Genomic DNA, 225,393 nt, shown 5'->3' on the forward strand with positions numbered 1-225,393 from the left:
GCGTGCAGGTCGATAAAGCTGTGCTGACGCAAATATACGGGAAGTGCGGCCTGGCGGGGATGTCGGCCGCCCTTGGCGATGCCGTGAATCATTCAATCGGCCACCACCGCCCAGCGCGTCATTGGCAAAGTTTCTGGTGGTGGCGGATCACCTCGTCGATGATGAACCGCAAAAACTTTTCGGAGAATTCCGGATCGAGCTGGGCTTCTTCGGCAAGCCGACGCAACCGCGCGATCTGACGCTCCTCACGTCCGGGATCGGCAGCCGGCAGCCCGTGCTCCGCCTTGTGCCGGCCAACCGCCTGCGTCACCTTAAATCGCTCGGCAAGCATATGAATCAGTGCCGCATCGATGTTGTCGATGCTCTGGCGATAGCCGCTCAGCAGGTCGTCGGGCATCGTGTAACCTCCACCTATTGCCGTCGCCTGCCTTTTGGTGAGGGTTTGCCAAGCCGGCAAGGGTTGCTTTGCGAGGCCGTAACCGTCAGAGGCACGGGCAGATGAGCGCCACCGTCCACCGCCTCGACTCCCCTCGTTCGAATCCCGGGCCACAGCCTTCGCTGGACCCGATGGTCAAGCTCGTCACCACCGACATGGACCAGGTCAATGCGGTGATCGTCGCGCGCATGACCTCCGATATTCCGTTGATCCCCGAACTGGCGGGTCATCTGATCGCGGGCGGGGGCAAGCGGATGCGCCCGATGCTGACGCTCGCAAGTGCACAGCTGCTGGACTATGCCGGGACGCAGCATCACCTGCTCGCGGCGGCCGTCGAATTCATCCACACCGCGACGTTGCTGCATGACGACGTCGTCGATGGCTCTGACCTGCGGCGTGGGAACCGCACGGCGAACATCATCTGGGGCAATCCTGCCAGCGTGCTGGTCGGCGACTTCCTGTTCAGCCGCAGCTTCGAACTCATGGTCGAGGCGGGCAGCCTGAAGGCGCTCAAGATCCTTTCATCGACCAGCGCGGTCATCGCCGAGGGCGAGGTCAACCAGCTGACGGCGGCCCGCCGCGTCGATCTGGGCGAGGAGCGCTATCTCGACATCATCGGCGCAAAGACCGCAGCGCTGTTCGCTGCCGCCTGCCGAATCGCTGCCGTGGTGGCCGATCGGCCCGAGAATGAAGAGGCGGCACTCGACGCCTATGGCCGCAACCTCGGGATCGCTTTCCAGCTTGTCGACGACGCGATCGACTATGTTTCGGATGCGGATACGATGGGCAAGGATGCGGGCGACGATTTCCGCGAAGGCAAGATGACCCTGCCGGTGATCCTCGCCTATGCGCGCGGGTCGGCCGAGGATCGTCAATTCTGGAAGGATGCGGTCGAGGGGCGTCGTGACACCGATGCCGACCTGCAGCATGCCGTGCGCCTGATCCGGGCAACCCGCGCGATCGACGACACGTTTGCGCGGGCGCGGCATTATGGTCAGCGGGCGATCGATTCGATTGCGGGCTTTGCCAATGGCGAGGCGAAGGACGCGATGATCGAAGCGGTCGAGTTTGCGGTGGCTCGCGCTTATTAAGTTCAACCGGCTGAGGCAGACACAATAACGGCGGCCGATCGCTCGGCCGCCGCATCTTCGTTTACCGAGCAAAAAAGCTCAGCGGCACTTGACGTTACCGCGGTCGACCGACCGTCCGAGCAGTGCACCGCCACCGGCACCCGCCAGCGTTCCAAGCGTGCCGCCGCCGATCAGATTGGCAAGAACGCCGCCACCGAGTGCGCCGATCACGAGCCCGGTCGTGCCATCGTTGCGCTTGCAATAGGCCCGGCCATCGTTGCCGCGATAGATCCGGTCGTTGCGACCGAGACGACGCTCGCGGTAGTTGCCGTTCTGATAGCTGCGCGAAGGATCCCAGTTGCGATCGTCACCGCGCCAGTTGCGGTCGTTGCCGCGGCGCGAATCGTTGTTCCGGCGGTCGTCATGGCCCCGGCGGTCGTCATGGCGCTGTGCAACCGCTTCAACGGGCACCATTCCGGGGGCGACCACGGCGATGGACATCAGCGCGGCGATAAAATGCTTCTTCATCGGGTATTACTCCAGAACTATACTAGGATAACCCGCGCAACGCCCCAAAGGTTCATATCACTGCGTGGCGCGTCATCGAGCATGGCTGACCGTCGCCCGTCTCGACCTGCAACGTGGCATGGCCGATCCCGAAACGCTCCTGCAGCATCGTGCGGGTGGAGGTGAGGAACGGATCGCCGGGATGGCCGCCCGGCATGATCAGGTGCGCGGTCAGGACGGGCTCCGTCGTGCTCATCGGCCAGATGTGCAGATCATGGATCGCCGTCACGCCGGGCAGGGTGCATAGCGCCTCGTCGACCTGGTCGAATTCGATCCCGCGCGGCACCGCAGACAGCGCCATTTCGACGGTCTCACGCAGCAATCCCCAGGTTTGCCAGAAGATCAGGACCGCGATGACGATGGAGACCGCCGGGTCGATCCAGGAGATCCCGGTCTGCCAGATCAGCACGCCCGCGATCACGACCCCCGCCGATACCAGCGCGTCCGCGGCCATATGCAGATAGGCGCCACGGATGTTGACGTCCCCCTTGCGACCGCGCGCGAACATCCAGGCGGTGATCGCATTCACCGCGATGCCGATCCCGGCCACCATCGATACGGTCAGGCCCGCCGTGGGCGTTGGGTCTGCGAAACGCTGTGTCGCCTCGAGCAGGATGGCCCCGAGCGCGACGAGCAACAGCAGCGCATTGGTCAACGCCGCAAGAATCGTCGATCCCTTCAGCCCATAGGTAAAGCGCTTGGTCGGCTCGGTTCGCGCGAGCATCGTCCCGCCCCAGGCGACGACCAGGCCCAGCACGTCGGAGAGATTATGCCCGGCGTCCGCGAGCAGCGAAACCGAGTCGATCCGCAATCCGACCAAGGCCTCGACCGCGACAAACACGACGTTGAGCCCGATCCCGATCGCAAACGCGCGGTCGAACGATGCCGGAGCATGGCTGTGTGCATGTGCGTGCCCATGTCCTGCATGCCCGTGTGCATGCCCGTGTGCATGCCCGTGCCCGTGTCCGCCCAAAGCCCATGCTCCAATGATTCGGCCGGCGCGTAGCATCCGTCTTGCATGTGATACTAGGACGCCGCGCGATGGGATTGCAGGCCGGGGGCAAGTATCGGCAATACAGTGGTTTTCGCCGGGTTTGCGCTCAGCCCTCGGTCGCGAGCGCCTTCAACCGGTAAAGCGCGTCGAGCGCGTCGCGTGGGCTCATCGCATCGATGTCGAGCTTCGCCAGGTCTTCGCGCAGCACGTCGCACGCCACCTCCTCGATCTGCGCGGCGGCCGCGAACAGCGGAAGATCATCCAGCCCCGCCGCCAGACCGCCAGTTTTGGCACGCCCGGCTTCCAGCTTGGCAAGTACCGCTTTCGCACGCTGCACAGTGACCGGCGGCATGCCGGCGAGGCGCGCGACGGCCAGGCCGTAGCTGCGATCCGCCGGCCCGTCGGCGAGTTCGTGGAGCAGGACGAGTTCGCCCTTCCACTCGCGCGCGCGAACGTGGTGCAGCGACAGCGCCTCGCAGCGTTCGGCGAGCCGGGTCAGCTCATGATAATGCGTGGCGAACAGGCAGCGGCACCGATTGTCCTCATGGATCGCCTCGACCACGGCCCAGGCGATCGCGAGGCCGTCATAGGTGGAGGTGCCACGACCGACCTCATCGAGTATCACGAAGCTGCGCGGCGTCGCCTGCGCGAGGATCGCAGCGGTTTCGACCATTTCGACCATGAAGGTCGACCGACCGCGCGCAAGATTGTCCGACGCGCCGACGCGACTGAACAGGCGGTCGACGAGACCCAGCGTGGCCTTGGTCGCCGGCACATAGCTTCCGGCCTGCGCCAGGACCGCGATCAGCGCATTCTGGCGCAGGAAGGTCGACTTGCCGCCCATGTTGGGGCCCGTGACGAGCCACAGTCGCGAGGATTCCGACAGGTTGCAGTCGTTGGCGACGAACCGGTCGCCAGACTTGGCGACGGCGGCCTCGACGACCGGATGCCGGCCTCCCTCGATCTCGAAACAGGCATGGTCGACCAGGATCGGGCGCGACCATTGCCCCTCGGCTGCGCGCTCGGCGAGACCGGCGGCGACATCGAGCCGGGCAAGCGCATCGGCGGTCGCGGCGATCGCCTCGCGCCCTGCGAGCGCCCGCGCGGTCAGATCCTCGAGATGCGCCGACTCCGCCGCCGTGGCATGCGCACCCGCCTGCGACACTTTCGTTGCGACATCGTGCAACGCGGGCGTGTTGAAGCGTACGACACCTGCGAGCGTCTGGCGGTGTGTGAAACCGCTGTCGGGCTTCATCAGCGAATCGGCAGCTCGTGCAGGGACCTCGACATGATAGCCGAGCACGCCATTGTGCCGGATCTTCAGCGCGGACACGCCGGTCGAGGTGCGGAACTCGGCCTCCAGTGCGGCGATCGCGCGGCGTCCCCCAGCGCCGGTATCGCGCAGGTCGTCGAGTGCGGCGTCATATCCTGCCGCGATATACCCCCCGTCAGACGCTTCGATCGGTGGCGATGGTACGAGCGCACGCTTGAGCAGGTCGATCAGGCTGCCATGCCCGCGCAGCAGCGGTGCGACGTCGCTCAGCAGGCGCGGCGGATCGGTCAGCGCGTCGAGCCGCTCGCCCAGATTCCAGGCGCCGTCGAGACCGTCGCGCAACTGGCCCAGATCGCGCGGTGATCCTCGACCCGCAGCGAGGCGGCCAAGCGCCCGGCCGATGTCCGGCAGCGCGCGCAGCGTCGCGCGCAACCGTTCGCGCAATGCCTGGTCGTCATGGAACAACCGGACGAGGTCGAGCCGCGCGTCGATCGCGGCCTTGTCCATCAGGGGCGCGCCAAGATCGGCACCGAGCAGCCGCGCACCGGCACCGGTGACGGTACGATCGACCGCGTCGAGCAGGCTTCCCTTGCGGACGCCGCCGGTGGTGCAGGTCAGTTCGAGGCTTTCCCGCGTCGCGGCGTCGATCGCCATCACCTGTGCCGCCCGCCCGATTCGCGGCGGCCGCAGGAAGGGCAGCGCGCCCTTCGCATTATGTTCGAGATACGCGACCAGACCGCCCGCCGCGGCCAGCGCGGCCCGCCCGAACTGCCCGAAGCGGTCGAGGGTCGCGACGCCGTAGATCCGCTTGAGCCGCGCTTCGCCCGCACCGCTGTCGAAATCGCTCCTGGGCCGCAGCGTCGTGGCGGCCTCTGCAAAACCGCTCGCCTCGGCGACGACGATCTCGGCTGCGGCAAGTCGCGCGAGTTCGGCCCCGACCGCGTCATCGGCGACGTCGATGACCTCGAACCGGCCGGTCGACACGTCGGCTGCGGCAATCGCGACGGATCCCCCGGCTTCACCGATCGCCACGCACCAATTGTCGCTGCGCGCGTCGAGCAAGGCTTCCTCGGTCAGCGTGCCCGCGGTCACGACGCGGACGATCGCGCGGGCGACCAGCGCCTTCGATCCGCCGCGCGCCTTCGCCTCGGCCGGACTCTCGACCTGCTCGGCGATCGCGACGCGGTGCCCGGCCTTGATCAGCCGCTGGAGATAGGCGGTGGCCGCGTGCACCGGCACGCCGCACATCGGGATCGGCTTGCCCTCATGCTCGCCGCGCGCGGTCAGCGCGATGTCGAGCACCGCCGCGGCGATGCGCGCATCATCCATGAACAGCTCGAAAAAATCGCCCATGCGGTAGAACAGCAGGCAATCCTGCGCCTCGGCCTTGAGGCCGAGATACTGCGTCATCATCGGGGTGGCGGCGGGAGTGGACATCGGCGCGGGGTAGCGAAAACCGTCCGCACGTCCAATAGCGCTGCGAAGGGTTCCCAAGGGGTGACGAACAGCCACGCGTTCCGTAAAGGCAGGGGCTCCCCCTGCAGATACCCCCGAGGCCCCGCTTATGTCCGACGACAATAATCTCCAGTTCTCCGAACGCGAAGCGCTGCTGTTCCATTCGGAAGGCCGTCCCGGAAAGCTCGAGATCATTGCGTCCAAACCGATGGCGACGCAGCGCGACCTCGCGCTCGCCTATTCGCCCGGCGTGGCAATTCCGGTGCAGGCGATCGCCGACGATCCCTCGACCGCCTATGACTATACCGCCAAGGGCAATCTGGTCGCGGTGATCTCGAACGGGACCGCGATCCTCGGCATGGGCAATCTCGGCGCGCTCGCGTCGAAGCCGGTGATGGAGGGCAAGGCGGTACTCTTCAAGCGCTTCGCCGACGTCGATTCGATCGATATCGAGCTGAAGACCGAAGACGTCGATCGCTTCATCGATGCGGTCGAGCTGATGGAGCCGACGTTCGGCGGCATCAACCTCGAGGACATCAAGGCGCCAGAATGCTTCATCATCGAGCAGACGCTGCGCGAGCGGATGAATATCCCCGTATTTCATGACGATCAGCACGGCACGGCGATCATCTGCGCGGCCGGGCTGATCAACGCCTGCCTCGTGACCGGGCGCAAGCTTGGCGACATAAAGCTGGTCGTCAACGGCGCGGGCGCGGCGGCGATCGCGTGCACCGAGCTGATGAAGGCGATGGGCGTGCGGCCCGACAACGTCATCATGTGCGACCGTACCGGCGTGATCTACCAGGGTCGCGACGATGTGAACCAGTGGCAGTCGGCGCATGCCACGACGAGCAGCGCGCGGACGCTGACCGAGGCGCTGGTCGGCGCCGACGTGTTCCTCGGCCTGTCGGCGGCAGGCGCGCTCAAGCCCGAGATGGTCAAGGACATGGCGGCCGCGCCGATCATCTTCGCGATGGCCAATCCCGAGCCCGAAATCCGCCCCGAACTGGCGATGGCTGCGCGTCCCGACGCGATCGTCGCGACGGGACGGTCGGATTATCCGAACCAGGTCAACAACGTGCTGTGCTTCCCGTTCATCTTCCGCGGCGCGCTCGACGTCCGCGCGACGGGGATCAACGACGCGATGAAGATCGCCGCGGCCAATGCGATCGCCGAGCTCGCGCGCGAGCGTGTGCCCGAGGAAGTCGCGCTGGCCTATGGCGTCAGCCACAGCTTCGGCCCTGCCTATATCATCCCTGCGCCGTTCGATCCGCGGCTGATGGAGGTCGTTCCCGTCGCGGTCGCCAAGGCGGCAATGGCATCGGGCGTCGCGACCAAGCCGATCCTCGACATCGAGGCGTATCGCCAGTCGCTGCGTGCGCGTCTCAACCCGACCACCTCGGTGCTGTCGATGGCCTATGAGGGCGCGCGGGCGCATCCCAAGCGCGTGATCTTCGCCGAGGGCGAGGAAGAGGTCGTGCTGCGGGCGGCGATCGCGTTCAAGGAGGGCGGCTATGGTACGCCGGTGCTGGTCGGCCGCGACGACGTGCCGGACCGGTTGCGCGCGCTGGGCGTCACCGATCCCGAGAGCTTCGAGCTGCACAACAGCCGCGTCTCGCCGCTCGTGCCGAAGATGGTCGAGCTGCTCTATGCCCGGCTCCAGCGTCGCGGCTATCTGCGGCGCGACTGCGAGCGGATGGTGAACCAGGATCGCAACATCTTCGGTGCGCTGCTGCTGCAGCTCGGCGAGGGCGATGCGATGATCACCGGCATCACGCGTACCTATGGCGAGACGATGCGCCAGATCTACCGCGTGATCGATCCGGCCGCGGGCAAGACGCCGTTCGGTATCCATCTGCTTGTCGGGCAGAGCCACACGGTGTTCATCGCCGACACCACGGTCAACGAGCGCCCGACCGCCGAACAGCTCGCCGATTTCGCCGAGCAGACCGCAGCGGTCGCACGTCGCATGGGGCATGAGCCGCGCGTCGCGTTCCTGAGCTATTCGAACTTCGGCAATCCGAAGGGCGAGTGGCTCGACAATATCCGCGATGCGGTGACGGTGCTCGACGGCCGTCAGGTTGGGTTCGAATATGAGGGCGAGATGGCGCCGGACGTGGCGCTCAACCCGAAGCAGCTGGCGAACTATCCGTTCGCGCGGCTGTCGGGGCCGGCGAACGTGCTGATCATGCCGGGTCTTCAGTCGGCGCATATCTCGGCCAAGCTGCTGCGCGAGCTTGGTGGGGATTCGGTGATCGGGCCGATGCTGATCGGCATGGAGAAGCCGGTGCAGGTGGCACCGATGACGAGCACGGCGAGCGAGCTGGTGACGCTGGCGGTTCTGGCCGCGGGTGGGATTGCTCGGTGAACTCTCCCTCTCCCCTTAGGGGAGAGGGAAAGCGCGCGGAGCGTGCGAGGGTGAGGGCAGTGGCGGGAATGCGGCGCGTGCCCTCACCCTCCCACCGCTTCGCGGCGGGCCCCTCCCTCTCCCCCGGGGGGAGAGGGGTTGTGGTTAGGCGTCGATGCTGGTGCCTAGCGAGGCGTGGACGAGGCCGCCGTCGACGGTAATGGTCTCGCCGATCACGTAATCGCCGGCGCGACTGGCGAGGTAGATCGCGGCACCGGCCATGTCCTCGTCGACACCGACCCGCTTGGCCGGGATGCCCTGTGCGACCGCGTCGCCGTGATCGCGGGCGGCCTTGTTCATGTCGCTGGCGAATGCACCGGGGGCGATCGAGGTGACGTTGATCGAATCGGTCACGAGCCGCGCGGCCATGCGCTTGGTCAGATAGATCAGCGCCGATTTCGACGCGTGATAGCTGTAGGTTTCCCACGGGTTGAGGCGCTGGCCGTCGATCGAGGTGATGTTGATGACCTTGGCCGGCCGGTCGCGCGAGCCCGAGGCCTTGAGTGCGGCGTGAAGCGCCTGGGTCAGGAAGAAGGGCGATTTGACGTTGAGGTCCATGACCTTGTCCCAGCCGACCTCCGAGAACTCCTCGAACGGCACGCCCCAGGCCGCACCCGCATTGTTGACGAGGATGTCGAGCTGGCTTTCATGCTCGGCGAACTGCTCCGCGAGTGCCTTGCAGCCGGCGACGGTCGAGACGTCCTGCGGCAGCGCGATGCAGTTGGGGCCGAGTTCGGCCGCGGCGGCTTCGCAGACATCCGCCTTGCGCGACGAGATATAGACCTTCGCGCCCTGCGCGATGAAGCCCGCCGCGATCATCTTGCCGATGCCGCGGCTGCCGCCGGTGATCAGCGCGACGCGGCCGTCGAGACGGAACAGGGTGGTCGTATCCATGCGACATCCTCCAGAGATTTTTGCGACTGGTATCGCCGCGCGGCGTGCGTAGCAAACCCGTTTTTCGAATCGCCGTGGTTTGACGAGGTGGTGCGCCGTACTGTCATCGCAAAGCCGGTCATCCTGCGCGCTCTTGATGGGTGCGGGACTAACGATCCCGGCCCGCATGGGCGTGTCCGCTGCATCAGCGGCAGAACATCGGAAAAGGGCGGCATGGTCGGCTAAAAAAGGGGCTCGTCGGCGCGGCAACACGCTTCGTCGGATATGGTTCCGCGACGCCTTTCAATTAAATCCGCACTCCCGTAGCCAGACTGGGACGAACGGGTTTTGACCGGGGGGTCTCGATGAATTTCAAGGCGTTAGCAGCGCGTTTTGCGCTGGTGGTATCGTGCGGCCTGATGACGGCCACACCGGCAGCGGCCCAGTTCTGGCAGTGCGTGACCTTTGCCCGTTCGGTGTCGGGCATCGAGATCCGCGGCAATGCGAACACCTGGTGGAGCCAGGCCGAGGGCCGCTACGAGCGTGGCCATGCACCAAAGGCCGGTGCCGTCCTCGCTTTCTCGCCTACCTCGCGGATGCGCGTCGGCCATGTCGCGATGGTCTCGAAGGTCGTCAGCGACCGCGAAGTGCTCCTGACCCATGCCAACTGGTCGCGTCGCGGTGCGATCGAAACGAATGTCCGCGCGATCGACGTGTCCGACGCGGGTGACTGGAGCATGGTCAAGGTCTGGTACGGGCCGCAGGGCGATCTCGGTACCTCGGCCTATCCGACCAAGGGCTTCATCTATTCAGGCCATGCGCCGCGCGGCGAGATGCTCGACGCCCCCGCCCAGCCGTCGCTTCAGATGGTCAGCGCGCCCAGCGCGACGCAGCGCGCCAATGCCGCCCAGCTCGCCACGGTGCAGCATGGCCCGACCGACCCGCGCGGCATCTTCACGCTCGTAAACGACGCGGGCTGAACCAGTTAAGCGATTACCGGGCCGCCATCGCCCGGAACGTCAGCGCATCGCCGTTCATGCAATAGCGCTTTCCCGTCGGCTTGGGGCCGTCGTCGAACATATGGCCGAGATGCCCGCCGCAGCGTCGGCAATGCACTTCGGTCCGCGCAATCCCGAGCGTCGAATCGACCCGGGTCCGCACCGCATTGGGCAAGGGCTGCCAGAAGCTCGGCCATCCCGTCCCGCTCTCGAACTTGGTCTTCGACGAGAACGCAGGCAGCGCGCAGCCGGCACACGAAAAGATCCCCGCGCGATGTTCGCCGTTGAGCGGGCTTGAATAGGGCCGCTCGGTCGCTTCCTTGCGCAGCACGTTATACGCGTCGGGCGACAGCTTCTTGCGCCACTGCGCGTCGCTCAGCGTGACCTCGAAGCGCTCCGCGGCCTGGGCGGACTGCGACGAACAGCCCCAGAGGGCAAAGCCCGCCGCGCCGGCGCCGGCGAGCGTGAGGAACGTGCGGCGATCGGGCGATGTATGTGTCATGGTCATGATATAAGTACGAACCTTGCCGCGAACAGGATGCGCGCGGAGGCGGGCGATGAAAGTCAGTAGCGGCTGATCTCGACCGGGAGCGAACGATAGCCGTGGACGAAACACGCGGCGACCCGGGTGGGGGCGCCGACCACGTTGATCCGCATGCGGCGCTTCGCCATTTCCTCGAGCAGGATCGCGAGCTGCATCTCGGCGAGCCTTGCCCCGACGCAGCGGTGGATGCCGTGGCCGAAGGCGAGATGACGCCGCGCATTGGGACGGTCGACGCGGATCGCGTCGGCATCGTCGCCGAACACGCTTTCGTCGCGATTCGCCGAGAGATACCAAAGGGCGAGCTTGTCGCCGGTCTTGATCGACTGGCCCTGCAGTTCGGTATCTTGCGTTGCGGTCCGCCGCATGTGCGCGAGCGGCGTCTGCCAGCGGAGGATCTCGCTCACGGCGTTGGGAATGAGCGCCGGATCCGCTTCGAGCATGGCGCGGGCGTCGGGAAACGCGTCGAGGCCATAGGCCAGCGCCGACATCGAATTGCGGGTCGTGTCGTTGCCCCCGACGATCAGGAGGATCAGGTTTCCGATGAATTCGTGATGCTCCATATGCGCCATCGCATCCGAATGGATCATCATCGAGATCAGGTCGGGGGTCGGCGGTCGGTCGATCTTGGCGTTCCACAGCGTCTGGAAATAGGCCCCGCAATCAAACATATGCGCGAGCCGCTGCTTGCGCGTCTCCTCGTTCTTGACGAGTTCGATGTCGCCCGCCCAGTCCGACCACAAAGTCAGCTTGCGCCGATCCTCCCAGGGGAAATCGAACAGGATCGCCAGCATCTGCGTCGTCAGTTCGATCGCGACGCGGTCGACCCAGTCGAACGGCCTGTTCCAGTCGAGCCCGTCGAGGATCTCCGCGGTGCGCCGGCGGATGTCGGGCGCCATGCGGGTCATCTCGCTCGGCGTGAAGGCGGGGGCGACCGTGCGGCGCTGGCTGGTGTGGATCGGGCGATCGCGCGCGATGAACATCGGCATGCGAACGTCGCGATCGCGGTCAAAATCGGCGAGCGTGATGCCGCCGGCTTCGGAGGAGTAGAGGTCGGGCAGCGACTCGACCTCGACGATCCCCCGGTAGTTCGAGACTGACCAATAGGGGCCGTAATCCGAGCTCGCGACATGGTGGACCGGGGCATGCGCGCGAAGGTGGCGGAAGGGCGCGTGCCAGACATCGTCGCGGTAGAGGTCCGCGCGACTGACATCGAGCGGGTCGATCGGGTGTTTTCCGGTTGCCGCCCCGTTGGTTACGCGCTCGCTGATCGGAGCCGTCGTGATTTCGCCTGCAAGCGTCGCCACCCATCACTCTCCTGTTTTCGGGCAGGAGACCAAGTACTGACAGCGATGTCAACAACCTGTGTCAGTGGGGCTTCGCGCGGCGCCAGAAGGGCCGCGCGCTGCCTGACTGGAGCACGCCGCGGCGGAACAGTCGTGCGCCAACGACGATGAAGATCGTCACCCACAGGGCCTGCCAGGCCAGCGCCGCGACGTGCGGCCAGAGCTCGGGGGAATTGGCCGCGTGCCCGGCCATCGCGAAGGGCGAGGAAAGAGGAAACAGCTCGGCGAGCGTCGCGATCCAGCTGCCGGGGCGCGAGACCGCGGCGGACGAGAGGCCGAACATCGCGACCTGAAGGATCGTGATCGGCAGCGACAGCATCTGGATCTCGCGCATCGTCGAGGCCTGCGCGCCGACGCCGAGAAACACTGATCCCAGAAGCAGATAGGCCATGGTGAAATAGCCAGCGAACAGCAGCGCGAACATCGGTCCGCCGACTGCGGGACGGAGATCGCCGATCGCCGCCGCCGCGCCTGCGGGAAGCAATGTCGTGACCTGTCCGACGACGGTTCCCCAGAAGGCGACGAACAGCACCGCGACGCCGAACATGCCGATCAGCTTGCCGAAGAACACCGATTCGAGCGGGACCGCGGCGGCGAGCACCTCGATCACCTTGTTGTTGCGCTCCTCGGCCATCGTCCCGACGACCTGGCCGGAGAGGAACAGCGTCAGGAAGAAGATCCCGAACACCGCGAAGAAGGCGGACTGATGCTGGCCACCGACCGAGCCGCGCGACCGCGTGATCCGGGTCTTGGTCACGTCGATCCGGGGCAGCGTGCCGCCCGCCTGTTGCGCCGCCAGCGTCGTCTGCGCGAGCGTGGCGAGATAGCCAGCCGCGCGGTCGCCGCGTGGACCATAGAGGATCTGTGGCGCCGCGAGCGGGCCGTAAAGCACTGCGGCGGCGTCGATATCGTTGCGGTTGAAGGCGTTGCGCGCCTGTGCCGCCGGATCGGCGGAGGCCGGCTGCGTGGTCAGGTCGGGTGGTCCCTCGCCTGGCCGGAAGATGCCGCGCAGCCGCGTGTCGGCCTCGGCCATCATGCGCGACTCGGCGGCGGGGAGGATCGCGATGATCTGCGCCTTGTCCTGCGCGCCGTCGGTGACGCTGGCCGCGCCGAGCCCGCCGACCGCCCCGAAGGCGCCCATGATCAGCGGCGCGAACAGGAAGAGCAGGAAGATCGGGGTGAAGACGGTCGCGGTGAAATCGCGGCGGGCGATGGTGAAGGTCTGGCGCAGCGTGCGGCGGAAGCGGGTCATGGCTGCGCCTCCTGCTGGCCGACGATTCGCACGAACGCCTCGTGCAGCCCGGGGCGTTCGATCGAGAGCCCGGAAATGCCGTATCCGGCGTCGATCAGCCGCACCAGCAGCGTCTCGATCCCGCCGCCCGGCAGTTCGAACCGCCAGCCGTCGCGATCGGGCAGCGCGTCGGGGGGCAGCACGCCGCGGATCGCGGGGTCGGGACGGTGCGGGGTGTAGTGGACGCGCTGGGGCAGGACGCCGCGCGCGTCGTCGACGGTGCCTTCGAACCGGCGCTTGCCGCCGGCGATGATCGCGAGCCGGTCGCACAGCCGTTCCGCATGGCTCATGATATGCGTCGAGAACAGGATCGTCGCGCCGCGATCGCGCTCGACAAGGATAAGCTTTTCAAGACGTTCCTGGTTGACCGGATCGAGCCCGGAAAAGGGTTCGTCGAGCACGAGCAGATCGGGCTGGTGGACGACCGAGCCGAGCAGCTGGACGAGTTGCGCCATGCCTTTCGACAATTTGCGGATCTTCTCGTCGACCGCATGGCCGAGCCCCGCCCCCTCCATCAGCGTGACCGCGCGCGCACGCCCAGTCTTCCAGTCGAGACCACGCAGCGCGCCCATGAACGCGATCGCCTCGCGTGCCTTCATCGCGGGATAAAGTCCCCGTTCCTCCGGCAGATAGCCGACATGATCCGAAGCGTCGCGCGGGCTGTCGAAGCCCAGCAGCGTGCGGTGGCCTTCATCGGGCTCGATGATCCCGAGCAGCATGCGCAGCGTCGTGGTCTTGCCCGCGCCGTTCGGCCCGAGCACGCCATAGATCGCACCGGCCGGCACGGCGATGTCGACGCCGTCGACGACCCGCCGGTCGCCGAAGCGCTTGACCAGCCCGCTGGCCTTGACCGCCCATTCCTCGCCCACGCGCAAACTTCCTTCAAGCCGAGCGGCTGTGGTAGCGGGCGGACGTGCCCGACGACAAGCCATCCGACCTCGAATCGCGCGTGAAGGCCAAGGCGGCCGAACTGGGCTTTGCGGCGTGCGGGATTGCGCACGCGGATGCGGCGCCGCTGGCGGGCGAACGGCTGCACCAGTGGCTGGCCGAAGGGCGGCATGGCGACATGATCTGGATGGAGGAGCGGCGCGATCAGCGGGCGAGCCCCGCCGGGCTGTGGCCCGAGGTGCGCAGCGTGATCGCGCTGGGCATGAGCTATGCGCCGAAGGACGATCCGCTGCGGCTGGCGGAGCAGGGCGAGGTCGGCCGGATCTCCGTCTATGCGCAGGGCGCGGATTATCACGACGTCATCAAGCGGCAGCTGAAGGCGCTCGGCCGGTGGCTGGCGAGCGACGCGGTCGGTGTCGAGTATCCGTTCGATCTCAAGGTGTTCGTCGACACCGCCCCGGTGATGGAGAAGCCGCTCGCGGAGGCGGCGGGGCTGGGGTGGCAGGGCAAGCACACTAATCTGGTCAGCCGGACAGAGGGCAGCTGGCTGTTCCTCGGCGCGATCTACACGACGCTCGAACTGAAGGGCGATGCCGCGGGTCGGGATCTGTGCGGGAGCTGCGACGCGTGCCAGCGCGCATGCCCGACCGATGCGTTTCCGGCGCCCTACAGGCTCGATGCGCGGCGTTGCATCTCGTATCTGACGATCGAGCATGCGGGGGTAATTCCGCATGAATTCCGGGCGGGTATCGGCAACCGCATCTATGGCTGCGACGATTGCCTGGCGGTGTGCCCGTGGAACAAGTTCGCCGCCGCCGCGAACGCCAATCTCGCCTTTGCGCCGCGTGCCGAGTTGGTCGCGCCCGAGATCGCCGATCTGATCGCGCTCGACGATGCGGGGTTCCGCCAGGTCTTTGCCGGATCGCCGATCAAGCGGATCGGGCGCGACAAGATGGTCCGCAACGCGTTGATCGCGGCGGGGAATAGCGGCGATCCGGCCTTGTCGGAGGGCGTCGCGGCGTTGCTGGGCGACCCGGCGCCGGTGGTGCGCGGGACGGCGGTGTGGGCGTTGTCGCGACTCGACGCGGCGCGATTCGCGGCCGAGAAAGCGGATCGTCGTGGCGGCGAAAATGACGACGGCGTCCGCGCGGAATGGGACCGGGCGAACTTAAGCTGACGCGGGCCAAGTGACGCGCGACAGGGGAAATTATTCACAAACGGGAGTGTAGGGGCGCGCATTCGAGACTTGCCTTGCGGGGGCAATGCGGACAGCGGTGGCGGTCCAAGGGGCGATGATTGCATATGTTGGCATTTTCCACTGCTACGATGGTCGCCGCGCTGGCGGTGCAGACCGTCGACCCGCTGCCCGTCGCGCCGGTCCCGGTTGCGCCGTCGACGGTGGTCGCGGACGAGCAGCGCGTGCCCGAATCGCCCGTCGTGCCGGTATCGCCGCCCGTCGTGCCGGTATCGCCGCCCGTGGTGCCCGTAGCGCCGGTTGCAGCGCCCCAGACTGTCCCGGTTCCAGCGCCCGTTCCCGCCGAGCCGAACGCGCAGAAGGACATCGTCGTCGTCGGGCAGTCGCGTGATGCGGGGGATCCGCTCCGCGGCGTCAATGCCCAGGCGTTCGGCGCGACGCAGGCGGTCGACAGCGCGGTCGTGGGGCCGGTGGCGCGGGTCTACAAGCGCAAGGTGCCGAGCCCGATCCGCAAGGGTATTCACAACTTTCTCTATAACTTGCGCGAGCCGATCGTGTTCGTGAACTTCCTGCTGCAGTTCAAGCCGGGCAAGGCGGCGGAGACGGTCGGGCGGTTCGTGATCAATTCGACGGTCGGCGCGGCGGGGGTCATCGACGTCGCCAAGAAGCGGCCGTTCCGGCTGCCGCGCCGGTCGAACGGCTTTGCCAACACCTTGGGGTATCACGGGATCGGCAACGGGCCGTTCCTGTTCCTGCCGCTGGTCGGGCCGACGACGGTGCGCGACCTGATCGGCGGGACGCTCGACCGCTTGCTGTTGCCGACCGCGATCGGGTCGCCGTTCACCGATGCGAGCTACACGGTGCCGGCCGGCGTGCTCGGCGCGCTCGACCACCGCGCCGATTTCGACGAAACTCTCAAGTGTTTGCATGACGATGTGGGCGATCCCTATGCATCGTCGCGCGCCTTCTACCTGCACCGGCGACAGGCGGAGATCGATCATCTCCACCGCCGGCCGCCGGCGCCGCCGCCCGAATGCCAGGCGGCGCTGCCCGCGACGCGGATCCCGGTCGGCGCGGCGGGCGCGACCGAAACGGTGCCGCCGCCGGGGCCCTGAGCGGCCTAGCGGCCGCCGTCGCGGCGGGTGAGCGCGGCGACGCAGCTCGCGCGGTCGATCGTGCTGCCGTCGAGCTCGCGCGCGTCGATATAGGTGACCTTGGGCTCGCCCGATCCGGCGGGGTAGAGATAGGCGTCGAGCACGCAAATTCCGCTCTGGAACTGGAGCTTGCGCGCCGCGCCCTCGCGGACATCGGCGTCGGGATCGCCGAACAGCCGGGTCAGCCCGGCGGCGGTCTGGCCGATCACGCGTTCGAGCCCGACGCTGGTATAGGGGATGGCGGGGCGGCCTACGGGCGCGGTCGCGACCGGTGCGGCGCAGCCCGCGAGCGCGAGGCCGAGGGCCATCGCCAAGCCCGGGGCGGAGCGCGAGATTGCGAAGCCTTTCAACGCGTTGACACGTGATCTCGTCATCAGCTGGTCCCCCGGGCGCGCACCGCTGCGCGCGTCCCGTGATAAAAATGCGTCGCCATCGCCGCGCCCAGCACGGGGGCGGCGATGTTGAGGATCGGAACCACGAACAGCGCGGTGTTCGCAAGACCCAGCACGAACCGCGACGCCCGCGTCGTCGCACGCCAGCCCCGCATCGCCGCGGCGTCCATGTGGCGCGCCGCGACCATGTCGCCCAGATCGCGCCCGAGCAGCCAGCCATTGACCACGAAAAACGCCGCCGCGGTCCCGACCCCGGTGACGAGCAGGCCGATATAGACGGGCACCATCAACAGGTTGACGAGCAGCACGCGGAACGCCGAGCGCAATCCCATCGCGAGGCTGCGCGCGAAGGGTACGGGCCGCGCGGTGGCGAGACGGGCGGGATAATGCCGCGCCTCGACCGCGGCGACGACATCGTCGGCGAAGATCCCGACGACCGCGATCGCGACCGCGCGAAACAGAATCCAGACCGCGAGGATGGTCAGGAACAGCGCGACCGCGGCGGCGATCCCGGCCTGGTCGCTGCCGAGCCAGGCGGCGAAAATCGCCTTTGCGCCCAGCCACATGAGCAGGCCGAGCGCGGCGAAGACAAGCAGCGTCACCGCCATCGACTTGGCAAAGACGCGCAGCACCGGCGGATCGCCGAGCTGGCCGAGCGAGAGGAAAAAACCGCGGATCATGCGTCAGCGATGGCCCGCCGCCTCCGGGCCGTCAATGCGGGGCGGCGACTCAGAGCGTGCGGATCAGGCGGACCGCGCGGGCGATCCAGACGGGGCGCTCGATCTGCTGGGGCGCGGCATCATCGCCGACCGGAATAAGCGTGGGACTGCCGTCGGTTAGCGCGACCAGACGGCCAAAGGCGAAGCGGCCGGCGGGGCGGGGGACGAGCACGTCGCGGTAGAGCGCGCTCTCGAATTCGTCGGGGCCGAGCGTGGTGCACCAGAGGACGTCGCCCGTGCGGTAGTCGCCGACGCCGGCAGCCACCGTCACCGCGACCTGACCCGGCTCGACATGCGGCGGCGTGGCGAGATTGGGGCGGGTAGGGGCTTGAATTCCGGTCGAATCCAGGATCGCGACGACGGGCAGATCGGCGCGTTCGGGCATCGTCACGAGATCGACCGCGGCGACGTCGAGCGCGGCGGCGATCCGGTTGAGCCAGCCGACCGACACGGTCCGCGTCCCCGTCTCGAGCCGGCCGATCGTCTGCGCGGTTGTCGGGGGATCACAACGCCTTGCGACGTCGTCGAGCGTCAGTCCCTTGGCGCGGCGGACGGCACGGATAGCAGTGATCATCGACAGGCTCCGTCGCTTGCACAAACCAGATAGGTTGGTTTCTCTTGCAATTTCTGGTCGAATATGGCAAGACAAACGGGACTCGGCAAATGGAAAGGGCGGCGCATGCAGGATCTGATCGAGGTCGCGATCGACGGGCGGGGCATGCGGCGGGAGCCTGACAGGGAAGGTGACAGGGTGGTTGAGCGGGACCCTGGCCGGGAAGTGCAGAGGGAAGGTGTCGCGCGGGGCGGGCGGAGCGTGACGGTCAACCGGGCGGAGTCGCCGCTGACCTGGCTGCGGTCGCGCGGGCTGATCGATGCACGGCAGTTTGCGGCGGGCGAGCGGTTGCGCGCGGCGTACGAGACCGCGTCGATCGCGCCGAGCGTGACGATGCGCTGGACGCCACGGGTCGATGGCGGCGGGCAGAATGCGCTCGACCCGACCGTCGCGCAGATCGCGGCGAAGCGGCGGTTCGACGCGGCGATCGCGGCGGCGGGGCCGGGGCTCGCCGATATAGCGTGGCGGGTGGTGTGCGCGGGCGAGGGGCTGCCCGCGGCGGAGCGCGCGCTGTCCTGGCCGGCGCGCGCGGGGCGGCTGGTGCTGACGCTCGCGCTCGACCGGCTGGCGACACATTATGAGGGCGGGGACGTCAGAGGGCGCGAGGGTGGCGGCGGCTCGCCTTTGCGCGGCGACGCGGGTAAGGGCGCGGCATGCGCTTCGATCTGATCAAATGTCATGGCTCCGGCAACGATTTCCCGCTGATCGACGCGCGTGCGCTGTCGCTGGGCGATGCGGACTGGGCGCGCGTCGCACGCGCGCTGGCGGATCGCGCGGGGCCAGTCGGCGGCGACGGGCTGCTGCTGCTGACCGCGGGTGACGAGCAGGGGCGGGCGTTCGGGATGCGGATGTTCAATTCGGACGGGAGCGAATCGGAGACGTGCCTCAACGGGCTGCGCTGTGTCGCGCGTGCGGGGTTCGCCGCGACCGGGCTGACGCGCGCGACCGCGCGGCTGAAGACGAGCGATGCGCTGGTCGTGCGCGACGCGGAGATCGCGCCGGGCGTGTTCACGGTGCGCGAGACCGCGGGGCCGGCGTCGCTCGACGTTGCCGCCTGGCCGATGCATGTCGATGCGGACCAGATCGTCGAGACGCCGCTCGCCGGGCTGCCCTCGACGCGCGCGTTCACCGCGGTGGCGATGCCCAACCCGCATCTGGTGGCGTTCGTCGAGGCGGTCGACGATGCCGAGCTGGTCCGCGTCGGCGAGGCGTGCGAGGCGGCGCCCGACTGGCTGCCCAACCGCGCCAATGTGAGCTTTGTCGAGCTGCGCGGGACCGACCTGTTCGTCCGCACGCATGAGCGCGGGGTCGGGCTGACCGACAGTTGCGGCAGCGCGATGGCGGCGTCGACCTTCGCCGCGTGCCTGACGGGGCGGATCGCGTACGACACGCCGACGACGGTGTTCAACCGCGGCGGGCTGGTCCGCGCCGAGGCGGGGGCGGACGGGATGGTGACGCTGTCGGGCAATGCGACGGTCGAATGGACCGGGTCGGTGACGGTTGATCTGGATCCGGGCGAGCCGGGTGCGCGCGACCTGGTGATCGCGCGGCGGCATGACGAAGAGATTGCCGCCTGGGAAACATTGCGCACCGGAATGTAAAAAAGCGTGTGCATCGTTGCGGCCGGGGTGGCCGTATCTTCGCCGCGGCAGCCGGATCATCGGCGCCGATCAGGAGAGACCGTCATGACCCCCCTGTTTCGTACCACGATCATTGCCGCCGCTGTCGCCGTCAGCGGCACCGCGCTGGTCGCCGCGCAGACCAACCCGATGGTCGGCGGCGCCGCGATGTACCCGACGAAGACGATCGTCGAGAATGCGGTCAATTCGAAGGATCACACGACGCTGGTCGCCGCGGTCAAGGCCGCCGACCTGGTCGAGACGCTGTCGGGACCGGGGCCGTTCACGGTCTTCGCGCCGACCAATGCCGCGTTCGGCAAACTGCCCGCGGGGACGGTCGATACGCTGCTCAAGCCCGAGAACAAGGCGCAGCTGGCGGGCGTGCTGACCTATCATGTCGTGCCGGGGACGATCATGGCCGCCGACATCGCGGCGAAAGCCAAGGCGGATGGCGGGACTGCGAGTTACACCACCGTGCAGGGTGAGCCGCTGATGTTCATGAAGTCGGGCAGCGGCTGGGGCATCATGGACGGCAAGGGGCACAAGGGGCGGATCACGATCGCCGATGTGCGCCAGTCGAACGGGCTGATCCATGTGATCGATACGGTGATGCTGCCGTGAGGGGGTGAGGGTTTCTAGCCTCACGTGCCCTCACCCTCCCACGCTTTGCGTGGGCCCCTCCCTCTCCCCCGGGGGGAGAGGGGTTTTGGGGTCCCTCTCCCCCTGGGGGAGAGGGAAGGAGGAGCCTTTAGGCGACGGGAGGGTGAGGGGTGGTTGGGATAAGCGGTCTCGAGCCTCTCGTGCCCTCACCCTCCCACGCTTTGCGTGGGCCCCTCCCTCTCCCCCGGGGGGAGAGGGGTTTGTTTAGCTGATCAGGAGGCCGGCTAGGGCGGCGGACATGAGGTTGGCGAGGCTGCCGGCGGCGAGGGCGCGGAGGCCGAGTTTGGCGATCATCGGGCGCTGGTTGGGGGCGAGGCTGCCGGTCACCGCCATCTGGATCGCGATCGACGAGAAATTGGCGAAGCCGCACAGCGAGAAGGTGATCACCGCGATCGTCCGCGGGCTGAGCCCCGGTTGCGTGCCGAGCGAGATATAGGCGACGAATTCGTTCAGCACGATCTTCTGCCCGAACAGCCCGCCGGCGATCCCCGCCTCGCTCCACGGCACGTTCAGCAGGAACATGATCGGCGCGAAGACATAGCCGAGCAGACCCTGGAAGCTCAGCCCGGGCAGCCCGATCATGTTGCCGAGCCCGCCGAGCAGGCCGTTGGCAAGCGCGACTAGCGCGACGAAGGCGAGCACCATCGCGCCGACCGCGACCGCGAGGCGGACGCCGGTCTGCGCGCCCTGTGCCGCCGCCATGATCAAATTGGCGGGCTTTTCCTCGTCATGCGTCGCCTGCGGCATGGGTTCGCCCGCGGACGATTCACCGGGCAGGTCGCCGAGCGCGAGCTCGCCCTCGGGCGGCGTGACGCGGTCGGGCATGATGATCTTCGCCATCAGGATCCCGCCCGGCGCGGCCATGAAGCTGGCGGCGAGGAGATAGTCGATGCGGATCCCCATCGAGGCATAGGCCGCGAGGATCGTGCCCGCGACGCCCGCCATCCCGCTGGTCATCACGGTGAAGAGCTGCGCGGGGGTGAGGCCGGCGAGATAGGGGCGGATGACGAGCGGCGATTCGCTCTGGCCGACGAAGATGTTCGCCGCCGCGCAGAGCGATTCGACCTTCGACACGCCGATCACCTTCTCGATCCCGCCGCCGACCCAGCGCACGACGAACTGCATGATGCCGAGATAATAGAGGATCGAGACGAGGCTGGCGAAGAAGATGATGACGGGGAGCGCGGCGATCGCGAAGCTCTGGCCGCCGATCTCGGGGGTCGCCATCTTGCCGAACAGGAATTCGGTGCCCTTTTGCGAATAGCCGAGCAGATTGGCGACGCCGCCCGACATGCTTCCGAGCACGACCTTGCCGAAGCTCGAATAGAGCACGAGGATCGCGATGCCCGCCTGGAGCGCGAACGCGGCGCCGACGATCCGCAGCCGGATCGCGCGGCGGTCGCTCGACAGCAGCACCGCGATGCCGAGGATGACGGCGATGCCTGCAAGGCCGATGATCAGTCTTTCCATGGACGCCCTGCGTTTTGGTACGGTGACACACGCGGCCCCCCGGCTGCGCAAGCGGCCGACATGACACGGGTACGCCGTGCTCGCCAGTCATTTGACGCCTGCACGCTTTCAGAAGGGCTAGGCATTTGACGGCGCGCGGCATTTCGCTAGCGTCCGGCGCGATGACCACAGACCTTCCCGCGTTCCCGCGTTCGCTCTTCATTTTCTCTGTCCTCTATGGCGGCATGGTGTGCATCGCCGGCGTGCTGGGGGTGAAACAGGTCGCGCTCGGGCCGCTCGCGGTCGAGGCGGGGATCTTCGCGTTCCTGCTGCTGGTGGTGATCAGCAGCGCGATTTCGGAGCTGCACGGGCAGAAGACCGCGACGTTCCTGGTGCGGCTGGGGTTCATTCCGCTGCTGGTGTCGGCCGCGCTGATCCAGCTGGTGCTCGCGCTGCCGCATGATCCGGGGATGTACCCGCCCGCGGTCGACGCCTTCCCGGTCGTCGTCGGGCAGGGCGCACGGATGATGATGGCGGGGCTGATCTCCTACGGGATCTCGCAGACGCTCAACGTGCTGATCTTCGCGCGGCTGGCGGGGCCGGTCGGCGGCGAGGGGCGGCTGGTGTGGCTGCGCGGCATGATCGCGAGCATCGTGTCGCAGGTGATCGACACGGTGCTGTTCATCACCATCTCGTTCCTCGGCGCGCGGCCGATCGTCGAGCTGATGGCGGGGCAGATGCTGACCAAGGTCGTGCTGTCGGTGGTGCTGGTGCCGTTTGCGATCACCTTCTTCGTGCGGCTGGGGCGGCGGCTGGACCGGGTTTGATTGCGTCCGTCAGGATGACGGAAGGGGGGCCCCTCACTCTTCGTCATCCCCGCGGAGGCGGGGATCCATAGTCTTGGACGCCGGTGAGTCTGACGCGAGGCCAGCCAGTCTGGATTCCCGCCTGCGCGGGAATGACGGGTTGGGTGAGCGCGATGACGGGTTGGGTGATGCCCGGTGACGGGTTGGGTGAGCGGGAATGACGGGGGGAGGTGGCAGCGCGGCTTTCGCTAACCCCTCGCACTGGCTAAGGGGGCGGGATGACCGATCATACGCCCGATCCCGCCCTGCTCGCCAAGGCCGAGACGCTGACCGAGGCGCTGCCCTATCTGCAGCGTTATGCCGGCAAGACCTTCGTCGTGAAATATGGCGGGCACGCGATGGGCGACCCAGAGCTGCAGCGCGATTTCGCCGAGGACATGGTGCTGCTGAAGGCGGTCGGGATCAACCCGGTCGTGGTGCATGGCGGGGGGCCGCAGATCGGCTCGATGCTCAAGCGGCTGGGGGTCGAATCGCGGTTCGTCGACGGGCTGCGCGTGACCGACAAGGAGACCGCGCAGATCGCCGAAATGGTGCTGGCGGGATCGATCAACAAGGAAATCGTCGGCTGGATCGGCCAGGCGGGCGGCCGCGCGGTCGGGATTTCGGGGAAGGACGCCGGCCTCGTCCTCGCGCAGAAGGTCGGGCACGGCCGCGAGCCGGACAAGCTGCAGGGGATCGAGCGGCATGTCGACCTGGGGTTCGTCGGCGAGCCGATCGCGGTCGACCGGACGATCCTCGACACGCTGATCGCCGCGGACATCATCCCGGTGATCGCGCCGATCGGGATCGGTGCGGACGGGCATACCTACAACATCAACGCCGACACGATGGCGGGCGCGATCGCCGCCGCGATGGGCGCGGCGCGGTTCTTCCTGCTGACCGACGTGGTCGGCGTGCTCGACAAGCAGGGCGAATTGCTGACCGATCTGGATCCGGCGAAGATCGCCGAGCTGCGCGCCGACGGGACGATCACCGGGGGGATGATCCCCAAGCTCGAGACCTGCGTCGCGGCGGTCGGATCGGGCGTCGACGCGGCGGTGATCATCGACGGGCGCGTGCCGCATGCGATGCTGCTGGAGATTTTCACGCGGCAGGGGGCGGGGACGCTGGTGAGTGCGAACGGGCGGGCGCGATAGGGGGTCTTCTCCCGTCTTCCTGGGCTTGATCCGGGATCCAGGGTTACGGGGGATGACGCTGCTTGGCTCTGGATCCTGACTTTCGTCAGGATGACGGAGTTGGGGCAGGGGGGATGCTCTTCTTTCGTCAGGGTGACGGAAGGGGGTTGTTTGGAGGGGGCGGGGTTCTCGTTGTCGGTCCGCTGCCTTATATAAGGCATACACCAGCGGAGACCCTTGCCTTGCTCGCCCTTCTTCAGATCGTCCAGTTGCTGCTCAACCTCGTCTGGTGGGTCATCATGATCCAGGCGGTGATGTCGTGGCTCATCGCGTTCAACATCATCAACACGCAGAGCAATGTCGTCCGGTCGGTATGGGAGGCGTTGCAGCGGATCACCGAGCCGCTCTATCGGCCGATCCGGCGGATCCTGCCCGATTTCGGTACGCTCGACCTGTCGCCGCTCGTCGTGCTGCTGATCATGTACATCCTGACCAACATCGTCGTGCCGAACATCGCACAGAGCCTGCTCGCCCCCGGGCTGTGAGCGAAGCGGCCGCCTGGCGTGCGGTGGATGGCGGTCTGGCGATCGCGGTCCGCGTGACGCCGCGCGGCGGGCGGGATGCGCTGATGGCGGGAACGCCGGAGCATCTGGCCGCGAGACTGGCGGCGGCGCCGGTCGATGGCGCCGCGAATGCCGCGCTGATCGCGCTGGTCGCCAAGAGCTTCGGCGTGCCCAAGCGCGCGGTGACTATCGTCGCGGGCGAGACCGCGCGGCTGAAACGCCTGCATGTCGCGGGCGACACGCCCGCGCTGGCGGAAATCGCCGCTGCGCTTTAGGACGGCGGGCATGAGTGCGACCATCATCGACGGCAAGGCCTTCGCCGCCGGCCTCCGGGCCCGTATCGCCACCGGCGTCACCGCCTTTGCCGCAGCGGCGGGCCGCGCGCCCGGGCTCGCGGTCGTGCTGGTCGGCGAGGACCCCGCGTCCAACGTCTATGTCCGGTCGAAGGGCAAGGCGACGCGCGAGGCGGGGATGGTGAGCGTCGAGCACCGCCTGCCCGCCGATGTCGGGGCCGAGGCGCTGCTCGCGCTGGTCGCGGACCTGAACGCCGATCCGACGATCGACGGGATCCTCGTCCAGCTGCCGCTGCCCAAGCATATCGACGAGCAGGCGGTGATCGCGGCGATCGATCCCGACAAGGATGTCGACGGCTTCCACCCGATCAATGCGGGGCGGCTCGCGACGGGCTCGGCGGGGTTCGTGCCGTGCACGCCGCTCGGCTGCGTGATGCTGCTCAAAAGCGTCGTACCGAACCTGAGCGGGATGGAGGCGGTGGTCGTCGGCCGGTCGAACATCGTCGGCAAGCCGATGGCGCAGCTGCTGTTGCGCGAGAGCTGCACCGTGACGGTGGTGCACAGCCGGACGCGCGACGTGCGCGCGCATGTCGGCGCCGCGGACATCGTCGTCGCCGCGGTCGGGATCCCGGAGATGATCAAGGGCGACTGGCTGAAGCCCGGCGCGACCGTGATCGACGTCGGCATCAACCGGACCGAGGCGGGGCTGGTCGGCGATGTCGATTTTGCGAGCGCGGTCGGGGTCGCGGGCGCGATCACGCCGGTGCCGGGCGGCGTCGGGCCGATGACGATCGCATGCCTGTTGCGCAATACGCTGGTGTCCGCCGGGCGGCGTGAGGGCGTGGCGATCGACGAGGCGGCGCTCGACCGGGCCGGCGCATGATCGAGCTCTATATCTCGTCGCTGATCACCTTCTTCGTGGTGATCGATCCGCCGGGCTGCGCGCCGATCTATGCCGGGCTGTCGGCGAGCGCGTCGGCGGCGCAGAAGCGCGCGATGGCGTTCCGCGCGGTCGGCGTGTCGGCCGCGATCCTGTTCGTGTTCGCGCTGTTCGGCGAGGCGTTGCTGAAAGGATTGGGGATCAGCCTGGCGAGCTTCCGGATCGCGGGCGGGATCATGCTGTTCCTGATCGCGCTCGAGATGGTGTTCGAAAAGCGCACCGAACGCCGCGAGGACCGCGCCGCCAAGGTCGCGAGCGATCCCGAAGCCGACGACGTGTCGATCTTCCCGATGGCGATGCCGATGATCGCCGGGCCGGGATCGATCGCGTCGGTGATGCTGCTGATGAGCCGCAACAGCGGGATCGAACGCTCGGCGGTGGTGCTGGCGGCGATGGTGACGATCCTGCTGCTGACGCTCGTCGCGCTGCTCGCGGCGGGGCCGATCATGCGGATCCTGGGCGCGAAGATCGAGGCGGTGATCACGCGGCTGCTCGGCGTGCTGCTGGCGGCGCTGGCGGTGCAGTTCGTGCTGGATGGGTTGTCGGTGGTGTTGCGGTAGGCTGGGGCGGAGGTGTGGGCCGTTCGCCGATTGCCGTCATCCTGACGAAAGTCAGGATCCAGAGCCAATACCGATACCGCGCGTAACTCTGGATCCTGACTTTCGTCAGGATGACGGGGGGGTGAGGTGACGGCGTGGCCGCCCCTGCTACGTCATCCCCGCGGAGGCGGGGATCCATAGTCTATGCGGTTGCTGATGACTCGCAGCCTTTGCCAGTCTGGATCCCCGCCTTCGCGGGGATGACTGGAGGGGGGCGGGGTCAGTCGACCTTGAAGAGGCGGAGGGGGGATTTTGCCGGGAGGGGGAGCGGGGTGAGCCACGCCGGGACCTGGTTCTTCGCCATCTGCGCGTAGAAGCCGTTGGGGCTGCGGGCCTTGTAGTTGGTCGATTCGGCGGCGTTGGGGCAGAGCAACAACAGGGTCGCGCCGTGGCGCTTGATGATCGCGTGGGCTTCGTCGGGGGTGCGGGTGAAGGCGTGCTGGACGTCGAGGATCGCGGCGCCGTTGCGGTGATAGGGGCCGGCGATCGCGTTGTGGTGCGTGATCGTGATCAGCCGCGGGCCCATGTCGACGAAGGTGAAGATCGTCTGCGCGGGGTATTTGTTCAGCGCGAGGAGGACGGTGGTGCGCAGGCAGTTGCCGGTCGCCATGTTGACGCGCTTTTCATAGCCCTTGGGCTTGCCCACGGGGACGTATTTCAGCGCGATGCCGACGAAGAAGCCCGAGACGATCACCAGCGCGCCCGCGGTGCCGAGCACGCGCACCAGCATCGAGCGGTGGCCGAGCAGCCGGGGGACGATCACCCAGGCGAGCGCGACGCCGCCGGGGACCGCGAGCATCTGGGCCGCGGGACCCGCGCGGACCTGCCACAACAGCATCAGGACGGCGAAGGTGGTGAACAGCGCGACCGCGACCCAGCCGATCGCGCTCGGGCGGCGGCGTGCGCGCCACGCGGCGAACAGCGCGCCGAGCAGGCCGATCACCGGCAGCGTCGCGATCGCGACGCCGGTGCGCCAGCTGTGCTTGTAGATCGGTTTGGCCTCACGGACATTGTTCAGCCAGTTGCGCTGAAGCTCGGGCGAGACGCCCTCGGGCCGGGCGAGGCATTGCGGGAACATCAGCGCGAAGCCGATGACGATGGCCGCACCCGCCGCGACCGCGAGCGCGAGACGCACCCCGCGCGATGCAGGGCCGAAGCGCGCGAGCAGGAAGAGGAGCATTCCGGCGGCGATCATCACGCTGAGCCACACCGGCGTCAGCGCGTCGCAGCGCATCGCCTGGTTCGCGTTCGAGGCGAAGAGTGCGAAACCGAGCGTGCTGCCGCCACCCAAGGTCAGCGCATAGACCGCGAGCCGCGGCGCCTCGGCGCGGTCCCAGACCCAGCGCAGCGCGATGATCGCGCCGGCCATCGCGGCATAGGGGAGGAGTTCGAGCCCGATCGACAGCGACACCGCGCTGGCGATCCCGACCAGCGCGCCGCCGCGCCGCGCGCGCGGGTCGCACAGGCCGGCGAGCGTGAGGCTGAGCATCGCGAGCTGCCAGCCGTGATGGTCGATGCGTTCGGGCATGTACATCAGCATCGTCGCGGTCGCGCCGACGAGGAACAGGATCGCGAGCGGCCAGGCGAGCGGGTGGATCAGCCGCCGCACCGTCGCGCCGATGCCGAGCATCGCGATCGACAGCGGCAGCAACGGCGCGATCCCGCAGGCGAGCCGTTCGGCCCAGCTGTTGCTGGTGAACAGGCGGAAGAAGAGGATGAGGCCGGCGATCGGCAGGTCGACGATCCGGCTCCAGTGGATGTCGAAGCCCGCGGGCGGGTTCATCCGGTACTGGCGCAGATCATACCAGCCCTGGCCGTCCAGCCACGCGCGGACCTGCATCAGGCGCATATTGTCGTCGGTGTCGCCGAGCGACAGCCAGCGGACCTGACCCCAGCGGTCGGCCAGCGACCAGGCGGCGACGCCGAGCCATGCCAGCAGCGTCAACGCGACCCAGTGGCGATCGAGCAGGTCGCGCCCCCGCTGCCATGGGGACTGGTGGGGCTGATCCAAAACGCTTTCCTCCTGACCGCGCGCGGACTAATGCGCGAGGCGTGACGTTGAGCGCCGCTGTATCGACGCGCGTGTAAAGAACAAGGCGGGCATGCAGGCGATCAGGCGACAGATGGACCAGATGCGGGCGAGCGGCGTGCTCGGCCAGCTCTTCCGCTTCGGGATTGCGGGCGGGCTGTCGAGCGTGATCTATTCGCTCGTCTATCTGCCGCTGACCAAATTCGTGTTTCCACCCGAGCAGGCGGTCGCGGCGGTGCCCTTCGCCTTTGCGGTGGCGGTAACCGCGGGCTATTTCCTGCACAGCCGGTGGAGCTTCAAGGGGCATGCCGCCGAGCCGGGCGGGGCGAAGCACGTCAAGTTCGTGCTGGTGCAGGGGACGGGGCTCGCGCTCAATGCGCTGATCACCTGGGTCGGGACCGCGTTCCTCCATCTGCATCCCTGGGTGCCGCTGGTCCCTGCGGTGTTCCTTGCCGCGATCGTGACGTTCGTGCTCAACCGCTTCTGGGTATTCTCTTGATTATGGCCGATTGCTGATGGACCGCATCGTTTACGACCGGATGGCCGCGCATGATTCCACGCATTGGTGGTACCGCGCGCGCCGCGACATCCTGGCGGATTATCTGACGCGCTATGGCGGTTTGCCGGCGGATGCGAAGATCCTCGAGATCGGCTGCGGGACCGGGCACAACCTGCCGATGCTGGCGGGGTTCGGCGAGATCGACGCGATCGAGATCGATCCGGCGGCGCGCGAGATCGCGAGCGCCAGGCTCGGCAAGCCGGTGGGGGCGGCGCCTTTGCCGGAGCTGCCGGGGGTGCCGCGCGGACATTATGATCTGATCGCGGTGCTCGACGTGGTCGAGCATATCGCGGACGACGTCGCGGCGCTGAAGGCGATGGCGCAGTGCCTCGCGCCGGGCGGCAAGATCCTGATCGCGGTGCCGGCGCACCAGTGGCTGTGGAGCGCGCACGACACGGTCAACCATCACCATCGCCGCTATTCGAAGGCGACGCTGAAGACGGCGATCGCGGCGGCGGGGCTGAAGCCCGACAAGCTCGGCTATTTCAATTCGCTGCTGTTCCCGCTGGCGGCGGCGGCGCGGATCGCCGGGCGGCTGTCGGGTCGCGACGACAGCGACGATTCGCCGCCCGCCAAGCCGCTGAATGCGCTGTTCGAGCGGATTTTCCGGCTGGAGCGGCATCTGGTCGGGCGCGTGCCGATGACGCCGGGGGTTTCCATCGTGACGCTGGCGGTGCCGGGGTAGGGGGTGAGGCTTCGACTTCGCTCAGCACGAACGGGGGTGTGGGGCGGTGGAGCGGTTGGGTGTGGTTCGCCCGTGACGTCTCGCCAATTCCTCCCCGGCGGAGGCCGGGGTCCAGTTGGGGGACGGTGCTGACGGGCGCTGCGCTTTGTTACTCTGGCCTTCCCACCTGGGCCCCGGCCTTCGCCGGGGTGGGGGCTCAGGTGCAGGGTGCGTGCCGGGGGGGGGGCTTCGACTTCGCTCAGCACGAACGGGGGTGGGGGCGGTGGTGCGGTTGGTTGTGGTTCGCACGCGACGTCTCTCCAATTCCTCCCCGGCGGAGGCCGGGGTCCAGTTGGGGGACAGTGCTGACGGGCGTTGCGCTTCGTTACTCTGACCTTCCCAGCTGGGCCCCGGTCTTCGCCGGGGTGGGGGCTCAGGTGTAGGGTGCGTGTCGGGGGGTGCTTCGACTTCGCTCGGCACGAACGGGGGGTGGGGGCGGTGCTGCGGTTGGGTGTGGTTCGCCCGTGACGTCTCTCCAATTCCTCCCCGGCGTAGGCCGGGGTCCAGTTGGGGGACGGTGCTGGCGGGCGTTGCGATTCGTTACTCTGGCTTTCCCATCCGGGCCCCGGCCTTCGCCGGGGTGGGGGCTCAGGTGTAGGGTGTGTGCCGGGTGGTGCTTCGACTTCGCTCAGCACGAACGGGGACTTTGCGAGCCGGTGCTTGCGGGGTGGGGCCCCACCCCGACCCCTCCCCTGAAGGGGAGGGGCTTTTTTATGTAACGGGAGTTTCCGTGGGTTCGGCGCGGAAGCCCAATGTGGCCTTGCCCTGGATGGGGCCGGCGATGTCGGCGACGATGTAGAGGGGGCGGCGTTTGGATTCGACGTAGAGGCGGCCGAGATATTCGCCGATCATGCCGAGTACGAACATCTGCACCGCGCCGAGGAACACCGTCACCAGCATCGTCGAGGTCCAGCCCTGCACCGCGCTGCCCGAGAGCCAGCCGATCGCGATGTAGACGAACAGCAGCAGCGAGACGCCGGTGAGCGCGAGGCCGGCATGGCTGGCGAAGCGCAACGGGGCGGTCGAGAAGCCGGTCACCGCGTCGAAGGCGAGCCGCATCATCTTGGCGAGCGGATAGTTGGTCTCGCCCGCATGCCGCTCGGCGCGGTCATAGGCGAAGGGGACCTGGCGGAAACCGATCCAGGCGACCATGCCGCGGATGAAGCGGGCCTGTTCGGGCAAGGAGAGGAACGCATCCAATGCGCGCCGGCTCATCAGCCGGAAATCGCCCGTGTCGACCGGGATCGGCGTGTCGGTCATCCTGGTCAGCAGCCGGTAGAAGGCGGCGGCGGTGGCCTTCTTGAACACCGTCTCGCCCGCGCGCTGGCGGCGGACCGCGTAGACGACGTCGGCCTGCTGCTCGGCCATCGCGGCGCGCATCTGGGGGAGAAGCTCGGGGGGATCCTGGAGATCGGCGTCGATGATCAGGATCTGCTCGCCCGCGCACAGGTCGAGCCCGGCGGTGAGCGCGAGCTGATGCCCATGGTTGCGCGACAGGTTGATCGCGACGAGCCGCGGATCGGCGGCGGCGAGACGCTGCATCACCGACCAGCTGTCGTCGCGCGAGCCGTCGTTGATCAGGACGATCTCGTAATCCTCGCCGACCGCGCTCTGCGCCGCGCCCGATACGCGCGCGTGGAGGAGGTCGAGGCAGGCGGCCTCGTTGTAGCAGGGGACGACGACGGAGAGCGCGGGACGGTGCATCCCCGCTCTCTAGCCGCCCCCGCGCGCGGCGTCATCGTTTGTTCTTGGGGGAGGATTAGGCGTCAGGCCTTGGCCAGCGCCGTCGCGCGGGCTTCGACCAGGCGTTCGAGGATCGTGAGGGGGACGGCGCCGTCGCGCAGCACCTCGTGGAACTGCTTCACGTCGAATTTGTCGCCCAGGATCTTCTTCGCGGTGTCGCGGGCGCGGAGCCAGCTGATGTGGCCGAGCTTGTAGCTGCAGGCCTGGCCCGGCATCGTGCAGTAACGCTCGATCTCGCGCTGCGAGCGGGGGCGGGCGAAGCCGACGGTGTCGACGAAATAGTCGGTCGCCTGTTCGCGCGTCCAGCGCTTGGCGTGGATGCCGGTGTCGGCGACGAGGCGCGCGGCGCGGAAGAGGAAGGACTGGAGATAGCCCGCGCGTTCGATCGGGCCGGCATAGCCGCCGAGCTCGTCGGCGAGCTGTTCGGCATAGAGCGCCCAGCCTTCGACATAGGCGCCGAAGAACGAGAATTTGCGCAGCAGCGGCGTGTCGAGCCCGGCGACGAGGCTGAGCTGGAGATGATGGCCCGGCACGCCCTCGTGATAGGTGAGCGAGGGGAGCGTGTATTTGGGCCAGTCGGCGACGCTTTTCAGGTTGATGAAATAGATCGCCGGGCGCGAGCCGTCGAGCGCCGCGAGCCGGTAATAGCCGTTCGAGGCGCCGTCCTGGATATCGGTCGGGACCGCGCGGATCTGGAGCGGGGCGGACGGCGGGTTTATGAACGCCTGGGGGAGCTTGGCCTGCATCGCGGCGAGCCCGGTGTTGAGCCCGGCGATGAGGTCGGTGCGGCCGGCGGGCGTGTCGGGATAGAGCTGTGCCGGGGTGGCGTTGAAGGCGGCGAGGCGTGCGCCGATGCTGCCCTTGGTCAGGCCTTGCGCCTTGAGGATGGTGTCGAGTTCGGCGCCGATCTGCGCGACCTGGTCGAGGCCGAGCTTGTGGACCTCGTCGGGGGTGAAGTTGGTGGTGGTCGCCTGGGCGAGCGCGGCGGCGTAGATCGCGTCGCCGCCGGGGACCGCCCAGAGCCCGGCCTCGGCGCGGGCCGTGGTCCGGAGCTGCTTGACCAGCGCGATCTGGCGGTCAAGCGCGGGATAGACCTTGTCCGTCACGAGCGCGGTGGCGCGGCGGTCCCAGTCGCCGGTCAGCCCGGCGGCCCTGGTGCGCGTCGCGACCGAGGTGACGAGGCCGCTTTGCGCGGGCGCGGGGGCGCGCAGCGCCGCCATCTGGCCGAGCGCGAGGTCGAGCGAGAAGCCGGGGGCGACGAGGCCGCGTTTCGCACGCTCGGCCTGCGTCGCGGTGTCGCCGTCGAGCGCGGTCGCGAACGCGTCGAGGCGCGCGCAATAGGCGTCCGCGTCGGCGGCGGTCTTGATCGTGTGCGCGCTGTCGAGGAAGTCGGGGACGTCGAAATAGGCGCCGTCCTGCTGGCTGATGACATAGGGGTTGGTGGGGGAGCCGAGCCCGAATTTTTCGGCGGCGGTGCGCTGCTGGTTTTGCGAATAGAGCACGACCTCGCGGTTGAGGCGGCCGGCGTCGGAGAGCGTGGCGGGGGCGACGGCCTCGATCTGCGCGATCGTCCGGGTGGTGCGCGCGAGGTTCGCCCTGACCGCGCCGGGGGTGTAATCGCCGAGCCGGCTTTTCAGCGCGGCGTTGGCGCCCTTGTCGAGCCCGAGCTGGGTGGCGAATTCGGGGGCGTATTTGAGGTTCGCGTCGAAGATCGAGGTGAGCAGCGCGTCGAGCTTCGCGTCGCCGGGCGTGGCGCCCGCGGCGAGCGCGGCGCGCGGGACGAGGGCGAGCGTGGCGAGCATGCTCGCGGACGAGAGGAAGGCGCGACGGTTCATGTGGTGGGTCCCCCGGGGTGTTGTGGGGGATAGTAGCCGGGGATTTGTGCGGGGCAAGCGGGGGGGGCTTGTGGGGGTGCGGGGCGTGTCCTGCCGCGTCGTCATCCCCGCGGAGGCGGGGATCCATAGTCTATGCGGTTGGTGATGGATCGCCGGCGGTAGCCAGTCTGGATCCCCGCCTTCGCGGGGATGACGGGGGAGGGGGGCTTTCCCCTTTCGTCATCCCGGGCTTGACCCGGGACCCAGGGTTGCGGGCGGTGGTGTTGCTGGGCTCTGGGTCCCGACTTTCGTCGGGATGACGGGAAGGGGGGAGGATGGGACGGGGGACGACGGAACGGGGGATGGCGCGGGGACGGCGTGGAGTGGCGGTTAGACGCGTTCGACGGTGTTGACGGCGTCGGCGGCGCGGAGGCCGGCCATGAGGCGCATGAGTTGCTGGATGTCGTGGACCTCAACGTCGATCTCGTTGGTGTGGAAGCTGGTGTCGCGCGTGTCGAGGCGGAGGTTGATGATGTTGGCCATGTGCGTGCCGATGATCGACGCGACCACGCCGAGCGAGCCGGGCTCGTTCTTGACCATCACCGAGATACGCGCGACCGCGCCTTCGGTCTTTTCGCCCCAGGCGACGTCGACCCAGTCGGTCTCGTTCTCGGTCCGCTCGGCGAGTTCGGCGAGCACGCGGCAGTCGATCGCATGGACCTCGATCCCCGCATCGGGGCGGCGCAGCCCGACGATGCGGTCGCCCGGCACCGGGTGGCAGCAGGTGGCGAGGTCATAGGCGACGCCCGGCGTCAGCCCCTTGATCGAGATCGCGCTCGACTGCGGGGCGACCGCATGGCCGAGATCGGCGCCGGTGGAGCCCGGCATCAGCGCCTCCATCACCTGTTCGTCGGACACGGTGCGGCGCGCGATCGCGACCATCAGCGCGCCCTCGTCGGCGAATTTGAGCCGCTTGAGCGCGGGCTCGGTCGCGTCGGGGCCGATCGGGGCGGGGAGGCGCGAGGCGATGTCGTCGAACAGGGTGCGGCCGAGCGCCTCCTGCTCGACGCGCTCCTTGTGGCGCAGATGACGGCGGATCGCGGCGAGCGCCTTGCCGGTGGTCGCGACGTTGAGCCAGTGAGGTTGCGGCGACTGGCCCTTCGAACGCAGGATCTGCACCTGGTTGCCGTTTTCGATCACGGTCGAGAGCGGCACGACGCGGCCGTCGATCTTCGCGCCGACCGCCTGGTCGCCGAGATCGGTGTGGACCGCATAGGCGAAGTCGATCGGCGTCGCGCCCTTGGGCAGCTGGATCAGCTCGCCCTTGGGGGTGAAGGCGAAGATGCGGTCGGCGTACATCGCCATCCGCGTGTGTTCGAGCAGCTCCTCGGGGCTTTCGGCGGTGTCGAGGATCTCGACCAGGTCGCGGATCCAGCTGACCTGATGCTCGCCGCCGCCGATCGTCTGGCCGCCGCTCTTCTGCTTGTAGGCCCAGTGCGCGGCGAGGCCGAATTCGGCCTGGGCGTGCATCGCCTCGGTCCGGATCTGGATCTCGATACGCGCATTGTCGGCATGGATCACGCTGGTGTGGAGCGAGCGATAGCCGTTGCGCTTGGGCGTCGAGATGTAATCCTTGAACCGGCCGGGCACCATCGGCCAGCGCTGGTGGATGATGCCGAGCGCGGCGTAGCAGTCCGCCTCGGTCGGGACGATCGCGCGGAACGCCATCACGTCGGACAATTGTTCGAAATTGATGTGCCGTTCGGACATCTTGCGGAAGATCGAATAGGGATGCTTCTCGCGGCCCGCGACCTCCGCCTCGATGCCGGCGCGCGACAGCACGAGTTTGAGCCCCGAGGCGATCTTGGCGATGCGGTTGCCGTCGCCGTCCTTCAGCTGTTCCAGCCGGCGGTTGATCGATTCGGAGGCTTCGGGTTCGATCTGTTCGAAGGCGAGCGTCTGCATCTCGCGCATGAACTCGTACATGCCGATCCGCTCGGCGAGCGGCGCGTAGATGTCCATCGTCTCCTTGGCGATGCGACGGCGCTTCTCGGGCTTGGCGATGTGATGCAGCGTGCGCATGTTGTGCAGCCGGTCGGCGAGCTTGACCAGCAACACGCGGATGTCGTCGGACATGGCGAGCAGGAACTTGCGCAGGTTCTCGGCGGCGCGCTCGTTCTCGGTCTGCGCCTCGATCTTGCTGAGCTTGGTGACGCCGTCGACCAGCCGCGCGACCGACGGGCCGAACAGCCGCGTGATCTCCTCGGGCGTGGCGACGGTATCCTCGATCGTGTCGTGGAGGATCGCGGTGGCGATCGTCTCGTCATCGAGATGCAGGTCGGTGAGGATGCCCGCCACCTCGATCGGATGGCTGAAATAGGGATCGCCGCTCGCACGCTTCTGCGACCCGTGCGCCTGCATCGAAAACACATAGGCGCGGTTCAGCAGGGCCTCGTCGGCATCGGGATCGTAATCGAGGACTCGATCGACGAGTTCATATTGGCGCAACACCCGACATAGATGGGGCCGCAGCGTGTTGCTTTGCAACCAAAAGCGTCCGGTCACCGTGATAGACGCACTCGATGAGCGCATCGCGCGGCGGAATGCTATAGGCTAGACCGGGGTCGGGGGGAGCCGGGACGATGGGGATTTCGGGGGGGATTTCGCGGGGAATTTCGCGGGGAGTTTCGCGGGGAGTTTCGCGGGGAATTTTGCGCGAGCCGCTGCGCGAATGCAGCCTGCCGGCGGCGCTCGAGGCGATGGGGGAGCGCTGGTCGTTCCTGATCCTGCGCGCGGCGTTCAACGGGCTGCATCATTTCGAGGAATTCCAGGCCGAGCTCGGCATCGCGCGCAACATCCTGGCGAACCGGCTCGCGCGGCTGGTCGAGCACGGGATCCTCGCGCGGCGGCCGCTGCCCGAGGATCGCCGCAAGATCGCCTATGGGCTGACCGAAAAGGGCTTTGCGCTGCTGCCGACGATGATCGCGCTCAGGCAATGGGGCGAGCGGTGGGAGACGCGGATCCCGGCCTTCCCGATCCTGGTCGATGCGCGCGACCGGCAGCCGATCGAACAGGTCGCGGTGCGCGCGCATGACGGCCGCGTGCTGGGCCGGGGCGAGCTGATCTGGGCGCTGCCGGGGGAGATCGGCGCGACGGACTGAGCGGTCAGGCGGGAGTGGCGAGCCGCGCGATATGGTCGCGGATCGCGGGCGGCAGGCTCGCGGGGCGGCCGGTCGCGAGATCGACATGGACGCTGACCATCGTGATCACGGTGTGGAGCGCGCCGGTAGCGGCATGCGTCAGCTCGATCCGCTTGGTGAGGCTCGACGTGCCGACCCGCTCGATCCGGACATGCGCCGCGATCGTGTCGCCGAGGCGGAAGGGCGCGAGATAGTCGATCTCGGTACGGCGGACGTTGAATTCGGTGTCGTCCCAGCCGGGCACCGCGGCGGCGATCCCGCTCCAGTCCCAGAAGTCGGTGATCGCGACATCGGCATATTCGAGATAGCGCGAGTTGAAGACGATCTTCTGCCCGTCGATCTCGGCGTAGCGGACGCGCAGGGTGGTGGAGAAGGCGAAGCCGGGGCGGGTCATGGCTTTGGGGGATGGCTGGGGCGGGGGGTGGCGTCAACCTTTCGGGGGGTGCTGCTCTTCCCGCCGTCATCCCGGGCTTGATCCAGGATCCAGAGCCGCGGGCGGGGTGCTGTTTGGCTCTGGATCCTGACTTTCGTCAGGATGACGGTTTGGGGTGGGGGCATGTTTGTCCGAACCGTCAGCAGGGCGGGCGGAGGTATGGCCACCCGCTTCGTCATCCCCGCGGAGGTGGGGATCCATAGTCTATGCGGGTGCGGCTGGACTCGCGGGCGTTCGCCAGTCTGGATCCCCGCCTGCGCGGGGATGACGGTTTGGGGAGGGGGTGCTGCTCTCCACGCCGTCATCCCGGGCTTGATCCGGGACCCAGAGCCGCGGGCGGGGTGCTGCTTGGCTCTGGGTCCTGACGTTCGTCAGGATGACGGGTGGGGGGGCGGGTCAGCCGGCGCCCTGGGCGGGGGTGTTGACGCCCATGCTCTGGAGGTAGCGTTTCACGTTGCGTGCGGCCTGGCGGAGGCGTTGTTCGTTCTCGACCATCGCGATGCGGACATAGCCCTCACCATTCTCGCCGTAGCCGACGCCGGGCGCGACCGCGACGTGCGCGTGGGTGAGGAGCTGCTTGGTGAATTCGAGGCTGCCGAGATGCGCGAGCGCGGGCGGGAGCGGTGCCCAGGCGAACATCGAGGCGCGCGGCGAGGGGATGTCCCAGCCGGCGCGGCCGAAGCTTTCGACGAGCACGTCGCGGCGCTTGTGATAGAGCTCACGGTTGCGCGCGACGATGTCCTGCGGGCCGTTCAGCGCGGCGCAGGCGGCGGCCTGGATCGGGGTGAAGGCGCCGTAGTCGAGATAGCTCTTCACCCGGGCCATCGCCGCGATCAGCGTCTTGTTGCCGACCGCGAAGCCAATCCGCCAGCCCGCCATCGAATAGGTCTTGCTGAGCGAGGTGAACTCGATCGCGATGTCCTTGGCGCCCTTGACCTGGAGGATCGAGGGGGTCGGATTGCCGTCGTAGTAGAGCTCGGAATAGGCGAGGTCGGAGATGATCCAGACCTTGTTCTCCTTCGCCCAGGCGACGAGCCGTTCGTAGAAGGCGAGGTCGACCGCCTCCGCGGTCGGGTTGGACGGATAGTTGACGACGAGGATCGACGGGCGCGGCACGGTGAACGCCATCGCGCGCTCGAGGCTCTCGAAATAGGCGTCGTCGGGGGTGGTCGGCACCGCGCGGATCGTCGCGCCGGCGATGATGAAGCCGAAGGTGTGGATCGGATAGGACGGGTTGGGCGCGAGCACGACGTCGCCGGGCGCGGTGATCGCGGTGGCGAGGCTGGCGAGCCCTTCCTTCGAGCCCATTGTCACGACGACCTCGGTCTCGGGATCGACGTCGACGCCGAAGCGGCGGCCGTAATAATTGGCCTGCGCCTTGCGGAGGCCGGGAATGCCGCGCGACTGCGAATAGCCGTGCGCGCCGGGTTTGCTGGCGACCTCGACGAGCTTGGCGATGACGTGCTCGGGCGGCGGCAGGTCGGGATTGCCCATGCCGAGATCGATGATGTCTTCGCCGCCCGCCCGCGCCGCCGCCCGCATCGCGTTCACTTCGGCGATGACATAGGGTGGCAGGCGTTTGATGCGGTAGAAATCGTCGGACATGATCGGCCCCGAGCTGGAGGAAGAGGTGCTGTACCGTATGCCGCGGGGGGCGTCATCCACCGCGTTTCGGTTGTGGCGGGAAAGGTGGGGGGTGGAGGCGGCGTGCCCGCCCTTCTTCGTCATCCCGGGCTCGACCCGGGATCCAGAGCGGCGGGCGTGTACGCTGCTTGGCTCTGGGTCCTGACTTTCGTCAGGATGACGGATGGGGGTGGGGGCGTGCCCCCCCTTTGTCATCCCCGCGGAGGCGGGGATCCATAGTCTATGGGTTTGCCGATGAGTCGCGGCGTTTGCCAGTCTGGATCCCCGCCTTCGCGGGGATGACGGGGGGAGGTGATCGGTGTGCCTGCCCTTCCGTCATCCTGACTTTCGTCAGGATGACGGAAGGGGGCGGGAGGGTTGCTGGGTGCTTTCGCCGGGTGGGGGAGTGGGTTAGGCTTGGGCAAAAGGAGAGGTTGCCCATGTCCGAGACGCCGGGGAGTGCCGCACCGACGCTGGCCGAGCTGCAGCACTGGACCTGGGTGATGGGGCGCGCGCAGCAGATGATGATGGCGCAGGGGCTCGATGCGATCACCGCGCCGCTCGATGCGGCGGTGCCCGAGGCGATGGTGGTGCCGGGGTTCAACGATCCGGCGACGATTGCGCGGGTGCGCGATTTCTGGCGGGACGGCTTTGCGCTGTGGCAGCAGATGCTGGTGCCCCCGGGGGGCGGCGCGGCGCCCCAGCCCGAGCCCGGGCCCGCGACCGACAAAAGGTTCAAGGCGGCGCAGTGGCGCGAGCCGGTGTTCGACCTGATCCGGCAGAGTTACCAGACGATCGGCGACCAGATGCTGCGCAGCGTCGACGCGGTCGAGGGGCTGGAGCCGCGGCAGAAGGAGCAGCTGCGCTTTGCGACGCGCGGCTTCGTCGATGCGATGAGCCCGACCAACTTCGCGCTGACCAATCCCGAGGTGATCGAGAAGACGATCGAGACGCGCGGCGCCAACCTGTTGCAGGGCCTGCAGAACATGATGGCGGACATCGGCCGCGGGCAGCTCAGCCACACCGCGCAGGGCAGTTTCGAGCTGGGCCGCAACCTGGCGATGACGCCGGGCAAGGTCGTGCTGCGCACGCCGCTCTACGAGCTGATCCACTATGCGCCGACCACCGAGCGCGTGCAGGCGACCCCGCTGGTGATCTTTCCGCCGTGGATCAACCGCTTCTACATCCTCGACCTCAACCCCGAGAAGAGCTTCATCCGCTGGGCGGTCGAGCAGGGCCTGAGCGTGTTCATGGTGTCGTGGAAGTCCGCCGATGCGAGCATGAAGGACGTGATCTGGGACGATTATGTCGCCGCGCAGATCGAGGCGATCGAGACGGTGCGCAGCCTGCTCGACGTGCCCGCGGTGCACACGATCGGCTATTGCGTGGCGGGGACGACGCTGGCCGCGACGCTGGCGGTGCTGAGCGCGCGGGGGCAGGCGGACCGCGTCGCGAGCGCGACCTTCTTCACGGCGCAGGTCGATTTCGCGGATGCGGGCGAGCTCGCGCATTTCATCGACGACGAGCAGATCGCGCTGCTCGGCACGCTGTCGCCCGAGGGGTTTCTCGACGGGCGCTACATGGCGGCGACGTTCAACCTGCTGCGCGGGCGCGACCTGATCTGGAACTACGTCACCAACAACTATCTGCTCGGCAAGGATTATGTGCCGTTCGACCTGCTCCACTGGAACGGCGACACGACCAACCTGCCGGCGAAATGGCACAAGGCCTATCTGACCGACCTGTACCGCGACAATCTGCTGGTCGAGCCGGGCGCGATGGTGGTGGGCGGCACGCCGGTCGACCTCGGCCGTGTGACGACGCCGGCCTATGTCCAGGCGGGGCGCGAGGATCATATCGCGCCGGCGGCGAGCGTGTGGAAGCTGACGACCGCGCTGTCGGGTCCGGTCCGCTTCGTGCTGGCGGGGTCGGGGCATATCGCGGGCGTGGTCAACCCGCCCGCCGCGGGGAAATATCAATATTGGACGCTGGATCCGGCCGGCACCGACACGCCGGCGAGCCTCGACGCGTTCATCGCCGCGGCGGTCGAGACCAAGGGGAGCTGGTGGCCCGACTGGGTCGCGTGGCTGCGCGCGATGGGGGACGAGACGGTCGCGGCGACGGGGGCGCGGATCCCGGGCGAAGGCGCGCTGCCCGCGCTTGGCGAGTCGCCGGGAGACTATGTGCGGATGCGGTGAGCGCAGGCCGCGTCCAGCGCCCGTTAACCAACACGTTGAATCGGGGAATATATTGCACTGCACAATGACGATTGTCGGGGCGTTGCAACTGTGATATATTGCGACGCAACACGATAAGGCGGGGGCAGATGTGATGCGGGGGTCTGGTTCGAAGTCGGGCGATCGCGGGACGGTCAAATCCGTCGCGCCGGCGCGAGCCAAGCGAGTCGCCAAGCCCGTCGCGTTGCCCCCGGCCGAGATGGTCGCGGCGGTTGAGACGGCCCCGGTCGCGGAGCCTACCCCGATCGTCGAGCCGGCTCCGGCAGCCGTGCAAGCCCTCGAAATCGCACCGCCCGAGACCGCGCCCGTCGCGCCTCCCGAGACTGTGCCCGAGATGGCTGTCGCCGCGGTCGAGGGGGCGGCGGGGATTGCTGCGGCGGACATCGCCGCGCAGCCCGTGAGCCTTGACGAGCCGCAGCCCGCCGCGTCCGACGACGCGCAGCCTGTGAGCACCGACGAGGTGCCGCCCGCCGTGACCGGCGTCGCGGTGCCGCTTGCAACACCCGTTTCGACACCAGCAGACATCGTCGTTCCCGTCGGAGCGGCGCGTACAGGAAAGGATGGCATGATGAATTTCGACACCGGCACGATCGAAAAGACCCAGGCAATGTTCGCCGACCTCTCGACCCGCGCGAAGGGCGCGATGGAGAAGAGCGCGGCTGCGTTCGAGGACGCCAATGCGTTCGCCAAGGGCAATATCGAGGCGATCGTCGAATCGTCGAAGATCGCCGCCAAGGGCGCCGAGACGCTGGGGCATGAGGTTTCGGCCTATGCCAAGGCGTCGTTCGAGGGCGCGACCGAGGCAATGAAGACGCTCGCCGCGGCCAAGTCGCCGACCGAGTTCATGAAGCTGCAGGGCGATTACATGCGCACCGCGTTCGACACGCTGATCGCGGACAGCGCGCGTTCGACCGAGATGATGATGAAGATGGCGGGCGAGATCACGCAGCCTCTGTCCAACCGGGTCGCACTGGCGACCGAGAAGCTGAAGATCGCGAACTGAGCCGGCGACCGGGGTCGGCGCCACGCGCGCCGTCCCCGGCCGGACGCGAGACGGGAGGGGCAGGCAGGGGATCCCCTGCCTGCCCCTTTTGCGTGGCGCTTCTGGCGGGCGCTTGTGACGGGCCCTTTTGCCGGGCCTCATAGGTTGCCCTTTTAGCGGGCGGGGCTTGCTCTTCGACCATCAGGTGCCATATTTTCACGTCATGGCGCTGACACCGAAAATACTGGTTCCGATGACGATGACCGAGCGACGCTATAGCCGTGCTGAAGACGGGATCCGTGCCGAAGACGGGAATTCCGACGGCAACGGGGATTCCGGCGGCAACGACCGGGGCAATGTCGGCATCGCGACCAAGACGCGGTCGCGCACCAAGCAGCCGACGCCGTACCGGGTGCTGATGCTCAACGACGACTACACGCCGATGGAATTCGTCGTGCTGTGCCTGCAGCGCTTCTTCCGCATGGACATGGAGGCGGCGACGCGGGTGATGCTGCACGTCCACCAGAAGGGCGTCGGCGTGTGCGGGACGTTCAGCTACGAGGTCGCCGAGACCAAGGTCAGCCAGGTGATGGATTTCGCGCAGCAGAACCAGCACCCGCTGCAGTGCACGCTCGAAAAGGCGTGATCGCGCGGCTTTGAGCGCGCGTCGGGCGCTGGGCCCCCCGCCGGGCCAGGGCGTTCAGCGCGCGGGCGGGAGCCAGCGCAGGTCGAGACCGTCGAACCGGTTCACATAATTGGCGGCGCGCAGCAGCGCGGTCTCGTCGGTGAACGACACGCGGCCAGCACCACGCGCGATCAGCCCGTCCTCCTCGAGCTGGCGGAGCATGCGGTTGACATGAACCGCGGTCAGCCCGGTCGCGTCGCCAATCTCCTCCTGCGTCAGCGGGAGTGCAAAGTCGGTGGTCGCGGCCTGTCCGGTCAGCCGGATGCGGTTGCGGATCTCGAGCAGCAGCGCGGCGACGCGGACCTTGGCGGAGGTGCGGCCGAGCGCGGCGAGCCGGTCGGTCAGCGCGACCTTTTCCATCTGGTTCATCACCATGATGACCGCGGCGAGCCGCGGATGTTCGGTCAGCAGCCCGGCCATCAGCGTCCGGTCGAACGGGCAGACGGTCAGGTCGGTCATCGCGACGATCGTCTCGGGCGAGTCGCGATAGACCAAAGCCGAGACCGCGAGCATGTCGCCGGGAAACAGGAAGCGCAGGATCTGGCGGCTGCCGTCGTCGAGCAGGACATAGCTCATCGCCATGCCGCGCTGGAGGATGAAGAGCTCGGCCATCGGGTCGTGCTCGCGCAGCAGGATCGTGCCGCGGCGCAGGTCGCGCGGGCGCTCCTCGAGGCGCGTCAGTGCCGTCGTCTCGCTCTCGGTCAAGGTGATGTAATCGCCGAGACGTTCGGCGAAGCAGCTGTGCGGCACTGTGATCGGCTCCCCGTCGTTGCTCCACAGAGCAAACCCCCCGATTTTACGCATTAAAGTCGATCAATAGGGCCGGTATGAGCCGCATTTGGTTGACCGCCAAGCGCGCCTGCGGAGGCAGGCCCGCCACGCGGCCGGGCTTGCGCGGATCGTGCGGGGCGATAGACAGCCGGGGATGGACCGTATTCTCATTCGCGGCGGCAACCGCCTGACCGGGCGCCTGCCCATTTCCGGCGCGAAGAACGCCGCGCTCACGCTGATGCCCTGCGCATTGCTGACCGAGGAGCCGCTGACGCTGCGCAACCTGCCGCGGCTGGCCGACGTCGACGGGTTCGGGCATCTGCTCAACCAGCTGGGCGCGTCGACCGCGATCCAGGGGACGCGCCCTGAGGATTTCGGGCGGGTGATGACGATCCGCGCGGGCAACCTGACCTCGACCGAGGCGCCCTACGACATCGTGCGGAAGATGCGTGCGTCGATCCTCGTGCTCGGGCCGCTGCTCGGGCGCGGCGGCGAGGCGACGGTATCGCTGCCCGGCGGCTGCGCGATCGGCAACCGGCCGATCGACCTGCATCTGCGCGCGCTCGAGGCGATCGGCGCCGAGCTGGAGATGGCGGCGGGCTATGTAAAGGCGACCGCGCCCGGCGGACGGCTGACGGGGGGACGCTACCGCTTCCCGATCGTGTCGGTCGGCGCGACCGAGAATGTCGTGATGGCGGCGGTGCTCGCGCGCGGGACCAGCGTGATCGAGAATGCGGCGCGCGAACCCGAGATCGTCGACCTGTGCCGCTGCCTCGTCGCGATGGGCGCGTCGATCGACGGGATCGGCACCGAGACGCTGACGATCGAGGGCCGCGACCGGCTGCACGGCGCGACCTATGCGGTGATGCCCGACCGGATCGAGGCGGGCAGCTATGCCTGCGCCGCGGCGATCACCGGCGGCGACCTCGAGCTGACCGGCGTGACCGCGTCGGACATGGGCGCGACGCTCGACGCGCTGGTCGAGGCGGGGGTGAGCGTCACCCCGACCAAGGACGGCATCCGCGTCGCGTCGGACGGGCATCTCCAGCCGCTGACGCTGTCGACCGCGCCCTATCCGGGGTTTGCGACCGACATGCAGGCGCAGTTCATGGCGATGCTGTGCAAGGCGGACGGCGCGAGCGTGCTGACCGAGACGATCTTCGAGAACCGCTACATGCACGTGCCCGAGCTGGCGCGGATGGGCGCGGACATCCAGGTGCGTGGCCGCACCGCGGTGGTGCGCGGCGTCGACAAGCTGGTCGGCGCGCCGGTGATGGCGACCGACCTGCGCGCATCGATGAGCCTGATTTTGGCGGGGCTCGCGGCGGATGGGGAGACGTCGGTCGGGCGGGTGTATCATCTCGACCGGGGGTATGAGCGGCTCGAGGAGAAGCTGAGCGCGGTTGGTGCGGATATCGAGCGGGCCAGCGACGGGTGAGGCTCTTTCCGCCGTCATCCTGACGAAAGTCAGGATCCAGAGCCGTGAAGCGCGGCGCCTGTAACTCTGGATCCTGACTTTCGTCAGGATGACGGGAAGGGGCGCGCGTCAGGCGATGCGGTCGGGGACTTCGGCGGCGTCGTGTTCGATCGTGGTGGCGGGGGCGACGGCTTCCCAGGGGAAGACGAACCAGTCCTTGGTGTCGCGGCGGTCGATCGTGCGCGCGGTGTAGTCGATGCGTTCGGCGGAGCTGAGATTGTCGATCAACGTCGCGAAGCGGATCGCGCCGGGGGTCGCGCCCGCGGCGGCGAGCGCGGTGCGCAGATGCGTGATCGTGCGGCCGGAATCGTTGATGTCGTCGAGGAAGAGCAGGCGTTCGCCCGACTGGGTGCGCGCGGCGAGCTTGACGAGCGGCTGGTCGGCGAAATCCTCGACCTGGCTCGAATAGTCGACCGAGAGCGTCGGGAGGCCGATCGCGTGGCTGAGGAAGACCGCGGGGACGAGGCCGCCGCGGCCGATGCCGATGATGAAATCGGGGGTCCAGTCGGCGTCCGCGCGCAGCTGTGCGGCGAGGGTGTGGATCGCGGCGACGAAGTCGTCCTGCGGGATGGGGGTGAAGATCGGCATCCGTTGCGCTTTAACGGGTGGGGGGCGCTGGGGCCAGCCGGTGTTCGGTGGGGGCGGGTTTGCCGGGCTCTGGGTCCTGACGTTCGTCAGGATGACGGGAGTGGGAGAAGGCGGGGCGCCCGGTCCGGGTGTTTCCCCGCGAAGGCGGGGACCCAGTCTGGGCTCCCGCCTTCGCGGGAGAACAAGGTTAGGCTCAGATCGCTTCGAGCGCTTGCGTGAAGTCGGCGATCAGGTCGTCGGCATCCTCGACGCCGATCGAGATGCGCACCAGATTGTCGGTGATGCCCAAAGCCTGCTTGCGCGCGTCGGGGACCGAGAGGTGCGTCATGCCGGCGGGGTGGCTGGCGAGCGTTTCGGTGCCGCCGAGCGAGACCGCGAGTTTCGCGATCTTGAGCGCGTCGAGGAAGGCGAAGCTCTCGCGCTCGCCGCCCTTGAGGTAGAGCGAGAAGGTCGAACCGCCGCCGGTGCAGTGGCGGCGATAGATGTCGGCCTGACGCTCGGCGCCGGGTTCGTCGGCGAGGAAGCCGAGATAGCCGACGCGCTCGACCTTGGGGTGATGACGCAGATAGGCGCAGACCTTGGCGGCATTCTCGCCCGCGCGGCTCATGCGGAGCTCGAGCGTCTCGAGGCTGCGCAGGAGCATCCAGGCGGTGTTGGGATCGGTGATCGTGCCGATCGTGTTGCGCATCGTCCGGATCGTGTTGATGTGCGCCTTCGTCCCGAGCACGCCGCCCGCGACGAGATCGGAATGCCCGCCGACATATTTGGTCAGCGAATAGACGACGATGTCCGCGCCGTGCTTGAGCGGCTGGAACCAGAGCGGGCCCAGGAAGGTGTTGTCGATCGCGATCGGCGGCTTTTCGTCACCGAATATCGCGTCGCGGCTGGCGGCGACCGCCTCGACATCGACCAGCGCGTTGGTCGGGTTGGCGGGGCTTTCGAGATAGATCAGCGCGACATTGCCGGTCGCGGCCTCGGTCATCACCGCGTCGATCTCCTCGCGCGTGGCGCCGGCGGGGAAGTCGAGCCACTTGACCCCGAACTTGCCGAGCACGCGGCCGATCAGCGTCTCGGTCGCGGCGTAGAGCGGCCCCGAATGGACGATCGTATCGCCGGGCTTGACCATTGCGAGGAAGAGCGTGGCGATCGCGGACATGCCGGACGAGAAGGCGAGCGCGTCCTCCGCCTCTTCCCAGACGCCGAGGCGATCCTCGAGGATCTCCTGGTTGGGGCCGTTGAAGCGCGAATAGACGAGGCCCTCGGCACCGCCCGGACGCTTGCCGGTGACGCCCTCGAAATGGCGCTTGCCCGCGGCGGCATTGGGGAAGACGAAGGTCGAGGTGAGGAAGATCGGGGGCTTGAGCGAGCCTTCGGACAGCGACGGGTCGTAACCATGGCCCATCATCAGCGTCGAGGGTTTCAGCTTGCGGCCGCCGATCTTCTCGACCTCGGGCTTGGGGGCGACGCGCGCGGCGACGCCGGTGAGGTCGGCTTCGGTCTCGGCGGGCATGCCGGTGGGGGTCGGGGTATCGGACATTCTGGGCTCCTGCATGACCCGTCTGGTGCGGGCCGATGCGGCGAGCCTAGCGATGCGCAGCCGGTTTGGGGAGGCGTCAGAGGCCGATGATACTGATCTGGCGACCATAAGTGGGTTCGCCGCGATGGGTCGCGCGGCGATAGCTGAAGAAGGCGTCGTCTTCGGTGTAGGTGTCGCGGCCGAGCGCCTCGACCCGGCCGACCCCCGCGGCGGCGAGGCGGTTGACGACATAGGCCTCGAGATCGAACTGGTAATGGTCGGTGCGGGCATCCGCGAAGAAGCGTTCGTTCTCGGGATCGGCCTCGCAGAAGCGGCGGAGGAAGCCGGTGTCGACCTCGTAGCTGGCGCGCGCGATGCACGGGCCGACCGCGGCGACGATCCGGTCGCGGCGCGCGCCGATCGCCTCCATCGCGAGCAGGGTCGCATCGGTGACGCCGCCGAGCGCGCCCTGCCAGCCGGCATGCGCGGCGCCGACGATCCCCGCCTCGCTGTCGGCGAACAGGACGGGCGCGCAGTCCGCGGTCAGGATGCCGAGCGCGAGCCCGGGGCGGTCGGTGACGAGCGCATCGGCGCGCGGGCGGAATGTGTCGTCGACGGGGGCGGTGATCGTCACCGCCTCGGCGGAGTGGATCTGGTAGAGGCCGATAAGCTGTGCGCCGGGGAGGACGGCGTCGGTCGCGCGGCGGCGGTTTTCGGCGATCGCTGTGGGGGAATCGTCGGAGCCGGTGCCGGTGTTGAGGCTGGCGTAAGCGCCGGTCGAGATGCCGCCGGTGCGGGTGAGGAAGCCGTGGGGGATGGGGGCGAGCGATTTTGCGCGGATGGGGGTGGGGGTCTGGGCGGGGGTCATGCGCGTGGGTCCTGTCTGTCGTCGAGCACCACCCCGGCGGAGGCCGGGGCCCAGTTGGGGGACGGTTGTGACGGGGGGCGGTGTTTCATTACCGGGGACGTGCCAGCTGGGCCCCGGCCTTCGCCGGGGTGGGGGCTGGGTTGGGAGTCGGGGGCGGGGCACTGGCGTGCTGCACCACCCCGGCGGAGGCCGGGGGCCAGTTGGGGGACGGGTGTGACGGGGGGTGGCGTTTCATTACCGGGGACGTGCCAACTGGGCCCCGGCCTTCGCCGGGGTGGGGGTTGGGTGAGGTTTGGGGGCGGCGCGCCGCGTCACAGGGCCAGGCGGAGGATGCGGTCGTCGTCCGCCTTCTCGCCGACCATGAAGACGTAGCGGCCGATCTCGGTGAAGCCGTAGCGCTGGTAGAAGCGGTGGGCGCGGTGGTTGTCGACATAGACGCTGAGGATCATCTCGGTCCGGGCGTCGGCGCGCGCGGTGGCGAGCGCCCAGTCCATCAGCGCGGGGCCGACGCCGGCGCCGTGCTGGTCGGCGCGGACGTAGAGCTGGTAGAGTTCGACCGCGGTGGCGGGCCAGTCGCCGGGGAAGGCGACCGGGCCGGTCTTGGCGAAGCCGACGATCGCACCCTCGTCGAGCGCGACATGGATGCGGAAGGCGGGGTCGCCGATCTGCGACGGCAGGCCCTGCGGCCCGAACGCCTGGTCGAGGAAGGCGGCGAGATCCTGCGGGCGGTAGAGCGTGCCGAACGTCTCGGTGAACGACGCGCGCGCCATCGCGGCGAGCGCGGGGCCGTCGGCGGGGACCGCGTCGCGGTAGGTGATCATGCGAAGGCGGCCGGGTTGGGCCAGCCGGGCGACGTGATCGCGAGCGCTTTGAAGAGCGACCCCATGTCGTCCATCAGCCGGCGGCGGTCGGCGGCGAGCGCCTCGGCGCGGTCGGGCGAGGCCTTGGCGAGCGCGGAGGTGCGCGTGTCGATGCCGAGGCCGCCGAGCAGGTCGCGCTGTGCGACGGGGCCCCAGGCGACCGCGCCATCGGCCTGCGCGGCGGCGGCGAGCGTGGTGAAATCGACATGCGCGGTCAGGTCGTGCTCGCCCGGTGCCTCGAACGGGTTGGCAAAGGCGTGCGCGCGGACCGCCTGGAGCGTGTCGCCGAGCGCGGGGCCCTCATAGCCGTAATCGATCGCGAGCAGCGCGCCGCCCTGTGCGACGAGGCGTTTCGCGAGCGTGCGGACGATGCCGACCGCGGCGGGCGCGGTCTCAAGGATCGATCCGGCGGGGGCGTCGCGGAAGGGTTCGGGGATGACGGCGTCGGGAAGCGGCTTGCCCGCGATCGGGAGGAACAGCAGGTCCTGCGCGGCGACGAGGCGTTCGTGCCAGGCGTCCTCGCGCTTCAGCAACTGGCGGATCGGCAGCGCGTCGAAGAATTCGTTCGCGACGACGATCAGCGGGCGATCGGTCGGCAGCGTGTCGATGGCGTCGTGCCAGGTCGCGGCGGGGATGCGCTCGGCCTGCGCGGTGCGGAGCGCGGGGCTGGTCTCGACGAAATGGACGGGGGGCGTCAGGCCGGCCTTGGCCATCGCGCGCAAGGCATCGGCGGCGAGCGTGCCGCGGCCGGGGCCGAGCTCGACCCAGGCGATGTCCGGGCGGCCGGCGCGGTCCCACAGGTCGGCGCACCACAGGCCGAGGAGCTCGCCGAACATCTGGCTGATCTCGGGCGCGGTGGTGAAGTCGCCGGTCGCGCCGAGCGGGTCGCGGGTCGCGTAATAATGCGCGTTGGCGGCGGCCATGTACTGCGCGACGGGGACGGGACCGGCGAGGGTGATCGCGCGGGCGAGGCGTTCGGGGAGGGCGGTGTCGGGGGTGGTGTCAGTCATCATGTATTTCTCTACCTCCCCGGCGGAGGCCGGGGCCCGGTTGGGAGGGCGATGTCACGACGCGCGCCGCCCGTCACGAGGGACGTTCCAACTGGGCCCCGGCCTTCGCCGGGGTGGGGATGAGGGTGAGGGTGGTGTCCGTTACGCGACGCTCTGCGAGCCGGCGATGGATTCGACGCGGGTGCGGCGTTTGGCGGCGGTGAGGATCAGGTAGAGGCCGCCGAGGATCATCGGCACGCAGAGCCACTGGCCCATGTGGAGCCCGGTCTTCTCGGCAAAGGCGCGCAGCTGCGAATCGGGTTCGCGGAAGAATTCGACGGTGAAGCGCGCGAGGCCGTAGCCGAGCACGAACAGGCCGACGAGCTTGCCCGGATCATAGCGCGCCTTGGTCTTCCAGAAGGCGAACCAGAGGAGCGCGAACAGTGCGAGCCCCTCGAGCCCCGCCTCGTAGAGCTGGCTCGGGTGGCGGGCGGGTTCGATCATGCCGAAGGGGACGGTGCGCGCGAAGACGATGCCCCAGGCGACGTCGGTCGGCTTGCCCCAGAGCTCGCCGTTGACGAAGTTGGCGAGCCGCCCGAAGAACAGCCCGAACGGCACGCAGCAGGCGATATAGTCGTGGACGCGCAGCCAGTTGAGCTTGTGCTTGCGCGCGAACAGGATCAGCCCGAGCGACACGCCGATCACGCCGCCGTGGAACGACATGCCGCCGTCCCAGAGCCGGAGGATGCGCAACGGTCGCAGGATCATCTCGGGCGCGTAGAACAGCACATAGCCGAGCCGCCCGCCGAGGATGATGCCGAGCGTCGCGTAGAAGACGAGGTCGTCGGCATGACGCCTGGCCATCGGTGCGCCGGGCTGGGCAAGCAGCTTCAGCAGATACCACCAGCCGAGCAGGATCCCGCCGATATAGGCAAGGCTGTACCAGCGCAGCGTGAAGAAGCCGATCGAGAAGACGTCGGGGTGGAGCCCCAGGTCCTCGAACCGGATATGTTGGCCCGTAGCGGGGCTAGGCAGGCCACCGGCTACGGCGGCTAAGGTCGACAGGATCAATGGCTTTTCCCCACGCGTTCGCGCCTGCATAATGAGCGGTGACGATAAGACCAAGGCGATAAGACCGGGGCCATAAGTCCAGAGGGAGAGTGAGATGCGGACCGAGCTAGACGCGGCGATGGATTCGACGATGGCGGCGCTGACCGCGCCCGGGGGGATGCTCGGGCTCGGATCGATCGAGCGGTTCGGCGTGACGCTGCCGACGATCGCGGTCGCGCCGCCCGCGCTCAACGCCTATTTCGCGCATTATGCCGGCGAGCACCGCGACCAGGTGTTCCTTGTCGCGGGCGACGAGCGGCTGACGTTCGCCGAGGTCGAGGACGCCGCCGAGCGCGTCGCCTGCGCGCTGGTGTCCGCGCACGGCATCCAGCGCGGCGACCGGATCGGCATCGCAATGCGCAATTCGCCGTCGTGGATCGTGCTGTACATGGGCATCATCATGGCCGGCGGGGTCGCGACCCTGCTGAACGGCTGGTGGCAGTCGGACGAGCTGGAGGCGGCGATCCGCGACGTCGACTGCAACATGGTGTTCGCCGATCCGCCGCGCGTGAAGCGGCTGGCGCAGATCGCCGGGCTGGCGACGCCGGTGATCGGGATCGACGACACCCAGCCGCTGCGAATCGCGCTCGACGTGCTGCTGAAGGAGGACCCGGTCGGCGTCGCGCTGCCGCCGCTGGGGCCCGACGACCATGCGACGATCCTGTTCACGAGCGGGTCGACCGGCCAGTCCAAGGGCGCGCTGTGCGATCATCGCGCGATCATCCAGGCGATCTTCAACTATCTGGGCCAGGCGATGATGATGCTCGGCTTCGCCACCGCGCAGGGCAACCCGCCGGTCGGCCAGCCGGTCACGCTGCTGACGATCCCGCTGTTCCACATCACCGGCGAGGTACCGGTGTTCCTGCAGAGCTTCGCGATGGGGCGCAAGCTGGTGCTGATGCCCAAATGGGATGCGCGCGAGGCGATGCGGCTGATCGAGGCGGAGGGCGTGACCTATTTCGTCGGCGTGCCGCTGATGAGCTTCGAGATCCTCAACCACCCCGATCGCGGCGATTACGACCTGTCGACGGTGACCGATTTCGCCGCGGGCGGCGCGCCGCGGCCGGTCGAGCATGTCCGGCGGCTGGGCGAGGAGATGGGCGGCAGCGCGCCGCTGATCGGTTACGGGCTGACCGAGACCAATGCGGTGGGGACGGGCAACTGGCGGAGCAATTATATTGCCAAGCCCAATTCGGCGGGGCGGGCGAGCGCGCCGCTGGTCGATCTGGCGATCCTCGACGATGACGGCCGCAAGCTAGACGTCGGCGTGCGCGGCGAGGTGGGCATCCGCAGCGTGTGCAACTTCAAGGAATATTGGAACCGGCCCGAGGCGACCGCGGCGGCGTTCACCGCGGACGGCTATTTCCGGACGGGGGATATCGGGTTTCTCGACGAGGACGGCTATCTGTTCATCGTCGACCGCAAGAAGGACATCATCATCCGCGGCGGCGAGAATATCTCGTGCCAGGAGGTCGAGGCGGCGCTGTACCAGAACCCCGCGGTGGCGGAGGCGGCGGTGTTCGGGCTGGCGGACGAGCGGTTCGGCGAGGTGCCGGGCGCGGTGGTGGTGCTGCAGGAGGGCGAGACGCTGACGCCCGACGATCTGTGCGCGTTCCTCCACCAGCATATCGCGGCGTTCAAGGTGCCGCAGCGGGTCTGGATCGCCGACGTGCCGCTGCCGCGGCTGGGGACGGAGAAGATCGACAAGGTGACGATCCGGGAGCGGTATCGGGGGATGGTCTGAGGGGGGTGCCTTCGGCCGGCGGGGCGTCGGCCGGGGGTGGCGTTCGGGGCTCTGGATCCTGACTTTCGTCAGGATGACGGGGTGTGGGGGCGTGCGCGTGCTTCACTTCTTCTCGTCATCCTGACGAAAGTCAGGATCCAGAGCCAAGCAGCGTTGCGTCCTGTTACCCTGGGTCCCGACTTTCGTCGGGATGACGGAAGGGGGGATGACGGAAGGGGCGCGGTCCCCCTCATCCGGCGGTTTGCGGCGCCTTCACCGCGGGGGGGAGACGGGGTAGGGGCGCGGGATGATCAGCAGGCGGGGGATTTTGGCGGGGGGCGGCGTGGGGATCGGGCTGGTCGTCGCCTGGGGGCTGTGGCCGCGCGACTATGCGCCGACGCTGGTGGCGGATCCGGGGGAGAGCGCGTTCGGGGCGTGGCTGAAGATCGGCAGCGACGGGCATGTCACGGTCGCGGTGCCGCAGGCCGAACAGGGGCAGGGCGTCTATACCGCGCTGGCGCAGATCGTCGCGGACGAGCTGGGCGCGGACTGGCGGACGGTGGGGGTCGAGCCCGCGCCGCTGAACCCGCTCTATGCCAATCCGGTCGGGCTGAACGCACTGTTCGAGGGGATGCCGGGCGTGGTTCCCGCGGCGGTGGCCGGCCCCGCGCCGATGCTGACGGCGGGATCGAGTTCGGTGCGGATGTTCGAGGCCGCGTGCCGCGATGCCGGCGCGGCGGCGCGGGTGCTGCTGTGCAAGGCGGCGGCGCGGCGCTGGGATGCGGACTGGGCGGACTGCCGGACCGAGGCGGGGTTCGTCGTCCAGGGCACGCGGCGGATCCGCTTCGCCGCGCTGGCCGAGGACGCCGCGCGCGAGACGCTGCCGGACGACCCCAATATCGGCGGCCCGGGCGCGGGGGCGCTCGCGGGGCGGTCGGTGCCGCGGATCGACACGCCCGCCAAGGTCGACGGATCCGCCAATTTCACCGGCGACGTCCGCCTGCCCGACATGGTCCATGCCGCGATCCGGCAGGGACCGGTCGGCGACAGCCGGCTGATCGGGGTCGACCGCGCCGCCGCGGACCGGGTGCGCGGCGTCCTGCAGATCGTCGAGACGCCCACTTGGGTCGCGGCGATCGCGACCACCGGCTGGGCGGCGCAGCAGGCGCTGTCCGCGATGGCACCGCGGTTCGCGACGCGGGGGCCTGTGATCGACAGCGGGACGATCGCCGCCGCGCTCGACGCCGCGTTCGAGAGGCCGGGCGCGACGATGGCGCAGAGCGGGGATATCGGCACGCTGCTCGACGGGGCGGGGGTGGTCACCGCCGCCTACCGCGTCGCGCCCGCGGTGCATGCGGCGATCGAGACGCGCAGCGCGACCGCGGCGTACCGCGACGGGATATTGGAGCTGTGGCTGCAGACTCAGGCGCCGGGGCCCGCGCGCGCGGCGGCGGCGCGCGCGGCGGGGATCGCCGAGGCGCAGGTGGTGATCCATCCGATGCCGGTCGGCGGGTCGTTCGGCGCCGCGCTGGAGCATGACGCGGCGGCGCAGGCGGCGGTGCTGGCGGTGCGGCTGAAACGCCCGGTCAGCCTGATCTGGTCGCGGGCCGAGGACCTGCTGCACGACCGCTATCGGCCCGCGGCGGCGGCGCGGCTGGCGGCGCGACTCGACGCGCGCGGGCGGATTCTTGCGTGGCGCACGGCGATCGCGGCGCCCGCGACCGGCGCGGAGATCGCGGCGCGGGTGCTGCCGGGGGTTGCGAGCCGCGCGGCGACCGCGCTGACGCGGGGCGATCCGCATGCGGTCGGCGGTGCGCTGCCCGCCTATGCGATCCCGGCGGTGGCGGTCGTGCATCATGCCGCCGAGATCGGCGTGCCGACGGGCGCGCTGCGCGGCGGCGCGCATGGCTATACCGCGTTCTTCACCGAGATGTTCGTCGACGAGCTCGCGCGGATCGCCGCGACCGAGCCGATGTCCTACCGGATCGGCATGCTCGGCGGCGGCGCAAGACTCGCGCGGTGCCTGTCGACTGCGGCGTCGCTGGGCGGGTGGAATGGCGGCGTACCCGGCAGCGGCCAGGGGATCGCGGCCCACGCCTTTCGCGGCAGTTTCATCGCGGTGCTGGCGGAAGCGCATCTCGGCGCGGACCGGCGGCCGGTGGTCGAGCGGCTGGTCGCGGCGGTCGATTGCGGGGTGCAGATCAACCCCGACCTGGTCCGCCAGCAGATCGAGGGCGGGCTGATCTTCGGGCTGGCGACCGCGCTGGGTGCGGCGACCGGCTTCACGCGCAACCTGGCCGATGCACGCGGGTTCGGCGACCTGCACCTGCCGCGGCTGGCGGACACGCCCGACATCACCGTCGAGCTGATCCGCAGCGACGAGGCGCCGGGCGGGGTCGGCGAGCTGGGCGTGCCCGCGGTCGCGCCGGCGATCGCCAACGCAATCTTCTCCGCAACGGGCTTTCGTCTGCGCGATTTGCCTTTAAGACCCTCGACATGACCCTGCCCCCCGACCATCCCGCGATTCCGAAGCCCCGGATCGGCGTCCTGCTGATGAACCTGGGGACGCCCGACGGCCCCGACGTGCGATCGGTCAAACGCTATCTCGGCGAATTCCTGTCGGATCGCCGCGTCGTCGAGATCCCGGCGATCGCGTGGCAGCCGATCCTGCGCGGCATCATCCTGAACACGCGGCCCAAGAAATCGGCGCATGCGTACAGCCAGGTGTGGCGCGAGGACGGTTCGCCACTCGCCGCGATCACGCGGTTGCAGGCGGCGGCGGTGAAGGATTCGTTCGGCCCCGACGTGATGGTCGACTGGGCGATGCGCTATGGCCGGCCGGCGATCGCCGAGCGGCTGAGCGCGATGCAGGCGGCGGGCTGCGAGCGGATCCTGCTCGCGCCGCTCTATCCGCAATATTGCGCGGCGACGACCGCGACCGCGAACGACAAGGCGTTTGCGCATCTGGCGGGGCTGCGCTGGCAGCCCGCGCTGCGCACGCTGCCGCCTTATTATGACGATCCCCTGTATATCGACGCGCTGAAGACCGATCTCGAGACGTCGCTCGCCGCGCTCGACTTCGTTCCCGATGCGATCGTCGCGAGCTTTCACGGCATGCCCAAGCGCACGCTGGAGATGGGCGATCCGTATCATTGCCACTGCCAGAAGACCGCGCGGCTGCTGAGCGCGGCGATGGGGCGCGAGCTGACGGTCGCGTTCCAGTCGCGGTTCGGGCCGCAGACATGGCTCGGGCCCGCGACCGACGAGACGCTGGTCGAACTGGCCAGGGCGGGGAAGACCAAGGTCGCGATCTTCGCCCCCGGTTTCTCGGCGGACTGTCTGGAAACGCTCGAGGAATTGTCGATTCGCGGGCGCGAGAGCTTCGAGGAGGCGGGCGGCAAGGACTTTGCCTATCTGCCGTGCCTGAACGATGGCCCTGCGGGGATCGCGATGCTCGAGCGGCTGCTCGCACGCGAGCTTGAAGGTTGGACGCGCCGCGGTTAGCCTCCGGTAAAACACGTATGGCGGGAGAGAAGGCATGGCACGCGTCGCGATCGTAACCGGGGGAACGCGTGGCATCGGCGAGGCGATCAGCCTTGCGCTGCAGAAGACCGGGCTGACCGTGGCGGCGACCTATGCGGGCAATGCCGAACGCGCCGAGGCCTTTGCCGCGCGGACGGGAATCGCGGTCTATCAGTGGGACGTCGCGGATTATGACGCGTGCCAGGCGGGCTGTGCGAAGGTCGCCGCCGACCTGGGCGATGTCGACATCGTCGTGAACAATGCGGGCATCACGCGCGACGGCACGATCCTGAAGCTGAGCTATGACGACTGGAAGGCGGTGATCGACACCAATCTGGGCGGCTGCTTCAACATGGCCAAGGCGGTGTTCCCGGGCATGCGGACGCGCAAATGGGGGCGGATCGTCAATATCGGCTCGATCAACGGGCAGGCCGGGCAATATGGTCAGGTCAATTACGCCGCGGCGAAATCGGGCATCCACGGCTTCACCAAGGCGCTGGCGCAGGAGGGCGCGCGGGCCGGGGTGACGGTCAACGCGATCGCGCCGGGCTATATCGATACCGACATGGTCGCGGCGGTGCCGGCGGACGTGCTCGAGAAGATCGTCGCGAAGATCCCGGTCGGGCGGCTGGGCCAGGCGAGCGAGATTGCGCGCGGGGTGGTGTTCCTGTGTTCGGAAGAGGGCGGGTTCGTGACCGGCTCGACGCTGAGCATCAATGGCGGGCAGCATATGTACTGACGGTTTTGGCCCGGCTGCGCGGCAGCCGGGCCCAAACCGGCACGGCCGGCGGACGGGTGAAACCCGGTCCGGCCGACGGCTTTGCCGGCGGCTTGGGTTTCTCCGGGTTGCTGGGGACGGTGGTTTTGGCTCTGGATCCTGACTTTCGTCAGGATGACGGGGTCGCTTCGGCCTCGGGGGCGAAACCGAAATAATCGTGGCGGTACGCGTCGAGCGCGGTGCCGATGCAGCGGACCGTCGGGGAGGATTGCGCGTCGCCCTGATCGTCGGCGTGCAGGGTGAAATCTGCGCTGGGGAGCTCGGTCCGGCTGGGACGGAATTTGCCGCGGACCGCGCCGCAGCGGGTGGCGATCTGCGCGACCGCGTGTGCGGTGAGGACGGGCTTTTCGGCGTGCGGCCCGGCCGCACAGCCGGCGAGTAGCGGAAGAGTCGTCAGCATGGCGAGCGCGAGGGTGCGGATCACGGGGCTCTCCGGGGTCTGGATGTCGCAGCGTAGGGCGGTCGGCGTTGCGGCGGAAGCGGGGATGCGCGGCCGGGGACTGTGGGTGGTATCCTGGATCCTGACTTTCGTCAGGATGACGGGGTTTGGTGGTGGACGTCATTCACTCTCGTCATCCTGACGAACGTCAGGACCCAGGGTCACGGGCGTTGCGGGTGGTAGCCTGGGTACCGACTTTCGTCGGGATGACGGAAGAGGGGTGTGATGACGGGGTGCCAACTGGCGTAGGCGGGCCTGCCGTCGGCAAAGCCGTCGGCCGGGTTGGCGCGGGCGCCACCCGCCGGCCGGTCAAGGGTGCGCGACTTCGCGCGACCCTCGACGAACACGAGGCCGGCCCCTGTGGGGGACCGGCCTCTGCCCTCGATACGCTACGCGAGGGAACTGGGGAAACTGGAGCAGGCCCGGAGCGGACGCCGGCTAAGCCGTCGTCGGACGGGTGGCTTGGGGCCACCCGCCGGCCGTGCCGGAGGTGCTCGCCGGGCGAGCACCCGCGCTTTCGCGCTTAGCGGCGGCAATACCGAGGATTGTCCGACTTATCGATCGCGTTGCCGGCGAGGCCGCCACCGGCGGCGCCGAGGAGGGCGCCGATCGTGCCGTTGCCGCGACCGGCAACCGTGTGGCCGAGCAGGCCGCCGGCGAGGGCGCCGACGATCGTGCCGCCGGTGTTGTCGCAGCCGCGACGGTTGTTGCGGTCGTTGCGGTAGTTGTAGCGGCGGTCGTTGCCGCGATATTCGCGGTCATAGCCCCGGCCACGATCATAGCCGCGCCCGTCGTAACCGCGGTCATAGCCGCGCTCGTACCCGTAGCGCTGTGCCTCGGCGGCGACGGGGACCAGGGTCGCGGTGCCCATTGCGAGCGCGCTGACGGCGAGGGTGAAGGTCTTGAACATCAAACGTCTCCCATTTGGGACCTGGGGGAGTGCGCCGGTGGCGGGCCCTTCGATCCTGATGACAGCCTTATGGTCGAGTCGGATTGAGCCGAGCCTGAATGCGTTCGTTATCAACGGTTCAGGCGCGACTCCGGTCCCGCGCGCCTGACAGGTTGCAGGTGCCCCCCGGCGCGGCAGCGGCTATGGGGCGGGCGTGCGGCGTATCCCGACCCTGTTGTTCGTGCTGGCGAGCGTGCACCTGCTGGTGCCCGGATGGAGCGGCACGTCGCGGCTCCCGCTGCTCGGCGCGGCGGCGGACATGACCGCGACGCGGGTGCGGATCGATCCGGCCGATCCGTTGCGGCGGCGGCTCGGCGGGCTGACCTATCTGGGCGGGGTGGTGCTGCGCAGTCGCGATTCGGCGTTCGGGGGGTATTCCTCGATCGCGGTCCGTCGCAGCGCTTCGCGGACACAGGTGACGTTGCTCAGCGATGGTGGGAATATCGTCCGCTTTCATATCGGTGACGACTGGCGGCCCGCAGGGATCGGCTTTGCCGCGCTGCCGGGTGGTCCCGGACAGGGCTGGTCGAAGCGCGACCGGGACAGCGAATCGCTGACGATCGATGCGGCGACGGGGACCGCCTGGGTCGGGTTCGAATATTGGAACGCGGTCGGGCGCTATGCCGCAGGGGCCGACGGCACGCTGCTGGCGCGATTCGAGGGGATGGTCCGGCCGCGGGCGATGCGCGAATGGCCCGACAATGGCGGGCCCGAGAGCATGGTGCGGTTGCGCAACGGGCGATTCGTCGTGCTGTCGGAGACCGCGCGGCCGCGGGTGCGGACGAGCGCGGGCGGGGTCGGGCGCGGGACCGGGCGGCGGGGGCTGCTGTTTGCGGGCGATCCGCTCAACGCGCGCGGCGTCGGCTTTACCTATGTGCCGCCGGTCGGGTTCAGTCCGGTCGATGTCGCCGAGTTGCCCGACGGGCGGCTGATCGTGCTCAATCGCGCCTTTGCGGCGCCGTTTGCGTTTTCCAACGCTGTGACGGTGATCGAATCGGGGGCGATTCGGGCGGGGGCGGTGGTGCGCGGGCGCGAGATCGCACGGCTGGCAGCGCCGCTGGTGCATGACAATTTCGAGGGGATCGCGGTGGTGCGCGAGGGGGACGACACGGTGGTGTGGATCGTGTCGGACGACAACGAGACCGTGCTGGAGCGGACGCTGTTGCTGAAGTTTCGGCTGGAGGGTTAGCGGAGGGCGAGCGGGGTGGCGGTGTCTCGACTTCGCTCGACACGAACGGGAGGGGACGGTGCACCGGGCGGGCGGTGTCTCGACTGCGCTCGACACGAACGGAAAGGGAGGTGGAACGGGTTCGGCGGCGCGTTTACGTGCGACGGGCGCACAAACGCCGACGGCCCGCGCTCCGGTGGGAGCGCGGGCCGGGGCCGTGTCGCAGTCGCGCGGGTTAGGCGGCGGCGGCGATCTTCTTGACGACGTCGCGCTTCAGGCGGCGGGCCTTGAGCGAGAGCTTGTCGTCCGAAGTCTTGACGAGCCAATTGTCGAGGCCGCCATTATGCTCGACCGAACGCAGGCCGTGCGTCGAGACGCGGAGACGAACGCTCTGCTCGAGTGAGTCGGAGATCAGCGTGACGTTCTGCAGGTTGGGCAGGAACGTACGCTTGGTCTTGTTGTTGGCGTGGGACACGTTGTTCCCGACCATCCGGCCTTTGCCGGTCAGTTCGCAAATGCGCGACATCTGTCTACCTATCAAGTGTCGGGAGGAACCCCGGAAAGGCGCGCGGATACCCGGCAAGCGCGGCCGCGTCAACCGATTCACCCGTTTTTGCCGATCGGCGCCCACGTGGATGCGGCGAACGGGGCGGCAGAGCGGGGCGTGCAACCGCGCGGGGTTGATCGACGTTGTTACGCCATCGAACCGGTCGACGCCCGCATTGGGTCGTGGCCTTATATAAGGGGAATCCCATGCGTACGCTCTTGTCTCTGGTCGCGATCGCGCTGCTCGCCGTCGTCGCGCTGATGTATTTCGGGATCATCAACATCGACCAGACGCGTGCCGGCGCGATCCAGACGCCGAAATTCGAGGCGGACGTCGCCAAGGTGCGGCTGGGGACCGAGACCAAGACGGTCGCGGTGCCGACGATCTCGGTCGACAAGCCGGGGACCGCGGCGGACAATGGCCAGGTGCCCGCCAACTGATCCGCGCCCGCCTTGTCCTGCGGCTTTACCTGATGGGGAAGGCAGGGCAGGGCGGGGCATGTTTCCGATCCCAGAACCGATGCGGCGCGCGCTCGACGCCGCGCGCGACGCCGCGGCGGCGGGCGAGGTGCCGGTCGGCGCTGTCGTGGTGCACGCAGGGCAAGTGATCGCGACGGCGGCCAATGCGCCGCGCGCGCTGTGCGATCCGACCGCGCATGCCGAGATGCTCGCGATTCGCGCGGCGGCGAAGGCGCTGGGGCGGGACCGGCTGGAGGACTGCGATCTGTGGGTGACGCTCGAGCCGTGCGCGATGTGCGCGGGGGCGATCGCGCACGCCCGGGTCGCGCGGCTCTATTACGGGGCGGCGGATGCGAAGGGCGGCGCGGTCGAACATGGCGCGCGGTTTTTCGGGCAACCGACGTGCCATCATCGGCCTGAGGTGTATGCGGGGATCGGGGAGCGGGAAGCTGGCGCGTTGCTGACGGGGTTTTTCCGGGGGCGGCGTTAGGGGGCTGTCGGCAGCTTGTTGGCTGGGCGTCGAAAGAGTGGGTTCACGCGAAGGCGCGAAGGCGCAAAGATGTTGCGAGCGTGGAGCCGCGATATTTCAATCGCATCTGCAAAGGCGAATTGTGTCTGCCGGCCGAGAGGCCCGAATCTATGACTTCGCGCCTTTGCGCCTTCGCGTGAATGCGGTTCTTCTCTCTCTCTCTGCGCCTCCGCGTCTCCGCGCGAACCCCCTTCTTCTGCTGCCGGTCCGCCCGCACCCTGCGTCCCGGCTTTCGCCGGGATGACGGAGGGGCGGGCGGACTGAGTTGGTTAGCGGAGGTCGTTCTGGGTGATGGGGACGATCTTGACCTCGACGCGGCGGTTGGCGGCGCGGCCGGCGTCGGTGTCGTTCGAGGCGATCGGCTGGCTTTCGCCGTAGCCGCGGGTGCCGATGCGGGCGGACTGGACGCCGTGGCTCGACAGGTAATCCGCGACCGAGGTCGCCCGGCGCTGCGACAGGGTCTGGTTATAGGAGTCGCTGCCGGTCGAATCGGTATGGCCGTACACGTCGATATAGGTCTGGTTATACTGGCCGAGCGTCGAGGCGACCTGGTCGAGCGTGCGCTGGAACTGCGGCTGCACGGTCGCGCTGTCATAGGCGAAGGTGATGCCCGACGGGATGTTGAGGACGAGGTCGTCGCCCTGGCGGATCACCTGGACGTCGGTCCCTGCGGTGCGCGCGCGCAGATCGCGCTCCTGCTTGTCCATGTACGCGCCGACGCCCGCGCCCGCGAGGCCGCCGATCCCTGCGCCGAGCAGCTTCTCGGTGCGGTCGTTGCGGCCGCCGACGATGTCGCCGAGCAGATAGCCGCCGAGCGCGCCGCCGATGCCGCCGAGCGCGGTCTTCGAGATCGTGCGCTGGCCCGTCTCCGGATCCGTCGTGCAGGCCGACGTCGTGACGAGTGCGGCGAGCGCTGCGCCGATGAATATACCCTTGGCCTTCATGTCTCTGTCCCTTTTGATCATGCCGCAGATAACCCGGCATATTCGGCGATTGTTCCACCTGCGCACTGAACGCCCAATGACGATAAGTGTCGAGACCGGTTGTGAAGCGCGCGAATGTGCGCCAAGAGACGATCGAGCCAATGGCACCGCTTCCCCCCTTCCCCTGGATCGACGTCGCGATCATCCTCGCGCTCGTCGCGTTGAACGGCGTGTTCGCGATGAGCGAGCTTGCGATCGTGTCGTCGCGGCGTGCGCGGCTCGATGCGCTGGCGCGGACCGGGCGCAAGGGCGCGAGCGCCGCGCTGCTGCTCGCCGCCGACCCCGGTAAGTTCCTGTCGACCGTGCAGATCGGCATCACGCTGATCGGGATTCTCGCGGGTGCCTATTCGGGCGCGAGTCTGGGCACGCCGACCGCGGCGCGGCTGCAGGCGCTGGGGCTGAGCGCGAGCACCGCGGAGACGGTCGGCTTTGCGATCGTCATCGGCCTGACCACCTATGCCTCGCTGATCATCGGCGAGCTGGTGCCCAAGCAATTCGCGCTGCGATCGCCCGAGACGATCGCCGCGTTCATGGCGCGGCCGATGCGCTGGCTGGCGATCATCACCGCGCCGATCGTGTGGGTGCTCGATTCGACGAGCGCGCTGATCTTCAAGGCGCTCAGGCTCAACCGCGAATCGGAGGAGCATGTCACCGCCGAGGAACTGCACCTGATCGTCGCCGAGGCGTCCAAGTCGGGCGTGATCGAGGAGCATGAGCGCTCGATCATCTCGGGCGTGGTGCGGCTGGCCGACCGGCCGGTGCGCGAGGTGATGACGCCGCGGACCGACATCGACTGGCTCGACTGCAACTGGGATGCCGACGAGATCCGCGACACGCTGCTCGCGTCGCAGCACACCCGGCTGCCGGTCGGCGACGGGTCGATCGACCGGGTGCGCGGCGTGGTGCAGGCGCGCGACATCGCCGCCGCGCTGTTCCGCGGGGAGCCGCTCGACCTCAACGTGCTGATGCGCAAGGCGCCGGTGGTGATCGACCAGATCGACGCGATGGACGCGCTGATCGCGCTGCGCCAGGCCGAGGTGCCGATGGCGCTGATCCATGACGAATACGGGCATTTCGAGGGGATCGTGACCCCCGCCGACCTGCTCGCGGCGATCGCGGGCGAGTTCAAGTCGGACGCGGACCCCGACGATTCGCCGTCGGTGGTGGTGCGCGATGACGGTTCGCTGCTGGTCGCGGGCACGATGGCGGCGGATGCGCTGGCCGACCGGCTGGGCATCGACCTGCCCGAGGACCGCGACTATGCGACCGTCGCCGGGCTGGCGCTCGCGGTGTTCCGCCATCTGCCGGGCGAGGGCGAGAGCTTCGTCGAACAGGGGTGGAAATTCGAGATCGTCGATCTGGACGGACGACGGATCGACAAGCTGCTCGTCAGCGAGGTTTGAGGTTGGGGGTGCGGGGCTTGAACGCGCTGGATCACCGACCCGGTTGATTTACCCGGGCGCTCATTGTTTCGACGCTTAGCGGTTGCCCGAGATTTTAAGCCGTCGCGACACGTACCGCACGCAGGCAAAAACCGCGATTCCGACTACAAGAGACGGCGCATAGATCATTCCGACCCCGTAGATCGGGACGTCGCGAAGTGATTGGTAGTCATACCACGAGCTATAGATGACGTAGACGCACAGTGCGACGAACAGGATTGCGCACACGAGGATGGCGATCCTTGCTTCGGCGTCGACCTCCTCGTGTGCGACGGTTTCCGCATGCTCGCTGTTTGCCAGACGGTGCAGGACGGGACCAAGGAACACGCCAACGGCCAAACCGACCGCCAGGATAATGACAGGCTTGTCGAAGGCGACAGCAGCGCAGACGATTGGACCCAGACATAGATACGCAAGGATCAGCAGCCCCTTTGCCATCCCGTATCGTGGTTGCTGCATAGCCTGTCCGCCGCCTTATTGGTTTTCCTTGTCGTGGATGAAATTCGTTAACGGTGCGTGAGGCAGCGTCCGCGTCAACGCGGGCGGTGGCGGATGTTCGTGCTAGTGTCGGCCATGACCACCATGGCCTTTGTCTTATTGCTGCAAGTTGCTTCGGGACAGATGGCGCCACCCGTGATCGTGCGGCCGGCGGATGACCGGACGGTGTCCGCCCCGCTTCGTGGGCTGGGAGACACGATGGAAATCGCGGGTCGCTGTTCGCGCTTCATCGCACCGGCCGACATGGACATGTTCCTTGCCGTGGCCAAGGCCAACGCCGCCGACGAGCCGTATCTCATCAGCCGGATCGGCAAGGGCAGCCAGCATTCGAAGGACCCCGCATGGTGCAATGCGGCGATCAAGACGCTCGGTCGGAAATAGTCTGTCCGGGTGACGCAGTCCGCTGACGCGCGGCCTGTGCGTCAGAGTTTGCCGAAGACCGCTTCGAAGCCGGGCTTGTCGCCGGCGGCGAGGAGGCGGGATTGTTCGATCCAGCGGTCGCGGCCCATGCGGCCGGTGAAGGCGCCGAGCTGCGCGTCGATGTTCTGCGCTTCGGTTTCGGAGAGTGCGGCCATGTCGCCGACGGTGGTGACGCCCAGTTCCGCGAGGCGGGTGGCGACCTTGGGACCGAGGCCCTTGAGCTGGGTGACGGGGGCGGCTGCGTGGTCGACCGCTGGGGCTGGAGCCGGGGCCGGGGCGGGTGCCGGGGTGGGTGTCGGAGTGGGGGCTGGCGCCTCGGTCGGGGTGGCGGCTTCGGCGGCGGGGTTGGCGTCGAAGCTGGCGGCGGCGATCGGTTCGTCGGACAGCGGCGCGGGGGCCGGCGCGGGAGCGGCAGCAGCAGGCGCGGGGGCGACTGGCTGCGGTGCAGGCGCGACCGGGCGCGCGACCGGAATCGGGGTCGGGGCGGTCTGGACCTGCGACTGGCTGGGCGCAGGGGTCGGCTTCGGGGTTGGGCGCGTTTCGGGAGCTGGGGCGGCGGCGGGCGTCGGCGCGGCGGGCAGCTCGGGGGTCGGCTCGGGTGCGGGTTCGACGCCGGCTTCGCGCGCGTTGACGATGACGTCGCGCGACGCTTTTTTGCGGCTGCGCTTGGCCTTGATGCCCCAGAGCAGCCCGGCGATCACGAAGAGCGCGAGCACCGCGATGATCGCGAAATGGATCGTCGTCAGCGTGGTGATGCCGTCGGGGAGCAGGCTGTCGCCCGAGGCGGACGTCGCGGAAGTTTCGTTCATTTGCCTATAGTAGCGGGGTGGGTCGGGGGGGGCGAGACTTAATGCGCGTTGGCGGTGGTATCAGTGGCGTTGCGTTTGGGGATGCGCCCCACCCCAACCCCTCCCCTGAAGGGGAGGGGCTTTTTGCTTTGGGTCAGCGGGTGAGTTCGCGCCAGCCTATGTCGCGGCGGTAGAAGCCTTCTTCGAAATCGATCGCCTCGACCGCGCGGTAGGCGTTGGCCTGGGCGGAGGCGAGGTCGTTGCCGGTGGCGGTGACCGCGAGGACGCGGCCGCCGGCGGCGACGAGGCCGCCATCCTCGAGCCGGGTGCCGGCGTGGAAGACGGTGCCGCCTGCCGCGCGCGCCGAATCGAGGCCGATGATCGCGCCGCCCGCCTTGGGCGTGCCGGGATAACCCTTGGCCGCCATCACCACGGTCAGCGCGGTGGCGGCGCTGAAGCGCGCGGGGGGGAGGTCGGCGAGGCGGCCCTCTGCGACCGCGAGCATCGTCGCGATCAGGTCGCCCTCGAACCGCATCATCAGCACCTGCGTCTCGGGATCGCCGAAGCGCGCGTTATATTCGATCAGCTTGGGGCCCTGCGCGGTGAGCATGAGGCCGGCATAGAGGACGCCGCTGAACGGGATCCCGTCCGCCGCCATCGCCGCGACGGTGGGCGCGACAATCTCGTCGAGCGCGCGCTGTTCGAGCGCGGCGGTGAGGACGGGGGCGGGGCTGTAGGCGCCCATGCCGCCGGTATTGGGGCCGGTATCGCCCTCGCCGACGCGCTTGTGATCCTGGGCGGAGCCGAACGGCATCAGCGTGGTGCCGTCGGTGAGGACGAAGAGGCTCGCCTCCTCGCCTTCGAGGAATTCCTCGATCACCGCCTCCGCCTCGCCGTCCGCGAACAGCGCGTCAAGTGCGGCATCGGCCTCGGCGCGGGTGAAGGCGATGACGACGCCCTTGCCCGCGGCGAGCCCGTCGGCCTTGATGACCACGGGGAGCGAGAAGGTGCGGGTGAGCGCGACGTCGGCGTCGGCACGGCTCGCGACGCGGACATAGCCTGCGGTCGGAATGCCGGCGCGCGCGCACAGGTCCTTGGTGAAGCCCTTCGACCCTTCGAGCTGGGCGGCGGCCTTCGACGGGCCGAAGACGGGGATGGCGGCGGCGCGCAGCGTATCGGCGAGGCCGTCGACGAGCGGCGCCTCGGGGCCGATCACGACGAGGCCGATGGCCTTTTCGCGGACGAAGGCGACGACGGACGCGTGATCCGTCGCATCGAGACGCACGAGCGTCGCAAGGCTGGCAATGCCGGGGTTGCCCGGCGCGGCATAGAGCGTATCGAGGCCTGGAGAAAAGCTGGCCGATTGCACCAGCTTCCACGCGAGCGCATGTTCGCGGCCCCCCGAGCCCAACAGCAGGACGTTCATGCCCGATCCCTTTTCCGATGACGTCGTGTCCAGCGACATGCTGGCGAGCGATATGGGGCGGCTGGTAGCCGAGCCGGTCGCCGGCGACAACGCACTCGCCATGTCGGTCGGCGAACTCGCGTTCAAGCTGAAGCGGATGGTCGAGGGCGAATTCGGCCATGTCCGCCTGCGCGGCGAGATTTCGGGCTGGAAGCGCGTCGCGTCGGGGCATTGCTACATGGCGCTGAAGGACGATCAGGCGGTGATCGACGGCGTGATCTGGAAGGGGAGCGCGGCGCGGCTCGCCTTCGTGCCGCAGGACGGCGTCGAGGTGATCGCGACGGGCAAGCTGACGACCTATCCCGGGCGGTCGAAATACCAGATCGTGATCGACCGGATGGAGCTGGCGGGCGCGGGCGCGCTGATGGCGCTGCTCGAGAAGCTGAAGGCGAAGCTCGGCGGCGAGGGGCTGTTCGACGCGGGCCGTAAGAAGCCGCTGCCGTTCATGCCGCAGGTGATCGGCGTGGTGACGTCGGGGACGGGCGCGGTGATCCGCGACATTCTCCACCGGCTCGAGGATCGCTGTCCGACACATGTCATCGTCTGGCCGGTCAAGGTGCAGGGCGAGGGATCGGCGGCCGAGATCGCCGCGGCGGTGCGCGGCTTCGATGCGATCGCGCCCGGCGGCCCGGTGCCGCGCCCCGATCTGGTGATCGTCGCGCGTGGCGGCGGGTCGGTCGAGGATCTCTGGTCGTTCAACGAGGAGGTCGTGGTGCGCGCGGTCGCCGCCTGTTCGATCCCGATCATCTCCGCGGTCGGGCACGAGACCGACACGACCTTGTGCGACTATGCCGCCGACCTGCGCGCGCCGACGCCGACCGCGGCGGCGGAGATCGCGGTGCCGGTGCTCGCCGACCTGAGGCTCACGATCGACAGCCATCGCAACCGGACCGAGCGGTGCGCGCGGCGCTATGTCGAGCGCGGGCGCGAACGGCTCGATGCGCTCGCGCGGCATCTGCCCAAGCGCGACCAGCTGCTCGGGCCGCAGCGGCAGCGCGCGGACGATGCCGGGCAGCGGCTCGATCGCGGGCTCGAGCGGCGGCTGACGCTGGCGCGCGGGAGCCTCGACCGGTCGGGCGCGGCGCTGCGGCCGGCGACGCTCGAGCGCAAGCTGGAGGGCGCGCGGGCGCGGCTCGATGCGACGTGGCGGCTGGTCCAGTCGCTCAACCCGGATGCGATCCTCGACCGGGGCTATGCGCGGGTGACGTCTCGGGCCGCGGGGGGCACGACGCTCGCGTCGGCGGCGGCGGCGCGCGCAGCGGGGGCGCTGACGCTGCATTTCCGCGACGGGATGGTCGACGCCACCGTCGATGGCGGTGACAGCGAGGTCGCCGCCAGGCCGAAGCCGGCGAGCCGGCCGACGCCGTCTGCCGCCCCGTCCGCTGCCTCCGGTGCCGCGCCGCGCCAGCCGACCCTGTTCTGATCCTTCCCCCTGTGACGACGAGAGAAACCCGATGCTGATGTCCAATTCCGACCGCGCCGCCAAGCTGCATTACATGGCGAACGGCTTTCGCGTGCTGAGCCCGGGGGATCATGTCGTGTGCGCGGTCACCGGCCACCGCATCCTGCTCGAGGATCTGCGCTACTGGAGCGTCGAGCGGCAGGAGGCCTATGCGACCGCGGCGGGCGCCGCCGAGGCGATGAAACCGCGGTGATCCGCCCGCTGCTGCTGCCGTTGGTGCTGCTGGCTTCGGGTGGCACCGCGCAGACCGTGCCGGCGCCTGTCGCGGTCGCCCCCGCGGCGTCGGGGTTCGTCTGGACCGGGACGCTGAGCCAGGGCGGGCTGATCCTGGGCACTGCGCCTGCGGGGACGCGCGCGCTGACGCTCGACGGGCGGCCGGTGACGGTCGCGCCCGATCGCCGGTTCGTCGCGGGGTTCGACCGTGATGCGGGGACGCAGGCGATGCTCGTCGCGACGCTGGCGGACGGGCGCGTCGTGCAGCAACCGCTGATGATAGCAGCGCGCGGCTGGGACATTTCGCGGCTGTCGAGCCTGCCCAAATATCCGGTGCCCGCACCCGAATTCGCGCGCGTGCGCCCCGGTGAACTGGCGCAGATCGTCGCGGCGCGGCGGATCGCGGCGGTGTCGGGCGGCTGGCGGCAGGCGTTCGTCTGGCCGGTGACGGGGCGGATCTCGACGCTGTTCGGGTCGCAGCGCGTCTATGCCAACGGCGAGGCGGGCTCCTATCATTCGGGGATCGACATCGCGCGGCCGACCGGGACGACCGTGGTCGCGCCCGCGGACGGCGTGGTGATCCTGGCCGCGGATCACCCCTTCACGCTCGAGGGCAACCTGCTGATGATCGACCACGGCATGGGGCTGAACAGCGCGTTCCTGCATCTGTCGCGGATCGACGTGAAGCCGGGCGACCGGGTGACGCAGGGCCAGCCGGTCGGCGCGGTGGGCAATAGCGGGCGTGCGACGGGTCCGCATCTCCACTGGAGTTTGCGCTGGGGGGATGCGAAGCTTGATCCGTTGCTGGTGGCGGGGGTGATGAAGTAAGAGCGCGCGCGACGTCTAGTTGAGGCGGCGGACCTTGACCGCGGGCTGACCGCCGACGCTCATCCGGAAACTGCCGAGCGCGGCGCGCTTGATGACGACCGCGTCCTTCGCGCGCGGGCGCCGGGCGATCACATTGTCGTCGGTCTGAATCCAGCGCGCGCCATCGGCGAGCTGGAAGCGCCAATGGCCGGAGTCGTCGACCGACGCACCCGCGAGAACCGCCTCGATCTGCGGCAGGTCCTCGGCCTTGCCGAGCAGGCCCGTCTCGGGAAGCGCGATGCCGAACACCGCGCGCCGCGTCTCGCGGACCTGCTGCTGATCGATGATGACGATCGTCCGGTTCGCTTCAGCCTGTTCGAGCGCGGCGACCGAGCGGTCGAAACAGGCGAGCCGCGCGGCGGTCTCCGACAGCGTGCGGCACTGGGTGAGCGCGACCAGCACCGGCGCGCGTCCGCCGCGGGGCGACCCCGCGGTCGCAGCGGACGGCAGGCCCGCGATCAACAGGGTGGTGGTCAGCAGGCCGGCGGCCGCCCGGTGTGTCGATATGTGCATGTCCGTGTCATCCTCGTATCGGCTTCGGCAATCCGGGGCCGATCCGGGGCGGGGGCGCGCAGGGCCCGCCATCCCCGGAATATCCCCTTTGATTCCTTCGGAAAACCCGCCGCAGGGCGCCGGATTCACGATGTTGCCTTTTTGTAACAATGGTACGTCAATGCGATGATCCGTTACTATTTTACAATTTTATTTTGGACAAAAGCGCTGCCGTTTGCGTAACCGGCCCCCAGTCAGTGCGCCGGAGCGCGCCGCAACACATCGCGTCAGTCATCACGGATCGACGGCGCGAAAGGGGAATGAATACATGCGGAATCATATGTTTCGGGACTGCCTGCTCGCGTCCACGATGATCGCGGGCGCCGTCGTGGCGCTTCCGGCAGCGGCCCAGACCGCACCGGCTCCTGCACCGGCAGCCGAGCCGGCTCCCGCACCGCAGGGCACGACCAGCGACGACGGCGCGGCAGCGACGACCCCGGCAGTCTCGAACACGCCGAGCGAGTATCCCGCTGCAGCCGGGACCGCCGCGGGCACCGACATCGTCGTCACCGGTTCGCGCATCTCGAACCCCAACCTGACCTCTGCCAGCCCGATCACCGTGGTCAACGCGGCGGACATCAAGCTGCGCGGCGCGACGCGGATCGAGGACGTGCTCAACAGCCTGCCGGCGTCGTTCGCGACGCAGACCTCGTCGGTGTCGAACGGGTCGACCGGTACGGCGACGATCAACCTGCGCAACCTAGGTGAATCGCGCACGCTGGTGCTGATCAACGGCCGCCGCCTGATGCCGGGCAACCCCTCGTCGAGCAGCACCGCGAGTGCGGCCGCCGACGTCAACATGATCCCCGCCTCGCTGATCAAGCGCGTCGACGTGCTGACCGGCGGCGCCGGTTCGGTCTATGGGTCGGACGCGATCGCGGGCGTCGTCAACTTCGTGCTCGACACCGATTACGAAGGCTTCAGCGTCGACGTGTCGGGCGGCATCAACAACCACAACAACCGCAGCGAGCGGTTCCAGGCGCTGTCGGCGGCAAGCGGCTATCCCGCGCCGAGCGGCCAAGCGTTCGACGGCACGCAGTTCGACATCAACTTCAAGGTCGGCGCGGCAACCAGCGACGGCCGCGGCCATGTCGTCGGCTATGGCGGCTATCGCAAGATCGGCGCGATCCTGCAGGGGTCGCGCGACTATAGCTCGTGCGGGCTGAACGCGCCGTCGGGCAATGTCGGCAACGATTATGTCTGCGGCGGATCGGCCACCGCATTCCCGGCGAACTTCACGCTCGGCGATGCGACCGAGGGCGGGCCGCCGACCGGCTATACGCTGAACGCAGGAGGCCAGCTCGTCGCGGGGCGGACGCTCTACAACGCCAACCCGCTGAACTATTACCAGCGTCCGGACACGCGCTACACCGCGGGCTTCCTCGCCAAGTATGAAGTCAGCGACGCGTTCAAGCCCTATGCCGACTTCATGTTCATGGACGATCGCTCGGTCGCGCAGATCGCGCCGTCAGGTGATTTCAACAACACGACGGTCCTGAACTGCAACAACCCGCTGCTGTCGGCGGCGCAGGTCTCGACCTTCTGCCGTGCGTCCAACCTGGTGACCGACGCCAATGGCGCGGTGGTCAACCTGACCAACCCGGACGGCTCGCAGTATCAGCAGGCGAAAGTCCGCATCGGCCGTCGCAACGTCGAGGGCGGCGGGCGTCAGGCGGATCTTCGCCACACCCAGTATCGCTTCGTCGCGGGCGCGACCGGCGATATCGACAAGGGCATCTCGTACGAGGCCTATGGCCAGTTCGGCAGCACCGTGTTCAGCCAGGTGTATCGCAATGAATTCTCGATCTCGCGCACCACGCGCGCGCTCGACGCGATCACCGACACGCGTCCCGGCTCGGCGACGCTCGGCCAGGCGGTCTGCCGCTCGGTCGTCGACGGCACCGATCCGAACTGCGTCCCGCTCAACATCTTCGGCGCGGCCGGGATCACGCCCGAGGCGCTGAACTATGTCCAGACCCCGGGCTTCCAGTCGGGCGAGAACAAGGAAACCGTCCTCAACGCGAACTTCACCTTCAAGGGCGCCGAATATGGCGTGCAGTCGCCGTTCGCGAGCGAGGGCATCGCGCTGAACGTCGGTGGCGAGTACCGCAAGGAATCGCTGAGCCTCGAAGTCGACAACGCGTTCCTGAGCGGCGATCTGGCCGGCCAGGGCGGCGCGACGCTGCCGATCCGCGGCAGCTACACCGTCAAGGAAGTGTTCGGCGAAATCCAGGTGCCGCTGGTCAGCGACCGCCCGTTCGTCAACGAGCTGACGGTCAATGGCGGCTATCGCTATTCGAGCTACAGCACCGCGGGTTCGGCGCATTCGTACAAGGGTGAGCTGGTCTGGGCGCCGATCTCCGACGTCCGCTTCCGCGGCGGCTACAACCGTGCGGTCCGCGCACCGAACACGCAGGAGCTGTTCGCACAGCAGTCGGTCCAGCTCGACGGTGCGACCGATCCCTGCGCCGGCGCCGCGGTCAACGGTCTGGTCAACGGCAACACGGCCGCGCAGTGCGCGCTGACCGGCGTTCCCGCGAACCGGTTCGGCCTGATCGCCGCCAACCCGTCCGAGCAGTATAACGGCCTGCTCGGCGGCAACCCGAACCTGCGCCCCGAAAAGGCCGACACGTTCACCGCGGGCGTGATCCTGCGGCCGTCGTTCCTGCCGGGCTTCAACCTGTCGGTCGACGGCTTCCGCATCAAGCTGAAGGACCGGATCGGCGTCGTCGGCGCGGACACGATCATCGCGCAGTGCCTCCAGACAGCCGACGACCAGTTCTGCAGTGCGATCAACCGCGATGCCAACGGCACGCTGTGGCAGGGCAATGCGGGCTTCATCGTCGACACCAACGTCAACGCAGGGTCGCTGACCACGCAGGGGATCGAGACCTCGGCGGGCTATACCTACCGCTCGGACAGCATCGGCACGATCGGGCTGTCGTTCAACGGCACCTATGTCGACAAGTTCACGTCGGACAAGGTCGGCACCAAGTTCGATTGCGCGGGCCTGTACGGCGCACAGTGCGGCTATCCGATGTCCAAGTGGCGTCACCAGGCGCGTCTGTCGTTGACCACGCTGGGCGGCATCGGCCTGTCGGGCAACTGGCGCCATCTGTCGGCGACCAAGTTCGAGCGGACCAGCGGCGATGCCGACCTGGCCGGCCCGTTCTTCGCCAATGACGGCCGCGTGAAGGCGCAGGACTATTTCGATCTCGCCGCCACCATCCGGGTCGCGGACAAGGTCACCTACCGCCTCGGCGTCAACAACGTGCTCGACAAGACGCCGCCGATCCTCAGCGCGACGGCGTCGCCGATCGGCTCGTTCGGCAACGGCAACACCTATCCGGGCATCTATGATGCACTCGGCCGGTACCTGTTCGTCGGCCTGACGATCGACATGTAAGCGATCCTTTCGGACGCGATATCGGGGGGCGGCGGATCTTGGATCCGCCGCCCCTTTTTTTGGTTCGGGCGGCCGGTCCGGAGTGACGCTGAAGCCCGGACCAAGGCCTCGCCGAGCGCCTGTCGCGGGTGCGACGTGAAAATGCCTTTGCCTAATTATTATGCGTAGCGAGGATCTGCTGTCGGAAAAAGCAACAGATTGTAAGAAAGAGCACCAGTGATTGTGTCTTTTTCGCTACACGAGATTGCCAAAGCATTCGGCCGCCCGGATGCATTCTTTACAGGATGCGACAGTACCTCCATCCCATCGCCATTGTCCTTTGGGGTCGCGTCACTGCGCGCGATGAAGGGGGCGCGACATTACCCGGCGGACTGCGATGCAGCCGCAAGGGTACAAGCGAGGGATAACGCTCAAGTGACCAATTCGAGTTTCGCACGCTGCGCGCTGCGCGGGGGAACCGCCTTGCAGGCGCTCATGCTGATGGGTGCCGGTATCGTCTTTGCCGGCCCGGCGTCGGCGCAGACCGTGCCGCCCCCCGCATCGGCGCCGACGACGGCCCCGACCAACGAAGCGGAACCCGCTTCCGACGCTGCGCAGTTGCCGCCGACCGCCAACACGCCACAGGATGGCGAGGATATCGTCGTCACGGGGTCGCTGTTCCGCGGGCGCGACACCGGCCCGTCGCCGGTCACCACGCTGACCGCCGCGACTCTGCAGGAGCGCGGCATCAACACCGCGGCCGAGGCCGTGCAGCGGCTGACGTCGAACGGTGCGGGTACGATCAGCCAGGGCTGGAACACGGGCAGCAACTTTGCGACCGGGGCGACCGCGGCGTCGCTTCGCGGCCTGTCGGTCCAGTCGACGCTGACGCTGTTCGACGGCCTTCGCATGGCACCCTATCCGCTGGCCGATGACGGCCAGCGCAACTTCGTCGACATGAACACGATCCCGAGCGCGCTGGTCGAGCGGATCGAAGTGCTCAAGGACGGTGCATCGTCGACCTATGGCGCGGATGCGGTCGCGGGCGTCATCAACGTCATCATGAAGAAGCAGGTCGAGGGTCTCCACCTCAACGGATCTGCGGGCATTTCGGATCGCGGCGACGGCGCCGAGCAGCGGCTCGATGCCACCTGGGGCTATGGCGACCTCGCCACCCAGGGCTATAACTTCTACGTCAACGGCGAGTATCAGAACACCGCAGCAGTCAATGCGAGCGATCGCGGCTATCCGTTCAACTCGTCGGACCTGAGCCGGATCTGCAACGACGCGGGCAGCTGCATCCGCCAGCCCGCCGGTGCACGCAACTTCTTCAACGCCGACGGTACGTTTTCCGGACTGGCGTCGACGACCGTACCGCTGGTCCGTCCCGTCGATGCGACCGGCGCCGCGCTCGGCCGGTACAATATCCTGAACGCGGCCGATGGGTGTCGCAACCTGAACCCCGTGACGGTTCTTCCCGGGCAGAGCCCGACCGCCGGGTCGGTCGTCTGTCAGCAGGACTTCCGCAAGCAGTATCTGCAGGTATTGCCGCAGCAGGAGCGGTACGGCTTTGCCGGTCGTTTCACCGCCAATGTCGGCGAGAACGCACAGGCCTATGTCTCGGGTAACTACTACCGGACCAACACCTTCACGCAGCTGAGCCCGCTCGGCTACAACAACCAGACCACGCCGCCGGGTGCGGTCGTGCTGAACCCGCTCTTCCTGCCGACCTATGTCTGCGCCGGCGGCGTTGGTTCGCTGACGATGCTGAACACGGGCTGCAACGCGGGGAACGGGGTTCTGAACCCGAACAACCCCTTCGCGGCAAGCGGCAACCGTGCGCAGTTGCTGAGCCTGTATGACCGGCCGCGTACGATCGAAACCAACTCGCGCGCGCTGCGCATCGCCGCAGGGCTCAAGGGGTCGTTCGGCGACGACTGGAACTACAATGCGGACTTCACCGCGTCGAACACGCAGCTCGACGTGATCCAGAAGAACTACCTGATCCCGCAGCGCCTGCTCGACGTGATCGCGCGGGGGACGTATAATTTCGTCAACCCGAGCGCGAACTCGGAAGAGAGTCGCAACTACATCGCGCCCGAAAACCGGACGCGCTCGACGGCCGATCTCTGGCAGATCCAGGGCAACATCTCGAAGGCGCTGTTTACGCTGCCCGGTGGTCCGTTGCAGGTCGCGGTGGGTGCGGCCTATCGCAAGGAGTCGATCGACAACCCCAGCGCGAACCCGCAGAACGACGCCGCCCCTTATGATCGCTATTATGGTGTGAATTCGGTCGGTGCAGTGGGTAGCCGCAACGTGAAGTCGGCCTTCTTCGAAATCAACGCGCCGGTCCTCGACCAGCTCGTGATCAACGGCTCGGGCCGCTATGACGACTATTCGTCGGGTCAGAGCAACTTCTCGCCAAAGATCGGTGCGAAGTTCACCCCGATCGAGCAGTTCTCGTTGCGCGGTACCTATTCGAAGGGGTTCCGCATCCCGAGCTTCAACGAAGCTAACGGCCTGCCGACCACGGGTTATGTCACGCGGTCGCTCGACCCGAGCATCCCGGCGCAGGCTGCGTTCATCGCCGCGCATGGCGGCAACTCCTATGCAACGGGTCAGTTCTCGGTCGGCAACACCTCAACGGGCAATCCGAACCTCGACCCCGAAAAGTCGACCAGCTGGACGCTCGGTGCGATCTTCGAGCCGACATCGCGGATCAACTTCACCGTTGATTACTTCAACATCAAGGTGAAGGGCATCATCAACCCGGCCAGCTCGGCCGGCGCGTTCGAGCAGTATTACGCGAACAATGGTGTCGTGAACCTGCCCGGCGTCGTCGTCCGTCCCGGCCTGGCCGATAATGACAACCCTGCGGCACTGCCACAGATCGGCTTCATCGAGGTCTCGTACCAGAATGCGGATCAGCAGAACGTGCAGGGCATCGATTTCGGCGCCAATGCACGCTTCCCGATCGGCGACAACGTCACCTTCACCACGTCGGCCGATGCGTCTTATCTGATCCGGTTCGACAAGCGGACTGCAGACGGCAACACCGAGCGCTATGACGGTACGCTCAGCCCCTGCAACAACACGTCATGCTCGGGTTCGCCCAAGTGGCGTGCGACGTGGCAGAACACCGTCGAAGTCGGAGCCGCGACGCTTTCGGCGACCGCCTACTACACCGGTGGCTATGACCTGGCATCGACCGATGTCTCGAACGGTTACAGCGGTGTGAAGGGCGATTGCGAGGCGAGCATCGGTTCGTCGGTCGTGACGTACCAGGACGGGTCGCCCGTGCTGTGCAACGCGAAGGCAACGTGGAACGTCGACATGACCGCGACGGTCAAGGTCAACGACCGGTTCACGCTGTACACCAACGTGCTCAACATCTTCGACATCAAGCCCCCGTTCGATCCGAGCGGCGGGTACAGCATCAACCAGTACAACCCCGCATGGACGACGGCGAACGTCCTGGGTCGCTTCTTCCGGGTCGGCGCTCGCGTCGACTTCTAAGAACGAGCATTCTGCATGAGGGCGGGTCCTTCGGGACCCGCCCTTTTTTTGTGCCTGCCGTTCGGCGGCCTAGCCGACCGCCAGCACCAGTTTCCCGTCGCCCTCGTCGATATGGACCGTCGCGCCGTCCTTGACCTCGCCGCGCAGGATCATGTCGGCGAGGGGGTCCTGGAGGTAGCGCTGGACCGCGCGTTTGAGGGGCCTTGCGCCGTAGACGGGGTCGTAGCCGACGCGGCCGAGCCAGGCGCGGGCGGCTTCGGTGAGGTCGAGCGTGATCTTGCGGTCGGCGAGCAGCTTGTCGACGCGCGACACCTGGATGTCGACGATCGGGGCCATGTGCGCCTGGCCGAGACGGTGGAACAGGATCACCTCGTCCAGGCGGTTGAGGAATTCCGGGCGGAAGTGCGACCGGACGATCTCCATCACCTGGGGTTCGACCGACGACACGTCGTCGCCCTCGGCCATGTTGGCGAGATACTGGCTGCCGAGATTGCTCGTCAGGATAATCAGCGTGTTGCTGAAATCCACCGTGCGACCCTGGCCGTCGGTCAGGCGGCCGTCGTCGAGCACCTGGAGCAGCACGTTGAACACGTCGCCATGCGCCTTCTCGACCTCGTCGAACAGGATCACCTGATAGGGACGCCGGCGGACCGCCTCGGTCAGCACGCCGCCCTCCTCATAGCCGACATAGCCGGGAGGCGCGCCGATCAGCCGCGCGACCGCGTGCTTTTCCATGAACTCGCTCATGTCGATGCGGACCATCGCCGAGGGATCGTCGAACAGGAATTCGGCGAGCGCCTTGGTCAGCTCGGTCTTGCCGACGCCGGTTGGCCCGAGGAACAGGAAGCTGCCGAGCGGCCGGTTGGGATCCTGAAGCCCCGCGCGTGCGCGCCGGACCGCGGTGGAGACGGCCTTGACCGCATGCGCCTGGCCGATGACGCGCTTGCCGATCGTCGCTTCCATTGCGAGCAGCTTGTCGCGCTCGCCCTGGAGCATCCGCTCGACCGGGATGCCGGTCCAGCGGCTGACGACGCCGGCGATGTCGTCGGCATTGACCTCTTCGCGCAGCATCGCGCCCTTGGTCGCGCCCGCCGCCTCGTCGAGCTGGCGCTGCAGCCCGGGGATCGTGCCGTAGGAGAGCTCGCCCGCGCGCGCGAGGTCGCCCGAGCGCTGTGCCTGGTCGAGTTCCAATCGTGCGGCGTCGAGCTGTTCCTTCAGTCGCGCCTCGGCGTTGATCTTGTCCTTCTCGCCCTTCCAGCGCGTCGTCAGCTCGGCGGACTGTTCCTCGAGATTGACGAGATCGCCCTCGAGCGTGTCGAGCCGGTCGATCGAGGCCTCGTCGGTCTCGCGCTTCAGCGCCTCGCGTTCGATCTTGAGCTGGATGATGCGGCGGTCGAGATTCTCGATCTCCTCGGGCTTGGATTCGACCTCCATGCGGATCCGGCTCGCGGCCTCGTCCATCAGGTCGATTGCCTTGTCGGGGAGGAAGCGGTCGGTGATGTAGCGGTTCGACAGCGTCGAGGCGGCGACGATCGCGCCGTCGGTGATGCGGACGCCGTGGTGGAGCTCGTATTTCTCCTTGAGGCCGCGCAGGATCGAGATCGTGTCCTCGACCGTGGGTTCGCCAACCATGACGGGCTGGAACCGGCGCTGGAGCGCGGGGTCCTTCTCGACATATTTGCGATATTCGTCGAGCGTGGTCGCGCCGACGCAGTGGAGCTCGCCGCGGGCGAGCGCGGGTTTGAGCAGGTTGCCCGCGTCCATCGCGCCTTCGGATTTGCCCGCGCCGATCAGCTGGTGCATCTCGTCGATGAACAGGATGACGTCGCCCTCGGCGGCCTTCACCTCGTCGAGCACGCCCTTCAGCCGCTCCTCGAACTCGCCGCGATATTTCGCGCCCGCGATCAGCGAGCCCATGTCGAGCGACATCAGGCGGCGGTCCTTGAGCGTGTCGGGGACGTCGCCGTTGGCGATGCGAAGGGCAAGGCCTTCGGCGATCGCGGTCTTGCCGACGCCGGGTTCGCCGATCAGCGCGGGGTTGTTCTTGGTGCGGCGCGCGAGGATCTGGATCGTGCGGCGGATCTCCTCGTCGCGGCCGATGACGGGGTCGAGCTTGCCGTCGCGGGCCGCCTGGGTGAGGTCGCGCGCGAATTTCTTGAGCGCGTCATAGCGGTCCTCGGCGCCCGCGGTGTCCGCGGTGCGGCCCTGGCGGACGCTGTTGATCGCGGTGTTGAGCCCCTCGGGGGTGACGCCGCCGGTCTTCAGCGCCTTGCCCGCGGCGGTGTTGAGCGAGAGCGCGAGCGCGACGAGCAGGCGTTCGACGGTGACGAAGCTGTCGCCCGCCTTGGTCGCGATCTGTTCGGCCTGGTCGAGCACGCGGACCGCGTCATTGTCGATGCCCGGCGTGGTCTGCGCGCCCGAGCCCGACACGGCGGGGATCTTGGCGAGCGCGAGATCGGTCTCGGATGTCGCGCGCTTCGCGTCGCCGCCCGCGGCCGCGATCAGCCCCGCGGCCATGCCCTGTTCGTCCTCGAGCAGCGCCTTCAGCAGATGCTCGGGCGCGATCCGCTGATGGTTCATGCGGATCGCGACGGTCTGCGCGGACTGGAGGAAGCCTTTCGCGCGGTCGGTGAATTTGTCGATGTTCATGGGCGTATCCCTGTGGTCTTTGGCCAGAGATGGTGTTGTATTTAGGCAACACAAGAGGGCGGCGTTGCATCATGCTAGGGACAAGCGGGGCGGGCCGGAATAGCGTTTATTGTCGGTGTCGAAGCAGCGTCGTCATCGCTATAAGCCCCCGCCCATGCTATATGGGTGGGGTGTCAACAGCCATTCCCCATATCTACGCCATCGGCATCGAGCCGGCCGACATCGACTTCATGGGTCACGTCAACAACGCGAACTATCTGAAGTGGGTACAGGCCGCGGTGATCGATCACTGGCAGCGTCTCGCCCCGGCCGAGGCGGTGGCGGGGCATTTGTGGGTCGCGCTGAAACACGAAATTACCTACCGCAAGCCGGCGTTTCTGGACGACGACGTGATCGCGACGGTGCTGCTCGAAAAGGTGCAGGGCGCGCGGGCGTTCTATGAGACGATTATCAAGCGCGGCGAGGATGTGCTCGCCGAGGTGAAGTCGAGCTGGTGTTGCCTGGATGCGGAGACGCTGCGGCCTTCGCGGCTGGCGAGTAACGTGGTGGAGCGGTTCTTTCCGAAGGATTGAGGGGGCTAGACCCGCCGTCATTCCCGCGGAGGCGGGAAGCCAGACTGGCTGGCCTTTGTGGGTGCCACCTTGGTTTGCCGGTCTGGATCCCCGCCTTCGCGGGGATGACGGGTTTTGGGGGTGGGGGCAGGGGGCTGCTGCCTGTCCGGGGCGCGCCTGTCCGGGGTCGCTCGATTGGGGCGAACGTTCAGCCATATACACCACCTCCCCGGCGGAGGCCGGGGTCCAGGTGGGAAGGCCCTCGTGACTCCGCCTTACCCTACGTTATTTTGGTCCCCCAACTGGGCCCCGGCCTTCGCCGGGGGGGGTGTTTGATCTGCTGGGGTAAAGTTTGTGGGTGCGTGCTGCGCTCACACCACCTCATACGGGACCGCGCCGCGGCGGTTGGGGTCGACGCGGATTTCGCTGGCGGCCGGCGGAAACGCGCGCTGGTCGCAGTCGGGGCGCAGGCAGATGCGGCAGGATGCGCCGATCGGGGTGGCGATGCCGCCGGTGCCGAGCGCGTCGGCATAGATGAATTCGGACGCGTTCGCCTCCTCGCAGCCCAGCGCCACCGCATAGCGGCGGGCGGGCCGGGTATAGGTTTCGGACGGTTTCACCAGCCCCTTGGCCATCGAGACGTAGCGGATGCCGTCGCTGGTCTCGAGCAATTGCGTGAGGATGCGGTCGGGGATCGCGACCGCCTCGTGGACGATCCACAAGGGGCAGGCGCCGCCGAAACGCGCGAACTGGAGGCGGGTGGCGGAGTGGCGCTTGGTGATGTTGCCCGCCATGTCGACGCGGCAGAAGAAGAACGGGATGCCGAGCGCGCCGGGGCGCTGCAAGGTCGAGAGCCGGTGGCAGGTCTGTTCGAAGCTGGTACCGAAGATCCGCCGCAGCCGGTCGATATCGTGGCGGACGCTGCGTGCCTCTGCGCGGAAGCGGGTATAGGGCATGACGATCGCGCCCGCGGCGTAATTGGTGAGCCCCGCGGTCAGCAGCGCACGCGCGGTCTCCGACGCCATGTCGGAGGCGGCGACGATGTCGGCGATCAGATCGGCGAACTCGCCGCGCGCGACCTGATGCGCGAGCGAGAAGAGCGTGGTCTCGCCCGGCTGCGATCCGTCGAGCCGCAAGGTCGTGCCGTCATAGTCGCGTAACGGCGCGGCGAGTGCGCCCGAGATCGTCACCGAGACGCCGCGCGCCGCGAGCCGCGCCTCGAGGGACGCGATCCGATCGCTGCCGAGCGTCTCGCCGATTTCCTCCGCGCGACGATCGAGCGTGTCGACATAATTGCCCGCGGCGTGAAACCAGTCGCGGACATCCTCCCAGGGGAGCAGCCCGGGCGCGCCTGACCCCGCCACCAGCCGGTCGTCGAGCGCGCGCAACTGTTCCTGCGCGCGGCGATAGGCGTCGTGCATCGCGACGAGCCGCTGGGCGAGCAAAGGCTGGTGCTTCACCGCGCGGCGGATCGCGCTTTCGTCGGGCGTGGGGGCGGCGACGCTGGTATCGGTGACCGCCTCGAGCGTCGCGACGAGCAGCGCGGTGTCGTCGGCGGCGTCGATGCTGCCCCAGTCGGCGGGGAATTCGCGCGCTAATGTGACGAGCACGGCTTCGCTGACCGGGCGGTCGCCATTCTCGATCTGCGAGAGATAGCTGACCGAGATGCCGATCCGGACCGCCATCGCCGCCTGGCTGATCCCGAGCGTGCCGCGAAGGTCGCGCAGCCGGTGTCCGACGAAGAGGCGGCGGGGGGGATTGGTCATGCTGCGGGTGTAGTTTGCAAACATGGGTGGCACAAGTTTGCAACATTGCATTTGCGCATTGCGTCCCGCTCTGTGAAAGCCCCCAGCAGGACGGAGAGACGATGTCATCGACGATCGAAGAGCTTGAACGACGCCGCGAAGCCGCAAGAGTGGGCGGGGGTATCAAGCGGATCGGAGCGCAGCACGCCAAGGGAAAGCTCACCGCAAGGGAGCGCCTTGACGTGCTGCTGGACGAGGGATCGTTCGAGGAGCTTGACATGTATGTCGAGCATAACTGCGTCGATTTCGGCATGCAGGACCAGGTGATCCCCGGCGACGGCGTGGTCACGGGATCGGGCACGATCAACGGCCGCCTCGTCTTCGTGTTCAGCCAGGATTTCACGGTATTCGGCGGGTCGCTCAGCGAACGCCACGCGCAGAAGATCTGCAAGGTTATGGACAGCGCGATGAAGGTCGGCGCGCCGATCATCGGGCTGAACGACAGCGGCGGCGCGCGCATCCAGGAGGGTGTCGCGAGCCTTGGCGGCTATGCCGAGGTGTTCCAGCGCAACGTGCTGGCGAGCGGCGTCGTGCCGCAGCTGTCGCTGATCATGGGGCCGTGTGCGGGCGGCGCAGTCTACAGCCCGGCGATGACCGACTTCATCTTCATGGTGAAGGATTCGAGCTACATGTTCGTGACCGGGCCCGACGTGGTCAAGACGGTGACGAACGAGGTGGTCACGCAGGAGGCGCTGGGCGGTGCGGTGACGCACACGACCAAGACGTCGGTCGCGGACAATGCGTTCGAGAACGACATCGAGGCGTTGCTCGCGGCGCGCGACTTCTTCGATTTCCTGCCCGAATCGAACCGTGCGGGCGTGCCCGAGCGCCCGACCGCGGACGCGTGGGACCGGGTCGAGGAGAGCCTCGACACGCTGATCCCGGCGTCGGCGAACCAGCCCTATGACATGCACGAGCTGATCCGGAAGGTCGTCGACGAGGGCGATTTCTTCGAGACGCAGCCGGCGCATGCGGCCAACATCGTCACCGGTTTCGGGCGGATCGAGGGGCGGACCGTCGGCTTCGTCGCGAACCAGCCGATGGTGCTCGCGGGCGTGCTCGACATCAACAGCTCGAAGAAGGCGGCGCGGTTCGTGCGCTTCTGCGACGCGTTCGAGATCCCGATCGTGACGTTCGTCGACGTCCCCGGCTTCCTGCCCGGCACCGCGCAGGAGCATAACGGGATCATCAAGCACGGCGCGAAACTGCTGTTCGCCTATGGCGAGGCGACCGTGCCGAAGATCACCGTGATCACGCGCAAGGCGTATGGCGGCGCGTATGACGTGATGGCGTCGAAGCATCTGCGCGGCGACCTGAACTATGCGTGGCCGACCGCGGAGATCGCGGTGATGGGTGCGAAGGGCGCGGTCGAGATCATCTTTCGCGGCAAGACGCCCGAGGAGATCGCGGAGCGGACCGCGGAGTACGAGGCGCGCTTCGCCAACCCGTTCGTCGCGGCGAGCAAGGGGTTCATCGACGAGGTGATCCAGCCGCATTCGACGCGGCGGCGGATCGCGCTGGGCCTGCGCAAGCTGCGCGGCAAGCAAGTCGAGAATCCGTGGAAGAAGCATGACAACATCCCGCTCTGAAGGGGCGGCTTGTTGGGTCATGCCAAGCACATTATCATGTCATGCGAAGGAGTCGTGACATGCAGACCGAACGCGTGACGTTTCTGACCACCCCCGATCACAAGGCGGCGCTCGACGCGTTTGCGGCGAGCAACGGCATGTCCGTGGGGCATGTCGTTCGCGAGGCGACGTCGCGCTATGTCGTCGAGGGCGACATGACCGAGGACGACCGCTTCAAGCTGTTGATCCACGAACTCGACGAGGCGCTCCCGGCGATGCACGCCGCGCTCGATGCGGCGATCGAGGGGCAGCAGCGTCTGCGCGCCGATATCGACGCCAGGCTGCGCGAGGCCGGGCTGTCCGACGCGGAGCGTGTCGCATGAGCATGATCGGCGACGCGATGCGGACGATCGAGTCCGTCATCCTGCTCCGCAGCAAGGTCGAGCGGTTGAACGAGGAACTTGCCGCGACCAACGGGCAGGTGCGACGCGTGGTCGACTCGGTCATCCAGATCAACGGACGCCTGATCCGCCTGGAAACGTTCGAGGAAATGCGGTCCGGGATACGACCGACCCCGAGGATCGAGCAATGATCGCGCTTCTGCTTTTCCAAGCCGCGGCTGCGACAAGCACAGCCACGCCCGCGTGGAAGCTCGCCGACCGGACCAATGCGGCGGGGGTGCGGAGCATTTCCACCTCGGTCACGGGTAATGACGGTCTGTCGCGGTTCGTCGTGAAGTGCGACGTCGGCACCGAGTCGATCGTGTCTATCCAGTTCATCCAGCCGCAGTCGCTCGGGCAGGGCGCGGACAAGCCGGTCGCGGTGCGCTTCGATGGCGGGCCGGCCTTCACCTATAACTGGCAGTTTCCGGGGACGGGGACGTACATCACCGATCCCGTGGCGATCACGCGGCTGACGACGTTCCTGGTGAAATCGAAGACGGTGCGCGTCGAGGCGACCAACGGCGCAGGCTTTGCGGTGCAGGCCAATTTCGTCGCGCCGGCGAGCGATGCGATGGTGCGGCAGGTGCTGGGGGTGTGCGGCTACACGCTGGGCGTCGTGCCACCGCCGCCGCCTGCGCCGCCCGCGGCCGAGGATGCGCAATGAGTCTGGGCCGCCTCAACCATGTCGGGGTCGCGACGCCGTCGATCGCGAAGTCGGTCGAGACGTACCGGTCGTTGCTCGGCGCGACGGTGATCGGGGAGCCGTTCGACCTGCCTGCGCAGGGCGTGAAGGTGTGCTTCATCGATGCGCCCAACACGCAGATCGAGCTGATCGAACCTTATGACGAGAGCTCGCCGATCGCGGGGTTTTTGCGCAAGAACCCGGCGGGGGGGCAGCATCATGTGTGTTTCGAGGTGCCCGACATCGCGGCGGCGGTCGCGGACTTGAAGGCGAAGGGCGCGACGGTGCTCGGCGAACCGCGGATCGGCGCGCATGGCACGCCGATCGTGTTCGTCCACCCGAAGGACTTTGGCGGGATGCTCGTCGAACTGATGGAGACGCCGGGGGAGGATCATTGACCCCGCATCCTTTGTCCGTTGGTGCTGGGCGTGGTCGGAGTGCGTGGGACTCAGGCCCTTCGACTTCGCTCAGGGCGAACGGAAGGGGTGGGGCTAGCCGACTGGGGCGTAATCGATGGGGGAGACTGGCATGACCGCGTACGAGCATATCCTGAGCGAGCGGCGTGGCGACGTGCTGGTGCTGACGCTCAACCGGCCCGACCGGCTGAATGCGGCGCCGCCGGCGATGTTCGAGGAGCTGCGTGTGGCGCTCGGCGATCTGGACGGTGCGCGGGCGGTGCTGATCGCGGGTGCGGGGCGGGCGTTCTGTTCGGGCGCGGATGTCGGTGGCGGGGCGCTGGGGTCGGACGATCCGGGTGCGGCGACCTATCAGGCGCTGACCGGCAGCTATAATCCGGCGATGGCGGCGATCGCCGAGCTGGGCGTGCCGGTGGTAAGCGCAGTGCGCGGGCCGGCGGCGGGGATCGGGTGCAGCCTCGCGCTTGCCGCGGATTTCTGTGTCGCCAGCGAGAGCGCGTATTTCCTCCAGGCGTTCGTCAATATCGGGCTGGTGCCCGATGGCGGCGCGTCGTGGATGCTGCCGCGGCTGATCGGCCGCGCGCGGGCGACCGAGATGATGATGCTGGGCGAGCGGATGCCCGCGGCGAAGGCGCTCGACTGGGGGATGGTGCACAAGGTCGTCGCGGACGACGCGCTCGACGCCGAGGCGTTCGCGCTGGCGGAGCGGCTGGCGGCGATGCCGACGGTGGCATTGGGGCTGATGCGGCGCGCGATCACCGCGGCCTATGCAAGCGATTATGCGGGCGCGATGGAGGCCGAGGCGGTCAACCAGCGGGCGGCGCGCGGGTCTGCGGATTCGATGGAGGGCGGGATCGCGTTCCTGACGAAGCGCAAGCCGGTGTTCACGGGGACGTGACGACACGCGCTTCTCGTTCCCCGGCGGAGGCCGGGGCCCAGGCTCGATGCGCAGCATCGAACGCGCTGCCGCGCGCGATTTATTTTAGGGCTGGGCCCCGGCCTTCGCCGGGGAACTAGAGTATGACTGATAAACCGAATCCGACGCTTGCCGAGTGGGAGGCCGCTGCCGCGAAAGAGGTGAAGGGTGCCGACCTGACATGGGCTACGCCCGAGGGGATCGACGTCAAGCCGCTCTATACCGCGGCGGACGTGACCGCCGACCCCGGCCTCCCCGGGTTCGCGCCGTTCACGCGTGGGGTGCGGGCGTCGATGTATGCGGGGCGGCCGTGGACGATCCGGCAATATGCGGGGTTCTCGACCGCGGAGGCGTCGAACGCGTTCTACCGGCGCAATCTTGCTGCGGGCCAGAAGGGCCTCTCGGTCGCGTTCGATCTGGCGACGCATCGTGGCTATGACAGCGACCATCCGCGCGTGACGGGCGACGTCGGCAAGGCCGGCGTCGCGATCGACAGCGTCGAGGACATGAAGATCCTGTTCGACGGCATCCCGCTCGACAAGATGTCGGTCAGCATGACGATGAACGGCGCGGTGATCCCGATCCTCGCCTTCTTCATCGTCGCGGGCGAGGAGCAGGGCGTGCCGCGGCACCTGCTCGACGGGACCATCCAGAACGACATCCTCAAGGAGTTCATGGTCCGCAACACCTATATCTACCCGCCCGAGCCGAGCATGCGGATCATCTCGGACATCTTCGGCTACACCAGCCGCGAGATGCCCAAGTTCAACAGCATCTCGATCAGCGGCTATCACATGCAGGAGGCGGGGGCGACGCAGCTCCACGAGCTCGCCTTCACGATCGCCGACGGCATGGAATATGTGAAATACGGCGTCGCGAGCGGGCTCGACATCGACAAGTTCGCCGGGCGGCTGTCGTTCTTCTTCGCGATCGGCATGAACTTCTTCATGGAGATCGCCAAGCTGCGCGCCGCGCGCGTGCTGTGGCACCGCGCGATGACGCAGCTGGGCGCGCAGGACGAGCGGTCGAAGATGCTGCGTACGCATTGCCAGACGTCGGGCGTGTCGCTGACCGAGCAGGACCCGTACAACAACGTCATGCGCACGACGATCGAGGCGATGGCGGCGATGCTGGGGGGGACGCAGTCGCTCCACACCAACGCGCTCGACGAGGCGATCGCGCTGCCGACCGACTTTTCCGCGCGGATCGCGCGCAACACGCAGATCGTGCTGCAGGAAGAGACGGGGATGACCAAGGTCGTCGATCCGCTCGGCGGCAGTTACTATGTCGAGAGCCTGACGCAGAGCCTGGTCGACGGCGCGTGGACGCTGATCGAGCGGATCCAGGCCGAGGGCGGGATGGCCAAGGCGGTCGCGGCGGGCTGGCCCAAGGCGATGATCGAGGAAGCCGCGGCGGGACGCCAGGCGCGCGTCGATCGCGGCGAGGACGTGATCGTCGGGGTGAACAAGTACAGACTCGCCGAGCAGGACGCGATCGAGATCCTCGACGTCGACAATGTCGCGGTGCGCGCAGGCCAGGTCGAGCGGATCGCGCGGGTGAAGGCGACGCGGGACGAGGAGGCGTGCCGGGCGGCGCTCGATGCACTGCGCGAGGGGGCGAAGGGGTCGGAGAACCTGCTGGCGCTCGCGGTCGAGTGCGCGCGGGCGCGGGCGACGCTGGGCGAGATTTCGTCGGCGATGGAGGACGTGTTCGGGCGCTACGGCACGCAGCCGACGCCGGTGTCGGGCGTCTATGGCGGCGCGTATGAGGATGATGCGCGCTGGACGCGGCTGACCGACGGGGTCGAAGCGACTGAGCGGCGGCTGGGACGCAAGCCCCGCATGCTCGTCGCCAAAATGGGGCAGGACGGGCATGACCGCGGCGCCAATCTCGTCTCGTCGATGTTCGGCGATCTGGGGTTCGAGATCGTGCCGGGGGCGCTGTTCCAGACCCCGGCGGAGGTCGCCGCGCTGGCGCTGGCCAAGGACGTCGACGTGGTCGGCGCGTCGAGCCTGGCGGCGGGGCACAAGACGCTGATCCCCGAGCTGATCGGCCACCTGCGCGAGGCGGGACGCGCGGATATCAAGGTGATCGCGGGTGGCGTTATTCCCGCACAGGACTATCAGGCGCTGCGTGATGCCGGGGTCCAGGCGATCTTCGGACCCGGCACCAACCTGATCCAGGCCGCCGAGGACGTGTTGAAGCTCCTCGGCCATAATATGGGCCCGCAAGAGGAAGCCGCAGAATGACCGATACGATGATCCGCACGAGCCCCTCCGGTGACGGCTATGGCGCGCCTGCGAGCCCCTCCCCTTCAGGGGAGGGGTTGGGGTGGGGTTCCGCCGCGAACGCGACGTCGGATATGCGGACGGGCCCCACCCCCAGCCCCTCCCCTGAAGGGGAGGGGGGCACGGTGCGGACCGACTGGACGCGCGCGGAGATCGCGGCGTTGTTCGACCTGCCGTTCGACGACCTCATGTACCGGGCGCAGACCGTGCACCGGGCGCATCATGCGGTGAGCGAGGTGCAGCTGTGCACATTGCTGTCGATCAAGACCGGCGGGTGCCCCGAGGATTGCGGCTATTGTTCGCAGTCGGCGAGCGCGGACACGCAGCTGAAGGCGGAAAAGCTGATGGACGTCGATGCGGTGCTCGCCGACGCCGCGCACGCCAAGGCGGCGGGCTCGCAGCGGTTCTGCATGGGCGCGGCGTGGCGCAACCCTAAAGCCCGCGACATGCCGAAGGTCGTGGCGATGGTCGAGGGCGTCCGCGCGATGGGGCTGGAGACGTGCATGACGCTCGGCATGCTCGACGCGGATCAGGCCAAGCAGCTCGCCGATGCGGGGCTCGATTACTACAACCACAATATCGACACCTCGCCGGAGAATTACGGCAACGTCATCACCACGCGGACCTTCGAGGACCGGCTGGAGACGCTGGCGAACGTGCGCGATGCGGGCATCTCGGTGTGCTGCGGCGGGATCGTCGGGATGGGCGAGACGCGCAGCGATCGCGTCGGCTTCGTCCATGCGCTCGCCACGCTGCCGCGGCATCCCGAGAGCGTGCCGGTCAATGCGCTGGTGCCGGTCAAGGGGACGGTGCTCGGCAACATGCTCGCCGACACGCCGCTCGCGAAGATCGACGATATCGAGTTCGTGCGGACCGTCGCGGTGGCGCGGATCACGATGCCGCTGAGCATGGTGCGGCTGTCGGCGGGACGCGAGAGCATGTCCGAGGCGACCCAGGCGCTGTGCTTCATGGCGGGGGCGAATTCGATCTTCACCGGCGACACGCTGCTGACGACGGGCAATGCCGGCGACAGCGCGGATGCGGCGTTGCTTGCCAAGCTCGGCATGACGCCGATGGTCGGGCCGGAGCCGATGCGCGAGGCCAAGACATGCTGCTGATCGCGTTGCTGATCGCCGCCGCGCCGATGCAGTCGCAAGCGCAGATGACCCGGTCCGCGGGCAGCAGCTATGCGCAGGCGGATGCGGCGATGACCGCGCAGTGGAAGCGGACCTACGCCTATATGAAGCGGCGCGATGCGCAGGACACGTCGCGTGGCGGTGGCTTTGGGTTTGCGGGATCGCTGCTCGAGAGCCAGCGCGCGTGGCTGAAGTTCCGCGACACGCAGTGCGTGATCGAGGGCGGGCAATATGCCGGCGGATCGGCGCAGGCGATGACGATCGCCGGCTGTCGCACCGGCCTGACCAAGGCACGGACCGCGCAGCTCAAATCGATGATCTGGTACCAGTAAATACACGTCCGCACCCGGCGCCAAGCCGGGGAGACGGCACAGTTTAGGGCGAGAGATGTTCAAGAAAATCCTGGTCGCCAATCGCGGCGAGATCGCATGCCGCGTGATGCGCACCGCCAAGGCGATGGGGATCAAGACCGTCGCGGTCTATTCCGACGCCGATGTGCGCAGCCCGCACGTGCTGATGGCGGACGAGAGCGTGCGGCTGGGGCCAGCGCCCGCGGCGGAGAGCTATCTCAAGGCCGAGCTGATCCTGCTGGCGGCGAAGGAGACGGGCGCGGACTGCATCCATCCGGGCTATGGCTTCCTGTCCGAGCGCGAGAGTTTCGCGCGGGCATGTGCCGAGGCGGGGATCGCGTTCATCGGGCCGCCGCCGGCTGCGATCGCGGCGATGGGCGACAAGATCGAATCGAAGAAGCTCGCCAAGGCGGCGGGCGTCAACGTCGTGCCGGGCTATCTGGGCGAGATCGACAGCACCGACCATGCGGTCGAGATCGCTGGCGGCATCGGCTATCCGGTGATGATGAAGGCGTCGGCGGGCGGCGGCGGCAAGGGCATGCGGCTGGCGTACAGCGAGCAGGACGTCCGCGAGGGCTTCGAGGCGACCAAGCGCGAGGGGCTGGCGTCGTTCGGCGACGACCGCGTGTTCATCGAGAAGTTCATCGAGAGCCCGCGGCATATCGAGATCCAGCTGATCGGCGACCAGCATGGCAACATCGTCTATCTGAACGAGCGCGAATGCTCGATCCAGCGGCGGCACCAGAAGGTCGTCGAGGAGGCGCCGTCGCCGTTCGTCACGCCCAAGATGCGCAAGGCGATGGGCGAGCAGGCGGTCGCGCTGGCGCGCGCGGTCGGCTATTATTCGGCGGGGACGGTCGAGCTGATCGTGTCGGGCGCGGATACGAGCGGCGAGGGGTTCTACTTCCTCGAGATGAACACGCGACTCCAGGTCGAGCATCCGGTGACCGAGGAGATTACCGGGCTCGATCTGGTCGAGCTGATGATCCGGGTCGCGGCGGGCGAGCCGCTCGGGTTCGCACAGGACGACGTGAAGCTGAACGGCTGGTCGATCGAGAACCGGGTCTATGCGGAGGATCCGTATCGCGGGTTCCTGCCGAGCATCGGGCGGCTGGTGCGGTATAATCCGCCCCTCCCGTTCGCCCTGAGCGAGGGTGCTTCGACTTCGCTCAGCACGAACGGTGTAGACTCCGCCGAACCCCGCGTCCGTGTCGACGATGGCGTGCGCGAGGGGGGCGAGGTCAGCATGTTCTATGACCCGATGATCGCCAAGCTGATCACCTGGGCACCGACGCGCGAGGGGGCGGTCGCGGCGCAGATCGCGGCGCTCGACGCGTTCGAGCTCGAGGGGCCGGGGAACAACATCGATTTCCTGTCGGCGGTCATGCAGCATCCGCGCTTCCAGTCGGGGGCGCTGACGACCGGGTTCATCGCCGAGGAATATCCCGACGGCTTCCACGGCGCGCCCGCGGATGCGGTGTTGCTGACGACGCTCGCCGCGGTTGCCGCCTTTGCCGCGACGGCAGAAGCCGACCGCGCGCGGCGGGTCGACGGGCAGCTCGGGCGGCGGTTGCGCCCGCCTGCGGACTGGGTGGTGACGATCGGCGGGACCGATCACGACGTGCGCGTGTCGACCGACGGGATTTCGGTCGATGGCGAAGAGCTCGACCTGTCGCTCGAATATACGCCGGGGGATCGGATGGTGATGGTCGAGGGCGACGAGCATCTCACGATCCGCATCGCCAGGGCGCGCGCCGGGTTCAGGCTGACGACGCGCGGCGCGAGCCATGTCGCGCGCGTGCTGCCCGCACGGGTCGCGCCCTATGCCGCGCATCTGATCGAGAAGGTCGCGCCCGATCTGTCGAAATTCCTGCTCTGCCCGATGCCGGGGCTGCTCGTGCGGCTCGACGTCGCGGCGGGGGACCGGGTTGAGGCGGGGCAGGCGCTCGCGGTGGTCGAGGCGATGAAGATGGAAAATATCCTGCGCGCGGAGAAGACCGGCGTGGTGAAGTCGGTATCGGCGGCGGCGGGGGACAGCCTGGCGGTGGATCAGGTGATCTTGGAGCTGGAATAGGTTTCAGCTCTTGTGTCCCCGCGGAGGCGGGGACCCAGACTGGGCTCCCGCCTTCGCGGGAGAACATGGGCTCCACCACCCCGGCGGAGGCCGGGGTCCAGTAGGGGGAGGTGGCTGGGCTAGCGCTGCGCGTCGTTACTTCAGCTTTCCCAACTGGGCCCCGGCCTTCGCCGGGGTGGTGTGTAGGGAGGGCGGGCCATCGCGGCGGGCTCTCCCGTTTTTGGCTGTGACGCTGTAGAGCCGGGCGGATGATCGTTCCCCGCTATTTCGCCGCGTTGCTGCTGCTCGTGTCCGCCGTGCCTGCCGTCGCGCAGGACGAGGCGAAGGTGGCCTCGGTCGCGGCGGGGCTGACGCGGGCGTCGGCGGAGTTGCAGGCGGTCGACGATGCGGCGGTCGAGGCGCGTGACGATGCGGCGCGGCAGGCGTTGCGGACGCGGGCGGAGGCGGTGCAGGCGACCGCGGCGGAGGCGGTGCGCGTGCTGACGCCCGAAATGGCGCTGGTCCAGGCGCGGGTGACCGAGCTGGGCGCGGCGACGCCGGGTGTCGTCGAGGCGCCCGAGATCCGCCAGCAGCGCCGATTGCTCGCGCAGAGCCAGTCGGCGATCGATTCGGCGATCAAGCGCGCGCGGCTGATCGGAGTCGAGGCCAAGCAGCAGATCGACGATATCGGTGCGGCCGAGGCGGAGGAGCTGGGCCAGCAATTGTCCGAGCGCAGCGCGTCGCCGCTGTCGCCGACTTTGTGGACCGCGATCGTCGATCACCTGCCGCGCGACACTGCGCGGCTGAACCGGTTCGCGGCGACCGGCGCGCGCCAGTTCGTGCAGCGGTTCGACATGCAGGCGGCGATGATCGCGCTGACCGGGCTGCTCGCCGCACTGGTGCTGCTCGTGCCGGTGCGCGGTGCGCTCCACCGGCTGGGGCGCGGCTATGCGACCGATCATGCGCCGGGGGGGCGGATCCGGCGGTCCGCCTATGCGCTGTGGCTGGTGGTGATCGGCACGATGTTGCCCGGATTCGCCGCGCTGGCGTTCGTCCAGTCGCTGCGCTGGTCCGCCTTGCTGTCGCCCGCGTTCGACCAGATCGCGGCGCGTTTCGTCGGATTGTCGTTCTTTGCGGCCTTCCTGTCGGCGTTGGGCGGCGCGTTGCTGTTGCGCGCGCAGCCGAGCTGGCGGCTGTTGCCGATCGGCGACAGCGCGGCACAGACGCTGCGCCCCTTCACCTGGGCGGCGGCGGGGTTGGTGTTCTTCGGCCAGCTGCTGATCACGGCCAACGCGCTGGTCGGCGCGAGTGCGGCGGCGTCGACCGCGGCGAACGCGCTGATCGCGCTGCTCCACCTGGCGCTGATCGCCGGCGTGCTGGTCGCGCTCGGGCGACTGAGGGCGGCGGCCCAGCCCGATCCCGAGAAGCCCGCCCGCAACAGCCTGCTCGCGATCGTCGCGCTGGTCGTGTGGCTGGCGGTGCTGGTCGCGTTCGTCGCGACGCTGACCGGATACGTCAATTTCGCGCTGAAGACCGCGCAGTGGATGGTGTGGGGGGCGATCGTCGGCGCGACGCTGTACCTGATGATGACCTTCACCGACGACGCCTGCCGTGCCGCGCTGTCGAGCAGCAACCGGATCGGCCGCAGCGCGAACAGCGGCTTCGGCGTCGGCAACCGGACGGTCGACCAGATCGGCGTCCTGCTGTCGGCGGTGCTGCGGCTGATGCTGATCATGCTGGCGTTCGGCGCGGTGATGGCGCCGTTCGGGGCGGGCGTGACGTCGGTGTTCGAGCTGTTCGGGACGCTTGCGGGCGGGATCACGGTCGGCGAGATCACGATATCGCCTGGCGCGGTGCTGCGGTCGATCGCGGTGCTGTTCGTTGCGCTGGCGATCATGCGCGGGCTGCAGCACTGGCTGGTCAACAGTTACCTGCCGACGACCGCGATGGATGCGGGCGCGCAGAATTCGGTGACGATGGTCGCGCGCTATGCGGGGATCATCGCCGCGGTGTTGTGGGCGCTCGCCGCGCTCGGGATCGGGATGGAGAAGCTGGCGGTGGTGCTCGGCGCGCTGTCGGTGGGCATCGGCTTCGGCCTGCAGGCGATCACGCAGAATTTCGTGTCGGGGCTGATCCTGCTCGCCGAGCGGCCGGTCAAGATCGGCGACTGGGTGCGGATCGGCAACCAGGAGGGCGACGTCAAGCGGATCAACGTGCGGTCGACCGAGATCCAGGTCGCCGACCGATCGACGCTGATCGTCCCCAATTCGGAGCTGATCACCAAGACGATCCAGAACATGACGCTGGCCGCGCCGATCGGGCGGATCCAGCTGCAATTCTCGGTGCCGATCGAGAGCGATCTCGACGCGGTGCGGACGATGCTGTTCACCGCCTTTGCCGACCAGAGCGAGGTGCTCGACGATCCCGAGGTGAAGGTGTTCATCGATTCGGTCGATGGCGGGCGCGCGAAGCTCAACTGCTTTGCCTATGTCGCGAGCCCGCGCGATGCCTATCCGGTGCGCAGCGCGCTGCTGTTCACGCTGCTGCGCCAGCTCCGCGAGGCGGGGATCGATCTCGGCGCGACGACGACGCGGATGGAGCTGATCGGGACGCCGCCCGCCGTCGGGGCCGCCGCCGGGGCTGCCGGAATCATGGCCGGACCGACCGACGCGACGCGGTGAAGCGGCATAATCCTGCGACAATTGGCCCCTAGGTGCCGGGGTCAGGTCGATGGGATATCAGGGTTATGCGTACACTGGGTTTGATGCTGGCGGTGAGCCTGCCGGCGATGGCGGCGGCGCAACAGGCGCCTGCGCCGGCGCCGGCGACAGAGGGCGCGCAGACGGACGGCGCCGCCGCCGAGCCGGAGGATAGCGTCGAGGGCGAGGAGATCGTCGTCACCGGATCGCGCAAGCTGCCCGGATCGGTGGTCGGCGACATTCCGCCCGACCAGACGCTCGGCCAGGCGGACATCCGTTCCTACGGCGTCAGTTCGGTGTCCGACCTGCTCGCCGAACTCAGCCCGCAGACGACGAGCGGGCGCGGCAGCGGGGGCGCGCCGGTGGTACTGCTCAACGGGCGGCGCATCTCGAGCTTTTCCGAAATCCGCGACATCCCGACCGAGGCGATCCAGCGCGTCGAGATCCTGCCCGAGGAGGTCGCGCTGAAATATGGCTATCGCGCGGACCAGAAGGTCGTGAACTTCGTGCTGCGCCGCCGCTTTCGCGCGGTGACCGCGGAGGCGATCGACCGGATGCCGACCGAGGGGGGCACGAACACGCCGCAGGCCAAGCTCGACCTGCTGACGATCGCGCGCGACCGGCGGGTCAACCTGCATGCCGAATATACGACGAGTTCGGCGCTGACCGAGGCGGAGCGCGACATCGTGCCGATCGCCGGGGGCAACGGCAGCGGGGCGGTGGGAGCGGGCGGCACGGTCGTCGATCCGACGCCGTTCCGCACGCTGCAGGGCCAGACGAGCACCTTCACCGCGAACAGCGTCTATGCGCGCAACATCTTCGGCAATGTCGGCGCGACGATCAACGGACGGCTCGAATCGACCGACAGCCGCAGCCTGAACGGCCTGCCCGTCGCCGCGCTGACGCTGGCGGACGGGAGCGTGATCAACCGTGCGCTCGACGATCCGGGCTTCCTGCCGCTGGCGCAGCGCGCGTCGTCGATCGCGGCGCATCTGGGCACGACGCTGAACGGCGATGTCGGCACGTGGCGCTGGACGGTGACGGGCAATTACGATCGCAGCGATACGCAGACCTTCACCGATACCGGCGTCGATGCGGGCGCGTTCAATGCGCGGCTGGCGGCGGGCGATCCGACCGCGGTGCCGCTGGGCGCGCTGACCGCGGCGGATATCGGCGCGGCGGCGGGCAACCGCGCCTATGCGACGCAGAGCATCGGCGGGATCGACGCGGTCGCCAATGGCCGGCTGTTCGCGCTGCCTGCGGGCGACGTGTCGACGACGCTGAAGCTGGGCGCGGAGACCGCCGACTTCGACAGCCGGTCGGATCGCGGCGGGTTCGCGCAGCGCGGGCAGGTGGCGCGCGACACGGTCAACGGCCAGGTCAATGTCGACCTGCCGATCGCGAGCCGGTCGAAGGACGTGCTGCCGTTCCTCGGCACGCTGTCGGCGAACTTCAACCTGGCGCAGGATCATTTGTCGGATTTCGGCACGCTGACCACGCTTGGTTACGGCGCGAACTGGGCGCCGATCCCGGCGGTGCGGCTGATCGCGTCGGTGACCGACACCGACCAGGCGCCGACCGCGCAGCAGCTGGGCAATCCGTCGATCACGACGCCCAATGTCCGCGTGTTCGATTATGTCCAGGGCACGACCGCGACCGTCACCACGATCAGCGGCGGCAATCCCGGGCTGAGCGCGGACAATAACCGCGTGACAAAGCTGGGGCTGACGGTGAAGCCCTGGGCGGGGCGCGAGGTGACGCTGACCGCCAATTATGTCGACAGCCGGACCGACAATCCGATCGCCGCCTTCCCGGCCGCGACCGCGGCGATCGAGGCGGCGTTCCCCGACCGGTTCGTCCGCGATGCGACGGGCGCACTGTTGCAGGTCGACCGGCGGCCGATCAATTTCGCGCGCAGCGAACGCTCCGAACTGCGCTGGGGGATCAATTTCTCCGCGCCGCTGAAGTCGAAGATCCAGCGCGAGCTCGAGGCGTTTCGCGCGGGGACGGGGCCCAATCCGTTTGCCGGGATGCAGCCGCCGGGCGGCGGGCGGCCTCGGGGTGAAGGCGGGCGGGGTGAAGGCGCGCGGGGTGAAGGACCGCGGGGCGAAGGCGCCGGGCCGGGTGAGGGACGCGGCGGCGGTGGCCCGGGTGGTCCGGGCGGCGGGGGCGGCGGCTTCGGGCGTGGCGGACGCGGGCAGGGCGGCGGGCGTGTCCAGTTCGCGCTGTATCACACCTGGCGCTTTACCGACCGCGTGCTGGTCGCGGAGGGCGGGCCGAGCCTGAACCTGCTCGACGGCGATGCGATCGGCAATAATGGCGGGTCGGCGCGGCACAGCCTGGAGGCGCAGGCGGGCTATAGCAATAACGGTCTGGGCGCGCGGCTGTCGGCGAATTACGCGGAGGGCACGCGGGTCGATGGCGGGACCGCGGCGGCGCCCGAGACGCTCAATTTCGGCGGGCTGGCGACCGCAAACGTGCGGCTGTTCGCGGATCTGGGGCAGCGGCTCGAATGGGTGAAGGCGCGGCCGTGGCTGCGCGGGATGCGCGTCACGCTGTCGGTCGACAATGTGTTCAACACGCGGCAGCGGGTAACCGATGCGAGCGGGGCGGTGCCGAACACCTATCAGCCGGATTATCTCGATCCGCTGGGGCGGACGGTGCGGTTGAGCGTGCGGAAGCTGTTTTTCTGAGGCTCGCGTCATCCTGACGGAAGTCAGGATCCAGAGCCCAACAGCGCCGCCCTCCGTGGCTCTGGATCCTGACTTTCGTCAGGATGACGGAGGGGGGGCAGGATGACGGGGTGGGGGCGGTTCAGCGTTCGGGTTACAGGCCGATCCTGGTCGCGAGCCAGCGGGCGGCGGACTCGGGGGTCTGTTTGTCGGTGTCGCGGTCGACCTGGTAGTTGGCGGTGCGCATCGCCTCGACCGGGATGCGGCCGACAAGCGGGCGGAGCGCGGCGGTGAAGCGGGCGTCGTTCGCACGCGCGGGGGCGACCATCAGGATCGCGTCATAGCCCGGAATCGCGTGGCGCGGGTCGGTGAGCACGGTCAGATTGTCCGCGGCGATCCGGCCGTCCGAGGAAAAGGCGGAGATGACGTCCGCCTTCCCGCTCTGCAGTGCGCGGTACATGAAGGTCGGGCTGTACGGCGTGGTGCGCGCGAAGCGGAGGGGATAGGCGCGTTTCACCGCCGCCCATTCGGGGCGTTCGAGGAACTCGAGGTCGCTGCCGAGCGTCAGGCCGGGCGCGGCCTTCACCAGATCGTCGAGGCTCGCGATGCGCTGGCGGCGCGCCACGTCCGCCTTCATCGCAAAGGCATAGGCGTTCTCGAACCCGAGCGTGCCGACCAGGCCGACGCCGTGCGTACTCGTCGCCCAAGTGCCGATATCGGCGACCATCTTCGTGCGCTCGGGCACGTCGCTGCGCTTCATCTCGTTGGCCCAGATCGTGCCGGCATAGTCGACATAGACGTCGATATCGCCGCCTGCGAGCGCGCCGAAGACGAGCGCGGAGCCGAGCCCGTCGCGGTAGGTGACGGTGTAGCCCGCGCGCGTCAGCCGGTCGCCGATGAGCCGCGCGAGGATATATTGCTCGGAAAAGTTCTTCGCGCCGACGACGACCGTCCGGTCGCCGCCGCCGCCGCGCGGCCAGAGCGGCGCGGTGGCGAGCGCAGTCCCTGCGACCAGCAGCGCGGCGCTTGCGATCCACAGCCAGCGACGGCGCGCGCGGATGCCCTGTTCGATCCCGCCGATCAGCGCGTCGACGACAAGCGCGAGCGCCGCTGCGCTGACGCAGCCGGCAAGCACCAGCGCCCAGTTCTGCGTCTGGAGCCCGGCGAAGATCAGGTCGCCCAGACTCGGCTGGCCGACCGTGGTCGACAAGGTCGCCGCGCCGATCGTCCAGACCGCGGCGGTGCGGATGCCGGCGACGACGACGGGGGCGGCGAGCGGGGCCTCGACGAGGCGGAGCTTCTGCGCGGGGGTCATGCCGACCGCGTCGGCGGCCTGCGACACCGCGGGATCGAGCCCCTGCAGCCCGGCGACCGCGTTGCGCAGGATCGGCAGCAGCGCATAGAGCGTGAGCGCGATCAGCGAGGGGAGGAAGCCCAAGGCGGGGATCCCGCCGCCAACCAGCGCGGACAGGCTGAGCAGCAGCGGATAGAAGAGCGCGAGCAGCGCGAGGCTGGGGACCGTCTGGACGAGGCTGGCAAAGCCCAATGCGACGCGTGCGACCGCGGCGTTGCGCGCGGACCAGATGGCGAGCGGCAGGCTGATCGCGATGCCGAGCAGCAGCGCCGCCGCGGACAGCAGGACGTGGCTGGCGAGCAGCGGCGGCACGCGGGTCAGCGCGTCGAGGAACGCGCTCATGCGACGAGCGCCCGGAGGCGGTCGGCCTGCGCGCGCGGGACCTGGACCAGTGCCTGGGCGTCGTCGCCGCCTTCGCCCGCGACGAGCGCGGCGGGGGTCGCATCCGCAACGATACGCCCGGCCTTCATGACGAGCACGCGGTCGGCGAGCAGCAACGCCTCCGCCATGTCGTGCGTGACGAGGATGGTGGTGAGGCCCAGCCGGTCGTGCAGCTCGCGGATGCGCGTGCCGAGTGCGTCGCGGGTGACGGGATCGAGCGCGCCGAACGCCTCGTCGAGGAGCAGGAGCTTTGCCCCGGGCGCGAGCGCGCGGGCGATGCCGACGCGCTGGCGCTGGCCGCCTGACAGCGCGTCGGGCAGACGTCCGGCGATGCCGCGCGGCAGGTCGACGAGATCGAGCAGCGCGCCGACATCGGCCTCGTCGCCGCGGCCGGCGATGCGCAGCCCGATCGCGATGTTCTCGGCGATCGTCATGTGCGGGAACAGGCCGATATTCTGGAAGACATAGCCGACCCGGCGGCGCAGCGCGGGCGCGTGGCCGTGCGTGACGTCGGTGCCGTCGAGCAGGACGCGGCCGTCGCTGGGCTCGACGAGGCGGTTGATCGTCTTGAGGAGGGTCGACTTGCCCGATCCCGACGTGCCGACGAGCGCGACGAAGCTGCCGCCCGCGATGTCGAGCGAGACCGCATCGACCGCGATCGTCGCGCCGTAAGCCTTGGTGACGCGTTCGAAAGCGAGCGCTGGAGATTGATCTGGCATCTGGGCGCAGGATGCGGGAAACATACCGCAAAATCAAACGGAGAGGATCGGCCATGAGCCAGCAGAGCATATTCATCACCGGCGGCGGATCGGGGATCGGCCGCGCGACCGCTTTGCTGTTCGCGCGCAAGGGCTGGCGGGTCGGGCTGGCCGACGTCAGCGCCGCGGGGCTGGCGGAGACCGCGGCGCTGCTGCCCGAGGGGGCGTCGACCTATGTGATGGACGTGCGCGACCGCGAGGCGTGGGTGGCGTCGCTCGATGCGTTCACGGCCGTGACGGACGGGCGGCTCGACGTGCTGTTCAACAATGCCGGGATCGGCTCTGGCGGGCCGCTCGCGACGACCGACTTCGCCGAGATCGACCGGGTGGTCGGGGTCAACCTGGTCGGCGTGCTGAACGGCGCGAAGATCGGTCATGGCTATCTGAAGCGGACGCCGGGATCGTGCCTGCTCAACACCGCATCGGCGTCGGCGATCTATGGCTCGTCGGGGCTGGCGCCCTATTCGGCGACCAAGTTCGGGGTGCGCGCGATCACCGAGGCGCTCGACGGCGAATGGGCGGGCGACGGGATCAAGGTGCGCGCGATCGTGCCGAGCTTCATCGACACGCCGCTGCTGAACACGACCGCGGGGGGATCGAACCGGTCGATCCGCGAGACGGTGACGGGCGCGGGGCTCGAGCTGACCGGGGTCGAGGCGGTCGCCGACGCGGCCTGGGCTGCGGTGCACGGCAACGCGGTCCACACCTATGTCGGCAAGACCGCGCACCGCATGGCGTTCGCCGCGCGCTGGATGCCGGGGTCGCTGCGCAAGCGGATGCGGCGGAGTGTGAAGCGGTAGGGGGGTTCCGTCATCCCGGGTTTGATCCGGGACCCAGAGTCACGGGCGTTGCCGTTTGTGGCTCTGGATCCTGACTTTCGTCAGGATGACGGGGGGGGCGTCAGGATGACGGAAGGGGTCAGGATGACGGTTCGGCGGTCAGGAGTCGCCGACGATGGCGTCGATCGCTTCGGCCATTTCGATGTCGCGGGGGGAGAGGCCGCCGGCGTCGTGGGTGGTCAGCAGGATCTCGACGCGGTTCCAGACATTCTTCCATTCGGGATGATGGTTGGCGCGCTCGGCGATCAGTGCGACCTGGGTCATGAAGCCGAATGCCTCGACGAAATCGGCGAACACGATCGTCCGCGTGATCGCGTCGCGGCCATCGTCATAATCCCACTCGTCGAGCCCATCGAGCGCCTCGGCCCGCTCGGTCTCGTTCAGTGCCTCGATCATTCGCGTACCCTTGCAGCTATGGATCGCCAACGCGTATGGCTGGAGCCATGAGCGGGCAAGCGACAATCCATGGTGATGTGCAGGGGCTCGCGCCCGATGCGGCTGCGATCGAGGCGATCGGGCGCGCGACGATCGCGCGGCTGCCCGCCGAATTCCGCGTGCATCTGGGTGACGTCGTCTTCGCCATCGAGGAATTCGCCGACGAGGAGACGCTGGCAGAGCTCGGCATCGAGCATCCGCTCGACCTGTCGGGGGTGTATCAGGGGCGGCCGCTGGGCGAGAAATCGTCGATGGATAGCGGCGCGATGCCCGACCGCATCACCTTGTACCGGCGTGCGATCCTCGAGGAATGGATCGAGACGGGGGTGCGGCTCGACGATCTGGTCGCGCATGTCACGATCCACGAGATCGGGCATCATTTCGGGCTGAGCGACGACGACATGCATGCGCTGGAAGACGCCGCGGCGTGAGCCTGGCGTTTCGCCGTGTCGCCTGCGACCGCGGCGGACGGCGGCTGTTCGACGACGTGTCGTTCGAGCTGGCGGCGGGTGAGGCGGCGGTCGTCGCGGGGCCGAACGGCGTCGGCAAATCGAGTCTGATCCGGATCGCCGCGGGGCTGTTGCCGCCCGCCGAGGGTGCGGTGACCGCGACCGGGCGCATCGCGCTGCTCGCCGAGGCGGCGGCGCTGGATGCGGAGCGCACGGTAAGCGAGGGGCTCGCGTTCTGGGCGGCGCTCGACGGCGCGGATAGTGCGGCGGTGGCGCAGGCGCTCGACGCTGTCGGGCTGGCGGCGCTCGCGGGGGTGCCGGTGCGGATGTTGTCGACCGGGCAGCGGCGGCGGGTGGCGATGGCGCGCGTGGTCGCGTCGGGCGCACCGATCTGGCTGCTCGACGAACCGGGCAACGGGCTCGATGCGGAGTCGCTCGGGCGGCTCGAGGCGCTGATCGCGCGGCATCGGGGCGGGGGCGGGATCGTGCTGGCCGCGACGCATCTGTCGCTGGCGATTCCGGGGGCGCAGACGATCGTCCTGTCGGGTGAGGAGGCGGCGTGATGCTGGCGCTGACCTTGCGCGACGTGCGGCGCGGCTATGCGGGGGGCGGGGCGGCGCTGGTCGTCGCGTTCTTCCTGCTGGTCGCGGTGCTGTTTCCGTTCGCGATCGGGCCCGATGCGGCGGTGCTCGCGCGGGTCGGGGGCGGTGTGATCTGGGCGGCGGCGCTGCTCGCGGCCTTGCTGCCGGTCGAGCGGCTGGTGGGGCCGGATCTGGAGAGCGGGGTGCTCGACCAGTTGCGCGTGCGCGGGGTGTCGCTGGCGCTGGTCGCGGCGGCGAAGATCGTCGCGCACTGGGTGGCGTTCGCGCCGCCGTTGATGCTGGCGGCGGTGATCGCGGCGGGGTTGCTCGACCTGTCGGGGGCGACGTTGCTGCGGGTCGAGATCGGGCTGGCGATCGGGACGCCGGGGCTCGCGGCGCTCGCGGTCGCGACGGGCGCGCTGGTCGCGGGGTTGCGCGGCGGGAGCGCGGTGGCGGGGCTGGTGATGCTGCCGCTCGCGGTGCCGTTGCTGATCTTTGGCGCGGGCGCGCTCGACCCGGTCGGCGGGGCGGGGGCGTTCAAGCTGCTCGGCGCGGTGAGCCTGGTGCTGGTGGCGGGGGCGCCGTTCGTGGCGGGGGCGGCGATGCGGGCGGGGATGGAGTAGGCGGGGGCTGTCGCAGGTGCTTCGACTTCGCTCAGCACGAACGAATCTTGGGGTTTGGGGCGGGGGTGTGCTTCGACTTCGCTCAGCACGAACGGACCTGGGGGTGGTCCCGCGTCAGTCGCGGGACCAGCGGGCCCAGATGGCGGTGGGGAGGGTGAGGCCGCGGGTTTCCTCGCGGACGCCGAGTTCGCCGGCTTCGACCTTGCCCGGCAGGTCGGCGAAGACCTGGTTGAGCAGTTCGCCGATCGCGAGCGCGGACATGCGGACTGCGTAGACGGTCAGGAACAGGAAGCGCGAATTCTCGTCGAGCAGCTTGCGGCAGTCGGCGATGAGGCGGGGGAGATCCTCCTCGAGCCGCCAGACCTCGCCCTCGGGACCGCGGCCATATTTGGGCGGGTCGAGCAGGATGCCGTCATAGCGGCGGCCGCGACGGACCTCGCGCGCGACGAACTTGGCGGCGTCGTCGGTCATCCAGCGGATCGGCGCGTCGGCCATGCCCGACAGGCGCGCATTGGCCTTGGCCGCCTCGACCGATTTCTTCGACGCATCGACATGGACCATGCGGACGCCCTTGGTCGCCATGGCGAGCGTGCCGACGCCGGTATAGCCGAACAGGTTCATGCATTCCGGACTGTCGAGCCCGGCGACGCGCTCGCGCATCCAGCTCCACACCGGCGCCATGTCGGGGAAGAAGCCGAGATGGCGGAAGGGGGTGGTCTGCGCGGTGTAGGACACCTCGTTCCACTTGAGCGTCCAGCCTTCGCGGGGCACGGGTTCCGAGAATTCCCAGCGGCCGCCGCCATCCTCGTCCGAGCCGGGGACGAACTCGCCTTGTGCCTTCCAGTCGGTCGAGGCGGGGGCCCACATCGCCTGTGGTTCGGGGCGGATGAAGCGGAAACGGCCATAGCGTTCGAGCTTCTTGCCGTGCCCGGAATCGATCAGGCCGTAATCCGCCCAGGGTTCGCCGATGAGGGTGTCGAGCGTCTTCATGCCGACGGCTTTGCGCGGTCGGCGATATAGGCGGTGATCGCGTCGAAGGTGGCAGGCAAGGTGACGTAGCGTTCCTCGCGCTGGAACAGGTCGCCGACACGCGCGGGGAGCGAAGGCCGGACGCCGGTCGCGCGCTCGACCGCGTCGCGGAACTTGGCGGGATGCGCGGTGGCGAGCGTGACGATCGGCGTGCCGGGCGGCACCTCGGTACGCAGCGCGGCGGCGAGGCCGATCGCTGTGTGCGGGTCGATTACCTGCCCGGCATGCTCATGCGCCCAGCGCATCGCGAGCGTCATGTCGTCGAGATCGACACGGTCGCTCTGGAACAGCGCCGCCGCCCCTTGCGACTGCGCGTTGGTCAGCCGCATCGCGCCCGAGGATTCGAAGCCTGCCATCTGTGCGGCGAGTGCTGCGCCGTCGCGGCTGCCGAGGTCGAACAACAGGCGTTCGAAGTTCGAGCTGACCTGGATGTCCATCGACGGGGTCGGGGTCTGTTCGACGCCGGTCTTCGAATAGTCGCCGCTGCTGAGCGCGCGGTGGAGGATGTCGTTGACGTTGGTCGCGACGACCAGCTTGGCGACGGGGAGGCCCATCCGCGCGGCGACATAGCCCGCGAAGACGTCGCCGAAATTGCCGGTCGGCACGGAGAAGGCGACCTCGCGGTCGGGCGCGCCGAGGCGGACCGCGGCGTAGAAGAAGTACACGACCTGCGCCATCAGCCGCGCCCAGTTGATCGAGTTCACCGCGGACAGCGCGAACCGGTCGGAGAAGCCGGGGTCGTTGAACATCGCCTTCACGAGCGCCTGCGCGTCGTCGAAGCTGCCTTCGATGGCGATGTTGTAGACATTGGGGCTGAGCACCGTCGTCATCTGGCGGCGCTGCACGTCCGAGATGCGGCCGGCGGGGTGGAGCATGAAGATGTCGATGCCCTCGCGCCCCGCGACCGCGTCGATCGCCGCCGAGCCGGTGTCGCCGCTGGTCGCGCCGACGATCGTCAGGCGCTTGGTGGTGCCGGCGAGGAAGCGTTCGAAGAAGAGGCCGAGCAGCTGGAGCGCGACGTCCTTGAACGCGAGCGTCGGGCCGTGGAAGAGTTCGAGCAGCCACTGGTCATGGTCGAGCTGGACCAGCGGGACGACGGCGGCGTGCGAGAAGCGGCCATAGGCCTGGTCGCAGAGCGCCTTCAGCGCGTCGCGGGTCATCGCGTCGCCGACGAACGGCGCCATGACGGCGACCGCGGTGTCGACATAGGAGAGCCCGGCGAGCGCGGCGATCTCGTCGCGGGTCATCGTCGGCCATGTCTCGGGGAGGTAGAGGCCGCCATCGGATGCGAGACCGGCGAGCGTCGCCGCTTCGAAATCGAGGACGGGGGCCGAGCCGCGGGTGCTGATGTAACGCATGGCCAAGCCGGTTAGCGGGACGCAGCTTTCGACACAACCTTGCCGCGCCTGCCCAGTGCCAGGACATAAATGATCGCGGCGATGGCGGCGAAGAAGAACCACTGGCCGGCATAGGCGAGATGGTTGTTCGGGACCGCGTCGAGGTCGGGCTTGCCGTTGGGGGCGAGGCCGGCGGGCGGCGTGTCGGCGACCAGCATCAGCCGCGCCGGGGTCGGGTCGAACAGCGAACCGATCAGCGAGCGGCCGTCGGGGGCGTGGGTGATATAGCCCGAGACCGGGCCGCCGGACCATTGGGGCTTGAGCTTTGGATCGCGCGTGGTGCCGAGCTGGACGATCATGCCGGGCCCTTCGGCGCCTGTGCGGCAGTCGGCGATGACGCGGAAGCCCGCCTTGCCTGCGCCGGCGAGGCGGATCCCGGTCGGCTTGACGCAGACGCCCGTCGCGCGGCGGAACAGCAGCGTCTCGTCAGGGAGGCTCGGGAACGCCATCAGCGGACGCGCGGGGTTGGCGGCGAGCTGCGCGAGGAACGCCTCCTTCTTCGGGAGGCGGTCGAGCAACTGCCACAGGCCGAGCGCGATCATCGCCGCGACCGCGACCGCGACGAGCAGCGTCGGGAGGACGGGGAAACGCCGGGTGGTCGTCACGGCTGGCTGCGACCCTCGCGCGCGGCGTTGCGATATTCGGCGGACATGAGCGCACCCTTGGCGGCGCGGAGCGACAGGATGACGCCCGCGGCGGTGAACGGGATCCAGACCAGCATGTGCACCCAGAGTGGCGGGTGCAGCGTCAGCTCGAGCGTGATCGCGAGCGCGACGACGATCGCGCCGAGGATCAGCGTCAGGAACGCGGCGGGGCCGTCGCCGACGTTGAACTTGCTGAAGTCGAGGCCGCAATTGGAGCAGCGATCGGCGAATTCGGCCCATCTGGCGAAGAGGGTGGGCTTGCCGCAGCGCGGGCAGAGGCCCTTGAGCGCGACCTGGGCGATCGGGGGGGCGGAGGCGAGGGGGTAGGGGTCGGGGGTCATGCGCGGTCGCCTTGCCCGGTGTGGCTCCCCGCGGAGGCGGAGATCCGGGCTGGGCTCCCGCCTTCGCGGGAGAACAGGGTGAGGAGGGCGGGCGGTTCGTCAGAGATCGCCACCCCGGCGGAGGCCGGGGCCCAGTTGGGGGGCGTTGCTGACTGAGGGCAGCGCTTCGTTACTGCGGCCTTCCCAACTGGGCCCCGGCCTTCGCCGGGGTGGTAGGCGGGGAGGGGGTGGGCGTGAACGCTCAACCGCCGTGGACGGGGGCGCCCCAGCCGCCCCAGACATAGACGGTGACGAACAGGAACAGCCAGACGACGTCGACGAAATGCCAGTACCAGGCCGCCGCCTCGAAGCCGAAATGCTGGCGGGGGGTGAAGTCGCCCTTATAGGCGCGGACGAGGCAGACGATCAGGAAGATCGTGCCGATGAGGACGTGGAAGCCGTGGAACCCGGTCGCCATGAAGAACGCGGCGCCATAGTTGATCCCCTTGAACGGGAACGGCGCGTGCATGTACTCATAGGCCTGGATCGCGCTGAACAGCGCGCCGAGGATGACCGTCAGCCACAGGCCCTTGAGCACGCCGTCGCGGTTGCCGACGCCGATCATGCCCCACAGCCCGGTCTTCTCGCCGCCACGCTGGTTGTGGATCAGCGCGTGGTGCGCCCAGGTGACGGTGGTGCCCGACGTCAGCAGGATCAGCGTGTTGAGCAGCGGGAGCTCGAACGGGTTGATGACGGTGAGGCCCTTGGGCGGCCACTGCGCGGCGACCGCAGCCGCACCTTCGGCGGCGCGTTCGACCTGGCCGTCGACGATGCTCATCGCGGTCGGGAAGAGCGAGAAGTCGAAGAACGCCCAGAACCAGCCGACGAAGAACATGACTTCGGAGGCGATGAACAGGATCATGCCATAGCGGAAATGGAGCTGGACGACGGGGGTGTGATCACCCGCGCGCGCCTCGGCGATGACCTGTGCCCACCAGCTGTAGAAGGTGAAGAGCAGCCCGGCGAGGCCGATGAAGAAGATCCAGCCGCCGCCATTGGGCTTGTCGACATGGCCGCCATGCATCCACATGACGCCGCCGACCGCCATCACGAGTGCGGACATCGACCCGACCAGCGGCCAGACGCTGGGCGGCAGGATGTGATAATCGTGGTTCTTGGCGCCGGCCATGGTACTCCCCTATGTTCTTTACGACTGTCCTAGCTTGCGTTTTTCGCGGAATCCACCGGGTAAAACGTGTAGCTGAGCGTGATCGTCTGGATATCCGCCGCGTCGGGATCCTTCAGGATCTTCGGATCGACGAAGAAGATCACCGGCATCCGCGCGGTCTCGCCGGGCTTGAGCGTCTGCTCGGTGAAGCAGAAGCACTGGATCTTCGTGAAATATTTGCCGGCCTGCGCGGGCGTTACGTTGAACGTCGCGGTGCCGGTGATCGGCCGGTCCGAGGTGTTGGTCGCGGTGAAGAACGCCATGTCGCGCGCGCCGACCGCGATCGTGTCCGACGGGTTTTCGGGCGCGAACTTCCACGGCAGCTTCGGGTTTACATTGGCATCGAAATCGACGCGGATCTGGCGATCGGTCCCGCCCGGGGCGACGAGCCCGCGCTGCGTCGTGCCGTTGAGGCCGGTGACCTGGCAGAACAGGCGGTAGAGCGGCACGCTGGCAAAGGCGAGCCCGGTCATGAAGCAGATGCCGAGCACCGCGAGCAGTGCGGTTCGCGTGGTGCGCTCGATCCGCATCAGTGCGGCATCCCCGCCTGAATCTTGGCGATCGAGATGGCGAAGACGAGGATGACGAACGCGCCGAGCAGCAGCGCCATCACCTTGGCCCGGCCCATCTGGCGGCGGCGGATCAGGTCTTCGCGGGTCTTGTCATCGTTCATGCCAGCCACCTATCGACGACGAGCGCGCCGAACATCGCAAAGAGATACAGGATCGAATATTTGAACAAGCGCCGCTCGGGCTTCATCGCGTCGTCGACACCGGTCGTGCGCGTCGCGACGACGACCACGAGCCAAGCGAAGATCCCGGTCAGGACGGTCGCGACGACGCCGTAGAAATTGCCGACCAGGCCGAGCGGCCAGGGGAGCACCGCGGCGAGCGCCATCGGGATGGTGTAGAGGCCGATCTGGGTCCGGGTGACGCGTTCGCCCGCGACGACGGGGAGCATCGGCACGCCCGCATTGGCGTAATCGGTCTTCACGAACAGCGCGAGCGCCCAGAAATGCGGCGGCGTCCACAGGAAGACGAGCCCGAACAGCAGCAGCGGAAGCAGCGCGACATCGCCGGTCGCGGCGGCCCAGCCGATCAGCGGCGGGAAGGCGCCCGCTGCACCACCAATGACGATGTTCTGTGGCGTGCGGCGCTTGAGCCAGACGGTGTAGACGAGGACGTAGAACAGGATCGAGACGGTCAGGATCGCAGCCGCGGCGAGGTTGACGGCGAGCCCCATCAGCAGGACCGAGAAGCTGGCGAGGCCGACGCCGAAATGCAGCGCGGCCTGACGGTCCATCCGGCCGGCGGGAAGCGGGCGCTTCTGTGTGCGGCGCATGACCGCGTCGATATCGGATTCATACCATTGGTTGAGCGCCCCCGCCGCACCCGCGCCGAGCGCGATGCACAGGATCGCGGTGAAGCCGATCACGGGATGGATGCCGACGGGCGCGGCGAGCATGCCGCACAGCCCGGTGAACACGACGAGCGTCATCACCCGGGGTTTGGTCAGCGCCAGAAAGTCGCGCCATTCGGCGGGGGGAAGCAGGGGCGTCGCAGTGGTCATGGTTGCGCAGGCCTATACGCGACCCGGCGGTTCGGGGAAAGCCATGGTTCTGCTGGGGTTCTGCTGGGGAAATCGAAACCCCGGTATGGTGGCGAACGCCGATCAGGCGGCGGTGATCGGCTGGCCGAGGTCGAGTCGCTCGCCATCGGTGACGATCACCCGGTCGCCGAGCTTCACCGCGTCGAAGATCCGTTTCGCGAACGCCCTGGGCACGCCGATACAGCCATGCGTGGCATAGCCGTCGCCGACGTCGCTGCCATGGATCGAGATGCCGTCATTGGTCAGCCGCAGCATGTACGGCATCGGCGCATTGTAGAGGTTGGAGACGTGGTCCGCGTCCTTTTGCGTGATCGGGAAGACGCCCAGGGGGGTCGGCTTCTCGTCCGCGCCGTAGATGATGACCGCGGTGCCGATCTCATAGCCCGCGCGGAAGACCGAGACGGTCTGCGCGGCGAGGTCGACGGTGACGACGACGGGGCCCTGGGGGGCGCCGGTTTCGTCCCAGTAATGGTCGCCCTGCCGCATCGGCCCCGGGATCTGGAGGATGCGCTTGACGGTGTAGGCGGCGGGATCGGGGGCGGCGGGTTTCGGGGCGGGTGCCGCGGGGCGGGGTGTCGCGGCGGTCCGGAGTGGGGCGGTGGCCTGGGTTGCGGTCACGGGGCGGGCGCCGGTGAGCGCGATCGCGGTGCCGCCGGCGAGGGTCAGGCCGAGAATCGAGACGGCGAGGTGCTGGAGCGTCGGCATGGGCCGTGTTTGGGGACCCGCGCGGGGTTTGGCTAGCGGGGGATTTCGGGGCGTGCCGTGGTGGGACGATTTTCGGGCGAGCTGTGCTGCTGGACTCTGGGTTCTGACGTTCGTCAGGATGACGGTTTGGGGGGCGGCGGATATGAAAAACGCCCCGGGTTGCCCCGAGGCGTTTTCTGGCTGGCCCCGACACGGGAGCAAGTCCCGTGTCGTCAGACGCGGCGTTGCCGCGCCGGCCGGGCGGGGGCCTGATGGCCCTTGTCCGCCTTAGTCGACTTTCGGCAGGGTCTCGAACTGGTGATAGGGCGGGGGCGAGGAGATCGTCCATTCGAGCGTCGTGGCGCCTTCGCCCCAGGGATTGTCCGCCGCCTTCTTGCCCGCGATCAGCGACCAGATCAGGTTGACGAAGAAGATCGCCATGCCCGCGGCCATGATCATGTAGCCGACCGTCGCGACATAGTTCCAGTGCGCGTAGGCGTCGGGATAGTCCGGGTAACGGCGCGGCATGCCCTGGAGGCCCAGGAAGTGCATCGGGAAGAACATGACGTTCACGCCGATGAAGAACACCCAGAAGTGGAGCTGGCCGAGGAACTCGTTGTACATCTTGCCCGACATTTTCGGGAACCAGTAGTAGAAGCCCGCGAACAGCGAGAACACCGCGCCGAGGCTGAGCACGTAGTGGAAATGCGCCACCACGTAATAGGTGTCCTGCATGTAGTCGTCGATGCCGCCATTGGCGAGCACGACGCCGGTCACGCCGCCGACGGTGAACATGAAGATGAAGCCGATCGACCAGACCATCGGCGTCTTGAAGCTCATCGAGCCGCCCCACATCGTCGCGATCCACGAGAAGATCTTGATGCCGGTGGGGACCGCGATGACCATCGTCGCGGCGGTGAAGTACATCTTGGTGTTCACCGACAGGCCGGTGGTGAACATGTGGTGCGCCCAGACGACGAAGCCGACCACGCCGATCGCGACCATGGCATAGGCCATGCCGAGATAGCCGAAGACGGGCTTGCGGCTGAACGTCGAGATGATCTGGCTGACGATGCCGAAGCCCGGCAGGATCATGATGTAGACTTCGGGATGGCCGAAGAACCAGAACAGATGCTGGTAGAGGACGGGATCGCCGCCGCCGGCCGGATCGAAGAAGGTCGTGCCGAAGTTGCGATCGGTCAGCAGCATCGTGATCGCGGCCGCGAGGACCGGGAGCGCGAGCAGCAGCAGGAATGCGGTGACGAGCATCGACCAGACGAACAGCGGCATCTTGTGCAGCGTCATGCCCGGCGCGCGCATGTTGAAGATGGTGGTGATGAAGTTGATCGCGCCGAGGATCGACGAGGCGCCCGCGAGATGGAGCGCGAGGATCGCCATGTCGGTCGACGGCCCGGGCTCGCCATAGGTCGAGAGCGGGGCGTAGAGCGTCCAGCCGTTACCTGCGCCGCCAAAGAAGGGCGAGGCGAGCAGCAGCGTGAAGGCGGGGATCAGCAGCCAGAACGACACGTTGTTCATGCGCGGGAACGCCATGTCGGGCGCGCCGATCATGATCGGCACGAACCAGTTGCCGAACCCACCGACCATCGCCGGCATGACCATGAAGAACACCATGATCAGCCCGTGCGCGGTGATCAGCACGTTCCAGAGGTGGAGCGATTCGTCGAGGCTGGCGCTGCCGCCGTGGAGCATACCGGCCCAGCCCTGCAGATACTGGATACCGGGCTCGGCGAGCTCGGCGCGCATGAGGCCCGAGACCGAGCCGCCGATGATCCCCGCGACGATCGCGAAGATCAGGTAGAGCGTGCCGATGTCCTTGTGGTTGGTCGACATGAACCAACGCGCGAAGAAACCGGGCTTGTGATCGGCGTCGTGATGATGCGCATGCGCATCATGGGCCACGAACGCCGACGGGTTGAGAGCGGTGTCGGTCATCTTAGAGTCCCGCGTTGCCGGCGCCGGCCGGGTTGGAGGTGGCGCCCTGCGTCGTCGCAGGCGCTGCGGTGGTCACGTTTTCGACCGGGCCGGTGGCGTTGGCGGTTTCCGCCGCCTCCTCGACCTTGGCCGCGGAGCCGTCGGCGCCGGGCTGCGGAATGACCTTGTCGGAGGCCTGGCCCGGGGTCGGCATCGAGCCGCCCTTGGCCCGGACCCACGCCGCGAACTGCGCGGGCGAGACGGCCTGGACCGCGATCGGCATGAACGCGTGACGCGCACCGCAGAGCTCGGAGCACTGGCCGAAATAGAGGCCGGGCTTGTCGATCGTGAAGCTCGTCTCGTTCAGGCGGCCGGGGATCGCGTCGAGCTTGATCCAGAAGGCGGGGACCGCCCAGCTGTGGATCACGTCGTTCGCGGTGGTGATGAGGCGGATCGGCACGCCGACCGGCAGGACGATGCGGTTGTCGGTCGCGAGCAGGCGCGGGCCGTCGGCATCGGTGCGCGCACGTTCGCCCGCGCCGACGTCCTTGGCCTCCTTCAGCATGTTCGCGGTGACTTCGAAGCCGCCATTATCCGGATACTGGTAGGTCCAGTACCACTGGTTGCCGATCGCCTTGATCGTCACCGCGCCCGCGGGCGCCGGCTTGAACTGGGCGGAGAGCAGGCCGATCGACGGGACCGCGATCAGCACGAGGATGATCACCGGGGCGAGCGTCCAGATGATCTCGATCACGGTGTTGTGGCTGGTCTTCGACGGCACCGGGTTGGCAGCGCGGCGATAGCGGAACACCACCCAGAAGAGCAAAGCGAGCACCAGCAGCGAGACCGCGGTGATCGTCGGCATCAGGATCGCGTTGTGCATCCAGTGCGCGAAGACGCCGTTCTTGGTGACCTGTGGCTGGAGGCCGACGGTGCCGGGGGTGGGCTGGCCCACGCCGGGGGTCGGGGCCATCGCATAGCCGCCATCCTCGGCGAGCGCCGGGCTGGAGGGATTCGCGGTCGCCGGGGCGGCAGCGCTGGTGGGTGCGGTGTTCGACACGCCGGCCGGGCCGGCCGCGGCCTGTGGTGCAGCGCCCGCGGCGCCGGTGTCAGGCGCGGTCGCGGCGGCCTGCGAAGCCGGTGCAGCCTGCCCGGCGACGCCGCCAAGACTCGCCAGTGCGAGCCCCGCTGCGATCGCCAATCCTCTCATCCCCAGTATGCGCATCGTTTTTCTTGACCCCGGTTTGGTGCGAACCCGTATCACGGACGCGCGGATGTCTGCTTATCATTTTGACATTCGGCTATAGGCGGCGGCGGGGCGAGCCTCAACCCCGGTGCGGGCTTTGTTGAATTTGTTGCACGGGCCGGCAAATTTTTCGGGACGCATGGCGTCCGGCGCGGTGGCGGTGGCGGGGGCGGTGGCGGTTGTCATTGCGTGGACTTTGCCGCGATCGTACAGCGCGACAGATTTCATTGGAGCGATGACCCGCGATGACCGAAGACGACGTGCTCGCCGAATTCCGCGCTGCCGAAGCGCTGCTCGAGGGGCATTTCATCCTGTCCTCGGGCCTGCGCAGCTCGCGCTACCTGCAATGCGCGCGCGTGCTGATGGACCCCAGGCGTGGCGCGCGGCTGGCGGAGGCGCTGGTCGCGCGGATCCCGGAGAACCTGCGCGCGTCGATCAGCGCGGTGGTGTCGCCGGCGATGGGCGGGGTGATCTGTGGTCATGAGATGGCGCGCGCGCTGGGCGTCGAGGCGATGTTCCTCGAGCGGCCCGACGGCGTGTTCGAGCTGCGCCGCGGCTTCCGGCTGGCACCGGGGCAGCGCGTGCTGATGATGGAGGACGTGGTGACCACCGGGCTGTCGTCGAAGGAAGCGATCGCGGCGATCGGGCGCGCGGGCGGCGAGACGGTCGCGGCGGCGGCGCTGGTCGACCGGTCGAACGGCGCGGCGGACCTGGGCGTGCGGTTCTTCCCGCTGATCCGGCTCGACGTGCCGACCTATGCGGCGGATGCACTGCCCCCCGAACTCGCGGCGATTCCGGCGATCAAGCCCGGTAGCAGGGCGGCGGCATGAGCCCCCCCGGCACCGCGCATCTGCGCCTGGGCGTCAACATCGATCACGTCGCGACGGTGCGCAATGCGCGCGGGGCGGGCTATCCCGATCCGGTCCGCGCGGCGCTGGTCGCGGCGGCGGCGGGGGCGGACGGGATCACCGCGCATCTGCGTGAGGATCGCCGGCACATCACCGACGACGACATCGCGCGATTGTCGACCGAGCTTGCGATCCCGCTCAACCTGGAGATGGCGGCGACCGACGAGATGCTCGGCATCGCGCTGCGCCACCGGCCGCATGCGGCGTGCATCGTGCCCGAAAAGCGCGAGGAGCTGACCACCGAGGGCGGGCTCGACGTCGCGGGGCATTATGACCGGATGGCGCGGCTGGTCGACGCGCTGGCGGGGGCGGGGATCCGCGTGTCGCTGTTCATCGAGCCCGATGCGCGGCAGATCGAGGCGGCGGTGCGGCTGAAGGTGCCGGTCGTCGAGCTGCACACGGGGCGTTATGCCGAGCTGTCGGGTGATGCGCGCAGCGTCGAACTGCGGCGGCTTGAGGATGCGGCGGCGCTGGCGGCGAAGAACGGCATCGAGGTGCATGCCGGGCACGGACTCACCTATGACAATGTCGCGCCGATCGCGGCGATCCGGCAGGTGCGCGAGCTGAACATCGGGCATTTCCTGGTGGGCGAGGCGCTGTTCGTGGGGCTTGGCGAGGCGGTGCGGCGGATGCGCGAGGCGATGGATGCGGCGCGGTAGCGTGCAGATGGGGTTCACGCGAAGGCGCGAAGGCGCGAAGAGTCTGAAGACCGCCCCGGGCTCGCGTCTCCCGCTCGCTTCGCGCCTTCGCGCCTTCGCGAGAACATATCTTGTCTTCCGACTCCAGGCGTCGCGATGATCATCGGGTTGGGGTCGGACCTGTGCAATATCGAGCGCATCCAGGCGTCGGTCGAGCGGTTCGGCGAGCGGTTCGAGCAGCGGGTGTTTACCGAGGTGGAGCTGGCCAAGGCGGCGCGGCGGCCGTTTACGAAGGCGGGGACGCTCGCCAAGCGGTTCGCGGCGAAAGAGGCGTTTTCGAAGGCGGTCGGCACCGGGTTTCGCGCGGGCGTGTTCATGAAGGACATCGGCGTCGTCAACGCCGCAAGCGGTGCGCCGACGCTGGCCCTGACCGGCGGGGCCAAGGCGAGGCTTGACGCGTTGACCCCCGAAGGCCACGCCGCGCGCGTACACCTGACCATGACGGACGATCATCCCTGGGCGCAGGCCTTTGTGATAATCGAAGCGATACCCCTGTTATCCGCGGATAAAGATCGATGAAGGAAGCGGCGTTGGACGGCAAAGAGTCGCTCGAGAATCCGGCAGCATCGCGGGTCGGCGCCACACCCGTCCCGCCCCCGGGCAACGACGGTTCCCCTCCCACCACGACGACGGCACCCGTGCGCCGCGGGACCGACTGGTGGGGCGAGGTGAAGGGCATATTCTGGCTGGTGCTGGTGGTGCTCGGCTTCCACAGCTTCATCGCCAAGCCCTTCTATATCCCGAGCGAATCGATGCTGCCGGGCCTGCGGATCGGCGACCGGCTGGTCGTCACGAAATTCGCCTATGGCTGGTCGTTCGTGTCGCCGACGATCCCCAACCCGGTCGCGATCTTCAAGAGCGTCGTGCTTCGCCAGCAGGAAGACAGCTGGAGCGTGCAGATCCCCTTCATCAAGGGGCGGCTGTTCGGGTCGCTGCCGGCGCGCGGCGACGTGGTGATCGTGACGCCGCCAGGGACGCAGAACGACTATATCAAGCGCGTGATCGGCCTGCCGGGCGATCGGCTGGAAGTGCGCGGCGGGACGGTGATCCTGAACGGCGTGCCGGTGAAGCGCGGTCCCGTCCATGACACGCTGATCCCGGTCGACACCAACAGCCCGTGCAGCGAGGACGAATATCCCGGCGCGCGCGAGACGCGGGCCGACGGCGCGATGATCTGTCGCCTGCCGACGATCACCGAGACGCTGCCCAATGGCCGGCGGTTCGACACGATCGAGATGGGCTGGAGCCCGGGCGACGATTACGGGCCGATCACGATCCCGGCGGCTCATGTCTTCCTGATGGGTGACAATCGCGACCGGTCCGCGGACAGCCGCTTCGCGCTGACGCAGCTGGGGCTGGGCGGACCGGTGCCGTACGAGAATCTGGGCGGGCGCGCGGAGTTCATCACCTTCAGCCTCGACGGCGATGCGACCTACAACCCGCTGACCTGGTGGGGATCGCTCCGGTCGGATCGCGCGGGTACGTCGCTCCACCCTGCAACGGCGAACTGAGATGGCCGACGATAGCGGCGCGACCAAGCGCGTCGACGAGGCCAGCCCGGTCGAGATGCGCGACCCGGCGCTGCGCAACGAAATCCGGCGCGCGACGATCTGGCTGGGGCTCGCCTGCCTGATCGCGCTGGCGATCGTGCTGGTCCAGCCGTTGCTGCTGATCTTCGCGGCGGTGGTGTTCGCGTCGCTGCTCGACGGCGGCGTCCGGTTGCTCGGGCGCGTGCTGCCGATCAGCCGCGGATGGCGGCTGCTGATCGTCGTGGTGCTGGTGCTGGTGTTCATGATCGGCACGTTCGTGCTGACCGGCGTGCAGGTGACCGAACAGGTGACGCAGCTGCGCTCGACGCTCGAGCTGCAGGCGAACCGGTTCACGGGCTATCTGGCGTCGCAGGGGCTGATGCCGGGCGTGTCGGACGTGAGCGGGATCGCCAAGCAGGCGCTGGGGTCGGTCGGGCGCGTGACATCTTGGGTCGGCACCGCGATCGGCGCGCTGACCAGCCTGTTCATGATCCTGGTGCTCGGGCTGTTCATCGCGATGGACCCGGGCACCTATGCGCGCGGCGTGCAGTGGATGGTGCCGACCGACCTGCGCGACGAATTCGCCCGGACGATGGTGACGATGGGTGAGACGATGCGGCGGCTGCTCGCTGGGCGCCTGCTCGGCATGGCGGTCGAGGGCGTCGCGACGGGGATCGCACTGGCGATCGGCGGCGTGCCGATGGCGATGCTGCTCGGGATCATCGCGGGCATCCTTGCCTTCATCCCCAATATCGGTGCGATCGTTACCGGCGTGCTGATGGTCGCGGTCGGCTTCAGCGCGGGCGTCGACACCGGGTACTGGGCGATCGGCACCTATTTCGTGGTGCAGACGATCGACGGCTATGTGATCGTGCCGATGGTCGCCAAGCGCACCGTCGACCTGCCGCCCGCGCTGACGCTGGGGGCGCAGATCCTCGCGAGCGCGCTGTTCGGGATCCTTGGCCTCGCGCTTGCCGATCCGATGACTGCGATGCTCAAGACCGCGCTCGAGCGCCGGTCGGACCGCGAGGACGAGAAGGCCGCGGACTGATGAGCGTGTCGAACAGCGCGAGATAGCGCTGCGCCGAGTCGCTGCCGGGTTGCGGGACGGGTGCCGGTCGCGGCGTACCAGAGGTGAGCCAGGCGTCGAGTGCGGCGACGAGTGCGGGGCCGTCGTCACGCGCGACGATCGTGCCGCGTGCGGGGGTGTCGACGATCTCGGCAATCGCATGGCTCGAATCGGTCGCGACGACGGGGGTGCCGACCGACAGCGCCTCGCGCAGGACCCCCGGCACGCCTTCGAAATCCGAGGTCAGCGCGACGAGGCGCGCGCGCGCCATCGCGGGGAGCGGATCGGCGACATGGCCGGGCAGGTGCACGCGGTCGGCGAGGCCGAGTGCGGTCGCCTGCGCCGTGAGCGCGTCGCGACACGTGCCCTCGCCGAGGATGACGAGCGCGATCTCGCGATCGGCGAGCGCGGCGACCGTGGCGAGCAGCCGGTCCCAGCGCTTCTGCGGTTCGAGCCGGCCGACGCCGAGGATGAACCGCGGGGGCAGCACGGGGAGCGTCGCGCCGGGTGCGGCGAGCGCCGGCGGGTTGGGGATGACGCTGACCCGCCCCGGCATGCGCGTCGCCGCGGCGGCCTGCAGCGCGGTGGCGGGCGTCATCGCGACGAGATGATCGAGGAACCGGCCGTGACGCGCGAGCCAGACGCGGTGTGCGGCATGGAGCAGGCGGCCATGGTCGCCGCGGTCGGGCGCGTTCGACATCTTGGCGACGATCGGTGGACAGGTGCGGCCGAGCCTGAGCCGGATCCAGGCGGCGATGCCGGTATAATGATTGCCGGGGCAGAAGACGATGTCGGGGGCCATGCGGCGGACGCGGCCGGGCAATGTGCGCGCGGTGCCGGCGATCATCTCCAACCCATCGGGCAGCTCGTTGGCGAGCGGGCCGGTCGGGTCGCCGATCACCAGCGTGACGCGCCGCCCCGCCGCGAGCCAGCCACGCGCGAGCCGCAGCTGCGCGCGCTCGACGCCGCCGCCGGACAGGTCGTCTGCATAGGTCAGGATGTGGTGCGCGCCGGGCATCGCGCACAGATGGCGCGGCCGGGGCGCGATGGCGAGAGGGTAAGCGGCGGCGAACCGCGCAGGTTCGGGGACGGATGACTCGATCTTCACGTGCAAGCCGGCGGCGGGGCGGCTATTGGCGCGGCGTGATGGCATGCCCGGAAAGGCCGGGTGCGCGGTACAGGACGAGGATCGTTCGATGCGTACGCGTATGACGGGCTCCGCGCTGACGGCCGGGAACCCGCCGGGTCGTTCCGCGGCGGGTGTGGTGCAGGCGGGGGTGGTGCAGGCGGGAGCCGATATCGTCGGGCTCGAACCGCTCAAGACCTTCCGCAGCCGGTGGCCGGCGATCATCGGCGCGGTGCTGACGCTGGCGATGATCGCGGGGCTCGCGCGCGAGCTGTTCGCGCACGGGCTGGCCGGACTGTCGCGGTCGGTGCCGTCCGATCCGCGATTCTACCTGTGTTTCGCGCTGCTCTACATGTCGCCGCCGACGGGGGATTATGTAATCTTCCGCCGGTTATGGGGCATCCCGGTCGCGGGGCTGGTCGCGCTGATCAAGAAGCGGATCGCGAACGAGGTGGTGTTCGGCTATTCGGGCGACGCCTATTTCTATGCCTGGGCGCGGGCGCGCGCACGGATGGTGGCGTCGCCGTTCGGCGCGGTGAAGGACGTGACGATCCTGTCGGCGATCGCGGGCAACGCGATCACGCTGGCGATGGTCGCGATCGCGCTGCCGCTGAGCCGCGACCTGTTGCCGCCCGACCTGTTCAAGACCGTGCTGGGGTCGGCGGCGATCACCTTTGCAATCTCGCTGCCGTTCCTGATCTTCTCGCGGCGCGTCTTCTCGCTGCCACGCGCGACCCTGTGGTGGGTGTTCATGATCCACTGCATCCGGCTGATGTGCGGATCGCTGCTGATCGCGCTCGCCTGGCATTTTGCGCTGCCCGGCGTGTCGATCGCGATGTGGCTGTTCCTCGCGGCGGGGCGGCTGCTCGTGTCGCGGCTGCCGCTGGTGCCGAACAAGGACCTGCTGTTCGCCAATTTCGCGATCCTGCTGATCGGGCAGGACCAGGCGCTGTCCGAGCTCGTCGCGTTCACCGCGGCGCTGACGTTGCTCGTCCATGTCATTCTGATTGTCATATTCAGCGGGCATGCGATCGCGATGAGGACGCGTGCGTGAACCGATTCCTTGGGGCGGGGATGATGCTGGCGGGGCTGGTCGCGGGCGCCGCCCCGGCATGGGCCGGCGGCCGGACGGCGATCCAGGAGCCGATGCTCGGCAGCGACGCGCAGGCGTGCGAGCGCGACGAGGGGCCGGCGATCGCGGCGACGATCATCGGACTGAAGGATCGCAAGGGCAATCTGATGCTCGAACTCTATCCGCCCGACGAGGCCGATTTCCTGCGCGGCGACCGCGAGCTGATCGCGGCGGGCAAGACGTTTCGCCGCATCAGCGTGCCAGCCCCCGCGACCGGCCCGACCGCCTTGTGCATCCGCGTGCCGCACCCGGGCCGCTACGCGCTGCTGTTCACGCACGACCGTGACGGCCGGGCCAAGTTCAGTGTCTGGTCGGATGGCGCGGGGTTCGTGAAGGGCGACCGGCTCGGCCGATCGCGACCCAAGGTCGACCAGGCGATCGTCGAGGTCGGGCCCGGACTCACGCATGTCACGATCCGCGCGCAATATCTGCGCGGGCTGGGCGGGTTCGGCCCATTGGACGGCAAGTGAGGGGGCGGGCGGGCTGAGATGCGGATCGTCGACGTCAACGAATTCTACTCGCCGACCGGCGGTGGGGTGCGCACCTATATCGACCGGAAGATGGGGATCCTCGCCGATCTGGGGCACGAGCTGATCGTCGTCGCGCCGGGTCGCGAGGGCCGCGTCGAGGAGCGGCCGGGTGGCGGGCGGGTGATCTACCTCAAGTCACCGGGGATGCCGTTCGATCGCAACTACGGCCTGTTCTGGGACCGTGCGGCGATCCACCGGGTGTTGGACGACCTCGATCCGGATGTCGTCGAATGCTGTTCGCCGTGGCGGCCGGCCTGGTTCGTCGGCGACTGGACGGGGCCCGACGGTCAGCAGCGCGCGCTGAAATCCTTCTTCATGCACAACGACAATATCGCCGCCTATGCGCAGCGCTGGTTCGCGGGGTTCGCCAGCCACGACCGGATCGAGCGCGCGTTCGGCTGGTACAGCCGGTACATGAACCGGTTCCTGACGCGGTTCGATACGGTCGTCACCAACGGACCCGCACTGGAGAAACGGTTGCGCGCGCGTGGGGTCCGGATCGACGCGGCGATGCCGCTGGGGATTGAGCGCGGCCATTTCTCGCCACGGCTGCGCGACGAGGCGCTGCGGGGGCGGCTGTTGCAGCAATGCGGGTTGCCGGCGGACGCGATGCTGCTGATCGGGCTTGGCCGGCATCATGGCGAGAAGCGCTGGCCGCTGGTCGTCGACGCGGTCGCGCGCGCGGGCACCGACCTGCCGATCGGGCTGATCCTGTTCGGCACGGGCAGCCAGAGCAAGGCGATCGCGCGGCGGATCGGCGGATCGCCGCATATCCGGATGTTCGCGCCGGTCTATGACCGCGAGCGGCTGGCCGCGATCATGGCGAGCTGCGACGCGCTGATCCACGGGTCGGAGGCCGAGCCGTTCGGGCTGGTCGCGTCGGAGGCGATGGCGTCGGGGCTGCCGCTGATCGTGCCCGATACGGGCGGGTGCGCCGAGATTGCGGACCGGCATGCCAGCGAGCTCTATACGGCGCGCGATGCGACCTCGGCGGCGGCGGCGATCGCGCGGCTGTTCGCGCGCGACCGTGGGATGCTCAGGCGCGCGGCGGTCGTGGCGTCGGCGCAGGTCCGCTCGGATCATGCGCATGCGGTGGAACTGGTGGATTATTATGCCGGGCTGATCGCGGCGCGACGGGGGCGGCTGGCGGCGTGACCGACAGCCGGAAGCGGGTGCCGGGGACGGCGACCGTTCCGGATCCCGCCTTCTCGAGCGCGGCGTCGAGTTGCGAATCGCCCGCGGTCGCGGCGGATTCGCCACCGGTGAGGATGACGGTGCCGGGGGCGAGGCGCAGGCGATCGCGCGCGACGAGGTGGAGCCGGGCCTCGGCCGCGGGGTCGAGCAGGGTGCGGCTGCGGAAGTAGAAGGGGCCGGCGGCGAAGCGGGGATCGGGGAGCCGGCCGGTGGCGGGCAGGATCTGCGGCGACAGCGTGACGATCGGGCCGGCGATCCGGCGCGCGTCGAGCGTTCGCCTCAGCGTGGCGGCTTCGCGCATGGCGGTGACGAGCGGGAGGCGGCCGGGCTCGACGAGTGCTGAGAGCGTGGGTGCGAGGCCGAGCAGCGCGAAGACGGCCATGATCCGGGTGGTTGCGCGGGTCGGCGGTTGCGCGGTCCAGGCGGCGGCGAGCGCGACGAACAGCGGGGGCAGCATCGGCAGCAGATATTGCCGCCAGGTCGGCACCGGGAGCAGCGCGGCAACCAGCCCGGCAAGGACGAGCAGGTCGGGCAGGGTGACGCGACGACGACGGATCGCGGCGCGCGCGACGAGGACGAGGGCGGGCAGCGCGGCGCCGAGCGCGAGGAACTTCAGCGTATCGAGCGCCTTGGCGGCAAGCGACAGCTTCCAGGGCCGTGCTGCGTAATATTCTGCGGGCGCCTGGGCGGGAAAATGCAGCGTGCCGAACAGGAAGCCTTCGGGCGACAGCGCGAACGTCCAGCCGACGAACGCGACGATCGGGACCGCGCCGAGCGCGACCAGCCAGACGCGGTGGCGGGGATGGACCAGCGCGTAGAGGCCATAGGCGGCGGCGGGGAAGGCGTAGGAGATCTTTGCGGCGACCGCGGCGGCGAGCAGTAGGCCGATTGTCAGCGCGCCGGCGCGGGTCCGGTCTTCCCGGAGGATCAGCCAGAGCGCGGCGGCGAGGCAGGCGGCGGGGAGCGCGTCGTTGCGCGCGGTGCCGATGCTGAAGAGCAGGATGTCGGTGGTCGCGAACAGCGCGGCGCAGAGGCGCGCGGTGGCGGGGCCAGCACCGGTGCGGCGCGCGGCGGCGTGAACGAACGCGACGGTTGCGAGGCCGAGCAGCGCGTTGGCGAGGCGGAGCGCGGGCCAGGTCCAGGCGCCGGTCAGGACGGCGATCGGTGCGAGGAGGAAGGGCTGGAGCGGGGTCTGGAGATAGGCGAAGTCGCTATAGGGGAGCAGGCCGTGCGCGGTGAGGACGGCCGCGGCGACATACTGGCTCTCGTCGTGGTCGACGGGGCGGAGGAGCGCGAGCGCGATGTAGAGCGCGGCTAAACCGACTAGAAGAAGGATGTTCACCCGCGAAGGCGGGTGTCCAGTCTGGGCACCCGCCTTCGCGGGTGAACAGGGGTGGGGGGTGGCCTTGGTCATGTGACACCACCTCGCCAGTATTCGGTTCCACCCCGGCGGAGGCCGGGGCCCAGTTGGGGGACGGTCATGGCTGAAGTCGCGTTTCGTTACCCTGGCCTTCCCAACTGGGCCCCGGCCTTCGCCGGGGTGGTGGTGCCGATTGGGGTGGTGGTGCCCGCCGAGTTGGTGCCCGCCGGGGTGGTGCCGGGCGGGGCAAGGGTCAGGCTTTTACCGCGGTCAGGAAATAGTCGAGGCTGGTCGAATCGCTGAGCGTGAAGCCGGTCGCCGGCGAGAAGCCGAGGCCTTGCGTGTGGACGACGTGGAGGCCGGCGTCGCGGAGCAGCGCGGTCAGTTCTTCGGGGGTGAGGAACTTGTTCCAGTCGTGCGTGCCGCGCGGGATGCGGCCGGTGCCTTCCGCGATCGTGATCATCGCGAGCCGCGACAAGGGCGTGCGGTTGGGGGTGGACAGGATCAGCAGGCCATTGTCGGCCAGCACGCGCGCGAGGCCGCGGACGAAGCCTGTCGGGTCGCTGACATGCTCGATCACCTCGAGGCTGGTGACGAGGTCGAACTGGCCGTCGAGCCCCTCGACGCCGCCTGCGCGATAGTCGATCGCGAGCCCGCTCTGCTTCGCATGTATTTCTGCCGCGGCGATATTTTCGGGCGCGGCGTCGATCCCGGTCACGCTGGCGCCGAGCCGCGCGAGCGGTTCGCAGAGCAGCCCCGCGCCGCAGCCGACGTCGAGCGCGGTCCGGCCGGCGAGCGGGGTGAAGCCCGTGCCGTCACCGTGCCAGTGCGTGTCGACCCGGTCGCGGATGTAGCGCAGGCGGGGCGGATTGAGCTGGTGGAGCGGCGCGGATGAGCCCTTGGGGTTCCACCAGTCGGCCGCCATCGTGCCGAAATGCGCGGCCTCCCGGGGATCGATTGTTGCGCTTTCGTTGCGGTCACTTGCCAGTATCATGCGCGCTACCTATCAGGGCCGCCGCTTCGACCCAAAGGGATTTACGCTGCCCATGGCCCGTATCGTGATGAAATTCGGCGGGACGTCGATGGCCGGGATCGAACGTATCCGCAACGTCGCGGCGCGCGTGAAGCGCGAGGTCGATGCGGGCAACGAGGTCGCGGTCGTCGTCTCCGCAATGGCGGGCGAGACCGACCGGCTGGTCGGCTTCTGCCGCGAGGCGTCGTCGCTGTACGATGCGAAGGAATATGACGTCGTCGTCTCGGCGGGCGAGCAGATCACGAGCGGGCTGCTCGCGATCGCGCTTCAGGCCGCGGGCTGCAAGGCGCGCAGCTGGCTCGGGTGGCAGCTGCCGATCAACACGTCGGACGCGCATGGCTCGGCCCGGATCGGCGAGATCGACACGGTCGCGCTCGATGCGAGCCTTGCGGACGGCGTTGTCGCGGTGATCCCGGGGTTTCAGGGCGTGGCGGAAGGCCAGCGCGTCACCACGCTGGGGCGCGGCGGGTCGGACACGTCGGCGGTCGCGATGGCGGCGGCGATGAAGGCCGATCGCTGCGACATCTATACCGATGTCGACGGCGTCTACACGACCGATCCGAGGATCGTGCCGCGCGCGCGCAAGCTCGGCAAGGTGACGTATGAAGAGATGCTGGAACTCGCCAGCGTCGGCGCCAAGGTGCTGCAGACGCGGTCGGTGGGCCTGGCAATGAAAGAGAATGTGCGCGTGCGCGTGCTTTCCTCGTTCGAGGATGGCGATACGACCGATGGTCACCGCGGCACGCTGATCGTGGGCGAAGAGGAAATCGACGATATGGAACGCCAGCTCATCACCGGCATCGCGCATGACAAGAACGAGGCAAAGATCACGCTGACGCAGGTCAGCGATCGCCCGGGATCGGTCGCGGCGATCTTCGCGCCGCTCGCCGATGCGGGGATCAACGTCGACATGATCGTCCAGAACGTCGCGCATTCGACCGGGTCGACCGACGTGACGTTCACCGTGCCCTCGGCGGATCTGGCGCGGACGCTCGACGTGCTCGACAAGGCGAAGGACGCGATCGGCTTTGCGAGCCTGGTCCACGACACGCGCGTCGCCAAGGTGTCGGTGGTCGGCGTCGGGATGCGCAGCCATGCGGGCGTCGCCTCGACGATGTTCACGACGCTCGGCGAGCGCGGGATCAACATCCAGGCGATCGCGACGTCGGAGATCAAGGTCAGCGTGCTGATCGAAGAGGATTATACCGAGCTGGCGGTGCGCGTGCTGCATACCGCCTATGGGCTCGATGCCGAGGATGCGGCTTGACGGACACCGTCCGTTCGTTTCGAGCATTGTCGGGAAATATGTCACGGATACTGCGCGGGGTTTCTCGACTTCGCTCGACACGAACGGGAGTTTTGTAATGACCATCGGCAGCGACCGGCTTCAGCGCCGCATGGCGCGCGGCGCCGCATTCCTCGGGTCCGAGGTCGCGATCCTTGGCGGGGCGATGTCGTGGGTGAGCGAGCGCAACCTCGTCTCCGCGATCTCGAACGCGGGCGGGTTCGGGGTGATCGCGTGCGGGGCGATGACGCCCGCGTTGCTCGATGCCGAGATCGCCGCGACTCAGGCGATGACCGACAAGCCGTTCGGCGTGAACCTGATCACCATGCATCCCGATCTGGTCGAACTGATCGCGGTGTGCACGCGGCACAAGGTCGGCCATGTCGTGCTGGCAGGCGGATTGCCGCCCAAGGGCAGCCTCGAGGCGATCAAGGCGGGCGGCGCCAAGGTCATCTGTTTCGCGCCGACGCTGGCGCTGGCCAAGAAGCTGATCCGCAGCGGCGTCGATGCGCTGGTGATCGAGGGGATGGAAGCCGGCGGGCATATCGGCCCGGTGTCGACGAGCGTGCTGGCGCAGGAGATGCTGCCCGAGATCGCCGAGCTGGTGCCGGTGTTCGTCGCGGGCGGGATCGGTCGCGGCGAGGCGATTGCGGGCTATCTCGACATGGGGGCTGCGGGCGTCCAGCTCGGCACGCGGTTCGTCTGCGGGACCGAATCGATCGCGCATGCCAATTTCAAGAAGGCGTTCATCCGCGCATCGGCGCGCGATGCGATCGCCAGCGTCCAGCTCGACGCGCGGCTGCCGGTTATCCCGGTACGCGCGCTGAAGAATGCGGCGGGCGAGCTGTTCTCGGCCAAGCAGCGCGAGGTTGCGGGGCATCTCGACGAGGGGCGCGTGGCGATGGGCGAGGCGCAGTTGCAGATCGAGCATTACTGGGCAGGCGCGCTGCGCCGCGCGGTGGTCGACGGCGATGTCGAGCATGGGTCGGTGATGGCGGGCCAGTCGGTCGGCATGGTCACCAAGGAAGAGCCGGTCGCGGACATCATCGCCGAGCTGATGGGACAGGCCGCGGCGGCGCTCGAGGCGCGTGCGGCCTGATCCTTCGCCGGCCTAACACGCTGCGATCGTGCCGTTCGTCGCATTAGGGTTGCAGTCGCGTACGCGTTTTATACCCTGTTAACCTTATCGCGGCAGGTCTGTCTCGGTCGGGGGACAGCGAGGACTTGAGTCGATGAAGCGTCAGTTTGCGATGATTGCGGTGACCGCAGCCCTGCTCGCCGGGTGCGCGCGGAAGCCGGTCGAGGTCGCGGCGCCCGCACCGGCGCCGGTCGCGCCGGTGCCGGTCGCCGCCCCGCTGCCCAAGGGTGCGTTTCCGGGGATGAAGATCCCCGCGGTACTCGCCGACGGTACCTATCCGACGCCGAACCGCAACCTGACCGAATCCGCAAAGATCTGGCACCTGCGCGCCGCGCTGAACGTCGCGGCGCTGGCGTGCCGCGGACCGGACGAGGCGGTGATCGTCGCGGGCTACAACGCGATGCTCGCCGCGCAGAAGCCGGTGCTGGCCAAGGCCGAGGCGACTTATTCGGCGGAATATCGCGCGGGCGGCGGCGACTGGCAGGATCGCTACGACGATTCGATGACGCGGCTGTACAATTTCTTCTCGCAGTCGCCGTCGCGCGATGCGTTCTGCGAAGCGGCGGGGCGTGTGCTGGCCGAGGGCGCGAGTGTGCCGGGGCCGATGCTGGCGAGCTTTGCGGCGACGCGGCTGCCGATGCTGGAGCAGCCCTTCACCGATTTCTACCGTGCGTTCGACGCCTGGCGCGGCACCGCGGTGCAGCCGCTTCCGGCACAGCGCGTGATCTTTGCGAGCAACGGCGCTGTGCCGGTCGGCGGTTCCGGCACGGCACCGCTGCGGTCCGCCGCGCCCGCCACGCCGGGGTTGCAGGCGCAGCTCCGGCCCGTCACGCAGCCGCCGCTTCCCGCCGCGCCGCGTCCGCAGCTGCAGGTCGATCCGGGCGCCCTGCAATAAGACGAGGCGTATCCGCCTGCGCCGGTGCGAAACCGCGGGCCGGGCGACGCGAATGCTTTCTTCGCGGCGATGCTTGGGTTAACAGCCCCCGGAATGGCTGACGCAGAGCAGGATCAACCGGCGGGAGGGCGCTTTGCGGGGCGCGAGCACCGGTTCGCGCTGCGCGTGTACTTCGAGGACACCGACCTGTCGGGCGTCGTCTACCACGCCAATTATCTGCGCTACATGGAGCGCGCGCGGTCGGACATGCTGCGCGTCGGCGGGATCGACCAGCGCGCGGCGTTCGAGGCGGGCGAGGGCTCCTATGCGATCGCGAGCCTCGCCATCCGCTATGCCGCGCCCGCGCGGCTCGACGATGCGCTGGTGATCGTCTCACGGATCACGCAGGTCCGCGCGGCCAGCGTCGCCATTCATCAACGAGTCATGTGCGGCGGGCTTGTCTTGGCCGAGGCGGACGTGGTGGCGGCGCTGATCGCCCCCAACGGCCGGCCGCGACGCCAGCCGCGCGCATGGACTGACATCTACGAACGCCTTGTCTGGCAGGGGGAAGCATGAATCCGGTTCTGACTATGGATAGCGCGACATTGTCGCCGATCCACTTGTTCCTACAGGCCGATCTGGTCGTGAAGGGCGTGATGATCGGGCTGCTGCTCGCCAGCGTCTGGACCTGGGCGCTGATCGTCGCGTTCTGGCGGCGGCTGGGCAAGACGCGCAAGGGGCTGGTGCGGTTCGAGCGCGACTTCTGGAAGGCCGAGGACATCGACGTGTTCTACAAGGCCGAGAGTGAGACCGACCTGCCGTCGGCGCGCGTGTTCGCGGCCGGGGTGACCGAGTGGCGGCGATCGACCGCGGGCGGCACGATCGACAAGGCCGGGACGCGCGAGCGGCTCGCCACGACGATGGGCGCGGCGGTCGCGCACGAGATCGACACGCTGTCGGACCGGCTGAACGTGCTGGCGACGGTCGGGTCGGTCGCGCCGTTCGTCGGGCTGTTCGGCACCGTCTGGGGCATCATGCGCAGCTTCACGAGCATCGCGGCGGCGCAGAACACCTCGCTCGCCGTCGTCGCGCCGGGGATCGCGGAGGCGCTGTTCGCGACCGCGATCGGCCTGTTCGCGGCCATCCCGGCGGTGATCGCGTACAACCGCTTCAGCCACGGCATCAACCGGATCGAGGCGAGCCTCAACCGCTTTGCCGACGGCTTCCACGCGACGCTGTCGCGGCAGCTGGACGGCGCGCGATGAGCGGCCGGCCACTCGTGCGCACGGGAGGGGCGTAGATGGCGATGAACCTTCCTTCGGGTCGCGGTCGCGGGCGGCGCGCGCCGATGGCGGACATCAACGTCACGCCGATGGTCGACGTGATGCTGGTGCTGCTGATCATCTTCATGGTGACCGCGCCGCTGATGACCGCGGGCGTGCCGGTGAACCTGCCCGATGCGCGTGCCAAGGCGCTGGACCAGGAGCAGAAACCCGTCGAGATCTCGATGGATGCGACGGGCGCGGTGTTCATCGACCAGGACCAGATCGGCGAGGACGCGCTGCCGGTGCGGCTCGCGTCGATCGCGGCGAGCCGGGCGGTCGGCAACGAGCCGCAGGTGCTGCTGCGCGCGGACCGCAAGCTCGACTACGGCCGGGTGATGCGCGTGATGGGCGAGCTCAACCGCGCCGGGCTGAACCGCGTCGCGCTGGTGACGGTCGAGGGCACACCCAACTGATGTCGCGGCGGTGATGGGCCCTTGGTGATGGATCGCTCCGAAAAGATCGGGTTCGGCGTCGCGCTGGTCGGGCATGTCGTGCTGTTCGCGCTGTTGTCGGTCGGGTTTCTCGACACGCCCGAGCCGCCCAAGATTGTCCAGCAGCCGATCGACATCAGCCTGGTGCCCGACGTGGCGCTCGAGGCGACCGCGCCGCAATCGGCGGAGACGCCCGCCGAATCGGTCGCGCCCGACGAGGGCACGCCCGAGGATGCGGCACCGCCCGCGCCGCAAGAGGCCGAGCCCGAGCCGCAGCCGGATCCGGTGCCGCCTGCGCCGCAGCCGGCCCCACCCAAGCCTGCGCCCAAGCCTGCCCCGGCGAAACCGGCGCCCAAGCCCGAGCCGAAGCCCGAGCCCAAGCCGGTGGCCAAGCCCAGGCCCGCGCCGCCCAAGCCGGTGGCGAAGCCCGCGCCCGTCCCGAAGCCGGTGGCCAAGCCTGCGCCGGCCAAGCCGAGCCCGGCGAAATCCAAGCCTGCGCCCGCGAAACCGGCGGCCAAGCCATCGCCTGCCAAGGCGGCACCGGCGAAGAGCGCGGCCAAGTCGAACGCGGCGCCCGCCAAGAGTGCGGCGTCCTCGGCAAAGCCCGCCAAGCCGTCCGCAACGAAGGGCAGCGGATCGACCGCGGACGCGAAGGCGGCACGCCCGCGGGGCTCGCGGCTGGGCGACAATTTCCTGAAGGGCCTGTCGGCGGATCCGTCGCCGAGCAAGTCGGAGGCGCCCAAGGCGGCCAAGCTCGGTGCGCAGGCGGCGGCCAATATCGGCTCGGCGATCCTGCGACAGGTGCAGCCCTGCGCAAACCGGCAGGTGACGCCGGGGCCGGGCGCGGAGCGGATCCGGGTGACGATCAACCTGAAGCTCAACCGCGACGGGACGCTGAAGTCGCGGCCGACGATCACCGGGCATGCGGGCGTCGACGACGAGAACCGGCGCTATGTCGACCGCGTCGACGATCTCGCGATCGCGACCTTCACGGGCTGTTCGCCGCTGCGCGGTTTGCCCGACGACCTGTATGACGTGCAGAATGGCTGGAGCAATTTCAGCCTGCGTTACAAGCTTCCCGGATGAGGATGTCCGTTATGTTCCGATCGCTGTCCCCCCGCCGGCCTGCCATGATCTCCAGCCTCTTCCCCGGCGAAGGCCGGGGCCCAGGTGGAGAGGTTTTCGTGACGGCGCGCACCGTGCTTGCAGCAGCGTCTCCCAGCTGGGCCCCGGCCTTCGCCGGGGTGGGGTCTGGGGTGAGGGCGGTGCTTGCTTCGGTCGGCGTGTTGGCACTCGTTGCCGGCGGTGCGGCCAGTGCGCAGGATGCGCCGGCGCCCGTTCCGCAGGCGGGCACGCCGGCGGCGGCGGAGGATCAGTCCGGCGGGCTGGTGGTCGACGTGACGGGCGGGATCTCCGCGCCGATGCCGATCGCGGTGCCGGTGATGCCGACGTCCGCGGTGGTGTCGACGCCGGCGGGGTCGACCGACGTGCTCGGCCGGCAGCTGGCCGATATCGTCACCAACGACCTGCGCAATTCGGGGCTGTTTACGCCGCTCGCCCCCGGGCAGCTGCGCGCGATCGGCTTTCCCGAGGTCACCGCGCCGGGGTTCGATTACTGGGGCAGCACGGGTGCGCAGGCGCTGGTGCAGGGCTTCATCCGCGCGAATGGCGACGGGAACCTGACGGTCGGCTGCTATCTGTACGACGTGTCGTCGCGCGCCGAGCTGACCCGACAGGGGTTCGTCGTGCCGCCGTCGGACTGGCGGCGTGCCGGGCATAAATGCGCGGACATGGTCTATACGCGACTGACCGGCGAGGGCGCCTATTTCGACAGCCGCGTCGTCTATGTCTCGGAAACCGGGCCGAAGAATCGCCGGATCAAGCGGCTGGCGATCATGGACCAGGACGGTGCGAACCACCGGTTCCTGACCAACGGCCAGTCGATCGTGCTGACGCCGCGGTTCGCGCCGAACCAGCAGTCGATCGTGTATATGAGCTATGTGAACAACCGGCCTGCGATCTATGTCTATGACATCGGCACCGGGCGGCAGCGGCTGGTGGTGCAGAATGCCAGCCTGACCTTTGCGCCGCGCTTCTCGCCCGATGGCCGCAACATCCTGTTCTCGATGGCGCAGGGCGGCAATACCGACGTGTACCGCGTGTCGAGCCAGGGCGGCGCGCCGCAGCGGCTGACCAATTCGCCCGGCATCGATACCGGCGGCAGCTATTCGCCCGACGGATCGAAAATCGTGTTCGAGAGCGACCGGTCGGGCGGGCAGCAGATCTATGTCATGAACGCCGACGGATCGAACCAGCAGCGGATCAGCTTTGGCGGCGGGCGCTATGCGACGCCGGTATGGAGCCCGCGCGGCGACCTGATCGCGTTCACCAAGCTCGGCGGGGGGTTCCGGATCGGGATCATGAGCCCGAGCGGCGGGGGCGAGAAGCTGCTGACCAACGACTGGCAGGACGAGGGGCCGAGCTGGTCGCCGAACGGCCGCGTGATCAACTTCTTCCGCTCGGGACGCGGTGGCGGCGGCAAGGCGGACCTGTGGTCCGTCGACCTGACGGGCGTCAACGAGCGCAAGATTCCGACCCCGCTCGACGGGTCGGATCCAGCCTGGGGCCCGCTGCGGCCCTAGACCGATTATGTAATCTATGTTGGAATATGTTCTGACCACGGGAGAAGATGTGATGGCCAAGTTTACGACAACGCTGCTGTGCGCGACCGCGCTGATCGCCGTCGCGGGCTGCGCCAAGAAGCGCCCCGAGACCCTGCCGCCCGCCCCCGTCGATTCGTCGGCGGGCGTCGACCCGACCGGCGGGCTGGCCAATGGCGGCGCGAACGGCGCGATCGTGCCCGGGTCGGACGCCGATTTCCGCCGCTCGGTGCAGAGCAACACGGTCAACTTCGCGCTCGACATGTACGATATCGATCCGACCGCGCGCGCGATCCTCGACAGCCAGGCCGAGTGGCTGGCGCGCAACCCCAATGTCCGGATCACGATCGAGGGGCATTGCGACGAGCGCGGGACGCGCGAGTATAACCTGGCGCTGGGCGACCGGCGGGCCAATTCGGCGAAGAACTATCTGGCGGCACGCGGCGTGTCGGCGTCGCGGATGACGACGATCAGCTATGGGTCGGAGCGGCCGGTGGCGCAGGGGTCGGACGATGCGGCCTGGGCGGAGAATCGCCGGGCGGTCACGATTGTGCTGAACTAAAAGCGTTTATTGGCGGGGTGTTGGGCTTTTGCTCTTCCCTACGCCTCGTCATCCCCGCGGAAGCGGGGATCCAGACTGGCTGACGGTCGGGCATGGTCGCGAGGGTAGCCGGTCTGGGTTCCCGCCTTCGCGGGAATGACGGGGGGGGCTTGAGCCTCGTGCCCTCACCCTCCCATGCGCAAGGGCGCATGGGCCCCTCCCTCTCCCCCGGGGGGAGAGGGGTTTTAGGTCAGGGCTTTGTCTAGGAGCTTTGCCAGGCGGAGGCCGCCTTTGCGGACTTCTTCGCGGGAGACGGGGGCGATGCGGGCGATCGTGGCTTCGTCGAGTTTCACGCGCGGGGGGACGGGGGCGCAGGCGTCGCCGCCCAGCGCCGACGCATAGGTGACGTCGTGCGCGACCTGCCAGCTTTCGCGGCTCCAGTCGGCGACGGTGCCCGCCGCGATGCGCGCGCGTTCGGCGGCGGGGTAGCGGCGGACGAGCGAGGGTGGCGCGGAGATCGCGCGTTCGGCGAGCGTGCCGTCCCAGACCGAGTGGAGATTGAGCCGCGCGGGCGCGTAGATGCCGTAATCGGTCTTCACGTCGTTGCCGCCCTTGTCGTGGCGATCGCCCGCGTGGAGCGGCTGATGCAGGTCGCCGACGAAGTGGATGAGGAAGGCGAGTGCCTGGACGCGGTCGTGCGGCGAGGTCCTGCGGTCGCGGAGCAGTTTCACGTCGCGGTCGATCTGCGCGGAGACACAGTCGCCGTCCTTGCAGGCAGGCGTCAGGTCGAACGGCGCGCAGACATCGACATTCTGGTAATGCCAGCTGTACGCGAAGCCGAAGCGCGATTTGCCGTCGGCGGTCTTGAGCGGCTTTATGCAATCCGCCCAGACACTTGCCTCTTCGATCGTGCCGGCCGGGCATTCGGGGGTGTCGAGCAGCGCCTGCTGCGCGAGGATGCGGCGGATCGCGACCTTCGTGCGCGGCGCGACATTGGCATAGGCGATCTGCGCGACCGTCTCATGCCCATATTCCCAATAAGCGGTGGCGGGGGCGGCGGTCAGCGCGGTCGCGGCGAGCAGGCCGAGCGCGGTCAGGGGCTTGCGAATCATGGCTGCTCACTAGCGTAGATGGCGACGCTGCGCGCGCCCTTTGCAGACGCGGTGCCGCGGTACATGCCCGGCGTGGTGAACGACCAGGCCATGGTGCCATCGGGGGCGACGACGATCGCGCCGCCGGTGCCGCCGAGCGCGCGGACTTCGGCGAGGACCGCCTCGGTCGCGGCCTGAAGCGACTCGCCGGTCAGGCGGACGCGCGCGGCGATCTCATGCCCGACGCCGACGCGCAGGAAGAACTCGCCCGAGCCGGTGCACGAGACCGCACAGGCGCGGTCGTCGGCGAAGGTGCCAGCACCAATGACGGGCGAATCGCCGATCCGGCCCCAGCGCTTGCCGGTGACGCCGCCGGTCGAGGTGGCGGCGGCGACATGACCGTGCGTGTCGCAGGCGACCGCGCCGACGGTGCCGTATTTCATGTCGACGTCGAACATGTCGCCGCTCGCCTGAAGCTCGGCGAACTGGCGGCGGCGCTCGTCGGTGGCGAACCAGTCCTGCTCCGCCTGTTCGAGGCCGTGCTCGCGCGAAAACGCGTCCGCGCCGGTACTTGCGAGGAAGACGTGGCGGCCGTCGTCGAGGATCGCGCGCGCGAGGCCGACCGGGCTGCGAGTCGCGGTGGCGGCGGCGACGGCGCCCGCGGCGCGCGTGCGGCCGTCCATGATCGCGGCGTCGAGCTCGATCCCGCCGTCATGCGTGAAGACCGCGCCGCGCCCCGAATTGAAGTGCGGATCATCCTCGAGCACGCGGACCGCGGCCTCGACCGCGTCGAGCGCGGTGCCGCCGCCCGCGAGCACCGCGGAGCCGGCGTCGAGTGCGCGCGACAGGCCGGCGCGCGCGCCCGAATCCTGCTCGGCGGAGAGCATTTCGCGGTCGAGCTTGCCCGCGCCGCCGTGGATGACGAGGGTCCAGTTGGGTTGGGGCATGGGGGCTTTCACAAGGTTGGCGGGGTGGGACGAAGGTGGAGACGCAGCCCGATCAGCGGGCGCAAGGGCGCGACCCTGCGGCCGATCCGGTAGAAGGCGAAGCAGCCGATCAGCGTCGCGGCGAGCAGCATCAGGAACTCCGCCCAGCCGGGAAGACCGGCGGGGAGCAGCGCGTACATGACGAGGACGATAATCGTCTGGTGGATCAGGTAGAAGGGGAACACCGCCTCGGTCAGCATCGGCCGCCAGCGATGGTCACGGTTGAGATGGCGTTCGGCGAGCCCGATCAGCGCGACGATTCCACCCCATTGTTCAAGCGCATGCGCGATGCCGTAGGCGGTATAGAGCCAGTGCGGCTTCGCAACCCCGGCCGGCCAGCCAAGCTCTATACCGAGGATCGTCGCATAGCCCAGCAGCGCGAGCCCGGCGCCGACCTTCCACAGCCGCGCGATCGCGGCGATCGCGGGTTCGGAGCGTGCGAGACCGAAGCCGAACAGGAAGGCGGGGAAATAGGTGATGTGCGCGATCCAGTCGCCGAGCAGCGCCTGGCTCTCGGCCGCCATCTGGAACCACCAGCCATGGACGAAGATGAGCCAGGCGAGCGGCAGGAGCAGCACCAGCCAGCCGCCGAAGACGCGGTCGAAGAGCCGCTGTGCGCCGCGGCTGCGGACATTCTGGTGGCTGCGCAGGCTGCGCGGGCCCCGGACCAGCGCGACGCCGAGCGTCAGGACCGTCGTGTAGACAAAGAGATAGACGACGAACCAGAGGTGGTTCCAGGCGGGCAGCCACAGGCCGTCGAGCGGGGCGAAGCGGAAGGCGTCGTGCGTCCAGAAGGTCCAGTAGCTGCCCGCATAGCCATGCCGGGTGACGAGCTCGACCCAGGGTTGCGGGGGGACGATGACGAGGATGCCGAAGGCGAGCGGCACGAGCAGCCGGTAGCAGCGCGTCGCGAAGAAGCGGACCGGGCCGCTCGACCGGCGGAGCAGCGCGCGGCTGGCATAGCCCGAGACGACGAACAGCAACGTCAGCCGCCACGCATTGGTGGCGAGCATCGGCAGCCGGACCCAGTCCTCGACATGCAGCGACTTCACATGGAAGTTCCACGGCACGAAGACCATCGCGATATGGTAAAGGATCAGCAGGGCGAAGGCGCCGATCCGCAGCCAGTCCATGCCGTAATGCCGGGTCATCGCAGCGCCCTAGGCGGCGGGTGACGGGGCTGCAAGCACGCGCTGCCCCGTCACGCCGGCGCGGGCCCGCCCGGCCCGGCCCGGTCAGGCGGCCATGCGGGGGACGCCGAGGAAATCGCGCTTGCCGAGCGGGACGCCCTGGGCGCGCAGGATCGCGTAGGCGATGCTGGCGTGGAAGTAGAAATTGGGCTGCGAGAAGGACAAAAGGAAGTTGGTGCCGGTGAAGGGCATGACATAGCTGCCGAATTCGAACTTCGTCGCGGCGGTGGCGAGCGTGTCGAACTCGGCCGGGTCATAGGCCTCGAGCGTCGCGATCGCGCCCTGTACCGCGGCGTGGAGCCCGGCGAAATCGGTCGGCCAGGCGCTGCGGTCGGGGGAGAAGACGCCGTCGCGGACGCCCTGCACGCCGCCCGCCGAATGCGCGACGCACGACTTCACCTGATAGCCGAAGGGGAGCATGTCGTCGGCGAGCTTTGCGTCGATCAGCGTGGCGGGGTCGATCCCGCGCTCGGTGGCGAAGGCTTCCGCCTTGTCGAGCAGTGCGTCGAGCGCGCGCAGGACCTGGAGGTTGGAGGGGATCGTCGCATCGTAGAGGGACAGGGTCATCGATCGGGCTCCGGGGTGAGGCGGCAACCTATGGCCGTGCGGCGGCATGTGCCAGCGTTGTTTCGCTCGCCGCGTCCAGCCGCTATATACGGCAGTGAACCCACGAGGAATCTTCATGTCCCTTCGTCCCTGGCGCGATATCACCCGCCGCACGAGCCGCCAGATCATGGTCGGCAACGTCCCCGTCGGCGGCGATGCGCCCGTCACCGTGCAGACGATGACCAACACGCCGACCGACGACATCAAGGCGACGGTCGACCAGATCCGCCGCTGCGAAGAGGCGGGCGTCGACATCATCCGCGTCAGCTGCCCCGACGTCGAATCGACCAGCGCGCTGAAACAGATCGTCCGCGCGAGCCGCGTGCCGATCGTCGCGGATATCCATTTCCACTATAAGCGCGCGCTCGAGGCGGCGGATGCGGGCGCGGCGTGCCTGCGGATCAACCCGGGCAATATCGGGTCGGCGAGCCGCGTGAAGGAGGTCGTCGATGCGGCCAAATCCAATGGCTGCGCGATCCGGATCGGCGTGAACGGCGGGAGCCTCGAGCGGCATCTGCTCGAAAAATATGGCGAGCCGTGCCCCGATGCGCTCGTCGAATCGGCGCTCGATCATATCAAGTTGCTGCAGGACCATGACTTTCACGAGTTCAAGGTCGCAGTGAAGGCGTCCGACCTGTTCCTCGCGGTGGCGGCCTATCAGCAGCTCGCCGAACAGGTCGACTGCCCGCTGCATCTCGGCATCACCGAGGCGGGCGGGTTCGTCGGCGGTACGGTCAAGTCGGCGATCGGGATGGGCAGCCTGCTCTGGTACGGGATCGGCGACACGATCCGCGTCTCGCTCTCGGCCGAGCCCGAGGAAGAGGTGCGCGTCGGGTTCGAGATCCTGAAGGCGCTCGGCATTCGCAACCGCGGCGTGCGTGTCGTGTCGTGCCCGAGCTGTGCGCGGCAGGGGTTCGACGTGATCCGTACCGTCCAGGCGCTGGAGGAGCGGTTGCAGCATATCCGCACGCCGATGTCGCTCAGCGTGCTCGGCTGCGTCGTGAACGGGCCGGGCGAGGCGCGCGAGACCGATATCGGGATCACCGGCGGCGGCAACGGCAAGCACATGGTGTATCTGTCGGGGGTCACCGACCATCATGTCCAGGACGCGGATATGGTGAACCATATCGTCAAGCTGGTCGAGGCCAAGGCGGCGGAGATCGAGGCGGCGGATGCGGCGGTCGCGGCGCTGGTGCCGGAGATGGCGGCGGAATAGGTCCGGTGCTATGCGTCGGGTACTGGAGGCTCGGCCATGACCTATCATGCCAAGGTGATCACTGGCGGCAAGATCGTGATTCCGGCGGACCTGCGCCGGGAATTGGGCATCAAGGACGGTGACTCGATCGTCCTCGAAGCGAACAACGCCGACGGCATTCTGCTTCGCCGTGAGGACCCCGATGCGGCGCTGGCGCGTCTGCGTCGCGGGCTGAGCGGATATAGCGTCGACCAGTTTCTTCACGAGCGACGCGCCGACTGGGGCGAATGAGACAGGTCATCGATGCGTCGGTCGTGCTGGCCCATCTTCGCGGTGAGCCGGGCGGCGATATTGTGGTTCGCGACGATGGCCCTTTCTGCCTGTCCAGCGTCAATCTGGCCGAGATCATGACGAAGGTAATCGACCTCAATCTTTCAGCGGATGACGTGACGAGTGTGCTCAAGACGCTGCCGATCGATAGCTTCGCCTATGGCACGGAAGACGCGGTGCGGACGGCGACGTTGCGCACGGCAACGCGACCGCTGGGTCTCTCGCGCGGCGATCGGGCGTGCCTTGCGCTCGCGACGCGCCTGGCGGTGCCGGTGTTGACGGCAGATACCGCGTGGGCCGGGCTCGATCTGGATATCGAAGTCCGCCTGATTCGATGACAGCCCGGCTCGTTTCGCCTGCTCTGGCCTTTGCTGTCGCCGCGCTCGGGATCGGGTTGTTCTCGGTGATGGACGCGGTGATGAAGTCGCTGGTGCTGGGGATCGGGGTGTATAACGCGCTGCTCTGGCGGCAGATGGCGAGCGTCGGGCTGGGGGCGGTCGCCTGGAAGCTCGGGCGGAGCGGGCGGCCGAGTGGGCGGGCGTTGAAACTCCATCTTGCCAGAGGGTTGGTGACCGCGGCGATGGCGCTGCTGTTCTTCTGGGGGCTGGCGCGCGTGCCGATGGCACAGGCGATTTCGCTGACCTACATCTCGCCGATCCTCGCGCTGCTGCTTGCCGCCGTCACGCTGGGCGAACGCGTCGGGCGCCGGGTCGTGGTCGCGTCGGTCGTGGCGCTGGGCGGGGTCGGGATCGTGATGATCGGGCATGGCCGCGAGGGCGCGGCGGGGGCGGCGAGCCTGACGGGGGTCGCCGCGGTGCTGGGATCGGCGCTGCTCTATGCGGTCAATCTGGTGATCGCGCGGGTGCAGGCGCAGGCGGCGCGGCCGGGCGAGATCGCGTTCTTCCAGGCGATGGTGGTGACCGCGACGCTCGCGCTCGCCGCGCCGTGGCTGGCGGTGGTGCCGGACGCCGCGACGTGGCCGCGGCTGTTGCTGGCGGCGGGGCTGGCGACCGCGTCGCTGTGGCTGCTCGGCTGGGCCTATGCGCACGGCGACACGGGATTTCTGGCGACGACCGAATATAGCTCGTTCGTCTATGCCGCCGGGCTCGGCTATCTGGTGTTCGGCGAGCGGGTGTCGGCGTTTACCGCGTGCGGCGCGGGTGTCATCGTCGTCGCATGCCTGTATGCGGCGCGGCGGCGCGATATCGCGCAGACGTCGATGGAGGCCGCCGCATGACCCAGATCCGTTCCGCTACCCGCGCCGATACCGGCACGATCCTGCGCTTCGTGCGCGAGCTTGCGGCGTTCGAGCGCGAGCCCGATGCGGTCGAGGCGACCGAGGCGACGCTGGGCGAGGCGCTGTTCGGGGATGCCCCCGCGGCGGAGGCGGTGATCGCGGACGGGCCGCAGGGGCCGGTCGGTTTCGCGGTGTTCTTCCACAATTTCTCGACCTGGACGGGGAAGCGCGGGGTCTATCTGGAGGATCTGTACGTGACGCCCGAGGCGCGCGGGCAGGGGGTCGGTGGCGCGCTGCTGGCGCATCTGGCGGGGATCGCGATCGACCGCGGGTGCGCGCGGTTCGAATGGTCGGTGCTCGACTGGAATGCGGATGCGATCGCGGTCTATCGCAAGCTCGGCGCGGTGGGGATGGAGGACTGGACGATCCAGCGGTTGACGGGGGATGCGCTGGTGCGGCTGGCGGGGCGGTAGGAGCGTCGTCATCCTGACGGACGTCGGAAGCCAGAGCCACGCAGGTCAGCGCTAAGTCACTCTGGGTCCTGACTTTCGTCAGGATGACGGAAGAAGAAGATGACGGGCGTGCGTCAGTTGCGGGCGACTGTGGTGCGCCAGATGACGGGCCAGGTGATCGCGCCGCGGCATTCGCCAATCATGCGCATTTCGGCGAGGCGGAAGCGGGTGCCGTCCCAGACATAGTCCTGGCCGACGCCGCAATCACCGATGCCGCGGCCCTTGGCGTAGGAGCTGAGCAGCCCGGTCTTCGGGTCGTAGCCCGCGTTGACGAGCGCGGGTTTCGCGCCGGGCTCACCGAATTGCGGGGGCAGGTCGAACGGCGCTTCGCTGGCCTTGCCGTCGCGGACGATCAGCGCGCGGGTGATGACATTATACGCGCCGGATCCGCAGGATAGCAGGACGAGATCGGTCGTCGCGTCGAGTGCATAAGTCTCGTTGGTGACGGGGCCGAACTGGTCCGCGGCACAGCCGGTGCGCTGGCGCATCTGTGCGACGAGCGGGGCTGCGGGGGCCTGCGCGCGGCGGTCGGTGAGCGGGGCGGCGAGGATCGTCGGGAGCGCGGGCGGGGTGGTCGCGGGCGGCGTGTCGCCGGTCGCGACGAGCGCGGTGGCGGTGTCCGCGCGGCCTTGTTGCGCGTCGGCATAGCGGAGCGCGGCGGCGGCGCCGGTGATGACGACGGGGATCGTGCGGCCGTCGAGTCGCGCGGTCATCGCGGTGCCGGTGGCGAGGCGGCGGGCGAGCGTCATCGCCACCGGGCCGGTGACGGTGAAACGCCGGTCCTCGCCCGGATTGCCGCTGGCGAGCGGGGTGCCGTCGATCGCGACGACGACGCGGCGCAGCGCGCTGCCCGGCGTGCCGATCGTCACCGATACGGGGGCGTCGGCGGCGGGGCCGCGCTCGACCACGACCGAGAGTTCGGCGATACTCGAATCGTCGGGCGCCATCGAAACCGCGGTGCAATAGGCACCGTTGTCACAGGCAATTCCCCAGGCGCCGAAGGTCTTTACGCTGGTCGGGCGGGGTCGCGCTTTCGAGTCGATGGCTGGCTCCGCGGGGGCCTGCGGGCCAGCGCCGCGCGTGACGGGGCGCGGTTTGGGGCGGGCGGGGGTTTCGAGCGGGACGGTGGCGTCGTTGGGCGCGCCGGTGTTGCCGCTGGGGCTGCAGGCCGTCGCGGCCACCAGAACCGAAACGGGCAGAAGCGAAACGAGAACTGGATAGCGCATGCGACCTCCTGACCGGTCTGGCGGCGACGGTCCCGCTTCGATAGGGGCGAGCCCATAGTCGAACAACCGGCAATAGAGATGGAGAGTGCGATGCAGACGATCGGCGTAATCGGCGCGGGACAGATGGGCGCGGGGATCGCGCAGGTCGCCGCGCAGGCGGGCTACCGCGTGCTGCTGGCCGATATGGGCCTGCCCCAGGCCGAGGCGGGCAAGGCGGGGATCGGCAAGGCGATGGCGCGGCTGGTCGAGAAGGAGAAGATCACCGCCGACTTCCGCGAGACGACTTTGGCCAATATCGAGCCGGTCGCGAGCGTCGCCGAAATGGGCGACTGTTTCATCGTCGTCGAGGCCGCGACCGAGCGCGAGGCGATCAAGCGGACGATCTTTGCCGAGGTCGGCAAGGTGCTGAAAGCGGACGCGATCCTGGCGTCGAACACCTCGTCGATCCCGATCACGCGACTGGCGCAGGCGGCGCCCGATCCGGCGCGGTTCATGGGGGTGCATTTCTTCAATCCCGTCCCCGTCATGCGGCCGATCGAGCTGATCCGCGGGCTGGCCACGTCGGACGCGACGGTCGCGGCGGTCGAGGCGTTCGCCGAAAAGCTCGGCAAGCAGGTCGTGCATGCGAACGACGCGCCGGGGTTCATCGTCAACCGTGTGCTGCTGCCGATGATCAACGAGGCGTGCTTCGCGCTCGGCGAAGGCGTGGCGGGGGTGCGCGACATCGACCTGGCGTGCCAGCTGGGGCTCAATCATCCGATGGGGCCTTTGACTTTGGCCGATTTCATCGGGCTCGACACGTGCCTGGAGATCACCCGCGTGCTGTTCGAGGGGACCGGCGATCCGAAGTTCCGGCCCGCGCCGCTGCTGGTCAAATATGTCGAGGCGGGGTGGTTCGGACGCAAGACCAAGCGCGGCTTCTATGACTATTCGGGCGCGGAGCCGGTGCCGACGCGCTAACCAGATCGGTTATTCGCCCTTGACATCGTCACGCTGTTCTGGCACATAACGGGAACGATGACGAATTGCGAGTCGGGCCGGACGCGGTCGGGGTGATCCCCCGGCGGCGGACCGGCCCGATCCATTTGGGGGATGGTGCATGGCGGCGGGGGCGGGCGGGAAAGCGGGGCGGTTGCAGGTGCGCAAGGCCGCCAGGGGCGGCTGGACGCCAGCCAAGCGCGCGGCGTTTCTCGAGCATCTGGCGGCGACGTGTAACATCGCGGCGTCGGCGCGCGCGGTCGGGATGGCGCCGCGCGGGGCGCATGCGCTGAAGGCGCGCGACGCGGTGTTCGCGGCCGACTGGGCGCGGGCGATCGAGGCGGCGTACGAGACGCTCGAAGTGCGGTTGCTGGCCTATGCGCTGGGGGACGCCGAGGGGGAAGCTGAGGCTGAAGCTGACGGGGATGCGGAGGCGGAATTGCGCGGGGCGCATTTCGATCCGCGGGTCGCGGTGCAGGCGCTGGGGTTTCGCAAGCGTGGGGGCGCTGCCGTTGGATCGGGGGCGGGGACGCTGTGCAAGCGCGTATCGCTGGCCGAGCTCGAGGCGGTGCTGGTCGCGCGGCTCGATGCGCTCGACGCGCAGGCGGCGGCCGTCACGGGGGATGCGTGATGGCCGATAGCGGGGGTGCGACGTTCGATCCTGCGGTGCTCGCGCGGTTGCGGGGGTTGCCGCGGGGGCAGCTGGTGACGCTGCTGCGCGGGCTGTCCGAGGCGGAACTCAGGACGCTGCACGAGAGCTGGGCGATCTGGGCGTTGCCGGGGCAGCGCGAACCCGCGGGCGACTGGCAGGTCTGGCTGATCCGCGCGGGGCGCGGCTTCGGCAAGACGCGCGCGGGTGCCGAATGGGTGAGCGCGCTAGCCCGCGCGATGCCCGGCGCGCGGATCGCGATGGTCGGGGGGACGATGGGCGACGTCCGCAAGGTGATGGTCGAGGGCGAGAGCGGGCTGATCGCGGTGGCGCAGGCGGGCGAGACCTATCGCTGGCGGCGCGACGCGGGCGAGTTCGTGTTCGACAGCGGCGCGCGCGCGTTCGTCTATTCGGCGGAGGCGCCCGAGAAACTGCGCGGGCCCGAGCATCATGCGGCGTGGTGCGACGAGCTGGCCAAGTGGCGCTACGGCGACGCGACCTGGGACAATCTGATGATGGGCCTGCGGATCGGCGACCGGCCGCGCGTGCTGGTGACGACGACGCCGCGGCCGGTGCCGCTGATGCGGCGGCTGCTCGCGTTGCCGGGGCTGTTCGAATCGCGCGGGGGGACGGGGGAGAATCCGTTCCTGCCCGCGTCGTTCGTGGCGGCGATGACCCAGACCTATGCGGGGACGAGGCTGGGGCGGCAGGAGCTGGACGGCGAGCTGATCGACGATGTCGAGGGCGCGCTGTGGACGCGCGACCTGCTCGAGCGGCAGCGCGGCGGGGTGGTGCCGGCGCTGGTGCGCGTGGTCGTGGGGGTCGATCCGCCCGCGGGGACGGGCGGCGATGCGTGCGGGATCGTGTGCGTCGCGCTGGGCGATAACGGGCTCGCCTATGTGCTCGAGGATGCGAGCGTTGCGGGCCTGTCGCCCGAGGGCTGGGCGCGCGCGGTGGCGGAGTGTGCGGCGCGGCACGGCGCGGACCGGGTGGTCGCGGAGTGCAACCAGGGCGGGGAGATGGTGCGCAGCGTGCTGATGGCGGCGGACTGTGCGCTGCCGGTGCGGCTGGTGCATGCGAGCCGCGGGAAGGTGGCGCGGGCGGAGCCGGTGGCGACCTTGTACGAGGGCGGGCGGGTCTTTCATGTCGGGGCGTTTCCGGCGCTGGAGGACGAGCTCTGCGGGCTGGTGAGCGGGGGGTATGTCGGGCCCGGGCGCTCGCCGGATCGGGCGGATGCGCTGGTGTGGGCGCTGACGGAGTTGTGCTTGCGGCGGCGGGTTAAGGTGGGGGTGCGGGTGGTTTGAGGGGGGGTGGGGCCGGCCCGGCCCCCCCGTCCGTTCGTGCTGAGCGTAGTCGAAGCACTGGCGCGCGGGGCCTGCCCTTCGACTTCGCTCAGGGCGAACGGGGTGGGGGTGGGGGCTTTGCGTTCTCCTCCTCCCGTTCGTGCTGAGCGTAGTCGAAGCACTGGCGCGTGGGGCCTGCCCTTCGACTTCGCTCAGGGCGAACGGAGGGGTTGGGGGTGGGGTTCGAGCCTCACGTGCCCTCACCCTCCCACGCGCAAGAGCGCGTGGGCCCCTCCCTCTCCCCCAAGGGGAGAGGGGTTTTTGGGTCCCTCTCCGCTTGGGGGAGAGGGGTTTTTGTTACGGTTTTCGGGAGGATTCTATGGGGTTGTTCGGGTGGAAGTCCGGGCGGGAGGGCGCGCGGCCGGCTTTGTCGGGGGCGGGGAGTCTTGGCTGGGCGGGGGCGGGCGGTGTCGCGGGGGCGCGGGGGTATGAGGCGCAGGTGCGCGAGGCGTATCTGGGGAATGCGGTGGCGCAGCGCGCGGTGAAGCTGGTCGTCGAGGGCGTCGGGTCGGCGCCGCTCGACGGGTCGGATCCGGCGCTGGTCGCACTCGTCACCGCGCGGTCGGGGGGGCAGATGCTGATCGAGACGGTGGCGGCGCAGCTGCTGCTCCACGGCAATGCCTATGTCCAGGTGCTGCGCGATGCCGATGGCGGCGCGGCCGAGCTCTACGCGCTGCGGCCCGAGCGGGTGAGCGTCGAGGCGGATGCGGGCGGGTGGCCGGCGGCGTATCGCTATGCGGTGGGCGCGCGGGTGACGCGGCTGTCGGCGGATCCGGTGCGGCCGCAGGTGATCCACCTGAAGGCGTTTCATCCGGTCGACGATCATTACGGGCTGGGGTGCCTGGGCGCGGCGGCGGCGGCGGTCGGGATCCATAATGCGGCGGCGCGGTGGAATACGGCGCTGCTCGACAATGCGGCACGGCCCTCAGGAGCGCTGGTCTATGATCCGGGGGACGGGTCGGCGCTGTCGGCGGACCAGTTCGCGCGGCTGAAGAGCGAACTGGAGGCGTCATTTGCGGGGAGCGGGAATGCGGGGCGGCCGATGCTGCTCGAGGGCGGGCTGAAATGGCAGGCGCTGAGCCTGACGCCCGCGGACATGGATTTTGCCGGCACGCGCTCGGCGGCGGCGCGGGAGATCGCGCTGGCGTTCGGGGTACCGCCGATGCTGCTCGGGCTGCCGGGCGACAATAGCTACGCCAATTACCGCGAGGCGAACCGGGCGCTGTGGCGGCTGGCGATTTTGCCGCTGGCGACGAGCGTGCTGACGGGGATCGCGCAGGGGTTGTCGGGCTGGTTCGAGGGGGCGGCGCTGCGCGTCGATCTCGACCGGGTGCCGGCGCTGGTCGAGGACCGCGAGCGGCTGTGGGGGATGGTCAGCGCGGCGACGTTCCTGAGCGATGCGGAGAAGCGCGCGATGCTCGATGTGAAGGAGGGGGCGTGATGGGCACGGTGATGGATGGGCATGTGCTGGCGCAGCTGATGGCGCAGGGGGCGGAGCGGGGGGCGGACCTGGTGACGCTGCGCGCGATCGCGGAGGAAGCGGGCGAGCTGGGCGCGACGCGCGCGCTGGCGCGGCTGGGGCTGAGCGACGAGCGGGCGCGGGGTGACGTGGCGGAGCTGCGCGAGCTGCTGGCGGCGTGGCGCGATGCGAAACGGTCGGTGTGGAAGGCGGTCGCGGGGTGGATCGCGCGGCTGTTCGTGGCGCTGATGCTGGCGGGGCTGGCGGTGAAGCTGGGGTTCGCGGCGTGGCTGAAGTGATCCCTCGATACGCCGTCTCGACAGGCTCGACAGCTACTCGGGACGAACGGGGCGGGGTGGCGTTTGCGGGCTATGCGGCGGTGTTCGACGTGGTCGATCGCGCAGGCGACGTGATGCGGCGGGGGGCGTTTGCCGGGGCCGGGGTGGTGCCGTTGTTGTGGCAGCATCGCGGTGGAGCGGTCGGGGTGCTGGCGTCGGTTGCGGAGGATGCGCGGGGGCTGCGGGTCGAGGGGGTGGTCGAGGATCCCGAGCTTGCGGGGCTGGTGCGGTCGGGGGCGGTGGCTGGGTTGTCCGTCGGGTATCGGGCGGTGCGGGTCGTGCAGGGGGCGCGGCGGGTGCTCGAGGCGGTGGAGCTGGTCGAGGTGAGTCTGGTGGGGGTGCCTATGCAGGGACTGGCTCGGGTGGAGGTGGTGGGGGTGGCGTGTCGTGCTGACGCGCTTCCGTCATCGTGACTCGTTCCGGTCATCCTGACTCCTTTCCGTCATCCTGACGAAAGTCAGGATCCAGAGCCGTAGGGGACGGCGCTTGGGGCTCTGGATCCTGACTTTCGTCAGGATGACGCGGGGGTGGGGGCGGGGTTTTTAGCCTCGCGTGCCCTCACCCTCCCGCGCTTTGCGCGGGCCCCTCCCTCTCCCCCGGGGGGAGAGGGGTTTTGGGGTGGTGCTCGCCTTGGGCTTGGCACCCACACACGGTTTTTCAGGCGTCCTTCGGGGCGCCTTTTTTTGTGTCTTGGCAGGGAGATGGACATGACGGTGATGGATCGGCCGATGCTGGAGGGGGCGGCGCCTTCGGGGGCGTTTGCGGGGTTCGTGCGGAGTGGCGCGACGATCGAGATGAAGGCGTTTACCGGGGTCTCGGGCGATGCGGGCGGCTATGCGGTGCCGCGCGAGGTGGATGCGCAGATCGATGCGGTGCTGAAAGGGATCTCGCCGATCCGGAGCATCGCCAATGTCGTGAAGGTGGGCTCGGCGGGGTATCGCAAGCTGGTCACGACGGGCGGCACGCCGTCCGGTTGGGCGGCGGAGAATGCGGCGCGGCCCGAGACGGCGACGCCGGTGTTCGTCGAGATCGTGCCGCCGACCGGCGAGCTCTATGCCAATCCGGCGGCGAGCCAGGCGATGCTCGACGATGCGGCGTTCGACGTCGAGGCGTGGCTGGCGGGCGAGATCGCGATGGAATTCGCCAAGGCCGAGGGTGCGGCGTTCGTCGGCGGATCGGGCAGCGGGCGACCCAAGGGCTTCCTGACGCAGCCGACCGCGGCGACCGCGGACGGGGTGCGGGCGTTCGGGACGCTGCAATATCTGGCCTCCGGGACGGCGGGGGATTTCTCGGCGAGCCCGCAGGAGCGGCTGATCGACCTCGTCCAGGCGCTGCGCGCGCCGTATCGGCAGGGGGCGAGCTTTGTCATGAATGCGAGCACGCTGGCGCGGATCAGGAAGTTCAAGACGAGCGACGGGGCGTTCGTGTGGGCGCCGAGCCTGGCCGCGGGGCAGCCGGCGACGTTGCTCGGCTATCCGGTGATCGAGGCGGAGGACATGCCGGACATCGCGGCGAATGCGCTGTCGATCGCGTTCGGGAATTTCAAAGCGGGGTATCTGATCGCCGAGCGCGCGGAGACGGTGATCCTGCGGGATCCGTACTCGAACAAGCCGTTCGTCAATTTCTACGCGACCAAGCGGGTCGGTGGGTGCGTGACGAATTCTGAGGCGATCAAGCTGATGAAGTTTTCGGTCAGCTGATCGGGGTGTGAGGGGGGTGGGGTTTTTAGCCTCACTTGCCCTCACCCTCCCACGCGCAAGGGCGCGTGGGCCCCTCCCTCTCCCCCGGGGGGAGAGGGGTTTTTTCGGGAGAATCCTATGGGTGAGCAGGGGGTGCCGGTGGCCGTGGTGGCGGACGCGGTGGTGGCCGTGCGGGAGGTGTTGCGGCTGGAGGGGAGTGGGGAGGCGGCGTTGCTGGGGCGGGTCTGTGCGACGGCGATCCTGGTCTGCGAGGCGTTCGTCGGCGGGGCGATCGTCGCGCGGGTCGCGGGCGACGGCGCGGCGGAGAGCTGGGACGCGGTGCCGGCGCCGGTCGCGCAGGGGGTGGCGATGCTGGCGGCGCATCTGTTCGATCACCGCGAGAGCGACGCGGTGCCGCCCGCGGCGGTGGCGGCACTGTGGCGGCCCTATCGGCGGCTGCGGCTGAGCCCGGAGGTGACGGCGTGAGTGCGCGGGGGGTGCTGCAGGCGGGGGTGGTCGCGCGGCTGCAGGCGGTGCTGGAGGGCGGGGTGTATGACGCGCCGCCGGTGCGCAGCGCGCTGCCTTATGCGGTGGTCGACGAGCCGGTGCTGAGCGACTGGAGCACGACGACGTGGCGCGGGCGCGAGGGGCGCGTCGTCGTGACGCTGCACGATGGCGGCGAGCGGCCGGTGCGGCTGCGGGCTGCGCTGGCGGCGGCGGAGGAGGCGGTCGAGGCGCTCGACGCGGATCTTGGCGAAGGGTGGCGGCTGGTGCGCGTGCAGATGCTGCGCTCGCGCGTGCTGCGCGTCGGCGAGCGGTGGCGGGGCACGAGCGAGTTTCTGGTGCGGATGTACCGCGAAAGTTGAGGGGGAGACGGACATGGCGGTGGAGAAGGGGAGCGCGTTCCTGCTGAAGGTCGGGAACGGCGCGGCGACGCCCGTCTATGCGACGGTGGCAGGGCTGCGGACGACGCAGATGTCGGTGAACGGCGAGGCGATCGTGGTGACGACGAAGGATTCGGGCGGCTGGCGCCAATTGCTGTCGGGGGCGGGGGTGCGCAGCGTCTCGGTGTCGGGGGCGGGGGTGTTCACGGGCTCGGCGGCGGAGCTTCGGATCAAGGCGAGTGCGCTGTCGGGGGTGCTCGACGATTACCGGCTGGCGTTCGAGGGGGGCGACACGATGACCGGGCGGTTCCTCGTGTCGCGGCTGGATTATGCCGGGGATTTCAATGGGGAGCGATCCTACACGCTGAGCCTGGAGAGTTCGGGGGCGGTGGTGGCGGGGTGAAATTTCCCTCTCCCCTTGGGGGAGAGGGAAGGAGGAGCCGAAGGCGACGGGAGGGTGAGGGGTGGTTGGGATGGGGGTCCTTGGCCTCACTTGCCCTCACCCTCCCACGCGCAAGGGCGCGTGGGCCCCTCCCTCTCCCCCTGGGGGAGAGGGGTTTTGGAGGAATTTCATGATTGATGTGGCGAATGGTGTTCGGGGGGAGGGGGCGCTTCGGGTGTCCGGGGAGACGCTCGTGGTGCGGCCGAGTTTTGCGGCGCTGGTGGCGGCGGAGGAGGAGCTGGGGCCCTTGTTCGCGCTGGTCGAGCGGGCGGCGGAGGGGAAGCTGGGGGTTGGCGAGATGGTGGCGCTGTTCTGGCATTGCCTGCGTGATTGCCCCGAGGGGCTGACGCGCGAGCGGCTGGGGGAGGCGGTGGTCGAGGCGGGGCTTGCCGTCGCGACGCCGGTGCTGCGCGGACTGCTGCGGCAGATCCTGGCGGGGCGGTGATGCGGACGTTCGCGGACGCCGCGGGGCGGCTCGCGGGGTTTGCCGGCGCGGTGCTGGGGTGGAGCCCCGACGCGTTCTGGCACGCGACGCCCGCCGAGCTGGGCGCGGTGGTCGCCGCGATGACGGGGGACATGCCGACGCCGCCCGATGCGGCGGCGATCGCGCGGTTGCAGGAGGCTTTTCCCGATGGATGACGATCTGGAGCCCGTGCTGGTGCGGGTGCGCGGCGACAGCGCGGCGTTTGCGCGCGACGTCGCGGCGATGCGCGGTGAGCTGGACGACGTGCTGGGCGTGGGGGCGGAGCGTGCGGCGCTGCGGCTCGAGACGGCGCTGCTGCGCGCGGTGAAGACGGGGACGTTCGGGTTCGAGGAGCTGAAGGGCGTCGCGCTGTCCGCACTCGATGCGATTGCGGGGGCGGCGTTGAAGGCGGGAATGGGGTCGCTGTTTGGCGGGAGCGGGGGCGGCGGCGGGCTCGGGGAGGCGCTGGCGGGGCTGGTCGGCGGGTTGCCGGGGCGTGCGACCGGGGGGCCGGTGTCGCCGGGGCGGGCCTATGTCGTCGGCGAGCGGGGGCCCGAGCTGTTCGTGCCCTCCAGCAGCGGGCGGGTCGAGGCTGGCGGTGCTGGTGGCGTGCGGGAGGTGCGGGTGGCGATCACCGTCAATGCGGCGGCGGGGGCGGCGCCGGGGGTGCTCGCGCAGTCGGGGCGGCAGGTGGCGCGGGCGGTTCGGGCGGCGCTGGCGGTGGAGTGAGGGGGGCGGTGGAGTGAGGGGGGCGGTGGAGTGAGGGGCGCGAGCCTCACGTGCCCTCACCCTCCCACGCTTCGCGCGGGCCCCTCCCTCTCCCCCGAGGGGAGAGGGGTTTTGGTTGCTCTCCTTTGGAATTGGAGATGGTTCATGGCGCAGTGGGTGTGTTCGGGGCGGACGGGGCAGGTCGAGGGGACGGTGTCGCGGTTTGATCCGCGGTTCTGGACGGTGGATTTTCCGCGGCCGATGATGGCGTCCGTCGTGACCACGGGGCCGGATGCGCTGCGCGTCGATGCGGTGTTCTACAGGGCGGATGATCTGGCGGGGCTGATCTGGGCGGCGGAGGATCGCTATGATCATCCGTTGCTGCGCTACGAGACCGCGCGGGATTTTCGGGCGTGTCGGCTGCGGTTCCGGTGGCGGTCGGGGGGTGTGATGCCGCTCGATGCGATCAATGGCCCGACGCTGACGATCGAGGGGCGCGATGCGGCGGGCGTCGCGCGGGCCTGGTATGTGCGGTTGTGGAATTATGCGGTGGGGACGCCGGAGGATGCGCTGGTGTCGCTCGATTTCGCGGCGCTGGTCGGCGGGTTCGACCTGCCCGAGGACAGCGAGTCCGTCTGGGCGGGGGATATCGACCGGATGTTCGTGTCGCTGGTGCCGCCCGACTATCGCGGGGTGGACGCGCCGCTGGCGGGGATGCGCGAGGGCTGGGTCGAGCTGACCGAGATGGCGTGCGAGGGGCCGGGATCGGTGCTCGCGATCGGCGAGGCGGTGGTGCCCGAGCATGGGCTGCGGATCGCGAGCGGCTATGACGACAGCTATAACCTGACGCCCGCGCGGCTGCTGCGCAACGCGCTGCACCTGGGGTATCGGGGGAACATCGTCCATTATGTGGGGATGAGCCATTATTTCCGGCTCGAGGGCGTTGGCGGTAGATTTTACGTGTCGCTGGCGGGGGGCGTGCTGAACGCGGCGTGCGCAGCGTGGCACCGGGATTTCGCGGGGCGCGCAAAGGCGCTGGGCTACGGCGTGATCTGGTCGCTGAGCTACGAGCTGTTCGACGCGCATTGCTGGAACGACTGGAAACAGCGCGCCGCCGATGGCGCGCCTGCGCTGACGGGATGGGAGCCGCCGTCTACGCTGCTGTCGCCAGCGCATGGCGGGGCGATGGCCTATCTGCAGGCGGTGGCGCGCGCGTTTGTCGGGCTCGCGGTGGCGGCGGGGTTGCCGGCGCAGTTCCAGGTCGGCGAGCCCTGGTGGTGGGTGATGCCCGACGGGCGGCCGTGCCTCTATGATGCGAGCGCGGTCGCGGCGTTCGCGCCGGTGGCGATGGCGAGCATCCGCGGGGGCAAGAGCGCAGAGCAGATCGCGACGCTGGAGGCGGCGGGGGCGTGTCTGGCGGCGTCGACCGCGGCTTTGGTTGCGGCGGTAAAGGGGGAAGTGGGCGGGTGCGTGACGCATCTGCTGACCTATCTGCCGACCGTGCTCGATGCGGGAGCGCCCGAGGCCAAGCGCGCGAACATGCCGGTCGGCTGGGCGTCGCCGGCGTTCGATGTGCTCCAGCTCGAGGATTATGACTGGGTGACCGCGGGGGACGTCGCGTCGTCGGCGGATGCGGTCGCGCTGGTCGAGGGCCGGCTGGGCTATCCAGTGGCGCGGCAGCATTATCTGTCGGGGTTCGTGACCGCGCCCGAGCGCGCAGGCGACTGGGCGCGGATCGAGGCGGCGGCGGTGGCGGCGCGCGCGCGCGGCGTCGGCGAGACGTTCGTCTGGGCGCTGCCGCAGGTGATGCGCGACGGGTTCGTGCATTTCGAGACTGAGGAAGGAGACGGGGCCGTGGACGCGCATGACGACGTGCTGTTTCCGCTCGCGCTGGGGCGCGAGGCGGAGGTGATACCGGGGTTTTCGACCGCGATCCTGACGAGCGCGGGCGGCGCCGAGCAGCGCAACGCGGCCTGGGCGGAGGCGCGGACGAGCTATGATGTCGGGCCGGGGCTGCGGAGCGAGGCGGATATCGGCGTGCTGCTGGCGTTCTTCCGCGCACGGATGGGGCCGGCGCGCAGCTTCCGGTTGCGCGATCCTTTCGATGCCGAGGCGGTCGGGGAGGTGCTGGGGGTCGGCGACGGGATCGCGCGGCGGTTCGCGCTGGTGAAACACTATGACGCGGCGACGCGGCGGATCACGCGGCCGGTGGCGGGGAGCGTGTCGGTCGCGGTCGATGGCGTCGCGACGTCGGGCTTCTCGGTGGTGGCCGGGGGGTGGGTGGTGCTCGACGCGGCGCCGGCGGCGGGCGCGGTGGTGAGCGCGGGGTTCGCGTTCGACGTGCCGGTGCGGTTTGCGGAGGACCGGCTGAGTGTGGCGCGGGCGACGTTTCTGGCGGGGGTCGCGGCTTCGGTGCCTTTGGTGGAGGTGCGGGAGGGGTAGGCTTCACGCCGTTCGTGCTGAGCGTCGTCGAAGCACTGGTGTGCGGGGCCTGCCCTTCGACTTCGCTCAGGGCGAACGGGGGGTGGGCGGGGTTTCGAGCCTCACGTGCCCTCACCCTCCCACGCTTTGCGTGGGCCCCTCCCTCTCCCCCGGGGGGAGAGGGGTTTTGGAGAATTTCGATGGCGGATGTTGGGGTGACGACGGTGGCGTTGTGCTGGCGGGTGGAGCGGCGGGATGGGGTGGCGGTGGGGTTGACGGGGCATGACCGGGATCTGCTGGTCGACGGGCTGGTCCACCGCGCGGCGCCGGGGATGACGCCGTCGGGAATCGCGCGGTCGGGGGTGCTCGAGCCGGGGGCGGAGGCGGATACGATGGATGTGGCGGGCGCGCTGAGCTCGGCGGCGATCGGCGAGCGCGATCTGCTGAGCGGGCGGTGGGACGGCGCGCGGGTGCGCGTGTTCGCGGTCGACTGGACCGATCCGCGCGCGCCGCTGACGCTGGGCGAGGGGGTGATCGGCGCGGTCGAGCTGGGCGAGGACGGGTTCACCGCCGAGCTGCGCGGGGCGAGCGCGGCGTTCGACCGGCCGGTGGTCGAGGAGACGTCGCCCGAATGTCGCGCGACGCTGGGCGACCGGCGGTGCCGCGTGGCGATGGCGGCGCGGCGGCGGTTCGCACGGGTGACCGCGTGCGAGGGGGCGGTGGTGACGCTCGACCTGGCGGCGGCGGGAGCGGGTGATCTCTATGCGGGCGGGCTGCTGCGGTGGTTCGGGGGGGCGAACAGCGGGCTGGAGAGCGCGGTCGCGGCGTCGGACGCGGGGGCGACTGGGACCACCCGCGTGACGCTGGCGCGGGCGCCGATGCTGGCGGTGGTGCCGGGCGTGCTCGTCGAGCTGAGCGAGGGGTGCGACAGGAGTCTGGCGACCTGTGCGACGCGGTTCGGCAATGCGGTGAATTTTCGCGGCGAGCCCTATCTGCCGGGGATCGACCTGCTGACGCGGTATCCCGGGGCATGAGCGGCGGGAACGTCGAGGCGGCGGCGCTGGCGGCGGTGGGGAGCCGGTTCCGGGTGCATGGCCGGGTGGCGGCGACGGGGCTCGACTGTGTCGGGCTGGTCGCGCTGGCGCTGAAGGCGGGCGGGTGCGGGGTCGCGGTGCCGACCGGCTATGCGCTGCGGGGCGGCGATCCGGTGCGGGTGGCGGCGTGGCTCGATCGCGTGCTGGTGAGGGTGGACGCGGCAAGCCCGGGCGACGTGCTGATGCTGCGGACGGGGCCGGGGCAGCTGCATTTCGCGGTCAGGACGACGCGGGGACTTGTCCATGCCGATGCTACGCTTCGCCGCGTGGTCGAGCGGCCGGGGCCGGTCGAGGCGCCGGTGCTGGGGTGCTGGCGGATCGGCGAAGGCAACAGCGGGGAGGTGGGGCCGTGGCAACATTGATCTTGAACGCGGTCGGGCGGGTGATCGGCCGGCCGCTGGGCGGGAGCACTTTGGGTGGGACGATCGGCGCGCTGGTCGGGCGGACGATCGACGGCACGCTGTTGCGGCCGGCGCGGCGCGAGGGGCCGCGGCTGACCGAGCTGGCGGTGCAGACCTCGAGCTATGGCAGCCAGGTGCCCAAGCTGTTCGGGACGATGCGCGTCGCGGGGACGGTGATCTGGGCAACCGACCTGATCGAGAGCCGGGCGACGAGCGGCGGCGGCAAGGGGCAGCCGAGCGTGTCGACCTATAGCTACGCCGCGTCGTTCGCGGTGCTGCTGTCGGCGCGGCCGGTGCTGGGGATCGGGCGGATCTGGGCGGAGGGGAAGTTGCTGCGCGGCGCGGGCGGCGACTTCAAGACCGCGACCGGGTTCCGGCTGCACACCGGCGGCGAGGACCAGGCGGTCGATCCGCTGATCGCGGCGGCGGAGGGCGGCGGGATGACGCCCGCGCATCGCGGCTGCGCCTATGCCGTGTTCGAGGGGATGGCGCTGGCGGATTACGGCAACCGGATCCCGTCGCTGACCTTCGAGGTGATCGCCGATCCGGGGCCGGTGCCGGTGGCCGCGATCGCGCAAGACGTGTCGGACGGGGGCGTGTCGGGGGCGGTGGCGCTGGCGCTCGACGGGTTCGCGGCGGCGGGGGGGAGCGTCGGCGCGGTGCTGGCGGCGCTGGCCGAGGCGAGTGGCGCGTGGTTCGTGTCCGCGGGGGACGGCGATGCGCTGGTGATGCGCGATGCGGCGGGGCCGGTTGCGAGCGTTGCGGATGCGGGGGTGGTCGAGGGCCAGGGGGAAGCGGGCTCGCGGCGGACGCGGACGGTGGCGGCGATCGAGACGGTGCCGCGGACGATGACGCTCGGCTATTATGATGCCGCGCGCGATTACCAGGCGGGGCTGCAGCGGGTGGCGCGGCCGGGGGCGGGGGTGCGCGACGCGCGGGTCGACGTGGCCGCGGTGATCGATGCCGGGACCGCCAAGACGATTGCGACCGGGCTGCTCGCGCGCGCCGAGACCGCGCGGGTGCGGCGGACGGTGCGGCTGGGGCTGTCGGGGCTGGCGCTGGTGCCCGGCGGCTGTGTCGAGATTACGGGAGAACCGGGCGTTTGGCGGATCGTCGAAACGCGGGTCGAGGCGATGGTGACGAGCCTGGTGCTGACCCCGCTCACGCCCGCGCCGCTGCCGGTGCGTGGGAGCAGCGGGCGGATCGTCGGTGCGGCGGATGCGCTGATCGGCACGACGCGGCTCGCGGCGTTCGAGACGCCGGGGCTCGACGATGCGCCGCTCGCCGCGCCGCGGCTGTCGGTGGCGGCGACGGGCACGGGGGCGGGGTGGCGGCATGCGGCGTTGCTCTATTCGCTCGACGACGGGGCAAGCTGGATCGCGGCAGGGGCGAGCGCGGCGCCGGCGACGATCGGGACGATCGCGGTCGTCGCAGGCGCGGCGCCGGCGGTGCTGACCGACCGGGCGGGCGCGTTCGAGGTGGTGCTGGTGCGCGGCGACCTGGCGCTCGCGGACGCGGATGCGGCGGCGCTCGATGCGGGGGCCAATCTGGCGATGGCGGGGGGCGAGCTGATCCAGTTCGGCCGCGCGACGCCGCTCGGCGGCGGGCGGTGGCGGCTGACGCAGCTGCTGCGCGGGCGGCGCGGGACCGAGGCGGCGATCGGCACGCAGGCGCCGGGCGACGGCTTCGTGCTGATCACGGCGGATTCGGTGCGGACGATCGATCTGCCGGTCGCGGCGATCGGCGGGACGGTGCGGGTGATGGCGTCGGGGGTGGGCGATGCGGTGCCGGTCGAGACTCGGCTGGTGCTGGCGGGCGCGTCGGTGCTGCCGCCGTCGCCGGTCGGCTTGCGCGCGACGATCACGGCGGATGGCGGTGCGACGCTCAGCTGGACACGGCGGAGCCGGGCGGGGTGGCGCTGGATCGATGGCGGCGACGTGCCGCTGGGCGAGGGGGGCGAAGCCTATGCGGTGATGGTTTTGACGGGCGCGGGCGTGACGCGGCTCGTCGAGACCGCGACGCCGGTCGTGACGCTGTCCGCGGCGGAACGCGCAGCGGGCGCGGTGCGGGTCGAGGTGCGCCAGCGCGGCGACTTCGGCGTGTCGCTGCCCGCGGTGCTGATGGTGTGACGAGGGGGAGAGTGGCGATGACGGACGAGACGAGCGTGCGGACGGGGTTGCCGCTGCTGCAGCCGGGGCAGGCGCAGAAGGAGATGGGGCATAACGAGGCACTCGCGCTGATCGACCTGCTGATCCAGCCGAGCGTGGTCACGGTCGGGCCGAACGTGCCGCCGGCCGCGCCCGCGCCCGGCGCGTGCTGGATCGTCGGGGCCGCGCCGACCGGGGACTGGGGGGGCCATGCGCAGGCGCTGGCGGGCTGGACGCCGGGCGGGTGGCGGTTTGCCGCACCGCGAGCCGGCATGACGGTATGGCGCGAGGATCTGGCGACGCTGATCCGGCATGACGGGACGGGCTGGACAGCCGCGGATATCACCGGCGGGCGAGTCGTGATCGGCGGTAACAAGGTGGTCGGCGCGCAAGGCGCGGCAATTGCCGATCCGGTCGGTGGAGCCGTGGTCGATACGTCCGCCCGGGCTACACTTTCCGCCGTTCTGGTGCTATTGAGGAGCCACGGATTGATCGCCGCCTAAACACTCTAAAAACTGTGGCGTTCCAGCAACACCTCGAACTTTTGTGCGCTTGCGTGGAAACAAGCCGAAGGATAGGGAGTTTGCGATGTCCGTGTGACACTCATGAAAGGGGATTTATATGCGGAAGCTTGCCGTCGTTCTGGCACTCGCCTCCACCGCACTCGCCACTCCTGCCCTCGCCCGCGACAAGTCGTGGTACGTTGGCATCGAAGGCGGTGCGATGATCGTTGAAGACATCGACTACGACATCGGTGCTCTGAACAATGCCGGTTCGGTCGACCATGACTATGGTTATGACGTCGACGCAGTCATGGGCTACGATTTCGGTGGCTTCCGCCTCGAAACCGAAGTCGGTTACCGCAAGGCCACTGTGGACGGCTATTCGTCGACCACGACCACGCCAGCTTTCACGGGTGCAGGCGCACTCGTCAACGCACCGGCCAACAACTATGACTATGCTGGCGGTTCTTCGTCGGCACTCAGCTTCATGCTGAACGGCCTGCTGGACTTCGGTCCGGATGACGGCATCCAGGGCTTCGTCGGCGGTGGTGTCGGTGTTGCTCGCGTCAAGGCGAACTACGCCCTCAACAACAACGGTTCGTTCCTGAACGATTCGGACACCGTGTTCGCCTATCAGGGCCTCGCCGGTATCCGTGCACCGCTGACCGATCACATCGACGCGACGCTGAAGTATCGTTTCTTCAACGCCGAGAACGTCAAGCTGGTCGACAACACCAACCGCCTGTTCGACGGTCGTTACCGTTCGCACAGCATCCTTGGTGGTGTGACGTACAACTTCGGCGCCCCTGCCGAGCCGATGGCACCTCCTCCCCCGCCGCCGGCACCCGAGCCGATGGCTCCCCCGCCGCCGCCGGCGCCGGTCGAGGTCGTTTGCTCGCCTGGTCCGTTCATCGTGTTCTTCGAGTGGGACAAGTCGGACATCACGCCTGAGGCTGCGTCGATCCTCGACAACGCCGTCACGCAGTACCAGTCGTGCGGCAACGCACAGGTCATGCTGGCAGGCCACGCCGATAAGTCGGGTTCGGCGTCGTACAACGTCGGTCTCTCGCAGCGTCGTGCAGACGGCGTCCGCGCCTATCTGTCGTCGCATGCGATCCCGGATGGCGTGATCTCGACCGAAGCGTTCGGTGAGAGCCGTCCGCGCGTCGACACCGCCGATGGCGTGCGCGAAGTGCAGAACCGTCGCGTGGAAGTCACCTACGGTCCGGGTTCGGGCCAGTAAGACTTCCGCCTTCCGGTCCTTCGGGATCGGATGCGGGACAAGATCGGGGAGGTCGGCGCGAGCCGGCCTCCCTTTTCTTTTGTCTGGTGTTCCTGGGGCGGGGAAGAAGATTGGTTCGCGCGGAGCCGCGGAGGCGCGGAGCCTTTTGGGGTGGGCCGTGGAGGTGCATCACGGAGGTCTGGGCAGGATTTGGCGTGCCGCATGGGATTGCTTCGGCGCGGTTGCGCATGGGCGTGCGTCGGAAATGTTCACGCGAAGGCGCGAAGGCGCGAAGATCCTGGGGCGGCGTTGCTGTGTGCCGCCGGGCGGCGGGGCGCGGCTTCGCCGATCGTGGTCGGGGCGGTCGGCTGACGTGCAATCTTTGCGCCTTCGCGCCTTCGCGTGAGATGCAATCACGGCGCCTGGCGGCGGCGCTTATGCCTTGGGGGGATCGTCGGCCTCTAGCGCGGGGGCGAGCCAGGTGGGGATGAGGGCGTCGCCGAGGGCGTCGGTGCGGCGGTGGTCGATCATCAGGGCGAGGTCGGGATAGGTGACGCGGGTGCGGCTGCTCGGTTCGGTGAAGGGCGCGACGACGAGGCGGCGGTTGACCTTCGAACGGTGGTGCATCCGCGCGGTGTTCTCCTGGCCGACATAGCAGCCCTTGGTGAAGCTGACGCCGTTCAGCTCGCGCGCGTTGCATTCGAGCCAGAGCGTCTCGCCATTGCCGAGCTCGGCGACGCCTTCGGTCACGCCGAGCGACAGGCGGTGTGCGTGCCAGGCGGGTGACGCATCGCCTGCCGCTGCGTCCGCGGGGGCGAGCCAGCGATGGCCGAGCGCGGGAAGCCGCGGGTCGGGGCTGCCCTCAGTCCCCGTCGGCGACCAGTGGACATGGAGCGGATCGGGGGCGATCGTGATCGCGCGGCGCAGGCGGTAGAGCGTCAGCCGCTTCGCCAGCGCCTCGGCCTGCGTGGCCTCGACATCGACCAGCACGTCGGCACCGTCCGCCCAGAGGATGAAGTCGAACAGCACCTTGCCCTGCGGCGACAGCAAAGCGGCCCAGGCGGGCGCGCCGGGCGCGAGCAACGCGGTGTCGGCGGTCACCAGCCCCTGCAGGAAGCCGCGGACGTCCTCGCCCGCGATGCGCAGCACCGCGCGGTCGGCGAGGCAGGTGGCCGTGTCGGGCCGGGTTGCGCTGTCGGGCTGGGTCATACCTTTCACCTAGTGTGCGCCCGGCGATTTCCAAGGCGCGCAACCGTCTGGCGTCGCCCGGCGCGCCTCGGTAGGAGGGCGCATGACCGACAGCATCACGATCCGCCGCCCCGACGACTGGCATCTCCACCTGCGCGACGGCGCGATGCTGGACGCGGTCGCGCCGCACAGCGCGCGGCAGTTCGCGCGCGCGATCATCATGCCCAACCTCACCCCGCCGGTGACGACGATCGCCGCCGCGCGCGCCTATCGCGAGCGGATCCTCGCGGCGGTCGGCGGTGCCGATTTCACGCCGCTGATGACCTGCTATCTGACCGACGGCACCGATCCCGCCGAGATCGAGCGCGGCCATGCCGAGGGCGTGTTCACCGCGTGCAAGCTCTACCCCGCGCATGCGACGACCAATTCGGCGCACGGCGTCACCGATATCCGCGCGCTGACCGGCGTGCTCGAGACGCTGCAGCGGATCGGCATGCCGCTGCTGATCCACGGCGAGGTGACCGACAAGTCGATCGACATCTTCGACCGCGAGGCGGTGTTCGTTGAACGCATCCTGACGCCGCTGACGCGCGACTATCCGGGGCTGAAGATCGTGCTCGAGCACATCACCACCGCCGAGGCGGCGGCGTTCGTGACCGAGGCGGACCATCCGATCGCCGCAACGATCACCCCGCAGCATCTGCTGATCAACCGCAACGCGCTGTTCGACGGGGGGCTGCGGCCGCACGCCTATTGCCTGCCCGTGCTCAAGCGCGAGACCCACCGGCTTGCGGTGCGGAAGGCCGCGGTGTCGGGGAGCCCGCGCTTCTTCCTCGGCACCGACAGCGCACCGCATGTCGTGGGCGCGAAGGAATCGGGCTGCGGCTGTGCGGGGATCTTCAACGCGCCGTTCGCGCTCGAGGCGTATCTCGGCGTGTTCGACGCGGAGGGCGCGATCGACCGGTTCGAGGGGTTCGCGTCGGAGAACGGCGCGCGCTTCTACGGGCTGCCGCTGAACGAGGGGACGGTGACTTTGGTGCGCGAGAGCGTGATGGTGCCCGAGCGGGTCGGGGAGGGGGATACGTCGGTCGTGCCGTTCCTGGCGGGGACGGATGCGGGGTGGCGGTTCGCAGGCTAAGGCGCGCACGCCTCTGCCTTTTCCGTCATCCTGACGAACGTCAGGACCCAGAGCCAAGCAGCGACAGCGTTCGTGACCCTGGGTCCTTACATTCGTCAGGATGACGGTGGGGCGTCAGTTCGCCGGATCCTCCTGCGCGAGTCGGTCGAGCCAGAGTCGCGCCTCTTTCTGCTCGCCGGGTGCGCTCGCGCTGACCGGCCCGCGCGCGGCGAAGAAGTCGCGGTGGAGCGCGAACGGGTCGAGCATCAGCCGGTCGCGCATCGCGTCGATCTCGGCGGCCATCTCGACGAGCGCGGCGATCGTCGGTGCGATTGCGGTGCGGACGCGGCGGTCGCTGCTGCGGTCGAACAGCCCGAGGGAGCCGTTCGCGGTCTTTTCGAGCGCGGCGATCAGCGTCGCGCGATAGTCGGTTTCGAGATCCTCGCGCTGGGCGTCGAGACGGGCGAGGCGGTCGGGTTTGGCCATTCGCGTGGCGTTAGGCGATTGTGGGGGTGGGCGCTACCGGGGGCTGGTGTCCTGCGGGGGTGGTGCCGCGCCGCGGGCAAAGCCCGCGTCGTCGGACGGCGCTACGCGCCGCCGGCCGGGCTTGCGCGAGTCAGCGGGGCGTGGCCCGCTGCCGCGCTGCGCCTTAAAACGGCAGCCAGCGGCTCTTGTGCGTGATGTTCATGTATCCGACGTTCACGCCCGCGCGCCAGCCGACGCCGAGGCGGATCGGGATCAGCACGACGTTGCCGCGCCGCAGATAGGTCGCGGCGAATCCGCCGACGAGATAGAGCCGGCCCTCGACCGCGGGGAAGCGCTTGTAGAGCTCCTCGGTGTCGTAGAGGTTGTAGACCAGCACGAAGACCTTGTTCGCGTCGCCGCCGACGTCGAAGCCGACCGACGGCCCGGTCCAGTAGACCGGCTTCTCGCCCTCGACCTTGTGGTTCATCAGCCCCGAGCCGTAGCGCACGCCGAGGATGAACGCGCCCGACGCCTCGCGCCCGGCGATATAGGCGTTGGGCTGGCCCTGGTCCTTCAGGATGTTCTCGAGGATGCCGCCGAGCCCGGCCGCGCCCTTGCCGAACACGCCCTCGCCCGCGGCGAGCAGATCGTCGCGTTCATAGGTGTCGGCGGCGCTCATCGTCGCCTCCGCGCGCGTCGTCGCACCGGGGCCCGGCGCGGGCGGGGGCGGCGCGGCGGGCTGGACCGGCTCGACCGGCGCGGGCTCCGGATAGCGCTGGTCGGGGACCTGCTGCCCCCGCGATGGGGTGGTGCTGGACTGGGGCGCGAGATCCCCGTCGATCGCCTGGTTGGGATCGATCGTGCGGACCTGTGCGGGCGCGCTGCTCGCGATCGACGCTGCGAAGGCGCCGAGGCCAAGCCAGAAACTGCGCATGATGCTATCTTCCCCAATGCCGAGTGCGCGTGAGTTAACAAACCCCCGCCTGACCCCGCAATGAATGAAACGGCGGGAAGAGTCGAATTCGCGTCCGGTACCCGCGTAACGACGGTTGCCCCCGCCGCAGACCCTCGCTATAGCCCCGCATCTGCTGCAGCCGGAGACGTGGGTGAGTGGCTGAAACCAGCGGTTTGCTAAACCGCCGTACCGGGTTTACTGGTACCGAGGGTTCGAATCCCTCCGTCTCCGCCATTTTCGTCACCGCAGCGTATCGGTGATGTGCCCCCCATTGTAGCGTGCCGACGCTGGGTAGCGGGCCGCTTGCGCGCTAGGCCAGGCGCGACTTTGACGTCCGGCGTCTTCGATCATCGCTGCGCTTCGATACCCTACCTAACGGATCGGCGTTGAATCTCGGCTGGTGTCGTGTATGCGTGTGGCACCACTAAGAGGGTTGATCATGAAGAAGATTTTCGCTGTCGCCGTCGCTGCCGGCCTGTTCTCGCTCGCAGCCTGCAACACCAGCCCGCGCGAGCAGGCAGCCGACAACATCGAGTCGAACACCGAGGCGGTCGCTGACAACCTCGAGGACGCTGCCGACCTCACGGGCAACGAAGCAGCAGAAGAAAGCCTCGAGAACAAGGCTGACGCGGTGCGTGCGACCGGCCAGAACCAGGCTGAAGACATGCGCACCAACGACGCGGATACCAATCTGTCGAACGGTATCTGAGCCACAGCGCTCAGGGTCGCGGGCCAAGCTGCCTGCGACCCCGAGCGACGTGCAGAAAAGGGCATCCGGGGCGACCCGGATGCCCTTTTTGCGTTTGGCGTGCGTGAGGAGCGCCGCTGGCGACGCCTATCGCGCAGTCGGCCGGTCAGGCCGCATCGGCCCGCCGGGCGGCGCGGGCGTGTTCGCGGGTGAAATCGCCGACGCCGCGATCGGTGTGGCACAGCCGGTCCCAGTGGCGGAAATACAGGCCGTAATTGCAGCCATAGAGTTCGTGATGGCGCTGATGATGGCTGGCGGTGATCAGCCATCCGCCCAGCGGGCCGCTCCACATGAAGCGCGGGAAGATCTCCCATCCCATGTGGTTGGTCACGCCCATCACCGTCATGATCGTCAGCACGACCCCCAGCCCGTAAATGTGGATCGGCACGAAGAAGACGAGCAGCGGAATGACGATGGCGCCGCTCAGCGCCTCGATCGGGTGGAATGCCATGGCGGCCCATGCCGTCGGCGGACGGCTGGCGTGATGGAGCGCATGCGCGAGCTTGAACGGGGCGGGGCGGTGCATCCAGCGATGCGTCCAGTAGAACCAGGCATCGTGGAGAAGCAGATAGGCGAATACCGAGACCGGCAGGTACCAGAGCGGATAGGCGTGGACATCGGCATAGACCTGGGTCCAGCCGCGATGCTGCCAGCCCCAGGCGACGACACCGGCGGGGATGCCGTAGAGCGCGGCGGAGGCGAGGCTCCAGACGATCTCGCGCCGGACCTGCGGATCGAGCCCGAGATACAGCCCCGGATGCTTGCGCGTGGTGATCCACGCGAACGCGCCCGACACGAGCAGATAGCGGACCCCGACGATGACGGTCATCGCAATGGCGGAGAGGATGATGGCAAGCGTCATGCGGGGTCCTCTACACCGCGGCGGTCGGCGGCGCGAACCGCAAGCGCACGGCGGCGCGCGGGTAGCCCCCACCACGGCGTGCCCGGCGAGAGATGATGTTCGTGATGATAGCCGCCGAAGTGGAAGCAGGTCATCAGCGACAGCACGGGTCCGATGTCGAGGCTGTGCGCGCGGTGGGTGTCCGCGAAGGGCAGGTCGCGCTCGCGGTGCGGCAGCCAGGTGCCGAAGACGAACAGCTGCGCGACCGCGCCGAGCGCGGGCAGCGCCCAGAAGATCACGATGTTGCCGAGCGGTGCGCCGAGCAGCAACGTATAGACCAGCGCCACCAATGTGATGCGGATGATCTGGCCGTGCGAATAATAGGTCTTGAAGAACTGCAGGAACCAGCGGGTCAGCCGGGGGTCGCCGCCGTGGAAATCGGGATCCCCGGCGCGTCCGGTCTGCTTGTGGTGGAGATGATGCTGCGGGAGCAGGGACGCATAGGACAGGCAGGCATAGAGCGAGAGACAGGTCGCGCCGATCGCCCGGTTCAGCCTTGGATGCTCGGGCGCGAGGGCCCCATGCATCGAATCATGCGCGACGATGAACAGCCCGGTGGAGAGCCAGGTCTGGACGAGGACCATCAGGATCGCGACCGGCAGCGTCGCGAGGCTCCACTGCCAGAAGAAGATGCCGGTGATGTGGATGGCGAGCCACGCGACCATGATCGCGGCCGACAGCGACACGCCGATCCGCATCTGGCGCTTCATCGCGTCTGACGGGCGGGCGGCGGTGATGCTCACCCGCGCTGGTCTGCCGGACTGGTGTTCGGGGTCCGCGCGGAACGGGCGGCACGACGCTGCGCATCGGCATTGGCGCGCAACTGCGCCTTCAGTACCGCGGGCTTGCGCGCGAACAGGAAGCCGTGGCTGACGGTGCCGTCCTTGCCCTCGACCGCGTGATGCAGGCGATGCGCCTGGAGCAGCCGCTTGAAATAGCCCTGTTTGGGGACCCAGCGGAAGCCGCCGCGCTGATGCACGAGCATGTCGTGGACGAAGGCGTAGATACCGCCATAGACGGTGATGCCGAGCGCCGCCCACCACAGCGCCGGGTACCAGAGCCCGACGACGAACAGCACGATCGGGACGATCGCGAAGACGATCGCATAAAGGTCGTTCTTCTCGAACCAGCCCTCATGCTCCTCGTGATGCGACTTGTGCCAGCCCCAGCCCCAGCCGTGCATCACATAGCGGTGCGTCGCCCAGGCGAAGCACTCCATGAACAGGACCATGCCGACGACGATCGCCAGTTTCTCGACCCAGGTCACGACGCGCGATCGGGCAAATCGGCGCTGACCAGAAGCAGTGCATTCAACATGGCGTATATATAACCGTTCGGGGCGGACGATGCGAGGGCGCGCCGCCATAAAAGCACGCGCGGCGTCGCCGCGGCAGTCGGTGGCTCGCGGTAGCATACACAGGTAAATCATACGGATGCGATCGATCGCGGCACCGCAGGGCGGGACGCTGCGTTCGACCCCGATGCCCGCTTCGAATTTCCGTGCCGACCACCGCGACACCCCGTCCTGGTTGCTGGTCGCAGCCATGATCCTCAGTTTCCTCGTCGCGCAGCAGGATGACCGGTTCACGGTCGATCCGCTGCGGGCGGTGCCGGCGGTCGTGTCGCTGCTCGCGCTGGGCGGCGCGCTGGCGATCGGCCGGTATAGCGCGCGACCGCGGCTTGCCGCGGGGGCTAGGGCGTTTCTGCAGATGACGCTGTTCACGCTGTTCGGCGTGGTCCTTGCCTATGCGCTGGCCGCGAAGTCCGGCACCTTGTGGGATGCCCGGCTGGCGGCGGCGGATCGCGCGGTCGGCTTCGACTGGCCGGTCGTGCTCGCGCTGCTCGACCAGTGTCCGCCGCTGATCTGGCTGCTGGGCCTCGCCTATCACAGCCTGACGGTGCAGATGATCGTCGTCATCGTCGCGTTGAGCGGGATGGGGAAGTTCGACACGCTGCGGACGATGGTGTGCGCCGCGATCCTGTCCGGGTTCGTCACGATCCTCATCTCTGGTCTGACGCCCGCGATGGGAAACCTGTTCGACCCGGCGCGCTACGTGCATCTCTGGCCGTCGATCGCGTGGATGGAACAGGGGCTGATCTCGGGGCTTCGCGACGGATCGTTGCGCGTGCTCGACCTCACCATGCTGATGGGGATCGTCAGCTTTCCCAGTTTCCATGCGACGCTCGCCGCGATCTTCATCTGGGCCTTCGGTGCGATGCCGCGCCTCGCCGGACCGGGCCGCGCTTGGGCGATCCTGACGATCGTCGCGACGCCGGTGTTCGGCGGTCACTACGGGGTCGACGTGCTGATGGGGCTGCTGCTCGCGCCGCCCGCGATCGTCGCGGCGCAGCGCCTCACGCAGCGCAGGCAGCCCTGTCCTCAGCCAGGTCCAGGCCTGCCGGCGTAACGATCGCGTCGTCGCGCAGCGCCGCCTCGACGCACGCGGCCGCGTCGGCAGCGCCCCCCGCCATCGCCATCTCCGCCGCGAGCAGGCCTGCCGCACGGCGATAGCCCGGATCGGTCAGGACATGGCGCAGCGCGGGTTCGAGCCCGCCTCTGGCGGCGTCGGCGGCGGACACGATGCGCGCCGCGCCGATCCGCTTCAGCCGCGCCGCGGTCGCCGGCTGTTCGAACGCCAAGGGCACGGTGACGATCGGTACGCCCGCCGCGAGCGCGTCGAGCACCGTGTTGAAGCCGCCGTGGAGGATGGCCGCCGAACAGTGCGGCAGGATACGCGTCTGCGACCAGAAGGCGCGGACCAGCGGGTCGCCGGGCAGCGAGGCCGCGTCGCCGTCGCTCAGGCCGCCGCCATGTGCGACCACCGCGCGCGCCCCGACCGCGGCACAGGCGGCGGTCATCGCCGCGAACAGCGACCGGCGCGCACCCTGCAGCGACCCCAGCGAGCAATATATCAGCGGTCGGCCGTCGCTTTCGGGGATGTCGTCCACGGGTTCGTCGAGACGCCACGGCGCGCCGTACCGGAAGCTCGGTGGCAGGGCGGTGCGCGGAAAGTCGAGCCCTGCCGGGCATTGCGCGATCTGCAGGCGGTCGGACCATTGCTGCTGTGGATCGGGATCGAGCCCCCAAAGCAGGGCATAGGTCGTCACGATGCGGGTCACCGGGCGCATCAGCAGATCGCTGACCGCATAGCCGCCATTGTTGCGATTCCGCCCGAGCGCATCGGCCCGGTAGGCCCAGCCGAGAAAGGGCGGGGGGATCATCGGTTCGCGGAGCAGCGGGAGTCCGGTGATTGCGGTCACGAACGGCAGGCCGAGATGGCGTGCCGCCAGCGCCCCCGCCGGCTCGACCGAATCCGCCACGACCGCATCGACGCCGAGCCGCGTGAGGGTGGCCGGCAGCGCCGCGAGCAGGAGCTCGGTCATCGCCGCGGTGCTGCGGATCATGCGCGGCAGTCCGACCGGCCCCGAGGGCTGGGCGAGCTTGCGATAATGTTCGGCCAGCAGGCCCTGGCGATCGGCGGGATGGTCGAGCGGCGCAAACGCGACGTCGCCACGGGGCAGCATCGCCGCGACGTCGGCCATATGCACCAGCGTGACCCGGTGTCCCGCGGCGACGAGCGATGTGCCCAGCGCGACCAGAGGATTGATGTGCCCGGCGGTCGGCGGCGCGATGATGGCGATATGCCGCCCTGCAACAGTCAATTCAGGAGCTTTCCGACGCCGTCTGGTAGGGCCGCCACTATCAGCATGGATGCGACGCGCGATAGTCGCAATACGGTGATCGAGTATAACTTGGTAACGATCTCCCCCTGGGATCGATCTCGCCGCATGGTCGCGCTTGGCCAAGACCCGCGCGGCTGCGCGGTGTCATCCCGGCTTCACGATGGACGCATAAGACGCCCCGAATCGCAAGCGGGGGGCGTGGTGAACAGGGACGCGGGGGTTTTCAGGGGCGTCGGGGAGCACCGGCCGGTGACGCCGGCGCTGGCGATGCAATGCCCGGACGCGGCGCTGTCACGCGCGCTGCGTGCGTTCGTGCACGGGCGGCTGGGGCATCACGCCGACGGCGACGACGTCGTGCAGGAAACCTATCTGCGGCTGTTCACCTATCAGGCGAGCGCGCGGGTCGAGGACATGAAGGCGCTCTGCTTCGCGATCGCGCGCAATCTGCTGCGCGATCATCACCGCGTCGCCCGGCGCGGTGCGCATGTCGAACTGGACGAGGCGATGGTCTGTCCGCTGCCGGCGGCGGATCGGGTGGTGGCGTTCCGCCGCGCGGTCGCGCTGATGGCGGGCGCGCTCGAACGCATGCCGCCGCTGCGCCGCGAGATATTCCTGCGCCGACGGCTGGACGGCCTCACCACCGCAGCGATCGCCGATCGGCTCGACATGAGCACCGCCGCGGTCGAGAAGCACGTCGTCCGGGCCTTTGCCGACATTCGCACCGCGCTGGCGCGGCGGGGGTTCACGATGGAGGCGGGGGCGTGACCGCCGGCAGCAGCAGCAGCAGCAGCAGCAGCAGCAGCGGGGGCGGGGGCGCGGCCGTGACCGATGCCGCGCTGACCGATGCCGCGCTGACCGATGCGCTGCGGACCGCCGCTTTGCAGTGCGGCCGGCTGTCGGACGAGCAGGTCCGCGCGCTCAGGCGGCGGCGGCGGTCCGTCGTCGTCGCGGCCACGACCGCGCCGCTCGTCGCCGTATTGCTCGTCCTCGGCCTCCGCATGGCCCCGCCGCCCGCCGCGGTCGCACCGTCGCCGCACCTGTTCGCGACGCAGCCCGGCGAGCGCGCGACCGCGACGCTGGCGGACGGCACCACCGTCCGGCTGAACGGTGCGACGCGACTGCAGGTCGTCTACACGACCGCCGGGCGCAGCGCCCGGCTGCTGGCGGGCCAGGCGTTCTTCGACGTGCGCCACGATGCCGCGCGCCCCTTCGTCGTGCGTGCGGGGGCCAGCCGGACGCGCGTGCTCGGCACCGCGTTCGACCTGGATCTGACGCGGCGGCAGGTCGCGCTGGCGGTCTATCGCGGCGCGGTCGGGTTCGACCCGCTCGACCCGGCGTCAGCGGGCGCGCGGCGCGGCGTCGTGGTTCGGGCGGGCTATCGCAGCAGCATCCGCGGCGGCGTGACCGCGGTACCCGAGCGCTTCGATCCGGGGCTGCCCGACTGGCGTCAGGGCTGGATCGACACCGCGGGCATGCGGCTCGACGATCTGGTCGAGATCCTCGACCGGCAGGGCGGCGTCCGGATCGCGCGCCCTGCCGAGCCGCTCGCCTCGACGACGGTGTTCGGCCGTTTCCGGACCGATCATCCACGCCAGCTCCTGGCGGCGATCGGCGGCGGGTTCGGGTTCGCGGTGGTCGAGCAGGACGGGGGTCTGGCGCTCGAAACTGCACGCTGAAAAAAACACTGTCCGGATCCGTCGGGCTGCGCCGTCTTCCTCCCGAATGGCGCGTGGGGGCGCCATGACGGGGGATTATCATGACGCGGTTTTACGGAACGTCGGCACTCGCTCTGGCGGTTTGTGCGCTTATGGCGCCAGCGGCGGCACACGCCCGGCCGGTGGGGGCACAGTCGGCGGGGGCACGCGCGTTCGCCATTCCCGCAGGCGACCTCGCCGCGGCGCTGTCGGCCTATTCGAGCGCAACGGGGATGCAGGTGATCGCGGCGCCCGCGCTGATCCAGGGACAGCGGACCGGGGGGGTGAGCGGGCGGCTGACCGCGCCGGCGGCCCTCGCCGTGCTGTTGCGCGGCACGGGCCTGCACCCGGTCGAGAGCAACGGCGTGCTGGTCCTGCGGCGCGCGCCGCCGCGCCCGGGCCTGCGCACCGTCAGCGCACCCGCGCCGGTAGCCACGCCGGCGGTTGCGGGGGCCGTCGCGGGGGGCGTGTCGGCGCTGGCAGCCGACCCGGTCGCGGTCGCCGACGACATCGTCGTCAACGGCTATCGCCGCAGCCTGCTCGCCGCGCAGGAGCTCAAACGCCGCGCGGTCGGGACCGAGGACAATATCGTCGCGTCCGACATCGCCGCCTTTCCCGACCTCAATCTCGCCGAAGCGCTGCAACGCGTCCCCGGCGTCGCGATCACCCGCGACACCGGCGAAGGCCGCCAGATCGCGCTGCGCGGGCTCGGCCCCGATTTCACGCGCACCCAGCTGAACGGCATGGAGGTGCTCGGCAATACCGCGTCGGGGATGGACAATCGCGGCAACGTCAGCCGCAGCCGCGGCTTCGACTTCAGCCTGTTCGCGTCCGAGCTGTTCAACCGCGTCAGCGTGCAGAAGAGCTATGCCGCCAATCAGGACGAGGGCGGCATCGCCGGGACGGTCCAGCTCTTCACCGCCAAGCCGTTCGACTATGACGGGCAGAAGATCGTGCTGTCGGCCAAGGGCCAGACCAACGACCAGACCAGCGGCATCACCCCGCGGCTCGTCGGGCTGTTCTCGCAGCGCCAGGGCGATTTCGGCGCGCTCGTCTCGGTCGCCTATTCGAAGATCCGCAACAACGAATATGGCTATCGCAACTGGAACTGGGGCAAGGTCACCTACGGCGCGAACAATATCGGGCCCGAGATCGATGCGGCGACGCGCGCGCTGTTGCGCGGCGGTACGATCTTCGCACCGCAGGCGCAGTCGCCCTCGACCTGGTACACCGACCGCGAGCGGATCGGCGTCACCAGCGCGCTGCAATATCATCCGGGCGATCGGTTCAAGCTTGATGTCGACCTGCTCTACGGACACCTCGCCGACAAGCGTGACGACTGGGCGATCGCGGCCGGCGGCTATAACGCGCTGACCGGCAATGTCAGCGGGACGCAGGTCATCCGCTCCGCGACGATCCAGGGCAATTCGCTCGTCGCCGCCAGCTATACCGGGATCGACCAGCGGACCGAGCATCACCGGGTCGAGAACCAGACCGATTTCTATCAGGCGGTGGCCAATGCCGAATGGAAGGTCGGCGATCGCCTGACGCTGACCGCGCTCGCCGGCTATCAGAAGTCGGCGTTCGCACAGCCGACGTTCGACAAGATCTTCCTGCAGGCGCGCAACACCGCGTTCAGTTTCGACATGCAGCCGACGATCCCGGTCAACACCTATGGCTTCGACCTGACCAAGCCGGCGAACTGGAACGTCCAGCGGCTGGTGACGCAGGAGAACACGATCGACAACGCCTATCGCAACGGCCAGCTCCAGGCAGTCTATACCGTGTCGCCGATCCTGAAGCTCGAGCTCGGCGGCGAGTATAAGCGCTTCACCAACAGCGGGTACCAGTATCTCACCAACATCTTCTACGGGACGCAGGCGACCAGCGACCGCGCGGTACCCGACGCGCTGAAATACGTGATCAACCGCGACAGCCTGATCCCCTATATCGGCGGCGACGTCGCGGGCATCTACGCGCTGCTCGGCAACAACCGGAACCTGACCGCGGCGAACCTGACCGCGGGCAGCGACTTCCGCATCCGCGAGACGAGCTGGGCGGGCTTCACGCAGCTCGATCTGGATACCGAACTCGGATCGATGCGGCTGCGCGGCAATGCGGGCGTGCGCTATTACCATACCGCGCTGGTCTCCAGCGGGTCGCTCGCGACCGCGACCAACGGCGTCACGGTGCTGCAGCCCGTGACGGTCAAGACCAGCAACGACGACTGGCTGCCCGCGCTCAACGTCGCGCTCGACCTCACGCCCAAGCTGATCGCGCGCGCGTCGGCGAGCCGCAACGTCAACCGTCCCGGCCTGCCGCAGCTTGCCGCCGCGGGCACGCTGACGGTCGCGCCGTTCGGCGGCACGGTGTCGGTCGGCAACCCCAACCTCCAGCCGTTCCGCTCGACCTCGGTGGAAGGCGGGCTGGAATATTATATGGATCGCAACGGCTTCGCGTCGGTCGGCGTGTTCTGGAAGGATCTGGCGAGCTTCATCACCTCGGAGACGTCGCAGGTGCCCTACAGCGCCACGGGCTTTCCGGTCTCGCTGCTGCTGCCGGGGCAGGATGGCACCACGCCGTACAACTATACGCGGCCCGTCAATGGCGACGGCGCCAGCATCCGCGGGGTCGAGGCCGCGGTCCAGCACGACTTCACCTTCCTGCCCGCGCCGTTCGACCATTTCGGCGTGGTCGCCAACGGCACCTGGATCGATGGCGACCAGAAGGCGATCTACAACGGCGTCGCCCAGACCATCCCGCTGTTCAACCTGTCGAAATGGGCCGCCAACGCGACGCTGTATTTCGAGACCGAGCGGTTCGGCGCGCGCGTCTCGACCGCCTATCGCAGTCGCTACATCACCGGCGCGGGGAGCAACGCCAATGTCGGCGACGGCATCCGGCCGACCAACAACGTCGATTTCCAGATCCGCTACAGCCCGGTCGAGAATCTGCGTTTCGTGATCGAGGGCATCAACGTCACCAACCGGCCGATCGAGCAGTTCGCCGATCTCAGCGCCGACCGGACGCTCGTCTACACGCGCAGCGGCCGCATCTTCACCTTCGGCGTGACCACCAGCTTCTGACCTTCGCGTCCGCGGCGCTCCCCGCCGCGGACGCGGGCGTACGGCGTATCTCCACACACCTGCCACGGGAGTTTGCATGAAAAGCCAAGCTACATTGTTGTCCGCCGTCGGCCTGGTCGCGGCGCTGCTGGCATCGCCCGCGCTCGGACAGGGCTGGCCGTCGCCGGTTGCGCCGCTGCCCGAACGCGCCACCGCGCTCGACAAGCGCTTCCAGCCCGCGGTCGACTTCGACACCGACGTCTGCTTCAACGTCCCCGCGGTCGACGCGTCGGGCGCGATCAGCCCGGCCGCCTCGACCTATGCGACGCGCCCGCCGGCATCGTGCCGCGACGCGAACTACCGCACGCAGAGCAACGTCTATGCGCGCAGCCGCTGCAACAACGGCTATTGCGGGCGGGTCTACAGCTATTTCTGGCAGTCGGACTTCTCGCATGCGTTCGACTGGGAATCGATCATCGTCTGGACCACCGACCAGGGCACGAGCAGCCGGGTCGTCGGTGTCACCCGCGGCGATCACGGCGACTGGGATACGCGTCCGACCAGCGGCGGCCAGCTCCGCTTCGTCAGCGATGCGAGTGGCGAACACGTCAAGCTCGTCTTCCATTACGAGACCTGGGGCTTTTCGCATCTGTGGCGCTTTTCCAAGACCGACGGCGGCGACGAGCCGGCCGAGAACGGTACCGGCCAGTGGCTCATCCAGCCGCTGGTGAGCTGGAACGGCTATCCGTCGGTCGCGGTCCGCAACGCGGTGTCGAACTACGACTTCAAGGGCGCGAACTTCGACAACAAGGAAGCGCGCTTCGCCAGCACGCTGGCCGCCGCCAACGCCGGCGGTATCGCGCCGGGGTTCAATGCGAATGTCGATGCCGGCGCCGATTCGCCGGGCTGCCCGTCGGGCTCGACGCTCTGTTGATCCAGCCCCGCCCCGCGCCGCCAATGGCGACGCGGGGCGGCACCGGAGGCCGCATGCCGCTGCGCCCCGTCCGTCCTTCACCGTCGTTCGGCTGGATCGCGGCGGCGATCATGGTCGCGCTGTTCGGCGCGATCGTCGTCGGCTGGCGCCAGCGGCAGCGCGGCGTCGCAGCGACCGCGATCGCCGTCGTGCGGGCTCCGACCATCCCGGTCGCCAGAATCCCGCCATTACCATCGGCGAGGCCGGCCGCGGTCGCACCGGTCGCCGCGAGCGTCGTGGCCGCACATCTCCGCACCGCCTACCCGCTGCTGTCCGACGTCACGATCGCCTGCCGCGACGATCGTTGCACGCTGACCGCGACGATCCGTCCGGTGACCGGGCAGGCGGATCTCGACCGGCGGCAGGAGATGCTGCTGGGGGGGCTCGCCGCGATGCTCGCTGCCGATGGATACCGGTTGGCGGTGCCGTTCCAGATGGACGAGGTCGCCGACAACCTGTTCCGCATCCGCGCATCGGTGACGCCGCGATAACCCGATTGCGCCGGGTCAGGCGCGGACGAGGTGGATGTTCGGGTGGTCGGCGATGATCGTCAGGATGGTGTCGAAATAGGTCTCGCCGCGGCCGTGTTCGAGCGCGTCGAGCTGGGTGGTGATGCGTGCGGCGTCGAAGGCCGTGTTCTGGAGCTTGGCGCGGAGATGGGCTCTGGTGGCGTCGATGCCGAGCGCGGCGCGGCTCGTCTCGATATCCCGCCAGACGAGGATGACCGGCGACTTGCCCGCAAGCGCGCCGTAGCTGCCGTAGAACAGGTCGTCGAGCGCATCGAGGCTGGGGCCGAGCGACCAGTCCTCGCCCGCCATGAAGACGCGGTTGATCTCGTCGTAGAAGCTCGCAATGTCGCGGATCGCGTGGCCGGCGATGGTGAGAGTCGTGGCCTTGGGGTCGTCGATCATCCGCGTGCTGGTCCGTCTGCTAGCTGGCGCCGGCCTCGATCCGGCACTGCGACATATCGGGGACAGCGCCCGCGGCGTGCGCGAGTTCCGTGCGTGCGGCGTCCATGTCGCGGCGGAAGTCGGGGGCGGTGTGCAGCGTGGCGACGAGCACCGGCTTCACCTGGCGGATCCTTCGAGGTCGCCGCATTGCTTGGCGATGCGGACCGGGTTGCAGCGCGCGACATGGCCGTCGGGGAGCGCGACGCGGTAGCCGCCGGCGAAGCGCGGATCGGGCCAGAGATAGTCGGTCGAGACATAATGCGCGCCGCCCGCCAGCGCGGTGTCGCGCGGCACGCGGTCATTGGCGCGCGCCTCGCGCGTGTTGGCGTCGGCGCGGGTGCGGACGAGGAAGCCCGCGCGTACGTCGCGGCGGATGCGTTCGGCGTCGCGGACCGGGTCGTTGAGCGTCAGATAGGCGGCGGCGGGCGACGCCTCGTCGGTGTTGATGAAGAACACGCGGCCTTCGAGCGAGCGCCGCGCGCCGCGATAGACCGCGACCTTGGCGGGGGGCTCGTCGAGCGCGAACAGGAATTTGCCGCGCGACGCCTCGAGCAGCGGCCAGTTGTCGGCGAGGACGGCGTCACGCAGCGTCGGATAGCGGCCCTGCACGTCGTCGGGCACGATCAGCCTGGCCGGCGCGAGCACCGAGCGGATCTCCGCATCGAGCGCGTCATAGGCGGCCGCGTCGAACGGCAGCGCGTCGATGCCGCCGCGCGCGGCGTTCTGCTCGTCCTTGGCGTTGAACATCAGCAGGATCGGGACGTGGCGCGGATGGCGGGCGGACCAGTCGCGGACGATTCCCAGGCATTCGGTGAGCAGGACGCAGCTCGACGCATTGTCGATGCCGGGGATGTGCAGCACCTTGAAGCCCGGCCGCTGCAGCTTCGGGTCCGACGATCCGCGCGCATAATGCCCGCCCTGCGGATCATAGTTCACGTCGATCTCGAGCTGGCGCGCGCCCGCGTCGAGCTGGTCGACGAGGCTGCGATGCGCATAGTCGAGCGCGTCGGCCATCGCCGGTTCTGCCGCGCGCACCTTCGCCATCGTCGCGGCGGGCATCGGCTGCTTGTAGCTGTTGTGCGTGCCGATGACGGCGATGTCGTTGATCCGCAGCGGTGGGCCGGCATCCTTCGCGGTCGCGGTGCCTGCGAACAGGGCGAGGGGGAGAACCGCCGCGGTCGCCCGCAGCATCGTCGAGATACGCATGATTGTCCTGCCCTGTTGGCGCCCGGCCGGCGTCGTCCGCGGGCTATGGCCGCGCCAGATGACGCGCCGAGGACCGTTCTGTTACGCGACCGTCTTAATTGGGCGCGCGGCGGCCCGCGCGATGGGGCCGCAGATTGTGTATCGCGGTCTCTAAGCCATTAACTAATTGGACAATATCGGGTGATACTCGCTGTCCCCTCAGTGGGGGACAGCGTGTTTAGACCTTGGATATGGATGTGCGGCGTGGCCGCGCTGGGCAGCGCGACGCCGTTGTCCGCGGAACTGAACGTGCCGATCGCGGCGCGGGTCGTGTCGTTCCTTCAGCCCGGTCCGGCGGGGACGGTCGCCGCGGCGATCGTGTTCGAGCCGGGCAATGCGGCATCGGAGGCCGAGGCGGCGGCGATCGAGCGGGCGATCGGATCGGGGCTGGCCGCCGGACGCAGTGCGATCCGCGCGCGCCGCGTGCCGGTCGGGGCGATCGGGTCGCTGGCCGGATTCCGCCTCGCCTTCATCACGACGGGGTTGCGCCCGGAGCATGCCGGCATCGCCGCCGCGGCCGCCAGATCGTCGGTTCTGACGATCTCGTCGGACCCCGCCTGCGTGCAGACCGCGCGATGCGTGGTCGGCATCACCTCGGGTCCCAAGACCCAGATCACCGTCAATCGCGCCGCGGCGCGGGCTGCCAATATCAGATTCGGGTCGGCATTCCTGATGCTGATCAAGGAAATTTAACGATGACCGTTTCGACTTTCGCCACCGGATTGCGCGCCATGCTGACGGCCGGTGCAGTGCTGTGCCCGGCCGTCGCAGGTGCGCAGGCCGTCGATTACCAGGCGTTGCAGGAGACGATCGGCGAGCCGGTGACGACCAGCGTCACGGGCAAGCCGCAGCGCGCGTCCGAACTGCCCGCCTCCGCGATCATCATCACCCGCGAGGATATCGCGCGGTCGCCCGCCCGCGACGTACCCGGGTTGCTGAAGACGCATGCCGGCATCGACGTGAACAGCTGGACCGCGGGGCAGAGCGACGTGTCGGTGCGCGGCGGCGTGCAGACCTATAATGCGCGGCTGCTCGTGCTGGTCGACGGACGCCAGGTCTATCTCGATCACTACGGGATGACCGACTGGAATCTCCTGGGCGTCCAGCTCGAGGAGATCCAGCAGATCGAGCTGGTGCGCGGGCCGGCGAACGCGCTGTTCGGGTTCAACGCCGCCAGCGGTGTCGTCAACATCATCACCCGGCGCGTCGGCCAGACGCCGACCGTCACCGCGACCGCCGAGCTCGGCAATCACGACATCAGCCGGCTCGCCGGGTCGGTGACGCTGCCCGTCACCCCGGCGATCGGGATCCGGCTGGCCGGGGTCCGCGCGCGCGAGGACGAGCGTCGCATCCCGGCGACGCTGCTGCGCCCGGCGATGGTCAGCGACGTCGCGAGCGACCAGGTGTCGGGCGACATCACCGGTTCGTTCGACGGACTGGAGACGGTGCTGGGCGGCGGCCATTCGACCAATCGGCAGGCCGAGTATCTGCCGAGCCAGCTGCTGTCGAACCAGCGCTATCGCAGCGACAACGTCCATGCCTCGGCCACGCGCGACACGGGCTGGGGCGGCGTGACGCTGGGCGGCTATGTCAACTGGCTCGATGTGCACTATGGCGTCGGCGCGACGGCGGATGCGACCGAGCCGCTCGGGTTCAAGAACCGGATCATCGTCACCCAGGCGTCGACGCTGGTCCGGCTGGGCAAGAGCGATACGCTGCGGCTCGGCGGCGAATATCGCAACAACCGGCTGCGCTCGGCCTATCAGTTCGCCGAGCGGATTTCCTATGACGTCGGATCGGCCAATGCGATGCTCGACCTGCATCCGGACGAGGCGATTTCGATCACCGCGGCGGCGCGGATCGACCGGCTCTGGCTGCACCAGGCGGGCGCGATCGCGCAGCCGAGCTATGACGTGGCGAGCGACTTCGACCGGGCCTTCACGCGGTTCAGCTTCAACGTCGCGCTGCTCGTCCAGACCGATGCGCGCGGCCAGCTGCGGATCAATGGCGGTCGCGGCTACCAGCTGCCGTCGCTGGTGAATTACGGGATCCGCCTGCCGATCATCACCCCGGCGCCGGTGCCGATCTTCGTGGCAGGGTCGCCGCGGATCGATCCGGTCGGCGTGTGGAGCGGCGAGGTCGGCTATGCGCGGACGATCGGCGGCACGCAGATCGAGGCGAACGCGTTCGTGACGAAGACGGACAATGCGATCGCGTCGCCGGGCGACGGCCTGCAGACCGAGCTGTTCCTGACCCCGCTGCCCTCGCTCGTCGCGCGGTTCACGGCGATCGGCGACTATACCACCTATGGCACCGAGGTGTCGGCGTCGGGTGCGGTCGGTGCGCTCACATGGCGCGCCAATTATACCTGGACGCACACCGACGAGCAGCTGGCGTCGCTGACGCTGCCGATCCCCTATGCGCTGTCGCCCAAGTCGACGACGCCGGTCCACAAGGCGAATCTGGCGCTCGGCTATGACATCGGGCGACTGTCGCTGTCGGGGGTCGCGCGCTACACATCGTCGACGCGGCAATTCGCCTTTTCGTCGACTCCGCAGCTGCTGCTCTACCGGGTCGACGATGCGGTGGCGCTCGATGCGCGGGCGGGGCTGCGGCTGACCTCCGCGCTCGAAGTCTATGTCGCGGGCGAGAATCTGGCGCTGGCCGACGGCGCCGCGGTATCGCCGATCCCGGCGGATCGTCGCGTGCGCGCAGGGGTGCGACTTGCGCTTTAACGCGTTCTTCCGGCTGTCGGACCGGCTCGACCGCAGGCTGGCGCTTGCCGACCGGCCGATCGCGGTCAAGGTCGCGGCGACGCCGGTCATCATGCTGGTGCTGTTCGTGGTGATGGCGCTGGCCAGCACCGCGGCGCTGCTGATCACCGGGCGCAGCGTCGACGACATCGTCAACCGCGACATGCGCGATATCAAGCAGCTCAACGCGATCACGCAGCGGTTCGATATCGCCAATGCGAACGTCTATCACCTGCTGGTGACGAAGGCGGCGACGCCGACGATCGCGGTCGACGGGCAGGTGGCGGCGATCCACCGCGACCTGGCCCGGGTCCGTACGGCGCTGGTCGGCTACCGGCGCAGCCATGCCGGGCAGCGCGCACAGCTGGGCCCGGTGCTGGCCGATCTCGACCGATATACCGCGACCGTCGACGTGCTGACGTCGATGCTCGAGGTCGACTTTGCCAGCACCGCGGCGATGGTCGACCCGTTTCGCGCCAATGCGCAGCAGATCGATACGCGGATCCGGCGCGTGACCGCCGCGGGGATCGGCCGCGCCGGGCAGGCGGCATCGGGGGCGCTGCTGGTCACGCATGTCACGATCGCGATCCTGCTGCTCGTCCTGCTCGTCGGCACGGGCGGCAGCTTGGTGATGGCCTATGTGATCGGGCGATCGATCATCGGCTCGATCACCGACATTGCCGCGGCGACGGATGCGGTGATGCACGAGGCGGCGATCGATCTGTCGACGCTCAAGCGGCATGACGAGCTGGGGCTGGTCGTCACCGCGCTGACGACGTTCCAGACGCAGCGCGAGGATGCGAAACGCCTCGCGGATCAGGCCGAGCTGCTGCGCCTCCATGCCGAGGAGGAAAAGGCGCGCCAGGCCAGCGCGATCGCCGAGGTCGAGGCGCAGGCGCGGCGCGAGCGCGAGGCCACGCTGGCCGCGCTGGCCGAGGCGTTCGAACGCCAGGTCGGCGGCATCATCCGCGAGGCGCAGGAGGCGATGGCGCTGCTCGAGGCGAATGCGATCAGCCTGCACGAGACGATCGAGGGCAATCGCCGGCTTGCACAGGAGCTCGACGCGATCGCGCAGCTGTTCGCGACCGAGATGCTCGAGGCGGGCAAGGAGACGCATCTGCTGGCGCACACCTTCGAGGAGATCGACCGGGAGGTGGCGGGGACCAGCCTCGCCGCCCGATCGATCAGCGACCATGCGCGCAGTGCCAACGATACCGTCGCGCTGTCGCAGGAACAGGCCAGCAGCATCGAGCAGATCGTCGACGTGATCAGCGCGATCACCAAGCAGACCAACCTGCTCGCGCTCAACGCGACGATCGAGGCGGCGCGCGCGGGTCCTGCGGGCGCGGGCTTTTCGGTGGTGGCGGCCGAGATCAAGTCGCTGGCGACGCGGACGGGCGCGAGCGCGGGCGACGTGCGCTCGAAGATCGAGGCGGTGCAGGACCAGATCCGGTCGGTCGTGGCGAGTACGGGCAGTCTGGGGGCGCTGATCAACGGCATGGACGACGGTGCGGGCCGGGTGGCGGCGATGTCGCGTGCGCAGGCGCAGGCGATCGAACAGCTCAACGGGCGGATCGAGGCGGTCGAGGACCGCAGCCAGATGCTCACCGAGGCGAGCCAGCAGATCGCATCGTCGGTCGATCGCAACCTCGCTTCGGTCGACGAGGTCCAGCGGACCGGCGCGATGCTGAAGCGGACGCTGCAGTCACTGGCCGACGACGCGCATGCCTTTACCCGCCATTTCCTCGGCGACGATGCGGGGCCCGAGCGGCAGCAACGGCAGGTCGCGTGATCTTGCCGGACTGACGCGTCGCGCGACCTGATCCGCGCTCAGCTGCGCTGGCGGCGTTGCGCGTGAAGTTCGGCCTTGGCGAGCAGCGCGTGGAGATCGTCGCGGGCGATGTCGAAGCTTTCGTGCATGTCCTCGAGCGCGGCGTCGATGTCGTCGGGGTGAAATCCAGCCGCGCGCCGTTCAGCCGCGATCGCCGCGGAGGGCAGCGTAGCGTGATGCGGATAGGGGCGCCGCGTCACGCGGTAGAAGAGGCCGGCGACCAGCACGAGCACGACCGAATTGAGCGCGACGGGGACGAGCGCGAAGGCATAGCCCGCCGCATGGATGCCGGGCCCGCCGATCACCGCGGTCAGCGCCGCCGCGCCGCCGGGCGGGTGCAGGCAGCGGAGCAGCGACATCGCCAGGATCGCAGCCCCGACCGCCACGCCCGCGGCCAGCTTGGCGTCGGGGATGAGCTGAAACGCGGCGACGCCGATCGCGGCGGACAGCGTGTTGCCGCCGATCACCGGCCAGGGCTGTGCCAGCGGGCTCGACCGGACCGCAAAGACGAGCACCGCCGACGCCCCCAGCGGCGCGACGATCTGAGGAACGTCGCCGGCGGGGAGCAGCGCGACGCAGACGAGCATCGTCAGCGCGATGCCGATACAGGCGCCGACGCCCCCGAGCAGGCGGTCGGCGGGAAAGGCCGTCGCCCAGAAGGCTTTGGCGCGGGGCAGGGGCATGAGCGATCGTCCGTATGGCTGAGCGTGCCGCCCCTACGCTGCGCCCGTGCATTGCGCTATGTCGCGCGTCACCGGGATCGCTAGAGGACGGTAAAGATGGATGATGGGCAGGCATGATGCTGGGGGATGTGACCAGGCGGCGTATCGGCCGCGAGGCGGAGCCGCTGGTGATCATCGACGGCTTTGCCGAGGATCCGGACGGATTGCGCAAGGCCGCGGCGGACGCGGCGTTCGGATCCGCGGGCGAGCATTATCCCGGTCTCCGCGCGGCGCTGCCCGAACGTTATCTGGCCGACCAGCTTCCGCGCATCGCCCGCGCGCTGGGCCGCGATTTCGGGCCGTGCCGCCGCATCCATGTCGTCGATGCGCAATTTTCGATCGTCACGGTGACGCCCGACGCGCTCGAGATCCGGCAACGGCTGCCGCATGTCGATGCCTATGCGCGCGACCGGATCGCGCTGATCCATTATCTGTCGCCGACGAACCGCGACGGGACCGCCTTCTTCCGTCACCGCGCCACCGGGTTCGAGACGGTCGACGAGACGCGCGCGCCCGACTTCTTCGAACGGCTCGGCCGTGAGGTCGCGGCGATGCCGCCGCACGGCTATATCGCCGACGATACCGCGTTGTTCGAGCGGACCGCGCTGGTCGATGCCGCCTATAACCGGGCGCTGCTGTACCGCAGCTATGTGCTGCACAGCGGCGCGATCGCGCGCGATGCGGTGTTGTCGGCGGATCCGGCGGCGGGGCGGCTGACCATCACCGCGTTCCTCGCGATCGAATGACGCTATGGCCGGCCCGCCCAGCGGATCGCGTTGACGAGCACGCGCCGATAGGTCGGATCGTCATAGGCCTCTGGTAAATGGCCGAGCGCCGAATAGACTACGCGGCCCTTGGTGCGCGGGTTGGTCCAGATGACGGGGTGCGTCCCCATCGCGAGCTTCGCGCCCGGACGGTAGCTCGCCTCGTCGAGCGTCGCGAGCACGGTCATCCCGCGGGCGGCCGGATTGGCATTGAACGAATACCATTCGTCGAGCGCGGTCCAGGGCAGGCGCACCCCCGCCATGACCGGATGGTCGGGGCGGTCGACGACGAGCCGCGCGCGCTGGAACTGATCCTCGCCGCCCGGATGGCCGATGAACTTCGTGCCGATCACCGTGTCGCTGTACCAGGCGTCGGTATGGCTGTCGTCGCCCGCGGCATGCAGCGCGACGACGCCGCCGCCGCGCGCGACGAAGCGGGCGAAGGCCGCGCGCTGGTCTGGCGTCAGGAATCCACCGCTGGCGCTGTTGAGCACGACGACGGAGAAGTGGCGCAGCTGTTCGTCGTTGAAGACCGCCGCATTTTCGGTCGCGTAGCTCGTGCGACCCAGGCCCTGCACGATGTCGGCGAGCACGCGGTTCGAATGCGGGATATGTTCGATATGCCGCCAGCCATTGGTCTTCGACACGATCAGCACCGCGTGATCGAGGCCCTTGGGCAGCACGGGGGCGACGGAGTCGGTCGTGGCCCTCGGCAAATGCGGATCGGGCGCGGCCTGCGCCGTGGTGAGCAGGGCGGCCAGCGCCAACATCTTGAGCATCGTGCAATCTCCCACCCGGTCCTAGCGCGCGGGACCATCGGAGTTCAACTGGTAGCGATAACGCGCTATGCTAAGCCATAAATATGATGGGGGAGTTGAGGGCGAATGTCTGGAAAATCCAAGCGCGCGCTGGTCGCGCTGATGCTGGTATCCGCGCCTGCGACCGCGCAGACGTCTCAGGACCGGGCGCGGGCGATTGCGGGGGAGCCCGCCGCGGCGCCGCAGCGGCTTAGGCTGACCGACGTTCCCGTGGCGACGGGCAAGCCGACCGCGCTGTTCGACGGGCGCAGCCTCAAGGGCTGGACCGCGTGGCTCGGCTATCCCGACCCGTCGATCACCTATCAGGCAAAGCCGGGCATGCCGCCGATCGGCACGAGCCGGGACACCAAGGGCGACTTCGCGGTGCGCAGCGTCGACGGGGCGCCGGCGATCTGGGTGAAGGGCGAGACCTGGGGCAGCCTGGTCCACCAGGCCGATCTTCGCGACTATCATCTGCGGCTGCAGTTCAAATGGGGCACCAGGACCTGGGCACCGCGCGCGACGCAGCCGCGCAACAACGGCCTGCTCTATCACACCCATGGCGCGCCGGGCGAGGTGTTCGGCACGTGGCGGCCGTCGGTCGAGTTCGAGATCATGACCGGATCGACCGGGATGATCGTCGCGGTCGGCGGCAAGCTGCGCGGCCATACCGGGGTGACGTTCGATCCGTCGCTGGTCGAACCGCATCTCCGCTTCCGTGCCGGGGGACGCGAGATCGACATCGTCAACGGCACGCCGACCTGGAACGTCGAGGCGGCTACCGACGCCGAGCGGCCGGTCGGCGCGTGGAACACGCTCGACCTCTATGTCGTCGGCGACCGCGCGGTGCATGTCGTCAACGGCGTCCCGGTCGGCGAAGTGCATGATCTGGCGACGATCGGCCCCGACGGCCGGCAGCCGCTGACGCATGGTCGGATTCAGCTGCAATCCGAAGGCGCCGAGACCTGGTTCCGCGCGATCACGGTCGAACCGATCACGACCCTGCCGAAGATCGTCGTGGGGAAGTAGGGGTCGGGACAGCAGGGAGCGGGGCGTGCGCGGCTGCGGGCTGGTCGCGCCAGATCCAGCGCAGCATGTCGGGCAGGATCGCGCCGCCGTCCGCGTCCGAATGGCCACCGCGCGTCCAGGCTGTCCTGACGTCGTAGCGCGGGCCCGGGCGGTGATCCGCATCGGCCTGCGCGTTCGCCCATGCGAGGCTCTTTGCCATCTGCTGGTTGGCGAGAAACCAGTTGCCATGTTCGTTGTCGAGATCGGCGGCCCCGTCCTGCAGGACGATGCGCAAGGGGCGGATCGGGCTCTTGCGGATGAGCCCCGGATAGAGGTCGCCGCCGAGCGTGCGCGGTGCGCCGTCCGGGCCGAGCGTGAGGCCGATCGACGTATAGCTGCCGATGAAGCTGATCACGTTGCCGAACGCTTCCGGATGCCGCCAGGCGATCGTCCAGGAGGCGATCGCGCCGCTCGACGTGCCGCCGATCGCGCGGCGCTTCGGATCGTCGGCGAACCGCCAGCGTGCCGCGACCGCGGGGAGCAGTTCGTTCAGCGTCATCCAGCCATAATCGTCGGACAGCGCGTCATATTCCTCCACCCGGTGATCCGGATTGGCCATGCCGAGCGTGTCGGGATAGTGCGCCGCGCGGTGACCGGGGGTCACGAAGATGCCGAGCGTCGGCGGGATCGCGTGCTGCAGGATCAGCGTGTCGAGGACCGCGGGGACCCTGAGCGACCCTGCCGGATTCGTCGCACGCTGCCCGTCCTGGAACAGCAGCAGATTGGGCGGCCGGCGCGGATCATAGCCTGGCGGGACATAGACCCAGTAGCGCCGCACCGTGCCGGGAAAGCGCTGAGAGTGGAGCTCGAACGGGCCGGCCAGCGTTCCCCGCAGCGTTGGTGCCAAGGCCGGTGGGGGCGCAGTCTGCGCGGGGGTCTGCGCAGCTGTCGCCGACACGGTCAACGCGGCGCCCAGCAGGGCCGCCGCCGTCAGGATCTCGCGCATCTCCGCCCCCCTCATAGTATCGGGTCAGCCTAGCACAGCGCGGGCGCGGTGCGAATCGGTGCGGCGGGTCGGGATTATCTCCCGGCGCGGGGAGATTGTCGGCATCCGGATCGTTCAATCCCCGTCCGATCGGCCCGTGCGTCCGATGTCACACGGGGGAGACGAGACGATGCATCGGACGGCGTTCGGCGACGCAAGGGTCTAGGCGAGGATGAGCCGGCCCGGGATCAGGCGCATCGTCGTCATCGCCGCGGTTCTGCTGGGCCTGTGCGGGATCGCGTTCGCAGCAATCGCGTACCGGCCCGCGATCGCCCGCGTGACGCGCCCCGATCCCCGGCAGTTCGATCCCGCGCTGGTCGCGCGCGGTGCAAATCTGGCACGACTGGGCAATTGCGTCAGCTGCCATCAGGCGGCGGGCGGGCGTCCCTATGCGGGCGGCTATCCGATCAAGACGCCGTTCGGGACGATCTACGGCAGCAACATCACGCCCGATGCCGCGACCGGGATCGGATCATGGTCGCCAGCCGCGTTTCGCCGGGCGATGCGCGAGGGCGTCGGGCGCGACGGCAGCCATCTCTATCCGGCCTTTCCCTATACCCATTATGCGGGCGTGGCGGACGGCGATGTGGACGCGCTCTACGCGTTCCTGATGACCCGGCCGGCGGTGCGCGCGGTGCCGCCCGCGAACCGGATGATCCCGCCGCTCGGCTTCAGGCCGCTGCTGGCGGGCTGGAAGCTGCTGTTCTTCGATCCGCAGCCGGTGGTCGCCGATCCGCGCCAGTCGGCCGCGTGGAACCGGGGGCGCTATATCGGCGAGACGCTGGCGCATTGTACCGCCTGCCACAGTCCGCGCGGGCTGTTGCAGCAGGAGAAGCGCGGCGACCGGGCCTATGACGGCGGCTGGTCGGGCGGCTGGTATGCGCCGCCGATCAACGCGCGCTCGCCCGCGGTCCGCGCCTGGACCGTCGAGCGGCTCGACGCCTATTTCCGGACAGGGCTCAGCACCGCGCATGCCGCGGCGGCGGGGCCGATGGGGCCGGTCACCTATAATCTGGCGCGCGCGGCGCCGGCCGATGTCCGCGCGCTCGCGACCTATTATGCGTGGCAGATGCGCGCTGCGCCTGCCGCGCGGGCCGAGCCGCGGCTGCCCGATCGTCGCGCGCTCGCGAGCCAGCGGCATCCCGAGGGCGCGCGGCTGTATGCGGGGGCGTGCGCGGTCTGCCACGAGCCGGGGGCGGCGATGATGGTCGCCGGGCGACCCGCGCTGCCGCTCGGCACGCCGCTGCACGAGGCGAACCCGCGCGACACGATCCAGGTGATCCTCAAGGGGCTGAAACCGCCGGTCGCGCCGCGTGGGCCGTACATGCCCGCCTTTGCCGATGCGCTGGACGACCGGCAGGTGGCCGAGATCGTCGCCTATCTGCAGGTCCGGCACGGGACGGGACCGGCCTGGCCGGACCTCGAGAAAGACGTCGCTGCGGCGCGCAAGGAGGGTGAATGATCGACCTGACCGTCAACGGGGCGACCGCGCGCGTCGATGTCGATCCCGCCACCCCGCTGCTCTATGTGCTGCGCGACGACCTGCGGCTGCATGCGGCCAAGTTCGGGTGCGGGCTGGGGCAGTGCGGGGCGTGCACCGTGCTGGTCGACGACCGGCCGGTCTTTGCCTGCCTGCTGCCGGTCGGTGCGGTCGGTGCGCGCACGGTCACGACGGTCGAGGGGCTGGGCAGCGCGGAGGCGCCGGGCGACGTCCAGCGCGCGTTCCTGCACGAGCAGGCGGCGCAGTGCGGCTATTGCATCCCCGGGATGATCGCGCGTGCCGAGGGGCTGCTGCGCAAGACGGTGACGCCGACCGAGACCGAGCTGCGCAGCGCGATGGCGCCGTCGCTCTGCCGGTGCGGGACGCATATGCGGATCCTGCGCGCGGTGCGGCGCGCGGCGGTGATGCGCGGCGGCGGGGTGGTCGAGCCTGCGGAGCCGGTGACGTGAGCGGACAGGCGTCGCGGCGCGACATACTCGGCGGGCTGCTGGTCGCCTTCGCGCTCGCGCCGACGGCCGCGCTGGCGCAGACCGGCGGCGGCGAGGGCAGCGGCGGACCGCCGACGGTCGCGCCCGATTTGCCGGGGACGCTCGCCAAATTTCCCGATCTCGACGCATGGATCCGCATCGGTGCCGATGGCCGGGTCACGGTGTTCACGGGCAAGGTCGAGCTCGGCACCGGCGTGAAGACCGCGATGGCGCAGCTGGCCGCGGACGAGCTCGACGTCGCGATCGGGCGGGTCGACCTGATCACCGCGGATACCGGGCTGACCCCGAACGAGGGCGTGACCGCGGGCAGCCAGACGCTCGAGCAGAGCGGTACCGCGATCGCCGATGCCGCCGCCTGTGTCCGGCTGCTGCTCGCCGAGACCGCGGCGGCGCGCTGGGGCGTGGCGGCGACGACGCTGTTCACGCGCGACGGCGTCGTGCTCGACGGGCAGGGACGGCGTGCGACCTATGCCGAGCTGGCCGCGTCGACGTCGCTGGCGGTGCGCGCGCGCGCCGACGTGCCGCGCAAGCCCGTGGCGGCGCGGCGGCTGATCGGGCGGCCGGTGCCGCGCGTCGACCTGCCCGCCAAGCTGACCGGGCTGCCGAGCTATGTGCAGGACATGCGGCTGCCGGACATGGTGCATGCGCGCGTCCTGCGCGGGCCGTCCTCGGGGACGCGGCTGACGCCCGACCTTGCCGCGCTGCGACGGCAGCCGGGCGTCGCGCGGGTCGTGCAGGTCGGGCGGTTCGCGGCGATCGTCGGTCCGCGCGAATGGCCGCTCGAACAGGCGCTGCGCGTCGCCAATCAGAGTGCGTGGGCGCGCGACGCGGCCGTGCCCGCGCTGCCGCCGATGCCCGCGGGACTGCTGGAGATGCGGCGCGAGAGCAGTGTGATCGACACGCGTCGCGACGCGTCCGCGGCGCCGGGCGTGCGGCGGCTGTCGGCGCGGTACGACCGGCCGTATCTGATGCACGGTGCGATCGGGCCGTCCTGCGCGGTGGCGCTGATGGCCGAGGGACAGCTGACGGTCTGGACGCACAGCCAGGGCGTCGAGCCGCTGCGCACCGCGATCGCCGAGCTGGTCGCGATGCCCGCCGACCGCGTCCGCTGCGTCCACCGCGAGGGGGCGGGCTGTTATGGGCATAATGGGGCGGACGACGTCGCGGGCGATGCCGCGCTGGTCGCACGCGCAATGCCCGGCGTTCCGGTCCGGCTGCAATGGAGCCGCGAGCAGGAGCATGGCTGGGAACCGCTCGGGCCCGCAATGCTCGCGCAGATCGACGCGACGCTGGATGCGTCGGGGCGGATCGTCGACTGGCGGCATCAGGTGTGGAGCAACACGCACAGCACGCGGCCCGTCGCGGCGGGCGACCTGCTCGCGGGCGTGGAGGTGGTGCCGCCATTCGCGCCGACGCCGCCCAAGCCGATCCCGCAGCCCAATGGCGGCGGCGATCGCAACGCCATCCCGCTCTATCGCTTCGCCAACCAGAGCATCGTCAGCCATTTCCTGCCCGACATGCCGGTCCGTGTCTCGGCGCTGCGCGGGCTGGGCGCGCATCTGAACATCTTCGCGCTCGAAAGCGCGATGGACGAGCTGGCGGCGGCGGCGGGGCGCGACCCGGTCGCGTTCCGGCTCGCGCATCTCGACGATCCGCGCGCTGCAGACGTGATCCGGCGCGCGGCGGCGCGGTTCGGGTGGAGCCGCTACCGGCCCCGGCCCAATCGCGGGCGGGGCATCGCCTTTGCGCGCTACAAGAATCACGGCGCCTATTGCGCGGTCGCGCTCGATGTCGAGCGGATCCCCGACGAGGGGCGGCTGGTCGTCCACCGCGCGGTCGTCGCGGTCGACAGCGGCGAGGCGGTCAATCCCGACGGCATCCGCAACCAGGTCGAGGGCGGGGTGCTCCAGTCGCTGAGCTGGACCGCATATGAGTCCGCGGGCCACGACGGTGCGCGCCGGACCGATTATGACTGGAGCGGCTATCCGATCCTGCGGTTCGCAGACGTGCCGCACAGCGTCGTCGTCGAGGTCATCGACCGTCCGGGTACGCCCTTTCTCGGCACGGGCGAGTGTGCGCAGGGGCCCACCGCCGCCGCGCTCGCCAATGCGCTGGCGGCGGCGACGGGGGTCAGGATCAGGAGCATGCCGCTGGCGGGGGGGCTGGCCGCGCACTCCTGATCACCGGCGGTCGTGGGACGACCGCCGTATCGGTCGGCTCAGGCGCCGCCGGCGACCGGGGCGAGCGTCTGCTGGTGCTGGACCACGCGCCATTCCTCATGCTCGAGCCGGCGCATCGTGGTGGTGCAATAGGCGGTATAGCCGGTTGCGCCCTCGCGGCTCGCCTCGGCCTTGTAGGCGATCGCGATCAGGCCTTCCTGCGGGCGCATGATCTGCTGTTCGCTGAACCGGACCTCCGACCAGCGCGGCGTATCGGCGACTGCCTCGATCGCCTGCGCGCCGGTCATCACGAAGGGCTGCTCGGGGAGCACCATCACGCATTCGTCGTCGATCAGCGTGTGATACTGGTCCGCGTCGCCCGTCCACAGGCTTTCTTCAAATGCCCAGACCCTGGTGTCGTCCATTGCTCGTCTCCTTCTGTCGGGGTCGAGCGCGGGGACGGCCTACTTCGTTCCTCACAATCGGTGAGACGAGGGTCTTTTGGCGATCGGAGCATCCTATGTTTCCGACGCCTGTGTGGCTGCCGACCGACGCGCCGGTCGGCAGCCCTCGTCCTACAGCCCGTAGGAGAGCCGCAGGTACCCGAACCGGCCCGGGATGTCATAGGTCGTCGGGTCGAAGTTGTTCAGGCTGCAGCTGAAGCAGGCGGGGGGATCCTTGTCGAAGACGTTGTTCACGCCGAAGGTCAGCGCGAGTTTCGAATCGAGCCAGGCCGGCCGGAACTGGAGCTGGACGTCGCCGTAGAGGCGGCTCTTCAGGGCGTTCTCCGCAGCGATCTCGTCGACATTATCGATATAGCGTCCGGTGACGCTGGCGGTGACCGGCCCCACCGACCAGTCGATCGTGCCCAGTCCCTTGAAGTGCGGATAGGTCTGATCGGGCGAGCCGCGTTCGGTGCCGACATAGTCGGTCGTGACGAAGCCGTCGGTCGCGGGCGTGCGCTCGCTGTACTTGAGCAGATAGTTGCCCGAGACGTAGAGGCCGAAGCGCCCGGCGCCCGTTTCACCCGAGCGGACCGTCAGCGTCGCGTCGATGCCCTTGGTGCGGATGCCGCCGGTGTTGAGCAGCAGGCCGTTGATCGCGGTCACGATGCCGCTGGGGGCACGCCGCACCGCCGCGCAGCTGAGCGCGTCGCCGGTCTGGGCGCAGCGGCTGAGCAGCACCTGGGCCGGGATCGACGCGATCGAGTCGTCGACCTTGATGTCGTAGTAGTTGACCTCGAGGCTGAGCGCCGAGAGCGTGCCGCCGCGGGCCCAGCTGGGGCTGTAGACGCCGCCGAACAGCAGCGTCCGGGCGGTTTCGGGGCGCAGCTCGCTATTGCCGCCGGTGAGCACCGGCAGCTGGCCCGAGGGTTCGGCGTAGCTGCCGCTGGCGGGGACGCCGTTGGCGACGCAGTTCGCGCGGACGGTCGGGTTGGACTGGAACAGCCCGCCCGCGGCGCTGGTGCAGGGATCGTCGATCGAGGCGTCGAACCGCGACTGCGCGCCGAACAGCTCGCCGATCGACGGTGCGCGCAGCGATTCGGCATATTGGCCGCGCAGCAGCAGGTCGCTGACGGGCTTCCACAGCGCGCCGCCGCTGAGCGTCGTATTGCCCCCGAAGGTCGAATAGTTGGAGTGGCGGACCGCGCCGTTCAGCTCGAGCGAGGCGATGCCGGGAATGTCGCGCAGCAGCGGCAGGCGGATTTCGCCATAGACCTCGTCGACGTTGAACTTGCCGCTGGCTGCCTGTGCCGGGATGTCCGCGCCGAGGCCCGCCTGGATGATCGGGTCGGGCGTGAAGCTGCCGAACTGATAGCGATGCTCATAGCCGACCGCGATGCCGACCGGCCCGCCGGGCAGGTCGAACAGCTCGCCGGAGATATTGGCGGTATAGTCGTTCAGCTTCTGGCGGCTGCGGTCGCGTTCGTCGAAGCCGATATAGCCGAGCATCGCCGGGGTGATCGAGCCGACCCCGCCGAAGAAGTTGAACGGTACGCATTCCCCGGTGCACTGGCTGATCGGGCCGATCGCGCGGGCAAGGCGCGCGGCGTTGATGTTGCCGGTAAACAGCTGCTTGGCATCGTTATAGCCGATGACCGCGCTCGCATCCCAATACCAGTTGTGCCCGAACATCTGGAACTTGCCGTCCAGCGTGCCGGTCAGCGACATGGTGTCGACCTGCTGGCTGTAGGTGCGCTGCCCCGCCTCGACGAGGCGGCGGAAGATCGCGGTGTAGTTCTGCCCGGGGACGAGCGTCACGCCGAACGGGTTGAACGGGTTGGTCGCATCGACCGAGAGCGTGTCGAGCATGTTGCCGTTGCCGACGTCGGGACCGATGCCGAGCGGGAGGAACGCCGCCTGGTTCTGCGAATTGCGGCGGTTATAGACCGCCTTCACGCGCAGGTTGAGCGCCTCCGAAAACTCGGCGCGCGTGTTGACGAAGCCGCCGAACCGCTCGACCGGCGTCAGGAAATAGTTGAGCGGGGCGAAGTTGAACCGATCGGCGGCGGTGAACGCCTTGAAGTCGCCGGTGGCGAGTGTCGGGTCATAGACCGGCCGGCCGCTGGCGACGGGGCCGCGCAGCGTGATGTTCTGGCCGTTCACCAGGAACCGGCCGAAGGGCGTGAAGCTGGAGCAGCCGCCGATGGGTTCGGAGCAGCTCGTCTGGCCCGGATTGGGGAATTGCGAGATGTCGCGGTCGGCGGCGCTGACCGATTCCTGCTTGGTGTAATAGCCGCCCGCGACGACGTGCACGCCCTGGCTGCCAAAGCCGTAGCTCAGCTGGTAATCCTGCGTCTTGCCGTCATTGTCGCCGAGATACTGGCCATATTGCGCCGATCCCTTGAACCCCTTCTGGTTCTGTTTGGTGATGATGTTGACGACGCCAGCGATCGCGTCGGATCCGTATTGCGTCGAGGCGCCCGATTGCAGCACCTCGATCCGCTCGATCATCGAGGACGGGATCGAGTTGAGATCGACCGTCGCCGGGATGCCGCTGGCCGACGCGCCGTTGACGAAGCGCAGGCCGTCGACGAGCACGAGCGTCCGCTTGGGGCCGAGATAGCGCAGGTCGAGCACCGCGGAGCCGGCACCGACGCCGCCGCCGTCGGGCGGGTTGCCGAAATTGCCCGAGCTGTTGAACTTCGAATTGAGGCCGCCCGACGAGGCGGGCAGGCGCTGCAGGATGTCCGCGACGGAAGACAGACCGGTGCGCGCGATCGCGTTCTCATCGACGGTTATGACGGGCGATGGCTGATCGAGCGGGTCGCGACGGATGCGCGATCCGGTGACGATGATGTCTTCGGTGGGGGCCTCGGTCGCCGCGGGGGCGGTGGGCGTCTGGGGGTCGGTCGCCAGTTGCGCCGCGGCGCCATTGGCCGCGATCAGCAGGCCCGCGCCCATCGCCATCCGCGACGAGCGCATCATCCATTTCGTCCAACGCATTTCTGTCCCCCTTGTGACACCCCGTTTTACGGCGGTGCACCATGGTTACGACGAAAATGGTTTTTATGACCATATGTTGCTGCTCCGTTACGATCGGCAACGGTAAATTGCGAAACGGGTGTTGCTTGCGGGTTACACCATCGGGCGTCCGTTCAGGCGGTGCTGCGCTTGCGCGTGGGGGCGCGGAAGTCGGGGGGCTTGTCGACGATCCAGCGCAGGTAGCGGGCGATATCCTCGCGTGCGCGGAGCTGGTCCATCGTCGCGTAGCTGGTGGCGAGGTCGCGGTTTGCGACGAAGGCGTGGATGGTGCGGTGGCAGATCGGGTGCACCGGCACGGTCTGCGTACCGCCCTCGCTCTTGGGGACGATATGGTGGCGCTCGACACGGTGGCTGAGCGGGCGGCCGCACAGGGCGCAGGGCGGGTCGTCCGCAGCCTGCGCGGTCCGTGCCGCCGCCTCGGCCAGTCCGGCCATGCGTTTCACGCGCCCGCCCATTCCGCTTCCCCTATCGCCGGGGCGCGAGCAGGCTGTCGAGCCGGACCGGCGCATAGTCGTGACCGTCGACATCGACGCCGACGTCGAACTGGCGCAGCATCGGCTTCAGCCGGCCATGGCTGTGCCCGTGCAGGTTGAGCGCGCCGCGGTGCTGGCCGTTCCAGCTTCGGAACGGGTAATGGCACAGGACGAGCCGCCGGTCGTCGAGCGTGATTTCCGCATAGTCGGCGACGCTGGCCCAGCCGGGTGCCGCCAGCGTCGCGTCGGGATCGTTGTTGCCGCGCAACAGGTGCTTGGTCCCGTTCAGCCGCGCGAGCAGCCCGGCCACGTCCGCGGGGCGACGGGCGACGTCGCCAAGGTGCCACACCACGTCCTGCGGCCCGACGACCGCGTTCCACCGCTCGATCAGCGCTGTGTCCATCGCGGCGGTGTCGGCGAACGGTCGGCGCGCGATGTTGATCGTGCGGTGGTCGCCGAAATGCGTGTCGGCGGTGAAGAAGACGCTCACGCGCGCGGCTCCGCGGGCAGGGCGACGGCGGCGAAATGGGTGCGGATATAGTCGAGTTTGGGATCGATGTAGCGGCGGCAGAAGGGCCGGTCGGGATCGGTCCGGTAGTAATTCTGGAAGCGCGCGTCCGAGGGCCGGAAGCCGGTGCACGGCAGGACCAGGGTGCGGGCCGGTGCCGCCGTCTCGGCTGCGAACCGGGCGATCGCGGCTTCGGCGTCGGGGCGCTGGCCCTGCTCGAAGACATAGATGGCGCTGCGATAGCGTCCGGCGGGGGAATAGCCGGATTTCGCCGAATGCGTACGCAGATGGACCTCGGACAGCGTTGCTAGGTTGATGGCGGCTGGATCGAACGTCACGATGACGCCCTCCGCCCAGGCGTCCGACGGCGCCTCGGACTGGAGGAAGCCCTGCTCGACCGTCTGCACGCCGCGGAGCGCCTGAAAGACGCCCTCGGTGCACCAGTGGCACCCGCCGCCGAACCCGATCCGGTGCACGCGCTGTTCCGTCATCCGGCGATCGTGAACACCGAGCCGGAATCGACGCGGATGCCCGCGCCGTTGATGAAGCTCGCCCGCTCCGAGCAGAGGAAGGCGACGGCGGCGGCGACCTCCTCGGCCTTGCCGCGGCGCTTGAGCACCATGCCCGGGCGTTCCTCCTCGAGGAAGCTGTCGATCGCCGCGTCGAAGCTCTCACCGCGCTCCTCGGCACGCTTGCGCATCATTTTATCGGTCATCGGCGTCGCGATGAACGCGGGCGAGACGGTGTTCACGAGGACATTGTCGCCGCCATAGGCCTTGGACAGCCCTTTCGCGAGCGCGAGAATCCCCGCCTTCGACGCGCAATAGGCGAGTTCGTCGACATAGGGCTGCACCGCGTCTTCGGAGGCGAACAGCACGATCCGGCCCCAGCTGCCCTTGCGCATCGCCGGGATCGCCTCGCGGCACATGCGCACCGCGCCCATGAGGTTGATGTCGAGCGTCTGCTCCCACCCGGCATCGTCGACGTCGAGAAAGTCGCCGGTCGCGCCCGTCACGCCCGCGGCGTTGACGTAGATGTCGGGATCGCCGAGCCGCTCGCGCACCTCCGCCCAGATCGCGCGGACATCGTCGAGGCTGGTGACGTCGCCGGTCACTGCGACGACCTCGCCGAGCGGTGACAGTTCGGTGAGCGCCGCGTCGAGCGTGCCGCCCGGCTGGTCGGTGATCGCGACGCGCACGCCGGCCTCGAGGAGCAGTCGCGCGGTTTCCTTGCCCATGCCGGAATCCGCGCCGCTGATCAGCGCGATGCGCCCCTTGATACCCAGATTCATGTGAAACTCCTCAATCGTCGGATGCGAGAAAACGGTCGGCGGTGCGCAGCGACAGCGCCATGATCGTCAGCGCGGGATTGGCCGCCAGTGCGCTGGGAAAGATGGAATTGTCGCAGATCCGCAGGTTCGCAATGTCGAAGCTGCGACCGTCGGAATCAACCACCGCGGTGTCGCCTTCATGCCCCATGCGGCAGGTGCCGATGGTATGCGCCGAGCGATCGACCGCGAAGATGTCCTGCGCGCCTGCCGCCGCCCAGATATCGGTGAGCGTACGCCGCGCGTGGCGATCGATCGCCTGTTCGTTGGCGTGATAGCTGAAGTCGATCCGCGCCTTGCGGTGACCAAAGGCGTCGACCTCGTCGGCGAGCGTCAGCCGGTTGTCGACATGCGGCAGGCATTCGCCGTTGATCCCGATCCCGGCCATCCGGTTGTAGCCGCGCAGGAGCGTCTGCAGCCGTTCGCCCCAAAGGCCGGCACCGCGGGCGAGCCCGGTGGCGAGGTTGACGGGGAGCACGCCGAGACTCTGGATCAGATAGCCGCCCGCGCAGCCGGCATCACCGGGTCGCATCATGTCCTCGCTGATCAGCGACGAGGGATAGCCGCGGTTCATCCGCATCTCCGCGTCAAACCGGCCCCAGATCTGGGTCGCGACATGCGCCATGAAGTTGCGCCCGACCTGACCGCTCGAATTGGCGATGCCGAGGTTGAGCAGCAGCCGTGGCGTCTCGATTCCGCCGGCGCACAGGAAGACCGCGGCGCAAAGCTGGCGATGCTCCTGCCCGTCCTGGCTGTACACGACCGCGCTGATCCGGCCGCTGTGGTCATAGTCGAACGCGACCACGCGCGCGCCGGCGCGGATCTCGGCCCCATGCGCGACCGCGAGGGGCAGATAGGTCGTGTCCATGCTCGTCTTGGCGGCGTTGCGGCAGCCCTGGTGACAGGCGCCGCAATTGACGCAGGCCTGGCGCTGTCCCCAGTGCGGCTGGTCGCGATCGCGCGAGACCAGGGCGGCGGGGGCGTCGGTCGCGGTGATGCCGAGCGCCGCACAGCCGCGTGCCATCGCGTCGGCGGCGGCGTTGCGCGCGACGGGGGGATAGGCGTAGCGGCGGGTGGCGTCCCACGGATAGTCGGCAGGGCCCGAGACGCCGGTGAACGCCTCGACCTCCACGATGTACCGGGTCAGCTCGTCAGGATCGATCGGCCAGTCGGCGCCTTCGCCGGTCAGCGTCTTGAGCCGCAGGTCGCGGGGATCGGGGCGCGGGCAGAAGGCGCCCCAGTGCAGCGTCGAGCCGCCGACCCCCATGCCCGAATTGTTCGACCCGAACGCGGTCGGCGTCGATCCGCCGCTCAGCCGTTCCTCCATCCAGTAGATGTCGGCCGCGACCTCGTCGGCGACATGCTCGTCGGGGCGGAAGGCGCGGCCCGCCTCGAGCGCGACCACCGACAGGCCCGCCTGGGCGAGCCGGGCGGTGAGCGGCGCACCGCCCGCGCCGGTGCCGATCACGACCGCATCGACGACGTCATTCGCACCATGCTGCCTCGTCGTCACGCCCCACGCTCCTGCGACGGGCGCTGCCACGCTTCGGGATCGTCGGCGCCGGTGCGGGTATAGCCCTGCTTGCGGGGGCCATCGCCGCCGACTGCAAAGCCGTCATAGCCGATCGCGGCCATCGTCGCGGGCTGCGCCATCCAGATGCGGACCGTCTCGGCGCGGACATCCTCGAACCAGAGCCGCATCTGCACGGGCGACAGGCGGGTCGCGTCCTCTTCGATGCCGACCGTGCCGCCGGCGATGCGATCGAGCCAGCCGTCCTGGTCCGGATCGGCCAGCGCGACGAAACCGCCGGTCGCCGTATCGAGCGTCGCGAGCCCGCGCGACCACGCCGCGCGGTCGTCCGGCAGCTCGGCGAAGCGCCAGCCGTCGCCCACACCCTGCGCGACCGAGTCGAGGATGCGACCCGCCAGCGCACGATCGGCGCCGCAATCGGGGAGGATCCGGGCCACCAGCGCCGCGACGGTCGCATGGTCGGCGTCGTCCCATAACGCGGTACCGACGGGCATCGGGTAGATCCGGTCGAGCATCGCGGCGCGCGTCCCGCTGCTGACGCGATCGGAGTCGAGCAGCCGGGCGAAATCCTCGGGCAGCGCGGCCGTCGTCGCCAGTGCCGCGTGCTCGCGGATCAGCGCGGCGAGCGCGCGGGGCTGTTCATAGGGGATGAGGTGCGCGGCACCCTGGACGACGCGCACCCGGGCATTGGCATAATGCGGCAGGTTGAGCCGGCGTTGCGCATCCTCGCCGAGATCGCCGTCTTCGGTCCCGGCAATGATCAGCGCGGGGAGCGCGAGCTGCCCGACTGCGGCGGCCCAGTCCTCGCGGCTGCCGCGTTCGAGCCAGCCGAGCCAGGCCGCGCGGTTCGAGCGTCGCACGTCGTCGATCGCCTGATCGCGCATGGCCTCCGGGAGCGTCTCGGCGGTGTTGGCATCGACGAAGGTTTCCGCATTCTCGCGCGACGCCGGGCCATCGGCGAACCACCCGATCATCTCCGCCCGGCGTTTTTCGTCCATCGGTTCGGGCGAGGGGGGCGAGGCGGCGACGAGCACGACGCCGAGAATGTTTGCGAGACCCGGTTCGCCCGCGGCGGCGCGCGCGGCGACGAGCGTGGCGATCTTGCCCCCCATGCTGTGCCCGACGAGCACGCAGGCGGTGAGGTCGCGGGCGCGGATTTCCTGCGCCAGCCAGTCGGTCATCGTCCCGACATCGGCATGCCCCGTATCGGCCGCGTCGCCGAACCCCGGCAGATCGAGCGCGACGCAATCATGGTCGGACAGGTGATCGGCGACCTGCTGCCATTCGCGCGCGCTGGCGCCAAGGGCGTGTAAAAACAACAAGGTGGGTGGGGTCATGGGGCCTCGCGAAACTGACCCCTACCGGACGATGCAGGCGCGGAACCGTTCCATCGCACCGGCCGCCGCAATTGACATAGATCAATTTGGTGGCGATCTGCGACCACTTTGGGTGCGTCTGTCGCGCCGTGCGGGTCTGGACCGGGCGGGGAAAGATCGGCATCCTCGCGTGATGGACGACAATAGCGGTCAGCGCGCCCCGATGATCGACCGTGCCCGTAGCGTCGCGGCAGGGTTTGCCGATGTCGGGCTCACCCAGGCCGAAGAGCTGCTCCGGCGCCTGTCGCCCGAGGGCCGCGAGCAGGCGCGGCGCGAGCGCGAGGCGAGGGCGCGTCGGCAGAAGCGGCTGATGGTCCGGCTGGTCCTCGCGGCGATCGTGTCGCTGCTCGGCGGCGCGGCGCTCGCCGCGGTCCTGCCGGCGATGCTGGCGCTTGCCGTCGCCGCGGCGCTGATGCTGCTGCTGGTGATCATGATCGTCGCGCAGGCCGATCCGCGCGCACCGGGACGCGAGGCGCTGGTGGAGGCCGGGCTGGCCGGGCTCGCCGAGCAGGCGGGGATCTGGCTCGCCGCACAACGCCGCGGGATGCCGCTGCCCGCGCTGCGGCTCGCCGATGCCCTGGGCAGCCGGTTCGAGGCGCTGGCGCCGCGCCTCGCCCGGCTCGATCCGCGCAGCCCGGCCGCGGCGTCGATCCGCAAGCTGGTCGCGGTCGAGCTGCCCGCGCTGGTCGACAGCTGGCGGATGGTCGGCATTTCGGCGCGGCGCGAAATGCAGGCGGATGGCCGGACGCCCGACGATCACCTTATCAACGGGCTGCGCCTGATCGATGCCGAGCTCGCGCGCGCCGGCGAGTGCCTCGGGCGGAGCAGCCTTGACGAGATCGCGATCCAGGGGCGGTATCTCGAACTCAAATATGACGGGGACGGCCCGGGCCTGTAGGACGGGACACCTCGCCGCGGCCGGTCGTTAGAGGCGGATGATCCGTTTCAAAATCCCCGCCGCGATCGCCGCCATCGCTGCCTTCACCGCCTCCGCCATGCCGGGCCTTGCCCAGACCGTGCCGCTCGGCGCCAATCTCGAGCGCTTTGCCTATCCCGCGTCGCTGCGCTGGTATGACGGATCGTCGCAGGGGCAGGCGGTGCGGATGGCGTATCTCGACCGCGCACCGACCGCGCGCGCGAACGGCACGACGGTCGTGCTGCTGCACGGCAAGAATTTCTGTGCCGCGACCTGGGACGAGACCGCGCGCGGGCTGGCGGGCGCAGGCTACCGGGTGATCGCGCCCGATCAGGTCGGCTTTTGCAAATCGTCCAAGCCCAAAGGTTATCAGTACAGCTTCAATGCGATGGCCGAACTGACCCGCGGGCTGCTCGACCGGGCCGGGGCGGGCAAGGTCATCCTGGTCGGCCATTCGACCGGCGGGATCCTCGCGACGCGGTTCGCGCTGCTCCATCCCGAGCGCGTGTCGCGGCTCGTGCTCGTCAATCCGCTCGGGCTGAACGATACGCTGGCGCAGGGCGTGCCCTATACCGATCTCGGCGCGCTGCGCGCCGAGGAGGCGAAGACCGATGCCGCGTCGATCAAGGCGTATCAGCTGCGCAATTATTATCACGGGGAATGGCGCCCGGCCTATGATCGCTGGGTAGCGATGCTGGCGGGGCAATATGCCGGTCCCGACGGCGATGTGGTGCGCGATGCGCAGGCGCGGCTGTCCGACATGATCCAGACCCAGCCGGTCGCGGCCGAGCTGTCGCGGCTGGCGATGCCCGTGCGGCTGATCATCGGCGACCGCGATCTCACCGCGTTCCGGGCGAACCGCGCCGCACCCGACCGGCGGGCGCAGGTGCAGACCGTGCCGCAGGCGGCGGTGACCGCGGCACGACGCATCCCCGACGCGCGGCTGATCCGCCTCGAGGGGCTGGGTCATGCGCCGCAGGTCGAGGCGCCGGCGCGGTTTCTGCAGACGCTGGAGGCGGCGATCGCGTCGTGAGGCGCGCGGTTACTGCGCCGGCTTGATCCAGCCGTGCATCGCCATCCAGCGCGCGAATTCGTCGAACCAGCCGGTGCTCGTGGTGGTCTTCGGATACATGCCGAAGCCGTGCCCGCCCTGTTCGAACAGGTGGAACTCGACCGGGCGTTTGGCGGTGCGCCAGCTGTCGATCAGCCCGTAGCCGGCATTGCCGAACAGCGGATCGTCCGCCGCCAGTGCGACGAACATCGGCGGTGCGTCGGCGGGCACCGTCATCGCGCCGAGCGGGCCGTAGATGTTGCCGATGAATGCGGGCTTCGCGTCCTGGCCAGCGATGGTCGTCGCCATCGTCAGCATCGCGCCCGCCGAAAAGCCGACCATGCCGATGCGGGCCGGATCGACGTGCCATTCGCCCGCCCGCTTGCGGACGAGCGCGAACGCCGCGCGCGCATCGGCGATCTGCGGCGCGAGGCCCGCCATCATCGCCGCGGGATCCCGGCGCGGCGGGGTTGCGCCAGCGGGGGCGGGACGTGCGAAGGTTTCGAGATCCGCCGGCGTCTGGTTCAGCCGGTATTTGAGCACGAACGCCGCGACGCCCCGCGCGGCGAGCGCGCGCGCCACGTCCCAGCCCTCATTCTCCATCGACAGCGTGCGGAATCCACCGCCCGGCGCGACGATCACCGCGGTGCCGTTGGCCTTGGCGGGATCGGGCAGGACGGGGGTCAGCGTCGCGACCGTGACGTTGCGCGCGAACACGCTGCCATATTGGCTGTGCCAGGCTTCGGGGGCGGTCGCTCCGGGGAGTTTCCCGGTGCCGAGGTCGATTGCGCCGGGCTGCGCGGGGATGGCGATCGACGCCATGGTGTCGGAGGACTGCGCCAGCGCGGGCGGGGCGACTGCGATCGTCAGGCCGACCAGCGACGCAAGACGACGTCTTGCCCCTCGAACGACTTCGTTGCCGCGACATCCGATGCGCATATCCGCTCTCCCCTTTTCGACTGTTTTCGGGATGATATCGATAGCGCTATCACTGCACAATGGTGGCCGGACGGTTTTTCCTTGCGATCGGCGGTTGTGGGGAAGGTGAAAGGCGGGTGCGATAAATCACCGCTGCAATGCGCACAGACTTTGCTGCGGTGCGGCAATGTCGAAGGGCGTAAAGGCTCAGACCTTTGGCGAACATCCTTGCGAGCGATGGCGGGCTTTGCTGGTTCATCTGCCGCGTCCGGCCGTTGGGTGAGTCTCGCTGGTCCGGCTGTACTTGCGTAGAGCGTCGGCCGCGATCGTTGATGCTGTCGTGACGGCGTAGGCCGCTGCGCTGGCTGCGTGGCGAACCGCGTCCCCGCGCGGCGCGGGGCGCTGTGTCGGTATGGGACAAGCCGTTGCCCCTTTTGTAAGGATCTGAGCATGGGGCGGACGACGCGACGACAGCAGTGGGGCCGCAGAATGCCGGATTTCGCAAGAGACTGTTTGAAAGCCAGAAATGACGGCCGTATCGCCGCCAGCGATCCGGTCGCCCATCTCGCGCTTTACCCCTATGACGAGATTCGCGATCCAGTGCTGCGCGCGATGTGGCAGGATGGGTTTGTTGTCACGCGTCTATATGGGTCAGAATCTTAACTCAGATTACACGGCCGTGACGGCGACCGTGATGGCGGAAATCCGCGATGCCGATGCCGGAATAGTATCCGCAGCCGTGCGACGGCGCCCGGACATGCACAACCTCTCTGGCCGGTTAAGCAGCGTTTTAAGCAGGTTGCGGCTGGAGGCAGGCCATTTATCGTCACGGGACATCGTGAAGAGGAATGAACGGCAGACCCATGCCAGACCAAGACCCGACCCCCGACTATGAGCGGCTGACGATCGACGCGCTGGCCGCGGCCGCGGCTGCGAAGACCGACGAACAGCGTCACCTGCTCCTCGATCAGGCGGCGATCTACGCCGCGCTCGGCGAAAAGACCCGCGGCTATGCGCTGACTGGGCGCTAGACGCCGGCGGGGCGGCATCAGCGCCAGTCTTCGAGCTTGCCCAAGGCCGTGCGCGGCACCGCCGTGCCGAAGCGATAGGCTTTCGGACGTTCGGGATCGGTGAGCCGGTTCGCTGCGACGTGCTCGATCCGCGCGGACAGCCGGGCGGGGTCCTGACCGGGTTGCGGCACGACGAACGCCTTCAGCCGGCCATTGCCGTGCAGCCGCACCGCGACGTCCGCGACCCCCTCCACCGTCCGCAGCACGCCGGCGACACGCCCGGGCCAGACATTATGCCCGGCGACCTGGACCGCCCCATCGCGCCGGCCGATCGGTCGAATGGCGCGCTCGCCGAGACGCGCGACATGGTCGGGCAGGTCGTGGTGCCCGCCGTCACGGTCGACGAGCCGCCAGTCATCCGGGTCGGCGGCGGTGAGCTGCCAGCGGGGAAGCAGGACGTAATCGAGCTCAGGGAGCGTGCGGATTGCGATACCGCCGGTTTCGGAGGCGCCGTAGATATCGACCAGCCCGGCAAGCCCCGCCGCGAGCAGCCCGGCGGCAACGGCGTCGTCGAGCGGCCCGGCGGAACTGACGCCGACGACATCCCCCGGCCAGCGGCGCGTCATCCGCGACAGCGCGCGCCACTGGTCGGGCACAGCGACGACGAGATCGCCCGCCTCGAGCGACAGCGGTGCGCCGACCGTCCGCACGACGACGGGAACGCCCAGCGCGTCGGGCAGCAGCGCGGTCCAGACCAGCCCGTAGAGATGATCGGCGGGGACCAGTGCGACGACCCGCCGCCGGTCGGCGAACCGTGTCGCAAAGAAGGCTGCTTCTTCGAGCAAATCGGAGACGGCGTGAACGCACAGGCGCGGGCTGCCGGTCGAGCCGGACGTCCGCACCCCGATCCGGCCGGGGCCCGTAGCGTGCGCGCGCAGAATCCAGTCGGTCCAGGCGCCGACCGTCTGCGGCGGACCCTCGCCAAGCGTATCGTCGTCGAGGTCGAACGCCTCGGCGAGTGCACCCAGCGCGCCGAGCTGCTCCATCGAATCGAGCCCGAGGCCCTCGTCGCCGATCGGCATGGCTTCGGGCCAGTCGCCGCGTGTCGCGGCCGGCGGCGCCGGATCGCGCAGCCGCGCCATCTCGGTCGCGACGACCGCGCAGGCGATGCGGTGCACCGCGGCGCGCGACAATCCGGGCCGGGTCACGCGGTCGCGGTCTCGCGCGAGCGGACCCGGTTCCGTCCGGCATGCTTGGCGGCGTAGAGGCGATCATCCGCGAGCGCGAGCAGCGCATCGATCGAACCGTCGGTTTCGTTCAGCGTGGCGCAGCCCAGGCTGGCGGTGACGTGCAAGCCACCGCGCGGCGTGTCGACCGCGATGCCGGCGATCGCCGCGCGCATCGCCTCGGCAAGCGCCGCCGCCTGATCCTCGTCATAGCGCGGCAGCAGGACGCCGAACTCCTCGCCCCCGAGCCGCGCGAATATCCCGCAGGGCGGGAGCAGCGCGGTACAGACATCGGTAACGCGGCGGAGCAGTGTGTCGCCGACCGGGTGGCCATGCGTGTCGTTGACTGCCTTGAAATGATCGAGGTCGAGAACGATCAGCGACAGCGATTGTCGCAGCTCGCGCCAATGACGCTGTTCGCGTTTCAGCACCTCGCCGAAATGCCGTCGGTTGGCGGCGCCCGTCAGGTGATCATGGTTCAACAGCCGGCGCATGTCCGCCGCCGCCTCGCCGCGCCGCGGCACGTCGCGCAGGATGACCGAGAAGCCGGAGGCGCGCGGCTCGCCCCGTTCGGACCGCGCGACGACGAGCCGCTGACACCAGTAGCGCTCGCCATCCGCGCGCTGCTGCCATCCCTCCTGGAGATGCCAGCCCTCGCGTGCGGCGATCAGCAGCTGCTCGTCCAGGCGAAGATCGCCGCCGCTCGGCTCGGTCCCGCCGATCTCGGAGAGGTGACGTCCGATGACATCGGCGGCGGCGTGTCCGGTCTGGCGGGCGAAGCAGGCGTCGGCGGATTGGATCTCGCCGCTGGGCGTGATCGTCAGCGCGGCATAATGGCTGACGCTGTCGAGCAGGGTCGCAAACCAGGTATCCGCCTGACGCAGCCGCGCCTCCTGGGCGACCTGCTCGCTGATATCGGACAGCGTCGCCATCAGTCGATCGGGGCCGAGCTTGACCAGGGTGCACGCCAGCACCTTGGGCGCGGTACCGCGGCGACGCGTGGCGAGATCGACGAAGATCCGGTGGCCGTCGCAGATCCGGCCCGTCGCCGGCGCATAGGCCGCGACGATGCTGCGCAATTCGGGCGCATGATGTTCGAGCGCGGCGAACAGGTTACCGGGATCGCGCGGCCCGGCGAGCGGCAGGAGATGCTGCATCGCGTGCGGGTTCATCATCGCGATCGCGCCGCTGCTGTCGCACTCGATCAGGCCGACGGGGCAGGCGTACAGAAACTCGAGAAGCTCTTCCTCGCTCGACCTATCGCTCATCGAAGCGGCTTAGCGTTCGATGAGGATATAGCGGCGCGCAATGCCGGGTGTCGCGAGCAGACGCAGCCGGACCCTGGTCGGGCGCATCCGCAGCGTGAGGACATAGGGGACGATGTCGTCGATCTCGGGCTCGTCCTCGAACCGCTGCGCGACCATAAAATTGTTCATGCACTGCGCCACCGCATCGAAGAACGGCACGCCCATGACGGTCGCGGGATCCAGGCCCGACATCCGCGCCTCGGTCGCGTTATAGACCTGGACGAGCGTGTCGGCATTAAACCCGACCACCCCGAACGGCAGGGTGTCGCGGTCCTCGACGCGCATCGTGTCGAGCTCGGGCAGCGCGACATTATCAAAACTGTATTGTTCCAGTACCATAGCCACGGTCTCCCTGCGACTGCGCTATGGGGCGGCGGGGTTAAGCATAGCCTAAGATCACCTGTTTCTTACAACGGCACGCACGTGACTCGCGCCTCGACCGCGAACCGGACGAGCTGCGCCAAGCTGGTCGCGCCCGTCTTGCGCATGAGATGCTCGCGGTAGGTTTCCACCGTGCGCGGGCTGATATCCAGCCGCGTCGCGATCTGTTTCGCGGTCAGCCCCTCGACGATCTGGCGCAGGACCTGGCGTTCGCGGTGCGAGAGCGACTCAAGGCGCTGCTCGAGCAGGGTCGACTGCAGGATCCGGTCGCGGACCGCCGCCACCGCGCCGAGCAGCCGTTGTGCCTCGAACGGCTTTTCGAGCAGGTCGGCGGCGCCTGATTTCATCGCCGCTACCGCCATCGGGATATCCGCATGACCGGTGACGAGGATCACCGGGTCCGACCGATCGAGCGATGGGAGGGTCTGCAACAGCTCGAGACCGCTGAGGCCGCCCAGCGCGACGTCGCTGAGGATGATCCCGGGCGGAAGCCGCGGAAGGTCGCGGATGAACGCCTCGACGCTGGGGAAGGATCGGGTCTCGAACTCCTCCAGCGCGAGGAGCATTTCGAGCGAGCGGCACATCTGGGGCTCGTCATCGATGATGTAGATCGGCCGGTCACGCGGCATGGGCGACCATTTCTCCACTGGACCCAACAATACCAGGACGTTGTGGCAACGAGACGCGGAAGGTCGCGCCGCCGTTGCTGTTCGTCGCGGCGGTGATCGTCCCCTCATGCGCGTCGACGATCGCGCGGCAGATGGCGAGCCCGACGCCGAGACCATGAGGCTTGCTGGTCCGGAACGGGGCAAAGATCGCCTGTTCCTGGCCGGGTGCGATGCCGGGGCCGGTGTCCGAGACGGTGATCGTGCAATGCCCGTCCGGCCCCGAGACCGCGCGCAGGTCGATCACGCGGATCGCCGTGTCGGACACCGCATCGGCCGCATTGGCGATCAGGTTGAGCAGGACCTGCTGGATCTGGATCGCATCGATCCACAATTCGCCGAGATCGGGCGCGATATTGACCTTCAGCTCTGCTCCGGCCTGACGGACCGCGAGCATGCCGAGCATCGCCCCCTCCGCGATGATGTCGCGCGCATCGACCCATTGCGCCTGCAGCGGACCGCGCTCGACGAACCGGCGCAGCCTTTTGAGCACGGCGGCCGCACGGAAGATCTCCTGGACCGCGCCGTCGAGCGCCGCGCCGACCTCGTCTACGTCGCGGCCGCGCGCCAGCGCCGCCTGCGCGACGGTGGCGAAATTCGCGGCGGTCGCCAGTGGCTGGTTCAGTTCATGCGCGATCGCCGAGCCGAGCTGGCCGAGCGCCGTGGCGCGTGCGAGCTGGTGGAGCTCCGCCTGCAACAGCGCGAGCCGTTCGGCGGCGGCGACCTGTTCGGTCTCGTCACGGAGATGGAGCGTGCGCAGCCCGGTCGCGGCGAACGGCAGCGGCCCGCTCGACAGCGACAGCGCGAGACGCGTGCCATCGGCGCGGCACAGCTCGTGCGCGGTCGCGGTGTCGCCGGACAGGTCGGGCAGGCCGGGGAGCAGGTCCGCGAGCCGCAGGCGTCCGGTATCGGGGTCGGTGATCCCCAGGATGCCGCGCGCGCTCCGGTTGATCGCGAGCACGTCGCCCCCCGCGTCGACGATGAGCATTGCCGCGGGGGTGGTGTTGAAGATCGAGTGGAGACAGAGTTCACGCTGGTGCGACCGGCCCTGCGCGAGGCCGGCGCGCTGGCGCAGCAGCGTCATGCGACCACCGAACAGCGCGAGGATGATCGCAAAACCGGTCACGACCAGCGTGTTCAGCGGCGTCACGAGCGGATGGTGCGCGCTGAACACCAGTGCGGTGGGAATCGTCGTCGCGGCGCCCACGCACGCGGTCAGCGCACCCCCCAGGACGGCGCCGATCGCGATCGCCGCCAGCGCGAAGGTGAAGGGCAGGTCGATTCCGAACAGGTGGCGGCCGACCGCCGTGGCGACCAGCGCGGCGCTGCCGAACCCCACGCCCTGCAGCAGGTTCCAGCGCCAGTCGGACGCGGTCTCCTGCTGGTCGACGATGGCCCATAGCCGCTGCACGATCGCTCCAAATTCGAATCCGCCGGAAAGAACCAAAATGCTACGCTTTCCGCATAGGGGTTTCCAGACACCGGCCGGGGTCTTCGCGCAGTGCAACCGTCTCAAATTGAAGCAAAGCCGGTGTGGTGGTCATGGTGTGCCAAGCCTGAACAGAATGTCTGGGGTCCGTATCCGTACGGACTTGCCTAAGACCCGGCGTGGTCGCAGCCTCGGCCAATGGTCTAGGCAGCTTTGGTAAGATTATCGCGTAATATTACAAAAACATCCAATGGAGGGGCGTCATGAATGAGCAGATCATTCGCAATGATGAATTGGATAGATCCAACGCTATTGTCGCAAGCAATGCCGAAATATTCCGCTACGCCATATCGAGTATTCTCAGCCAGCAGCATCTAGCCGATACGGTTCTGACGACATCGAACTGGAGCAGCGTCCAGGCGCATCTCCTGAGGGCGCACTGCACCAAGCTCGCCGTCATCAATACCGATGTTCTGAACGGCCAGGGTCACGGGATGATGCGCCGGCTGCGCCTGTCCTACCCGCACCTTCGGATCATCGTCGTCGGGCAGACGCGCGAGCGGATGAAGATCCTGTCGCTGATCAGCGCGGGTGCGCACGCCTATATCCTCGAATCCATGCCGATGGACGAGATCGCCAAGGCGGTGCGGATGGTCGCCGCGGGTCACATCTACCTGCCCGACATGGTCGGCGACCTGTCGATGCCCGAACCGGAGTCGGCACGGCCCGCAGGCGCGCTCACCCGGCGGCAGCAACAGGTGCTGCAACTGCTCGTCGGGGGCGCGTCGAACAAGGAGATCGCGCATGCGCTCAACCTCGCCGAGGGGACGATCAAGGTGCATCTGTCGGGGCTGTTCAAGGCGCTCGGGGTGCACAACCGGACCGGTGCGGTCGCGTCGGTGCATGCGCAGGCCTATTGAGCCGGCCTGCAACCATGCCGCGCGGCGACCCGCCCGGGCCCTGCATCGTCCATGGTCTTAGACCGAGCGGCCTACTTGATCCTGCAGCAGCGTCTGGCACCTAAATACCGGGAAATCGGGCAGATATTGCGCTGCGCGAACGTCATGGGGATAGTCGATGGAGCGCCGGGACTTTCTGAAGATTGGGGCCGGCGCAACGACGGTGGCGCTCGCCGCGACGGCGCAGCAGATGATCACGCCGACCGACACGCCGCTCAGCAGCCCGGCGCCGACGCCGATGTCGCTGTCGGGCTCGTCCGATCTTGCGCAGTCGCTCCGGCTGGTCATCGAACCGGTCGAGAAGGAGATGATCGACGGCAAGATCGTCTACATGGTGTTCTATTTCCACGAGAGCGGCCAGCCGCAGCCGGTGCTGCGGTACCGCGAGGGCGAACCCGTCTCGATCAGCGTCACGAACAACGACCTCGTCCCGCACGGTTTTGCGATCACCGGCATCCCGCAGGCGACGGTGCCCGAAATTCCCCCCGGCCAGACGCGGCAGGTGCCGGATTTCGTCGCGCCGGTCGGCGGCTCCTATCTCTATCACGACCCGTATGAGCCGCCGCTCAACCGCATCCTCGGGCTGCACGGCGCCTTCATCGTCGACCCTGCGCTGGGCACGACGGTCGCGGGCTCGGCGACGCCGTTCAGCCGCGCGATGCACACGCCGCAGATCGCCGCGGTGTTCGATGCGTTCGGGCGGCACCCGCGCTTTCCCGGCGAGCGGTGGAAGGCGGGGGATCCGGCCCGCGACAAGCTGTGGCTGTTTTCGCAGACCGATTCGGCGATCAACGCGCGCGTGGCGGCGGGGTATCGGATATCGGGCCAGGCGCTGATCGATGCGTTCCTGCCCGATTATTTCCACATCAACGGCCTGAGCGGGTTCGATACCGCGGTCCACGACACCACAGCCAGCGTCGACAGGGCGGCCGCGCAGGCGATCGAGCCGGTCGGGAAACAGGGTCAGCCGACGCTGTTGCGGGTGATGAATGCAGGGCTGTGCACGCATTCGGCGCACATCCACGGCAATCACCTGTTCGAATGTACCGAGGCGGACGCGAGCGGCGTCCCCTATTGCGAGACCAACGTCTATGAACGCGACGTGTGGATCATGCGGCCGATGGACCGCAAGGACATGATCCTGCCGTTCGAGCGGCCGCCCGACGTGCCGGTCTGGCCGCCGAGGGAGGAGCCGTTCCCGCTGAAATACGTCATGCACTGCCACACCGAGATGTCGCAGACCGCGGGCGGGGGCAATTATCCGCAGGGACTGGTCACGCACTGGACGATGACCAGCCCGATCTACGCCTTCTGATCCGGTCGAGACGATGGGGAATGACCATGGGCGATGAGAGTATCAGTCCGTCGGGGATCGACTGGACCAAGACCGCGGCACAGGGCGTCACCAATTTCCAGACGTTCGGGTGCAACGTCTTCAAGGCGAGCCTGCCGACACCCGACCGGCTGACGCCCGACATCAGCTTCGTCCGGCAGGTGACGACCAGCGGCACTCTGGTCGCGCCCGACGGGGTACGGCTGCGCTACTGGGCGTTCGAGGATCCGGCGAGCGGCATCAAATCGCCCTATCCCTCGCCGCTGATGCGCGTGCGGCAGGGGCAGATCGTGCATGTCACTTTGCTCACCGCCAAGCATGCGCACACGATCCATCATCACGGGATCGAGCCTACGACGATGCATGACGGCGTCGGGCATGTGTCGTTCGAGGTGGCGAATCAGTTCACCTATCAGTGGAAAGCGTCGAGTCCCGGCACCTTCTTCTATCATTGCCACCGCAACACCCCGCTGCATTTCGAGATGGGGATGTTCGGCGGGCTGATCGTCGATCCGCCGGAGGGGCCCGGCTATCTCTATTCGTCGCCGATGGCGAATGCGCCCTACCAGCGCTATCAGGTCGAGCGGCTCTGGGTGTGCGACGACATGGATGCGCGCTGGCACAATGTGCTGAGCAACAACCATGATGCGGGCATGTGCGGCGAAAATGTCGGGCTGAACCGGTTCGAGCCCAAATATTTCCTGATCAACGGTGTGTTCCCGACCAAGACGATGACCGATCAGAAGGTCGCGGCGAAGGCGCGGGTCGGCGACACGATCCTGATCCGGCTGCTCAACGCGAGCTACTCGATCCTTCGGGTGACGTTCCAGGTGCCGGTGACCTGCGTGTCGTGCGACGGGCACCGGCTGGGCAAGGAGAGCTGGAATGCGCCGATCGTCTTTCCCGCAGGCACGCCGATCGAGCTGACCAGCGCCGCTCGGCTCGATTTCCTGATCACCGCGACTCAGCGCGGCGCGATCAACGCAACGATCGAATATCTCCACTGGATCACCCGCCGCGTCCAGGACAATGGCCGCGGCGTGGCCAAGACGCAGATTGTCGTATCATGACCACATTCCCGACCCGATCCGCCCCCCCGTCCGCCTCCCCGTCCGCACGTCCCGGCCATGCGACGCATGCGGCAATGCCCACGCAACTGGGCGGGGCGTTCGACTTTTCCGATGTCGCAGGCCGCCCGATCGGGCCTTCGGACTTTCGCGATCGCTGGACGTTGCTGTTCTTCGGTTACAGCCGCTGCCGCGCAAGCTGCCCGATGGCCATTCCGCGGATGGTGCAGACGGCCGAACGGCTGCGCCAGTCGGGGATCGCGGCGCGTGCGCTGTTCGTCGACATCGACGTACCGCCGCTCGGCGTCGTGCGATTCCGCCGGCCGGGCGCGGCGGCGGCGATGGCGCTGCAGGCGCCGCCGCATCATGGTCATGGCGAGCTCGACCGCATTGCCGCGATGCGCGCGCTGGCCAAGAAGTTCGACGGGCGGCTGGTGGTCGCGACCGGCACGCGTGCGCAGCTGAACGCGGCGACGCAGGCGTTTAACGTCGCGCGCGAGCACATCCCGCCAAGGCCCGGCGAGATGGGGCACAGCATCAACCATTCCTCGCTCATCTATGTCCTCGCGCCCGACACGCGTGTCGCGGGCTATGCGATGCACGACCAGCCGTCGGTCGCGCTCGAGGACATGATCCGTCATCTGGCACGCCGCCGGGGCTGACCCGGCGGCTCTTGTGTCCAGTATCGTCTCGACCGGCTGACCCGCTCGCCGGATCGGGACCCCGCCGCCGGAACGAGCCCCCCCTCACTGGCGGCGGGGTAGCGCCGCGCATGGCCCCGCTCGACCTCGCACAGACCGGGATCCGAAGCGTGTTCGGGTCCATCGCCAGGCGGAACGCCCGCGAACCCGGCCGTTCGGCCTAGGACAGGGCCTAGGCTGCCAGGGCCCGGCGTAGGTCCTTCATGGGCCTTATCCCGCCGAACGAAGAATGGAAGGTTGGCGTCACGACGTGTGCCGGTCTTCGATCACGACCCGATCACGATCGCTCGAGACGTTTCGCGTTTCGTCATTCAGAGGGGAAATTGCATCATGTCTGGTGACTTTACCGTCGATCTGGGAGATCTGAACTTCATCCTGGCGCAGATCAGGATCAGCGAGCGCAATGCCGCTGGCGAGTCACTCGCGGATATCCTGGGCCCCCAGGCGCAATTGATCCCCTATGGTCTGCGGACCGTCGATGGCAGCTACAACAATTTGCTGCCGGGCAATGCGGTGCTGGGCGCGGCGGACCAGCTGCTGCCGCGGCTGACGACGCCGGTGTTCCGCAATCTGAACGACGGCGCCACGTTCGGCACCGGGCCCGGCGGGCCGGTCCTGACCAACACCGATTATGGCACGCCGGGCAGCGTGGTCGATGCCGATCCGCGGCTGATCAGCAACCTGATCGCCGACATGACCAACAGCAATCCCGCGGCGATCGCCGCCTGGTACGTCAACGCGCATGCGCAGGCGGCCTATGCCGATGCGCATGGCGGCGACGCGCCGCCCGATGGCTATATCCCGACCAACGAGGAACTGGCGTCGATCCCGAACCTGTCGCCGGACATCGGCCTGTCGCCGTCGTTCAACGCGTGGATGACGTTCTTCGGCCAGTTCTTCGATCATGGGCTCGACCTGATCACCAAGGGCGGCAACGGCACGGTGCTGATCCCGCTCCAGCCCGACGATCCGCTCTATGTCCCCGGCGGCCCCAATTTCATGCCGCTGACCCGGTCGACGCAATATGACGCCAACGGCAACCCGGTCGTCGGCGGGACCGAGACGGTCAACACGACGACGCCGTTCATCGACCAGAACCAGACCTATACCTCGCATGCGTCGCATCAGGTGTTCCTGCGCGAGTATAAATTCTCGGTCGATTCCGACGGCGACGGGGTCAAGGATTCGCATGCGATCTCGACCGGGCGGCTGCTCGACGGCGCGATCGGCGGGATGGCGAACTGGGCCGAGACCAAGGCGCAGGCGCTCACGATGCTCGGCATCCGGCTCGACGACTACGACGTGCACAATGTGCCGCTGCTGCTGACCGACGCGTACGGCCGGTTCATCCCCGGCGCGAACGGCTATGCGCAGATCATGCTGAAGGACGGCACGCTGCTCGAGGGGACGGCCGAGGGCGTGGCGGTTCCGGCCAATGCCTATTTCACCGGCCACGCGTTCCTCAACGACATCGCGCATCATGCCGAGCCGGTGCTGGTCGACCTCGATCACAATCCGGCGACGCCCGCGGTGCGGCAGACCGCCGATACGGACATGCTCGACTTTAATGGCGACGGCGTGTCCGACGAGGCCGACCTGGTCGCGGGCGAGGGGCGGATCGTCGATGTGGATGGCGACCACGCGATCACGCTCGACGACCTGCGCGACGTCAATCTGGACGGCGTGATCAACGCGCGCGACCTGATCGCCGACGACAACAACCCGCTGACCTATGACGACGAGATGCTCGACGCGCATTTCGTCACGGGCGATGGCCGCGGCAACGAGAATATCGGGCTGACCGCGGTCCACACGGTCTTCCATTCCGAGCACAACCGCGTGGTCGAGGCGGACAAGCTGACGATCATCGCATCGGGTGACCTTGCCATCGTCAACGAATGGCTGCGGCCCGCCGCGGACGGCACGCGCAGCGCGATCACGCAGGCGGAGCTCGATGCGATCGGGGCGCTGACCGGGACGGCGAAGACGCAGGCGATCGCCGCGCTCGACTGGGATGGCGAGAGGCTGTTCCAGGCGGGGCGGTTCAGCACCGAGATGCAGTATCAGCATCTGGTGTTCGAGGAATTCGCGCGCCGGATCCAGCCCAATATCGATCCGTTCATCTTCAGCAACACCGCCGACATCGACCCTGCGATCACCGCGGAGTTCGCGCACGCCGTGTACCGGTTCGGCCATTCGATGCTGACCGACACGATCGAGATCACCGATCCGACGCTGTCGACGCAATCGCTGAGCCTGGTCGAGGCGTTCCTGAACCCGCAGGCCTTTGGCGAAGCGGGTCTGGATCCCGTCACCGGCGAGGAGGATGCCGAAATCGCCGCCGGCGCGATCATCCGCGGGATGACGCGCGTCGAGGGGAGCGAGATCGACGAGTTCGTGCCCGATTCGCTGCGCAATTTCCTGGTCGGGCTGCCGCTCGACCTCGCCGCGCTCAACATCGCGCGCGGCCGCGATGCGGGGGTGGCGGCGTTCAACGTGGTGCGTGCGCAGCTCTATGCCTCGACCAACGATTCGCAGCTCAAACCCTATACGAGCTGGTTCGACTTCGCGCAGAACATCAAAAACCCGCTGTCGATCGTCAATTTTGTCGCCGCCTATGGCACGCATCCGCTGATCACCGGCGAGACGACGCTGGAGGGCAAGCGCGCCGCCGCGACCCTGCTGGTGATGGGCGGCGCGGATATCGTCGTCCATGCGAATGCCGCGATGGGCGTCGAGGAGCACACGCTGCAGGCCCCGGCCGATCGGCTCAACTTCCTGCAGAGCAAGGGCAACTGGGCGCCCAGCATCGTCGACGGGGTTAATAGCCACGAAACCGGGCTGAACCTGGTCGATCTGTGGATCGGCGGTCTGGCCGAGGAGAAGATGGAATTCGGCGGGATGCTGGGTTCGACGTTCAACTATGTGTTCGAACACCAGCTCGAAAGCCTGCAGAACGGCGACCGCTTCTATTATCTCAGCCGCACCCAGGGCATGAACATGCTCAACGAGCTCGAGAAGAGCAGCTTCGCCGATCTCGTCATGCGCAATTCCGACCTGGGCGACGTGCATTCGACGCATGTCGACGGGCAGATCTTCAACACCGCGGACTATATCCTCGAACTTGATCCGCTGACGCCGCAGGTCACCAATATCGGCGAGGACGGCACGTATCTGGCGGGCGGCACGTTCGATCCGGTCTGGGAGGACAGTTTCCAGCAGGCGTTCGATCCCAAGGTGGATCGGATCGCCCCGGGCGAGGACGTCGACGGCGACGGCCATGACGATGGCGGGATGCTGAAATATAGCGGTGGCGAGCATGTCGTGCTCGGCGGGACCGAGGGCAATGACCGGCTCTATGGCGACAAGGGCATCGATACGCTGTGGGGCGATGGCGGCGACGATTACCTGAACGCGGGCACGGAGTCCGATCAGGTCTATGCTGGTGACGGCGACGACATCATCGAGGATCCGTTCGGCGACGATTTTCTGCGCGGTGGTGAGGGCAATGACGTCGTCAGCGGCGGCTCCGGGCTCGACATCATGTTCGGTGGCGGAGGCCAGGACTTCATGGTCGGCGGCACCGACGCGAAGGAGATGTTCGCCGGCCGCGGCAACGACTTCCTGCTGGGCGGCAGCGGCAGCGACGGTCTGATGGGCAATGAAGGCGACGACTGGATCGAGGGCGGCGACGGCTTCGACAGCGTGACGGGCGAAAATTCGAACCTGTTCTTCAACAGCCCGATCATCGGCCACGACATCCTGAACGGCGGCGGCAACGACACCGATTATGACGGGGAGAGCGGCGACGACATCATGATCCAGGGGGCGGGGATCCAGCGCAACAACGGCATGGCCGGGTTCGACTGGGTCATTCACCAGGGTGATACGACCGCCGCCAATTCGGATCTGGGGCTGAGTGCCGCGGTCAACCAGCAGGCGTTCACGCTGCGCGACCGCAACGACCTGGTCGAGGCGCTGTCGGGCTGGAAATATGCCGACACGCTGACCGGCCGGCAGATCCCGCTCGGGCTCGTCAGCACGGGCGCCAATTTCCCGGACCTGCTCGGCGACGACAATCCCCGGATCCTCGGCAACAACCTGTACGAGGACGGCGTCCGGCTCATCACCGGTCTGCGCGAACTGCTGAGCTTCAAGACCTGGGATGCGAGCGATGCCGATGCGCTGGTGATGGACGGCAGCTCGACCGACGACCTGCTGATCGGCGGCGGCGGCGCGGACGTCATCAAGGGGCGCGCGGGCAACGACGTCATCGACGGCGACGCCTTTATGCACGTCTTCATCAGCGTGCGCGAAAACAAGGACGGGTCGGGCGCCGAGCTGTTCCGCGCGGATTCGCTGACGGAGATCCAGGCGCGGCTGCTGAACGGGACGATCAACCCCGGCCAGCTCGTCGCGTCGCGCGAGATCGTCTACCGCGAGACCGTCAATGGCTATGCCACGGGTGCGGCGACGATCGCCGGCGGGCTGGATACCGCGGTCTATATCGGCAACCGCTCCAACTTCACGATCACGCTGCGGCCCGATGGGCGGGTCAGCGTCGTCGACAATATCGGCGACGAGGGCAGCGACATGCTGCGCAACGTCGAGCGGATCCAGTTCGCCGACAGCGTCGCGGAGATCAACCGTCAGCATGTCGGCACCTTCGGAATCGACAATGCGGCACCGGAGCTCGATCAGGTGCTGACGGTCACGGCGGGCAACTTCATCGATTATGACGGCACGACCAGCTTTGCGCGGCAGTGGCAGCGTGACGTCGAAGGGACGTGGACCGATATCGCGGGGGCGACCGGCGACACGTATCAGGTCACGGTCGACGATATCGGCCAGGCGCTGCGCGTCGCGACCAACTATACCGACAATCGCGGGTTCAGCACGCAGGGGACGAACCAGCCGGAACAGGTAGTCTATTCCGACGCGACGATGGCGGTGGCGATCCCCGATTACGCGATCCTCGGCGACGAGGAGGCCAACACGCTCACCGGCACGGCGGACAGCGACCTCATCTTCGCGCGTGGCGGCGATGACACGCTGCTCGGGCTGGACGGGGACGACCGGCTGTTCGGCGAGGCGGGGAATGACAGCCTCGACGGCGGCAGTGGCGCCGACCGGATGGCGGGGGGGCTGGGCGACGACACCTATGTCGTCGACGACGCCGGCGACACGGTCGTCGAGGGCAGCCTGGGCGGCACCGACACGGTGACCAGCAGCATCAGCTACACGCTGGGTGCGAACGTCGAGACTCTCGTGCTCGACGGCACCGCGGGGATCAGCGGTACCGGCAATGGCGGCGACAATGTGCTGACCGGCAACGGTGCCGCCAACACGCTGACGGGGCTCGCCGGCGCCGATTTCCTCGACGGGGGAGCGGGCGCCGACACCATGGCGGGCGGGTTGGGTGACGACACCTATGTCGTCGACAGCACCGGCGATGTCGTCAGCGAAAGCGGGGGCGACGGGACCGACACCGTCATCAGCAGCATCGCCTACACACTCGCGACGGGGCTGGAAAACGTCACGCTGACCGGGATCGCGGCGCTGAACGCGAACGGGAACGCGGCCGCGAACATCGTCACCGGCAATGACGGGGACAATAGTCTGGCGGGGCTCGCGGGGGACGACCGGCTGACCGGCGGCGGCGGCAACGACCGGCTGGACGGCGGTACCGGTGCGGACACGATGGCGGGCGGGCTCGGCGACGACACCTATACGGTCGACAATGTCGGTGACGCCGTCGACGAGAGTGATGGCGGCGGCGTCGATCTGGTCAACAGCAGCGTGAGCTTCGCGCTGGCGGCCGGGGTGGACAATCTCACGCTGACGGGCAGTGCGGCGATCAACGCGACGGGCAATGCCGATGCCAATGTCCTGACGGGCAATGCCGGGGTGAACCGGCTGACCGGGCTGGACGGCGCGGACATTCTGCGCGGGCTTGCGGGGAACGACCAGCTGTTCGGTGGCGGCGGGGCGGACGACCTCGATGGTGGTACCGGTGCGGACAGCCTGTCCGGCGGCACGGGTGACGACATCTATACGGTCGACAGTGTCGGCGACGTCGTCGACGAAACCGACGGCGACGGCGTCGACCTGGTCAAGAGCAGCGTGACCTTCACGCTCGCCGCCGGTGTTGAGAATCTGACGCTGACGGGGAGCGGTTCGCCCAGCGCCACGGGCAACGCCGCCGCCAACATCCTGACGGGCAATGGTGCGGCGAACACGCTGACGGGTCTCGACGGCGACGACACGCTGATCGGGCTGTCGGGCAACGACCGGCTGAACGGCGGTGCGGGGGCGGACATCCTGAACGGCGGCACCGGTTCGGACATCATGACCGGCGGCAACGGCGACGATCTCTATAGCGTCGACACGACCGGCGACATCGTCGACGAGACCGCCAGCGACGGTATCGACACCGTCACCAGCAGCATCACCTACACGCTCGGCACCGGCGTCGAACGCCTCACCCTGACCGGGACGGGGGGAATCGCGGGGCGGGGCAATGCCGCCGATAACGTCATCACCGGCAATGATGGCGCCAACGCGCTGTCGGGCTTTGCCGGCAACGACCAGCTGTTCGGCGGTGCGGGCACGGATACGCTCGACGGCGGCACGGGCCAGGACGTGATGTCGGGCGGGCGTGGCAATGACAGCTATGTCGTCGACGATATCGGCGACGTGGTCGACGAGACCGGTGGGGACGGTCTCGATACGGTCACCAGCAGCGTGTCCTTCACGCTGGGGGCGGGGGTCGAGCGTCTGACGCTGAGCGGGGTGGCGGCGATCGATGCGACGGGCAGCGCGGATGCCAACATCCTGACGGGCAATGCCGGCGTCAACATCCTGTCGGGGATGGAGGGGGCCGACACGCTGCGCGGCATGGCCGGCGACGACCGGCTGTTCGGCGGCGCCGGGGCGGACACGCTCGACGGGGGCACCGGCGCGGACGTGATGGCGGGAGGCCTGGGCGACGATATCTACATCGTCGACACTCTGGGGGACAGCGTCGACGAGACCGACGGGGACGGCGTCGATCTGGTCACCAGCAGCATCACCTTCACGCTGGCCGACGGGCTCGAAAACCTGACGCTGACGGGCACGTCCGGGGTGCACGGCAACGGCAATGCCGGCGCGAACGCACTGACGGGCAATAGCGCGGGCAATATCCTGTCCGGGTTCGACGGCGACGACCTGTTGCAGGGGCTGGGGGGCAATGACCAGCTGCTGGGCGGCGCGGGGCAGGACCGGCTCGTCGGCGGCACCGGCAGCGACCGGCTGACCGGGGGCACGGGCGACGACGTGTTCGTGTTCGTGACCGGGCAGGGCAATGACACGGTGGTCGATTTCGACTTCGATGCGGCCGGGGGGCAGGACCTGCTCGATGTTTCGGGTTGCGGCATCACCGCCGCCAATTTCGGGGCACAGGTGCTGATCTCGCAGGTCGGCGTCAACACGGTGATCACGATCGGCACGCAGACGATCACGCTCACCGGGGTGAACGCGACGACGATCGACTACAGCGATTTCGGGTTCTGATCGATGATGCAGATGCTCGAGCACCGGCTGCCACTGCCGGTACGTGATGCGGTCAGGCAGTGCCGGTCGCATGTGGTGGCCGCTTTGCTGTTCAGCGCGCTGGTCAACATCCTGTACCTCGCGCCGACGCTGTACATGATGCAGGTCTATGACCGGGTGGTGCCGACCGGGGGCGTCGTCACTCTGGTGATCCTGACGCTGGTGCTCGGCGCGGCGATCGCCACGATCGGGGTGCTGGAGGCCCTGCGGTCGCGGCTGATGGTCAAGGTGTCGCTGCGGCTCGACCAGCGTGTGTCCCGGGCGATCCTGGCGCGGCTGATCGAGCGCGGTCACACCCGGCAGCGGGACCCGACGACCGCACAGGCGATGCGCGAGTTCGACACGCTGCGGCAGGTGATCACCGCGCCGACGCTGGTCGGGATCTTCGATGCGCCCTGGACGCCGATCTATGTTCTGGCCGCGGTGCTGATCCATCCGCTGCTGGGGCTGTTCATCATCGCCGCAGGCGCGTGCCTCGCGGTGCTGACATGGATGTCCGAGCGGGGGACGCGCGGGCTGATGAGCGTCGCGCACACCGCCAATGCCCGGTCGGCGATCGTCCAGGAGGATATCGCCCAGCAGGCCGAGCTCGTCCGCGCGCTGGGCATGGGCCGGGCGATGGTCGACCGGCAGATCACCGAACGCAGCGACGGGCAGGCGGCGCTGGCCGCGGCGCAGATGGCGACCGCACGCTATGCTGCGATCGCAAAGTTCATGCGGCTGTTCCTCCAGTCGCTGGCGCTGGGGCTCGCCGCGATCCTCGCGGTCCAGCGGCAGATCTCGGTCGGATCGATCATCGCCGCATCGGTGCTGCTCAGCCGTGCGTTGCAGCCGGTCGAGCTGCTGATCGGCGGTTGGTCGAACCTGCAGAGCGCGAACGAGGCGCTGAAATCGCTGAAGCAGTTGTTCGACACGGACGCGGCGGCGGCGCCCGCGACCGTCCTGCCGGCGCCGCTCGGCCGGATCACCGCGCGCAAGATCACCACGCGCAGCGGCGATGGCGCGGCGATGCTGCTGAAGGGCGTGAGCTTCGACCTGCAGGCGGGGCAGATGCTGGGCATCGTCGGCGCGTCGGGGGCGGGCAAGACGACGCTGATCCGCATCCTCGCCGGGGGTATCGCGCCCGAATCCGGACAGGTGCTGCTCGACGGCGCGGACTCGATCCTCTGGGATGCGCAGCGGCTCGCGCGGTACCGCGGTTATGTGCCGCAGGAGCCCGGCTTCCTGACGGGCACGGTGGCGCAGAACATCGCCCGGTTCGCCTATCCGAACGCGGTGGACCCGGTCTCGTTCGACCGGCGGGTGATCGACGCGGCCAAGGTCGCGGGGTGCCACGCGCTGATCCTGTCGCTGCCCGGCGGCTATGACTGTCCGATCGGGCGCGGCGGGCTGGCGCTGTCGGCGGGGCAGCGACAGCGGATCGCGCTGGCGCGGGCGATGTTCGACGACCCGCCGATCCTCCTGCTCGACGAACCCAATGCCGCGCTGGATGCGGAGGGCGAGGCGGCGCTGATGCGCGCGCTGGAGACCAGTCGCCAGCGCGGCGCGACGATCGTGATCGCGGCGCATCGCACCAGCGTGCTGGCCGCCGCGGATCGGCTGCTCGTCCTCAACGCAGGGTCGGTCGACTGCGAAGGTCCGGCCGAGGAGGTTCTGGCCGAGCTGGCGCGCCGCGCCGGCGGAAGCCGCGGCAATGTCGTCGGACTGAAGGGGGCTGTGTCATGAGCATGATCGACGATTCGGCGCGGGTAGAGATCCGGCGCGGCCTGCGCGTCGCGGCGCTGTTCTTCATCGGGCTGCTGGGGGGCGCGTCGATGATGCCGCTCGACGCCGGCGTCTATGCCCGCGGCGCGGTGATCGTGTCGGGCAAGCGGCAGGCGGTGCAGAACCGCGACGGCGGCATCGTCACGGCATTGCGCGCGGTCGAAGGCCAGAAGGTCGCCCGCGGGCAGGTGCTGCTCGAGATCGCGTCGGCGGACCTGCACGCGCTCGAACGCGGGATGACCGCCGAGCTGATGATGCTGTTCGCGCAGCGCGAACGCTTGCTCGCCGAACGCGACCGGCGCGCGGTGATGGCCGAGCCGGTCGAATTCCGCACGCTGCCGGCCGCGGACCGGGTGCTGGCGGAGGATGCGCTGCGCGGGCAGCGGTTGCTGCTGGCGGCGCGCCTGCGGACCGCGCAGACCGAGAAGGCGGTGTGGATGCGGCGCGCCCACGCCAATGCCGAACAGATTGGCGGGTTCGGCGAACAGATCGCGGCGAACCGCCGGCAACGCGCGCTGCTCGACGACGAGCTGACGGGGATGCGGGTCATCGCCGCCAAGGGCTTTGCCTCGATCAACCGGATCCGCGCGCTCGAGCGGACCCAGGCCGCGCTCGACGGCGAGCATGGCGCGCTGGGGGCACAGATCCTCCAGACGCGCGATGCGATCGGCGAAGCCGAACTGTCGGCCGCGGGCGTCGATCGCCGCCAGATCGAGGAGGTGGAGGGGAGCCTGCGCGATCTGCTGGTGCGGATGAACGAGCTGCAGCCCAAATTGCTCGCGGCGCGCGAACAGCTCGCCCGCTCGATGGTGCGCGCGCCGGTGGCCGGCACGATCGTCGGCCCGACGATCTACACCATCGGCGGGGTGGTCTCGCCGGGGCAGACGCTGATGGAAATCGTGCCCGATCGCAGGGCGCTGGTGATCGAGGTGCAGGTTTCGCCCGACGATGCCGACGACATGCGCCCCGGCCAGACGACGCAGGTCCGCTTCACCGGATTCCACGACCGCGCGATGCCCGCGCTCGACGCCCGGATCGACACGGTGTCGGCGGACAGCTTTACCGAGGAGCGGACCGGCAACCGCTTCTTCCGGGCGGAGGCGTCGTTGCTGCCGGAAAGCTATCGGACGCTCGTCGCGCTGAAGGGGCCCGGCGCGCTGACGCCGGGCATGCCCGCCGAGATCCTTGTCCCGCTCCGGAAACGGTCTGCGCTCGATTACCTGATCGGTCCGTTGAAGGAGAGCCTGTGGCGCGGCGGTCGTGAAGCCTGAGTGAGTGCGGGGTCAGGCGGCCAGCCCGTTCGCCTCGACATGCGCGGCGATGTCGCCGGCGGTGGTCCACCAGATGCGCGGATCGTTCGCCGCGCGGAGTTCGGTCAGCACGTGGGCCAGTGCGGGGACGCGGTGTGCCTGTCCCATGATATAGGGATGGAGCGCGATGCCGAGGACGAGTGGACGCCGGTCGCATTCGGACAGCAGCTGTTCGACGCCGTCGCGGATCATGGCCGCGAACGTCACCGCCTCCTGCTTGCGCGCGATGATCGCGGGCAGGTCGTTGATTTCCTGCGAATAGGGAATCGAGAGCAGTCCGCCATGAGAGGTGGCGAGCCGGGTCGGCTGGTCGTCATGTGCCCAGTCGAGGACATAACGATAGCCATTTTCGGCGAGCAGGTCCGGCGTGGCGTCGCTCTCCGAGATCCACGGCCCCAGCCAGCCGGTGGGACGCACCCCGAGTGTCGCCAGCCGCTCGGTCACGTCGGCGATCATCCGGGTCTCGTGCGGGTGCGCAAGGGATCCTTGCGCGGTCGCGTTGGTGCCGCCATGCGCCGCGATCTCGTCGCCGCGGTCGCGGCACGCCTCGGCCAGTCCCGGGCAGCGATCGAGGACGTCGGCGTTGAGCAACGCGGTGGTGCGCAGGCCCAGCCGATCGAACAGGTCGAACAATCGCCACGCCCCGACCCGGTTGCCATAATCGCGCCAGGCATAGTTCATCACGTCCGGGTCGGTCTGCGCGGGGGCCAGTTCCGGTCCCAGCCCGCCGCCGAAATCGAACACCTCGTAATTCACCCCAAAATAGATGGCGAGGCGGCGGCCGTCGGGCCAGTCATAGTCCGGGCGGTCGACGATCGGGCGATAGGCGTAGCGGCCATGGTGCGAAGTGCTCATCGCGCTGGAACGCGTGGGTCGCAGGATAGAAACGCCCTAATGCAGATACTTATCGAATCCATGATCGCAGCCGGAGCGAGCGAACCGTCGGGTCCGACCCGCTCAGCTGTCCACAGGGGCGAAACCCTCGACGGTGGCACGGTACAGATCGGCGCGGGCCTGGCTCAGGGCGGCGTCCTGGTCGTCGCCCTGGCCGACGACCAGTCCCGCGAGCGCGCGGACCGGGCCGATCCACGCGCCGCTGCCGCGCAGCCTGAGGCGGCGGGTTTCGAACGCGGCGATGGCTTCGTCGGCGAGATCGCGGGCTGCCGTCAGGGCGACGTCGGTCACGACGACGACGAATTCATTGCCGGTCCAGCGGATGATCTCCTCGTCGGGAAACACCCGTCGCAGGTTCGCGACAAAGGCGCTCAGCACATTGTCGCCGACGGCGTGACCGAAGCGCTGATTGACCCCGGCCAGATCGGCGACGCTGAAGATCATGAGGACATAGCTTCGCGCCTGTTCGGCGAGTTGTGCGAAGATCGGCCGCGCGCCCTCGGACGTCAGCGCGCCGGTGGCTGCGTCGCGCATCGGATCGTGCCGCGCCGTACCGAGCGAGCCGAGGTCGGACTGGAGCCGGGCGACGTCGCGGCGCAGCTCGGCCAGCTCGCGTTCGGCATCGGCCAGTCGCGTCACGAGCAGTGTCGCATCGGGCCAGTTCTCCGCCTCGCTCGCCATCGCGCTGACGTCGTGGCTAAGCGACCGCGTCAGCGTCTGCGCATCGGTGGTCAGCGCGCCGAGCTGGTTCGCGCGTGCGGTGACCGCGCTGTCGCGTTCGGCGGTCGTGTCGCGCTTGATCGCAAGATGGCGTTCGCTGAGCGTTTCGAGCGCGCGTGCGGTCAGCCTCAGGCCGCCATCCGTCTCGGCCGCCACGGCGCGCGCCAGATCCGATCCGGGATCGGCGACCACGGCAAGCGCGAAGGTATAATTTTCAGCAACCGGTGCGAGACGATGTGCCTCGAGAAAGGCGAGCGCGTCGCGCGCCGTACGAAAAGCCTCTGGCATGCTTGTCTCGAACCTTTTTATGTACTGGATTGTACAACGCGGGATCGCGCGCGTCCGTTTCATCCCGCCGCCCCCTAGCGCGAAAGAGCATGCGATCAATCCTTGCGCGACGATCGGTTCCGCGTTCGGGGGCGTGTCGCGGCTACGGGCGGCGGCTGATCGCGGGCGGCAACGGCGCGGTTTTTCTTATGATGGGGGGCATGTTCCGGGATGGGACGGCCCGCCGGCGCCGGTTGTCCGCTATAGAGGGGTATGTTGCGCCAAGGGGGGAGTCCGGTCGTACCGGTTTCAGTTCATTGCCGGGGTAGCCGCACCGGGCTGCTGGGCGGTGCTGCGCGCATGCTGGGGGTGCTGCGGCGACGGCAAGGTGGTGGCGGTGGCATCGCGGCGGCGGGCCGCGTTGCGCAGGCGGCGCGGTGCGTGCCGACCGGGTGGCGCCCCGATGGGATGAGCCGCGCATCTCGGCTCTGGTTTCTTCAAACCGCCTATGGCAGAGCCTTGGCCCTGCTGAGCATAAGTCGAGATTGTGGCGGGCAGGGAGCTGGCACTGTGGAAAATACTAAAGTTACCGGCACGCGCGGTGCAGTGTTCGATCGTATTGGCTCGACCTCGCATCGTCACCAACTGCGCATCGCTCTTTATATCCTGCTGGTGTTTGCTGATCTGCTCGCGGTGGTTGCTGCATTCGAGCTCGGTATATTTGCAAAATATGGCCGTTTTGCTGTTACGTCGCATATGAACGTCGTCATCGTCACGGCGCCAATATATGTGCTGACGGCGTTCAATAATGGCGCCTACTCGATTGACGTGCTGCGCAAGGCCCGGGCCGGCATCATGCGCTCGGCGACGGCGCTTTTACTAGCCTTTTCAAGCTTTTTGTTCATCTCCTACTATTTCCGGGCGGTGCAGGCGGAATCCCGCGGCGTCATCAGCATCGGAATGCTCGGCAGCTTCGTGCTTCTCGCAGTCTTTCGATTGGTCATCGATCGGTTTGTCCGCCTGACGATTGGCGGCAACGTGACCACCGATCTGGTGATCTTGGACGACGTCGAGTTCGCGGTGCCTGCACATTGCAAAGTCGTCGAGACGCGGGCCGCGAACCTTCGCCCGAACATGCAGGATCCGATGATGCTCGATCGACTCGCGCGCCAATTGCGCGGTGTCGACCGCGTCGTGATCGCCTGTCGGCCCGACAAGGAGCGCGAATGGGCGATGCTCCTGAAGGGGGCGGGCATTCGCGGCGAGATTATTTCGAACGAAATCGACCAGGTCGGCGCGATCGGGCTCGACACTTTCGTCGGGCGGTCGACCCTGGTCGTCGCGGTCGGACCGCTGAGCACGCGCAACCGGATGATCAAGCGGACGTTCGATCTGGCCTTTGCGGTGCCCGCGCTGATCGTCGTGCTGCCGCTGCTGCTGATTACCGCCGCCGCGATCAAGATCGACAGCCGCGGACCGGTCTTCTTCCGGCAGGATCGCGTCGGGCGGGGCAACGCGCTGTTCAAGGTGTTCAAGTTCCGGTCGATGCGGGTCGAGCAGTCGGACGCCAGCGGCAGCGTTTCGGCGTCCCGCACCGACGACCGGATCACGCGCGTCGGTCGCGTGATCCGCGCGACCAGCGTCGACGAGCTGCCCCAGCTGCTGAACGTGCTGCTCGGATCGATGAGCATCGTCGGGCCGCGACCGCATGCATTGGGGTCGCTGGCGGGACAGCAGCTGTTCTGGGAGGTCGATGAACGCTATTGGCACCGTCACGCGCTCAAGCCGGGGATCACCGGTCTCGCGCAGGTGCGCGGATTCCGGGGTGCGACGCATCGCCGCGACGATCTGACGCAGCGCCTTCAGGCCGATCTGGAATATATCCTGGGCTGGTCCGTGTGGCGCGACTTTGGCATTCTCGTGTCTACGGTACGGGTCGTTGTGCACCGCAACGCATTCTAGTGCACCGTAAAACACGTACAAAAAATGCCGCGGCCGCAATTTAACATACGCTTTCTTAACCACCAGTATGGCATGGTGTCGTCATGCCCCTTCACGCACCTCTTGCTAACCTGGCTGACACCGTATCGCCACATGCGGCGTTTCGTGGCGGCGATCCGCTTTCCGGCGCTACGACGGATTCGTTCGACGGGGCGCGTTCCGTCGCAGACCCGCTCGCGGCCGAGCTTCAGGTCGTCGACCCGCGTGCCGCCAACCCGTTGGCCGGCGACCGGATCGATTACGAGAACTGGCTCCTTCCGGTCGAGCCCGCCTCGTTGGGTGAACGCGCGATCCGGGCCGGTTCGACCATCGCCGGCGTGGCGGTCTTCGCCGCGGCGCTCGCTGGTGTCCTTGCCTGGATCATCTAGCGTGCGGGCGGAGATGACGGCGATCGAGCCGGTGGCCGAGCGCCGGCGAAAGCCGAGTCGTGCGGCAATAGCGCGCGCGAGCACGGTTCGTGCCGCCGATGCGCGGGCGATCGACGTCCGTGTCGAGGATCTGTCCGAAGGCGGTTTCCGTTTTTCCAGCGCCAGCGTCCTGCCGGTCGGCGCCCATATCCGCGTCGGCCTGGCCGGTGCGGGGCAGGCGACGGCGCGGATTGCGTGGCGCGACGGTGAAGCGCATGGCTGCGCGTTCCAGCCCCTGCTGACGAACGACCAGATCCAGTCGGCCTTCACGCACACGATCTGCGAGTCCGCAGTGCTGTCGTTGATCCCCGACAGCGCGGTGGTGCCGATGCCCGCCGCGGGTGCGGCGCTGGCGCCGCCGCAGCGCTTTGCAGCGCCGGTGCGGCTTATCCTGCTGGTCGTGGCGAGCTGCGCATGCTGGGCTCTCGCGACGCTGCTGCTGCGCGGACTTTCATCGTTCTGAACCGACGCTGACGCTGGTGTGGTGGTCTGCGCGTTGCAGCCCTGCTCCGGGGGCGTTTGCCGGCCTTGCCGACCCGTTGAACGCACAAGATTTTCAGGATCTTAGCTAATTTCGCGCTAGTCTAGATATTAGTATTGATTATTTATGACCCCTGTCCCATGTTGAGACAAGACGGTTGAAACGACCGCTGAGGAGAGTGTTCATGACTGCGCTTCCCGGCCCGGCTATCCAGGCCCCATCCTATCCCGAAATCCCCTCGGCCGTGCTCGGTCTTATCACTGGCCTCGCGGTTAGCGTTGCGCTCTGGGCACTGATCGTCCTGATGGCGTTCTTCCTGGCCTAATTTCAAGCACATGGGCGGTCGCTAATCTCGCGTCCGCCTGTGTCTGACGATTCCGGTCGTCGAATTGCCAAAGTGCTTCGGCGCTCGAGATATGACCGTTCGCCTTCGCCGTAGTGTCCGCGGTGATTCTCAGCCCTGAGCGTTCGCCCGACCCGCTTGAAGCAACAGGGCTTGTTCGCTCGCGGTAAACTCGGCTTTGGCGATGTGGGCATAGTGATCGATGCCGAGCGACGATGCGCTCCTCCTCAGCGAATCGCCCCGGAAAACGCGGCTAAGTACCTCGATGTTCTCAGCCCTGCACGCCGCGTTTCCGCAGGACATCTTCATACACATCGGCGAACTGCCGCGCGACGCTGCGCCAGTCATAGGCCAGACTCGCGGCGATGTTGTTTCCTCGGTTCGACTCATAGGCGGCGCTCGCATCGCGGTGCGCGGCTTCGATCCGGGCCGCGCCCGCCTCGACATCGTCAATGTCGAACAGGATGCCGCTGCCGGACGAGCGGACCAGCCGACGGAACGGCGGGATGTCGCTGACGATCGGGGTCAGGCCAGCGGACAGGCCTTCGACCACACTCAGCCCGAAGCCTTCGTAGCGTGACGCCGAGCCGATATAGCTGGCCTCGCCGATCAACGCCTTGATACCCTCGTCACTGGGCGAGGGCACGAGCGTGACCGCCCGTTCGGTACCGGTCCGGCGCATATGCTCCTCGATCTGTGCAGGCGTGACGTCGGCCGGGCCGCCCGCGATGATCAGCCGCCAGTCGCCGTGAAGCCGGCCGAGCGCGGCCACGAGGTCGATCAGGCCGGTGATGTTCTTGTTCGAGGAAAAGCGGCCGATATAGATCATCGTCCGGGTCGGCTGTGGCGACCCTGCACCCTGCCACTTGCCGATATTGACGCCATTCTCGATCGTCACCGTCTTGCTCGCGGCGATCTCGTTGAACCGGGCGGCGTCGCTTTCGCTCGAGGCGATGATCCGGTCATAGGCGAGCGACGAAGCGCGCGTGACGCTGGCGAAATAGGCGAGCTTCAGCCGGCTGGCGAAATCGGTGTGGAAGAAGCCGCCATGCGTCGAGGCGACCATCGGCCGGCGGTGGAGCGGGCGGGTGAGCGCCATGCCGTCGAAGAACGAATCGATCGCATGGACATGGACGATGTCCGCCTGACCGAGATGCTGCAGCACGGTGGGCGCGAGCGGATAGCGCGTCGAGCCGCGGAACGGGATTCGCTGCACGGGCACGCCCTGATAGGTGTCGCGCGGCGGCAGCGTCGCGTCGAGACGCGAAAACTGCCGGTCGAGCGTGACCACCGACGTCGTGATTCCGCAGTCCCGCTTGAGCGCGACCGCGAGATTGCTGACGGCGTCTTCCAGCCCGCCAATGGCCGGATAAAATTGACGAACGACGTGAAGAACGTGCATCGGCTTCCCAACGTGATCCAGATTGCCAGCCCCTTTGTCTGATTACGGCCAACCGTCCAGCCCAAAGTCGATGGAGTGTCATGCATGTCCGATAAGCCAGCGCCGGCGCAGCCAAAGCGTTCCCGTGTCGTCATCCTGTCGGCATTTCAGGATTACCGGACGCCCAAGCGCGCGAGCATCCACCAGGTCGCGCATGCGCTGGCGCAGGATGGCTGCGACGTGTCGTTCATCTCGACCCGGTTCAGCCTGATCTCGAAGCGGAAGGGCGATTCGCGCCTGTTCCTGTGGGACCAGGCCAATGCTTGGCACAAGGTGGACGGCGTCAATTGCTATCTCTGGCGGACGCCGCTGCATCCCTTTGCGACCAACAACGCGGTCGCCGATGCGGTGATGGCGAAGCTGTTTCCGCTGTTCGCCAGGCTGCCCAATGCCGATATCGACGGCGCATTCCAGGCGGCGGACTATATCGTCATCGAATCGAGCGTTGCAGCGATCTTCATCGACCGGATCAAGCGGCTCAACCCGACCGCCAAGATCATCTATTACGCCACCGACCGGCTCGATACCGTCGGTGCGCACCCCTATGTCCGCCGC

214 protein-coding genes and 1 tRNA gene (1 of these 215 running past the window's edge) are annotated in these 225,393 nt (G+C 68.7%); 126 read left to right on the top strand and 89 right to left on the bottom strand.

Features of this window, described 5'->3' with window-relative positions; genetic code table 11:
* Positions 1-118: 118 nt before the first annotated feature.
* Positions 119-397 carry a chorismate mutase gene (locus J3A66_RS12385; RefSeq protein WP_031395533.1) on the bottom strand — a complete coding sequence of 93 codons (279 nt, stop codon included), beginning with the start codon at positions 395-397 and terminating at the stop codon, positions 119-121.
* Between the two features lie 101 nt (positions 398-498).
* Between J3A66_RS12385 and J3A66_RS12390 the strand changes: the two genes are divergently transcribed.
* The gene (locus J3A66_RS12390) at positions 499-1,527 is read left to right on the top strand and encodes a polyprenyl synthetase family protein (protein ID WP_056406890.1); all 1,029 of its coding nucleotides are present in this window, start codon (positions 499-501) and stop codon (positions 1,525-1,527) included.
* Between the two features lie 78 nt (positions 1,528-1,605).
* Here the strand turns inward: J3A66_RS12390 and J3A66_RS12395 are convergent, their stop codons facing one another.
* The 3 genes from J3A66_RS12395 to mutS all read right to left on the bottom strand — a co-directional run bounded on the left by J3A66_RS12395 (position 1,606) and on the right by mutS (position 5,753).
* Positions 1,606-2,034 (bottom strand): glycine zipper 2TM domain-containing protein, encoded by a 429-nt coding sequence (locus J3A66_RS12395; protein ID WP_107930762.1) that lies wholly within the window; start codon positions 2,032-2,034, stop codon positions 1,606-1,608.
* Positions 2,035-2,086: 52 nt separating this feature from the next.
* Positions 2,087-3,082 carry a cation diffusion facilitator family transporter gene (locus tag J3A66_RS12400; RefSeq protein WP_209569140.1) on the bottom strand — a complete coding sequence of 332 codons (996 nt, stop codon included), beginning with the start codon at positions 3,080-3,082 and terminating at the stop codon, positions 2,087-2,089.
* A 91-nt stretch (positions 3,083-3,173) separates the two neighbouring features.
* Positions 3,174-5,753, bottom strand: a complete 2,580-nt coding sequence (mutS, locus tag J3A66_RS12405; RefSeq protein ID WP_209570491.1) for a DNA mismatch repair protein MutS — start codon at positions 5,751-5,753, stop codon at positions 3,174-3,176.
* Between the two features lie 151 nt (positions 5,754-5,904).
* On the opposite strand from mutS, the gene J3A66_RS12410 reads away from it, so the two are divergent.
* Complete coding sequence (locus tag J3A66_RS12410) at positions 5,905-8,163, top strand: NADP-dependent malic enzyme (protein ID WP_031394701.1); 2,259 nt, start codon at positions 5,905-5,907, stop codon at positions 8,161-8,163.
* Positions 8,164-8,307: 144 nt separating this feature from the next.
* Here J3A66_RS12410 and J3A66_RS12415 read toward each other — a convergent pair whose 3' ends face one another.
* Complete coding sequence (locus tag J3A66_RS12415; protein WP_209569142.1) at positions 8,308-9,096, bottom strand: SDR family oxidoreductase; 789 nt, start codon at positions 9,094-9,096, stop codon at positions 8,308-8,310.
* Between the two features lie 344 nt (positions 9,097-9,440).
* On the opposite strand from J3A66_RS12415, the gene J3A66_RS12420 reads away from it, so the two are divergent.
* Positions 9,441-10,055, top strand: coding sequence for a CHAP domain-containing protein (locus tag J3A66_RS12420; protein ID WP_082451190.1), 615 nt, complete (start codon positions 9,441-9,443; stop codon positions 10,053-10,055).
* A gap of 13 nt (positions 10,056-10,068) precedes the next feature.
* Here the strand turns inward: J3A66_RS12420 and msrB are convergent, their stop codons facing one another.
* The 4 genes from msrB to J3A66_RS12440 form a co-directional block, all read right to left on the bottom strand.
* Complete coding sequence (msrB, locus tag J3A66_RS12425) at positions 10,069-10,575, bottom strand: peptide-methionine (R)-S-oxide reductase MsrB (protein ID WP_209570492.1); 507 nt, start codon at positions 10,573-10,575, stop codon at positions 10,069-10,071.
* Positions 10,576-10,637: 62 nt separating this feature from the next.
* Positions 10,638-11,885: a cytochrome P450 gene (locus J3A66_RS12430; RefSeq protein WP_209570493.1), complete on the bottom strand. Its 1,248-nt coding sequence runs from the start codon at positions 11,883-11,885 to the stop codon at positions 10,638-10,640.
* A gap of 97 nt (positions 11,886-11,982) precedes the next feature.
* The gene (locus J3A66_RS12435) at positions 11,983-13,212 is read right to left on the bottom strand and encodes an ABC transporter permease (RefSeq protein ID WP_031392875.1); all 1,230 of its coding nucleotides are present in this window, start codon (positions 13,210-13,212) and stop codon (positions 11,983-11,985) included.
* Entirely contained in the window at positions 13,209-14,126 is a 918-nt protein-coding gene (locus J3A66_RS12440) for an ATP-binding cassette domain-containing protein (RefSeq protein ID WP_245336812.1), read from the bottom strand. Before J3A66_RS12440 ends, J3A66_RS12435 begins: the two co-directional genes overlap by 4 nt.
* Positions 14,127-14,164: 38 nt before the next feature.
* On the opposite strand from J3A66_RS12440, the gene queG reads away from it, so the two are divergent.
* Entirely contained in the window at positions 14,165-15,316 is a 1,152-nt protein-coding gene (gene queG / locus J3A66_RS12445) for a tRNA epoxyqueuosine(34) reductase QueG (RefSeq protein WP_209569146.1), read from the top strand.
* 125 nt (positions 15,317-15,441) lie between these two features.
* Positions 15,442-16,449: a VacJ family lipoprotein gene (locus tag J3A66_RS12450; protein WP_245336813.1), complete on the top strand. Its 1,008-nt coding sequence runs from the start codon at positions 15,442-15,444 to the stop codon at positions 16,447-16,449.
* A 5-nt stretch (positions 16,450-16,454) separates the two neighbouring features.
* Here J3A66_RS12450 and J3A66_RS12455 read toward each other — a convergent pair whose 3' ends face one another.
* Genes J3A66_RS12455 through J3A66_RS12465 form a run of 3 tightly spaced genes read right to left on the bottom strand, consistent with a single transcriptional unit; the run spans position 16,455 to position 18,173 of the window.
* Positions 16,455-16,862, bottom strand: coding sequence for a hypothetical protein (locus J3A66_RS12455; protein ID WP_245336814.1), 408 nt, complete (start codon positions 16,860-16,862; stop codon positions 16,455-16,457).
* The gene (locus J3A66_RS12460) at positions 16,862-17,560 is read right to left on the bottom strand and encodes an EI24 domain-containing protein (RefSeq protein WP_209569148.1); all 699 of its coding nucleotides are present in this window, start codon (positions 17,558-17,560) and stop codon (positions 16,862-16,864) included. The genes J3A66_RS12455 and J3A66_RS12460 overlap by 1 nt, the downstream gene beginning before the upstream one ends.
* Positions 17,561-17,609: 49 nt before the next feature.
* Entirely contained in the window at positions 17,610-18,173 is a 564-nt protein-coding gene (locus J3A66_RS12465; protein ID WP_031440838.1) for a helix-turn-helix transcriptional regulator, read from the bottom strand.
* A 144-nt stretch (positions 18,174-18,317) separates the two neighbouring features.
* Here J3A66_RS12465 and J3A66_RS12470 point away from each other — a divergent pair, with 144 nt between their 5' ends.
* From J3A66_RS12470 to J3A66_RS12480, 3 genes are all read left to right on the top strand, one after another.
* Entirely contained in the window at positions 18,318-18,881 is a 564-nt protein-coding gene (locus tag J3A66_RS12470) for a DUF6456 domain-containing protein (protein ID WP_245337049.1), read from the top strand.
* Positions 18,866-19,813, top strand: a complete 948-nt coding sequence (dapF, locus tag J3A66_RS12475) for a diaminopimelate epimerase (RefSeq protein WP_192069491.1) — start codon at positions 18,866-18,868, stop codon at positions 19,811-19,813. The genes J3A66_RS12470 and dapF overlap by 16 nt, the downstream gene beginning before the upstream one ends.
* A gap of 84 nt (positions 19,814-19,897) precedes the next feature.
* On the top strand, positions 19,898-20,452 hold the full coding sequence (locus J3A66_RS12480; RefSeq protein WP_056406915.1) for a fasciclin domain-containing protein: 555 nt from the start codon (positions 19,898-19,900) through the stop codon (positions 20,450-20,452).
* A gap of 243 nt (positions 20,453-20,695) precedes the next feature.
* On the opposite strand, the gene J3A66_RS12485 is transcribed toward J3A66_RS12480, so the two are convergent.
* The gene (locus J3A66_RS12485; protein ID WP_031440507.1) at positions 20,696-21,961 is read right to left on the bottom strand and encodes a nucleoside transporter C-terminal domain-containing protein; all 1,266 of its coding nucleotides are present in this window, start codon (positions 21,959-21,961) and stop codon (positions 20,696-20,698) included.
* A gap of 161 nt (positions 21,962-22,122) precedes the next feature.
* On the opposite strand from J3A66_RS12485, the gene J3A66_RS12490 reads away from it, so the two are divergent.
* The 6 genes from J3A66_RS12490 (at position 22,123) to J3A66_RS12515 (ending at position 26,277) form a co-directional block, all read left to right on the top strand.
* Entirely contained in the window at positions 22,123-22,767 is a 645-nt protein-coding gene (locus J3A66_RS12490; protein WP_031440508.1) for a queuosine precursor transporter, read from the top strand.
* A 257-nt stretch (positions 22,768-23,024) separates the two neighbouring features.
* Positions 23,025-23,942: an acetylglutamate kinase gene (argB, locus tag J3A66_RS12495; RefSeq protein ID WP_056406920.1), complete on the top strand. Its 918-nt coding sequence runs from the start codon at positions 23,025-23,027 to the stop codon at positions 23,940-23,942.
* Positions 23,943-24,163: 221 nt separating this feature from the next.
* A complete protein-coding gene (locus tag J3A66_RS12500; RefSeq protein ID WP_245336815.1) occupies positions 24,164-24,466 on the top strand; it encodes a YggT family protein in 303 nt (100 codons plus the stop codon).
* Entirely contained in the window at positions 24,463-24,759 is a 297-nt protein-coding gene (locus tag J3A66_RS12505; RefSeq protein ID WP_348634044.1) for a DUF167 family protein, read from the top strand. Before J3A66_RS12500 ends, J3A66_RS12505 begins: the two co-directional genes overlap by 4 nt.
* Positions 24,760-24,769: 10 nt before the next feature.
* Positions 24,770-25,660, top strand: coding sequence for a bifunctional methylenetetrahydrofolate dehydrogenase/methenyltetrahydrofolate cyclohydrolase FolD (folD, locus tag J3A66_RS12510; RefSeq protein WP_107930736.1), 891 nt, complete (start codon positions 24,770-24,772; stop codon positions 25,658-25,660).
* Positions 25,657-26,277 (top strand): MarC family protein, encoded by a 621-nt coding sequence (locus tag J3A66_RS12515; protein WP_031440980.1) that lies wholly within the window; start codon positions 25,657-25,659, stop codon positions 26,275-26,277. Before folD ends, J3A66_RS12515 begins: the two co-directional genes overlap by 4 nt.
* A gap of 259 nt (positions 26,278-26,536) precedes the next feature.
* Here the strand turns inward: J3A66_RS12515 and J3A66_RS12520 are convergent, their stop codons facing one another.
* Complete coding sequence (locus tag J3A66_RS12520; protein ID WP_209569152.1) at positions 26,537-28,327, bottom strand: AcrB/AcrD/AcrF family protein; 1,791 nt, start codon at positions 28,325-28,327, stop codon at positions 26,537-26,539.
* A 112-nt stretch (positions 28,328-28,439) separates the two neighbouring features.
* Here J3A66_RS12520 and J3A66_RS12525 point away from each other — a divergent pair, with 112 nt between their 5' ends.
* Both J3A66_RS12525 and J3A66_RS12530 read left to right on the top strand, forming a co-directional pair.
* Positions 28,440-28,844 (top strand): GtrA family protein, encoded by a 405-nt coding sequence (locus J3A66_RS12525; protein WP_236701591.1) that lies wholly within the window; start codon positions 28,440-28,442, stop codon positions 28,842-28,844.
* 16 nt (positions 28,845-28,860) lie between these two features.
* On the top strand, positions 28,861-29,589 hold the full coding sequence (locus tag J3A66_RS12530; RefSeq protein ID WP_056406929.1) for a class I SAM-dependent methyltransferase: 729 nt from the start codon (positions 28,861-28,863) through the stop codon (positions 29,587-29,589).
* Positions 29,590-30,339: 750 nt separating this feature from the next.
* On the opposite strand, the gene J3A66_RS12535 is transcribed toward J3A66_RS12530, so the two are convergent.
* From J3A66_RS12535 to J3A66_RS12545, 3 genes are all read right to left on the bottom strand, one after another.
* On the bottom strand, positions 30,340-31,332 hold the full coding sequence (locus J3A66_RS12535; protein ID WP_209569154.1) for a glycosyltransferase family 2 protein: 993 nt from the start codon (positions 31,330-31,332) through the stop codon (positions 30,340-30,342).
* Between the two features lie 62 nt (positions 31,333-31,394).
* Positions 31,395-33,206, bottom strand: coding sequence for a DUF885 family protein (locus J3A66_RS12540; RefSeq protein ID WP_209569156.1), 1,812 nt, complete (start codon positions 33,204-33,206; stop codon positions 31,395-31,397).
* Between the two features lie 369 nt (positions 33,207-33,575).
* Positions 33,576-35,696, bottom strand: a complete 2,121-nt coding sequence (locus J3A66_RS12545) for a bifunctional (p)ppGpp synthetase/guanosine-3',5'-bis(diphosphate) 3'-pyrophosphohydrolase (RefSeq protein ID WP_031394869.1) — start codon at positions 35,694-35,696, stop codon at positions 33,576-33,578.
* Positions 35,697-35,944: 248 nt separating this feature from the next.
* Here J3A66_RS12545 and J3A66_RS12550 point away from each other — a divergent pair, with 248 nt between their 5' ends.
* On the top strand, positions 35,945-36,346 hold the full coding sequence (locus J3A66_RS12550) for a helix-turn-helix domain-containing protein (protein WP_042467067.1): 402 nt from the start codon (positions 35,945-35,947) through the stop codon (positions 36,344-36,346).
* Positions 36,347-36,350: 4 nt separating this feature from the next.
* Here J3A66_RS12550 and J3A66_RS12555 read toward each other — a convergent pair whose 3' ends face one another.
* Positions 36,351-36,779, bottom strand: coding sequence for a thioesterase family protein (locus J3A66_RS12555; RefSeq protein ID WP_209569160.1), 429 nt, complete (start codon positions 36,777-36,779; stop codon positions 36,351-36,353).
* Between the two features lie 435 nt (positions 36,780-37,214).
* Positions 37,215-38,423 carry an LL-diaminopimelate aminotransferase gene (locus J3A66_RS12560; protein WP_166746410.1) on the bottom strand — a complete coding sequence of 403 codons (1,209 nt, stop codon included), beginning with the start codon at positions 38,421-38,423 and terminating at the stop codon, positions 37,215-37,217.
* A 458-nt stretch (positions 38,424-38,881) separates the two neighbouring features.
* Between J3A66_RS12560 and J3A66_RS12565 the strand changes: the two genes are divergently transcribed.
* The 3 genes from J3A66_RS12565 to clpS all read left to right on the top strand — a co-directional run bounded on the left by J3A66_RS12565 (position 38,882) and on the right by clpS (position 42,306).
* A complete protein-coding gene (locus J3A66_RS12565) occupies positions 38,882-40,639 on the top strand; it encodes an alpha/beta fold hydrolase (RefSeq protein ID WP_209569170.1) in 1,758 nt (585 codons plus the stop codon).
* 133 nt (positions 40,640-40,772) lie between these two features.
* Positions 40,773-41,681 carry a phasin family protein gene (gene phaP / locus J3A66_RS12570; RefSeq protein WP_245337050.1) on the top strand — a complete coding sequence of 303 codons (909 nt, stop codon included), beginning with the start codon at positions 40,773-40,775 and terminating at the stop codon, positions 41,679-41,681.
* Between the two features lie 238 nt (positions 41,682-41,919).
* Positions 41,920-42,306, top strand: a complete 387-nt coding sequence (clpS, locus tag J3A66_RS12575; protein WP_245337051.1) for an ATP-dependent Clp protease adapter ClpS — start codon at positions 41,920-41,922, stop codon at positions 42,304-42,306.
* 54 nt (positions 42,307-42,360) lie between these two features.
* Here the strand turns inward: clpS and J3A66_RS12580 are convergent, their stop codons facing one another.
* A complete protein-coding gene (locus tag J3A66_RS12580; protein WP_081874263.1) occupies positions 42,361-43,149 on the bottom strand; it encodes a Crp/Fnr family transcriptional regulator in 789 nt (262 codons plus the stop codon).
* 121 nt (positions 43,150-43,270) lie between these two features.
* Here J3A66_RS12580 and murA point away from each other — a divergent pair, with 121 nt between their 5' ends.
* Complete coding sequence (murA, locus tag J3A66_RS12585) at positions 43,271-44,554, top strand: UDP-N-acetylglucosamine 1-carboxyvinyltransferase (protein ID WP_031440515.1); 1,284 nt, start codon at positions 43,271-43,273, stop codon at positions 44,552-44,554.
* 108 nt (positions 44,555-44,662) lie between these two features.
* Here the strand turns inward: murA and J3A66_RS12590 are convergent, their stop codons facing one another.
* The 6 genes from J3A66_RS12590 to lgt all read right to left on the bottom strand — a co-directional run bounded on the left by J3A66_RS12590 (position 44,663) and on the right by lgt (position 50,422).
* Positions 44,663-45,181, bottom strand: coding sequence for a phosphoribosyltransferase domain-containing protein (locus J3A66_RS12590; protein ID WP_031440516.1), 519 nt, complete (start codon positions 45,179-45,181; stop codon positions 44,663-44,665).
* 193 nt (positions 45,182-45,374) lie between these two features.
* The gene (locus J3A66_RS12595; RefSeq protein ID WP_056407434.1) at positions 45,375-46,691 is read right to left on the bottom strand and encodes a cystathionine gamma-synthase family protein; all 1,317 of its coding nucleotides are present in this window, start codon (positions 46,689-46,691) and stop codon (positions 45,375-45,377) included.
* 103 nt (positions 46,692-46,794) lie between these two features.
* A complete protein-coding gene (pgeF, locus tag J3A66_RS12600) occupies positions 46,795-47,565 on the bottom strand; it encodes a peptidoglycan editing factor PgeF (protein ID WP_209569174.1) in 771 nt (256 codons plus the stop codon).
* A gap of 311 nt (positions 47,566-47,876) precedes the next feature.
* Positions 47,877-48,386, bottom strand: a complete 510-nt coding sequence (locus J3A66_RS12605) for a GNAT family N-acetyltransferase (RefSeq protein WP_209569176.1) — start codon at positions 48,384-48,386, stop codon at positions 47,877-47,879.
* Positions 48,383-49,435 carry an SAM-dependent methyltransferase gene (locus J3A66_RS12610; RefSeq protein ID WP_209570495.1) on the bottom strand — a complete coding sequence of 351 codons (1,053 nt, stop codon included), beginning with the start codon at positions 49,433-49,435 and terminating at the stop codon, positions 48,383-48,385. Before J3A66_RS12610 ends, J3A66_RS12605 begins: the two co-directional genes overlap by 4 nt.
* 141 nt (positions 49,436-49,576) lie before the next feature.
* Positions 49,577-50,422 (bottom strand): prolipoprotein diacylglyceryl transferase, encoded by an 846-nt coding sequence (gene lgt / locus J3A66_RS12615; protein WP_348634087.1) that lies wholly within the window; start codon positions 50,420-50,422, stop codon positions 49,577-49,579.
* A 157-nt stretch (positions 50,423-50,579) separates the two neighbouring features.
* Between lgt and J3A66_RS12620 the strand changes: the two genes are divergently transcribed.
* The 4 genes from J3A66_RS12620 to phbB all read left to right on the top strand — a co-directional run bounded on the left by J3A66_RS12620 (position 50,580) and on the right by phbB (position 56,508).
* On the top strand, positions 50,580-52,268 hold the full coding sequence (locus J3A66_RS12620; protein WP_209569180.1) for a class I adenylate-forming enzyme family protein: 1,689 nt from the start codon (positions 50,580-50,582) through the stop codon (positions 52,266-52,268).
* Between the two features lie 286 nt (positions 52,269-52,554).
* Complete coding sequence (locus J3A66_RS12625) at positions 52,555-54,747, top strand: molybdopterin cofactor-binding domain-containing protein (protein WP_209569182.1); 2,193 nt, start codon at positions 52,555-52,557, stop codon at positions 54,745-54,747.
* A complete protein-coding gene (gene hemH, locus J3A66_RS12630; protein ID WP_209569183.1) occupies positions 54,744-55,751 on the top strand; it encodes a ferrochelatase in 1,008 nt (335 codons plus the stop codon). Before J3A66_RS12625 ends, hemH begins: the two co-directional genes overlap by 4 nt.
* 34 nt (positions 55,752-55,785) lie before the next feature.
* On the top strand, positions 55,786-56,508 hold the full coding sequence (gene phbB, locus J3A66_RS12635; RefSeq protein WP_031439092.1) for an acetoacetyl-CoA reductase: 723 nt from the start codon (positions 55,786-55,788) through the stop codon (positions 56,506-56,508).
* Positions 56,509-56,656: 148 nt separating this feature from the next.
* Here the strand turns inward: phbB and J3A66_RS12640 are convergent, their stop codons facing one another.
* Entirely contained in the window at positions 56,657-56,971 is a 315-nt protein-coding gene (locus J3A66_RS12640; protein WP_209569185.1) for a hypothetical protein, read from the bottom strand.
* 538 nt (positions 56,972-57,509) lie between these two features.
* Positions 57,510-57,896, bottom strand: coding sequence for a glycine zipper 2TM domain-containing protein (locus tag J3A66_RS12645; RefSeq protein ID WP_056406961.1), 387 nt, complete (start codon positions 57,894-57,896; stop codon positions 57,510-57,512).
* 193 nt (positions 57,897-58,089) lie between these two features.
* On the opposite strand from J3A66_RS12645, the gene J3A66_RS12650 reads away from it, so the two are divergent.
* Positions 58,090-59,124: an esterase-like activity of phytase family protein gene (locus tag J3A66_RS12650; RefSeq protein WP_348634045.1), complete on the top strand. Its 1,035-nt coding sequence runs from the start codon at positions 58,090-58,092 to the stop codon at positions 59,122-59,124.
* A gap of 214 nt (positions 59,125-59,338) precedes the next feature.
* Here the strand turns inward: J3A66_RS12650 and rpmB are convergent, their stop codons facing one another.
* Positions 59,339-59,629: a 50S ribosomal protein L28 gene (rpmB, locus tag J3A66_RS12655; protein ID WP_031395040.1), complete on the bottom strand. Its 291-nt coding sequence runs from the start codon at positions 59,627-59,629 to the stop codon at positions 59,339-59,341.
* Positions 59,630-59,856: 227 nt separating this feature from the next.
* Between rpmB and J3A66_RS12660 the strand changes: the two genes are divergently transcribed.
* The gene (locus J3A66_RS12660; protein ID WP_031395039.1) at positions 59,857-60,090 is read left to right on the top strand and encodes a hypothetical protein; all 234 of its coding nucleotides are present in this window, start codon (positions 59,857-59,859) and stop codon (positions 60,088-60,090) included.
* 79 nt (positions 60,091-60,169) lie between these two features.
* Positions 60,170-60,598, top strand: coding sequence for a nucleoside deaminase (locus tag J3A66_RS12665; protein WP_209570497.1), 429 nt, complete (start codon positions 60,170-60,172; stop codon positions 60,596-60,598).
* Between the two features lie 308 nt (positions 60,599-60,906).
* On the opposite strand, the gene J3A66_RS12670 is transcribed toward J3A66_RS12665, so the two are convergent.
* Positions 60,907-61,581, bottom strand: coding sequence for an OmpA family protein (locus J3A66_RS12670; protein WP_056406963.1), 675 nt, complete (start codon positions 61,579-61,581; stop codon positions 60,907-60,909).
* 140 nt (positions 61,582-61,721) lie between these two features.
* On the opposite strand from J3A66_RS12670, the gene J3A66_RS12675 reads away from it, so the two are divergent.
* Entirely contained in the window at positions 61,722-63,023 is a 1,302-nt protein-coding gene (locus tag J3A66_RS12675; RefSeq protein WP_107045480.1) for a hemolysin family protein, read from the top strand.
* 75 nt (positions 63,024-63,098) lie between these two features.
* On the opposite strand, the gene J3A66_RS12680 is transcribed toward J3A66_RS12675, so the two are convergent.
* Positions 63,099-63,500 carry a hypothetical protein gene (locus tag J3A66_RS12680; protein ID WP_192069506.1) on the bottom strand — a complete coding sequence of 134 codons (402 nt, stop codon included), beginning with the start codon at positions 63,498-63,500 and terminating at the stop codon, positions 63,099-63,101.
* Between the two features lie 258 nt (positions 63,501-63,758).
* Here J3A66_RS12680 and J3A66_RS12685 point away from each other — a divergent pair, with 258 nt between their 5' ends.
* A complete protein-coding gene (locus tag J3A66_RS12685; protein ID WP_209569187.1) occupies positions 63,759-63,941 on the top strand; it encodes a hypothetical protein in 183 nt (60 codons plus the stop codon).
* Positions 63,942-63,982: 41 nt separating this feature from the next.
* Here J3A66_RS12685 and J3A66_RS19465 read toward each other — a convergent pair whose 3' ends face one another.
* Positions 63,983-64,789 (bottom strand): hypothetical protein, encoded by an 807-nt coding sequence (locus J3A66_RS19465; RefSeq protein WP_209569189.1) that lies wholly within the window; start codon positions 64,787-64,789, stop codon positions 63,983-63,985.
* Between the two features lie 133 nt (positions 64,790-64,922).
* Complete coding sequence (gene purD, locus J3A66_RS12695) at positions 64,923-66,194, bottom strand: phosphoribosylamine--glycine ligase (protein WP_209569192.1); 1,272 nt, start codon at positions 66,192-66,194, stop codon at positions 64,923-64,925.
* On the opposite strand from purD, the gene xseA reads away from it, so the two are divergent.
* From xseA to J3A66_RS12710, 3 genes are read left to right on the top strand one after another with little or no spacing between them, the layout of a single operon-like run.
* Positions 66,193-67,656, top strand: a complete 1,464-nt coding sequence (gene xseA / locus J3A66_RS12700) for an exodeoxyribonuclease VII large subunit (protein WP_348634046.1) — start codon at positions 66,193-66,195, stop codon at positions 67,654-67,656. The genes purD and xseA overlap by 2 nt on opposite strands.
* Before the next feature lie 31 nt (positions 67,657-67,687).
* Positions 67,688-67,888, top strand: a complete 201-nt coding sequence (locus tag J3A66_RS12705) for a DUF2093 domain-containing protein (protein ID WP_031441717.1) — start codon at positions 67,688-67,690, stop codon at positions 67,886-67,888.
* A 56-nt stretch (positions 67,889-67,944) separates the two neighbouring features.
* Positions 67,945-68,736 (top strand): M23 family metallopeptidase, encoded by a 792-nt coding sequence (locus J3A66_RS12710; RefSeq protein WP_348634088.1) that lies wholly within the window; start codon positions 67,945-67,947, stop codon positions 68,734-68,736.
* 15 nt (positions 68,737-68,751) lie between these two features.
* On the opposite strand, the gene J3A66_RS12715 is transcribed toward J3A66_RS12710, so the two are convergent.
* Positions 68,752-69,288: a hypothetical protein gene (locus tag J3A66_RS12715; RefSeq protein ID WP_209569194.1), complete on the bottom strand. Its 537-nt coding sequence runs from the start codon at positions 69,286-69,288 to the stop codon at positions 68,752-68,754.
* Positions 69,289-69,595: 307 nt separating this feature from the next.
* On the opposite strand from J3A66_RS12715, the gene J3A66_RS12720 reads away from it, so the two are divergent.
* Positions 69,596-72,733: a TonB-dependent receptor gene (locus tag J3A66_RS12720; protein WP_209569195.1), complete on the top strand. Its 3,138-nt coding sequence runs from the start codon at positions 69,596-69,598 to the stop codon at positions 72,731-72,733.
* Positions 72,734-73,147: 414 nt separating this feature from the next.
* Positions 73,148-76,228 carry a TonB-dependent receptor gene (locus tag J3A66_RS12725; RefSeq protein WP_209569197.1) on the top strand — a complete coding sequence of 1,027 codons (3,081 nt, stop codon included), beginning with the start codon at positions 73,148-73,150 and terminating at the stop codon, positions 76,226-76,228.
* A 69-nt stretch (positions 76,229-76,297) separates the two neighbouring features.
* On the opposite strand, the gene clpB is transcribed toward J3A66_RS12725, so the two are convergent.
* Positions 76,298-78,877, bottom strand: coding sequence for an ATP-dependent chaperone ClpB (clpB, locus tag J3A66_RS12730; RefSeq protein ID WP_031441837.1), 2,580 nt, complete (start codon positions 78,875-78,877; stop codon positions 76,298-76,300).
* Positions 78,878-79,047: 170 nt separating this feature from the next.
* Here clpB and J3A66_RS12735 point away from each other — a divergent pair, with 170 nt between their 5' ends.
* Positions 79,048-79,449: a thioesterase family protein gene (locus J3A66_RS12735; RefSeq protein WP_031441838.1), complete on the top strand. Its 402-nt coding sequence runs from the start codon at positions 79,048-79,050 to the stop codon at positions 79,447-79,449.
* Positions 79,450-79,799: 350 nt separating this feature from the next.
* On the opposite strand, the gene J3A66_RS12740 is transcribed toward J3A66_RS12735, so the two are convergent.
* Positions 79,800-81,194 (bottom strand): XRE family transcriptional regulator, encoded by a 1,395-nt coding sequence (locus J3A66_RS12740; protein ID WP_209569199.1) that lies wholly within the window; start codon positions 81,192-81,194, stop codon positions 79,800-79,802.
* Positions 81,195-81,295: 101 nt separating this feature from the next.
* Here J3A66_RS12740 and J3A66_RS12745 point away from each other — a divergent pair, with 101 nt between their 5' ends.
* The 12 genes from J3A66_RS12745 (at position 81,296) to J3A66_RS12800 (ending at position 96,477) form a co-directional block, all read left to right on the top strand.
* Positions 81,296-82,822 (top strand): acyl-CoA carboxylase subunit beta, encoded by a 1,527-nt coding sequence (locus J3A66_RS12745; RefSeq protein WP_209569201.1) that lies wholly within the window; start codon positions 81,296-81,298, stop codon positions 82,820-82,822.
* Positions 82,823-82,881: 59 nt separating this feature from the next.
* Positions 82,882-83,184: a hypothetical protein gene (locus tag J3A66_RS12750; protein WP_209569203.1), complete on the top strand. Its 303-nt coding sequence runs from the start codon at positions 82,882-82,884 to the stop codon at positions 83,182-83,184.
* On the top strand, positions 83,181-83,393 hold the full coding sequence (locus J3A66_RS12755) for a hypothetical protein (protein WP_037530777.1): 213 nt from the start codon (positions 83,181-83,183) through the stop codon (positions 83,391-83,393). Before J3A66_RS12750 ends, J3A66_RS12755 begins: the two co-directional genes overlap by 4 nt.
* Positions 83,390-83,908 (top strand): hypothetical protein, encoded by a 519-nt coding sequence (locus tag J3A66_RS12760; protein ID WP_209569204.1) that lies wholly within the window; start codon positions 83,390-83,392, stop codon positions 83,906-83,908. Before J3A66_RS12755 ends, J3A66_RS12760 begins: the two co-directional genes overlap by 4 nt.
* The gene (gene mce / locus J3A66_RS12765) at positions 83,905-84,324 is read left to right on the top strand and encodes a methylmalonyl-CoA epimerase (protein ID WP_209569205.1); all 420 of its coding nucleotides are present in this window, start codon (positions 83,905-83,907) and stop codon (positions 84,322-84,324) included. The genes J3A66_RS12760 and mce overlap by 4 nt, the downstream gene beginning before the upstream one ends.
* Positions 84,325-84,454: 130 nt before the next feature.
* Complete coding sequence (locus J3A66_RS12770) at positions 84,455-85,240, top strand: enoyl-CoA hydratase-related protein (RefSeq protein WP_209569207.1); 786 nt, start codon at positions 84,455-84,457, stop codon at positions 85,238-85,240.
* Positions 85,241-85,362: 122 nt separating this feature from the next.
* Positions 85,363-87,507 carry a methylmalonyl-CoA mutase gene (scpA, locus tag J3A66_RS12775; protein WP_209569209.1) on the top strand — a complete coding sequence of 715 codons (2,145 nt, stop codon included), beginning with the start codon at positions 85,363-85,365 and terminating at the stop codon, positions 87,505-87,507.
* Positions 87,508-87,620: 113 nt separating this feature from the next.
* Positions 87,621-88,664: a biotin synthase BioB gene (bioB, locus tag J3A66_RS12780; RefSeq protein WP_209570500.1), complete on the top strand. Its 1,044-nt coding sequence runs from the start codon at positions 87,621-87,623 to the stop codon at positions 88,662-88,664.
* Positions 88,655-89,014: a lysozyme inhibitor LprI family protein gene (locus J3A66_RS12785; protein ID WP_209569211.1), complete on the top strand. Its 360-nt coding sequence runs from the start codon at positions 88,655-88,657 to the stop codon at positions 89,012-89,014. Before bioB ends, J3A66_RS12785 begins: the two co-directional genes overlap by 10 nt.
* A gap of 55 nt (positions 89,015-89,069) precedes the next feature.
* Complete coding sequence (locus J3A66_RS12790) at positions 89,070-91,106, top strand: acetyl/propionyl/methylcrotonyl-CoA carboxylase subunit alpha (RefSeq protein WP_209569213.1); 2,037 nt, start codon at positions 89,070-89,072, stop codon at positions 91,104-91,106.
* A gap of 248 nt (positions 91,107-91,354) precedes the next feature.
* On the top strand, positions 91,355-93,766 hold the full coding sequence (locus J3A66_RS12795; RefSeq protein WP_209569215.1) for a DUF3772 domain-containing protein: 2,412 nt from the start codon (positions 91,355-91,357) through the stop codon (positions 93,764-93,766).
* A gap of 65 nt (positions 93,767-93,831) precedes the next feature.
* Entirely contained in the window at positions 93,832-96,477 is a 2,646-nt protein-coding gene (locus tag J3A66_RS12800) for a TonB-dependent receptor (RefSeq protein WP_209569217.1), read from the top strand.
* Between the two features lie 133 nt (positions 96,478-96,610).
* Here the strand turns inward: J3A66_RS12800 and J3A66_RS12805 are convergent, their stop codons facing one another.
* Both J3A66_RS12805 and J3A66_RS12810 read right to left on the bottom strand, forming a co-directional pair.
* Positions 96,611-98,152 (bottom strand): ABC transporter permease/substrate-binding protein, encoded by a 1,542-nt coding sequence (locus J3A66_RS12805; RefSeq protein WP_209569219.1) that lies wholly within the window; start codon positions 98,150-98,152, stop codon positions 96,611-96,613.
* Positions 98,149-98,910, bottom strand: a complete 762-nt coding sequence (locus tag J3A66_RS12810; protein ID WP_209569222.1) for an ATP-binding cassette domain-containing protein — start codon at positions 98,908-98,910, stop codon at positions 98,149-98,151. Before J3A66_RS12810 ends, J3A66_RS12805 begins: the two co-directional genes overlap by 4 nt.
* A 53-nt stretch (positions 98,911-98,963) precedes the next feature.
* On the opposite strand from J3A66_RS12810, the gene J3A66_RS12815 reads away from it, so the two are divergent.
* Positions 98,964-99,749, top strand: coding sequence for an SDR family oxidoreductase (locus tag J3A66_RS12815; protein ID WP_209569224.1), 786 nt, complete (start codon positions 98,964-98,966; stop codon positions 99,747-99,749).
* A 138-nt stretch (positions 99,750-99,887) separates the two neighbouring features.
* Here J3A66_RS12815 and J3A66_RS12820 read toward each other — a convergent pair whose 3' ends face one another.
* On the bottom strand, positions 99,888-100,184 hold the full coding sequence (locus tag J3A66_RS12820; protein WP_031394518.1) for a 4a-hydroxytetrahydrobiopterin dehydratase: 297 nt from the start codon (positions 100,182-100,184) through the stop codon (positions 99,888-99,890).
* A 47-nt stretch (positions 100,185-100,231) separates the two neighbouring features.
* Here J3A66_RS12820 and J3A66_RS12825 point away from each other — a divergent pair, with 47 nt between their 5' ends.
* Genes J3A66_RS12825 through J3A66_RS12835 form a run of 3 tightly spaced genes read left to right on the top strand, consistent with a single transcriptional unit; the run spans position 100,232 to position 101,876 of the window.
* Positions 100,232-100,654 carry a metallopeptidase family protein gene (locus J3A66_RS12825; protein ID WP_245336816.1) on the top strand — a complete coding sequence of 141 codons (423 nt, stop codon included), beginning with the start codon at positions 100,232-100,234 and terminating at the stop codon, positions 100,652-100,654.
* Positions 100,651-101,235, top strand: coding sequence for a heme ABC exporter ATP-binding protein CcmA (gene ccmA, locus J3A66_RS12830; protein WP_209570580.1), 585 nt, complete (start codon positions 100,651-100,653; stop codon positions 101,233-101,235). The genes J3A66_RS12825 and ccmA overlap by 4 nt, the downstream gene beginning before the upstream one ends.
* Positions 101,235-101,876 (top strand): heme exporter protein CcmB, encoded by a 642-nt coding sequence (locus J3A66_RS12835; protein WP_192098622.1) that lies wholly within the window; start codon positions 101,235-101,237, stop codon positions 101,874-101,876. The genes ccmA and J3A66_RS12835 overlap by 1 nt, the downstream gene beginning before the upstream one ends.
* A gap of 114 nt (positions 101,877-101,990) precedes the next feature.
* Here the strand turns inward: J3A66_RS12835 and J3A66_RS12840 are convergent, their stop codons facing one another.
* From J3A66_RS12840 to J3A66_RS12895, 12 genes are all read right to left on the bottom strand, one after another.
* Positions 101,991-102,866 carry a class I SAM-dependent methyltransferase gene (locus J3A66_RS12840; RefSeq protein WP_056017567.1) on the bottom strand — a complete coding sequence of 292 codons (876 nt, stop codon included), beginning with the start codon at positions 102,864-102,866 and terminating at the stop codon, positions 101,991-101,993.
* Positions 102,863-104,263, bottom strand: a complete 1,401-nt coding sequence (thrC, locus tag J3A66_RS12845; protein ID WP_166746381.1) for a threonine synthase — start codon at positions 104,261-104,263, stop codon at positions 102,863-102,865. The genes J3A66_RS12840 and thrC overlap by 4 nt, the downstream gene beginning before the upstream one ends.
* A gap of 11 nt (positions 104,264-104,274) precedes the next feature.
* The gene (locus J3A66_RS12850; protein ID WP_341786133.1) at positions 104,275-104,907 is read right to left on the bottom strand and encodes an SURF1 family cytochrome oxidase biogenesis protein; all 633 of its coding nucleotides are present in this window, start codon (positions 104,905-104,907) and stop codon (positions 104,275-104,277) included.
* Positions 104,904-105,287 (bottom strand): DUF983 domain-containing protein, encoded by a 384-nt coding sequence (locus tag J3A66_RS12855; RefSeq protein ID WP_031441783.1) that lies wholly within the window; start codon positions 105,285-105,287, stop codon positions 104,904-104,906. The genes J3A66_RS12850 and J3A66_RS12855 overlap by 4 nt, the downstream gene beginning before the upstream one ends.
* Before the next feature lie 241 nt (positions 105,288-105,528).
* Positions 105,529-106,455, bottom strand: coding sequence for a cytochrome c oxidase subunit 3 (locus J3A66_RS12860; protein ID WP_031441784.1), 927 nt, complete (start codon positions 106,453-106,455; stop codon positions 105,529-105,531).
* 29 nt (positions 106,456-106,484) lie between these two features.
* The gene (locus J3A66_RS12865) at positions 106,485-107,024 is read right to left on the bottom strand and encodes a cytochrome c oxidase assembly protein (protein WP_031395434.1); all 540 of its coding nucleotides are present in this window, start codon (positions 107,022-107,024) and stop codon (positions 106,485-106,487) included.
* The gene (locus tag J3A66_RS12870; RefSeq protein ID WP_166746380.1) at positions 107,024-107,167 is read right to left on the bottom strand and encodes a hypothetical protein; all 144 of its coding nucleotides are present in this window, start codon (positions 107,165-107,167) and stop codon (positions 107,024-107,026) included. The genes J3A66_RS12865 and J3A66_RS12870 overlap by 1 nt, the downstream gene beginning before the upstream one ends.
* A complete protein-coding gene (locus J3A66_RS12875; protein ID WP_192098620.1) occupies positions 107,164-108,063 on the bottom strand; it encodes a heme o synthase in 900 nt (299 codons plus the stop codon). Before J3A66_RS12875 ends, J3A66_RS12870 begins: the two co-directional genes overlap by 4 nt.
* A 102-nt stretch (positions 108,064-108,165) precedes the next feature.
* On the bottom strand, positions 108,166-108,807 hold the full coding sequence (locus J3A66_RS12880; RefSeq protein WP_209569228.1) for a L,D-transpeptidase family protein: 642 nt from the start codon (positions 108,805-108,807) through the stop codon (positions 108,166-108,168).
* A gap of 267 nt (positions 108,808-109,074) precedes the next feature.
* Positions 109,075-110,739, bottom strand: coding sequence for a cytochrome c oxidase subunit I (gene ctaD, locus J3A66_RS12885; RefSeq protein ID WP_209569230.1), 1,665 nt, complete (start codon positions 110,737-110,739; stop codon positions 109,075-109,077).
* A 1-nt stretch (position 110,740) separates the two neighbouring features.
* Positions 110,741-111,943: a cytochrome c oxidase subunit II gene (gene coxB, locus J3A66_RS12890; protein ID WP_107045501.1), complete on the bottom strand. Its 1,203-nt coding sequence runs from the start codon at positions 111,941-111,943 to the stop codon at positions 110,741-110,743.
* A gap of 60 nt (positions 111,944-112,003) precedes the next feature.
* Positions 112,004-112,192 (bottom strand): hypothetical protein, encoded by a 189-nt coding sequence (locus tag J3A66_RS12895; RefSeq protein ID WP_209569232.1) that lies wholly within the window; start codon positions 112,190-112,192, stop codon positions 112,004-112,006.
* A gap of 17 nt (positions 112,193-112,209) precedes the next feature.
* Between J3A66_RS12895 and pyrE the strand changes: the two genes are divergently transcribed.
* The 5 genes from pyrE (at position 112,210) to J3A66_RS12920 (ending at position 116,150) form a co-directional block, all read left to right on the top strand.
* Positions 112,210-112,794, top strand: coding sequence for an orotate phosphoribosyltransferase (pyrE, locus tag J3A66_RS12900; protein WP_209569234.1), 585 nt, complete (start codon positions 112,210-112,212; stop codon positions 112,792-112,794).
* Positions 112,791-113,531, top strand: a complete 741-nt coding sequence (locus J3A66_RS12905) for a pyridoxine 5'-phosphate synthase (protein ID WP_107045503.1) — start codon at positions 112,791-112,793, stop codon at positions 113,529-113,531. The genes pyrE and J3A66_RS12905 overlap by 4 nt, the downstream gene beginning before the upstream one ends.
* A gap of 135 nt (positions 113,532-113,666) precedes the next feature.
* Entirely contained in the window at positions 113,667-114,089 is a 423-nt protein-coding gene (acpS, locus tag J3A66_RS12910) for a holo-ACP synthase (protein WP_056407025.1), read from the top strand.
* On the top strand, positions 114,086-115,081 hold the full coding sequence (gene lepB, locus J3A66_RS12915) for a signal peptidase I (RefSeq protein WP_209569236.1): 996 nt from the start codon (positions 114,086-114,088) through the stop codon (positions 115,079-115,081). Before acpS ends, lepB begins: the two co-directional genes overlap by 4 nt.
* Position 115,082: 1 nt before the next feature.
* Complete coding sequence (locus J3A66_RS12920; protein WP_209569238.1) at positions 115,083-116,150, top strand: AI-2E family transporter; 1,068 nt, start codon at positions 115,083-115,085, stop codon at positions 116,148-116,150.
* On the opposite strand, the gene J3A66_RS12925 is transcribed toward J3A66_RS12920, so the two are convergent.
* The gene (locus J3A66_RS12925; protein WP_348634047.1) at positions 116,095-117,276 is read right to left on the bottom strand and encodes a glycosyltransferase; all 1,182 of its coding nucleotides are present in this window, start codon (positions 117,274-117,276) and stop codon (positions 116,095-116,097) included. The genes J3A66_RS12920 and J3A66_RS12925 overlap by 56 nt on opposite strands.
* Before the next feature lie 88 nt (positions 117,277-117,364).
* On the opposite strand from J3A66_RS12925, the gene J3A66_RS12930 reads away from it, so the two are divergent.
* The 3 genes from J3A66_RS12930 to J3A66_RS12940 are packed head-to-tail and all read left to right on the top strand — an operon-like array spanning position 117,365 to position 120,111.
* The gene (locus J3A66_RS12930; RefSeq protein WP_167396700.1) at positions 117,365-118,348 is read left to right on the top strand and encodes a hypothetical protein; all 984 of its coding nucleotides are present in this window, start codon (positions 117,365-117,367) and stop codon (positions 118,346-118,348) included.
* On the top strand, positions 118,345-118,896 hold the full coding sequence (locus tag J3A66_RS12935; RefSeq protein WP_348634048.1) for a DUF2141 domain-containing protein: 552 nt from the start codon (positions 118,345-118,347) through the stop codon (positions 118,894-118,896). The genes J3A66_RS12930 and J3A66_RS12935 overlap by 4 nt, the downstream gene beginning before the upstream one ends.
* 18 nt (positions 118,897-118,914) lie before the next feature.
* Positions 118,915-120,111 (top strand): glycosyltransferase, encoded by a 1,197-nt coding sequence (locus J3A66_RS12940; RefSeq protein WP_209569240.1) that lies wholly within the window; start codon positions 118,915-118,917, stop codon positions 120,109-120,111.
* On the opposite strand, the gene J3A66_RS12945 is transcribed toward J3A66_RS12940, so the two are convergent.
* Positions 119,993-121,492: a glycosyltransferase family 39 protein gene (locus J3A66_RS12945; protein WP_209569242.1), complete on the bottom strand. Its 1,500-nt coding sequence runs from the start codon at positions 121,490-121,492 to the stop codon at positions 119,993-119,995. The genes J3A66_RS12940 and J3A66_RS12945 overlap by 119 nt on opposite strands.
* Before the next feature lie 271 nt (positions 121,493-121,763).
* Complete coding sequence (ubiG, locus tag J3A66_RS12950) at positions 121,764-122,504, bottom strand: bifunctional 2-polyprenyl-6-hydroxyphenol methylase/3-demethylubiquinol 3-O-methyltransferase UbiG (protein ID WP_209569244.1); 741 nt, start codon at positions 122,502-122,504, stop codon at positions 121,764-121,766.
* A gap of 52 nt (positions 122,505-122,556) precedes the next feature.
* Between ubiG and J3A66_RS12955 the strand changes: the two genes are divergently transcribed.
* The 9 genes from J3A66_RS12955 to pal all read left to right on the top strand — a co-directional run bounded on the left by J3A66_RS12955 (position 122,557) and on the right by pal (position 130,818).
* Positions 122,557-123,810 carry an aspartate kinase gene (locus J3A66_RS12955; RefSeq protein WP_056407466.1) on the top strand — a complete coding sequence of 418 codons (1,254 nt, stop codon included), beginning with the start codon at positions 122,557-122,559 and terminating at the stop codon, positions 123,808-123,810.
* A 97-nt stretch (positions 123,811-123,907) separates the two neighbouring features.
* Entirely contained in the window at positions 123,908-124,927 is a 1,020-nt protein-coding gene (locus J3A66_RS12960) for a nitronate monooxygenase (protein WP_245336818.1), read from the top strand.
* A 133-nt stretch (positions 124,928-125,060) separates the two neighbouring features.
* Positions 125,061-125,861, top strand: coding sequence for a hypothetical protein (locus J3A66_RS12965; protein WP_209569246.1), 801 nt, complete (start codon positions 125,061-125,063; stop codon positions 125,859-125,861).
* Between the two features lie 93 nt (positions 125,862-125,954).
* Positions 125,955-126,416, top strand: coding sequence for a YbgC/FadM family acyl-CoA thioesterase (locus J3A66_RS12970; RefSeq protein ID WP_031440026.1), 462 nt, complete (start codon positions 125,955-125,957; stop codon positions 126,414-126,416).
* The gene (gene tolQ, locus J3A66_RS12975) at positions 126,413-127,105 is read left to right on the top strand and encodes a protein TolQ (RefSeq protein ID WP_031440027.1); all 693 of its coding nucleotides are present in this window, start codon (positions 126,413-126,415) and stop codon (positions 127,103-127,105) included. Before J3A66_RS12970 ends, tolQ begins: the two co-directional genes overlap by 4 nt.
* Positions 127,106-127,140: 35 nt before the next feature.
* Positions 127,141-127,578: a protein TolR gene (tolR, locus tag J3A66_RS12980; RefSeq protein WP_037531582.1), complete on the top strand. Its 438-nt coding sequence runs from the start codon at positions 127,141-127,143 to the stop codon at positions 127,576-127,578.
* Between the two features lie 27 nt (positions 127,579-127,605).
* Positions 127,606-128,682: a cell envelope biogenesis protein TolA gene (locus tag J3A66_RS12985; protein WP_209569248.1), complete on the top strand. Its 1,077-nt coding sequence runs from the start codon at positions 127,606-127,608 to the stop codon at positions 128,680-128,682.
* Positions 128,683-128,852: 170 nt separating this feature from the next.
* A complete protein-coding gene (gene tolB, locus J3A66_RS12990; RefSeq protein ID WP_166746367.1) occupies positions 128,853-130,238 on the top strand; it encodes a Tol-Pal system beta propeller repeat protein TolB in 1,386 nt (461 codons plus the stop codon).
* Between the two features lie 52 nt (positions 130,239-130,290).
* The gene (pal, locus tag J3A66_RS12995; RefSeq protein WP_031395926.1) at positions 130,291-130,818 is read left to right on the top strand and encodes a peptidoglycan-associated lipoprotein Pal; all 528 of its coding nucleotides are present in this window, start codon (positions 130,291-130,293) and stop codon (positions 130,816-130,818) included.
* Positions 130,819-131,042: 224 nt separating this feature from the next.
* Here the strand turns inward: pal and J3A66_RS13000 are convergent, their stop codons facing one another.
* The 4 genes from J3A66_RS13000 to J3A66_RS13015 all read right to left on the bottom strand — a co-directional run bounded on the left by J3A66_RS13000 (position 131,043) and on the right by J3A66_RS13015 (position 134,631).
* Entirely contained in the window at positions 131,043-131,909 is an 867-nt protein-coding gene (locus J3A66_RS13000) for a S1/P1 nuclease (protein WP_209569250.1), read from the bottom strand.
* Positions 131,906-132,835, bottom strand: a complete 930-nt coding sequence (locus J3A66_RS13005; RefSeq protein WP_209569252.1) for an isoaspartyl peptidase/L-asparaginase — start codon at positions 132,833-132,835, stop codon at positions 131,906-131,908. The genes J3A66_RS13000 and J3A66_RS13005 overlap by 4 nt, the downstream gene beginning before the upstream one ends.
* Positions 132,836-132,843: 8 nt before the next feature.
* Positions 132,844-134,025, bottom strand: a complete 1,182-nt coding sequence (locus J3A66_RS13010; RefSeq protein WP_192007995.1) for an acyltransferase family protein — start codon at positions 134,023-134,025, stop codon at positions 132,844-132,846.
* 84 nt (positions 134,026-134,109) lie between these two features.
* Positions 134,110-134,631, bottom strand: coding sequence for a DUF1993 domain-containing protein (locus J3A66_RS13015; protein WP_209569254.1), 522 nt, complete (start codon positions 134,629-134,631; stop codon positions 134,110-134,112).
* Positions 134,632-134,746: 115 nt separating this feature from the next.
* Between J3A66_RS13015 and ispG the strand changes: the two genes are divergently transcribed.
* The 5 genes from ispG to J3A66_RS13040 are packed head-to-tail and all read left to right on the top strand — an operon-like array spanning position 134,747 to position 137,905.
* Entirely contained in the window at positions 134,747-135,886 is a 1,140-nt protein-coding gene (ispG, locus tag J3A66_RS13020) for a flavodoxin-dependent (E)-4-hydroxy-3-methylbut-2-enyl-diphosphate synthase (RefSeq protein ID WP_031440350.1), read from the top strand.
* A 36-nt stretch (positions 135,887-135,922) separates the two neighbouring features.
* The gene (locus J3A66_RS13025; protein WP_209569257.1) at positions 135,923-136,156 is read left to right on the top strand and encodes an AbrB/MazE/SpoVT family DNA-binding domain-containing protein; all 234 of its coding nucleotides are present in this window, start codon (positions 135,923-135,925) and stop codon (positions 136,154-136,156) included.
* Entirely contained in the window at positions 136,153-136,533 is a 381-nt protein-coding gene (locus tag J3A66_RS13030) for a type II toxin-antitoxin system VapC family toxin (RefSeq protein WP_209569259.1), read from the top strand. The genes J3A66_RS13025 and J3A66_RS13030 overlap by 4 nt, the downstream gene beginning before the upstream one ends.
* Positions 136,530-137,432 carry a DMT family transporter gene (locus J3A66_RS13035; protein ID WP_209569262.1) on the top strand — a complete coding sequence of 301 codons (903 nt, stop codon included), beginning with the start codon at positions 136,530-136,532 and terminating at the stop codon, positions 137,430-137,432. The genes J3A66_RS13030 and J3A66_RS13035 overlap by 4 nt, the downstream gene beginning before the upstream one ends.
* Positions 137,429-137,905: a GNAT family N-acetyltransferase gene (locus J3A66_RS13040; RefSeq protein WP_107930615.1), complete on the top strand. Its 477-nt coding sequence runs from the start codon at positions 137,429-137,431 to the stop codon at positions 137,903-137,905. Before J3A66_RS13035 ends, J3A66_RS13040 begins: the two co-directional genes overlap by 4 nt.
* A gap of 113 nt (positions 137,906-138,018) precedes the next feature.
* On the opposite strand, the gene J3A66_RS13045 is transcribed toward J3A66_RS13040, so the two are convergent.
* Entirely contained in the window at positions 138,019-139,170 is a 1,152-nt protein-coding gene (locus J3A66_RS13045; protein WP_209569264.1) for a DUF1176 domain-containing protein, read from the bottom strand.
* A 90-nt stretch (positions 139,171-139,260) separates the two neighbouring features.
* Here J3A66_RS13045 and J3A66_RS13050 point away from each other — a divergent pair, with 90 nt between their 5' ends.
* From J3A66_RS13050 to J3A66_RS13140, 19 genes are all read left to right on the top strand, one after another.
* Entirely contained in the window at positions 139,261-140,130 is an 870-nt protein-coding gene (locus J3A66_RS13050) for a 3-hydroxyacyl-CoA dehydrogenase NAD-binding domain-containing protein (RefSeq protein ID WP_209569266.1), read from the top strand.
* Positions 140,131-140,269: 139 nt separating this feature from the next.
* Positions 140,270-140,779 carry a hypothetical protein gene (locus J3A66_RS13055; RefSeq protein WP_209569268.1) on the top strand — a complete coding sequence of 170 codons (510 nt, stop codon included), beginning with the start codon at positions 140,270-140,272 and terminating at the stop codon, positions 140,777-140,779.
* Positions 140,779-142,101: a terminase family protein gene (locus J3A66_RS13060; protein ID WP_209569270.1), complete on the top strand. Its 1,323-nt coding sequence runs from the start codon at positions 140,779-140,781 to the stop codon at positions 142,099-142,101. The genes J3A66_RS13055 and J3A66_RS13060 overlap by 1 nt, the downstream gene beginning before the upstream one ends.
* A gap of 358 nt (positions 142,102-142,459) precedes the next feature.
* Positions 142,460-143,581, top strand: coding sequence for a phage portal protein (locus tag J3A66_RS13065; protein WP_192069546.1), 1,122 nt, complete (start codon positions 142,460-142,462; stop codon positions 143,579-143,581).
* A complete protein-coding gene (locus J3A66_RS13070) occupies positions 143,581-143,898 on the top strand; it encodes a DUF6127 family protein (RefSeq protein ID WP_245336819.1) in 318 nt (105 codons plus the stop codon). Before J3A66_RS13065 ends, J3A66_RS13070 begins: the two co-directional genes overlap by 1 nt.
* Complete coding sequence (locus J3A66_RS13075; protein WP_348634049.1) at positions 143,895-144,350, top strand: HK97 family phage prohead protease; 456 nt, start codon at positions 143,895-143,897, stop codon at positions 144,348-144,350. The genes J3A66_RS13070 and J3A66_RS13075 overlap by 4 nt, the downstream gene beginning before the upstream one ends.
* Positions 144,351-144,644: 294 nt before the next feature.
* A complete protein-coding gene (locus J3A66_RS13080) occupies positions 144,645-145,637 on the top strand; it encodes a phage major capsid protein (RefSeq protein ID WP_209569272.1) in 993 nt (330 codons plus the stop codon).
* A gap of 117 nt (positions 145,638-145,754) precedes the next feature.
* Entirely contained in the window at positions 145,755-146,102 is a 348-nt protein-coding gene (locus J3A66_RS13085; RefSeq protein ID WP_209569274.1) for a head-tail connector protein, read from the top strand.
* Positions 146,099-146,482 carry a DUF3168 domain-containing protein gene (locus J3A66_RS13090; protein ID WP_166746353.1) on the top strand — a complete coding sequence of 128 codons (384 nt, stop codon included), beginning with the start codon at positions 146,099-146,101 and terminating at the stop codon, positions 146,480-146,482. The genes J3A66_RS13085 and J3A66_RS13090 overlap by 4 nt, the downstream gene beginning before the upstream one ends.
* A gap of 13 nt (positions 146,483-146,495) precedes the next feature.
* A complete protein-coding gene (locus J3A66_RS13095) occupies positions 146,496-146,903 on the top strand; it encodes a phage major tail protein, TP901-1 family (protein ID WP_159512218.1) in 408 nt (135 codons plus the stop codon).
* 169 nt (positions 146,904-147,072) lie between these two features.
* The gene (locus J3A66_RS13100; protein ID WP_209569276.1) at positions 147,073-147,387 is read left to right on the top strand and encodes a gene transfer agent family protein; all 315 of its coding nucleotides are present in this window, start codon (positions 147,073-147,075) and stop codon (positions 147,385-147,387) included.
* Positions 147,387-147,581 (top strand): phage tail assembly chaperone, encoded by a 195-nt coding sequence (locus J3A66_RS13105; RefSeq protein WP_209569284.1) that lies wholly within the window; start codon positions 147,387-147,389, stop codon positions 147,579-147,581. Before J3A66_RS13100 ends, J3A66_RS13105 begins: the two co-directional genes overlap by 1 nt.
* Positions 147,574-148,134: a tail tape measure protein gene (locus tag J3A66_RS13110; protein ID WP_209569286.1), complete on the top strand. Its 561-nt coding sequence runs from the start codon at positions 147,574-147,576 to the stop codon at positions 148,132-148,134. Before J3A66_RS13105 ends, J3A66_RS13110 begins: the two co-directional genes overlap by 8 nt.
* Before the next feature lie 144 nt (positions 148,135-148,278).
* The gene (locus J3A66_RS13115; RefSeq protein WP_209569288.1) at positions 148,279-150,555 is read left to right on the top strand and encodes a DUF2460 domain-containing protein; all 2,277 of its coding nucleotides are present in this window, start codon (positions 148,279-148,281) and stop codon (positions 150,553-150,555) included.
* A 179-nt stretch (positions 150,556-150,734) separates the two neighbouring features.
* The gene (locus J3A66_RS13120) at positions 150,735-151,568 is read left to right on the top strand and encodes a DUF2163 domain-containing protein (protein WP_209569290.1); all 834 of its coding nucleotides are present in this window, start codon (positions 150,735-150,737) and stop codon (positions 151,566-151,568) included.
* Positions 151,565-151,990: a peptidoglycan endopeptidase gene (locus tag J3A66_RS13125; RefSeq protein ID WP_209569292.1), complete on the top strand. Its 426-nt coding sequence runs from the start codon at positions 151,565-151,567 to the stop codon at positions 151,988-151,990. Before J3A66_RS13120 ends, J3A66_RS13125 begins: the two co-directional genes overlap by 4 nt.
* Positions 151,978-154,158: a phage tail protein gene (locus tag J3A66_RS13130; protein WP_209569294.1), complete on the top strand. Its 2,181-nt coding sequence runs from the start codon at positions 151,978-151,980 to the stop codon at positions 154,156-154,158. The genes J3A66_RS13125 and J3A66_RS13130 overlap by 13 nt, the downstream gene beginning before the upstream one ends.
* A gap of 17 nt (positions 154,159-154,175) precedes the next feature.
* A complete protein-coding gene (locus J3A66_RS13135) occupies positions 154,176-154,679 on the top strand; it encodes a DUF2793 domain-containing protein (protein WP_209569296.1) in 504 nt (167 codons plus the stop codon).
* A 118-nt stretch (positions 154,680-154,797) separates the two neighbouring features.
* Positions 154,798-155,922 (top strand): OmpA family protein, encoded by a 1,125-nt coding sequence (locus tag J3A66_RS13140; protein WP_031396246.1) that lies wholly within the window; start codon positions 154,798-154,800, stop codon positions 155,920-155,922.
* 414 nt (positions 155,923-156,336) lie between these two features.
* Here the strand turns inward: J3A66_RS13140 and J3A66_RS13145 are convergent, their stop codons facing one another.
* Positions 156,337-157,110 carry a folate-binding protein YgfZ gene (locus J3A66_RS13145; protein WP_209569298.1) on the bottom strand — a complete coding sequence of 258 codons (774 nt, stop codon included), beginning with the start codon at positions 157,108-157,110 and terminating at the stop codon, positions 156,337-156,339.
* An 82-nt stretch (positions 157,111-157,192) separates the two neighbouring features.
* On the opposite strand from J3A66_RS13145, the gene pyrC reads away from it, so the two are divergent.
* The gene (gene pyrC / locus J3A66_RS13150) at positions 157,193-158,227 is read left to right on the top strand and encodes a dihydroorotase (protein WP_209569301.1); all 1,035 of its coding nucleotides are present in this window, start codon (positions 157,193-157,195) and stop codon (positions 158,225-158,227) included.
* A 114-nt stretch (positions 158,228-158,341) separates the two neighbouring features.
* Here pyrC and J3A66_RS13155 read toward each other — a convergent pair whose 3' ends face one another.
* Together J3A66_RS13155 and J3A66_RS13160 are read right to left on the bottom strand one after the other, a co-directional pair.
* Complete coding sequence (locus J3A66_RS13155) at positions 158,342-158,692, bottom strand: hypothetical protein (RefSeq protein ID WP_209569302.1); 351 nt, start codon at positions 158,690-158,692, stop codon at positions 158,342-158,344.
* 163 nt (positions 158,693-158,855) lie between these two features.
* On the bottom strand, positions 158,856-159,605 hold the full coding sequence (locus tag J3A66_RS13160; RefSeq protein ID WP_209569304.1) for a DUF1134 domain-containing protein: 750 nt from the start codon (positions 159,603-159,605) through the stop codon (positions 158,856-158,858).
* A 162-nt stretch (positions 159,606-159,767) separates the two neighbouring features.
* On the opposite strand from J3A66_RS13160, the gene J3A66_RS13165 reads away from it, so the two are divergent.
* Together J3A66_RS13165 and J3A66_RS13170 are read left to right on the top strand one after the other, a co-directional pair.
* Positions 159,768-159,860 (top strand) — tRNA-Ser (locus J3A66_RS13165).
* A gap of 205 nt (positions 159,861-160,065) precedes the next feature.
* On the top strand, positions 160,066-160,335 hold the full coding sequence (locus J3A66_RS13170) for a hypothetical protein (RefSeq protein WP_031393429.1): 270 nt from the start codon (positions 160,066-160,068) through the stop codon (positions 160,333-160,335).
* Positions 160,336-160,480: 145 nt separating this feature from the next.
* Here the strand turns inward: J3A66_RS13170 and J3A66_RS13175 are convergent, their stop codons facing one another.
* From J3A66_RS13175 to J3A66_RS13185, 3 genes are read right to left on the bottom strand one after another with little or no spacing between them, the layout of a single operon-like run.
* The gene (locus J3A66_RS13175) at positions 160,481-161,236 is read right to left on the bottom strand and encodes a sterol desaturase family protein (protein WP_031393428.1); all 756 of its coding nucleotides are present in this window, start codon (positions 161,234-161,236) and stop codon (positions 160,481-160,483) included.
* Complete coding sequence (locus J3A66_RS13180) at positions 161,233-162,018, bottom strand: fatty acid desaturase (protein ID WP_348634050.1); 786 nt, start codon at positions 162,016-162,018, stop codon at positions 161,233-161,235. The genes J3A66_RS13175 and J3A66_RS13180 overlap by 4 nt, the downstream gene beginning before the upstream one ends.
* Entirely contained in the window at positions 162,015-162,542 is a 528-nt protein-coding gene (locus J3A66_RS13185) for a sterol desaturase family protein (RefSeq protein ID WP_209569306.1), read from the bottom strand. Before J3A66_RS13185 ends, J3A66_RS13180 begins: the two co-directional genes overlap by 4 nt.
* A gap of 166 nt (positions 162,543-162,708) precedes the next feature.
* Between J3A66_RS13185 and J3A66_RS13190 the strand changes: the two genes are divergently transcribed.
* Positions 162,709-163,683 carry a phosphatase PAP2 family protein gene (locus J3A66_RS13190; protein ID WP_209569307.1) on the top strand — a complete coding sequence of 325 codons (975 nt, stop codon included), beginning with the start codon at positions 162,709-162,711 and terminating at the stop codon, positions 163,681-163,683.
* On the opposite strand, the gene J3A66_RS13195 is transcribed toward J3A66_RS13190, so the two are convergent.
* Entirely contained in the window at positions 163,631-164,938 is a 1,308-nt protein-coding gene (locus J3A66_RS13195) for a glycosyltransferase (RefSeq protein ID WP_209569309.1), read from the bottom strand. The two genes, J3A66_RS13190 and J3A66_RS13195, sit on opposite strands and share 53 nt — an antisense overlap.
* Before the next feature lie 270 nt (positions 164,939-165,208).
* On the opposite strand from J3A66_RS13195, the gene J3A66_RS13200 reads away from it, so the two are divergent.
* The 5 genes from J3A66_RS13200 (at position 165,209) to J3A66_RS13220 (ending at position 171,182) form a co-directional block, all read left to right on the top strand.
* The gene (locus tag J3A66_RS13200; protein ID WP_209569311.1) at positions 165,209-165,724 is read left to right on the top strand and encodes a sigma-70 family RNA polymerase sigma factor; all 516 of its coding nucleotides are present in this window, start codon (positions 165,209-165,211) and stop codon (positions 165,722-165,724) included.
* A complete protein-coding gene (locus J3A66_RS13205) occupies positions 165,721-166,635 on the top strand; it encodes a FecR domain-containing protein (protein ID WP_209569313.1) in 915 nt (304 codons plus the stop codon). The genes J3A66_RS13200 and J3A66_RS13205 overlap by 4 nt, the downstream gene beginning before the upstream one ends.
* Positions 166,636-166,715: 80 nt before the next feature.
* Positions 166,716-169,739, top strand: coding sequence for a TonB-dependent receptor (locus J3A66_RS13210; RefSeq protein ID WP_209569315.1), 3,024 nt, complete (start codon positions 166,716-166,718; stop codon positions 169,737-169,739).
* 76 nt (positions 169,740-169,815) lie between these two features.
* Positions 169,816-170,652 (top strand): NPP1 family protein, encoded by an 837-nt coding sequence (locus J3A66_RS13215; protein WP_209569317.1) that lies wholly within the window; start codon positions 169,816-169,818, stop codon positions 170,650-170,652.
* Between the two features lie 53 nt (positions 170,653-170,705).
* Positions 170,706-171,182 (top strand): hypothetical protein, encoded by a 477-nt coding sequence (locus tag J3A66_RS13220; RefSeq protein ID WP_209569319.1) that lies wholly within the window; start codon positions 170,706-170,708, stop codon positions 171,180-171,182.
* A gap of 15 nt (positions 171,183-171,197) precedes the next feature.
* Here the strand turns inward: J3A66_RS13220 and J3A66_RS13225 are convergent, their stop codons facing one another.
* Genes J3A66_RS13225 through J3A66_RS13235 form a run of 3 tightly spaced genes read right to left on the bottom strand, consistent with a single transcriptional unit; the run spans position 171,198 to position 172,847 of the window.
* The gene (locus J3A66_RS13225; protein WP_209569321.1) at positions 171,198-171,602 is read right to left on the bottom strand and encodes a barstar family protein; all 405 of its coding nucleotides are present in this window, start codon (positions 171,600-171,602) and stop codon (positions 171,198-171,200) included.
* Between the two features lie 19 nt (positions 171,603-171,621).
* On the bottom strand, positions 171,622-171,762 hold the full coding sequence (locus tag J3A66_RS13230; protein WP_209569324.1) for a hypothetical protein: 141 nt from the start codon (positions 171,760-171,762) through the stop codon (positions 171,622-171,624).
* Positions 171,759-172,847, bottom strand: coding sequence for a Ca2+-dependent phosphoinositide-specific phospholipase C (locus tag J3A66_RS13235; RefSeq protein ID WP_245336820.1), 1,089 nt, complete (start codon positions 172,845-172,847; stop codon positions 171,759-171,761). The genes J3A66_RS13230 and J3A66_RS13235 overlap by 4 nt, the downstream gene beginning before the upstream one ends.
* A 243-nt stretch (positions 172,848-173,090) precedes the next feature.
* On the opposite strand from J3A66_RS13235, the gene J3A66_RS13240 reads away from it, so the two are divergent.
* From J3A66_RS13240 to J3A66_RS13250, 3 genes are read left to right on the top strand one after another with little or no spacing between them, the layout of a single operon-like run.
* Positions 173,091-173,579, top strand: a complete 489-nt coding sequence (locus tag J3A66_RS13240; protein WP_209569326.1) for a YfiR/HmsC family protein — start codon at positions 173,091-173,093, stop codon at positions 173,577-173,579.
* Between the two features lie 2 nt (positions 173,580-173,581).
* On the top strand, positions 173,582-175,621 hold the full coding sequence (locus J3A66_RS13245) for a TonB-dependent receptor (protein WP_209569327.1): 2,040 nt from the start codon (positions 173,582-173,584) through the stop codon (positions 175,619-175,621).
* Positions 175,611-177,431 carry a methyl-accepting chemotaxis protein gene (locus J3A66_RS13250; RefSeq protein ID WP_209569329.1) on the top strand — a complete coding sequence of 607 codons (1,821 nt, stop codon included), beginning with the start codon at positions 175,611-175,613 and terminating at the stop codon, positions 177,429-177,431. Before J3A66_RS13245 ends, J3A66_RS13250 begins: the two co-directional genes overlap by 11 nt.
* 38 nt (positions 177,432-177,469) lie before the next feature.
* Here the strand turns inward: J3A66_RS13250 and J3A66_RS13255 are convergent, their stop codons facing one another.
* On the bottom strand, positions 177,470-178,153 hold the full coding sequence (locus J3A66_RS13255; protein WP_209569331.1) for an HPP family protein: 684 nt from the start codon (positions 178,151-178,153) through the stop codon (positions 177,470-177,472).
* Positions 178,154-178,266: 113 nt separating this feature from the next.
* Here J3A66_RS13255 and J3A66_RS13260 point away from each other — a divergent pair, with 113 nt between their 5' ends.
* Complete coding sequence (locus tag J3A66_RS13260; RefSeq protein ID WP_209569333.1) at positions 178,267-178,938, top strand: DUF6445 family protein; 672 nt, start codon at positions 178,267-178,269, stop codon at positions 178,936-178,938.
* A gap of 2 nt (positions 178,939-178,940) precedes the next feature.
* Here J3A66_RS13260 and J3A66_RS13265 read toward each other — a convergent pair whose 3' ends face one another.
* Positions 178,941-179,735, bottom strand: a complete 795-nt coding sequence (locus J3A66_RS13265) for a ThuA domain-containing protein (protein WP_209569335.1) — start codon at positions 179,733-179,735, stop codon at positions 178,941-178,943.
* 105 nt (positions 179,736-179,840) lie between these two features.
* On the opposite strand from J3A66_RS13265, the gene J3A66_RS13270 reads away from it, so the two are divergent.
* On the top strand, positions 179,841-180,782 hold the full coding sequence (locus J3A66_RS13270) for a DUF1080 domain-containing protein (protein WP_209569338.1): 942 nt from the start codon (positions 179,841-179,843) through the stop codon (positions 180,780-180,782).
* Here the strand turns inward: J3A66_RS13270 and J3A66_RS13275 are convergent.
* The gene (locus tag J3A66_RS13275; protein ID WP_209569340.1) at positions 180,748-181,767 is read right to left on the bottom strand and encodes an alpha/beta hydrolase-fold protein; all 1,020 of its coding nucleotides are present in this window, start codon (positions 181,765-181,767) and stop codon (positions 180,748-180,750) included. The two genes, J3A66_RS13270 and J3A66_RS13275, sit on opposite strands and share 35 nt — an antisense overlap.
* Before the next feature lie 211 nt (positions 181,768-181,978).
* Here J3A66_RS13275 and J3A66_RS13280 point away from each other — a divergent pair, with 211 nt between their 5' ends.
* From J3A66_RS13280 to J3A66_RS13290, 3 genes are read left to right on the top strand one after another with little or no spacing between them, the layout of a single operon-like run.
* Positions 181,979-183,268, top strand: a complete 1,290-nt coding sequence (locus tag J3A66_RS13280; RefSeq protein WP_209569343.1) for a cytochrome c — start codon at positions 181,979-181,981, stop codon at positions 183,266-183,268.
* Entirely contained in the window at positions 183,265-183,756 is a 492-nt protein-coding gene (locus tag J3A66_RS13285; RefSeq protein ID WP_209569345.1) for a (2Fe-2S)-binding protein, read from the top strand. Before J3A66_RS13280 ends, J3A66_RS13285 begins: the two co-directional genes overlap by 4 nt.
* Complete coding sequence (locus J3A66_RS13290; RefSeq protein ID WP_209569347.1) at positions 183,753-185,975, top strand: molybdopterin cofactor-binding domain-containing protein; 2,223 nt, start codon at positions 183,753-183,755, stop codon at positions 185,973-185,975. The genes J3A66_RS13285 and J3A66_RS13290 overlap by 4 nt, the downstream gene beginning before the upstream one ends.
* A 38-nt stretch (positions 185,976-186,013) precedes the next feature.
* On the opposite strand, the gene J3A66_RS13295 is transcribed toward J3A66_RS13290, so the two are convergent.
* The 8 genes from J3A66_RS13295 to J3A66_RS13330 all read right to left on the bottom strand — a co-directional run bounded on the left by J3A66_RS13295 (position 186,014) and on the right by J3A66_RS13330 (position 194,615).
* Entirely contained in the window at positions 186,014-186,379 is a 366-nt protein-coding gene (locus J3A66_RS13295; protein WP_031395307.1) for a DUF4440 domain-containing protein, read from the bottom strand.
* A gap of 150 nt (positions 186,380-186,529) precedes the next feature.
* Positions 186,530-189,400, bottom strand: coding sequence for a TonB-dependent receptor (locus J3A66_RS13300; RefSeq protein WP_281064173.1), 2,871 nt, complete (start codon positions 189,398-189,400; stop codon positions 186,530-186,532).
* 152 nt (positions 189,401-189,552) lie between these two features.
* Positions 189,553-189,873 (bottom strand): HNH endonuclease signature motif containing protein, encoded by a 321-nt coding sequence (locus J3A66_RS13305; protein ID WP_209570508.1) that lies wholly within the window; start codon positions 189,871-189,873, stop codon positions 189,553-189,555.
* A gap of 31 nt (positions 189,874-189,904) precedes the next feature.
* On the bottom strand, positions 189,905-190,402 hold the full coding sequence (locus tag J3A66_RS13310; protein WP_209569349.1) for a metallophosphoesterase family protein: 498 nt from the start codon (positions 190,400-190,402) through the stop codon (positions 189,905-189,907).
* Complete coding sequence (locus tag J3A66_RS13315; RefSeq protein WP_209569351.1) at positions 190,399-190,911, bottom strand: peptide-methionine (S)-S-oxide reductase; 513 nt, start codon at positions 190,909-190,911, stop codon at positions 190,399-190,401. The genes J3A66_RS13310 and J3A66_RS13315 overlap by 4 nt, the downstream gene beginning before the upstream one ends.
* Complete coding sequence (locus tag J3A66_RS13320; protein WP_209569353.1) at positions 190,908-191,711, bottom strand: SDR family oxidoreductase; 804 nt, start codon at positions 191,709-191,711, stop codon at positions 190,908-190,910. The genes J3A66_RS13315 and J3A66_RS13320 overlap by 4 nt, the downstream gene beginning before the upstream one ends.
* Before the next feature lie 10 nt (positions 191,712-191,721).
* Positions 191,722-193,260 carry a GMC family oxidoreductase gene (locus J3A66_RS19545; protein ID WP_209569355.1) on the bottom strand — a complete coding sequence of 513 codons (1,539 nt, stop codon included), beginning with the start codon at positions 193,258-193,260 and terminating at the stop codon, positions 191,722-191,724.
* A complete protein-coding gene (locus J3A66_RS13330; protein ID WP_209569358.1) occupies positions 193,257-194,615 on the bottom strand; it encodes an alpha/beta hydrolase in 1,359 nt (452 codons plus the stop codon). Before J3A66_RS13330 ends, J3A66_RS19545 begins: the two co-directional genes overlap by 4 nt.
* Before the next feature lie 169 nt (positions 194,616-194,784).
* Between J3A66_RS13330 and J3A66_RS13335 the strand changes: the two genes are divergently transcribed.
* Both J3A66_RS13335 and J3A66_RS13340 read left to right on the top strand, forming a co-directional pair.
* Positions 194,785-195,552 carry a hypothetical protein gene (locus J3A66_RS13335; RefSeq protein WP_209569360.1) on the top strand — a complete coding sequence of 256 codons (768 nt, stop codon included), beginning with the start codon at positions 194,785-194,787 and terminating at the stop codon, positions 195,550-195,552.
* Between the two features lie 37 nt (positions 195,553-195,589).
* Positions 195,590-196,603: an alpha/beta hydrolase gene (locus J3A66_RS13340; protein ID WP_209569362.1), complete on the top strand. Its 1,014-nt coding sequence runs from the start codon at positions 195,590-195,592 to the stop codon at positions 196,601-196,603.
* Between the two features lie 9 nt (positions 196,604-196,612).
* Here the strand turns inward: J3A66_RS13340 and J3A66_RS13345 are convergent, their stop codons facing one another.
* Positions 196,613-197,560 carry an alpha/beta hydrolase gene (locus J3A66_RS13345; protein ID WP_209569364.1) on the bottom strand — a complete coding sequence of 316 codons (948 nt, stop codon included), beginning with the start codon at positions 197,558-197,560 and terminating at the stop codon, positions 196,613-196,615.
* A gap of 468 nt (positions 197,561-198,028) precedes the next feature.
* On the opposite strand from J3A66_RS13345, the gene J3A66_RS13350 reads away from it, so the two are divergent.
* Entirely contained in the window at positions 198,029-198,202 is a 174-nt protein-coding gene (locus J3A66_RS13350; protein WP_209569366.1) for a hypothetical protein, read from the top strand.
* A gap of 200 nt (positions 198,203-198,402) precedes the next feature.
* Positions 198,403-198,570, top strand: a complete 168-nt coding sequence (locus tag J3A66_RS13355; RefSeq protein ID WP_209569368.1) for a hypothetical protein — start codon at positions 198,403-198,405, stop codon at positions 198,568-198,570.
* Positions 198,571-198,587: 17 nt separating this feature from the next.
* Here J3A66_RS13355 and J3A66_RS13360 read toward each other — a convergent pair whose 3' ends face one another.
* The 5 genes from J3A66_RS13360 to J3A66_RS13380 all read right to left on the bottom strand — a co-directional run bounded on the left by J3A66_RS13360 (position 198,588) and on the right by J3A66_RS13380 (position 203,539).
* Positions 198,588-199,757: an AMP-binding protein gene (locus J3A66_RS13360; RefSeq protein WP_209569370.1), complete on the bottom strand. Its 1,170-nt coding sequence runs from the start codon at positions 199,755-199,757 to the stop codon at positions 198,588-198,590.
* Positions 199,754-201,043 carry a sensor domain-containing diguanylate cyclase gene (locus J3A66_RS13365; protein ID WP_209569372.1) on the bottom strand — a complete coding sequence of 430 codons (1,290 nt, stop codon included), beginning with the start codon at positions 201,041-201,043 and terminating at the stop codon, positions 199,754-199,756. Before J3A66_RS13365 ends, J3A66_RS13360 begins: the two co-directional genes overlap by 4 nt.
* A 9-nt stretch (positions 201,044-201,052) precedes the next feature.
* On the bottom strand, positions 201,053-201,421 hold the full coding sequence (locus tag J3A66_RS13370; protein WP_031441021.1) for a phosphonate transporter: 369 nt from the start codon (positions 201,419-201,421) through the stop codon (positions 201,053-201,055).
* A gap of 68 nt (positions 201,422-201,489) precedes the next feature.
* Positions 201,490-202,092, bottom strand: coding sequence for a response regulator (locus J3A66_RS13375; protein ID WP_209569374.1), 603 nt, complete (start codon positions 202,090-202,092; stop codon positions 201,490-201,492).
* On the bottom strand, positions 202,082-203,539 hold the full coding sequence (locus J3A66_RS13380; protein ID WP_209569376.1) for an ATP-binding protein: 1,458 nt from the start codon (positions 203,537-203,539) through the stop codon (positions 202,082-202,084). The genes J3A66_RS13375 and J3A66_RS13380 overlap by 11 nt, the downstream gene beginning before the upstream one ends.
* 281 nt (positions 203,540-203,820) lie before the next feature.
* Between J3A66_RS13380 and J3A66_RS13385 the strand changes: the two genes are divergently transcribed.
* From J3A66_RS13385 to J3A66_RS13415, 7 genes are all read left to right on the top strand, one after another.
* Positions 203,821-204,477 (top strand): response regulator transcription factor, encoded by a 657-nt coding sequence (locus J3A66_RS13385; RefSeq protein WP_056673895.1) that lies wholly within the window; start codon positions 203,821-203,823, stop codon positions 204,475-204,477.
* A 157-nt stretch (positions 204,478-204,634) separates the two neighbouring features.
* Positions 204,635-205,831, top strand: a complete 1,197-nt coding sequence (locus J3A66_RS13390) for a multicopper oxidase domain-containing protein (protein ID WP_209569378.1) — start codon at positions 204,635-204,637, stop codon at positions 205,829-205,831.
* 26 nt (positions 205,832-205,857) lie between these two features.
* Complete coding sequence (locus tag J3A66_RS13395; RefSeq protein ID WP_209569381.1) at positions 205,858-206,919, top strand: multicopper oxidase domain-containing protein; 1,062 nt, start codon at positions 205,858-205,860, stop codon at positions 206,917-206,919.
* Between the two features lie 74 nt (positions 206,920-206,993).
* Complete coding sequence (locus tag J3A66_RS13400; RefSeq protein WP_209569382.1) at positions 206,994-207,578, top strand: SCO family protein; 585 nt, start codon at positions 206,994-206,996, stop codon at positions 207,576-207,578.
* Positions 207,579-207,947: 369 nt separating this feature from the next.
* Positions 207,948-215,171 (top strand): peroxidase family protein, encoded by a 7,224-nt coding sequence (locus J3A66_RS13405; protein ID WP_209569384.1) that lies wholly within the window; start codon positions 207,948-207,950, stop codon positions 215,169-215,171.
* 3 nt (positions 215,172-215,174) lie between these two features.
* Positions 215,175-216,935 (top strand): type I secretion system permease/ATPase, encoded by a 1,761-nt coding sequence (locus J3A66_RS13410; RefSeq protein WP_209569387.1) that lies wholly within the window; start codon positions 215,175-215,177, stop codon positions 216,933-216,935.
* Entirely contained in the window at positions 216,932-218,245 is a 1,314-nt protein-coding gene (locus J3A66_RS13415) for an HlyD family type I secretion periplasmic adaptor subunit (protein ID WP_107930497.1), read from the top strand. The genes J3A66_RS13410 and J3A66_RS13415 overlap by 4 nt, the downstream gene beginning before the upstream one ends.
* Positions 218,246-218,257: 12 nt before the next feature.
* Here the strand turns inward: J3A66_RS13415 and J3A66_RS13420 are convergent, their stop codons facing one another.
* Together J3A66_RS13420 and J3A66_RS13425 are read right to left on the bottom strand one after the other, a co-directional pair.
* Positions 218,258-219,139 (bottom strand): polysaccharide deacetylase family protein, encoded by an 882-nt coding sequence (locus J3A66_RS13420; protein ID WP_209569388.1) that lies wholly within the window; start codon positions 219,137-219,139, stop codon positions 218,258-218,260.
* Between the two features lie 102 nt (positions 219,140-219,241).
* Positions 219,242-220,186, bottom strand: coding sequence for a diguanylate cyclase (locus tag J3A66_RS13425; protein ID WP_209569398.1), 945 nt, complete (start codon positions 220,184-220,186; stop codon positions 219,242-219,244).
* Positions 220,187-220,735: 549 nt separating this feature from the next.
* Here J3A66_RS13425 and J3A66_RS13430 point away from each other — a divergent pair.
* The 4 genes from J3A66_RS13430 to J3A66_RS13445 all read left to right on the top strand — a co-directional run bounded on the left by J3A66_RS13430 (position 220,736) and on the right by J3A66_RS13445 (position 223,379).
* On the top strand, positions 220,736-222,127 hold the full coding sequence (locus J3A66_RS13430; RefSeq protein ID WP_311725014.1) for an exopolysaccharide biosynthesis polyprenyl glycosylphosphotransferase: 1,392 nt from the start codon (positions 220,736-220,738) through the stop codon (positions 222,125-222,127).
* An 83-nt stretch (positions 222,128-222,210) separates the two neighbouring features.
* Positions 222,211-222,534 carry a hypothetical protein gene (locus tag J3A66_RS13435; protein WP_209569401.1) on the top strand — a complete coding sequence of 108 codons (324 nt, stop codon included), beginning with the start codon at positions 222,211-222,213 and terminating at the stop codon, positions 222,532-222,534.
* 1 nt (position 222,535) lies between these two features.
* The gene (locus J3A66_RS13440) at positions 222,536-223,036 is read left to right on the top strand and encodes a PilZ domain-containing protein (protein WP_166746302.1); all 501 of its coding nucleotides are present in this window, start codon (positions 222,536-222,538) and stop codon (positions 223,034-223,036) included.
* A gap of 202 nt (positions 223,037-223,238) precedes the next feature.
* Entirely contained in the window at positions 223,239-223,379 is a 141-nt protein-coding gene (locus J3A66_RS13445) for a hypothetical protein (RefSeq protein ID WP_156360375.1), read from the top strand.
* 289 nt (positions 223,380-223,668) lie between these two features.
* Here J3A66_RS13445 and J3A66_RS13450 read toward each other — a convergent pair whose 3' ends face one another.
* Positions 223,669-224,799 (bottom strand): glycosyltransferase family 4 protein, encoded by a 1,131-nt coding sequence (locus tag J3A66_RS13450; protein WP_209569403.1) that lies wholly within the window; start codon positions 224,797-224,799, stop codon positions 223,669-223,671.
* An 84-nt stretch (positions 224,800-224,883) separates the two neighbouring features.
* On the opposite strand from J3A66_RS13450, the gene J3A66_RS13455 reads away from it, so the two are divergent.
* On the top strand, positions 224,884-225,393 hold the start of the coding sequence (locus tag J3A66_RS13455; protein ID WP_209569404.1) for a polysaccharide biosynthesis protein GumK. Its footprint extends 645 nt past the window's final position; only the first 510 of its 1,155 coding nucleotides appear in the window; its start codon is at positions 224,884-224,886; the stop codon falls past the right edge of the window.

It is taken from the genome of Sphingomonas sp. PvP018, assembly GCF_017876865.1.
Lineage (GTDB): Bacteria > Pseudomonadota > Alphaproteobacteria > Sphingomonadales > Sphingomonadaceae > Sphingomonas > Sphingomonas aerolata.

Bases quoted from the DNA above. Each gene is read 5' to 3' on its own strand.
- J3A66_RS12385 (WP_031395533.1), bottom strand. From the start codon at position 397: ATGCCCGACGACCTGCTGAGCGGCTATCGCCAGAGCATCGACAACATC.
- J3A66_RS12390 (WP_056406890.1), top strand. From the start codon at position 499: ATGAGCGCCACCGTCCACCGCCTCGACTCCCCTCGTTCGAATCCCGGG.
- J3A66_RS12395 (WP_107930762.1), bottom strand. From the start codon at position 2,034: ATGAAGAAGCATTTTATCGCCGCGCTGATGTCCATCGCCGTGGTCGCC.
- J3A66_RS12400 (WP_209569140.1), bottom strand. From the start codon at position 3,082: ATGCTACGCGCCGGCCGAATCATTGGAGCATGGGCTTTGGGCGGACAC.
- mutS (WP_209570491.1), bottom strand. From the start codon at position 5,753: ATGATGACGCAGTATCTCGGCCTCAAGGCCGAGGCGCAGGATTGCCTG.
- J3A66_RS12410 (WP_031394701.1), top strand. From the start codon at position 5,905: ATGTCCGACGACAATAATCTCCAGTTCTCCGAACGCGAAGCGCTGCTG.
- J3A66_RS12415 (WP_209569142.1), bottom strand. From the start codon at position 9,096: ATGGATACGACCACCCTGTTCCGTCTCGACGGCCGCGTCGCGCTGATC.
- J3A66_RS12420 (WP_082451190.1), top strand. From the start codon at position 9,441: ATGAATTTCAAGGCGTTAGCAGCGCGTTTTGCGCTGGTGGTATCGTGC.
- msrB (WP_209570492.1), bottom strand. From the start codon at position 10,575: ATGACACATACATCGCCCGATCGCCGCACGTTCCTCACGCTCGCCGGC.
- J3A66_RS12435 (WP_031392875.1), bottom strand. From the start codon at position 13,212: ATGACCCGCTTCCGCCGCACGCTGCGCCAGACCTTCACCATCGCCCGC.
- J3A66_RS12450 (WP_245336813.1), top strand. From the start codon at position 15,442: ATGTTGGCATTTTCCACTGCTACGATGGTCGCCGCGCTGGCGGTGCAG.
- J3A66_RS12455 (WP_245336814.1), bottom strand. From the start codon at position 16,862: ATGACGAGATCACGTGTCAACGCGTTGAAAGGCTTCGCAATCTCGCGC.
- J3A66_RS12460 (WP_209569148.1), bottom strand. From the start codon at position 17,560: ATGATCCGCGGTTTTTTCCTCTCGCTCGGCCAGCTCGGCGATCCGCCG.
- J3A66_RS12465 (WP_031440838.1), bottom strand. From the start codon at position 18,173: ATGATCACTGCTATCCGTGCCGTCCGCCGCGCCAAGGGACTGACGCTC.
- J3A66_RS12470 (WP_245337049.1), top strand. From the start codon at position 18,318: ATGCGGCGGGAGCCTGACAGGGAAGGTGACAGGGTGGTTGAGCGGGAC.
- dapF (WP_192069491.1), top strand. From the start codon at position 18,866: ATGCGCTTCGATCTGATCAAATGTCATGGCTCCGGCAACGATTTCCCG.
- J3A66_RS12480 (WP_056406915.1), top strand. From the start codon at position 19,898: ATGACCCCCCTGTTTCGTACCACGATCATTGCCGCCGCTGTCGCCGTC.
- J3A66_RS12485 (WP_031440507.1), bottom strand. From the start codon at position 21,961: ATGGAAAGACTGATCATCGGCCTTGCAGGCATCGCCGTCATCCTCGGC.
- J3A66_RS12490 (WP_031440508.1), top strand. From the start codon at position 22,123: ATGACCACAGACCTTCCCGCGTTCCCGCGTTCGCTCTTCATTTTCTCT.
- argB (WP_056406920.1), top strand. From the start codon at position 23,025: ATGACCGATCATACGCCCGATCCCGCCCTGCTCGCCAAGGCCGAGACG.
- folD (WP_107930736.1), top strand. From the start codon at position 24,770: ATGAGTGCGACCATCATCGACGGCAAGGCCTTCGCCGCCGGCCTCCGG.
- J3A66_RS12515 (WP_031440980.1), top strand. From the start codon at position 25,657: ATGATCGAGCTCTATATCTCGTCGCTGATCACCTTCTTCGTGGTGATC.
- J3A66_RS12525 (WP_236701591.1), top strand. From the start codon at position 28,440: ATGGACCAGATGCGGGCGAGCGGCGTGCTCGGCCAGCTCTTCCGCTTC.
- J3A66_RS12530 (WP_056406929.1), top strand. From the start codon at position 28,861: ATGGACCGCATCGTTTACGACCGGATGGCCGCGCATGATTCCACGCAT.
- J3A66_RS12535 (WP_209569154.1), bottom strand. From the start codon at position 31,332: ATGCACCGTCCCGCGCTCTCCGTCGTCGTCCCCTGCTACAACGAGGCC.
- J3A66_RS12540 (WP_209569156.1), bottom strand. From the start codon at position 33,206: ATGAACCGTCGCGCCTTCCTCTCGTCCGCGAGCATGCTCGCCACGCTC.
- J3A66_RS12550 (WP_042467067.1), top strand. From the start codon at position 35,945: ATGGGGGAGCGCTGGTCGTTCCTGATCCTGCGCGCGGCGTTCAACGGG.
- J3A66_RS12555 (WP_209569160.1), bottom strand. From the start codon at position 36,779: ATGACCCGCCCCGGCTTCGCCTTCTCCACCACCCTGCGCGTCCGCTAC.
- J3A66_RS12560 (WP_166746410.1), bottom strand. From the start codon at position 38,423: ATGTCCGACGATTTCTACCGCATCAAACGCCTGCCACCCTATGTCATC.
- J3A66_RS12565 (WP_209569170.1), top strand. From the start codon at position 38,882: ATGTCCGAGACGCCGGGGAGTGCCGCACCGACGCTGGCCGAGCTGCAG.
- phaP (WP_245337050.1), top strand. From the start codon at position 40,773: ATGCGGGGGTCTGGTTCGAAGTCGGGCGATCGCGGGACGGTCAAATCC.
- clpS (WP_245337051.1), top strand. From the start codon at position 41,920: ATGACCGAGCGACGCTATAGCCGTGCTGAAGACGGGATCCGTGCCGAA.
- J3A66_RS12580 (WP_081874263.1), bottom strand. From the start codon at position 43,149: ATGCGTAAAATCGGGGGGTTTGCTCTGTGGAGCAACGACGGGGAGCCG.
- murA (WP_031440515.1), top strand. From the start codon at position 43,271: ATGGACCGTATTCTCATTCGCGGCGGCAACCGCCTGACCGGGCGCCTG.
- J3A66_RS12590 (WP_031440516.1), bottom strand. From the start codon at position 45,181: ATGCCGATCTTCACCCCCATCCCGCAGGACGACTTCGTCGCCGCGATC.
- J3A66_RS12595 (WP_056407434.1), bottom strand. From the start codon at position 46,691: ATGCCCGCCGAGACCGAAGCCGACCTCACCGGCGTCGCCGCGCGCGTC.
- pgeF (WP_209569174.1), bottom strand. From the start codon at position 47,565: ATGACCCCCGCCCAGACCCCCACCCCCATCCGCGCAAAATCGCTCGCC.
- J3A66_RS12605 (WP_209569176.1), bottom strand. From the start codon at position 48,386: ATGATCACCTACCGCGACGCGGTCCCCGCCGACGGCCCCGCGCTCGCC.
- J3A66_RS12610 (WP_209570495.1), bottom strand. From the start codon at position 49,435: ATGACTGACACCACCCCCGACACCGCCCTCCCCGAACGCCTCGCCCGC.
- J3A66_RS12620 (WP_209569180.1), top strand. From the start codon at position 50,580: ATGCGGACCGAGCTAGACGCGGCGATGGATTCGACGATGGCGGCGCTG.
- J3A66_RS12625 (WP_209569182.1), top strand. From the start codon at position 52,555: ATGATCAGCAGGCGGGGGATTTTGGCGGGGGGCGGCGTGGGGATCGGG.
- hemH (WP_209569183.1), top strand. From the start codon at position 54,744: ATGACCCTGCCCCCCGACCATCCCGCGATTCCGAAGCCCCGGATCGGC.
- phbB (WP_031439092.1), top strand. From the start codon at position 55,786: ATGGCACGCGTCGCGATCGTAACCGGGGGAACGCGTGGCATCGGCGAG.
- J3A66_RS12645 (WP_056406961.1), bottom strand. From the start codon at position 57,896: ATGTTCAAGACCTTCACCCTCGCCGTCAGCGCGCTCGCAATGGGCACC.
- rpmB (WP_031395040.1), bottom strand. From the start codon at position 59,629: ATGTCGCGCATTTGCGAACTGACCGGCAAAGGCCGGATGGTCGGGAAC.
- J3A66_RS12660 (WP_031395039.1), top strand. From the start codon at position 59,857: ATGCGTACGCTCTTGTCTCTGGTCGCGATCGCGCTGCTCGCCGTCGTC.
- J3A66_RS12665 (WP_209570497.1), top strand. From the start codon at position 60,170: ATGCGGCGCGCGCTCGACGCCGCGCGCGACGCCGCGGCGGCGGGCGAG.
- J3A66_RS12670 (WP_056406963.1), bottom strand. From the start codon at position 61,581: ATGAAGGCCAAGGGTATATTCATCGGCGCAGCGCTCGCCGCACTCGTC.
- J3A66_RS12675 (WP_107045480.1), top strand. From the start codon at position 61,722: ATGGCACCGCTTCCCCCCTTCCCCTGGATCGACGTCGCGATCATCCTC.
- J3A66_RS12680 (WP_192069506.1), bottom strand. From the start codon at position 63,500: ATGGCAAAGGGGCTGCTGATCCTTGCGTATCTATGTCTGGGTCCAATC.
- J3A66_RS12685 (WP_209569187.1), top strand. From the start codon at position 63,759: ATGGAAATCGCGGGTCGCTGTTCGCGCTTCATCGCACCGGCCGACATG.
- J3A66_RS19465 (WP_209569189.1), bottom strand. From the start codon at position 64,789: ATGAACGAAACTTCCGCGACGTCCGCCTCGGGCGACAGCCTGCTCCCC.
- xseA (WP_348634046.1), top strand. From the start codon at position 66,193: ATGCCCGATCCCTTTTCCGATGACGTCGTGTCCAGCGACATGCTGGCG.
- purD (WP_209569192.1), bottom strand. From the start codon at position 66,194: ATGAACGTCCTGCTGTTGGGCTCGGGGGGCCGCGAACATGCGCTCGCG.
- J3A66_RS12705 (WP_031441717.1), top strand. From the start codon at position 67,688: ATGCTGATGTCCAATTCCGACCGCGCCGCCAAGCTGCATTACATGGCG.
- J3A66_RS12715 (WP_209569194.1), bottom strand. From the start codon at position 69,288: ATGCACATATCGACACACCGGGCGGCCGCCGGCCTGCTGACCACCACC.
- J3A66_RS12720 (WP_209569195.1), top strand. From the start codon at position 69,596: ATGCGGAATCATATGTTTCGGGACTGCCTGCTCGCGTCCACGATGATC.
- clpB (WP_031441837.1), bottom strand. From the start codon at position 78,877: ATGAACATCGACAAATTCACCGACCGCGCGAAAGGCTTCCTCCAGTCC.
- J3A66_RS12740 (WP_209569199.1), bottom strand. From the start codon at position 81,194: ATGACCAATCCCCCCCGCCGCCTCTTCGTCGGACACCGGCTGCGCGAC.
- J3A66_RS12745 (WP_209569201.1), top strand. From the start codon at position 81,296: ATGTCATCGACGATCGAAGAGCTTGAACGACGCCGCGAAGCCGCAAGA.
- J3A66_RS12750 (WP_209569203.1), top strand. From the start codon at position 82,882: ATGCAGACCGAACGCGTGACGTTTCTGACCACCCCCGATCACAAGGCG.
- J3A66_RS12755 (WP_037530777.1), top strand. From the start codon at position 83,181: ATGAGCATGATCGGCGACGCGATGCGGACGATCGAGTCCGTCATCCTG.
- J3A66_RS12760 (WP_209569204.1), top strand. From the start codon at position 83,390: ATGATCGCGCTTCTGCTTTTCCAAGCCGCGGCTGCGACAAGCACAGCC.
- mce (WP_209569205.1), top strand. From the start codon at position 83,905: ATGAGTCTGGGCCGCCTCAACCATGTCGGGGTCGCGACGCCGTCGATC.
- J3A66_RS12770 (WP_209569207.1), top strand. From the start codon at position 84,455: ATGACCGCGTACGAGCATATCCTGAGCGAGCGGCGTGGCGACGTGCTG.
- scpA (WP_209569209.1), top strand. From the start codon at position 85,363: ATGACTGATAAACCGAATCCGACGCTTGCCGAGTGGGAGGCCGCTGCC.
- bioB (WP_209570500.1), top strand. From the start codon at position 87,621: ATGCGGACGGGCCCCACCCCCAGCCCCTCCCCTGAAGGGGAGGGGGGC.
- J3A66_RS12785 (WP_209569211.1), top strand. From the start codon at position 88,655: ATGCTGCTGATCGCGTTGCTGATCGCCGCCGCGCCGATGCAGTCGCAA.
- J3A66_RS12790 (WP_209569213.1), top strand. From the start codon at position 89,070: ATGTTCAAGAAAATCCTGGTCGCCAATCGCGGCGAGATCGCATGCCGC.
- J3A66_RS12795 (WP_209569215.1), top strand. From the start codon at position 91,355: ATGATCGTTCCCCGCTATTTCGCCGCGTTGCTGCTGCTCGTGTCCGCC.
- J3A66_RS12800 (WP_209569217.1), top strand. From the start codon at position 93,832: ATGCGTACACTGGGTTTGATGCTGGCGGTGAGCCTGCCGGCGATGGCG.
- J3A66_RS12805 (WP_209569219.1), bottom strand. From the start codon at position 98,152: ATGAGCGCGTTCCTCGACGCGCTGACCCGCGTGCCGCCGCTGCTCGCC.
- J3A66_RS12810 (WP_209569222.1), bottom strand. From the start codon at position 98,910: ATGCCAGATCAATCTCCAGCGCTCGCTTTCGAACGCGTCACCAAGGCT.
- J3A66_RS12815 (WP_209569224.1), top strand. From the start codon at position 98,964: ATGAGCCAGCAGAGCATATTCATCACCGGCGGCGGATCGGGGATCGGC.
- J3A66_RS12820 (WP_031394518.1), bottom strand. From the start codon at position 100,184: ATGATCGAGGCACTGAACGAGACCGAGCGGGCCGAGGCGCTCGATGGG.
- J3A66_RS12825 (WP_245336816.1), top strand. From the start codon at position 100,232: ATGAGCGGGCAAGCGACAATCCATGGTGATGTGCAGGGGCTCGCGCCC.
- J3A66_RS12835 (WP_192098622.1), top strand. From the start codon at position 101,235: ATGCTGGCGCTGACCTTGCGCGACGTGCGGCGCGGCTATGCGGGGGGC.
- J3A66_RS12840 (WP_056017567.1), bottom strand. From the start codon at position 102,866: ATGAAGACGCTCGACACCCTCATCGGCGAACCCTGGGCGGATTACGGC.
- thrC (WP_166746381.1), bottom strand. From the start codon at position 104,263: ATGCGTTACATCAGCACCCGCGGCTCGGCCCCCGTCCTCGATTTCGAA.
- J3A66_RS12855 (WP_031441783.1), bottom strand. From the start codon at position 105,287: ATGACCCCCGACCCCTACCCCCTCGCCTCCGCCCCCCCGATCGCCCAG.
- J3A66_RS12860 (WP_031441784.1), bottom strand. From the start codon at position 106,455: ATGGCCGGCGCCAAGAACCACGATTATCACATCCTGCCGCCCAGCGTC.
- J3A66_RS12865 (WP_031395434.1), bottom strand. From the start codon at position 107,024: ATGCGGATCGAGCGCACCACGCGAACCGCACTGCTCGCGGTGCTCGGC.
- J3A66_RS12870 (WP_166746380.1), bottom strand. From the start codon at position 107,167: ATGAACGATGACAAGACCCGCGAAGACCTGATCCGCCGCCGCCAGATG.
- J3A66_RS12875 (WP_192098620.1), bottom strand. From the start codon at position 108,063: ATGACCACTGCGACGCCCCTGCTTCCCCCCGCCGAATGGCGCGACTTT.
- J3A66_RS12880 (WP_209569228.1), bottom strand. From the start codon at position 108,807: ATGCCGACGCTCCAGCACCTCGCCGTCTCGATTCTCGGCCTGACCCTC.
- ctaD (WP_209569230.1), bottom strand. From the start codon at position 110,739: ATGACCGACACCGCTCTCAACCCGTCGGCGTTCGTGGCCCATGATGCG.
- coxB (WP_107045501.1), bottom strand. From the start codon at position 111,943: ATGCGCATACTGGGGATGAGAGGATTGGCGATCGCAGCGGGGCTCGCA.
- J3A66_RS12895 (WP_209569232.1), bottom strand. From the start codon at position 112,192: ATGAAATCTGTCGCGCTGTACGATCGCGGCAAAGTCCACGCAATGACA.
- pyrE (WP_209569234.1), top strand. From the start codon at position 112,210: ATGACCGAAGACGACGTGCTCGCCGAATTCCGCGCTGCCGAAGCGCTG.
- J3A66_RS12905 (WP_107045503.1), top strand. From the start codon at position 112,791: ATGAGCCCCCCCGGCACCGCGCATCTGCGCCTGGGCGTCAACATCGAT.
- acpS (WP_056407025.1), top strand. From the start codon at position 113,667: ATGATCATCGGGTTGGGGTCGGACCTGTGCAATATCGAGCGCATCCAG.
- lepB (WP_209569236.1), top strand. From the start codon at position 114,086: ATGAAGGAAGCGGCGTTGGACGGCAAAGAGTCGCTCGAGAATCCGGCA.
- J3A66_RS12920 (WP_209569238.1), top strand. From the start codon at position 115,083: ATGGCCGACGATAGCGGCGCGACCAAGCGCGTCGACGAGGCCAGCCCG.
- J3A66_RS12930 (WP_167396700.1), top strand. From the start codon at position 117,365: ATGCGTACGCGTATGACGGGCTCCGCGCTGACGGCCGGGAACCCGCCG.
- J3A66_RS12940 (WP_209569240.1), top strand. From the start codon at position 118,915: ATGCGGATCGTCGACGTCAACGAATTCTACTCGCCGACCGGCGGTGGG.
- ubiG (WP_209569244.1), bottom strand. From the start codon at position 122,504: ATGATACTGGCAAGTGACCGCAACGAAAGCGCAACAATCGATCCCCGG.
- J3A66_RS12955 (WP_056407466.1), top strand. From the start codon at position 122,557: ATGGCCCGTATCGTGATGAAATTCGGCGGGACGTCGATGGCCGGGATC.
- J3A66_RS12960 (WP_245336818.1), top strand. From the start codon at position 123,908: ATGACCATCGGCAGCGACCGGCTTCAGCGCCGCATGGCGCGCGGCGCC.
- J3A66_RS12965 (WP_209569246.1), top strand. From the start codon at position 125,061: ATGAAGCGTCAGTTTGCGATGATTGCGGTGACCGCAGCCCTGCTCGCC.
- J3A66_RS12970 (WP_031440026.1), top strand. From the start codon at position 125,955: ATGGCTGACGCAGAGCAGGATCAACCGGCGGGAGGGCGCTTTGCGGGG.
- tolQ (WP_031440027.1), top strand. From the start codon at position 126,413: ATGAATCCGGTTCTGACTATGGATAGCGCGACATTGTCGCCGATCCAC.
- tolR (WP_037531582.1), top strand. From the start codon at position 127,141: ATGGCGATGAACCTTCCTTCGGGTCGCGGTCGCGGGCGGCGCGCGCCG.
- J3A66_RS12985 (WP_209569248.1), top strand. From the start codon at position 127,606: ATGGATCGCTCCGAAAAGATCGGGTTCGGCGTCGCGCTGGTCGGGCAT.
- pal (WP_031395926.1), top strand. From the start codon at position 130,291: ATGGCCAAGTTTACGACAACGCTGCTGTGCGCGACCGCGCTGATCGCC.
- J3A66_RS13000 (WP_209569250.1), bottom strand. From the start codon at position 131,909: ATGATTCGCAAGCCCCTGACCGCGCTCGGCCTGCTCGCCGCGACCGCG.
- J3A66_RS13005 (WP_209569252.1), bottom strand. From the start codon at position 132,835: ATGCCCCAACCCAACTGGACCCTCGTCATCCACGGCGGCGCGGGCAAG.
- J3A66_RS13010 (WP_192007995.1), bottom strand. From the start codon at position 134,025: ATGACCCGGCATTACGGCATGGACTGGCTGCGGATCGGCGCCTTCGCC.
- J3A66_RS13015 (WP_209569254.1), bottom strand. From the start codon at position 134,631: ATGACCCTGTCCCTCTACGATGCGACGATCCCCTCCAACCTCCAGGTC.
- ispG (WP_031440350.1), top strand. From the start codon at position 134,747: ATGTCCCTTCGTCCCTGGCGCGATATCACCCGCCGCACGAGCCGCCAG.
- J3A66_RS13025 (WP_209569257.1), top strand. From the start codon at position 135,923: ATGACCTATCATGCCAAGGTGATCACTGGCGGCAAGATCGTGATTCCG.
- J3A66_RS13030 (WP_209569259.1), top strand. From the start codon at position 136,153: ATGAGACAGGTCATCGATGCGTCGGTCGTGCTGGCCCATCTTCGCGGT.
- J3A66_RS13035 (WP_209569262.1), top strand. From the start codon at position 136,530: ATGACAGCCCGGCTCGTTTCGCCTGCTCTGGCCTTTGCTGTCGCCGCG.
- J3A66_RS13040 (WP_107930615.1), top strand. From the start codon at position 137,429: ATGACCCAGATCCGTTCCGCTACCCGCGCCGATACCGGCACGATCCTG.
- J3A66_RS13045 (WP_209569264.1), bottom strand. From the start codon at position 139,170: ATGCGCTATCCAGTTCTCGTTTCGCTTCTGCCCGTTTCGGTTCTGGTG.
- J3A66_RS13050 (WP_209569266.1), top strand. From the start codon at position 139,261: ATGCAGACGATCGGCGTAATCGGCGCGGGACAGATGGGCGCGGGGATC.
- J3A66_RS13055 (WP_209569268.1), top strand. From the start codon at position 140,270: ATGGCGGCGGGGGCGGGCGGGAAAGCGGGGCGGTTGCAGGTGCGCAAG.
- J3A66_RS13060 (WP_209569270.1), top strand. From the start codon at position 140,779: ATGGCCGATAGCGGGGGTGCGACGTTCGATCCTGCGGTGCTCGCGCGG.
- J3A66_RS13065 (WP_192069546.1), top strand. From the start codon at position 142,460: ATGGGGTTGTTCGGGTGGAAGTCCGGGCGGGAGGGCGCGCGGCCGGCT.
- J3A66_RS13070 (WP_245336819.1), top strand. From the start codon at position 143,581: ATGGGCACGGTGATGGATGGGCATGTGCTGGCGCAGCTGATGGCGCAG.
- J3A66_RS13080 (WP_209569272.1), top strand. From the start codon at position 144,645: ATGACGGTGATGGATCGGCCGATGCTGGAGGGGGCGGCGCCTTCGGGG.
- J3A66_RS13085 (WP_209569274.1), top strand. From the start codon at position 145,755: ATGGGTGAGCAGGGGGTGCCGGTGGCCGTGGTGGCGGACGCGGTGGTG.
- J3A66_RS13095 (WP_159512218.1), top strand. From the start codon at position 146,496: ATGGCGGTGGAGAAGGGGAGCGCGTTCCTGCTGAAGGTCGGGAACGGC.
- J3A66_RS13100 (WP_209569276.1), top strand. From the start codon at position 147,073: ATGATTGATGTGGCGAATGGTGTTCGGGGGGAGGGGGCGCTTCGGGTG.
- J3A66_RS13105 (WP_209569284.1), top strand. From the start codon at position 147,387: ATGCGGACGTTCGCGGACGCCGCGGGGCGGCTCGCGGGGTTTGCCGGC.
- J3A66_RS13110 (WP_209569286.1), top strand. From the start codon at position 147,574: ATGGATGACGATCTGGAGCCCGTGCTGGTGCGGGTGCGCGGCGACAGC.
- J3A66_RS13115 (WP_209569288.1), top strand. From the start codon at position 148,279: ATGGCGCAGTGGGTGTGTTCGGGGCGGACGGGGCAGGTCGAGGGGACG.
- J3A66_RS13120 (WP_209569290.1), top strand. From the start codon at position 150,735: ATGGCGGATGTTGGGGTGACGACGGTGGCGTTGTGCTGGCGGGTGGAG.
- J3A66_RS13125 (WP_209569292.1), top strand. From the start codon at position 151,565: ATGAGCGGCGGGAACGTCGAGGCGGCGGCGCTGGCGGCGGTGGGGAGC.
- J3A66_RS13135 (WP_209569296.1), top strand. From the start codon at position 154,176: ATGACGGACGAGACGAGCGTGCGGACGGGGTTGCCGCTGCTGCAGCCG.
- J3A66_RS13140 (WP_031396246.1), top strand. From the start codon at position 154,798: ATGCGGAAGCTTGCCGTCGTTCTGGCACTCGCCTCCACCGCACTCGCC.
- J3A66_RS13145 (WP_209569298.1), bottom strand. From the start codon at position 157,110: ATGACCCAGCCCGACAGCGCAACCCGGCCCGACACGGCCACCTGCCTC.
- pyrC (WP_209569301.1), top strand. From the start codon at position 157,193: ATGACCGACAGCATCACGATCCGCCGCCCCGACGACTGGCATCTCCAC.
- J3A66_RS13155 (WP_209569302.1), bottom strand. From the start codon at position 158,692: ATGGCCAAACCCGACCGCCTCGCCCGTCTCGACGCCCAGCGCGAGGAT.
- J3A66_RS13160 (WP_209569304.1), bottom strand. From the start codon at position 159,605: ATGCGCAGTTTCTGGCTTGGCCTCGGCGCCTTCGCAGCGTCGATCGCG.
- J3A66_RS13170 (WP_031393429.1), top strand. From the start codon at position 160,066: ATGAAGAAGATTTTCGCTGTCGCCGTCGCTGCCGGCCTGTTCTCGCTC.
- J3A66_RS13175 (WP_031393428.1), bottom strand. From the start codon at position 161,236: ATGACGCTTGCCATCATCCTCTCCGCCATTGCGATGACCGTCATCGTC.
- J3A66_RS13190 (WP_209569307.1), top strand. From the start codon at position 162,709: ATGCGATCGATCGCGGCACCGCAGGGCGGGACGCTGCGTTCGACCCCG.
- J3A66_RS13210 (WP_209569315.1), top strand. From the start codon at position 166,716: ATGACGCGGTTTTACGGAACGTCGGCACTCGCTCTGGCGGTTTGTGCG.
- J3A66_RS13215 (WP_209569317.1), top strand. From the start codon at position 169,816: ATGAAAAGCCAAGCTACATTGTTGTCCGCCGTCGGCCTGGTCGCGGCG.
- J3A66_RS13220 (WP_209569319.1), top strand. From the start codon at position 170,706: ATGCCGCTGCGCCCCGTCCGTCCTTCACCGTCGTTCGGCTGGATCGCG.
- J3A66_RS13225 (WP_209569321.1), bottom strand. From the start codon at position 171,602: ATGATCGACGACCCCAAGGCCACGACTCTCACCATCGCCGGCCACGCG.
- J3A66_RS13235 (WP_245336820.1), bottom strand. From the start codon at position 172,847: ATGCGTATCTCGACGATGCTGCGGGCGACCGCGGCGGTTCTCCCCCTC.
- J3A66_RS13245 (WP_209569327.1), top strand. From the start codon at position 173,582: ATGACCGTTTCGACTTTCGCCACCGGATTGCGCGCCATGCTGACGGCC.
- J3A66_RS13255 (WP_209569331.1), bottom strand. From the start codon at position 178,153: ATGCCCCTGCCCCGCGCCAAAGCCTTCTGGGCGACGGCCTTTCCCGCC.
- J3A66_RS13260 (WP_209569333.1), top strand. From the start codon at position 178,267: ATGATGCTGGGGGATGTGACCAGGCGGCGTATCGGCCGCGAGGCGGAG.
- J3A66_RS13265 (WP_209569335.1), bottom strand. From the start codon at position 179,735: ATGCTCAAGATGTTGGCGCTGGCCGCCCTGCTCACCACGGCGCAGGCC.
- J3A66_RS13270 (WP_209569338.1), top strand. From the start codon at position 179,841: ATGTCTGGAAAATCCAAGCGCGCGCTGGTCGCGCTGATGCTGGTATCC.
- J3A66_RS13275 (WP_209569340.1), bottom strand. From the start codon at position 181,767: ATGCGCGAGATCCTGACGGCGGCGGCCCTGCTGGGCGCCGCGTTGACC.
- J3A66_RS13280 (WP_209569343.1), top strand. From the start codon at position 181,979: ATGAGCCGGCCCGGGATCAGGCGCATCGTCGTCATCGCCGCGGTTCTG.
- J3A66_RS13285 (WP_209569345.1), top strand. From the start codon at position 183,265: ATGATCGACCTGACCGTCAACGGGGCGACCGCGCGCGTCGATGTCGAT.
- J3A66_RS13295 (WP_031395307.1), bottom strand. From the start codon at position 186,379: ATGGACGACACCAGGGTCTGGGCATTTGAAGAAAGCCTGTGGACGGGC.
- J3A66_RS13300 (WP_281064173.1), bottom strand. From the start codon at position 189,400: ATGCGTTGGACGAAATGGATGATGCGCTCGTCGCGGATGGCGATGGGC.
- J3A66_RS13305 (WP_209570508.1), bottom strand. From the start codon at position 189,873: ATGGCCGGACTGGCCGAGGCGGCGGCACGGACCGCGCAGGCTGCGGAC.
- J3A66_RS13315 (WP_209569351.1), bottom strand. From the start codon at position 190,911: ATGACGGAACAGCGCGTGCACCGGATCGGGTTCGGCGGCGGGTGCCAC.
- J3A66_RS13320 (WP_209569353.1), bottom strand. From the start codon at position 191,711: ATGAATCTGGGTATCAAGGGGCGCATCGCGCTGATCAGCGGCGCGGAT.
- J3A66_RS13330 (WP_209569358.1), bottom strand. From the start codon at position 194,615: ATGACCCCACCCACCTTGTTGTTTTTACACGCCCTTGGCGCCAGCGCG.
- J3A66_RS13340 (WP_209569362.1), top strand. From the start codon at position 195,590: ATGATCCGTTTCAAAATCCCCGCCGCGATCGCCGCCATCGCTGCCTTC.
- J3A66_RS13345 (WP_209569364.1), bottom strand. From the start codon at position 197,560: ATGCGCATCGGATGTCGCGGCAACGAAGTCGTTCGAGGGGCAAGACGT.
- J3A66_RS13350 (WP_209569366.1), top strand. From the start codon at position 198,029: ATGCCGGATTTCGCAAGAGACTGTTTGAAAGCCAGAAATGACGGCCGT.
- J3A66_RS13355 (WP_209569368.1), top strand. From the start codon at position 198,403: ATGCCAGACCAAGACCCGACCCCCGACTATGAGCGGCTGACGATCGAC.
- J3A66_RS13365 (WP_209569372.1), bottom strand. From the start codon at position 201,043: ATGAGCGATAGGTCGAGCGAGGAAGAGCTTCTCGAGTTTCTGTACGCC.
- J3A66_RS13370 (WP_031441021.1), bottom strand. From the start codon at position 201,421: ATGGTACTGGAACAATACAGTTTTGATAATGTCGCGCTGCCCGAGCTC.
- J3A66_RS13375 (WP_209569374.1), bottom strand. From the start codon at position 202,092: ATGCCGCGTGACCGGCCGATCTACATCATCGATGACGAGCCCCAGATG.
- J3A66_RS13385 (WP_056673895.1), top strand. From the start codon at position 203,821: ATGAATGAGCAGATCATTCGCAATGATGAATTGGATAGATCCAACGCT.
- J3A66_RS13390 (WP_209569378.1), top strand. From the start codon at position 204,635: ATGGAGCGCCGGGACTTTCTGAAGATTGGGGCCGGCGCAACGACGGTG.
- J3A66_RS13395 (WP_209569381.1), top strand. From the start codon at position 205,858: ATGGGCGATGAGAGTATCAGTCCGTCGGGGATCGACTGGACCAAGACC.
- J3A66_RS13400 (WP_209569382.1), top strand. From the start codon at position 206,994: ATGCCCACGCAACTGGGCGGGGCGTTCGACTTTTCCGATGTCGCAGGC.
- J3A66_RS13405 (WP_209569384.1), top strand. From the start codon at position 207,948: ATGTCTGGTGACTTTACCGTCGATCTGGGAGATCTGAACTTCATCCTG.
- J3A66_RS13410 (WP_209569387.1), top strand. From the start codon at position 215,175: ATGATGCAGATGCTCGAGCACCGGCTGCCACTGCCGGTACGTGATGCG.
- J3A66_RS13415 (WP_107930497.1), top strand. From the start codon at position 216,932: ATGAGCATGATCGACGATTCGGCGCGGGTAGAGATCCGGCGCGGCCTG.
- J3A66_RS13420 (WP_209569388.1), bottom strand. From the start codon at position 219,139: ATGAGCACTTCGCACCATGGCCGCTACGCCTATCGCCCGATCGTCGAC.
- J3A66_RS13425 (WP_209569398.1), bottom strand. From the start codon at position 220,186: ATGCCAGAGGCTTTTCGTACGGCGCGCGACGCGCTCGCCTTTCTCGAG.
- J3A66_RS13435 (WP_209569401.1), top strand. From the start codon at position 222,211: ATGCCCCTTCACGCACCTCTTGCTAACCTGGCTGACACCGTATCGCCA.
- J3A66_RS13445 (WP_156360375.1), top strand. From the start codon at position 223,239: ATGACTGCGCTTCCCGGCCCGGCTATCCAGGCCCCATCCTATCCCGAA.
- J3A66_RS13450 (WP_209569403.1), bottom strand. From the start codon at position 224,799: ATGCACGTTCTTCACGTCGTTCGTCAATTTTATCCGGCCATTGGCGGG.